Here is a 230,686-nt window from a genome sequence, read left to right as displayed (position 1 = left end):
ACCGAAAAGCTGACCAGATTACGCGGATCGGCTACCACGCCGCCGATCCCGGCCAGCATAGCGGGCGCGAGGAAGAAGGCGCTGCCAAAACCGAGCAAAAACTGGCTTATCATCAGTTGGTCCGGGCGCGTCAGGCTGGTTGACTGGCTGTCCATCAGCGAGGCAATGATCATCAATACCAGCGAGGTAACGATAGGCCAGGACAGGCGTTGGGGCTTGATCGTCAGGCAACTGGCGATAATGCCGCAGATAATCCCGGCAAGAATAGACCACGCAAGGTTGGTCATCTGTTCGTTCTGCAAACCGACATACTGCAACCAGCCAAACACACCGGTGTTTTGCTCTGCCAGCACGATACGGATTAACAGCATGATTAAACCAAGCCGCACAATGCTTCCGCTGGAGAGCCAGCGCGTATTTAAGAGCGGATTGCTGCGGTTATGCTCGAACACAATAGCACTCACGATTAGCACCACCGCCAGCGCCAGTGACCAGCCAATCCACGGTGCTTCAAACCACCAGTCGAGACGACCCAGCGACAGTACTGCGCAAATCAGCGCCATACCGGGCGCCAGCAAAAAGAAGGTAATAAAATCCTTCTTTTCAAAAACTTTCTTGCGATCGCCGGGCGGAAGTTTGAGCATTATCACGCAGGCGAGGGAGATCAGCGCCAGACCCAGTTCGAAAAAGTACAGGCCACGCCATTCATCAAGTTGCAGGAGTTCGGTGGAAAACAGCCTCGCGATGGGAATGGCCAGCGACGAACCGGTGATGCCGATCGTCAGGGCTTTCAGTCGATGACGAGCAGGCCAGGCCTGAATTTGATAATAGATCCCAAGCGAACTGAGTGCGGCAGCGACCATGCCATGGGCCGCGCGCACCAGGAGCGCCGAACTGAGATCGTTAACGAAGAGGTGAAAGAAGGTCACCAGTACGTACAGCACCAAAAACCCTTCGGTAAAGGCGCGCAGCCCAAACTGCTGGCGGAACTTGACCAGCAGCAGGTTAATAGACACATTCGTCATTACGTAGACGGCGGGCAGCCAGGCAATTTCCGTCGACCAGGCGGCAAAGGTACCTTGCAGGTTTTGCAGATTAGCGGTGACCATGGCATTACCCAGCGCCCCGGTCATACAGACCAGCAGGCCAACGATGCCATAGGCGATACGTTTAGGCGTGCTGTGAAACGGGGTCGAGGGTGATCCCAGAAGCATCGGCTTTTCGTGTGGTGCCCATTCTCGTGGCGCATACGGATCGCTTTTCGGCAGGCGCATTACTTCTTCTCAACCTCAATGAGCAGTTTTTCCAGCACCCGGCGGGTTTGTGCCTGCTCCTCAGGGCTGATGACCGATAAAATTTCTTCGCGCAGGCTATCTGCCACGGTCTTTACCTGATGGTAAAGCGCCATGCCTTGCTCTGTTGCGACCAGCAGGCGTTTACGCTTGTCCTGATCGGTCAGTACGCGCTCTACCAGTTGCTGTTCCACCAGGCGATTAATCAGCGGCACCAGCGTGGCGTTCTCAATGCCCAACTCCTGTGCGAGTTCACTCTGCGACAGCGGGGTTTCATTGCGCGCGATAGCGGCGACCGCAACCCAACTGGCCTGACTCATGCCCAACCCTCGCAGCCGACGGTCAACCGCCAGGCGCCAGTGATGGGCCGTGAGATAAAGCAGGTGAGAAAAAGTGAGGTCGCGGTTATCCATATCGTTTTCTGATGATTAGTTAGATATCTAACGAGTTTATCGTTCACGGCGTGAATATTTCAAGTGTATTAGAAAGCTCAGGTTTTGTTGGAAAGCGTTTAAAGATAACAACGCCCAGGGAAGGGTCGGCATAATGGACGGGATCTTAGGGTGCTTTACGCTGTAGTTACGCTTCACTAAGCTGTACTGAGGCTTAAAAATGGAGGGCTCTTTCCATGATGAATTTTCCCCGCCTGGCTGAACAGACGCTTGCGGCTGCCAATACGCTGGGTCAGTGGCTGGCGCAAAATGATTTTGTTAGCAAGCCGACCCCCGTGCGTGCCGATGCGGTCATCATTCCTGGCCATTCGGTGATTCCAGTGATTGATGCCGCCTGTGCTATAGCTTCGGCTCAGCATATTCCGTTGATCATTAGCGGTGGCATTGGGCACTCCACGCCATTCCTTTACGCCGCGGTTTCCCGGCACTCTGCCTACAATTTAATCCCCACCACGGGGCGCAAAGAGGCGGAAATCATTGCGGATATCGCAGAGAAATTCTGGAAGATTAAGCGCAAAACGATTTTTGTCGAAAAACAGTCGGCGAATTGCGGCGAAAATGCCCGTTTCTCGATAGATATGATGCTGTCGCAGAGCATGAACGTCAAAACCGTATTGATTGTGCAAGATCCCGCCCTGCAGCGCAGAACGATGGCGACATTTGCCCGGGCAAGCCAGGGCTGCGCCAGTGCCCCCCACTGGCTGAGTTACTCAGGGATTACCCCTGAGCTGACGAATACTGCCGATGGTCTGGCTTTTGTCTCCCCGAAAGAAGGGCTATGGCCAGTTGATCGGTATTTATCACTGATTTTGGGCGAAGTACCGCGCTTAAGAGATGACGCGCAAGGATATGGCCCGGCAGGTCGCGATTTTATTGTTCACGTTGATTTTCCCCCGGCGGTTGAGGAAGCGTGGCAGGTTCTTCAGTCCGATGCGCTGCTTTACGAAACGCTGCGCCGGCGTTCGCTGGTTTAAACGATGACCGTTTGCGTCGACGCTGGCGCAAACGGGCAATCAATGTTGGTTTGATGTTATTCCATTGTTGCGTTTATGCTTTTCTTTTATGAGTTGACTCACAAAACTCGCTCTCCACCCTGGGAAACAGACCGTGCACTTGTAGATTTTTAACAATGAGTTCACTTGTTAAAAACAATGTCATTACAGGAGCAGGTCATGACAGCACCCGTACAGCACCCTATGTATATCGATGGTCAATTTGTTACCTGGCAGGGCGACGCCTGGATTGATGTCACCAACCCGGCAACGGAAGCGTTGCTCTCGCGTATCCCGGACGGGACCGCAGAAGATGCGCGCAAAGCGATTGATGCCGCTGATAAAGCGCAGCCTGCGTGGGAAGCATTGCCTGCCATAGAACGCGCCGGGTGGTTACGCAAAATTGCCGCCGGTATTCGTGCCAGAGCGAGCGAAATCAGTGCGCTGATTGTTGCCGAAGGCGGGAAAATCCAGCAACTGGCGGAGGTGGAAGTCAATTTCACCGCCGACTATATCGATTATATGTCGGAGTGGGCGCGTCGCTATGAAGGTGAAATTCTCCAAAGCGACCGTCCCGGCGAAAATATCTTTGTCTTTAAACGTCCGCTGGGTGTTACCACCGGGATCCTGCCATGGAACTTCCCGTTCTTCCTGATTGCCCGCAAACTGGCGCCAGCGCTGATTACCGGCAACACCATTGTCATCAAACCGAGTGAATTTACCCCTAATAACGCCATCGCTTTTGCGCAGATAGTGCATGAAGTGGGTTTACCCAAAGGGGTCTTTAACCTGGTGCTGGGCCGGGGTGAAACCGTGGGCCAGGAGCTGGCGGGCAACCCGAAAGTGGCGATGGTCAGTATGACGGGCAGCGTGGTCGCGGGTGAAAAAATCATGGCCGCGGCGGCGAAAAATATCACCAAAGTCTGCCTCGAACTGGGTGGCAAAGCCCCGGCTATCGTTCTTGACGATGCCGATCTGGAATTAGCGGTGAAAGCCATTGTCGATTCCCGCGTGATCAACACCGGACAGGTCTGTAACTGCGCCGAACGTGTTTATGTGCAAAAAGGCATTTACGACCGTTTTGTTAATCGCCTGGGCGAGGCCATGAAAGCGGTACAATTTGGTGATCCGGGCCAGCGCAATGACATCGCAATGGGGCCATTAATTAACGCCGCTGCCCTTGAGCGCGTGGAATCCAAAGTCGCCCGCGCGGTGTCGGAAGGGGCGCGCGTGGTGCTGGGCGGTAAAGCGGTAGAAGGTAAAGGCTATTTCTACCCGCCAACGCTGCTGCTGGATGTGCGTCAGGAGATGTCCATTATGCATGAAGAGACATTTGGTCCGGTGCTGCCGGTTGTGGCATTCGATACGCTGGAAGAGGCGCTGGCGATGGCCAATGACAGCGATTACGGCCTGACGTCCTCTGTCTATACGCAAAACCTGAATACCGCGATGAAAGCCATTAGAGGGCTTAAGTTCGGCGAAACCTACATTAACCGTGAGAATTTTGAAGCGATGCAGGGCTTCCATGCAGGCTGGCGCAAGTCGGGGATTGGCGGCGCGGATGGTCGTCATGGGCTGGAAGAATATCTGCAAACCCAGATGGTATATCTGCAGGCATAACGGGATATCCCCGGTGGCGCTTCGCTTACCGGGGCTACTCAGGGATACGCAACCACACCGCACACATTTCGCGAGTGGCGCGATCGCGTAGATACTGTGAACGTCTTCTACCTTTTTAGCCACGACTCTTTTTCCCGCATGACAACCACAGCGACATCTTTGGCCCCCCTGGCGCAGAGCGTGCAGCGAGGGGGTTGAGTCCCCGCTGAAATCGGTGAGACGAAGACCCGATGACAAGGTCAGGCCGCCAGGGATGGCGGACTGAGGTTTGTCGAGACAGGACGTCGAGTCAAACCGACCGCAGGCAGCGGGGCGGGAGGCGAACGCAGTGCGAAGCAACGATTTTTTGCGGGGCCGCGGGGATTGTAAAGGGGAACGCGGTGTTCCCCTTTACCCGTTCACGTGTCCGAAGGTGACATTTCGCTATGAATATACGGTGAACGGAACCCACCACCTGCGCTGCATATACCCCTCACCCTGACCCTCTCCCACAGGGCGAGGGGACAATTTCGTGCGGCCTGAACGTTTGGTAGCCAGGATAAGGCGGTTCACCGCCACATCCGGGACATCACACAATTCACACCTTTGTTTCAATCCAGTTCATCATCAGATCCGGCCATACCGCGGCAGGTAACCCCTGCGCATCGCGGATTCCAAAACCATGTGCGCCCTGCTCGAAAAGGTGCATCTCAACCGGCACGCCAAGACGACGCAGTGCGCTAAACATCACCACACTATTTTCTACCTTTACCGCCGGGTCATCCACCGCGTGGAGTAAAAAGGTCGGGGGGGTATTACTGTCCGCGCGTTCTTCTAACGAATAATGATGAATCTGCTGCTCCGCAGGCGTATCGCCAATGAGTTCGTGGCGAGATCCGGGATGGTCAATCTCCGCCCGCATGGTAATAACCGGATAAACCAGCGCCATAAACGCCGGACGGGCGCTAAATCCATCAATGTCATCCAGAACCGGATAGACCTTTTCGGCGTAGCGTGTCCCAAGGCTGGCGGCGGCATGGCCCCCTGCGGAAAACCCCATGATGCCAAGTCGCTCCGGGTCAAGCTGCCATTCCTGCGCCCGCGCCCGCAGGGTTCGCATCGCGCGCTGAACATCGGCAAGCGGGGCGTTGGCACCTTCGGTATGACCGTCACCCGGAAGGCGATAGGTCATCACAAAGAGTGTGTACCCCCGGGCATTGAAGAAGGGCGCCAGGGCGCTGCCTTCTTTATCGAGTACCACGCGGCGATACGAACCGCCAGGCGTCACGAGGATACCAACCCCATTGGGGTTTTCCGGCGCGTAAACGGTAATTTGTGGCGCACGAACGCCGGTGACAGAACGGTCAAACGCTGACGGGCCAGTATGATTTTCTTCCAGTTGAAAAACCGTCGGGCTGGCAATGGCGCCAGGCGCTTCGCCCTGCGGCCAGACGGGAAATGTCGCGCAACGATCTACCGCGTCTTGCATTAGGGCAACTAACTCTTGCGTACTGATGTGCTTCACGCCGTATCTCCACAAATTGAAACGGTGGTTTATATCACAGGCATCAACCAGAAAATGTGGGCGAGGTGGGAAAAGCGGGTGGCAAAACCACCCGCTTCATAACTTAGAGTTGGCGGTATTTTTCCAGAACGCGAACCAGTTGGGTGACAAAGCCATATTCGTTATCGTACCAGGAAACCGTTTTGACTAATTGCAGGTCGCCCACCTCGGTGATTTCGGTCTGCGTGGCGTCAAACACCGAACCGAAATGGCTGCCAATCACGTCAGAAGAGACAATCTCTTCGTCGGTATAGCCGAAGGATTCGTTATTCTCGGTGGCTTTCTTGAGCGCCTGATTAACGTCGTCCGCAGTGACTTTTTTGCCGAGAACGGAAACCAGCTCTGTGACGGAACCGGTTTTAACCGGTACGCGTTGAGCATGACCTTTCAGCTTACCGCTCAGGTCTGGAATGACCAGACCAATCGCTTTAGCTGCCCCTGTGGTATGCGGAATGATGTTTTCCGCAGCGGCACGGGAGGCACGAAGATCCTTCCCACGAGGTCCATCTACCAGTGCCTGGGTGCCAGTATAGGCATGGATAGTGGTCATCGTACCCACCTTAATGCCAAAGCTGTCGTGCAGTGCTTTTGCCATCGGGGCAAGGCAGTTGGTGGTGCAAGAGGCAACGGAAATAATGGTGTCCTGGGGGGTAATCGTGTCGTCATTGACGTTAAAAACGATGGTCTTCATCTCGCCGGCCGGGGCAGAGATCAGCACTTTTTTCGCCCCTGCTTCCAGATGCGCCTGTGATTTTTCGCTGGAGGTATAGAAACCGGTACACTCCACGATGATCTCAGCGCCTGCGCTGCGCCAGGGAATGTGTTTCGCCTCTTTTTCTGCATAAACGGTGATTTTTTTACCGTCGACGATCAACGAATCTTCTGTGAAGTCCACGCTCCAGCGGAACGGGCCGTAGTTTGAGTCGTGCTTTAACAGATAAGCCAGCACTTTCGGGGAGGTCAGATCGTTGATAGCAACAACTTGCGCATCGCTGCCCACTTCGAGCAAACGGCGCAATACCAGACGACCAATACGCCCGAAACCATTAATGCCAATTTTACTCATCACTCTTCTCCATCGGGTTCAAAAAATCACTTCACCAGGCATAGCCTGGGTTACACACAACGGCAAATGACAGCTTCTCATCCAGACGTAAGCGATTGATAATTGATAAAGAAAAGTTAATGAATTTTTAAGAAAAGCCCGGTATGTTGGCTTTTCTTCTGTTTCGTTTCAGGATTTTCATATGCGCAGCAACTATTCCGGGCTTCAAATTGCTATACACTGGCTGGTGTTTCTTCTGGTCATTGTCACGTATTGCGCCATGGAGTTTCGTGGTTTTGCGCCGCGCGACTGGCGCCCCTATTTCAATATTGTCCATGTCTCCTGCGGCATCACTATTTTGGTATTGATGATCGCACGCCTGTTGGTACGTCTGAAAAGCCCGACACCGGACATCGTGCCGAAACCGTCACCGATGCTGACCGGACTGGCGCATCTTGGCCACCTGATCATTTACCTGCTATTTATCGCTCTGCCGATTCTGGGCCTGTTAATGATGTATAACCGCGGCGGTAACTGGATTGCTTTTGGTTTGTCGATGCCGCATGCAGCTGAAGCCAATTTCGATCTGGTTGATATGCTTAAGGAATATCATGAGACGCTGGCGATGTTTGGTTATTATGTCATCGCTCTGCATGCTTTGGCCGCGCTTGCACACCATTATTTCTTCAAAGACAACACGTTATTGCGCATGATGCCGAAGAAACGTGTATAAATATAAATGCGATAGCGGTGTCATCATGCCGTTATTTTTAAGCCTCGCCTGGTTGCGGGGCTTATTTTTTGCTTAAAAGAAATGTGATCGTCTTTGGTTTTTCACCGAGAAAGCAGGGCGGCTATCACATTTTGGGCGTTAGTTGCTGTGCGAAATTCGAACTGTCAGTGTAGATAGTATATCTATTATAGAAACACTGTCATAAATGGAGGGGCTATGACACAGCCTGCACAGCAATCTCTCGAACGGACGGTTTTGTCGGAGGATGCCACTACGTCACGCAAATTACGTAAAGTTCTGCTGGCCACGGGCGTCGGCCATTTCGTCGAATGGTTCGATTTTGGTCTCTACGGAACACTCGCGGCCATCATCGGTTTACAATTCTTCCACGCGGAAAATCCCAGCGTGGCGCTGTTGTCATCGTTCGCCGTCTTTGGCGCGGGCTTTGTCATGCGCCCACTCGGCGGTCTGTTTTTTGGTTCTCTTGGCGATCGGAAAGGGCGGCAAAAAGTCCTTGCTACCGTCATTCTTCTGACCTCCGGCGCGACCTTTGTGATGGGGTTGCTGCCGACCTATCAGCAGATTGGTATTACGGCCACCGTGTTGCTGGTGATAACCCGCCTCGTGCAGGGCTTTGCCGCCGGTGGTGAAAGTTCCGGTGCAACAACCTACCTGGCAGAATACGCGCCCGTTAACAAACGCGGCTACTTTACTTGCTGGATAGATAACTTCGGCTTTATGGCATTTGTGGCAGGCTCCGGGTTGGTCTTTCTGTTGACGGCATTTCTGGGCGAAAGCGCCATGAATGACTGGGGCTGGCGAATCCCGTTCCTTATCGCCGGGCCATTAGGCTGGGTTGGTCTTTATCTGCGAACGCATCTGGAAGATTCACCCGAGTTCCTGGAAGCGAAAAAACAGGGGCAAACGGATGCCACACCGCTGCGTTCTGCGGTGACCCATGCCTGGGCGGCGCTGCTTTTCTGCGTGGGATTTGTGGTCATCAAAGCGGTTGGTCACTGGACGCTGCAAACCTTTATGCCTGGTTACCTTTCAACAGAGTTGCACTACTCAAAGCTGGATTCGTATGCCATCACCACGATAGGCCTGTTTTCGGTCGCGGTACTGGTACCCTTTATGGGCTATTTATCCGATAAATTTGGCCGTAAGCCGTTGATGCTGACGGGATGTGCCGGTTTCATTCTGCTGAGTTACCCGGCGATGATGCTCATGGCCAACGGTGATATGTTCTCAGCGGTGCTGGCAATGGTGATGCTCGGCGCATTTATTGCGGCCTTTGACGGTGCCTGCAGCGCGGCGATGGCGGAGCTCTTTCCCACCAGTGTACGTTATGGCGGGTTGTCCATTGCCTACAATTTCGCAGTCGCCTTCTTTGGTGGTATTACGCCGTGGTTCTCTATCTGGCTGATAAGCTCGACGGGGGATAAATTCTCTCCGGCGTATTATGTGATGGCCGCTGCGTTGATTACCTTCCTGACAGTCCTGCGCGCTCGCGAAACGGCTGGCCTGCCCCTGAAACGTTAACAGGTCGCCCGGTAGCCATGTTGCTACCGGGTGTTTATCTTTCGTGCCAAATGCGATCAATAAGTGATCTCTCGATCGGTTTTGTCGATCAATAATATATTTTTATTTGATTAATCCTTTCAATGGCATAGACTCAATTCTGTTCTGCCTGTTAGGCCAACACCAGAAAAGGCAGAACATGTTGCCCTGGCAAGACCTACGCGGTCTTTCAGCTGGCTCAAGGATGGCGTAATAGTTCTTGCCAGGGCGACACCCTTATATCCAGCCATGATATTTTACCGTGGCCGTGCTTTATTCATGTCGGTATGTTATTGAATGAGATTGAACAGAACCGACGTTGATAACGCACCTTAAAGGAACACGTTATGCTGGAATTGAGACCTGGCTGCGAATGCTGCAATATCGATCTTCCCCCCGATTCCACCCAGGCGCGCATTTGCTCGTTTGAATGCACATTTTGTGAGGATTGCGCGCAGAAGATGGCAATGCGCTGCCCGAACTGCGGCGGTGAACTGGTCAGCAGACCCCGCAGGCCGGCGGCAAAACTGGTGAATAACCCGCCATTAACAACCCGTATTTTTAAACCACAGGGTTGCGCTTAATTGCTTACGCACCGGTGAGATTCCGGGCGTAATAATGCATCGCTTTTTGATAGCGTTTAATATTCTCTGTCGGTGGATGCTGTGCAAGGAGTTCCAGCATCATCGACATCGCCTTATCGTGTTCGCCAAGGTTATGCAGGCAGAGGGCATAAAACGGGATAATTTCCGTTGCCTCTGGCCAGGTTGCCAGTGTTTCGGCAAAACGGGCTTTGGCTAAAGTGTATTTCCCCAGACACCGGTAAGTGCAGGCGAGGCCAAATAGCGCTTCAAATTTGTCTTCTCCTTCAAGCCCTGCCTCTAAAGCGGCTTGATAATATATTTCCGCTTTATCCTCAATGCCCTGGTTGTCCCAGGACCAGGCAATATTGAGCAGCGCGCGCGCCTTCAATTCCTCAATATTAATAAGGCCTTCAAGTAATTCACGGCTTTTTTCATATTCGCCCCCCTTACGCAGAGCAATGGCGGTGTGCAGGTTCTTTTCCATCGGTTCTTTTTCAAAGCCTCAGCCAGATTTACGTCATCCCCGACAGTAAAATGAATAACAGGAAAGAGAAAGATGATTTTCCTCGATACACGGCATCATGGATGCTTACCTTGCGTTCGCGCTGAGATGTGCTTTGGTTGAATAAAGTGACAGTCGTGAGGACAAATAAGGAAGCGAGAAATGGTGACTGATTTATTGCTACGTGTGGCACTGGCGGGGTTACTTGGCGGGCTTATTGGTCTTGAACGTCAGTTGCGCGCTAAAGACGCTGGATTAAGAACGCATGTTCTTGTCGGGATTGGTAGCGCGCTGTTTATGATTGTCTCCAAATATGGTTTTGAGGATATTTTGCAGGAGAATCATGTGGCTCTGGATCCCAGCAGGGTAGCGGCACAGGTGGTCAGTGGCGTGGGGTTTCTGGGGGCCGGGACCATTATTATTCAAAAGCAGATCGTCAAGGGGCTGACCACAGCGGCAGGGATGTGGGTCACATCAGCCATTGGGCTGGTTATTGGCAGCGGAATGTATGCCATTGGCATCTATGGCGCATTTATGACGCTTTTCGTGCTCGAAGTCTTCCGGCAGTTAAGTCATCATTTTTTGAGCAAGCATTATGGCGTGCAGATAAAACTGAAACCGGAAAGTGTACCCATCGTTTTGGTCGCGTTGCAGGAGAGGAACGTTAAATTTGCCTTTCGCTCCCTGAAAAATAGCCAGACGGGCGATAAAACAAGCGAATTGTTTCTCGTGTTAACGCTACGCCCCGGTACGCCAATAAGCGATATTGGCGCGGATTTATCCCGCATTGAAGGTGTGAAATCGCTGGCGGTTAAATGAAAACCAGAGTGGCTTATGGCGAAAACGCCTGTGCGCCAGGATGGCGATCCTGGCGCAATATGAGACTAAACCACTCGGAACGTTCCTACTGTTTGTGTCAACGTTGACGCCTGTTCCTCCAGAGAGGCCGCAGCCGCTGCGGCTTGTTCAACTAACGCGGCGTTTTGCTGCGTTACGTCGTCCATCTGGTTCACTGCCACTCTGATATGTTCAATGCCGGAAGATTGTTCTCCGGATGCCGATGAGATTTCGGCCATCAATGAAGAGACTTCACGAATAGAGGCCATGATTTCATCCATCGTGGAGCCAGCCTGACCGACCAGTGTCGTGCCTTCTGATACTTTGGCACTTGACGCTTCTATCAACGCTTTTATTTCCTTTGCAGCGGTCGCGCTTCGCTGCGCAAGTCCCCGGACTTCACTGGCGACGACAGCAAAACCACGACCTTGTTCTCCTGCTCTTGCCGCTTCAACTGCCGCATTTAATGCCAGAATATTCGTCTGGAAAGCGATCCCCTCGATGGTCGCGATGATATCAACGATGTGTTGCGAACTGTCAGAAATAGAGCTCATTGTAGTAATAACATTTTGCACTACCTTGCCACCACGCTCCGCGACAGACGAGGCAGTGGCTGCCAGCGTACTGGCATGCTGCGCGTTAGATGTGTTTTGGCGCACCGTTGCCGTTAGTTGTTCCATGCTGGCCGAGGTCTCGATGAGTGATGCGGCTTGCTCCTCAGTCCGGCTCGATAAATTGGTATTCCCGATCGCCACTTCTCTGGCGGCCTCGTCAATTGACGCGGCAGAATCCTGAATTTTTTCGACAAGGGAACGTAACTGTATCTGCATGGCATCCAGCGCGTTAAGAAGTTGCCCGGTTTCATCACGGGAGTGCCCTTTAATCGAAGACGTTAAATCACCTTGCGCAATTGACTCTGCGGCTTTTACTGCAATCTGCAACGGCGCAGTAATGATACGCGCAACAATAATGCACAGTGCCACAGCAATAATCACGCTCAGGAGGGCGCCAAAAAGAAGAATAGAGCGGGTTTGCGTCTCAGTAGATTTCACGGTCTCTTGCCTGACGAGTAGTAATGCACTTTCCGCATTAATCATCTCATCAATTATGCCGCGCATAGTGTCCATCTGACTTTTGCCTGTGTTCGCTTCGAAACTGGCATTAAAGTCATCAATACTCATCTTTTGGTTCACGACTTCCCGGCGGTGGTTAATAATTTTCTCGGCGACATCGTGTAACCACAGCGAATACTGTTCAGAAAGGTGTTTTAGGCGCTCTTGCTGAGCGGGATTGTCGGCGGTAAATTCTTTAAGTGCGTCCCAGTGGCTGGAAAAAGATTTCATGCCGATGTTGTAAGGTTCCAGCATCTCCTCTTTACCCGTGAGCGCAAAACCGCGTAATCCGGTTTCCATATTTACCAGGCTTAATGTTAGTGCTCTGTTCTCATCAATGACTTGATAAGTATGCACATTCCAATTGTTTGCGTTAACCAGAGTGGAAAAATTGTAATAAAATACGGCACTTAGCACCAACAAGACCAAAATAATCAAACTAAAAGCCGATGTTAACTTCCGACGGATGTTCATATTCTTAACCATATCTTCCTGCTCCAGCGTGAAACCAAAAAAATAATGCGACTATATAAATGCGCAATAAAACTATTATCGTCATGGTGTTTCATTAATTTATATTTTTGTGGTAAATAAATGAGCCTTGCGTTATACATGGCTATATATCAATAAGTTGGCGGAGGCGGGATCTTTTAAAAAAGAGGGCTATTAACATTGTTGATTTTTATTATTTAGCGAGCCTAAATTAATTCAAAGTATGGCTAAACTTATTTCGATAATATATTACTATTATTCTTCACTCACACATATTGCCGTTTCGCAAGATATATTCCTGTGCGTACGAAGAACGCAACAAAATTGCACATGTATTGCTTAAAAATATGTCGGTTGTAGATGACGCTATACTATGGCGTTTATCCTGGGTCGGGATAATTATCACCCAAGCGGGAAAGAGCAGAGGGAATACGCTCACTTTCGGCTTTTCCGATGGTGCTGTCGGTGCAGGTCAATCCCCATACAATTCAACCAGTGAGTCATTGACACGCGAAGGCCAGCCTGTGTGCCGGCTGTTTTATTTGATAACGCAACACATTAATTTTACAGCAAGACATCGAATCATGTACCATACCCCCCAATAGTATAAAAAGGAGTGGCTATGCCGCATTCACCTGAAGATAAAAAACGTATCCTCACACGGGTTCGTCGTATCCGTGGGCAGGTCGACGCACTGGAGCGCGCGCTGGAAAACGGCGATCCCTGCATTGCCATCCTGCAACAGATCGCTGCCGTACGCGGTGCAGCTAACGGTCTGATGGGGGAAATGGTGGAGATACACCTGAAAGATGAACTGGTCAGTGGTGATACTACGCCCGATCAGCGCGCCGCCCGTATGGCGGAAGTCGGTCATCTTTTACGCTCTTATCTAAAATAAATTCTAACGTACACCTAAAAAGGAAGTGTCTGATGAAATCACGTGCTGCTGTTGCGTTTGGGCCGGGTCAACCGCTCAAAATTGTTGAGATTGATGTCGCACCGCCGAAAAAAGGCGAAGTTCTGGTACGCATCACCCACACCGGCGTTTGCCATACCGATGCCTTTACCCTTTCAGGTGATGATCCGGAAGGTGTATTCCCGGCGGTCCTGGGCCACGAAGGCGGCGGCATTGTTGTGGAGGTCGGTGAAGGGGTGACCAGCCTGAAACCCGGCGATCACGTTATTCCGCTGTACACCGCAGAATGTGGCGAGTGCAAGTTCTGTAAATCCGGTAAAACGAACCTTTGTCAGGCCGTTCGCGCCACGCAGGGTAAAGGTCTGATGCCAGATGGCACCACCCGTTTCTCCTACAATGGTGAGCCAATTTACCACTACATGGGCACCAGTACGTTTAGTGAATACACGGTGGTGGCAGAAATCTCCCTGGCAAAAGTCAACCCGCAGGCGCCGCTGGACAAAGTCTGCCTGCTGGGCTGCGGTGTGACCACCGGTATTGGTGCGGTACACAACACGGCGAAAGTGAAAGAGGGCGACACCGTTGCAGTCTTCGGCCTGGGCGGGATTGGTCTGGCGGTTATTCAGGGTGCGGTTCAGGCCAAAGCCGGTCGTATTATTGCCGTGGATACCAACCCGGATAAATTCACCCTGGCAAAAGAGATGGGAGCCACCGATTTCGTCAATCCTAAGGATTACGAAAAACCGATTCAGGAGGTGATTGTTGAACTGACTGACGGCGGTGTTGATTTCAGCTTTGAATGCATCGGTAATGTGGATGTGATGCGCGCGGCGCTCGAGTGCTGCCATAAAGGCTGGGGCGAAAGCGTCATTATCGGTGTGGCCGGTGCGGGCCAGGAGATCAAAACCCGCCCGTTCCAGTTGGTAACCGGGCGCGTCTGGCGTGGTTCAGCATTTGGTGGCGTAAAAGGGCGTACCCAGTTACCGGAAATGGTGGAGGATGCGATGGCAGGCAAGATCCGTCTCGACCCGTTTATTACCCATCGACTCCCGTTAGATCAGATCAACGACGCCTTCGATCTCATGCATCAAGGTAAGTCCATTCGTACCGTCATTCATTTCGGCGACAAATAAGTAAACGACCTGCCAGTGGTTACGCCGCTGGCATTTTCAATGTCTAAATCTGTGACCCGCCTGACATTTTTCCCCTTAACATAAATCCCACAATTGCCGATACCTTTCTTACAGGCGTGTTTTACGCATCTTATATAAAAGAGAGTCGATAGCCATGGATAACACAGCAGCGATGCACAGACAGCAAGGCATTGGATTTATGCACAATATTCGATTGGTTCCCTTATTTTCCGCTATCCTGAGTGGCATTTTGCTGTTATTTGCGCTGAGTTCCGGGTTAGCAGGGTATTTCTTGATGCAGGCTGACCGGGACCAGCAGGATGTTACGCAAGAAATCCAGGTTCGTATGGGGTTATCTAACAGTTCCAATAACTTACGCATAGCGCGTATCAGCCTGATCCATGCCGGGGCGGCAAGCCGCATTGCGGAAATGGATGATATGAGAAAGAACATTGCGGATGCGGAAAAACGTATCAAGCAAGCGCAAGATGGCTTTAACGCCTATATGGCCCGTGCGGTGAAAACCCCGGAAGATTTAGCGCTTGATGGCGAGCTGACCACGCGTTTTAACGCCTATTTTGACGGTATGCAACCGATGCTGAAATATGCCAAAAACGGCATGTTTGAAGCCATCATCAACCATGAAAATGAGCAGGCACGCGTTTTAGACAGCGCATTTAATGAATACCTGCTTAAAGCCATTCAGATTCGCAGCGATCGCGCGACTCGCCTCGGTGAACTGGCTCACCAACGCACCCAGCTTGGGCTGATCTTTATGGCAGGGGCTTTTGCTATCGCGCTGTTCTTAACGGTCATTACCTTTACCGTATTACGCCGTGTGGTCATTAATCCGTTGCAGCGCGCTGCCAAGCGTATTGAACATATCGCGGCCGGAGACCTTACCGTCGCGGAAGAGGTCACCGGACGCAGTGAGATTGGTCGTCTGACCCACGATTTGCAGTTGATGCAGCACTCCCTGGTGAAAACCGTTACCACTGTGCGTGATGGCGCGGAGGAAATTTATCGCGGGACCAGCGAGATCTCTGCGGGGAACACCGACCTTTCTTCACGTACTGAGCAGCAGGCTGCAGCGATTGAGCAGACCGCAGCTAGTATGGAAGAGCTTACGGCGACTGTGAAACAGAATGCGGACAATGCGCATCATGCCAGCAGCCTGGCGCGTGATGCCTCCGGTAAAGCGACGAAAGGCGGTGAGATTGTTGATGGCGTGGTACAGACCATGGGCAATATCACCTCCAGCTCGAAGAAAATCTCTGAAATTACTGCGGTCATTAACAGTATCGCCTTCCAGACAAATATTCTCGCGTTGAACGCCGCGGTTGAAGCTGCGCGTGCCGGTGAGCAAGGCCGCGGTTTTGCAGTGGTGGCCAGCGAAGTCCGTACACTGGCAAGCCGCAGTGCGCAGGCAGCGAAAGAGATTGAAGCACTGATCAGCGAGTCAGTGAGTTTGATTGATAAAGGCTCAAGTGAAGTCGTGGCCGCAGGTGAAACGATGGATGAGATCGTGACGGCGGTGAAACGCGTTACCGATATCATGCTGGAAATTGCCGCTGCGTCGGATGAGCAGAGTAAAGGGATTACTCAGGTAAGCCAGGCCATCACCGAGATGGATAATGTCACCCAGCAGAACGCCTCACTGGTAGAAGAGGCAACGGCGGCGGCAACGTCTCTGGAAGAGCAGGCTGCGCGTCTTACTGAAGCGGTTGGCGCGTTTCGCGTGCATGGCAGTGGCACAAGCCGTTCGGTGAAATCTTCATCAACCCCGACGAAACCCGTCAGTACTCAGCGCCCTGCGATGGCACATGGCAGCGAGAACTGGGAAACGTTCTAATGGTATGAGGGCCGCTAATGCGGCCCTTTTTATAACTCCCCTTCAAGAAAACTCTCCACTGTATTTATCGAGATTCGTCGCAAAAACACATCATTAATGTTGCTTTTATATGCATATTTGATAGCGTCGCCATGGGTTCAACGGAGGGAACCGGATGAAATACAGTGAGTTCAGACCATGGTGCAAAGGAGATGCCGGAAGGCACAAGAAAAAGATAATCAAAGATCCTGGGCTTTAAAAGGTGAAAATATGTTCAATTATGCCGTGAAATTAACTCAGGATGCAGAAACGCGAGTTTATGAGGTGTCCTGTCGCGATTTACCGCTGATGCACTCGGTAGGAGATACGCCGGAAGAACCGCTCCTAGAGGCCGAAGATGGGATCGTTACCGCTATTTCACTAGAAATGGATATGCGCCGTCCGATTCCGGTGGCGACTCCCGCCAGAGTGGATGAGCGTGTAGTTATCATTCCGGTACTGGTTGCAATGAAGGCTGCGCTTTATAACGCGATGATTGAAACGGGAACTCGTAAAGCCGATCTCGCTCGTCGATTGGGTGTGAACGCGCCGCAGGTTGATCGTCTATTAGATGTAGAACATTCGTCAAAAGTTGAGAAAGTTGAATTTGCCCTTGCGCAATTGGGCCGAAAAATTCAGGTTGAAATACAGATAGCATAGAACCCGCCATTGCGGCGGGTTTGTTGATAACGCGACCAGGTTTACTGCTTATCCGGCAACGCGTAAGCAATAATATAATCACCGCGATCCGGGGACTGACGTGCGCCACCCGCATTGATGATGATGTACTGTTTGCCCGTTTTTGGCGAAACATAGGTCATCGGGCCAGACTGGCTGCCGACCGGCAGACGCGCTTTCCAGATTTCTTTCCCCGTTGCGGTATCAAACGCACGCAGATAGAAATCCTGGGTCCCTGCGAAGAACAGCAACCCGGACTGGGTAGACAGCGATGCGCCCAGCGTCGGCATCCCGACCGGGATCGGCATATGCATGCGGATACCCAGCGGACCGGTGTCCTGAACGGTACCCACGGGAACCTGCCATACCATCTTCCCGGAGGTCAGGTCGATAGCGGACATTGTCCCGAACGGCGGTTTCTGGCACGGAATACCCAGCGGTGACAGGAAACGCTCGCGCATTGCGCCAAACGGTGTGCCATCCATCGGTACAATACCCATCTCAATCCCACTGGCGTTTTTCGCCACGTTTTCACGGGGCACCATATAGTTTGCCAGGCCCAGACGCATATCGTTCACAAACATCAGGTTGTTAGTCGGATCGACCGAGACGCTGCCCCAGTTCATGCCGCCCAGCGATCCCGGATATTGCAATGCGCGATCCAGCCCCGGCGGAGTGAAGACACCCTGATGACGCATCCCTTTAAAGGCGATACGGCACATCAGCAGATCGACAGGCGTTGCTCCCCACATATCGGACTCTTTTAGGGTTTCATTACCGATCATCGGCATGCCCACCGAGTACGGCTGAGTAGGGGAATAACGTTCGCCTTTTACATTACCAGCCGGAACTGGGCGTTCTTCAACCTTCGCCACCGGCTCACCGGTTTCGCGGTTGAGCATAAAGATCATGCCCTGTTTACTGGTCTGTACCAGTACCGGCGTGGTCCCGCCTTTGCCATCCGGTAAGTCATAGAGCAGAGGCTGTGACGGTAAATCAAAATCCCACAGATCGTGGTGGGTGGTCTGAAAATGCCAACGCACATCGCCGGTTGTCGCATCAACCGCCACAATCGACGAGCTGTATTTATCATCCAGCGCGGTACGTTCACCCGCCCAGAAATCTGGCGTGGCGTTGCCGGTCGGCAGATAGATCAGGTTCAATTTGGCGTCGTAAGACATCGCCGACCAGACGTTTGGCGTACCGCGTGTCCAGGTTTTCCCCTCAGGCGGCAAGCCTTTCAGGTCCGGGTTACCCGGATCCCACGCCCATGCCAGTTTGCCTGTATGGACATCATAGGCACGAACCACGCCCGGCGGTTCGCCGGTGGAGAAGTTATCCGCCACGCGGCCACCGACCACAACAATATTGCCTGCCACCAGCGGCGTGGACGTTTGCTGATAATAACCCGGTTTGATTTCGCCCATGCCGACGCTCAGAGCAACGGTGCCGTTATCACCAAAGTCTGCGCAGGGTTGCCCGTTATCGGCATTGAGTGCCACCAGACGTCCATCGGTGGTGGGCAGAAACAGTCGACGTTCGCACGTAGCAGGCTGAGCCTGTACCGTTGGAGAGGCGGCAGTGTGCGGCTCTTCGTAATACCCTAAGCCACGACAGCGCTGCCAGTTTGGCGCTGTCGCTTTCGCGTCGTAGCGCCATTTCTCTTTACCGGAATCCACATCCAGCGCCAGCACTTTGCTGTACGGGGTACAGACAAATAACGTGTCGCCAATCTGTAGCGGCGTGTTCTGATCTTCCGCGCCGGAGCCATTGCTCTGCGGGATATCCCCGGTATGTGCCATCCATGCGACTTGCAGCTTGTCGACATTCTGTTTGTTGATCTGGTCAAGCGCCGCAAAACGATCGCCATGGGTGGTATTGCCCCAGTGTTTCCAGTCGTGCTGTTCACTGCCAGGCTGAACCGGTTTGACGGTAATGGATTCGGTTGGGGTGATCACATTCCACGTTTTAAACATCCCGCCAATACTGACCAGAAGTAAAACGGCGAGGATCGCCGCGACGCTAAACGCAGATTTGTTAACCGGTTTTATCGTCTGCCGGGCGCGCATAAATGGCCACAGCAGTGCCGCCAGAAATGCCAGCACGGCAAAGGTAAACAAGCGTGAGAACAGAGGCCAGAATGCCCAGCCGGCATCGTAAATTGCCCAGATGATGGAAACGATAAAGCCCAGCGCATACAGAATGAGGCCGCCGGGACGATTTCGCAGGATAAGTATCGCGGCAATCAGCATCACGACACCCATCGCGGTAAACCAGACGCTGCCGCCTAATGTGATGAGTTTGATGCCAGGAATGCCGATGGCCAGACCGATGACGAGCATCAGAATGGCGAGGAACCAGCGCAGAAGAGTAACCAGCCTGCGTGGGGTGCTGCCAGGTGCCATATCCATCTCCTTAAACACACCGATTATCCGGTACGCAATGATAAAGCCTGTACCAAATGGATAACGGTTTTAGAGGGTTATCGTTTTATTGCAGATGTTATCGAGGGAATCCGCGTTAAAAACTCACTGTTTGCATGGTAAGTGAACCATTTGGTGAATTTGCAAATATGATAAATCTGTTAAATTGCTTGATGCAATTGTTAATAAATTAGATCGCATTATTTGAGAATTGGCCCGCACAGGGCGGGCCTTGCTGTTCAGGCGATACGCAGCGTATCGGCGCTTTGCGACGGGGTAATCGTGACAGGGATAGATTTAGAGGTCGGTGTGCCGGTACCGTCACCGTAGCGGGTCAAAGGAACCAGTGGGTTCGTTTCCGGATAATAGGCTGCGAGATTACCGCGAGGGATAGCGTACGCAACGAGACGGAAGCCGGTAACCTGGCGCGTAATGCCGTCGGTCGACAGGGTGGTGATATCGACGCGGTCGCCATCGCTCAGCCCCAGGGCCAGAATATCATCCGGGTGCATAAACAGGACGTCGCGCTGACCATAAACGCCGCGATAGCGGTCATCCAGACCATAAATCGTGGTGTTGTACTGATCGTGGGAACGTAGTGTTTGTAACACAAAGGGCGCGCTGATCTCCGGGCAGACGGCATCCGGCAGCGGCGCGCTGCTGAATTCCGCTTTCCCGGATGGCGTGGCAAAGGTGAGAGATGCCGCCGCGTTCCCCAGCCAGAATCCACCGGGTTCTTCGCAACGGGCGTTGAAATGGGTGAAGCCGGGGATAGTGGCGGCAATATGATCGCGAATCAGGTTGTAATCATCGGCTAAGGCCAGCCAGTCCAGCTTGCTGTTTCCCAGGACCGCATGGGCGATACCGGCCACAATCGCGGTTTCTGATTTTTGCGTGTCTGCCAGTGGTTTACCGATGCCTTCTGAGGCGTGCACCATGCTAAATGAGTCTTCGACGGTCACGAACTGACGGCCTGTCGCCTGCATGTCTTCTTCGGTTCGTCCCAGGGTCGGTAAAATGAGCGACTGCGCACCCGGCATCAGATGGGTACGGTTGAGTTTGGTACTGATGTGCACAGTCAAACCGCAACGTTTCAGCGCCTCGCAGGTCAACGTGGTATCCGGCGCGGCGGCAGCCAGATTACCGCCCAGCGTGATAAGTACTTTCACTTCATCGCGCAACATAGCCTGAATCGCGGCCACGGTGTGATGTCCCGGAGCGCGCGGTGGTTCGAAACCAAAGTGACGCGCCAGGCTGTCGAGCAGGGCGGCAGGCGGTTTTTCATCAATCCCCATTGTCCGGTTGCCCTGCACATTACTGTGTCCGCGCACCGGGCACAGTCCCGCGCCCGGTTTGCCCAGATGACCGCCGAGCAACTGCAAATTGACGATTTCACGTACCGTATCCAGCGAGTGTTTATGCTGGGTAATGCCCATCGCCCAGGTGCAAATGACACGCCTGGCGCTCTGCCAGACGGCGGCGGCGTCACGTAATTGCTGCTCACTCAAACCGGATTGCGCTTCAAGGGACTGCCAGGACGTGGTATCGATTTGCGCAAACCATGCCTCAATGCCGTTAGTGTGTTGCGCGATAAAGGCATCATCAAAGATACCGGCTTCACCGTTCGCCAGGCGCTGACGATGGGTTTCCAGTAATGCTTTTGCCATCCCGCGTACGGCGGCCATATCGCCACCCAGATTGGGCTGGTAATAGGCAGAACTGATCGCGCCCGCCATCGAGGTGACCACTTCCAGCGGTTTTTGCGGGTCAGCAAAACGTTCCAGACCACGTTCACGCAGGGTATTGAAGGTGACGATACGTGCGCCGCGATCGGCTGCATGACGCAGGCTGTGCAGCATACGCGGATGGTTGGTGCCGGGATTCTGCCCGAAGACAAAAATGGCATCGGCCTGTTCAAAATCGGTGAGATGAATGGTGCCTTTACCGACGCCAATGCTGCGTTTTAGCCCGGCGCCGCTGGCCTCGTGACACATGTTCGAACAATCGGGGAAATTATTCGTGCCGACCATCCGGCCAAAGAGCTGGTAAAGGTACGACGCTTCATTACTGGCGCGACCCGATGTGTAGAGTTCCATCTGGTTCGGGTGGTCCATCTCACGGATATGACGCCCAATCAGGGCAAAGGCATCATCCCAGCTCACCGGTTCGTAGTGATCGGTTTGGGGGTTATAGCGCAGCGGTTCCGTGAGTCGGCCCTGATATTCCAGAAAATAGTCGCTCTGGCGGTTAAGAGCGCTGACGCTGTGTTGCGCAAAAAAGCTGGCGTCAATCTGGCGGCGTGTTGCCTCCCAGGTCACCGCTTTCGCGCCGTTTTCGCAGAAACTGAAGGTACTTTTATTGTCATCACCCCAGGCACAACCTGGACAGTCGAAACCACGGGCTTTATTCATGCGCAGCAGGTTGCGCAAGTTTTTAAGGGCATTTTTGCTGTCGATAACGAAGCGAGTGGTTGCTTCAAGAGAACCTAATCCACCGGCAGCGGCGCGATAGGGTTTTATGGCAGTTTTGAATTTCATGTGTTCTTCCGGACAGCGGATTGCGCTTACGCAAACACTACGCTGCGTAACAGCAATCCTTAATCAACAACCATCTTTTATCACACAATTAACAATAAGTTTACCATTTGCGCAACTGCCCGTGCCTGCCGCGCGTGCGGATTAATCCGGCACGGTTTTACGAATAGCGGCGATCAGCGTTTGTACGCCGATGGAGAGAGGAGCATCCACGCGGGTAAGAATGCCAATAGGATCGCCCATACCCGGCGGAACAATGGGGAGCGCGGTGAGTGAACCTTCGCGTAAGTCGTTCTTCACTGCGCCGGAAGGGACAAACCAGACATAATCAAAATTGACAGTCAGTTGTCGCGATAGCGACGCAGACAGCGTTTCAATACAGCCGGTCGGGAGTTTGCAACCCTGACTTTGCAGCAGATCCTCCGTGTTCTGGCGCGGCACCGTACCGGTAGGCAGCACAACGACGGGCCACTCCAGCACCCGGCTCAGTGTTATCGTGGTTTGCAACAGCGGATGGTTGGGGCGTACCACCAATTTGAGCGACTCAAGGAACAGCATCTCATAGGTCAATCCGCTCATCAGTTCCGGGTCTGACATACGGCCAATGCCAACATCCAGCTCACCCGATTTCAGTCCGGCCAATAACATCGGATTGTTAGTGGTGGCCACCTGAATGGTGATATCTGGCTGCTGCTTATGGACCTGGCCAATTACCGACGGCAGAATGCCCAGCGCCGCAGTAGGTAACGCGCCAACACGGATCACCGCATTGTTCTGCTCGGGTTTGTAATTGAGCGACTGCCCTGCGGTATTGAGCGCATCAAGTACCCGGACTGCATGTGTTAAAAACTGCTCGCCCACCAGGGTAAGTTGCGCCCCCAGACGACCACGTTCAAACAGACGTGTGCCGGTGAGTTGTTCCAGTTCATTAAGTGTCTTGGACAGTGCTGGTTGACTAAGGTTAAGGGTCTCTGCCGCACGCCCCAGGGTTCCCTGCTGAGCGACGGCGACGAATGTATGCAGATGGCGCAAGCGTATGCGCTGATTGAACAAACCGTTTTTTTCCATAAGATGATGTAAAAACGAAGCGATGTCCGTGGCAAGTAAAGTTGCTTAATTATGTTAACTTGGTAGCAAAACATTCTTAACATTTAATCTCGTTGAGTTACAAACAAATTTTCCCGGCAGTGTGATGTCAACCGCATGTCTGTGGGGGTTTAAGCATAATTTTTGGTTATGCAAATAGCCGGAAATACGGCATTTTTGGTTTTATGCCGCGATCACACTTCGTAAATTATCTCCCACAGGCCAGCAAGGGCTTCTCTACACTCCAGGTAATACACACTGGAGACATGACAACATGGCGAACACCATCACGGCTGATGAAATTCGGGAACAATTTTCGCAAGCAATGTCAGCGATGTACCAGCAGGAAGTTCCGCAGTACGGCACCTTGCTGGAGCTGGTTGCGGACGTCAATCTGGCAGTCCTTGAGAATAATCCCCGCTTGCATGAACAACTGGTTAACGCAGACGAACTGGCGCGGCTGAACGTCGAACGTCATGGGGCGATTCGTGTTGGGCGCCCGGATGAGTTGGCGACGCTACGACGGATGTTCGCGATTATGGGTATGTTTCCGGTGAGCTATTACGACCTGTCGCAGGCGGGTGTTCCGGTACACTCAACCGCCTTTCGCCCCATTGATGATGCGGCTCTGGCGCGTAATCCCTTTCGCATCTTTACGTCGTTATTGCGCCTTGAACTGATTGAGGATGTGCAGCTTCGCGATAAAGCCGCCGCCATTTTACAACGCAGGGATATTTTCACCCCGCGTTGCCATGAACTCATTGCCCTGCATGAACAAACCGGCGAGTTCACTGCCTCTCAGGCGAGTGAGTTTGTGAAAGAAGCGCTGGAGACCTTTCGCTGGCATCGTCATGCCACCGTGGACGCCCTGACATACCATGCGCTGCACAATGAGCACCGCCTGATCGCCGATGTGGTCTGCTTCCCTGGTTGCCATATCAACCATCTGACGCCACGCACCCTGGATATTGATCAGGTACAGGCGCTGATGCCGAAATATGGAATCGAGCCCAAAATCCTGATTGAAGGGCCGCCACGCCGTGATGTGCCGATTTTATTGCGCCAGACCAGCTTCAAAGCGCTTGATGAACCGGTATTGTTCGCCGGTGAGCAGCAGGGGACACATACTGCCCGTTTTGGTGAAATCGAACAACGTGGCGTGGCCCTGACGCCAAAAGGCCGGGCGCTGTATGATCGGCTACTTAACGAAGCGGGAACCGGAAAAGACAATCTGACCCATCAGTTACACTTACAGGAGATGTTTCACGCTTTCCCCGACAGCGAAATGCTACTGCGCCGCCAGCAACTGGCCTACTTCCGTTATCGCCTGACGCCCTCCGGCGAGGCTCACCGGAAGGCGATTCGTCCGGGCGACGATCCGCAGCCGCTTATTGAGCGCGGTTGGGTTGTTGCGCAACCTATCATCTATGAAGATTTTCTCCCCGTCAGCGCGGCCGGGATCTTTCAGTCAAACCTTGGCAATGAAACGCAACAGCGTAGCCACGGTAACGCCAGCAAACTGCGTTTTGAAGAGGCGCTTGGTTGCGAAGTGCTTGATGAGTTCACCCTCTACGCGCAAGCGGAAGAGCGCAGCAAACGACGTTGCGGTCTGTTGTAAAAAAGGTACTCTGCTACGGATGTGAATAAACAGGATGTTGTCATGGAAAATCCCTCCGCCCCGATAGCAGAAACCCGCCACGGCACGCTTTTGGGCACACTGGATGATGATTGCCTTAGCTGGCGCGGTATCCCTTACGCGGCGCCGCCCGTTGGTCCACTACGCTGGCGGGCGCCACAGCCGCCAGCGCCCTGGCAGGGGATCCGCGTTGCTGATACATTTTCTGCCGCCAGTTGGCAAAACAGTGAAACCTGCACGCAGATCGCCGGTGGCGATCCGGGAAGGCTTTCCGAAGATTGCCTTTATCTGAATATCTGCGCGCCTGCCGCGCGTAGTGGGTCACTTCCGGTGATGGTCTGGCTGCACGGCGGCGGTTTTACGATGGGGGCGGGCGATCTGCCGCCCTATGATGGCAAAGCACTTGCCCGGCGCGGCGTGGTGCTGGTTACGCTCAATTATCGCCTTGGCCATCTCGGCTTTTTTGCCCATCCGGCCCTGCAAGGAGAAGAGGAGGAAACCCTCTGTAACTTCGGCCTGCTCGATCAAATAGCGGCGCTGCATTGGGTTAAAGAGAATATCCACGCTTTTGGCGGTGATGCCAGCAATATTACGCTGTTTGGCGAATCCGCCGGGGGGCGTAGCGTGATGTCGCTGATGGCCTCGCCGAAGGCAAAAGGGCTGTTCCATAAAGCCATTATCCAGAGTAGCTATACCTTGCCGGATACCCCGCTTGAGCGTGCGCTGGAAAAAGGGATTGCCGTTGCAGAGCATCTCGGCGTGCCTGACGCCACGGCAGAGACACTGCGTGCGATCCCGGCTGAGGCATTCTGGCCGCTCGCTTCCCCGTTAAAAATTGCCCCCGCGCCGATTGCCGGAGACAGCGTCTTACCCACGCCAGCGCTGGACGTTTTTTTCAACGCAACGCAGCATCCGATGCCGGTTATTGTGGGGTCGAACAGCGATGAAGCCAGCGTAATGGCCGAGTTTGGCGTCGACCTTGCCGGGCAAATTGATAAGTTACGGCGCGAGCAGCGTTTTGGTCTGGGGATCATTAAGCTGCTTTACCCTGGGGTAAAAGGGGATGCGGAACTGGGGCGTCAGGTCTGCCGGGACATGGCGTTTACCTCGCTCGGGCTGGTGGTGATGCAGGCGCAACAGCGCATCGGGCAGCCGTGCTGGCGTTACTGGTTTGACTACGTTGCAGAGGCCGAGCATGACACTTACGCCAACGGCGCGTGGCATGGAAACGAAGTGCCGTACGTGTTTGATAACCTCATGCTGACGGAACCGGCGCGCCATTACGTCAATGAGCGAGACCTGGCGTTTGCGGCAAAGGTTGCCGATTATTGGGTGAATTTTGCCCGCGAGGCCAGCGTCACCTGCAATGTGCTGCAGGGGCCTGTACGCTGGCAGTCCTGCGGCAAAGGGCGCGACAGATTGCTACGCATGGGACTGAATAAACATGCGGGCTTTCGCATGACCAATCGCTTTATGCGCGCACGCCTGATGCTGTTTAAACGGGTTATGAGGCATCACGTCAAACTTGATTAATTATTCAGTAAGCTCGTACGGAATGCCGCCAGCCCGGCGGCATTATTCTGTGAATCTCTCAGTACCAGACGATAGCTCGCACCCGTCTTAACGCTTTGCGCATAGGGGCGCATCAGCCGTCCGGCACGAATATCCTCCGCGACCAGGGTTTCATCGGCAATCGCCACCCCCAGCCCCTGGATGGCCGCCGTGATCGCCAGATCCATGGTGTCGAAGTGTTGATTTTTTTTCATAACCCACGCTGCGTTGTCCTGTTTCGCCAGCCACAGTGACCAGTCCGTTTTATCTCTGGTCGGATGCAGAAAGGTCACATTACTGAGCCTTTCATCGGCCGTTAATTGCGTGCTCATTACCGGCGTCAGCGCTTCATCAAACAGCAGATCGCCCGCGCTGAAATGGGTACCAAAAACAATTGCCGCATCATACGGCTCGGTTTTGAAGTTAACGCCATGGTCAGTGGTGGTGGTCAGTGCTACCTGTACGTCCGGGCAGGTCTGCTCAAGCTGGATAAGCCGTGGAACCAGCCAGCGCATCGCACAGGTTGGCGCTTTCAGACGAACGACCTTTTGTTGCGCGCGCGCCTGTGCGGCAAGCGTTTGCAGGTGTTCAAAAGCCGAGCGCAATTCCGGCAGCAGGGCGCTACCCTGAGGCGATAACCGCAAACCACGTGCGTGACGTTCAAACAACGGGAAACCAAACCATGCTTCCAGTGAAGCAATCTTACGGCTTACCGCGCCCTGCGTCAGACATAACTCTTTTGCCGCATGGGTAAGGTTTAAATGGCGGGCTGTGACCAGAAAAGCGTCAATAGCGTTCAGTGGCAGCGTACGGTTCGGCATGGCAACTCCAGCTATGCAATTTATTCATGGCTATTATGACAACAAATCGATTGTGGACTCAACGCGCTTTTATTTGAATGGTTATGCACTTTTAATGAGAAAGGATTAATAATGACTCTGCGTACACCGGTGAAAACCCGCTCTAAATTACCCGACGTGGGTACGACTATTTTTACCGTTATTGGCCAGCTTTCCGCACAGCATAATGCGATTAACCTTTCTCAGGGCGCGCCCAATTTTTCCTGCGACCCGCAATTGATCTCCGGCGTGACCAGGGCGATGCAGGCCGATCATAACCAGTACGCCGCGATGACGGGTTTACGCCCGCTAAAAGCGCGCATTGCGGAGAAAATTCACGACCTGTACGGCACGCAGTATGACGTGGACAGTGAAATACTGATTACCGCCAGCGCCAGTGAAGGTCTCTATTCGGCCATCAGTGGTCTGGTTCATCCGGGCGATGAAGTTATCTATTTCGAGCCGTCGTTTGACAGCTATGCACCGATTGTCCGTCTGCAAGGGGCGACCCCCATCGCCATTAAACTGACGGTCCCTGATTTTGCGGTGAATTGGGATGAAGTTCGCGCGGCCATTACACCCCGTACGCGCATGATCATTATTAACACGCCGCATAACCCGAGTGGCCAGGTCTTTTCCGCTGATGATCTGCAACAACTGGCGGCGTTAACGCGTAACACGGATATCGTGATTCTGTCTGACGAAGTGTACGAGCATGTGGTCTTTGATGATCAGCCGCACCACGGTATGGCGACCCATCCGCAACTTGCGGAGCGCAGCGTGATTATCTCGTCCTTCGGTAAGACCTATCATGTGACGGGCTGGCGCGTGGGTTATTGTGTCGCGCCCTCTGAGTTGATGGATGAGATTGTGAAAGTCCATCAGTTTTTAATGTTTTCCGCCGATACGCCAATGCAGTACGCTTTCGCCGAGCATATGACCGATCCCCAGACCTGGCTGTCGCTGTCGGCGTTCTACCAGCGCAAACGCGACTTGTTGCAAACCCTGCTGGCAGAATCGCCATTTCGCTTATTACCGAGCGCGGGCTCGTTCTTCCTGTTGGCGGATTACAGCCATTTCAGTGACGAGAGCGACAGCGAGATGGTCAAAAGGTTAATTACCGATTACGGCGTTGCCACCATTCCGTTATCGGCGTTTTACACTGATGGCACTGATAACAAATTGATTCGCCTCTCTTTTGCCAAAGATGAGGCCACACTCAGAGCAGGCGCGCAGGCCCTGTGTCGTGTTAAGCCACGCTAAGGAGCGTTAATCGTGAAATTGAAAGCACTCTTTCTGGGCATGGGCATGCTTTGCTCATTATCTTCTTTCGCGGCCACCCAGTTACGCTACGGCCTGGAAGCGGAATATCCGCCATTCGAAAGCCGTAATGCGTCCGGCGAACTGGAAGGCTTTGATATTGAGCTGGGCAATGCCATCTGTAAAGCCGCAGAACTGAAATGTACCTGGGTTGAAACTTCGTTTGATGCGTTGATCCCAGGCCTTGTGGCGAAAAAATTTGACGCTATCAATTCAGCGATGAATATCACCGAGCAGCGTCGTCAGAGCATTGATTTCACTCAGCCTGTCTACCGCATTCCCTCGCAGTTAGTGGGCAAATCGGGTGATGGGATGGAAGCGACAGCCGAAGGTCTGAAAGGCAAAACCATCGGTGTATTGCAGGGTTCCATTCAGGAAACTTATGCAAAAGAGCACTGGGAAAAGCACGGTGTCACCGTGGTGTCTTATAAAGATCAGAATATGGCATGGGGTGATTTGCTAAATGGCCGCATTGACGCCTCGCTGGTCATGTCGGCGGCCGGGCAGGCAGGTTTCCTGAGCAAACCGCAGGGTAAAGGTTTTGGCTTTATTGGCAAACCGGTATCAGACGATACGATCCTCGGCAGTGGCATCGGCTTTGGGTTACGTAAAGGTGACGAGGCCACCAAAAAGCAACTTGACGCCGCAATTGATAAAGTACGCGCCGACGGCACCATCAAAACCCTGGCGGAGAAATATTTCCCGGGTATTGATGTTAGCGTCAGCGCTAAATAACAAGCCCACCTTTTCTGACCCCAGCCGTCGATGTCCGGATGGGGTCTTTTTATATCCGAAATCATCTCGTGTTCCGATCCAATACGCCATGGGGTGCTTCATGCGGCAATGGCGTATGCGCCGTTACGTTTGCGCTATGACCAGGCGCGAAAAAGAGTGGCGATACATTTAGCAACGTAATGGGATATTTTCCGCTACGCAAAAATTATACCTTTCTTTACACCGTTTTCAGGTCGCTCCCATCGACAAAAATATTTCAAGCTTTGCGCAGAATATCACCCGTCAACAATTGGATTCTCAATCAATTTTGTCTAGAGTGTGCGGTCATAACCGTTAGCTTTTGCCGTGGTTTTGTTTTGTACAAAACCGCTTCTCACGACCATAAGGACGTATTATCAGGCATGAACCGCAGACGTTTCATTAAGGCATCAATGGCGCTGGCCGCAGCGTGCGGGACTTCCGGCTTTGCTTCTCTGTTCTCCCGTGCGGCGTTTGCTGCTGATTCCGATATCGCCGATGGTCAGAGTCGTCGTTTCGATTTTTCCGTATTGCAGTCCATGGCACATGACCTGGCGCAACAGCCGTGGGGCGGTGCGCCGCGTCCACTGCCGGATACGCTCGCAAACATGACGCCACAGGCCTACAACGCCATTCAGTACGATGCGCAACACTCATTGTGGAACAATGTTGAGGGTCGTCAGCTTGATGTGCAGTTTTTCCATATGGGGATGGGTTTCCGTCGCCGTGTGCGCATGTTCTCGCTTGATCCCGCAACTCAACAGGCGCGTGAAATTCATTTCCGTCCTGAATTGTTTAACTACCATGATGCAGGCGTCGACACGAAGCAGCTTGAAGGGCAAAGCGATCTGGGATTTGCCGGTTTCCGCGCCTTTAAAGCGCCTGAACTGGCTCGTCGCGATATTGTCTCTTTCCTGGGCGCCAGCTATTTCCGTGCGGTAGACAGTACTTACCAGTACGGGCTTTCTGCACGTGGTGCGGCAATCGACACCTTTACAGACACACCAGAAGAGTTCCCGGATTTTACCGCGTTCTGGTTTGAAACGGCGAAAGCCTCTGATACCTCTTTTACGGTCTATTCGTTGCTCGACAGCCCGAGTCTGACCGGGGCCTACAAATTCGTGATCCACTGTGAAGAGAGCCAGGTGATCATGGAGGTGGATAACCACCTGTATGCGCGTAAAGACATCAAGCAACTGGGTATCGCGCCGATGACCAGTATGTTTAGCTGCGGTAACAATGAACGTCGCGTGTGCGACACCATTCATCCGCAGATCCATGACTCCGACCGTCTGGCCATGTGGCGTGGTAACGGGGAGTGGGTTTGCCGCCCTCTGAACAATCCGCAGAAACTGCAATTCAACGCTTTTTTGGACAACAACCCGAAAGGCTTTGGTTTACTGCAACTTGACCGCGACTTCTCTCACTATCAGGACGTAATGGGCTGGTATAACAAACGCCCAAGCCTGTGGGTCGAACCGCGTAACCAATGGGGTAAGGGCAGCGTTGGATTAATGGAAATCCCGACCACGGGTGAAACCCTGGATAACGTGGTCTGTTTCTGGCAGCCGGAGAAACCGGTTCGTGCGGGTGATGAGCTGGCTTTCCAGTATCGTCTGTACTGGAGCGCAATGCCGCCGGTACGCTCTCCGCTGGCGCGTGTCTATGCCACCCGCACCGGTATGGGCGGCTTCCCGGAAGGGTGGGCGCCTGGCGAGCATTACCCGGAAAAATGGGCACGTCGTTTCGCCATTGATTTTGTTGGTGGTGACCTGAAAGCCGCTGCGCCGAAGGGGATTGAACCGGTTATCACCTTGTCTAACGGGGAAGCCAAACAGGTTGAAATCCTGTATGTTGAGCCTTTCGACGGCTACCGTATTCTGTTCGACTGGTACCCAACGTCCAACTCCACCGACCCGGTTGAAATGCGCCTCTTCCTGCGCTGTCAGGGGGATGCGATCAGCGAGACCTGGTTGTATCAATATTTTCCGCCTGCGCCGGACAAGCGCAACTACGTGGATGATCGCATCATGCGCTAAATCGGTAACCTCCCTCGGGGAGGGAGGTTCTGATGAGAGGAGATGTCATGGATTCCACCGACAGCCTGATCGTCGTCAACGACCATCTGGCACTGCATGCCATTGATGAGCGTTTTGTTCACGATCTGCACCAACTGATCGTTAAAAACCGCGAATGGCTACAGCATTTTCTGGACTGGCCGCAGTATGTGCGCTCGGTTGACCAGACCCGGCAAACCGCGCAAAGCAATATTATTCTGCATCAGCGCGGCTACGCCAAAATGTTCCTGATCCTCGAAGATAACGTGCTGGTGGGTGTGCTCTCCTTCAACTCCATCGAGCCGACCAACAAAACCGGCTATATCGGTTACTGGCTCGATAAAGACAAAGAGGGAAAGGGGATTGTCTCCACCTGCCTGCAGGCATTTATGGCATTTTACGCTCGTCGGGGGGATGTCCGTCGTTTCGTTATTAAATGCCGGGTTGCGAACGAGGCAAGCAACCGTGTCGCGCTGCGTAACGGTTTTATTCTCGAAGGATGTCTGCGGCAGGCGGAGTTCCTGAACGGCAGCTTTTATGACCAGAATATTTACGGTCAGATTATCGATCCCTTTTTATAGCAGCCCGGCCAATGGCGTACGGGTGATATACTGTGCGCCATTAATCACCTTCTGACCACGCAGCAAAATACTTTCGCCATCCGGTGCCTCCACCACTGCGTCATCGGTGATTTCAATATGATTCTCGATCAGCACATTGCCTTTGATACGTGCATTTCCCTGGATAACAACTTTTTCATCCAGCAAAATCGGTCCGCCGATTAAATGCGCATTGCCACCGACAAGCACGTGGTGTTTGAGCACGCAGTTGCCTTCGATTGTGGCATTTTCCGCAACCTGAGCACTGTAGCGCAGCGTAGGAATGGCATCTTCATCACTGCCGGCCACAACGCGCGCTTTGCCGTAGACTTTGGCACAGTCGCACACCCAGACATCATTTTGCTCATTGCCTTCCAGCAGGGCGAAATCAAACACCTCGGCCCTATGTTCAATAAACGCGAACTTAACGATGGCATCGCCATAAATTTGTGCCTGGTGGACCACGCGCGAATGGGTCACCGTGGCGCGATCATAAATTTGCAGTATTTGTTGGTTATCCGGCGTAAGGCCCTGCGCCGCGATAATTTCACAGCCGTGTAAAATACGCGCGTTACCGAACAGGTGGCAGGCACCACGAACGGTGGATGTCTGCACGGTGACGTTGTCACTTAACACGACGCCATGACTTAGCTCCGCAGCATCAACCCAACTGTTACCGCCAATTTCAACGTCATGGAAAACAAGACAGGGTTGCGTCAGACGGGCGTCATCACGTACATGACTGTTGGCAAACACCATGCTGTTAACATCATAAATCCAGCAATCTCCTTCTTGTGACAGGGTGGTATCATCATCCACCCAGCCACCAACGGTGCCCGCCGTTACATCACCAAAATCACGCACCGCAATAATCTGGCGCAGCGAGACCTTCTGTTTTTCGCCGTTAATCTGATAACTGAACGCACGGCGCTCATCACTGAGTCGATATTTAGTCATTGTTTGCTTCCATTAATTCCCCACGATAAACGTAGCAAACTTTGCGATACTGGCTATTCAGAATGAAAAAACATAAAATGTATTTAATATGCATCTTATAAGTTTTGCGCTTATACAGGGAAAAATAAGGAACAACAATGACCACGTTTGACGACAGCTATTTTACTGAAAAATATGGACTGACCCGCACCCACTCCGAGGTACTGCATGCCATGCAGTTTGTGAAACCGGGTAAAACACTGGACCTGGGCTGCGGCAACGGGCGTAATAGCCTCTATCTGGCGGCCAATGGGTTTGATGTGACGGCATGGGATAAAAACGCCGCGAGCATCAATAATATCGAGACCATTCGGCAGGCCGAAGGGCTGAACACGCTGCAAACCGCCGTTGTGGATTTGAACGCACTCAGCTTTGAGGGCGAATACGATTTTATTCTCTCGACCGTGGTGATGATGTTTCTTGAGCCACAAACCATTCCGGGGCTTATCGCCAATATGCAGCGTTGCACCAAAGCGGGAGGCTACAACCTGATTGTAGCGGCGATGGACACGGCCGATTTCCCCTGCACCGTTGGTTTCCCGTTTGCCTTTAAAGAGAATGAATTGCGTGATTACTACGCAGGGTGGAAACTGGAAAAATACAATGAAGACGTCGGTGAGTTGCACCGCACCGACGCCAATGGTAACCGCATCAAGCTGCGCTTTGCGACCTTACTGGCGCGTAAAGCTTAACGCGCCGCCAGCAGGCATAACTGTAACGCGACCTGATATGAGGCCTCGAACGACTTCACCGGCAGAAACTCAAATTGCGAATGAAAATTGTGCGCGCCGGTAAAGAAATTCGGGGTTAATAACCCTTTTGCAGACAGCGCCGCGCCGTCTGTGCCGCCGCGCATGGGAGTGGGTTTGGGAGTGATGCCAAGCGTGGTCATCGCTTCAAACAGTAAATCAATCGCGCGTTTGTCTTCGCCGATGGCATTACTGATATTGCTGTAAATATCGCTGATGCTGTACTCCACTTTCGCGGTGGGGTACTGCGCGGCGATTTTTTTTGCGACATCGGCAATCTGCTGTTTCCTGCGCTCAAAGCTCGCTTTATCGAAGTCACGGATGCTGGCGCTAAGATGCGCGTGCCCCTGAACAGCTTCCATCCCGTTGAACCATACATAGCCTTCGCGGCCTTCGGTATGTTCCGGTGTTTGCTGGCGGTCGAAGTGGCTGATGTAATCCATGGCCATCAGCAGTGGGTTAACCAGCACACCTTTTGCCGACATCGGATGCGCGGTGACACCGGTAAAATGGATAGACGCCGAGGCGGCATTGAAGTTTTCAAAAACAATCTCGCCTTTTTCACAGCAGTCGATAGTCCAGGCGAAATCGACATCAAAGCGTTTTAAATCCAGTGCCTTCGCCCCACGCAGGCCGACTTCTTCATCCGGAACAAACGCCACGACAATATCCCCGTGTTGCTGTTCTGCCGTCAGGTTTTCCAGCAACGTCATCACAACCGTGACAGCCGCTTTGTTATCTGCCCCCAGTACGCTGGTGCCATCGCTAAAGATGATCTCTTCATTGAGGTAGGCGTTAATTTCCGGATGTTCCTCCACACGCAGCCAGATATCTTTGCTGGCATTCAGACAGAGATCATCTCCCTTGAAACGCAGAATTTGCGGATGAATATCCGGCGACAAACCCACGTCTACGGTGTCGATATGGGTGATAAAACCAATACGTGGCGCACCCGGCACCGTACCTTTTTTCACCGCAGTGACCGTGGCGTGTTCATCCAGCACAATCTCATCCAGGCCCAGCGTTTGCAGCTCTTGCGCCAGTGCGCGCGCCATGTCGAATTGCCCGGGCGTGGTCGGTAATGTCGTGGCGACAGCGTCACTTTGGCTGGTAATAGCAAGATAGCGAAAGAAGCGTTGCGTTAATTGACTGGCGAGGGGCGATGTCATAGTGATTCCTTCTTTATTTGACTTATCAGGTGCTTGCAATATCACTTTAATGTTATTTATGGAAGCGCAAACAACAAGCACTATTTGGCTCATGGAAAGAAAACGACAGGAAAATCTATGACTAGAAAACAGACAACAGTTGCGCTGGCCTTGCTGGCCCTGGCAGTGAGTTCCTCTGTGGCGGCAAAAACCCTGGTCTACTGTTCAGAAGGATCGCCAGAGAATTTCAACCCGCAACTCTATACCTCAGGTACCAGCGTCGACGCCAGCGCGGTTCCGGTTTATAACCGACTCGTCGATTTTAAAGCCGGGACGACCGAACTCCAGCCCGGGCTGGCCGAAAGTTGGGAAGTCAGCGAAGACGGCAAAGTGTATACCTTCCATCTGCGTAAAGGGGTGAAATTTCAGAGCAATAAATTCTTTACGCCGACGCGCGATTTTAATGCCGACGACGTCATTTTCTCTTTCATGCGGCAAAAAGACCCGCAGCATCCTTACCATAACGTCTCTAACGGCAACTATTCCAATTTCGAAAGTCTGGAGTTTGGTAAGTTGATTACCGCTATCGATAAAGTGGACGACAACACCGTGCGCTTTACGCTGGCACATCCCGAAGCGCCCTTTGTGCCTGACCTGGCCTGGTATTTCGCCTCTATCTTATCTGCTGAATACGCTGATGCGATGCTAAAAGCCGGGACGCCGGAAAAAGTGGATATGGAGCCAATTGGTACCGGCCCGTTCAAACTGGCTCAGTACCAGAAAGATTCCCGCATTCTGTTTACCGCCTTCCCGGAATACTGGCAGGGCAAAGCAAAGATCGACCGTCTGGTGTTCAGCATTACGCCAGATGCCTCAGTACGTCTCGCCAAGCTTGAGAAAAATGAATGTCAGGTGATGCCGTTCCCGAACCCGGCGGATTTGCCGCGTCTGAAAGAGAACAAAGACATTACGCTGATGAGCAAATCAGGGTTGAATACCGGTTTCCTTGCCTTTAACACGCAAAAAGCGCCGCTTGATAACGTTAAAGTGCGCCAGGCGCTGGCGATGGCCATCAATAAACCGGCCATTATTAATGCGGTTTTCCAGGGCACCGGAACCGCCGCGAAAAATCTTCTGCCCCCTGGCGTCTGGAGTGCGGACAGCGAATTGCAGGATTACGCTTACGATCCGCAAAAAGCCAAAGCTTTATTGAAAGAAGCCGGGTTGCCAGAGGGCACTACCATTGATTTGTGGGCGATGCCGGTTCAGCGACCTTACAACCCGAATGCCAAACGGATGGCCGAAATGATTCAGGCTGACTGGGCGAAAGTCGGGGTTAACGCGAAAATTGTCACATATGAGTGGGGTGAATATTTAAAACGGGTGAAAGGGGGTGAGCATCAGGCGGCGCTGATGGGGTGGACAACAGCGACCGGCGACCCGGATAACTTCTTCGGCCCGCTGTTTACCTGCCAGTCTGCCAACGGTGGTTCTAACTCGTCGAAATGGTGCTATCAGCCGTTTGATAAAATTATCGCCGAAGCGAAAACCATCACCGATCACGACAAGCGCGTGGCGCTGTATAAAGAAGCCCAGCAGATGATGCACGATCAAATGCCTGCGGTGATGATTGCCCATTCCACTATTTTTGAACCGGTACGAAATAACGTGAAAGGCTACGAAGTCGATCCGTTCGGTAAACATATCTTCTACCAGGTCGATATCAATAAATAATCAGGCGCGCCGGTCTCTTGTACCGGCGCAAGCGTCCTTTATTAGATCGGTGAGTATTATATTTTTCTGAAATTTGAGCGTGACAGCTTTTTTCCGCCATCACTGTAGCCGATTGTTTGCTATAACTTTTAATGCATATATAAACTCAAAGGGACCTTCCATGCGTACTGTATTTAAAGTTGCCGTGCTTGCCGGCCTGCTTGCGTTATCAGGCTGTGCATCAAAAGTGACTCAACCTGAACAATATTCCGGCTTCTTAAAAGACTATTCCAACTTACAACAAACAACGTCCGCAAGCGGTAAACCCGTATTGCGTTGGGTTGATCCTTCATTTGACCTGAGTAAATACGACAGTATTGTCTACCATCCGGTAACCTATTATCCGGTGGCAAAACCGACCAGCCAGGTGAGCCAGCAAACCCTCGATGGACTGTTGACCTACACGAACACTAAATTGAAAGCCGCCGCCGCGCAGCGTAAACCGCTGGTGACCTCTCCGGGTGCGCATAGCCTGATTTTCCGTGGTGCCATTACCGGCGTGGACAGCAGCAAGCAAGGCCTGCAATTCTATGAAGTGATCCCGGTTGCGATGGTGATTGCCGGTACGCAGGCCGCCACAGGGCACCGGACTATGGACACGCATCTCTATTTCGAAGGTGAATTGATTGATGCACAGACCAATAAGCCGGTGATTAAAGTGGTGCGTCAGGGCGAGGGTAAAAGTCTGAGCAATGCCAATGCGCCGATGACGGTAGATACGCTGAAACAGGTCATTGATAACATGGCGACCGATGCCACTATGTTTGATGTTTCCAAAAAATAAAAACAGGCGCGCCATCCCAGAGGATGGCGCTTTTTTTCAGGCTAACTTCCGTTTAAACGACAGCGTTCCTGGTCGCGAAAACATCACTAAATTTCCCGTCAGAATCAGCAGCAGGCCGACAACCCCGTTCATATGCCAGACATAACCTTCATAGACCGTTGAAATACTCAGGGCGACCAGCGGAAACAGCAGAGTACTGTAGGCTGCATTGCTGGCACCGATACGGCCCACCAGTGTGAAATAGGCGCCAAAGGCAATGACCGATCCAAAGAGGGCGAGATAAACCAGCGCACCCAGATAGCTGAAAGTCCACTCAGGGGTAAAATCATCGCCGCGAAACAGGGCTATTGCGCCCATAATCATTGTCCCGTAGAGCATCGCCCAGGCGTTGGTGGTCATGGTTTCCAGCCCGTTGCGTTGATGGCGCATACTGATCATATTGCCAAGGGAAAAGCCAAATGTACCCAGCATCGAAAGTCCAATACCCAGTAACAGCGTGCTGTTCAGACCGCTGACCAGCAAATCATCCCAAAATAGCGTCACAATGCCCGTCAGCCCCAGAAAAGCCGCAGGATAGAAGCGCGAATGGGGCTTCTGACCGAAGAACAGGAAACTGTTAACCGCATTAAACAAGACGGCCATTGAGAAAATGACCGACTCCAGCCCGGTGTTAATCCACGCGGCGGCGTTGTAAAAACAGAGGAAGTTAAAGCCAAACACACAGCATCCTTGCAGGATGCAAAAAAGATGATCCCGCAGGACAAGTTTGCGCAGCCGCCGCAGGGCAATCAACACCACCATGATGGTGAATGATGCGAGCGCAAAGCGCCAAAAAATAGAGACCGGCGCCGCAACCGGCCCCTGTTGCAGAAAAATGGCAATCCATGTCGTGCCCCATATCACCACCACCAGACAATATAAAAAAATGTTCATTGCGATCCCCGTTACGCCAACAGGTTTCCAGTCTTGCCAAAAAATGCCTCTCTGGCTTGCATAAACCCGCCGGTCACTTGCAAATTCTTGCGTTTTTTTGGCGAAACACTGGTATCGGGCAGGCGCAATTCATAGACTGAGATTCTGGTGACATTTTTGTTAATTGCGTCCATGACTGTTTATAAAGCCTTCGAAAATCTGCAACATCACAATGCCGTTCTGCATGACTCGGTTGCGCTGCATTCTGGTATTCAACTGGCGGCATGGTCTAATAAGCGCGATAACATCACCCAGTATTGTGATCATCACACCCTCAGCCTGTACATTGCCGATGGTTACGAGAGCTACCATAAAACGTCGCAGGGCTGGAAAAATGGCGGTGGGCCGGACAGGTTTTGCCTGATGCCAAAAGAGAGCGAATCCAGTTGGGATATCCGTGATGATTTGTCGTTTGTGCATCTTTATTGCACTGACGAACATCTGCGGGAGATTGGGGAGAAGGTGTGGGATCGCAGTCCGGCGTCGTTTACCCTTGATGAGAAAACCTTCGCCCAGGATGAGCGCATTACCGCGCTCTACCGCCAGTTCTTACTTGGCAGCGACTGGCATCAGCAGGCGAATCAGCTCACGCTCAGTACTGCTTCTACGTTGCTTCTCACCCATCTTGTTCAGCATTACAGCAATGTGCAGTGGCGTTTGCCCACCGTTAAAGGCGGTCTTGCGCCGGTGGTGCTTCGTCAGGTGCTGGACTGGATAGAGGCGAATCTCGCCCAGCCGCTGTTGCTGAGCGATCTGGCGGCGCAGGCAGCGTTAAGTGAATACCATTTCGCGCGAATGTTCCGCCAGTCGATGGGGGTTGCGCCGCATCAGTATGTAATGCATCGCCGGATGGTGCAGGCGAAAGCGCAACTGTTAAATACCGGGCTGCCGCTGACGACAATCGCGATGGCCTGCGGTTTCAGTTCTGCCAGCCATTTCAGTAACCGCTTCCGCGCCGTTTTTGGCATGACGCCGTCGCAATTACGCGCGGCGCGCCAGTGACAATGCGGCATAGCAGACGCCCCCTGCAACCAGCCCCCAGAAGGCTGACCCGACACCCAGTAGCGTGACGCCGCTGGCGGTAACCAGAAACGTCACAATGGCGGCATCACGCTCTTTTTCCTGGGACAGCGCCTGGAACAGGCTGCCGCCGATCGTACCGAGTAAGGCAAGCCCTGCCAGCGTCTGGATCCAACTCAGCGGTAAGGCTGCCAGCAATGCGGTGATCGAGCCGCCAAATACGCCTGCTAGCAGATAGAATACACCCGCCGCCACCGCAGCCTTCCAGCGCTGTGCGGCGTCGGGGTGCGCATCCGGGCTCTGACAAATTGCTGCTGTAATGGCGGCGATGCAAATAGAGAAAACACCAAACGGCGAGAAAAGCAGCGCCAGCCCTCCGGTAAAAATGATCAGCGGCGATACAGCCGCACGGAAGCCCTCCGCCTGCATTGTCGCGAAGCCTGGCGCATTTTGTGACGCCATCGTGGCGAGAAAAAAGGGTATGCCGATACTGATAAACGAAGTCCAGTTGAAGACCGGACGGGTAAATTCCGGCACCACAAAGGCAACGTTCAGTTTCGCTGTGACAATATCGCCGCTAAGCCAGGCGACCAGAGCGCCAATAATCAGTGTCGCCACAATGGCATAGCGTGGGGCGAGGGCTTTACAGACCAGCCAGGCCAGTAGCATACTGCCGCACAGCACAAAATGGCCCTCAACGTTGCGAAACGCCTGCAAGCCGAAACGTAACAGGATCCCGGCGAGCATGGCTGCCGCGAGGCTATGCGGAATAATTTTCATCAGCCGGGCGAACAGTCCGGTCACGCCGCAAAGCACAATCAACGCATTAGCAAAAATAAACACGCCGATGGCTTCGGCAAGCGTCAATCCTTGCAAGCTCGTCGCCAGCAATGCGGCACCGGGCGTGGACCAGGCGGTCAGTATTGGCATGCGATACCACAGCGACAGCGCGATGGTGCTGACACCCATGCCTAAACCGAGCGCCGTCATCCAGCCGGCAATTTGTGTGGCACTGGCCCCCGCTGCGGCAGCAGCCTGCCAGATAATAGCGGCAGAACTGGCATAGCCGACCAGTACGGCCACAAAACCCGCCAGAAGCGTGGTAAAAGGAAACACGTGAGTGCGCATGATTATTCCTCGTGCGTTATAGCGTCCAAAGAATGTACCATTGTGCGTTATAGCGTACAAGTATGCGCAGCGAGACTGACAGGAGGAAAAATGGATCTAACACATTATCTGGCGAGCACCTTAAAAAATCTCCGTCAGGCACGCGGCTGGAGCCTCTCGCGTCTGGCTGACGAGACGGGCGTGTCAAAAGCGATGCTCGGGCAAATTGAACGTAATGAGTCCAGCCCCACGGTGGCAACGCTGTGGAAAATCGCCACCGGTCTCAATGTGCCGTTTTCGTCCTTTATTGCGCCGTCGGAAAGCGAAACACCCCATTCCTTCGACCCGCAGCAGCAGGCCATGGTGGTCACTCCGCTGTTCCCCTGGGATGAAGCGCTGCATTTTGACCTCTTCTCGATAATCCTGGCGCCGGGTGCCCTGAGTGAATCAACGCCGCATGAGCAGGGGGTCATTGAACATGTGGTGGTGATTGGCGGGGTGCTTGAGATGTGCATTGAAGGGCAGTGGCGAACCCTGACGGCGGGTAGCGGGATTCGTTTCGCTGGCGATCGTCCCCATGCCTATCGTAATAGCTCCGCACAGAGCGCTCATTTCCACTCGCTTATCCACTACCCAAAAGAAAAAACCGCAAGCAAGCTTGCGGCAAAGAACGACGACGAGTAAACAACAACGTACAACGTGACGAGGAATGTCCGATTACGCGTCTTCTTCCAAATGGCCTCTTTGAGCCTGCCCCGGCCACTCAGTCACTTACTCATGTAAGCTCCAGAGGTTGCCGCTTGCCGCCGCGACGCCATTTGAACGCTTTCGCGTAATAGTGGTTACCTTAACCTGCGCCGTTACGGCTGGAAAATAGCAATTTCATCAATGCTTTGCCGCCTGGCGGAAATTGGCCTTCGCCACAGGTGGTGAAAAGCCGGGGATGTGACTACAATAGCCGCCATTTTGCACATAATGGATAACGACGATTGTATGCGCCTGCAACCCCATCATCTTGAACTCTTAAGCCCTGTCCGTGACACCGCGATCGCTCGCGAAGCCATTTTGCACGGTGCGGACGCGGTCTATATCGGCGGCCCGGGGTTCGGTGCCCGCCATAACGCCAGCAACAGCTTGCAGGATATTGCCAGCCTGGTGCCGTTTGCCCATCGCTATGGCGCGAAAGTGTTTATCACACTGAACACCATTCTGCATGATGATGAGCTGGAGCCTGCTCAGCGCCTGATTACCGATCTGTACGAAACCGGGGTGGATGCCCTGATTGTGCAGGATATGGGGATTATGCAACTCGACATCCCGCCAATTGAGCTGCATGCCAGTACCCAATGCGACATCCGCAGCGTAGAAAAGGCGAAGTTCCTCTCCGATGCCGGTTTTAGCCAGATTGTATTGGCGCGTGAGCTGAACCTGCAGCAGATCCGCGATATTCACGCCTGTACTGACGCGACCATCGAGTTCTTTATTCATGGCGCGCTGTGCGTTGCCTATTCCGGGCAGTGTTATATTTCCCACGCCCAGACGGGGCGCAGCGCCAACCGTGGGGACTGCTCGCAGGCCTGCCGCCTGCCGTACACCCTGAAAGACGATCAGGGGCGCGTCGTGGCCTATGAAAAACATTTGCTGTCGATGAAAGATAATGACCAGACGGCCAATCTTGGTGCGCTAATTGATGCCGGTGTACGCTCCTTCAAGATTGAAGGGCGCTACAAAGACATGAGCTACGTGAAAAACATTACCGCGCATTATCGTCAGATGCTGGATGCAATTATTGAAGATCGCGGCGACCTGGCGCGCGCTTCGGCGGGGCGCACAGAGCACTTCTTTATTCCGTCCACCGATAAAACCTTCCATCGCGGTAGTACTGATTATTTTGTGAATGCGCGTAAAGGCGATATCGGTGCGTTTGATTCGCCGAAATTTATCGGTCTGCCGGTCGGTGAAGTGCTAAAAGTAACCAAAGAGTACCTGGACGTTGAAGCCAGCGAACCGTTGGCAAACGGCGATGGTCTGAACGTACTCATCAAGCGTGACGTTGTCGGTTTTCGCGCTAACACGGTAGAAAAAACTGGCGAAGGTCGTTATCGCGTCTGGCCGAATGAAATGCCCGCAGAGATGTATAAAGTACGCCCGCACCATCCGCTGAACCGTAACCTGGACCATAACTGGCAACAGGCACTGACCAAAACCTCCAGTGAACGTCGCATCGCCGTGGATATTGAAGTGAGCGGCTGGCAGGAACAACTGGTGCTGACCCTGACCAGTGAAGATGGGGTCAGCGTGACCCATACTCTCGACGGGCAATTCGATGAGGCGAACAACGCGGAAAAAGCGATCAATAGCCTGAAAGAGGGCGTGGCAAAACTGGGGCAAACCATCTACTACGCCCGTCATATCGCTATCAACTTGCCGGGTGCGTTGTTTGTGCCGAACAGCATGTTAAATGCGTTTCGTCGCGACACCGTTGAAATGCTTGATGAGGCGCGTCTGGCGAGTTACCAGCGCGGCAGCCGTAAGGCTGTCTCCGACCCGGCACCGGTCTATCCTGATACCCATCTGACTTTCCTGGCGAACGTTTACAACCATAAAGCGCGTGAGTTCTACCAGCGTTTCGGTGTGCAACTGATTGATGGCGCATATGAAATGCATGAAGAGAAGGGCGATGTGCCGGTGATGATCACCAAACACTGCCTGCGCTTTGCCTTCAACCTGTGCCCGAAACAGGCCAAAGGGAATATCAAAAGCTGGAAGGCAACCCCAATGCAACTGGTACATGGCGATGAGGTGCTTACGCTGAAATTCGATTGCCGACCATGTGAAATGCATGTGGTCGGGAAAATCAAAAATCACATTCTGAAGATGCCGCTCGCCGGAAGCGTTGTGGCATCGGTCAGCCCTGAAGAACTGTTGAAAACACTGCCTAAGCGCAAAAGCGTTTAAGAGAGCACATCCCGCACCGTCGCGGCAGGATATCGCCGCGACTGTATTTAAATTTTAGCGTTTATCATCCGGCAGCGGCGGTTTTTTGCCGTCTTTGGGCGGCTGTTTGCCGTCATGCTTTGGCGGCTGTCCGTCGCGGTGATGCGCTCTGTCATCATGCTTCCACGCTTTACCGTCATTATTCCTGTGCTCCCGCGCGTGTTGCGGGTTTTTGTCGTCATGACGCAGCGGCTGGCTGTCGTGCGTTACCGGGTATTTTGGCGGTGGGACAGGCGCATTGTCTGCGGCAAACACATAAGACGACAAACTCATGGCCACAATGGCAGACAGTGTCACGATCTTTTTCATACTTACTCCTTCTCTCATTTATCTGAGTGACACGGATTTCAACAACGAATCATGGAGAGAGTATGAAGACATGTTTAATTAAGAATATTCCTTCCATAGTAACTGCAAAAAATAAACGAAAATGTTACCTGCCAGACAGTAATTTTATTATTTGTTGCAATTTATGCGTTGCATCACACTATTAACATAATTTTCACGAGTCAAATAATGACACTTGCGTCTTATTTTATTACTCATTGATTTTTATTGTTTTAATTACAATATTATCGTGGGTGCTTTATTGGGTTTCGTTAAAGATTTCATTTAGTTTGACGATAATTACACTGTGATCAAAATATATTCGTGGAATTTCCCGGCACTGTAAAAATCATAGACGTGATGTATAGCCTGCTAAGTTCCATAAATTCACCAGATGCTCCACCCTATAAATGAACTCATAATACATAAAAGGTGAAATATGTTATCTATGGCGAAAAGGTTTTTAACCGCACCCTTAGGTCGCAGTCGCTCACAGCCTGCGAATGGTACCTATGATTGCCAGAATATGCCTCAGTCATTATCGGCAGCGGGTTTAAGCAATAAAGCCAGCGGTATCCTCATGACATTCGTCCCCCCTGGTGCCGACTATTCAAACGTGAGCCAGGCGTGGCAACGGTTTTCTTCTCCAGCCTTAACGGTTATTACGCTTTCTTCCAGTGGTGCGTTGAGCAGTAGCTGTCGTGAGACGACCTACTGTGATGCGGCGGGGCAACAGGGCAGTTGGTTAATGTTGCCCAAAACACTTATTGCCGAACACGAAACCCATATTATTGATTTGCATGTAAAAGACACCCGAACAGCAACAGATCGCATCATTGCAATTCAGAACGAACTGGAGCGGTTACAGGTACGTATGCCGCTCTCCTCCGATCATACCTTTGCCATGGTGTACTGTGACGGGCTCTCTGCTTCCGAAGGCTTTCTGATGCAGGCCTGGTATAATTGTGGGCGTTTTCCCTGCCTGGCTATCGGCGGTTCAGCAGGCGGCAAACTCACCTTTGACGGCACCTGGATAAGTGTGAATGGCAAAGTGCTGCAGGGCAAAGCGGTGATTATCTTTTGCAAAATGGCACCGGGGAAATCCTTCGCGCCCTTTAAAAGCCAAAACTTCAAACCGCGCAATAAAAGCTGGCTAATTGCACAGGCGGATCCGGTTGCCCGGACGGTGACGTCAGTCTTTAATGAACAGGGTGAACAGAAACCTTTCACTGCTGTTCTGGCCGAACTCCTGCAATGTGGTGAGCAGCAGGTGGCTGAAAAACTAAAAGGGCTCACTTTCGGGGTTAAAGTCGGAGATGAATATTTCATTCGCTCTGTCGCAAAAATCGATGCTGAAGGCGTTCATTTTTTCTGTGATCTGGAATTTGGCGATCGCTTGCATTTACTGGAAGAAACTGACTTTAAGCAAGCGACACTGCATGACTGGAAAAACTTTATTACCGGACGGGGTAAACCGGCGGCCATTCTGATGAATGACTGTATTTTGCGCCGACTTGGCAGTGAAGCACACTTACACAATGCCCATTTCTTTAAAGGCTTGCCCGCTGCCGGTTTTTCCAGCTTTGGGGAGATCCTCGGCGTTCCCATTAATCAGACGCTCTCCGCGCTGGTCTTTTTCAATCATGACGTGAAAGCCATGGCGCATTTCCCGGTGGAATATGCACGATATGCCGGGCATTACGCACAGCGTGCGCTGCGCCGTTGGGAGGCACTGAATGATTTTCAAAGCGGTGTGATTAATCGTGTTGTGGCATATCAACAAAAATTGGGTCCCCTGATGACGGCATTACCGATGCTGGAAGCCGCGACGCAGACACAAAACGACACCTTAGGAATGGCAGAAAATAGCATTCGTTCGATCAGCGATATTGCGCTCAAGAGCCAACAGGCGCAAAACCGGCTGGTGGAAGGGCTGGACGACCTGGAGAAAATCTCAGCGGGGATTAATGAGATAACCAGCGGGATCAGTAACATTGCTTTTCAGACGAATATTCTCGCGCTCAATGCGGCGGTGGAAGCTGCGCGGGCGGGTGAAGCCGGGCGCGGATTTGCCGTGGTGGCAAGTGAAGTCCGGCGGCTGGCGCACTCGTCCAAAGAGCAGGCAGACGCTACGGCCGCCAATATCAACCAGGCGGTAAATACGATTTCCCGCATCCGTACCGTTGCCAATAATACCGTGGAGACCGCCAGCAATATGGCTCAGCACTCCATTTCCGCGGCTGACACCATCGCGGCCATGAGCAGTAAAACCAATAACGAACGGGATAATATTGTGAAGCATCTCAGTAGTCTGCACGCCCTGACATCCGGCATGGATGCGATGCAGGAAGCGGTGGCGCAACTGACAGTGTTGCAAAAACTCTCTACCCGCCACGGCCAGCACTAAAAAAGCTGCCCTGATGTTCAGCATCAGGGCAGCTTTGCAAGCCGGTTGTATACGTCGCCGGGTCATAAAACTAGTGCGACTTAAACCCCGCGGCGGTCATCAGTACGCGGAAAAACAGGCCGACCAGCGCAAGGGCCAGCACACTGCCGCCCCATAAAACGACCAGCCACATCAGGCGCTTCCATAAGGGTTGTTGCATCAGTGATATCCCTCCCCATGCTGAACTTTGCCGCGAAATACGTAGTAGCTCCAGAAGGTATAGACAAGAATAATCGGGATAATCAGCAGCGCGCCAACCAACATAAAGCCCTGGCTTTGTGCGGGGGCTGCCGCCTGCCACAGGGTAATGGACGGCGGAATAATATGCGGCCAGATACTGATGCCAAGCCCGCTGAATCCGAGGAAGATCAGCCCGAGCGTCAGCATAAACGGTAATTTTTCGCTCTGTGGATGATTCAGGCTGCGCCATTGCCACAGGCTCAGCAGTACGACTAATACAGGGACGGGCAGCAGGAAAAACAGATTCGGCAACGTAAACCAGCGGTTGGCAATGGCCGGGTGGGCAAGCGGTGTCCAGAGACTGATTACCGCAATCACCAGCAGCAGGGCCAGTAAGAGCCGCTTTGCGAGCTGGCGCATCCGCGTCTGCAAGCTGTTTTCGCTCTTCATCACCAGCCACGTCGCCCCTAGCAAGGCATAGGCGACCACCAGCCCGAGGCCACAAAACAGAGTAAACGGGCTCAGCCAGTCGAAGGGGCCCCCGGCGAAGGTGCGCCCGTTGACCGGAAAACCGTTAATCACCGTCCCAACAACGACCCCCTGTGTGAAGGTTGCCAGAATCGAGCCGCCTAAGAACGCTTTATCCCAGAAAGGACGGTGCGCGGGTGTCGCTTTGAAGCGAAACTCAAAGGCTACGCCGCGAAAAATTAACCCCACCAGCATCAGCGTGAGCGGGATGGTCAACGCATCGATAATCACCGCATACGCCAGCGGGAAGGCGCCAAACAGCGCCGCACCGCCGAGCACCAGCCAGGTTTCGTTGCCGTCCCATACCGGGGCGACGCTATTCACCATCACATCGCGGTCTTCGCCGTTTTGCGTCGCGGGAAAGAGAATGCCAATCCCCAGATCAAAACCGTCCATCACGATATACATCAGGGTGGCAAAGACGATAATCACAAACCAGATAAGCGAAAGATCGATACCCATTACGGTTTCTCCTGCAGACTGTCGTGAGTATTCACCGCCGAAAGCGGCCGGGCGGGGCGTCCATCCTGTTCACTGGCAAAGGATTCATTCGCCTGAGGCCCTTTTTTAATCAACCGCACCATGTAGCTGTAGCCCACGCCAAACACCGAACTGTAAACGAGGATAAAACCCAGCAGGCTGATGCTCATATGCAGCGTGCCATGGGCGGAAACGGCATCGGCGGTGCGCTGCAAGCCATAGACCACCCACGGCTGGCGGCCCACCTCTGTGGTCACCCAACCGGCAAGAATCGCCAGCAAACCCGATGGCCCCATCAATAATGCGAACCACAGAAACGGGCGCGAGTGATAGAGGCGCTGCTTGCGGCGCAGCCACACGGCGACAACACCCAGCAATATCATCAACAGACCAAGCCCCACCATCAGGCGAAACGACCAGAACACCACGGTCGAATTAGGCCGGTCTTCTTTGGCGAACGATTTCAGCGCGGGAACCTGTTTGTCCAGGCTCTGGGTGAGGATCAGGCTACCCAGCGCCGGAATCGCCAGCCCATAGCGGGTGCGCTCTTGTTCCATATCCGGCCAGCCAAACAGCAACAAAGGCGTCGGCTCGCCGGGTGGGTTTTCCCAATGGCCTTCTATCGCCGCAATTTTGGCGGGCTGATGCTCAAGCGTGTTCAGCCCGTGCATATCGCCGATCAGCGCCTGGATAGGGGCCACAATGAGCGTCATCCATAGCGCCATGGAAAACATGGTGCGAATGGCCGGTGAATGATTGCCCTTAAGCAAGTGCCAGGCGGCCGACGCGCCAACAAACAGCGCGCTGCTAAGGAACGCGGCAACGGACATATGCAACAGGCGATACGGGAAGGAGGGGTTAAACACCACCGCAAACCAGTCGACAGGTACCACCTGGCCATTCACAATTTCATAGCCCTGCGGCGTTTGCATCCAACTGTTGGAGGCGAGGATCCAGAAGGTGGAAATGATCGTCCCCAGCGCCACCATGCAGGTGGCGAAGAAGTGCAGCCCTGGGCCAACCTTATTCCAGCCAAACAGCATCACCCCTAAGAACCCGGCTTCGAGGAAGAACGCGGTCAGCACTTCATAGGTCAGTAACGGGCCGGTGATGCTACCAGCAAACTGGGAAAATCCGCTCCAGTTGGTGCCAAATTGATAGGCCATCACCAGACCGGAGACCACGCCCATGCCAAAATTGACGGCGAAGATTTTCGACCAGAAGTGGTAGAGCGAACGCCACACTGGATTGCCGGTTTTCAACCACAGCCCCTCCAGCACCGCAAGGTAGCTGGCAAGACCGATGGTGATCGCCGGAAAAATAATGTGGAAGGAAACCGTAAAGGCAAACTGGATCCTTGCCAGATGAAACGCATCTAAACCCAACATACTTAACCTCTGAAAAATGGCTCTCCCGCAAATGGTAAAGAGCGGCGGAGAGGATTATCAGAGGCAGAAAAGCCAAATTTATCTATAACAGTTGGTAAAAATGTGCTTTTTAAGCGTGCTGATATAGAATGAATGCAGGGAAGGAGAGAGCGATGAAAAAATACCAGCGCCTGGCGCAGCAAATCATTTCGCAAATTGAACTGGGCGTCTGGCGACCCGGCGACAGGCTGCCCTCGTTGCGTGAACAGGTGACCAGCAGCGGGATGAGTTTTATGACCGTCGGCCACGCTTATCAGTTGCTCGAAAATCAGGGCTATATTACCGCCCGGCCTCAATCGGGCTATTATGTGGCGCCGCGCTCTCATCGTCCGCAAACCTTACCGCCCGCCACCTTAAAGCAAGACGAAGCGGTGGATATCAATACCTATATTTTTGATATTTTGCAGGCCAGCCGCGATGCCTCGATCCTGCCCTTCGGTTCGGCGTTTCCGGATCCGCGGCTGTTTCCTCTGCAACAGCTTAATCGTTCATTAGCCAATGTCAGTAAAAGTGCGACTGCGGTCAGCATCATTGAAAACCTGCCGCCGGGAAATGCCGGGCTGCGTCATGCCATCGCCCGTCGCTACGCCCAGCAGGGGATGACCATTTCACCAGACGAAATCGTCATTACCGCCGGGGCGCTGGAAGCGTTAAACCTGAGTTTGCAGGCTGTAACAGAGCCTGGTGACTGGGTGATTGTCGAAAATCCCTGCTTTTATGGTGCGCTACAGGCGCTGGAGCGCCTGCGCTTAAAAGCGCTGTCGGTGCCGACGGATATTAATGAAGGCATTGATTTGCAGGCGCTGGAACAGGCGCTGAAATCCTACCCCGTTAAAGCCTGCTGGCTGATGCCTAATAGCCAGAACCCACTCGGTTTTACTCTGAGTGCAGAGAAGAAAGCGCAACTGGTGGCATTGTTGATGCAGCACAACGTGACCTTGATCGAAGACGATGTCTACAGCGAGCTCTATTACGGGCGGGAAAAACCGCTACCTGCAAAAGCCTGGGATACTCAGGACATGACGCTACACTGCTCATCGTTTTCCAAGTGTCTGGTGGCCGGGTTTCGTATCGGTTGGGTCGCGGCCGGGAAACATGCCCGCCGGATCCAGCAGTTACAGTTGATGAGCACTTTATCCACCAGTTCGCCAATGCAAATGGCGCTGGTCGATTACCTTGGCACGCAACGCTATGACGCGCATCTGCGGCGTCTGCGGCGCGCCCTGGCTGAACGCAAGCATCAGGCATGGCAGGCTCTGGTGCGTCATCTGCCTGCGGAGGTGAAAATTCACCGCAGCGACAGCGGTTATTTTTTATGGCTGGAGTTGCCGCCAGAGTTGGATGCCGGAGAGTTAAGTCAGCGTGCTCTGGCCCATCAGGTCAGCATAGCGCCAGGCAAAATGTTCTCCACCTCCAGAGAACCGACGCCGTTCTTTCGCTTTAATGCATCCTGGCAATGGGGCGAGCGGGAAGAACGCGGCGTTATTCTGCTTGGCAAAATTATTCGCGAAATGATGAAATAAAAACGGTCGCGGTTATTCTTATTTTCTGAATAATATTTTCTCAAATTAAAAATATCTCTGCGGAATTTTAAGCCGCAGAGGTCATTATTTTCTGTACTTGCCCATCAGGCATTCATACGAAATGCGAATGGGAACATAAATTAACCTTTCTCTGCTAACTCCTTGTCTATACTCCAGAAGATGCACCGCAAGCATTTTCGTAATAAATGTAATGCGCTGTATGTCACAACCTGGCGAAATTTCTCATTGACGGGATTCAGCCTTTCGGCGCTCCGTCTACCTTTAAATCAGGAGATATTTTTACGGCAAGGCGGCCGCTCATTTTCATTAGGACAGGAGTAAAACATATGAGCAAGAAATTTGCCCCGAGCTGCCTGTGTGCGCTGGGCATGACCCTCATGACAGCACACGCCGCCGAGCCGACGGAAGTAGGGAAAGGAGAAGGGCGTCTGGATATTATCGCCTGGCCGGGTTATATCGAACGTGGTCAGACGGACAAGCAATATGACTGGGTTAGCCAGTTTGAAAAAGAGACGGGCTGCGAGGTCAACGTAAAAACGGCAGCGACCTCCGATGAGATGGTCAGCCTGATGGCTAAAGGCGGTTATGATCTGGTGACCGCATCCGGCGATGCCTCGCTGCGTCTGATCATGGGCAAACGCGTACAGCCCATTAATACCGCGCTCATCCCGAACTGGAAAACCCTCGATCCGCGCATTGAGAAAGGCGAATGGTTTAACGTCGGCGGTAAAGTGTACGGCACGCCCTATCAGTGGGGGCCAAATCTGCTGATGTATAACACCAAAACATTCCCGACGCCGCCAGATAGCTGGTCGGTCGTCTTCGTGCAGCAAAATCTGCCGGATGGAAAAACCAACAAAGGCCGCGTGCAGGCGTATGACGGGCCGATTTATATCGCCGACGCCGCGCTGTTTGTCAAAGCCACTCAACCGCAGCTTGGCATTGAAGACCCCTACCAACTGACTGAAGCGCAATATCAGGCGGTGCTCAAAGTGCTGCGCGATCAGCACGCCTTAATCCACCGTTACTGGCATGACACCACTGTCCAGATGAGCGATTTCAAAAACGAAGGTGTCGTGGCGTCCAGCGCCTGGCCGTATCAGGCCAACGCCCTGAAAGGGGAAAACCAGCCCATCGCCACCGTGTTCCCGAAAGAGGGAGTAACGGGATGGGCAGATACCACCATGTTGCACGCGCAGGCGAAACACCCCAATTGCGCCTACAAATGGATGAACTGGTCGCTGACCCCGAAAGTACAGGGTGACGTCGCCGCCTGGTTTGGCTCACTGCCGGTGGTGCCGCAAGGCTGTAAAGCCAGTGATTTGCTGGGTGAAAAAGGCTGTGAGACCAATGGTTACAGCTTCTTTGACAAGATTGCGTTCTGGAAAACGCCAGTTGCGGAGGGTGGCAAATATGTCCCTTATAGCCGCTGGACGCAGGATTACATCGCCATTATGGGTGGACGTTAATCGGTCAGGAGTGATGTATGACCTATGCTGTTGAATTTGAAGATGTCTCGCGGCTGTATGGTGATGTTCGAGCCGTCGACGGTGTCAGTCTGGCGGTAAATGACGGGGAGTTCTTCTCGATGCTGGGGCCATCTGGCTCCGGCAAAACCACCTGCCTGCGTCTTATCGCCGGTTTTGAACAACTGAGCGGCGGGGCTATTCGTATTTTTGGCCGTGAGGCCAGCGAACTGCCCCCCTGGGAGCGCGACGTCAATACCGTTTTCCAGGATTACGCGTTATTCCCTCATATGTCGATCCTCGATAACGTGGCGTATGGCCTGATGGTCAAAGGCGTGGACAAGAAAACACGCCATGCCAGCGCGCGCCAGGCGCTGGAAAAGGTGGCGCTGGATTTTGTTCACGCCCGTAAGCCATCGCAACTTTCCGGCGGCCAGCGCCAGCGTGTGGCTATCGCAAGGGCACTGGTTAATCAGCCTCGCGTTTTACTCCTTGATGAACCGCTGGGGGCACTGGATTTAAAATTACGCGAGCAGATGCAATTTGAGCTGAAAAAGCTTCAGCAGGATCTGGGGATCACTTTTATTTTCGTCACCCATGACCAGGGTGAAGCGCTGTCGATGTCCGATCGGGTAGCGGTGTTCAACAATGGCAAGATTGAGCAGATTGATACGCCGCGTGAACTCTATCTGCGCCCACGCACGCCTTTTGTAGCGGGCTTTGTCGGCACGTCTAATGTTTTTGACGACAGGCGGGCGGGCGCGTTGTGCGCGATGAACGGCGTTTACTCTTTGCGACCCGAACATATTCGCCTCAATCAGCCGGGGGAAATTCAGGTCCAGGGGGTGGTACAAGCGGTACAGTATCAGGGGGCGGCTACCCGTTTTGAGCTGAAACTTACCGACGGCGAAAAACTGCTGGTCAGCCAGGCGAACATGTCCGATGCGCTGTTGCCTGACACCTTAGCACCAGGGCAAACGGTGCTGGCGTCGTGGTCGCGAGAGGCGATGGTACCGTTACAGGGAGCGGGGTGATGGAGATGAGCCTTTCCCGTTCACCCCAGCGTAAACCGGGAAGCCGCCTGAGTGGCCTGTTCTGGCGCAAACCGGCGCTGGGGCTGTTCCTGCTGTTGCTGGGGCCACTGATGTGGTTCGGCATTGTGTATCTGGGGTCGTTGCTGACGCTGCTATGGCAAGGCTTCTACACCTTTGATGATTTCACCATGTCGGTAACGCCGGATTTCACGCTGGCGAACCTGCAGGCGCTGTTCAATCCCGCCAATTACGACATCATCTTACGTACCTTCACCATGGCGGTCGCCGTGACGCTGGCAAGCGCTATTCTGGCCTTCCCGATGGCATGGTATATGGCGAAATACACCAGCGGAAAATGGAAAGCCTTTTTCTATATTGCGGTGATGCTGCCCATGTGGGCGAGCTATATCGTCAAAGCTTACGCCTGGACGCTGCTACTGGCGAAAGACGGTGTTGCCCAATGGTTTCTCGGCCATATGGGGCTGGAACCTGTACTCGGCGCGCTGCTGACGCTGCCCGGCATCGGCGGCAATACGTTGTCGACCTCCGGTCTGGGGCGTTTTCTGGTCTTCGTCTACATCTGGCTGCCGTTTATGATTCTGCCGATTCAGGCGGCGCTCGAACGGTTGCCGCCGTCGTTATTGCAGGCGTCAGCGGATCTCGGCGCCCATCCCCGGCAGACCTTTCGCCATGTGGTTTTGCCGCTGGCAATTCCGGGTGTGGCCGCTGGCTCTATCTTTACCTTCTCCCTGACGCTGGGTGATTTCATTGTGCCGCAACTGGTGGGGCCGCCGGGGTTCTTTATCGGCAACATGGTCTATTCGCAACAAGGGGCGATCGGCAACATGCCAATGGCGGCAGCCTTTACGCTGGTCCCCATTGTATTGATTGCCCTTTATCTGGCGTTCGTGAAACGTTTGGGAGCGTTCGATGCACTCTGACCGCGCACCGTTATTTCTCAAAATTGCCGCCTGGGGCGGGGTTATCTTTCTCCATTTCCCGTTATTGATAATCGCCATCTATGCTTTTAATACCGAGGAGGCCGCGTTCAGCTTTCCCCCACAGGGCTTTACGCTGCGCTGGTTTAGCGTGGCGGCGGCGCGGGGCGATATCCTGGACGCCGTGACACTGTCACTGCAAATTGCGGCGCTGGCGACCCTTATTGCCTTAATCCTTGGCACGCTTGCTGCAATGGCTCTTTGGCGCAGTGAGTTTTTTGGCCGGAACGCCATCTCACTGTTGCTGCTGCTGCCGATCGCCTTGCCCGGCATTATTACCGGGCTGGCGCTGTTAACGGCATTTAAAACAGTGGATCTGGAACCGGGTTTTTTCACCATCGTTGTTGGTCATGCCACGTTTTGCGTGGTGGTGGTTTTCAACAACGTGATAGCCCGATTTCGTCGCACGTCGTGGAGTCTGGTTGAAGCCTCAATGGATTTGGGTGCCACCTCATGGCAGACGTTTCGTTATGTGGTGTTGCCCAATCTCGGTTCGGCGCTGCTGGCCGGGGGAATGCTGGCGTTTGCATTGTCGTTTGACGAAATCATCGTCACGACATTTACCGCAGGGCATGAACGCACCTTGCCGCTCTGGTTATTAAATCAACTGGGGCGCCCGCGTGATGTGCCGGTAACCAATGTGGTGGCGCTGCTGGTGATGCTGGTAACGACCATCCCGATTTTGGGCGCCTGGTGGCTGACCCGTGACGGTGAAACCGTAGCCGGAAGCGGCAAATAACTGACAACTCTGAAAGGATAGCGCTATGCAACATCAATTATTTATCAATGGAGCACTGGTCGACGGCGAAGGCGAGAAACAGGCCGTGTTTAACCCGGCCACCGGCGAGGTGTTGCTGGAGATTGCCGAAGCCTCGCCTGCGCAGGTAGACGCGGCGGTGAAGGCGGCCGATGAGGCCTTCAAAACATGGGGACAGACCACGCCAAAAGCGCGCGCCGAGTGCCTGCTGCAACTGGCGCAGGTGATTGAAGACAATGCCGAAACCTTTGCGATGCTTGAGTCACTGAACTGTGGCAAACCCTTGCATTGTGTGCTGAGCGATGAAATTCCGGCGGTCGCGGATGTCTTTCGCTTCTTCGCAGGCGCCGCGCGTTGCCTGAACGGACTGGCCGCCGGGGAGTATCTGGAAGGGCATACCTCAATGATTCGCCGCGACCCGGTTGGCGTTGTGGCCTCTATCGCCCCATGGAATTACCCGTTGATGATGGCGGCCTGGAAGCTGGGGCCTGCGCTCGCGGCAGGTAACTGTGTGGTGATTAAGCCGTCTGAAATCACGCCGCTGACGGCGCTCAAACTTGGCGAGCTGGCGCAGGATATTTTCCCGCCGGGAGTACTGAATGTGCTGTTCGGTCGGGGGAAAACCGTTGGCGATCCGCTGACCGGACATGAAAAAGTGCGCATGGTCTCGCTGACTGGCTCGATTGCCACCGGTGAGCACATTATCGGTCATACCGCCTCTTCGATTAAACGTACCCATATGGAGCTGGGCGGCAAAGCGCCGGTTATTGTGTTTGATGACGCCGATCTGGATGCGGTTGTCGAAGGCGTTCGTACTTTTGGTTTCTACAATGCCGGGCAGGACTGTACCGCTGCTTGTCGCATTTATGCCCAAAAAGGGATTTACGATGCGCTGGTTGAAAAACTGGGTGCCGCGGTGGCGAGTCTGAAAATGGGCCCGCCGGATGATGAAACCACCGAGCTGGGCCCCCTGAGTTCCGAAGCCCATTTAGCGCGTGTCAGCAAAGCAGTGGATGAAGCCAAAGCATTAAGTCATATCCGTGTGGTGACCGGCGGCAGCAAGCGCGACGGAGCGGGGTTCTATTTCCAGCCCACATTGCTGGCCGGGGCAAAGCAAGACGATGCGATAGTGCAACGCGAAGTCTTTGGGCCGGTCGTCAGCGTGACGGTATTCGATGATGAAGCACAGGTGCTGGACTGGGCCAATGATTCGCAATATGGCCTGGCATCGTCCGTGTGGACCAAAGATGTTGGCCGCGCACACCGCCTCAGTGCCCGTCTGCAATATGGCTGCACCTGGGTTAATACCCACTTTATGCTGGTCAGTGAAATGCCCCACGGTGGACAAAAGCGTTCGGGGTACGGCAAAGATATGTCGATGTATGGGCTGGAAGATTACACCGTGGTTCGCCACGTGATGATCAAGCACTGAGCTTTTAACCCGGCTTAGCGTGGGCGTGGGAGTTACCGTTTCTGTTGCCGTTTATTCACAGGTAAAGAATAATTGAGGTAACTCTCACGCTTTATAATTTCTTGTGTGTCAAAAAACGTAAAGATGTTATATTCCTGACAATGCTTAACGCGCCTTACCCGCGTAGCGTGACCAACATTAAAATAAAACCTACAAATGTAATACTGCATATCACGGCTGGGATTGTCACATTAATTTAATTAGTGCGACAAATTATCATCACATCCCGCCATTGATAATGTTGCTTTTTTAGTCTCTGGGGGAAACAAAATGAGTAAAGTCGTTGTGGTACTGCTGCCTGGCGGCATCCCTGAGTATTTGACGGTTAATGATAACGACACCACCGTAACCTGGTCCGTAAACCAGACGTCAGAAGGCGCGTCTGGCCTGACGTTGCCTATAGAAACTTATTTCTGTGAAGGCGAGGAGTTTCACTTTGCCCGCTATGAACCTGCATTAAGTGGCGCAATGACCGGGCAGTATTTTTTAAACGCCTGAAAACCATGCCGGTTAATTGTGCAATTCACGGGTAATCGCGTTTCTTAAACGTTTTAAATAAACTTAGCAGGCTATGTGAAATAGATCATGACCGGTGACGCGACGGCAGGGATGCAGGGCGTAAAGCGTATTGCATATTAAACACGTGAAAATAAAAAAGGGCGCAGCGGCCCTTAATACTCAAATGATTCGCAGGCTAGCGTTTCAGGATGTTTTCATTATCCCGTGGAGCCCAGTCTTTTTCTGAGAAATCATATATAGAATAAGACTGATCGCGTAACCCATTGGCGCGTAACATTCCCCGGACATCCGCTGGCAAATTCTCATCACGAAAAAGCTCAGCTATCACAAACATTGCGTCGCTAAAGGAGAGCTGTTTAATTTCAAAGGGTTTCCAGCCAGTACGCTTGAAAATAAGATGCCACAGAGCTTCTTCCCCGGCCAGTGCCACGTAAGGGCTGGCATACTTCTCCCGATGACGAGACAGCAGGACTTCCAGAGTAAAAATATGTGCGACGCGTTGCTTCGCAGCAGATCCCCTGGCCGTCGTTTCGTTCGTCAGTTCCTCGTGCGTTATGTCATTGTTTTCACACACTCTGGTCTCGATGGCTTGCCATAGATCGTCAAACTTTTGCATTACTGTTACCCTGTAAGAATTAGTTACGGCATTGAGACAATACCAGAGAAATCAGCCATCCGCCAAAGCAAGCATCCGGGGAATTTATGGCAAAAACGCAGGCATCCCGTTCTCTTTTTTAATGTCCATTTCACGTCAGGTTTAATCTTATGATTTATAAAAAACTTAACGTAAATCAAAAAAGAAAAATATATAACTCACGGACTGAGTGGCCTGAAAAAACAACCGGATGTTGCTTGCGATCAATATTGTCGTGGGGGTAGCGTCCTACATTGAAAGCTCATCTCCTCCTTAATGAGACGCCTCAATGAGAATCACACCGTGGGTGTTGATCATGCTGGCTGTAACCAGTGTGCTGAGCATTGAAAACAGTCTGGCTAAAACGCAGGTATTGAGTGACGCACAGGTTAAACAAAAGGTGATTGAGGAATCCATTGCAGCTTACCCGGGGCCATGTGCCTGCCCGTTCAATCAGGCCAGAAATGGCAGTAGCTGCGGCAAGCGCAGCGCATGGAGCAAACCGGGGGGTTACGATCCTATCTGCTATGCCAGTGAGGTGACACCGCAGATGATCAAAGACTGGCGTGAAGAACATAAACAATAGATGGCCATGCGGCAGCATCAGCTTTTGGTGACTGACCGCTTAAGCCCGCCATCCTGATGTTCAGCACGTTTTAATGCCGTTTACTCTCGCTGTTATATAGTGACGCCAGTGAGATATTCAGGACGTTAAAATGTTCGAATTTGCATGCGATAAATGCGGAAAAACCGTGATTATCGAAGATTTGGCAGCCATCGCCAAAGATAAGGCGAGGGGAATAACCTACTGTCCCCATTGCCACGCCAGCATTGCAGACGAAAAAATTGTCGCTCATGCAAAAATCAGGGCGACTGAAATGATTCACGCCGCTCTCGATTCCCTTCAGGCACGACGTAAGGCCTCCAGCGCCGGGGCGACCACAACCAGAGAACTTCAAACGCATTCTTAAACGCATTTTTCTTTCGTTGAATTACCAGAGTCAGCCTGTCATGTCCTCTGAAGGCAGCCTGAGATGCCACAGTGTATGTTTTAGGGTTAAACAAGGGAGGTTTACATGGTCAGGCGTGCATTCGTCTTTTTTTTCCTGTTTTGCGCATTTGCCGCAAACGCTGCTGATGGTGGGAATGGGGGGGACGGGGGAAACGGTTCTGATGGAGGCAACGGATCGGATGGTACGGCTGGCATCAGTGCTCCAGGCCGCGCGGGTTGTCCGGGTGGCACAGATCCAGATCGGTCGGGAAAATTTTATCTTCCGGGTACAAAAGAGCAATGCAATCCTGGCAAGCAGGATGCAATGAAAAGCGCCAGGCAGTAGTGTTGAAGCGGGCTGATTTGCATCCAGTGATGGCCCGGCTTCGCAACGCGGGCATTACAAATACGGGCAAAATGCAGTAACAAGAAGCCACGGTCGCGCGTTGCCAGTTCGCAAAATCAGGGTCCCGTCAATTTCCCCATCGTGTTAAAGCGCACGATTAGTGAAAAAACTTGATAAATATCAATAAAAGCGGCATATTGCGCCCGTTTTGTTATCACAGGGTTTGTGTGGCTATGTCGCTTTATCAAAAAATGCTGGTTTTTTACGCAATTATGGCGCTGCTTTGCGCAATCATTACCTGGTTTTTATCCAGCGACCGTAAACGGATTCGTTTTCTGAGCGCGTTTCTGGTGGGCTCGACGTGGCCAATGAGCTTTCCGGTGGCCTTACTGGTCTCACTGTTTTGATCTTTTGTTAAAGAGTGACGCAAGGCGTGACCGGTTAGACAAAAATAACCTTAAAAAATGTGCAACATAGTCTGCGTATGTTTTCCATGGAAAGGAGGCGGACGATGGACTTGTTCATTAAGATGTTGATGTTTTATGCCGTGATGGCATTACTGACGGGCGTAGCGACCTGGTTTCTATCCAAAGAGACTCGCCGGATCAAAACGCTCAGCGCGTGCTTAGTCGGCGCAACATGGCCGATCAGTTTCCCGGTTGCCCTGGTGTTCTCATTTTTCTAGCATACTGAGCGCGTGTAAAGCGATAAGGCCCGACCCACCGTTTATGGTGGCCGGGTCTTTTTTATGGCAGCAGCGTTTTGAGTTTCTTGCGCGCGGTGGGAGAAATATCATGCGGATGGCTATAACCCATGTTTTCCACTGACCGGGTATAGAGAGCGACCAGCCAGTCGTAAACATAGCGCGTTGCAGCATGAACAGGTTGTTCGCCTAAACGCGTTAACCGTTCCGTCGAGCCAGAACTCGCGGAGGCGAACACAGCGCTGCCTTTCTGCACGCGGCTGGCAGGGCGCTGCGCTTCCGGAACATCTGCATAACCCAGCCAGGCGACAAAATTACCAATGGCGGCGTACAACTGCGCCGCAGAAGCGGTATCGCGCTGCATAATCTTCTGCAACTGCTCCGGCATATTCAGTCGGTAGCTGCTAATGATGATGATTTCCGCCATCTGCCGCACCGTGGCGGACGAGAGGCCAAGCCGGGTGGCGTTCTCCTCATTACGACTCCACTGACGCAAGTGATTGATCCACATCGCGTGCGCCTGTTGACCTGCATCACGCGCCACCTGAGGCTGTTCGCTACTCTCTGCCGCCTCGCCAAACAGGTCGATGGCATCGTTAAACAAGCCGTTGACCTGTTCTTCGCGCGGTTGCTGAACCTTCCACAGAGAGTCAAATTGCTGCATATCCGGGAGCAGGCCTTCCAGCAATTCGCCATGACGCGCCGCATGGGTCTGCAACTCACGCACGACCGCCTCTGCGCGGGTACGCTGAGCGGCATTCTCTTTTGCAGGGGCGATGAGCCAGGCCTGCATCAGATCGCGCAGCGCCAGCTGATGACGTTCACGCAGGGATTTGAAACGATGCTGACGCAGCGCCGGGGCGGTTGCCTGGGCGAGCCACTCAAGAACCCGTTGTAAACTGCTGGCGTCCAGCGCCTGCAGCGTACCCCAGTGCTGGCCCGGTTTCCCGACCAGTTGTTGCACCATTTCATCCAGATTCTGCCCGCTGGTAAAACGGGCATCGTGCGGGGTGATGGTCCAGACCAGTCCAGGCAGTGCGGTCTCGTGGCCCGATTGCGTCTCCTTAACCCAGTTCAGTAACGCTTTCGCCGTTGCCGTTGTGGTTGAGCGATGCGCTGTGGCATTGCAAATCAGTAAGACATCCGGCTGTAATTGCTGACGATAGCTCTCCAGCAGCCAGCGGCATTTACTGTTCCACAGCGGATGTCCCTCCTGCGGCGCTGGGGTGGGGATATCCAGAATATCCACACCGTTCAACTCGCTGTTTTCGACCGGAAGCACCAGCTCTTTGGTTAACAGCGCCAGCGTCGAAACAGGAATACTGACTGCATTCTGTAATTGATCGTCCGACCACGGATGCACCACCACCTCACCGGCAATGGCTTCATTGTCCTGATCCGTAGGAGTGAGAAAACCTTCGGTCGGCAGGGCGAAGTTATCGACTAACAGGCTCAACGGCGCCGCCAGTTCCTGGGCGTTTCCGGTCTGGTGCAGCGTATGCGCCAGGGATAGCCACTGTTGTGTTAACTCCTGTTGCTCACCCCACAGCAGTGCCCAGGCACTGGCACGAGCGCTCAAGTCCAGCGATGGCAGAAGGCAGGCGAACTGATACCACAGCGCGTCGTCCATATGCTGTTGTGATGACGGCACCACCGAGCGCCAGAAACGGGCAATTCCCCCGACATCTTCCGCGCTAATCCCCGGAACCGGGTTTGGCTGGCGCAGTGCGCGCCATTTTGCCAGACGGCTTTCAATAACCGTCTTGTCGACGACACGCACTTCCGGCATGGCCTGCGCGTGCGCGATGAAGACCTGCACCAGTTCCGCCTCGCTAATAAGACGTAAGCGCAGGGGAAAATTGTCATCAACACGCGGATTCTCGCGGCTGAAACGCAGCGCCATACTGGTCAACATATGGCCGGGGTTGAGATGGCTGAAATAATCCAGCGTCTTCTCGCCCAGCAAAACATGCAGACGTCCGTTGCCGCTGTCACACAGCGCGGCAAGTAAATGGGCTTTGGCTGCCTGAGCATGCCCGTACAGCCCAACGGTGCAGGGCATTTTCGCGGCGCTTTCCAGCGCGGATTCCTGCGCCGTTAGTGCCGTTAAGCGCGCCAGTAGCGCGTCCGCGTCATCATCCAGCAACGGTGAAATCTGACGGTTTTCATTGATCCATGCACTGATCGCCTGGGTCGTGCTCATACTTGCACTCATTTCAGATACACACTCCCGCTGTCGATCCAGTAATGGCTGCCACTGTGGCGGCGATCGGCCAGCGTATTCAATTTGAATGTTAACGCATCGGCGGGAACCGGCGTACCATCCTGCAGCCAGGCTTCGCTCAGAATAAACGATTCCGGCCCCTGGTGTTTGTTGCCGCCGCTAAACTGCAGTCGCACATTCAACACCCCGTCGCCCGCGATGGTCTTCGCCAGGTCAGAAGAGTTAATGCTCAGCGTGTAGAGCGGGGTGGCAGGCCAGCGGGCGTTTGCCAGTTGACGAAAACCGAGCGTGACATTACCACGCAGCGGGAAATGCAGACGGGCATCCAGTTTCGCGCCCGGTTTATCCAGATCGATATCGTGATACCAGATATTCTCATCGCGCAGGGTGTTGACCACGTTATCCAACACGCCGAGATAGCGCACTGTCGAGTAGGCGCCGATGTCAGCGGCTTTAAAGTTAAAGCGCGGCAGTCGCAGATCCAGCGCCAGGCTGCACAGCATTGCCCCTACCGCCGCGGTCGATTTCGGGTTGCCGATTTTGCCTTGCTGGCTGAACGGATACCACTCATGTACGCGGTACTTATCAAGCCAGACCATGCGGTTAACCGGCACCGGCTGCAAATGGCGAATCAACGCCTGAACACCCGGCAGACAGCCAGGACGTCCGGTAATCAACAGGACATCACAACAGTAATGGCTGATCGCCTCGCAGACCGCGTGCAGCGGCGAGGCAAGAGTAAATTGCCCGGCTAGCATCGCGTCCTGTAATTCGCGGAAGTTGACCTGAATCGGCACGCTCAGCACATCAAACTCCGGCGAGCCGGCAGGGAGCGCGTGGTCGATCGCCTGCTTCAGGTAGTTCATCACGTTGCGCGTTGGCAACTGGCTCAACAGTTCGCCGAACGAGGCATACAGCCCGGCAAGCGGATCGTTGACGTCACTCTCTTCCCACGCCGCCAGAATGGCATGGCCAATGGGCATAAACAGTTGCAGGGTGGTTTGTTGGCGCAACACCGCCTGCGTATCAATACGCCCGGAGTCGCCAAACAGGGTCGCCAGCAACGAGGCGGCATCCGTAATCCCGGCTTTTTGCAACTGAGTTTGCATCGCAGGCAGCACGCAGCGCTGAATCACATCCAGCAGCACATCGTCACCCGCCACTTTAAACCCTTCACGGAACAGCAATTGCGGGGTGATTTTAACGTTGCTGCCGGTGCCATCATCAAGCTGGTAATGGGTGATCGCCATATCGGTTGTGCCGCCGCCGATATCCACCGAGGCAACGCGCAGGGAGCGTCCCGGTCGCGCGCCTGGGGCTTCGGCCCGATCGGGACGGGCGAGGGAGGCAAAAAAAGTTTCGGTTTGCCCGGCGTAGCGGGAAATTGCCTCGTTATACAGCCAGACGAGTTGACCGCAACTGGCTTCGTCCCACTCCATCTGAATATGCGGAACCGGCACCACGCTTTTTTCCTGCTGCTTGCGATGCGCAAAGTCATCATCCTGCGGATGCCAGCCCATGGCTTTCCAGACCAGCGCAATGGCTTCGAACATCCGGCGGCGGAAAATTTCACGTTCCTGCTTCGGCATCGCCGACGGCAGGGTCAGAATAATGGTACGCAACTGACGCGGCGAGGCGGGAAAGCCCAGACGCAAACGGGTGGCGACGCTGTTAATCTGCCCGAGCGCCTGTGCCAGCAACTCGCACAGCATATGTGTCATCAAGGTGCTGCGACTGTATTGTGGCGAAAAGACGGGCAGGCGCTCATCGACGGGCAGGGTATACAGCGGCTGACCTTCATCGTTCATCAGGTTCATCAGCGGAAACGCGGTTGCCAGAGGTTCGCGCTGCGTTTTGCTGTTCATCTGGCTAAAACGCCAGTCCTGCAATACCGGGGTTTCATCCCAAAGGTAACGGCGCGGGCTGGAAATTCCGCTGTTGCCTTCGGTTCCCAGACGCTGCATCGCCAGTTTGCGCGCCTCGTCGCCGACTCGCACAATAGAAGGCCAGATAAACGCGTCTTCGCGCCCGCTTTCTACCGAGAAATGCTGTTTGCCAAAACGCGCTTCTGAGAACTCCAGGCGGCTGGTGAACAGGGGTTCATTAAGGAATTGCGGCTCGCTTAAAGAGCGTACCTGCAGCTCGGCGGTCTGGCGCAGACCATCGTTGGCATCGCCATGATCTTCAATAATGACGCCACAGGTGTGGGTGTTGCCGACATCGAGAATTAAATCCACCGGGATAGCCGGGGTGCTCAGCGTGTGGGTGACAATTTTCACCTCAGGCACCAAAAGCTGCGTTCCCAGCAGGGTAAGCAGGTTCAGCCAGTGCGCCTGATATTCAAAGCTGCGCAACGCCTGGGTAATTTCACGCTCACTGCGTTGTTCATCCTGATTGATGTGCTGAAGAAACGCTTCCCGTAACCAGCCATCTACCCAGGTCTGATCGAGAAAATCCGCCACTTCGTCATCACGCCATGCCAGCGCGAAGCGTGTGCCGTTAAGAATATCGTTCTCTTGCGGTGCCAGCGCTGACGGGGAGTTGCCGTTGATCTGGCTGTCGAGGGCCAGGGTTACGCGGTGGGTATTCCCGGCGCCATCCGGCTCACTCAGTTTACGAATCTGTACCCGCGCCCAGTTATCTGGCCCTTCGACGAAGGTACGCGGCGGGTTGAAGCGTAAGAACGGTATGGGCAGCCACACGCCATCGAGCACCGCCAGCGATGCGTGCAGCGACTGGGTGCTTTCCGGTTTGACCACCTCGGGCATGCCGCCATTGTGCGCCGGTAGGGTATAGCGTTCATTGACCAGATCGTAATCCAGGCGCAACAGTGGACCGTTCGCCGTCTTACGTACAAAGCGACCGCTTTGCGCCGACTCCTGTGGCGTCAGGCCAAAATCGAGAAACTGGACGCCACTGTTGGCGATAAGTGTGACGCTCTGTTTGTAATCACAAAGATTAACCAGCATAAAATCAGGCACCTGTTTTTCTGAAGGTCACCGCAACGGGCGTGGTATTCGCTTCAAAGCGCGCACTGCATTCCGCGATATCATTGGTTCCGGCTTTGCAGGAAATCTCCGGCATTGGGTAGCGGGAACCGTCGGTGCAACGTGCCGTGCTGCGACTCTTGATCATGAGAACCCCGGTTTCGTGCAGGCCGGAGTACAGGTCGGCGCGACAGCTCAAATTATTGCCCTGAATAACGCGCGCCGTGCCTTTATTGTTCTGAATCTGAAAACGCATGGTGACATCTTTACCGGTGGCCTGATCTTTCACGTCCATCACGACGCGCCAGTTACCATTGAGGAAACGGGTTGAGCCCGTTTTCACTTCCAGCGCGTCCATGACCAGCGCATCTTTCGGGATAGCGGTGATCACCAACGGTTTTTTCTCATGTACCACGGGTTCAGGTGTTTCCACTTTGGGCGCAATCACCTCGGCCTGATGGAGCGGCAGATTTGCATTCAGCGTTGGGATGTGACGCACAACGGCGACTGGCGCAGGTTCGGGGCTTGCCACCACAGGCGCCGACTGTACGGTTTTCGGGGCGGGGGCTTCATGTTGCTGATTTAACCATAATGGCACCGCAACCGCCGCAGCCACCGCGGCCGCAATCGGTAAAACCCACAGGCCGTAGCGGCGACGTTTTACCGCGACAGGGGCTGGCGTCGGTTCCGGCTCGGGAGTGGGCTCAGGTTCAGCAACCGGCGAGGCCATTTGCATTACCGGTTCGTCTTTCGCTACGGCTGTACTGATTCCCGGCACAGGCGCGAGCAGCGGTTCGTCGGCGTGACTTATCGTGACCGTGGCAACAGGCTCTTCGGCAGGTTCCGGTTCTGGTTCGATAACGGCAAGCGGCTCCGGAATATCTTCTTTGCGCAGGCATTCCAGCACATCTTCTCTGGCACTCTCATTGAGATTAACAAAGCCCCAAAAGGTGATGACCGGCTTACCGTCGACAAGAAAAACGTGGTTTTCACCGGGAAACTGCAACGCTTTTTCCAGCAGTGAACCAAACAGTTGCTGTGCTGTTTTTGGCGACTGCATGCATTTGCGGCTAAGGGTCGCGGCGCTGTCCAGGGTGCTTTCCAGGTAACGTAAGGCACGAAAGCGCGCATCTTCATCGGCGGCTTTCCAGGCCTGGGCGCGGCCTTCGACAGGGGAGTACCAGTCAACGCGGTCGCCTTCATCATTCACCTGCGGTATGGCAAGGCAGTCAACCAGCGCCTGCTGCTTACGCAGACGCAGGGCTTCACGAATTTGTAACGCCGAATCAAATACGGCCTGACCGCCGCCGCCCACGGCTTGAAAATCATCAAGATCGCCGCTGCGCAAGAGTGTTTTTGCCACGTTTTCATCCCATAGACTTTTTCACGCGTCTACTGTACGCAATGTCATCACAAACAAACGGCAGAAGAGAGCGCAAAACCATTGAATTCTCGACGCATTGAGACCATCTCATAAACCTTGACGGCAAGAAGTTCGTTTAAGTTGAATGATAAATTTAATTTTGCTGGAAAATTCAGCAAAAACAACTGGATTAGAATAACCTGATAGTGATTCGTTATTTGCCAGTTCACTTCTGCTGTGCTGAGATTAATACTCCAAATAATAAATAAGGCCCGAATCTATGTTCGCAAGGAAATCCCTGCTCGCGCTGGCGCTGAGCACGCTGTTACCTGCAGGCGCCGTGTGGGCGGCAAACAATGACACCCTTGTCTATTGCTCCGAAGCCTCGCCAGAATCGTTCAACCCGCAAATCGCCAGCTCTGGCCCATCGTTTGTCGCCAGTTCACAGGTGCTGTATAACCGCCTGGTGAACTTCGATCCGGTGAAAAACACCCCGATTCCGTCACTGGCCACCGCCTGGACAATCTCGCCGGACGGGAAAACATACACCTTTACGCTGCGTCAGGGCGTCAAATTTAACAGCAATAAATACTTTAAACCGACCCGCGATTTTAATGCGGATGACGTTATTTTCTCCGTTATGCGTCAGAAAGACCCTAACCATCCTTATCATAATGTTTCGAAAGGAAATTACGAATATTTCAGCGATGTTGGGCTGGATAAACTGATTCAGGATGTCAAAAAGGTTGATGACTATCACGTTCAGTTTGTTTTGAGTGAGCCTAACGCCGCGTTTCTTGCCGACTGGGGAATGGACTTCGCCTCCATCCTCTCGGCGGAATATGCCGACGCCATGCTGAAAAAAGGGACGCCGGAGAATGTCGACAACTGGCCGATCGGTACGGGCCCGTATGTCTTACAGCAATACAAAACCGACGCGCAAATCCGCTATCTCGCAAACCCCAACTACTGGGACGGCGAGGTGCCGACAAAACACCTGATTTTTGCCATCACACCGGATGTCCAGACCCGTCTGGCGAAACTGCAAACCAACGAGTGTCAGATTATCCCGGCGCCTGCGCCGGTTCAGTTTGAGCAGATTAAAGGCAATAAAGATCTGACCCTTCACACTATCGATGCGCTGAACGTTGGCTATCTGGCGTTTAACACCGAGAAAAAACCGTTTGATAATGTCCTGGTGCGTCAGGCGTTGAATTACGCTACTGAGAAAAAAGCGATTGTCGATGCGGTCTTCCTGGGGTCGGGTACCGTGGCGAAATCACCGCTGCCGCCGAACATGCTGGGCTACAAAAAAGATCTGAAAGATTACGGCTACGATCCGGAGAAAGCCAAAGCACTGCTGAAACAGGCCGGGCTGGAGAAGGGCTTTGAAACGACCATCTGGTCCATGCCGGTACAGCGTCCGTACAACCCGAACTCACGCCGCATTGCGGAGATGATCCAGAGCGACTGGGCGAAAGTGGGCGTGAAAGCGAAAATTGTCTCTTATGAGTGGGGCGAATATCTGGCCGGGATGCGTCGCGGTGAGCATGATACCGCGCTGTTTGGCTGGATGTCGGATAATGGCGACCCGGATAACTTTGCCGACACCCTGTTAAGCTGCGCCAGCGTGAAAAGCGGTTCGAATGCCGCACGCTGGTGCGATAAAGCGTATGATGGCCCGGTACTGCAGGCTAAACTGACCAGCGATCCGGCAAAACGCGCCGGGCTTTATGGTCAGGCACAAGAGGTCTTCTATCAGCAGACGCCGTGGATTGCGCTGGCGAACGGTAAAACCTTCTATGCCACACGCAGTAATGTCACAGGTTATAGCGTGAGCTTAATGGGTAGTGATTTTTCGAAAGCAAAACTGAATTAACAGAGGTAGGCATGTCGCATCTGGATGAGGTAATCGCCCGCGTGGACGAAACCATTGCACAAAGCGTGATTGCAAATATGAACGAGCTGCTGATTGCACTGAGCGATGATAGCGCGCTGAGCCGGGAAGAGCGTTATACCCAGCAACAGCGCCTGCGTCACGCCATCTCGCAGCATGGTCGTCAGCATAAAGAGGATATGGAAGCGCGACGCGAGCAGCTCACCAAAGGTGGCAGTATCCTGTAAATCAGAACTGGCGTCTGGCAACCAGCCAGGCGCCAATCACCAGCAGAACCGCACCGCATACCGGGCCAATCAGGGCTTTGAGTGCCACTCCCTGACTTCTGACCACATCCATCACCAGCCCTCCAATCAACTGACTGGCTACCAACACGGCAATGGTAGTGGCGGCCCCCACATACTGATAGCCGCTGATACTGGCGAAGACAAAAAACGAACCGAGCAGACCGGGGATCAACGTCCACCAGCGGACGGTTGCCACCAGTTCGCTAAAGCCGGACAGTCCGTGTTTTACCAACAAGATACTGACAAACAGAACGATCCCCACCAGCGAGTTCAGCAACATCGCGATCAATATAGTGGACGACGACTGGGTGATGCGCACCATCAGGGTGTTTTGCACCACCAGGCCAATGCCGGCGGCAACCAGAAAGCAGAGGGTAAGGGTCTGATTCATCAGATGGCGTCCGGGTCCTGGCGCTGATCCAGTTGCAACTGCATAAACGTCAGATCCAGCCAGCGGCCAAATTTGGTGCCCACCTGCGGCATCTGCGCAGTGACGGTGAAACCCAGTTTCTCATGCAAATGGATAGAGGCATGGTTCTGCGACTCGATGCCTGCAACCATCACATGTTTGCCAACGCGTTTAGCCTCGTCAATCAGTCGCGCCATCAGCGCCTGACCGATTTTCTTACCCTGGTGATCCGGATGGACGTAGACAGAATGCTCGACCGTGTGACGGAAACCGTCGAACGCGCGCCAGTCGCCAAACGACGCATAGCCAGTGACAACGTCACCTTCTTCGCTTACCAGTACGGGATAACCCAGTAGCGCACGTGCTTCGAACCAGGCAATCCGGTTATCCACGTCAACAGTTTTGTCATTCCAGATGGCCGCAGTGTGCACGACGGCGTGATTGTAGATCTCTGCAATTGCCGCGCAATCGTCTTTACTGGCGTAACGAATATTCATGGTTGAACCTCAGTGGTTGTACACTATAGTATTACGATATGAATACTATTACAGACAACATAAATCAACGGATCAGTGCGCGAATTCGCGTTGAACGGGAATCACGAGGCTGGTCGCTTAGCGAACTGGCCGAACGCGCTGGCGTCTCGCGCGCCATGATCCATAAGATTGAACGCGGGGAAAGTAGCCCTACGGCGACTCTGCTTGCCCGCTTATCCGGGGCTTTTGGCATTAGCATGTCTACCCTGATTGCACGCGCTGAGATGCAAGAGGGTAAGCTATTGCGCTTTGCCGACCAGCCCGTCTGGCGCGACCCACAGACGCATTATTTGCGCCGGCATATCTCGCCGCGCAGCGATCTGCCCATCGACCTTGTGCAAATCGATTTACCCGCTGGCAGCAATATCCCGATGCCAGCCTCTTCCTACGCACTTGCCAGGCAATTGATCTGGTTGCAGGAGGGGGAACTGGTCTTTATGGAAGGTGATACGCGCCATGAAATGAAAGCGGGGGATTGCCTGGAGCTCGGCCCGCCGAACGACTGTCGCTTCATTAATGAAACCGACACATCCTGTCGCTACCTGGTAGTGCGCCTTAATCCAGGCGGTTAACAATGAATGTGCATCTCCTGTTTTCCACGACTAGTATCAATAGAACTTTTCATGGGAACAGGAGAGCAACATGAAACAACAACATGACCGCAACCGCCGTTGGGTTCTGGCCTCAAGGCCAAAGGGCGCACCGACAGTCGACAATTTTCGGCTTGAAGAAGATACCATTGCCACCCCAGGCGAAGGTCAGGTGCTGCTGCGAACCGTCTACCTTTCACTTGACCCCTATATGCGCGGCAGGATGAGCGATGCGCCATCTTACAGTCCGCCGGTGCCGGTTGATGGTGTCATGTGCGGCGCTACCATCAGTCGCGTCGTACAGTCACAGCATAACGATTTCCACGAAGGCGATTGGGTGTTGGGCTACAGCGGCTGGCAGGATTACGAGATTTCCGGCGGTGAAGGACTCATCAAACTCGGCGAGAACCCTGAACATCCCTCGTGGTCGCTCGGTGTGCTCGGGATGCCGGGTTTCACTGCCTATATGGGGTTACTGGATATCGGACAGCCGAAATCGGGAGAGACGTTGGTCGTTGCTGCGGCTACAGGTCCGGTAGGGGCGACGGTCGGCCAGATAGGTAAACTCAAAGGGTGCCGGGTTGTGGGCGTCGCTGGCGGCAGTGAAAAATGTCGTCATGCTGTAGATACACTTGGTTTTGATGCCTGTATCGATCACCATGCCAGCGATTTTGCCGAACAACTGGCGAAAGCCTGTCCACAAGGCATCGATATTTATTTCGAAAATGTCGGCGGCAAGGTATTTGATGCGGTATTGCCATTATTGAATACTGCAGCACGAATTCCGTTGTGCGGGCTGATTAGTGGTTATAATGCGACCTCTTTGCCGGATGGTCCGGATCGTATCCCGTTATTAATGGGGACGCTCCTGAAAAAAAGAATTCGCTTGCAGGGGTTTATTATTAGCCAGGATTATGGTCACCGCATCAACGAATTTCAGCGTGACATGTCGCAGTGGGTTAAAGAGAGGAAAATCCATTATCGCGAGCAAATCACTGACGAACTTGAAAGCGCACCAGAGACCTTTATTGGCTTACTTGCCGGGAAAAACTTCGGTAAAGTTGTGATTCGCGTCGGCGAGGATGACTAAAAATGGTGGTGGCGGTGAAAACCGTCATCATAATACGTGCAAAATTTTAAAAAACGTCTTTAATTATACAAGCATAAGGAATCGACGACCTTATCGGTAACGGTTCCTGGTAGTTGTGCATAAAAAATAACATTTTGTTCTAACTTTACGCGTCAATCCAATACCAGGCATGATTATACATAATATATCTTTGCAAATTATGTTCACCGACACGCTACCAGGCTGAAAATAAATAAGAATTTGGACGGGACACAATCACATGCTTGATTTGGAAAAAGCGCAGCGGACGAGCCTTACTATGCAGGTAGAAGCCAGTCTAAAGAGTGCGCTTATTATTGGTGCGCTTAAACCTGGCGCCCGGCTCATCACGAAAGAAATTGCAGATCAATTAGGAACCAGTATTACGCCTGTCAGGGAAGCATTACTGCGTCTTGTTTCCGCAGGTGCTCTTCATGCTACTCCTGCGCAAGCATTCCTTGTTCCGGACGTGGGTAAGGCGCGATTCATAGAAATTAGTGATATTCGCAAAAAGCTTGAAGGTATGGCTGTACGCGCTGCCTGCAAAAATATGACGGCAGGTAAAGTTCATGAATTGCGTATTCTTGCCGAGGCTTTTAGTGAGGCGGCAAAAACAGGAAATACTGAATTGACTTTGCAGTCAAATCGCGTATTTCGGTTTGCTGTATATCACTATGCGGAAATGCCAACGCTTGCCGCAATAATTGAACAATTATGGGTTCGTATTGGCCCATGCTTTAATTATCTTTATCCTTCATCACCTGAGTTATCGCGCGGATATGATTATGGCGATTTATTATCCGCATTCGAGAAAGGCGACGAAAACGGTTGCGAAAAAGCAATATACCGCACCATTGATGATGGCGCAGTCATACTGTTAAAGCAGTTCAATAGCTGAGTGATAGTTTAGTCTTGAAATCATTCAGTGCAATTTGATGATTTTTAAATGCTCCCCACCAAAAATTTGGCAAAGGGGAGCATCATCATCACGTTTTTTGTCTTCAGCGATTTTCCTTCTTAACTCCCTGGGCTGCCTGCCGATAATCGATGAGTGCTAAGTTGAGCGCTAACATTGATGTGACGCAAGGAGTTTGGGATGTCTTTTAGCCAGGGGTTGAGAAATATTACTATCAGTAAGAAGCTGTCTGTCGGCTTTGGTATTGTGCTTTTTCTGGTTGCCATTGCTACCGTTCTGAGCGTATTGCGGTTTAAAGAGATCCGCAATGTCTACGCAAAAACTAACCTGATTTATAGCGTTAACATTGAGGTCTTCCAGGCCAAGATTAACCGCCTGAAGTATCTTTATGGCGATGAGAAAGCCGGTCCGATCATGTCCGACTATGTAAAACATGCGTCGCAGCTCACCGCCAGTGCGGGTGAAATGTCATGGAATGATGACGAGAGCGCGCTGTTGCATACGCTGGCAGGCCATCTGGCTAACTTTGAGGCGGGGTCTGCGGAAATGCAGCAGGCGACAAACGCCATGAAATCCGTTCGCGAGAACCTGGACCAGCTCGGAGCAGACGATAAGCGTGCGCGCTTTAGTACACTCATCTCCACACCTGTGGCTGATAACGCATTAAGCGCCCGGATTTTTGATCAACTGATTGCCATCGGAGGGGTGCGCGATGCCGCGTTAATGGTGCGTTTTAGCCCGACGAAAGAGACGCGCGATATTCTCGATGATCGCTTCAACAAAGCGCAGGCTGGGGTACAAACGCTTTCAGGCCAGCTTCCGGCTGAGCTGCTTTCTCCGATGCAGGCATTGTGGGATGAAACCGCCCGTTATCGCGACCTGAGCATCAACTATTTTACTGCGGTTCAGGCGATCAAAACGGCTGAGGATAAAGTTAAAGTCGCCGGGGATGACAGCAGCGCAGATATCAAAAAAGTGATCGCGAGCGTAAAAACTTACAATGACGCACTGGCCGATAACTCGAGTACCACAGCGGCCATTATCGGCATTATTGCCATTCTGATTGGCGTTATTGTCTCGTGGTGGATTATTCGTCAGATCACCCGCCCTGTTGTTCATAACCTGGCGCTGGCCGAGCGTATCGCCAGTGGCGATCTCAGTTCGCAGATTACCGCGCAAAGCGACGACGAACTGGGCAAACTCACCGCTGCAATGGGGCGTATGAATAGCCGCCTTCGCGAGATGATTTTTGACGTTCGTAATAGCGTGGCGCAGGTTTCCCGTGCGGCAACGGAAATTGCCGAAGGCAATACCGATCTCTCTTCCCGGACAGAGCAACAGGCTGCTGCCGTCGTGCAAACGGCGGCCAGTATGGAAGAGTTAACCGCGACGGTGAAAAACAACGCGGATAACGCGCGTAATGCCAGCAGGCTTGCGGCGCAGGCCTCGAACACGGCCAGCGAAGGTGGCAACGTGATGCGCGATGTGGTGAAAACGATGAGTGATATCCACAACAGCTCAAACAAAATTGCCGACATTACCGCGGTCATCAACAGTATTGCCTTTCAGACCAACATTCTTGCACTTAACGCGGCGGTAGAAGCAGCCCGTGCGGGAGAGCAGGGGCGCGGCTTTGCGGTGGTTGCCAGTGAAGTGCGTAGCCTCTCTCAGCGCAGTTCCCAGGCGGCGAAAGATATCGAGCAACTGATTACCGAGTCGGTGTCACGCATCAATACCGGCAGTGAACTGGTGGCTAAGGCCGGGGAAACGATGGGGCAAGTGGTGCAGTCGGTCACCCGTGTTAATGACATCATGGGTGAAATTTCTTCTGCCTCTGAGGAGCAAAGCCGCGGGATTGAACAAATTGCCCGCGCGGTGGGTGAACTGGACAGTACCACGCAGCAAAACGCCGCCCTGGTGAGCGAGTCGTCAAGCGCAGCAGGTTCTCTGGAAGAGCAGGCGTTACGCCTGGAGCAACTGGTTGCGACATTCCGTCTTGAGTCGGGCGCGGCGCCGGTAAAATCATCGACGCCTGCCAGGCCGCAGCCGCCAGTCTCAACGCCGCGTAAACCGGCTGAGGTGACCAGCGACGACGGCTGGACGACCTTCTGATAGAACAGAGGCCCGCTTTGCAAAAAGAGGGCCTCTGGTTATTCAACCGCCATCACTCAAAGCGATAGGCAACCGACAAACCTACGCCATAATTGCGCCCCGGCGCCGGTTCGTAGTAACGGTTATTGGATTCGTTAACAATCACCGATCCCACATATTCACGATCAAACAGATTATCCACGCGCCCGAACACATCCATCATCCAGTTACCGTAGTTAAATTTATAGCCGGTATTCAGGCCGACCACCGTCCAGGACGGTGCGGTTGCCGTGTTTTCGTCATTAGCGGCGATATCACTCATATAGTGCACATCCGCACCCGCATACCAGCCTTGTTCGGGAACATAGCCCAGTGATGCAAAGCCCATATTGCGCGCGATACCGGGGATCCGGTTGCCGTTGCAATTACTGTCGCCGCAGACGTCGCTGCGGTAGGTCGCATCCAGATACGTCCACGCCAGTTTTGCCCGCCAGTTTCCGGCGAATTGCTGATCGAGCGCCAGCTCCGCGCCCTGGCGGCGGGTTTTGCCGGCGTTTTTATAAGTGGTGCGTCCGCCGCTACTGGTATCGGTGACAATTTCGTTATCGGTATCGGTACGAAAGAGTGCTGCACTGAGCAACCCATAACCCACGCGAGTTTTGCTGCCGATTTCGACGGTATCGTTTGTCGACGGTTTAAGGGCAAAATTGAGTCCACTTTGCCCGCCAGAACGGTAAGAGAGCTCGTTAATGGTAGGCGTTTCAAAACCACGCCCCGCCGCCGCATAGAGATTCCAGCTATCGGTCAGCGCATATTTCAGCGACCCGGCAGGCAGCCATTTGTGATAGCTGGCATCACCGCTGTCATCGCCATTGCTTGCCGTAATATAGTGATCGTTTGAATCAAACCAGACCGAGCTATAACGCAGACCCGCATCCAGCGACAGCTTATCGGTCAACTGCCAACGGGTTTGCACATAAGGGTCGACGTTCCACATCAGGTTACGTTCGTTACGACGCAAGTTCCCCTCGCGACCATAATCCGGCGCGCCATTGACCATCACAAAGTTTTCATAGCCTTTGCGCTGCTCGCTCATGGTTTCGTAATTCAACCCGCTGGTGATAGTCACCGGTACCAACAGTTCGCCGCGATGGGTCCAGCGAGTATCGATCCCCTGGTAATGGCGGGTCAGGTCGATCACGCCCCCGGCGTGCTGTGGGTTCAACTGGGGGCCGCGAGGAATTGACTGGTACTGGGTGGTTTCACGCTCCCCGGCGTACATCATGACACTCACATCATCCTGCGCGCTGAGCTGGCGCTCATAACGCAACCCGGCCTGTGTCTGTTTAACCGTTTTGCGCGTGTCGTACTGCACGGCACGCGGTGACTGACGCGGGTTATCGTGCCACTCCTCTTTTGTGAGACCGCCCGGATCGTTCGCCTTGATGTCCACGCTGTTGAAAATCAGCGTCAGCTTACTGGCCTCGTCGATACGCACACCCAGTTTGGCATTGGCGAGATTTTTACGCGCACCGCTGCGATCGCGATAGCCATGGGTGACAAAACGGGTCGAGGAGACCGTGTAATCCACATCGCCTGGCTGTGTGCCATCGCCCACCGCACCGCTGGCTTTAGTGCCATAACGCCAGCTTCCGTAACTGCCGTAATAACTGCTGGCTTCAAGTTCCGTTGGCTGACGGCCCGTCTGGGTGGTCACATTCACTACACCGCCAGATGCATTGCCGTAGAGTGCAGAGAAAGGGCCGCGCAGGACGTCGATACTCTCTACGCTGGTGAGATCGATATTCGAGGTTTGCCCCTGTCCGTCCGGCATGGTGGCAGGAATACCGTCGACATACATGCGGATACCGCGCACGCCGTAGGTCGAGCGGGAACCAAAACCGCGAATGGAGAGCTGTAAATCCTGCGCATAGTTCTGGCGATTTTGCACCTGTAAGCCAGGCACGCCGCCCAGCGATTCCGAGAGGTTGATTTGGGGCGTGGCCTGACGAATATCGTCGCCGTTCACGACACTGATAGCCGCCGGGGTGTCGAGTTCTGAAACTGTGCGGGGTGTCGCGCTGACGATCATCGTTTGTTCATTGTCGGCCGCCAGCACGGCAGGCGCGTAGATGACCGGAAGTAACAGCGCTGGAAACGCTGTTCTTGAAAGGGCAAAAATATTCATAAATTGACCAGAATAAGAAACGAACCAAATGGGAACATGGCGTAATGTTAATATCTTTAACAATTCATGAAAACTTTAAGGGCACATTACGTTAACAAAAAGTGTAGACGTTACCGCCGATGACAGTAAAAACAGATTTAATGCTCCACATTGCACGTAATAATGATTACTATTCTCAATTAATAAGGCAGGGCTATGACCCTGGCGTCATGGAAGCATGTGAAGCAAAACTATATTTGTTTATCAAAGGGAGTCGTCATGTTTTTACGTCATTTATCTGCGCCATGTCTGCGTCGTTCACTGTTGTTAGGTTCACTGCTGCTGGCCGGGACATTTCACGCCCAGGCCAGCGAAGAGATGCTGCGTAAACCGGTCGCTAAAGGTGCCTACGAAATGGCCTGGAGCCAACAGGACAACGCGCTGTGGGTGGCTACCTCACAGAGCCGTAAAACCGATAAAGGCGGCGTGGTCTACCGTCTGGACCCACTTTCACTGGACGTGACGCTGGCTGTCCATAACGATCTCAAGCCGTTCGGTGCTGCCATTAACTCCCGGACGCAAACCCTGTGGGTGGGTAATACCACTAACGGCGCCGTCACTGCCATTGACGCGAAAACGGGTGATGTGAAAGGGCGCCTGGTTCTCGATGACCGTAAGCGCAGTGAAACTGTGCGTCCGCTGCAGCCGCGTGAACTGGTGGTGGATGAAACGACTAATACCGTTTACATCAGCGGTATCGGCAATGAGAGTGTGATTTGGGCGGTAAATGGCGAAACCATGACGCTCAAATACACCATTACGGGGACCGGCAAATTCAGTACGGGTCTGGCCATCGATGCGGCGGCAAAACGCCTGTATACCACCAACGGTGACGGGGAATTGCTGACTATCGACACCGCCACCCACAAAATTGTGACGCGTAAGAAATTGCAGGATGACGGTAAAGAACACTTCTATCTGAATCTGAGCCTGGACACCGCAGGCCATCGCGCCTTTATTACCGACTCCAAAACGCCTGAGGTTCTGGTCGTTGATCTGCGTAATGGGGCTGTACTGCAAAAGATCGCCGCGCCGGAATCCCTGGCGGTGCTGTTTAACCCGACGCGTAACGAAGCGTATGTCACCCATCGTCAGGCGGGCAAAGTCAGCGTGATTGATGGCAAAACCTATAAGGTGGTGAAAACCTTCGATACGCCAACGCATCCGAACAGCCTGGCGCTCTCCGCCGATGGCCAGACGCTCTATGTCAGCGTGAAACAGGCGTCCAGCAAAGAGAAAGAGGCCACAGAGCCGGACGACATCATCCGTATTGCCCTCTAAGCACGCATAAAAAAAGCCAGCCGGTGGCATACCTGGCTGGCTTTTATTTTTACACGTCAGATTATTTCGCGGTTTCTTCTACAAGCTCAGTGGGAGCAGCGGTAGCGTCAGCCACGACCGGCGCGGTGCTGTGAATTTCCGCTACGCGTTTACGCACACCGAACCAGCCAATCACCAGCAGCACAATCAGCAGTGGGAGACAACCGATGGTCAGGGTACCGTTCGGGTAGTCAAACGCCATCAGAACCAGCACAGAGAAGAGGAACATCAGCGTTAACCAGGAGGTGAACGGTGCCCCAGGCATTTTAAAGCTGACTTCCGCCGCTTTGCCTTGTTTGATGGCTTTGCGCAGACGCATCTGGCAGAGCACGATAAAGCCCCACGACGCGATGATGCCCACAGACGCCTGGTTAAGAACGATTTCAAACACCTGTGCCGGAACCAGATAGTTCAGGAACACGCCCACAACGTAGACCGCCAGGGTCGCGAGGATCCCCGCGTACGGTACGTGCTGTTTGTTCATTTTGGACATGAACTTAGGCGCGGAACCCCCCATCGACATGGAACGCAGGATACGCCCCGTGCAGTACAAGCCGGAGTTCAGGCTCGACAGCGCAGCGGTCAGGACCACGATATTCATCACGTCGCCCATGTACGGCACGCCCAGTTTGGAGAAGAAGGTCACAAACGGACTCTGCCCCGGTTGATACGCCATCCACGGCAGCAACAGAACCAGCAGCACCACGGAACCAACGTAGAACAGGCCGATACGCCAGATAACGCTATTGATCGCTTTCGGTACGGTTTTTTCCGGGTCTTTACATTCACCGGCTGCGGTACCGACAAACTCGATAGAGGCAAAGGCGAAAACTACGCCCTGGATCAGGACCAGCGCAGGGAGCAGACCGTGGGGGAAGAAGCCGCCATTATCGGTGATCAGATGGAAACCCGTCGCGTTGCCGTCCAGCGGTTTACCGGAGCCCAGGACAATAGTCCCGACAACCAGGAAAGCGACAATGGCCAGTACTTTGACCAGCGCGAACCAGAACTCCATTTCAGCGAACCACTTCACGCCGATCATATTCATGGTCCCGACGATGGCGAGCGCACCAAGGGCAAATACCCATTGCGGTACATCGCCAAACGCACCCCAATAATGCATATATAACGCAACGGCGGTGATATCCACGATACCGGTCATCGCCCAGTTTACGAAATACATCCAACCGGCGACGTAGGCCGCTTTTTCACCCATAAATTCACGGGCATACGAGACGAAACTGCCGCTGGAAGGGCGGTGTAATACCAGCTCACCCAGTGCACGTAAGATGAAGAAAGAGAAAAGACCACAAACCAGATACACGATCGCCAGTGATGGCCCCGCCATCTGCAGACGCGCTCCGGCGCCTAAGAATAACCCCGTTCCGATTGCGCCGCCGATAGCGATCATCTGTACGTGGCGGTTGCCCATCGCTTTGTTATAACCCTCCTCGTGAGAGTTTAACCAGCGTCGTTTCGCGGCCTGATGCTCCGCCGCGTTGTTGTTGGTTGTTTTCATTGCGTTACCCGTTGACCTGTCTGAATCTTTTGGAACTTCCTCGACCCCACAGAGCAGCAAGACAATCGTTTGCTCTGTTGGGAAAGCGTTCTGTCTTTTCAATCATTCTACGTATGAATAAGACACAACATGGCGCAGCATCCTACCTGCATTTTTTTGGCGACGCAAAACATACCAGACGAAAAAACGATGGGTATGAGTTGAATTTGTGACGTAAGTGTTACTTGACAGTTTAACTGATTCAATATGGCGAAAAAGACGGCAGAAATGACTAAGCATGCAAAAGGAAAGACGATGTCAGCGAGGTTGCACGGCACAGGGGAATACGGGCTTATTCATAAGCGCAAATAATGACTACCGTCCCTCTGTGGGGGCTACTTTGCAAATTTTTTGCTTATTTAATGTAAATTAATTGTTTCACAAGGCCGTAAGCCCATTCCAATAATGCAGACATGTTACCCAATAAGAGCGTGCTGCATGTCTTATCGTCTGAGTTTGCTGGATAAAAGCCCGATTGCGGAAAATGAAACCGCACAGGATGCACTGAACCGTACGTTACAACTGGCGCAACAGGCTGAAAGAGGCGGCTTTCACCGCTTCTGGATTGCGGAACACCACAATACATCCCAACTCGCCAGCCCATCCCCTGAACTGCTTATCGCCTGGATTGCCGGACAAACGCAGCGGATCCGCATCGGCTCCGGCGGCGTCATGTTGCAACACTACAGCCCCTATAAAGTCGCGGAAAACTTCAACGTGCTGGCTTCTCTGGCTCCTGGCCGTATCGATATCGGTATCGGTAAAGCGCCGGGCGGACTGCCTCTGTCCACACGCGCATTACAGCGAGGATTGAACCCGGAAGATAAGGGGAGTTTTGCCGACCAACTCGGTGAGCTGGATAACTGGCTTAACGCGAAGCAGGCTACTGCCGATGCGGAATCTCTGGCGGCCACGCCGCTTCCCACAGAACGTGCGCAGGGGTTTCTGCTCGGCGCGAGCCTTGAGAGCGCGCGCCTGGCGGCGAAACTCGACTGGAATTTCGTTTTTGCGGCCCATCTCAATGGTGACAGAATATTGCTACGTGACGTTGTCACGCTATGGCGAGCGCTAAGCCAGCGCGACCTGATTGTCGCCGTGCAGGTTATTGTGGCCGACACGCAAAACGATGCCGAACGGCTGGCGCAGCAGGTGGAGATTTGGGGTGTTGAACTGGAAAACGGTCAACGGGTCAGCGTTGCCAGCGAAGCCCAGGCACAGGCCTTCGCGCGTCAGGCCGGAAGTCCGGCGGTACGAATTTTCCGCCGGGAACCGTCGCTGATTAAAGGCAGTGCAGAAACTGTGCTGGCCGGGCTGGATGCGCTGGCAGCGGAATTTGGCGTGGATGAGTTCATTCTTGATAACCCGTTGGTTGACCCCAATGCGCGTATTGCTTCATTGCGCCTGCTGAGTGAATCCTGGCGGCAGAGCACGGTTATCCAGGAGGTGGCGCAATGAGTTTTGCTCAACAATTGATTGACTGGCGGCGTGAGTTGCATCAGTACCCGGAACTGTCTTTACAGGAGTTTGAAACCAGCCGCCGGGTAAGCCACTGGCTGGAAAATGCCGGGCTGCGCTTAGTACCCACCACTTTGCCTACGGGCGTGGTCGCGGAGGTGGGCAGCGGCGACAAGGTGATTGCTCTGCGTGCGGACATTGATGCCTTACCGATTGAAGAGGCGGTCGATGTGCCTTATGCCTCGCGCAATAAAGGGGTGATGCATGCCTGTGGCCACGACATCCATACCAGTGTCATGCTCGGCGCGGCACTGTTGCTAAAAGAGAAAGAATCCGCTTTACCGGGACGCGTGCGGCTGATCTTCCAGCCTGCGGAAGAGAATTTCGGCGGCGCAAAGCGGCTCATTCAGGCAGGCTTGCTAAACGGTGTCAGCGCTATTTTTGGCATGCACAATGAGCCTGGCCTGCCCGTGGGCACGTTCGCCACGCGCGGCGGTCCGTTTTATGCCAACGTTGACCGCTTTGTCGTGCAGGTTGGCGGTAAAGGGGCGCACGCCGCGCGTCCCCATGAAGGTAATGACGCCATCCTGCTCTCCAGCCAGCTTGTGGTCGCGCTACAAACCATCGCCAGCCGGAATGTGGATACCCTGGATTCGGTGGTATTGAGTGTTACCCGGATGCAGGGCGGTAATACCTGGAATGTGCTGCCGGAGCAGGTCGAACTGGAAGGCACGCTGCGTACCCACCGCAGTGAGGTGCGTGAAAAAGTGAAGGTGCGCGTCAATGATATCGCTGCCGGACTGGCCCGCGCCTTTGATGCAGAGATCACCGTGCGCTGGTTCGAAGGCCCATCGGCGCTGGTTAACGATGAACGCTGGGCCGCCTTTACCCGCGACGTTGCGGACTGGCACGGCTATGACACGCAGGTCGCACAGTTGCATATGGGCGGGGAAGATTTTGCCGTCTATCTCGAACATATTCCCGGCGCGTTTGTCAGTATTGGCAGCGCCAGTGAATATGGCTTGCATCATCCGTCGTTTAATCCTGATGAAGCATTAATTGAAGACGCCGCGCGCTATTTCGCGTTGCTGGCTGAAAAAGCCTTACTCCAGCCATAACGGAATAAAACAACCTGGGGCGACAGCTCCGGGGAACCTGTTGCCTGAAAATGAGGATGGATTATGTCACAAGCTCGTCAACTGCGCCTTGGCACCATATTGCATGGCGCATCCGGAAATATGTCCGCGTGGCGACACCCGGCAGCCAAAGCCGACGCCAGTATTAATTTTGCTTTTGTTCAGGAAACGGCATTAAAAGCCGAAGAGGGAAAACTCGATTTTTTATTTGTCGCCGATGGCTTATATATTAATGAAAAATCCATTCCTCATTTTCTAAACCGTTTTGAACCCATCACCGTATTATCGGCACTGGCGAGCGTCACCCGCCATTTAGGGCTGGTTGGCACGTTATCGACCTCCTATAGCGAACCTTTTACCGTGGCGCGTCAGTTTGCCAGCCTCGACCATTTAAGCAACGGGCGCGCGGGCTGGAACGTCGTCACCTCGCCGCTGGAGGGCTCGGCAAAAAACTTTTCTCGCCAGCAGCACCCGGAACATGCGCTGCGTTATCGCATCGCCGATGAATATCTGGACGTGGTGAAAGGACTTTGGGACTCCTGGGAAGAGGATGCTTTTATTCGCGATAAAGCGACAGGGCAATTCTTTGACCCGCAAAAACTGCATACGCTTAATCATCGTGGCGATTTTTTTCAGGTCGCCGGGCCACTGAATATTGGCCGCACGCCACAAGGACGACCCATTATATTTCAGGCGGGCGCATCTGATGATGGCAAGAAATTAGCGGCACGACACGCCGATGCGATTTTCACCCACCACGAGACGCTCGACGAGGCCAAACATTTTTATCGCGATGTCAAAGCGCAACTGATTAAAAATGGCCGTCGCGAAGATGAATTACATATCTTCCAGGGCGTCAGCGTGATTGTCGGTGATAATGCGCAGGACGTTGAGCAGCAATATCAGACCACCGCAGCGCTGGTCTCCATTCAGGATGCGCTCAATTACCTTGGCCGTTATTTCGAACACCACGATTTTAGTCAATACCCGCTGGATGAACCTTTCCCGGACATTGGCACTCTGGGGCAAAACAGTTTTCGCAGTACCACCGATGAAATCAAACGTCATGCCCGTGAGCGCCACTTAACGCTGCGTCAGGTGGCGCTGGAGGCGGCCTCACCGCGCCCGCGTTTTGCCGGCACCCCGGAGCAGGTGGCAGACGGCCTGCAACAGTGGTTCGACGAGCGGGCAGCCGACGGTTTTATCATCCAGGGCGGTACGCCGGATACCTTCCCGCGCTTTGTCGATACCGTGGTGCCGATTTTGCAGTCTCGCGGTCTGTTCCGTAAGGCCTATCCCGGCACGACCCTGCGCGAAAGTCTTGGCTTACAACAACCTGCGAATCAATTCACAAAACAATAAAGAGAATACGCTATGCAGAAATCATCGCTTCTCCTCGCAGTGACACTGGCGTTCACGCCGCTGGTCTGGGCCAATGACGTCACGATTAACGGCACCGGCGTTAGCCTTGAAGCCAACAAAACGCCCATTAACACGCCGCGCAATGCCGACGCGGTGGCCCGCTTGCCGAAAGATTATCATCTGGCGGTACCGGGCAAATTTACGGTGGCGGTGGCCGCCCTTAACTCGCCGCCGCTGACGGTCTTTTCTGATGACAACAAAACCCTGCTCGGCAGTGAGGTGGATATCGCCCGTCTGGTTGCCGACAGCCTCGGTCTGGAACTGAATGTGGTGCCGACCTCCTGGGAGGACTGGCCACTCGGGGTGACCTCCGGCAAATATGATGCGGCAATCAGCAATATCACCGTCACCAAAGCGCGCAAAGAGAAGTTTGATTTCGCCACCTACCGCAAAGATTCCCTCGGCTTTTACGTGAAATCCAGTAGCCCGATCAAAGCCATTGAGAAGGCAGAGGACATCGCCGGGTTGCGTATTATCGTCGGCTCCGGCACCAATCAGGAGGCCATTCTGCTGGCATGGAATGCGGAAAACGAAAAGAAAGGGCTCAAACCGTTCACCCCTGTCTACACCAAAGATGATGCCGCCCAGACGCTGGCATTGCAGTCCGGTCGTGCGGATGCCTTCTTTGGCCCGAATGTGATTGGCGCCTGGAAAGCCGCGCTGACCAATAAAACCCGTCTGGTAGGCAGCGTGGACGGCGGCTGGCCGAAAGCGGCGCATATTGCGGTCACGCTGAAAAAAGGCAGCGGCCTGGTGGAGCCGGTACAGGTTGCGCTTAATGGCGTCATTAAAAATGGCGACTACGAAAAAGTGCTCAATCGCTGGGGTGAGGGCGTTGAGAAGATCCCGACCTCAGAAATCAACCCCGCCGGATTGGGCGACTAAGGAGGCGCAGATGAGCGAACGTTTCCGTGATATCTCCCCCGACGCACCGGAATTACAGCCCGTGATAGCCGGTCTGTTTGGCGAATATGCCGCCCGTTATGGCGATTATTTTTCTAAAGATGCCGAGGTGGAACTGACGGAGTGGTATCTGCCTCCGCAGGGGCTATTTATTGTGCTGGAGCGTGACGGGGCGATTATCGCCACCGGCGCGTACAAACCGAAAGATGCCCACACGGCGGAAATCAAACGCATCTGGACACAACACACCCTGCGCAAGCAGGGGCTGGCCAGTAGAGTGGTGGCCGAACTGGAACGGCGCGCGGTGCTGGCGGGCTACAGCCGCATCTTTCTGACCACCGGCTTTCGTCAGCCGGAAGCGGTGCAGCTCTATCTTCGCCAGGGGTATGAAGCGCAGTTCGATCTGACGCGCGACCCGGAGGAGTACAGCCAGCCACCGTTCGATGGCCGCCTGCGGTTTACCAAGACCTTAGCGGTCGACACGCTCAGTAAAACTGCCTGAGGGATAAACATGAAAACGACAGAGTCTATCAAAGTCGTCCCGGCACGCTACCCAATGCGGATCGTCGGGGCTGTTATCGCGTTGATCGTACTGGCGATTGTGGTCCAGTCCGTCGCCTTTAACCCACGCTGGGAGTGGCGCGTTTTTGCCCGCTGGTTCTTTGATCCCGTGATCCTGGAAGGTCTGGGTCAGACGCTGTTATTAACGCTACTCGGTACGGCATTAAGCGTTATCTTTGGCGGCGTGCTGGCGCTGGCGCGGTTGTCCAGCTCCTGGCTGTTGAGCAGCCTGGCGTGGAGCTATATCTGGCTGTTTCGTTCACTGCCGCTGATTGTGGTACTGATTATTCTCTACAACTTCTCTTATCTCTACGACACGCTGACGATTGGTATTCCGTTTACGCAACTGAGCTGGGCGCACTACGAAACGGTGAATGTGCTGGGGCAATTTTCCACGGCGGTGGTTGGCCTGACGCTGGTGCAAAGCGCCTATACTGCGGAAATCATTCGTGGTGGTTTTTTAGGGGTCGATCACGGGCAGTATGAGGCCGCCGCCGCATTAGGGCTTCCTGCCTGGCGACGCACCCTGCGCATTATTCTGCCGCAGGCGCTGCGGACCATTTTGCCGTCCGGTTTTAATGAAATTATCAGCCTCGCTAAGGGAACGGCGATGGTCTATGTGCTGGCGATGCCGGAGCTGTTCTACACCATTCAGATGATCTACAACCGCACCCAGGAGGTGATCCCGCTACTGATGGTGGGTGCCGTGTGGTATCTGGTGATCACCAGCGTGCTGTCGGTGATTCAGCATCTGGTTGAACGCTGGCTGGCGCGCAGCGAACGTCGCTCCGCCGTCAATTCCCGCCGGGTGCGGGCTACGACACCTGTCCGTGTCGCGCAACCACAGGAGCCGATTCATGCCAGCCTCTCTTAATGGTCATATTTCGATTACCGGCGTCAGCAAATATTTTGGTCGCCATAAGGCGCTGGATGATGTGTCGCTTGAGATCCCTCCAGGCACCGTGACCGTGATTCTCGGACCTTCCGGCTCCGGCAAATCGACGCTTTTGCGCACCATTAATCATCTGGAGCGTGTCGATGAAGGCTTTATTCAGATTGATGGCGACTATATTGGCTATCGCCGCAAAGGGGATAAGCTCTATGAGCTGAAAGAGCGCGAGATCCTGCGCCAGCGGGTAAACGTGGGCTATGTGTTTCAGAACTTCAATCTGTTCCCGCACCTCACGGTACTGGAAAACCTGATTGAAGCGCCGATAGCCCATCAGCAGCTCAGTCGCAAAGAGGCCATTGAGCAGGCGTATCAGTTGCTCGATGTGGTAGGGCTACGCAATAAAGCGGATGCCTGGTCACGCCATCTTTCCGGCGGGCAGCAGCAGCGTATTGCCATTGCCCGCGCGCTGGCGCTGCGCCCACGGGTAATGCTGTTCGATGAACCCACCTCTGCGCTGGATCCGGAACTGGTTGGCGAAGTACTGGATGTCATCAAAAAGCTGGCCCGTTCCGGTACAACCCTGGTAGTGGTTACGCACGAGATCGGTTTTGCCCGCGAAGTCGCGGATCAGGTGGTGTTTATGGTAGATGGCAAAATTGTGGAGCAGGGCGACAGCGACACTGTGCTCAACCATCCTCAGCACCCAAGGACAAGACAGTTTTTATCGAAGGTGTTGTGAGAGACGAAAATGCTGCTTCGCCGGATGCGAAGCAGCGTACGTTTATTCTCAGGCGGCGGAAGGCGTAAGTTGAATACGCTCCAGCGAACCGACAATAAACAGATAAGAGAACAGGCCAATTAAGCCCATCGATCCCACATACAAAATGGCGTAATCAAACGACTGGGTACTGGAGAGAATCACCCCAATCACCAGAGGCGTAATAATACTGGCCAGGTTGCCGCACATATTAAAGACGCCACCCGCGATGCCCAGCACTTCTTTCGGCGAGGTATCGCTCAGTACGCACCAGCCTAAATTACCGAAGCCTTTAGCGAAGAAGGCCAGACTCATGGCGGCAATGACCACCACTTCTGACTGGGTGTAGTTTGCCACCACAATCACACAGGAGAGCAACATGCCGCAGATAACCGGGAATTTGCGCGCAGTGGTCAGGCTGTAACCGCGTTTTAATAACCAGTCAGAAAACACACCGCCCATCAGGCCGCCAATAAACCCGGCGATCGCCGGAATACTGGCAATAAACCCGACCTTGAGAATCGACATCCCTTTTGCCTGATATAAATAGGTTGGAAACCAGGTCAGGAAGAACCAGGTAATAGACGTTACGCAGAACTGACCGATATACACGCCGATCATCATGCGATTCACACAGACGCTTTTGATCTGAGCAAGGGAAATCTTTTCCGATTTCTTCGCATTACCCAGTTCCGGTTCGCCGCCGCCTTCGCGGATATAATCCAGCTCCTGCTGGTTGATTTTCTTGTGTTGTAGCGGGTCGCGAATTTTCGCCAGCCAGACAATTCCCAGCACCACGCCGATAGCGCCTATGTAATAGAACACATAGTGCCAGCTCATGTTATGCAGGATAAGCGTCATCAGCGGCGTGACAATCCCCAGCGAAATGTACTGTGCGGCCTGATAAACCGCCGTCACGAAACCGCGCTCTTTATTGGGGAACCACTGCACACTCAGGCGGCTATTCGCCGGAAAGGCCGGTGCTTCAATCGCCCCCATTAGCAGGCGCAAAATAACCAATACAATTAACGGACTGGCAAAAAGATAAATTGTTCCCTGAAACATGGTGACGATTGACCAGCCAATTAACGCGCAGCCATAAACAAGGCGCGAACCATATTTATCCAGCAGCCATCCGCCGGGGATTTGCATAATGACATACGAAATACCGAATGCCGAAAAGGCCAGTCCGAGTGCTTCTGGATCAAAACCTAATTCTTTACTCATGATAGGGGCGACCACTGAAAGGGTCGCGCGGTCAGCATAGTTAAATACCGTAGCCAGAAATAAGAAAATAAGAATACCGTGGCGCACGCTGGTGCGCTTAATAACATTACTCATAATCGATTCCTCGACGAGGTTTCCCCCGACGTGTGTATTAAACGGGAATGGCCCTGTCGGCTATTTACTCCGTGGCGTTGACCGAACGGACAAGCAGGCCAGCCAGCGGCAGCACGCGGTTGCTATGGCAGAGTGGGTACGTTGTCTCTTGGCATAAGATGGCGCCAGTACAGGCACTCAAGGTCATGGAACACTCCTTTTCTTTATGTATGTTTGCGCTAACATTTATATAAAAATACCCAGAGCGGATCCATAATAAATGTATAAATGTGCCCTCGCGATCACATATATTCTGCAATTTCTTATTTATGGGTAAAATTAAAAGATCTTAATCGGCTGCTGTTTTTTAAAGGCGAATGGATAAGCGTAATAAATATATTTAAAAGGGCGAGCAGGGATAATATCAGGATGTTGACGCAACCTGTGACTGTAGCGGGTTATTTATATTGCGTGCACGAGAAATAAAAACCGCTGCTCCGTCGGGAGTACAATAATATGGCGAAACAGCGGGGCATAAATATGCCAGTCTTCATGCTGCAATAAATAAAGACGGGAATATCTCCCGTCTTTATGACCTGTTACGGACGTTTGCCAAATTCACAGCTTAGTTGAGTCCAGGCGCGCGCTTGTTCACTCAGCGTGAAGCCCAGCCCATGACGGTCGGAGACGTACATGCGGCCATCGCGCAGTTCAAGCTGCTCATTAAACAGCGGGTTCAGCCATTCGAAGTGCTCCAGCCACGGCTCAAGCGGGTAGGCGGCAGAGAGGTGCAGGTGCACTTCCATGGCAAAGTGCGGGGCCAGTTTACGGCCATGCTTCGCGGCCAGATCCATGATTTTGAGGAACGGAGAGATACCGCCAACGCGTGGGGCATCCGGCTGAACGAAGTCGCTGGCGTTGCCCAGAATAAGCTGTTCGTGTTCGCGGAAACTGGTCAGCATTTCACCGGTCGCGATGGGCGTATCCAGTGCGGCGGCCAGTTGGGCGTGGCCTTCCACGTCGTAGGCGTCCAGCGGCTCTTCAATCCAGATCAGATTAAACTGCTCCATTTTACGCCCCATGCGAATGGCGGTCTCGCGGTCCCATTGCTGGTTCGCGTCAACCATCAGCGGGAAATCATCGCCCAGCGCTTCACGCACGGCGGTCAGACGACGGATATCCTCTTTGGTGTCCGGCTGACCGACTTTCAGTTTGATACCCCCGATGCCATTTTCACGGGAGATCACCACGTTTTTCAGAACCTGATCCAACGGTGTGTGCAGGAAGCCGCCGGAGGTGTTGTAGCACTGCACGGAATCACGGTGAGCACCGAGCAGTTTTGCCAGCGGCAGACCGGCACGTTTTGCTTTCATATCCCAAAGCGCGATGTCGATAGGGGAGATGGCCTGTACGGCCATACCGCTACGGCCTACGGATGCGCCAGCCCACAGCAGTTTGCTGTAAATTTTGTCGATATCGTTCGGGTCTTCGCCCAGCAGATTATCGGCAATTTCTTTGGCGTGAGCATAGATACCCTGGCCGCCTGCACGTTTCGAGTAGCTGAAACCGACGCCTTCGAAACCGTCACGGCTGCGAATTTCCGCGATGATAATGGCAACTTCGGTCAGCGGTTTCTGACGACCGGTCAGCACTTTCGCATCACTTACGGGGGTAGCCAGCGGCAGGAACGCGAGGGAGAGTTTTACCCACTCGATACGGTCGCCGGTTTCGGCAGCAGTTTTAACACCCTGCGCTTTGGCATAGGTTACAGCAGCGGAATTCGCACTTACGGTCATGATTGACTCCTGTGAACGGTAATAATGTTTGCGCTAACATTTTTAATTCAGTTGAGAATAGACCGCCAGCATTTTGCCGTCAATATGTACAATCGATCACAATAAGAGAGGTCAAAGAGGGATTTTATCCGTGCTGGTTCACACTTCAAAACAGTTTGTGAAATTGTCTAACTTTAAATGATATCGCTAACATTGCGGTATAATTCTGTTCTTAATCTACTGATTTTAAAGCTGATTAAAATAATGAGAGAGAAGCGAATTCAGCTAACAAATCGCTTATAATCCCTGTCACAAAAAGAAGCCGTTGTGAGTTTACATGTCGAAAACCTCTCGTCCTGTGCCCCCCAGGGCCCCCACATTAGAAGATGTCGCCCGCGCGGCGGGGTTGTCATCAATGACCGTCAGCCGGGCACTGAACACCCCGCAACTGGTGCGTCCTAAAACCGTGGAAAAAGTGCTCGCGGCGGTCAAGGCCACCGGCTACATCCCCAACGCGCTGGCGGGGGGGCTGGCGTCCCGGCGCAGCAAACTGATTGCCGTTGTGGTCCCGCAGATCAATAACAGCATGTTTGTCGATACCATTCAGTCGATAAGCGATGAGCTGGCGGTACGCGGTTATCATATGCTGCTGTGTGTGGCGGGTTACGCCCAGCAAACGGAAGCGGAGCTGGTGGCTACGCTCTTATCACGTCGTCCGGACGGTATTGTCCTCACAGGGATCCACCACTCAACGGAATTAAAGCGTGTGATCCTCAATGCCAGCGTACCGGTGGTAGAAATCTGGGATCTCACCCCCACGCCGTTGGATATGCTGGTGGGCTTTTCCCATGAAAAAGTGGGGGAGGCGACGGCGGATTATTTGCTGCGTAAAGGCTATAAACGCCCCGGCTTGCTGTGGACGGTGGATAATCGTGCGGCGCTGCGTAAAAGCGGACTGTGCGAGACGCTGGCGCGTAATGATATTCGCGAGCCCGCTTTTGTGGATGTCTCGCTCCCGGCGCGTTTCGCCTCGGGGCGGCAGGGGCTTCGCGATTTGCTGAAAAGGGGCAGCTTCGATGTCATTGTTTGCAGTTCGGATACCCTTGCTCAGGGGGCGATTGTCGAAGCGCAGGCCAGCGGATTACGGGTACCACAGGATCTGGCGGTGATTGGCTTTGGCGATCTGGATTTTGCCGCCGATACCCATCCCTCCATCACAACGGTCAGCGTCGACAGGCAGGTTATCGGTCAACGTGCCGCTACGCTGCTGGCGGATCGCATCGAAGGGCTGCCTCAGCAAGAAACCATTGTGGATATTGGATTTCATTTTGTAGAAAGAGATTCGGCATAACACTATGAAAATTAATGTGATCGGCACTAGCGGCAGCGGTAAAAGCACGCTTTCGCGGCGGCTGGCCGCGCAGCTTAATGTGCCGTATATCGAAATGGACAGGCTTTACTGGCTGCCGGAGTGGCAAGGGCGCAGTGATGAGGACTTCTACGCATTGTTAGAAGAGGCGCTGAATGCCACACCAGGCTGGGTACTGGACGGCAATTACAACCGATCGCGTCCGATCAAATGGCGGGATGTCGATCTGGTTATCTGGCTGGATTATGGTTTCTGGCGTACCCTGCGCCAGGCGGTGCTTCGGGTGATTCGCCGGGCATGGCAGGGAAAAGAGCTGTGGCCTGGCACCGGCAATACGGAAAGTTTCCGTCGCGCATTCTTAAGCCGCGAGTCAATCCTCATCTGGACATTAAAAACCTGGCGCCATAACCGGGTGCGTTACGCGGCCGATATGGCCAACCCGCAGTATCAACACATCCGCTTTGTGCGTCTTACCAGCCCACAGCAGGTCGACACCTTTCTTGCCAGTTTGACGTAGACTTACTGTTCACTCGCAAGAAAGGAGGTCATATGATCACCGTTTATGGCGCACCCGGCTGGGGTTCAGCCATCAGTGAGCTGATGCTGACGCTGGCGGATATCCCTTATCAGTTTGAGAATGTTGAAGGGTTCGATTCGCCGGGGCATAACCAGGAAAAATTGCTGAAACTCAACCCGCTTTGCCAGGTGCCTACGCTGCAACTTGACGATGGCAGCATCATGACGGAATCGGCTGCCATTGCGTTAATGATCCTCGATGAACACCCGCATCTGGCGCCGCCGACGGGCACGCCTGAACGTAATCAGTTCTGGCGGCTGTTGGTCTGGCTGGTGGCAAATGTTTACCCGACATTCACCTATGCCGACTATCCCGAACGCTTCGTTCCCGGTGCGGCGCAAGAACTGCGCGACCACTGTATCGCGTATCGTAAATCACTCTATATCTGGCTGGAACAGCAGTTACACGCCACGCCGTACGCGTTTGGCGAACAGCTAACGTTGTTGGATATCTATATCTGTGTAATCAGAACCTGGGGGCCACGGCATGACTGGTTTAAGGAAAACACGCCGAAAATCAGCGCGATTGCCGATGCGGTTTGCGCGCAACCCAGGCTGCAGTCCGTTTTGCGCCGTAACGACATTATTTGATAACTGACGTTTTTTCAGTGTGGTAGGTTGGTTGTCCCACTATAAGGAGCACACCATGCCACATGTTGATATCAAATGTTTTCCCCGTGACCTGAACGATGAGCAAAAAACCGCGCTGGCAGCCGATATCGCCGATGTGATCACCCGTCATTTAAGCAGCAAAGACAGTTCCATCAGCGTCGCGTTAACCGAAATCGACCCGGATGCGTGGAAAAGCGAAGTATGGGAGACGGAAATCGGGCCGCAGATGGACACACTCATTAAGAAGCCCGGTTATCAGATGTAATAGCTTGCGGGGAAATGTCTGCACACGCTTTTCCCCTCAACCCAGCCCTCTCCCAAAAAGGGGCCAGGGGGACGTAGCCGTGATAAGGCGTTTACGCCGCATCCGGGAATTGTCCCCGGTGGCGCTGCGCTTACCGGGGCGAGTTTCAGGTTAACCCGGAACTTTTATCGACTTGCCGCTCGTGACGAAATTGCCGCCACCCAGATGGTGGATGGTGTTTAACTGGTCATCATCAAACTGCCAGTGGCCGTTGCTAAAGGCGCGTTCATCCGCAGCGGCGGAGACCACCTCACCAAACAAAGTGTCATACTTTTCCATTGCGGCTGTAGGCGGCAACAGGCGGCATTCCATCCACGCCAGACATTTTTCCTCTACGACCGGCAGCCCCAGTACCGGGCCAGCGATGGCCGGAATACCGTAACAGTTGAATTTATCCTCTTCGCGACCGCTAATGCTGCCCACCGCCCAGGTCCAGCGGGTGGCCGCCACGCCCGGCACCACAATGCCGAACATACCGCTGCGTTCAATCAGTTCACGCGACCAGGCGCTTTTGTCCACCACGATCGCGATGCGGGCGGGGGAAAATTCAACGGGCATTGACCAGGCCGCCGCCATGACATTGCGACGGTCGATACTCTCATCACGGCTGGTAATCAGTATGGTCGGGCCGTGATTCAGCAAGCGGCTGGCGTGATCCAGCGCCACCGGACGGAAAAAACTCATAAGCCACTCCTTCGTTCTGTCGTGCAGGAATTAAAGCACAGATGCCCGGTACTCACACCGCGCATTGCATGTTTATCCCGCACAGAAACAATCTTCAGGCCATTATTCTCTGTGCCCGTACAGTTATTGACCTCAGGCAAGCTCAGATGCAGCATGGAAATGCAGACAACAACATAATAAATGGAGAATTATCAATGGATACAGGGCTTCGTCTTCATCCCCAGCGCTTATACCATTTTATCGAGAAAATCCTGCACTATGCGGGCAGCGAACCACAGGAAGCTTGCCTTGTTGCGGAACATTTGCTGGCGGCAAACCTTGCCGGACACGATTCTCATGGCGTAGGGATGATCCCGAGCTATGTTCGCTCCCTTGAACAGGGCTACCTGCAACTCAACCGCCATGCCAGCGTGGTGAAAGATATGGGCGCGGTGGTCACCCTGAACGGCAATCAGGCTTTTGGTCAGGTCGCCGCGCATGAGGCTATCTCACTGGGCATTGAAAAGGCCCGACAACATGGCCTTGCTGCCGTTGCGCTTCACAATTCTCATCATATCGGACGTATTGGTTACTGGGCCGAACAGTGTGCCGCAGCCGGTTTTATCTCCATCCATTTTGTCAATGTCGTGGGCGATCCGATGGTGGCCCCGTTTGGCGGAAAAGACAGTCGGTTCGGAACAAATCCTTTTTGCGTAGTTTTCCCCCGGGAAGGGCAATCGCCCCTGTTACTGGACTACGCAACCAGCGCTATTGCATTTGGAAAAACGCGCGTGGCTTACCACAAAGGCGTGCCGGTGCCCGATGGGTGTCTTATTGACGCGCAGGGGCTTCCCACTAACGACCCGGCGGTTATGCATCGTTCGCCGCTGGGGTCACTGGTGACGTTTGCGCAACATAAAGGCTATGCGCTGGCGGCACTGTGCGAAATTATGGGGGGAGCCTTATCCGGCGGACAGACCACCCATCAGGGCTCTTTGCAGGCCAGCGTCGATGCTATTTTCAACTGTATGACCACCATTATTTTAAACCCGGACATGTTTGCCGCGCCGGATATGCAGCAACAAACGCAGGCTTTCGTTGAATGGGTAAAACAGTCGCCGCATAGCAATGACGAGCCGATTCTGGTGCCTGGCGAGTGGGAAGAGAACAACCGCCGTCTGCGTAAGGCGCAGGGGATTCCGTTGGATCCGGGGAGCTGGCAGGGGATTTGTGCGGCGGCAGTGCGGGCCGGGATGCCGCAGGATGAGGCCGATCGCTTGCAGGCAGAATGTGAGCAAGTGACACTGTAACAAAATGGCTGCGCGCGCTGCCGCGCAGCCGTCATATCAGGAGGAAAGGTGCGTCTGAGGTGCGTTGGCATTGCGGGCGACCACAATCTGGCCGCGCCCCTGTTCTTTTGCCATATAAAGCGCAAGGTCCGCTGCCCGGATCAGATTTGCCGCCCGCGCATGCTGCGGCCAGGTAGCCAGACCGATAGAGATCGAAACCTGCCCGATATCATGCGACTCATAAAATATGCGATGGTCCAGTACGCTTTGCAGTAATCGTTCAGCCAGTTTTTTGGCATCGGTCTCGCTGGTATCCGGCAAAATAATCAGAAACTCCTCGCCACCGTAGCGGAAGGCAATCCCGTTATCGCCCACCGTGTCCTGTAACAACCGGGCAATGTCGCGCAGCACTTTGTCACCCGCTTCATGTCCGTGGCTATCATTTAGCTTTTTAAAGTAGTCGATATCGATCATCAGGCAACTCAGCGAGGTTCCGTTTGCCATCGACTGATCAACCAGACTGCGAAGGGTCTCATCCAGATTATGGCGATTACGCAACCCGGTCAGCGAGTCATGGGTCGCTTTTTCTGTCAGGGTATCGCGCAATATCTGATTTGCCAGCGCAAGCGCGATGGTCTCTGCCATCAGTTCCAGATAGGCGTAGGTCGGCTCTTTCTGCTGCTCATTATCGAAGGTGAGCAGGCCGATAATCTTGTTTTGCGCGATTAACGGAACACAGATGGCCCGTGCAGCCACCTCCGGCACAAGATGTTCGCAGGGCATATCTACCGAATCGTGCGACGGGCAGTGCAGTTGTCCACGTTTTAATGCCCAACAGGCATCGGGGGTAAAAGGGGTATCCTCGCCGGGCGGCAGGAGCCAGCGCGCTGCGCATTTCATGCGGTTTGTCCGCGAATCCAGAATGTAGAGCCGTCCCCCCATGTCCGGTATGATTTTCGGCGCAAAACGGCCAACGACTCTGACAATGCCTGCATGGGAGTCGCAGCCCTGTAGACGTTGCGTCATCCTCGCCAGCAAAGTGCGCGAAGCCCACTCGGCATCGCGTTCTTGCTCCAGACGCTGTCGGGCAAGACCGTTCTCACGAAAAATATGGATGGCCTGCGCCATATCGCCAATTTCATCTACCTGCGCCAGTACCGGTGTTTCCACCGCATAATCCTGTGTTGCCAGCCGGTTCACCACGTCGCTCAGCGTGACCACCGGGCGCAAGATGCGGTGTTTGATAATAAACCCAAGCACAAATAAGAAAAGCAGGGCGGTAATCGCTACCATGACCTCTGACACCGTGCGTAGCCGTTGCGATAGCGCCGTCGCTTCGGCAATGACGCTCGCAGTGCGTTGGTCCGACAAACTGCGAAAATGGGCAAAGCGGTATTCGGCCTGATCAAGCTGGTCTTGGTACTGCTGACCAAAGATGATATTCATGCCTTCATTAAAATTACCCGCTTCCACTGCGGATACGGCAGCACGCTGCTCATCTTCAAGTTGATCAAAGACCTTAAGTCCATCCCGGAGGATCAGTATTTCTGCTGACGTTGCGCCGTTATCATGTAGACCCAGCAGATGGTTTTCGAACTGGACATCGGTCTCCAGCATTTGTCGCCAGGCCTTGATGTTCTCCGGCTGCCGTTTCACCACCGCCTCACGGGCAAGATCACTCAACGCATAAGCTTCTCGTTCCAGGTCATCGGTCAGCGTATCGAAAAGACGGCTCTGTGCGACGGCTGCACGTTCAGCACGATCCGCACTTGAGGCGCTGAACAGTGCAACGCCGGAAGAGAGTGTCAGAACAACGGTTGCGATGTATGCAAAATTTGTGATCGTTGCGATACGCACGTAATCACCTTTTTATATTAGGGAAAATCAGGAGAGATCTTCTAAGGGTTTACTATTCTTATATATAAATCAAGACGCAACATTACCGTAATTTATACGTCACATTTCCTGCCTATAGTCAGCCGCATCAAATCCCAAAGAGGATAACAATATGTATGCTCCCCTGACGTTCGTGCAGGTGGACGCGACCCGTTGGATGAAGACCACGGGTGTCAGACGCTTTCTCATTGTGGGAGAGCGCTAATGGACGCGTTCACAGAAATCCGCCTGGAAGGTGTGTCGTATGCCTTTGGCAGCAACACCGTTCTCAATCAGATCGATCTCCATATTCCCGCAGGCACTATCGTGGCATTGCTCGGCCCCTCAGGCTGCGGCAAAAGTACGCTGTTGCGTTTACTTGCCGGATTAACACAACCTGCAAACGGCACCATTACCTTCGGTTCGCGTCTGGTGGCGAAGGCCGGATGGGCGTTGCCGCCGGAGTCCCGTGATATTGGCATGGTTTTTCAGGACTATGCGCTGTGGCCGCATATGACGGTGGAAGAGAATATCGCTTTCCCGTTAAAGATGCGTAATGTCCCGCGCGCTGAACGTGAAAACCGTGTCCTGCAAGCGCTGGCGCGTGTTGGCCTTAGCGAGTTTGCTAAGCGCAAACCCTCCGGGCTCTCGGGTGGCCAGCAGCAGCGCGTGGCGCTGGCACGGGCCATTGTCGCCGAGCCGCGCGTGTTGTTGTTTGATGAACCTCTTTCCAATCTCGACAGTGAACTGCGCGAATCTTTGTGCCGTGAGATGGCCTCTCTGCTTCGCCAGCTCGGCATTACTGCCGTTTATGTCACCCACGATCGCCGTGAAGCCGAGATCCTCGCTGACCGTATTGTTCATTTGTCTGCCGGTCGTGTAGACGCGATTCGTTCTATTACAACAACCTCAGGGGAAATTGCATGAAAATGTCTTTGAAACAAGGAGTTGCTTTAGCCATGGTGTTATCGTCCGCTATGATGTCCAGCGCTCATGCGCTCACCGTTTATACCGCCGGTCCGGGTTCGCTGGCGAAAGGTCTTGCCAGCGGATTTGAGAAAAAAACCGGCGTGAAAGTGGATATCTTCCAGGCCACAACCGGCAAAGTCATGGCGCGCCTTGAAGCTGAGCAGGCCAACCCGCAGGCGGACATTCTGATTTCCGCCTCCTGGGACACCGCAGAAGATCTGCATAACCGTGGCTGGTTACTGCCTTACCAAAGCGCCAACGCCGAAAAGGTGCCTGAGATGCTCAAAAGTTCGGATTATGTCGCCCAGGGCGTTTCCGCGCTGGGTATCGTCTGGAATACCAAAAGCGGTACGCCAGAGCCGAAAGAGTGGAAAGATCTGACGGCGGCTGCATTTAAAGACAAAGTCACTACCCCGGATCCGGCCCTGTCTGGCGCATCGCTGGACCTGCTCATCGGTCTGCAAAACGGTATGGGCGAAAGCGCCTGGACACTGTTTGATGAACTCAAGAAAAACGGCATGGTGGTTAGCGGTCCGAACGCCCAGGCTGTCACGCCGGTGATGCAAGGTGCAAAAGCAGCGGTGTTTGGCGCGGTTGACTATGTTACCTATGGCAACATTGAGCAGGGTGAATCACTGAAAGTGATCTTCCCGGCCAGTGGTACCGTGATTGCTCCACGTCCCATGATGATCCTCAAATCCACCCAACATGAAGCTGATGCAAAAGCGTTTGTGGACTATGTGCTGTCGCCGGAAGGACAGAAACTGGTGGCCGATGCCTGGCTGATGCCAGCGCGTACCGATGTGCAGGCCAAACGTCCTCTCTTTAACGAGTTGAAAATTCTGCCGACCAAAAACGATGGCACCAGCGAGCGCGGCGCCGTGCTCAAGCGCTTCAACACACTTTTCGCTCAGTAATCATCATCTGACGGGGGCAACCCCGTCTTCTGGATACTCGCCGTGAACCAACGATTAATCTCGCTTGTGACTGTGGCCGTGCTGATGGTTCTGGTCGCGTTGCCGTTGCTGTTTATTGTTCTGCAGGCCGTTTTTCCGCAGTTTAGCGCTGGCTCTTTGCAGGGCGCGTTTTCCGGGTTACGCCCGCTGTTTTCTGAACCACAACTCCCGGCAATGTTTGCCGGAACGCTGCAAATTGCCGCAGGCGTTGCGCTGCTGAGCGCCTGTATTGGCCTGCCGCTGGGGGTGGCGCGTGGACTGTTCGATTTACCCTGTCCACGGATGTGGGATCTGCTGTTTCTGATCCCGTTTCTGACGCCGCCCTATATTGCGGCGCTCTCCTGGATGCTGGTTTTGCAAACCAATGGCTATCTTGCCCAGTTACTGGGGTTCGATCTCAATGCATTGCTATTCAGCAAAAGCGGGATCGTGCTGGTCATGACACTCAATATTTTTCCGGTCGTTTACTTCGGGGTATCCCGTAGCCTGCTTGCCAGCGGGCAGCGTCTGGCGCTGGTTGCCCGCGTGCATGGCGCAACGCCGTGGCGTGCCTTTTGGCATGTCACGCTGCCTATGCTATCGCCTTCGCTGGCGGCAGGCATGCTGCTGGCCTTCACTCTGGCGATTGAAGAGTATGGCGTACCTGCCGCGTTGGGCACCCGTTCCGGCGTGGTGATGCTGACCGTTGGTATTGAAAAAAAACTGGCCGACTGGCCCATCGACTTGCCGGGCGCGTCCATGCTGTCGCTGATTCTGATCGTGATTGCGCTCAGCGCCTGGTGGTTACAGGGCAAGTTGACCGGTGGAAAGGACGTGACCAGCGTGACGGGTAAACCCACGGAAAATATGGGGGCGAAACTGGGTATCGCGACCGTGCCGGTGGTAGGGGCGATGGCATTTACCGGCTTTCTGGCGGTGCTGGTGCCGGGGCTGTCCATGGCAATCACCGGCGTGATGTCGACCCTGTCGGGCGGCTTATCACTGGCAAACGCCACGACTGCCCATTATGTCGCGCTGTTTGCTCAGCAGGGCGATGCCTTAACAGCCCTGGGGACCAGTTTGTCACTGGCTTTTGCGTCGGCATTGATCACCGGTTTTGTCGGGCTGCTTGCCGCCTGGCTTGTGGTGGTGCAGCGCATCAAAGGGCGCAGTGTTATAGACGCCCTGTCGCTGATGCCCGCCGCGCTACCGGGTATTGTGGTGGGGGTGGGGCTGATTCTCTTGTGGAACCGCACGTTCTGGCCCGTCTCGCCGTACAACACCTGGGCTATTTTGCTGCTCTCGTACTGTTGCCTGTTGCTGCCCTGGCCGGTGCGCTATGTCGGGAGTGCGCTGCGTCAGTTAGGCGGGAATCTGGAGCCAGCCGCCCGTGTTCATGGCGCCAGCCCCCTGCAGGCATTGCGTTTTATTGTTCTGCCACTGGTCTTTCCGGCCATGCTGGCGGCGATGCTGATGGTTTTTGCTATCGCGTCGCGTGAGCTGGTGACATCGCTGCTGCTGGCCCCGGCAGGAACGCAAACGGTGGCGGTCTTTATCTGGCGGCAGTTTGAACAGGGATCGGTTGGGCAAGGCATGGCGATGGCGACGCTGACGCTCATTACCGGGCTCGCATTGATGCTGACCGCGCTGGCGATTATGCAGCGGAGCACACAACGATAAATCCACGGCACAAAATCCCCTGTGCCCTGAAAAAAATGAGATATAACAGAAGGACATCTATTGCAGGAGCTTCTTATGACCTCGTTTTTGGACGACTATTTCGCCCGTATTGGCTATTCCGCTGTCCCGGCTGTAAATCTGGAAACATTGCGTACATTGCATCTGCAGCATAACAGCAGCATTCCGTTTGAAAATATTGAGGTCGTTCTGCCTCGGGAAATCGAACTGAGCGATGAGGCCATCTTTAATAAACTGGTGATCGCCCGTCGTGGCGGCTACTGCTTTGAACAAAATGGGCTGTTTGAGCGCGTATTGCGCGAAATCGGCTTTGAGGTGCGCAGCCTGTTGGGGCGTGTGGTGCTGGCAAATCCGCCGCAGATGCCGCCGCGCACGCACCGTGTCGTTCTGGTGACGTTAGGGGACGAGCAGTGGATTGCGGATGTCGGCTTTGGCGGGCTCACGCTCACTGCGCCTGTACGCCTCAAGGCGGATATTGAGCAGGAGACGCCGCACGGTCTGTACCGTCTGCAACAGGCCGGGCCGGACTGGATTTTGCAGTTTCGCCACCACGATCGCTGGCAGTCTATTTACCAATTTGAGATGGGGCAGCAGTATCAGGCTGATTTTGTGATGGGGAATTTCCACTCGGCGCACTGGCCGCAATCGCACTTTCGCCACCATTTGCTGATGTGCCTGCATCAGCCGGACGGCGGAAAATTGACGCTGACTAACTATCACTTCACCCACTGGCGCAACGGACATGCGGTGGAGGAGAAGACCTTACCGGATACCCAGGCGTTGTATGACATCATGCAGCAACGATTCGGCCTGGGTACGGATGATCCGCATTATGGGTTCAGCGTTGATGCGCTCGACACCGTGATGTCGCGTTTCGATCTTCACGGGGAAGGGGCGTAAAACAGCTCGCGATGAATCATGGCATCCAGGTGTCGATCAAACGCCGCATCGTCGACATCTGGCATGCCAAGCACATAGATGCCGTCAAGCCCGCAGACCAGGGCAATTAAGCGCCAGGCGATGTTTTCCGTCGAATCATGGCGGATAAACTCACCGGCTTTCACGCCCGCATCAATAATATCGACCACCTTTTCATGCCACATTTCCATCGTCAGCACATAAGCGCCTTTTAACTCGTGCTCTTTGCTTGCCAGCAGTTGGGCTTCCCGCCACAGACGGATATAGGGATCGAAGCCATCTTCATTGCTGCCAAGCATGGCATGCAACCGTTCGCGCCAGCTTGCGGATTCGGGTAACAGATCCACATCCAGCAGTTCGCCCATCACCCGCACAAACGCCTGCGCTTTTAGCTCTGCGCCCGAGCTGAAATGGTGATGCACCTGGCCCGTGGCGACACCCGCTTCGTTAGCTATCCTGCGCACGGTCATCCCGGCAAATCCGTCGTTTAACGCAACGCGTATCGCCGCCTGCAGGATCAATTCCCGGCGCTCATCCCGACTCAAATAGCCCATATATCCCCCTAAACGTGAAGGAAACGGAGTCTAACAAAAAGCTGGACAGTTGTTCAACTTTCCGTAGGATCGCCATTCTGGACGCGTGTCCAACATAAGTTATGAGGAAATTATGGTTCGTCAGTGGTTAACATTGGTCATTATCGTGCTGGTTTATATTCCGGTTGCTATTGATGCCACCGTCTTGCACGTGGCATCACCGACATTGAGTGCAGAGCTGGCAGCCAGCGGTAATGAGTTACTGTGGATCATCGATATCTATTCACTGGTGATGGCTGGCATGGTGTTGCCCATGGGGGCGCTGGGAGACCGCATCGGTTTTAAACGCCTGTTGCTGACGGGCAGTGGTCTTTTTGGGCTGGCCTCTTTTCTGGCGGCCATGTCTGCCAGCGCCGAACAGTTGATTGCCTCGCGCGCCATTCTCGCCATCGGCGCGGCGATGATTGTTCCGGCGACACTTGCCGGTATCCGCAATACATTTTCGAAAACAGAACACCGCAATATGGCGCTTGGCATCTGGGCCGCGGTGGGCTCCGGTGGTGCCGCGTTTGGCCCGTTGATTGGCGGCTGGTTGCTGGCTCATTTCAACTGGGGCGCCGTGTTTCTGGTCAATGTGCCGATCGTGATGGTGGTGATGGTGTTGACCGCGCGTTATGTGCCTCGCCAGCCGGGGCGGCGTCAGCAACCACTCAATCTCAGCCAGGCGGTGATGCTGATTGCGGCCATTCTCATGCTGGTATGGAGCGCCAAAACGGCGCTCAAAGGTAGCGTTGCCGCCTGGGGGGTGATCGCGGTGTTCTTAGTGGGGGCGACACTACTGGCCGGATTTGTGCGTCAGCAACTGGCGGCGTCTGTCCCGATGATCGATCTACGCCTGTTCACGCATCGCATCATTCTGAGCGGGGTGTTAATGGCCGTGACAGCCATGGTTGCCCTGGTCGGTTTTGAGCTGCTGATGGCGCAGGAGTTACAGTTTGTTCACGGCTTTACGCCGTTTGCCGCCGGACTGTTTATGCTGCCGGTGATGCTGGCAAGCGGGTTCAGTGGCCCGATAGCCGGTATGCTGGTCTCCCGCCTCGGCTTACGCCAGGTGGCATCCGGCGGCATGGCGCTGAGTGCCTTTAGCTTTTTGGGACTGTCGGTAACGAACTTTTCCACCCAACAAACTCAGGCCTGGATCCTGATGGCGCTGCTGGGGTTTAGCGCGGCCAGTGCGTTACTTTCTTCTACAGCGGCTATCATGGCAGCAGCCCCGAAAGAGAAAGCGGCCGCCGCAGGAGCTATTGAAACCATGGCATACGAACTGGGGGCAGGGCTTGGCATCGCGCTGTTTGGTTTGATTCTCACCCGCAGCTTCTCGTCTTCGATTACGCTACCCTCGGGGTTAAATGACACGCAGGCAGCGCTGGCGTCGTCATCAATTGGTGAAGCATTCCAGTTGGCGAAAGAGGTCTCATCCCCCCTGGCGGAGGGGATCATGCGTGCGGCCAGAAGCGCGTTCGTCTCGTCGCACAGCGTGGCATTAAGTACCGCCGGCATCATGCTGATGCTACTGGCGGTCGGCGTGTGGCTGAGTCTTAGAGGTGTCGACAGACAGGCTAGCAAGGACGGCTAAGACGGGGATCCAGCATAAAGGGTTCGGACTTTACGCTTTTGAGGACTTTCGCCGCCTGTGGGTGTTCGGGGTTAAACAGCGCGTTCCATTCACCGGTGATGGTACTGGGGACGCGCAGTATCAGCCCGTTTTGCTTCGATGCCAGCCACTCATCGCCGATGTGTTGCGTGGAAACAGGCGGCGGGTCAGCTTTCCAGTCTTCGGGCAGGGCGGTCAAATCCAGCGTCGCGATAAGATTACGCGGTACATCGAGGGTTAAGAAACAGTAGCCCTGGGCGATATCTTCAATCTCAAGATGTACCAGTGTTTCCAGCACGCAGAGGGCTTTTGATTCACCCAGGTAGACGCATTCATGCCCCGGTGAATTCCAGCGTCCGCCAAAGGTTCGGGCACCGTAGCCGTCGAAGGCGGTCAGCGCATAGCGTTCTTTGACCAGACGCCAGAAGGTGACAGTTTCCATTAGCCGATCACACCATGCTCAAGGCGACCAATCAATGTCAGTACCGCTTCCGCACCGGCGGGTGTCGAGAGAAGCTCTGCGGGTTTTTTACCGCCAAGGCCTTTCGCGGGTTTATTGAGCCAGGCGGCCATACGCTCGCTGTCACCTTCAAATAACTCACGAGCGGCGCTGATCACTCGCGCCAGCGTGTAGACGCGCGCGCTCTGTTCTGGTGAAAAGCGTTTTTCCGCACTATTAAGCCTGCGGCTATAGGTATTACGATCAATGCCAGCCATTCGACACAGCGTGATTTCATCAAGAGAGACGGCGCCAGCGATATCACGCAACACACCTGCACTCAGACCGGCATTGATGCTGTCATGAGCGGCAATCGCTGTGGCAGGAAGCCCCAGGATGCTGAGCAGGTCGTGCGGGATCGCGCGTACGCCCGGTGTATAGAGTTGCATTTCTCTGCTCCGTCTGTTCATTTGATGTTAATTTTAGTTCAAATGAACAAGGGGTGCAATGATCACTACTGACGCCGTGTCGCCCACCAACAAAGCAGGGATCCGCCGCACACCATAAACGCGCCCTGCCAGAAGGAAAACGAGAGCGGGGCGCTCAACACGGCGGCTGCCAGCGCCGAGGAGAGTACCGGTGTGAAGTATGACGCGGCAGCAAGTACGGCAACGTGCCCGTGTAAAATGCCGGTATTCCAGGCCGCGTAGCCGAAGCCCAGCGCGACGGCGGTCATTGCAAGTTTGATCACCACTGGAAGTGTAAAATGCATGGTGGGTTGATCGGTCAGGGCAAATTTTATCCATAAGGTTGCCGCCGTCAGCAGAATAAAGAGCGTAATGCCATTCGACCCTTTGGCATATTTACTGGTGACGGTACAGTAAGCTGCCCAGATAAACGCACCGGCAAAAGCAAGAGAATAACTTAACGGGCTTGAGAGAATATTTTGTGTAATATCGTGAAGATTCAATCCCTGTTCGCCGCCCAATACCCAGCTCACCCCTATGACAGCCAGAATGAGTCCCGGAATGACCCACAGAGTAGCTTTTTGTCCATTAAACAAGATCGCAAATAAAATGGTTACGCTCGGCCATAAATAGTTAACCATGCCGACCTCTATCGCCTGCTGGCGTGTTGCGGCAAACCCCAGTGACAGGGCGAGGCAGAGTTCATAGCTGACAAATAAAACGCTGCCTACCAGTAAATAGCAGCGAGGGAAACGTCGAATATCGGGAAAACCGACCGTGAGAATAAGTAAAATGCCACTCAGGGTATAAATCATCGCCGCACCGCCGACCGGACCTAAGCCTTCGCTGACTGCGCGAATCAGACCCACCATCGTACTCCACAACACGATGGCTAACAGCCCGGTCAGCGTGGCTCTCTTCTTATTCATGCAACTCTATTCCATTAAAAAACAGCAAAGAGGGAATTTATAGCACTTTAATCAGCATGCCTACTAATAAATCACAATGAAATATCACCCCATTAGGGGTAATTAAATGCGCCAGAAAAGACTATTAAGAAGTTACTGCGTTGCAATATTGATTTGCCGCAAATTACGCAGGGATATAGCTGTTAGTTTTCCTCGCCAGTACACCCGTCATATTTCAAGTTGCCGATGTGTTGGCTGCGTTCGCTTTTCGTAAGCACCAGGGAATCCGTTCTCTTGCCGCCTTTGCGCAACTCGAATTATTCAGGGTCTCTCTTCATATAACGAGGAACACAATGGACGTCAGCCGCAGGCAGTTTTTTAAAATCTGTGCGGGTGGTATGGCCGGGACAACCGTTGCTGCGTTGGGATTTGCCCCCAAAGCGGCACTGGCGCAGGCGCGAAATTATAAGCTCCTGCGTGCGAAAGAGGTTCGAAATACCTGCACATACTGCTCCGTAGGTTGCGGGCTATTAATGTATAGCCTGGGGGATGGGGCGAAAAACGCCCGTGAATCGATTTACCACATTGAAGGTGACCCGGATCATCCGGTCAGCCGCGGCGCGCTGTGCCCTAAAGGGGCGGGCCTGCTCGATTATGTTCACAGTGATAACCGACTGCGCTACCCGGAATATCGCGCACCAGGTTCTGACAAATGGCAGCGCATCTCCTGGCATGACGCCTTCGAACGTATTGCCAGACTGATGAAAGACGATCGTGACGCCAACTTCGTAGAGAAGAATGCGCAAGGTGTAACGGTCAATCGCTGGCTCTCCACCGGGATGCTGTGCGCCTCGGCAGCCAGCAATGAAACCGGCATGCTGACGCAAAAATTTGTGCGCTCTCTCGGCATGCTGGCGGTAGACAACCAGGCACGCGTCTGACACGGACCAACGGTAGCAAGTCTTGCTCCAACATTTGGTCGCGGTGCGATGACCAACCACTGGGTTGATATCAAAAACGCGAACGTCGTGATGGTGATGGGCGGTAACGCCGCTGAGGCACATCCGGTGGGATTCCGCTGGGCGATGGAAGCAAAAAACAGTAACGATGCGACGCTGATTGTCGTCGACCCACGTTTTACGCGTACGGCGTCGGTGGCGGATATCTATGCGCCAATCCGTTCCGGTACCGACATCACTTTCCTGTCGGGCGTACTGCTGTACCTGATCGAAAACAATAAGATCAACGCCGAATACGTCAAACACTACACCAACGCCAGCCTGCTGGTGCGGGACGATTTTGCCTTTGATGACGGCTTGTTCAGCGGCTATGACGCGCAAAAACGCCAGTACGATAAATCCTCCTGGCACTATCAGTTCGATGAAAACGGCTATGCCAGACGGGATGAAACGCTGACCCATCCGCGCTGCGTGTGGAACCTGCTAAAAACGCACGTTTCCCGCTATACGCCGGAGGTGGTGGAAAATATCTGCGGTACGCCAAAAGAAGACTTCCTGAAAGTCTGCGAAGTGCTGGCCTCCACCAGCGCGGCAGACCGGACCACCACCTTCCTGTATGCGCTGGGCTGGACGCAGCACACCGTGGGCGCGCAGAACATCCGCACTATGGCGATGATCCAACTTCTGCTCGGCAATATGGGCATGGCTGGCGGCGGCGTTAACGCGCTGCGCGGTCACTCCAATATTCAGGGCTTAACAGACTTAGGGTTGCTGTCGACCAGTCTGCCGGGCTATCTGACGCTGCCGTCAGAAAAACAGGCAGATCTGCAATCTTATCTCACGGCAAATACACCGAAAGCCATGCTGCCCGATCAGGTGAACTACTGGGGTAACTATCCGAAGTTCTTCGTCAGTCTGATGAAATCTTTCTATGGCGATGCCGCGCAGAAGGAGAACAACTGGGGCTTTGACTGGCTGCCGAAGTGGGACCAGGCCTATGACGTTATCAAGTATTTCAACATGATGGATAAAGGCAATGTCACAGGCTACCTCTGCCAGGGCTTTAACCCGGTGGCGTCTTTCCCGGACAAAAACAAAGTGGTGCGCAGCCTGAGCAAGCTGAAATACATGGTGGTTATCGATCCGCTGGTCACGGAAACCTCTAATTTCTGGCAGAACCACGGCGAAATGAATGATGTGGATCCGATGGCCATCCAGACCGAAGTTTTCCGTCTGCCATCGACCTGTTTTGCCGAAGAGGAGGGTTCAATTGCCAACTCCGGGCGCTGGCTACAGTGGCACTGGAAGGGGCAGGATGCGCCGGGTGAAGCGCGCAATGACGGTGAAATTCTGGCCGGGATTTACCATCGCCTGCGCGAGATGTATCGAAGCGAAGGCGGCAAAGGTATTGAGCCGCTGCTCAAAATGCGCTGGGCGTATAAGCAACCTGAAAGCCCCGAGCCTGAGGAAATAGCAAAAGAGAACAACGGCATTGCGCTGGCGGATCTCTACGACCCGGCGGGGGTCTTGATTGCGAAGAAAGGGGAGTTACTGAGCGGTTTTGCGCTGTTGCGAGACGACGGAACCACCGCGTCTTCCTGCTGGATTTATACCGGTAGCTGGACCGGGCAAGGCAACCAGATGGCTAACCGCGACAACGCTGACCCGTCAGGGCTAGGCAATACGCTGGGCTGGTCCTGGGCGTGGCCAATGAACCGCCGCGTGCTTTACAACCGCGCTTCGGCGGATATCAACGGTCAACCCTGGGATCCGAAACGCATGCTGATCCAGTGGAACGGCAGTAAATGGGCGGGTAACGATATCCCGGACTTCAACACCGCACCGCCGGGCAGCGCGACCAATCCGTTCATCATGCAGCCGGAAGGGCTGGGACGCCTGTTTGCGCTTGATAAGCTGGCAGAAGGGCCGTTCCCGGAACACTACGAGCCGATGGAAACGCCGCTCGGCACGAACCCGCTGCACCCAAACGTGATCTCCAGTCCGGTCGTCCGTCTGTACGAAGACGATGCCGCCCGTCTTGGCAAGAAAGACAGGTTTCCGTATGTCGGCACCACTTACCGTCTGACGGAGCATTTCCACACATGGACCAAACATGCGCGCCTGAACGCTATCGCGCAGCCGGAACAGTTTGTCGAGATAAGCGAAGGGCTGGCGAAAGCCAAAGGCATTGCCAACGGCGACCGCGTGAAGGTCAGCAGCAAGCGTGGCTTTATTCGCGCAGTGGCGGTGGTTACGCGTCGTCTGCGCACGCTGCACGTTAACGGCCAGCAGGTGGAAACCATTGGCATTCCGCTGCACTGGGGATTTGAAGGGGTGGCGCAGAAAGGCTACATCGCCAATACCCTGACACCCAACGTCGGCGATGCGAACTCGCAAACGCCGGAGTACAAGGCGTTTCTGGTCAACATCGAGAAAGCGTAAGGAGCGACGATATGGCAATGGAAACACAGGACATTCTCAAGCGCTCCGCGACAAATCCCATCACCCCCGCGCCACGTGCGCGGGATTATAAAGATGAAGTGGCCAAGCTGATTGATGTCTCTTCCTGCGTGGGCTGCAAAGCCTGCCAGGTGGCCTGCTCTGAGTGGAATGATATCCGCGATGAAGTCGGGCACTGCGTCGGGGTGTACGACAACCCGGCGGATCTGAGCGCCAAATCCTGGACGGTGATGCGCTTTAGCGAAACCGAGCAAAACGGCAAGCTGGAGTGGCTGATTCGCAAAGATGGCTGCATGCACTGTGAGGATCCGGGTTGTCTGAAAGCTTGCCCATCCGCCGGGGCGATCATCCAGTACGCCAATGGGATTGTTGATTTCCAGCAGGAAAATTGTATCGGCTGCGGCTACTGCATCGCCGGGTGCCCCTTTAACGTCCCGCGTCTCAATAAAGAGGATAACCGGGTCTATAAATGCACCTTGTGTGTGGATCGCGTGAGTGTCGGCCAGGAGCCGGCCTGCGTGAAAACCTGCCCAACCGGGGCCATTCACTTTGGTACCAAAAAGGAGATGCTGGACGTCGCGCAGGCGCGTGTGGAGAAACTCAAAAAACGCGGCTATCCGAATGCGGGGGTCTACAACCCGCAAGGCGTTGGCGGCACACATGTGATGTATGTGCTGCACCATAATGACCAACCGGCGTTGTACCACAACCTGCCGAAGGATCCGGCCATCGACACGTCCATCAGCCTGTGGAAAGGGGCGCTGAAACCGCTGGCTGCCGCCGGCTTTATCGCCTCGTTTGCCGGGTTGATTTACCACTACATTGGCATTGGGCCGAATAAAGAAGTCGATGACGACGAGGAGCATCATGAGTGATTCGAAAATGATTGTGCGCACCCGGTTTATTGATCGCGCCTGTCACTGGACGATGGTTATCCTCTTCTTCCTGGTGTCGCTGTCGGGGATCTCGTTTTTCTTTCCGACGCTACAATGGCTGACGGAGACCTTTGGTACACCGCAGATGGGGCGCATCCTGCACCCGTTCTTTGGCGTTGCGGTCTTCCTGATGCTGATGGTGATGTTTGTGCGCTTTGTGCATCACAACATCCCGGACAGGCAGGATATTCCCTGGCTGAAAGGGATTGTGGAGGTACTGAAAGGCAACGAGCACAAGGTCGCGACAGTCGGCAAATATAACGCCGGGCAAAAGATGATGTTCTGGACCATCATGAGTATGATTTTTATCTTACTTGTATCCGGCATCATCATCTGGCGCCCCTGGTTTGCCCCATATTTTCCGATTCAGGTGATCCGCTATAGCCTGCTGATTCACGCAACCTCTGCCATTATCCTTCTTCACGCCATCCTGATTCATATGTATATGGCGTTCTGGGTGAAAGGCTCAATTAAAGGGATGATCGAAGGGAAAGTGAGCCGCCGCTGGGCACGCAAACATCATCCGCGTTGGTACCTTGAGGTCGAAAGGCAGGAAGCCAAAGAAGAGAACATGCACGGGCTCAGATAGCGTTCGCCGGGTATGCCAACTGCGTATTTACCCACTTACCCGGCCTGGCGTGTTCACAGGCGTCAGGCTGGGGCGGGTGGCGGTAGAGAGAGTTACGTATTCGTCACTAACGCATCAATGGCACCAATAACCAGTGATCGTGCACTGCTCAGATTACATACAAAATATCTATTGCTTAATTTCTTTTTATCCACACTTGTTATTCCAGGCGTATTAAGAAATAACGTCTGAAAATCAATATTCACTAATGGTGTAGCCGAATGATGATGGCTGGTTAATTGATTTCGAAAACTTAATGGCAGAATTAAGCGCGTTGATAAATCATCATAATAATCATGCTGTATCACCATAATATAGGGTTGTAACGTATTCGTTCTTTCCGACGGATTCAGATAAACATCAAATTGGAAGCACCTTAGATCCCCCCAAAGAAGGGATCATCAGACAGTAAGCCCGCTTTAGCCGTAAAATCATTCATGGCACGCATGAAGGCTTTGTCCCGTTTACGCTGTTCCTTACGCTCTTCGACGGTTAAGGCCGGACGGGGCGACGTAACTGTCAGAAGCTCTTTGATAGGGTTGTCGTGTTGTGAATGAGATTTCATCTTCGCCTCCTTGTGAATGATAGCTGCATTATCAATCCCCCCGTATAAAAAACAATACTGAACCCCCTGGTAATTCCCTTACTGCGAGAACAATTCCAGAAAAAAGAAACAGATGTAATAAAGGAAACTGCATCGGCAGTGGTAACCGATGCAGTAAGGCAATTATTCAGAACGGTTCGGGAATAATACGGAAAGGATAATGGGTGGGCTTAACTTTACCTATTTTGCGTTTCGGGAACTCCACCGGATCGTCCGGAATATCCTCATAAGGGATCTGCGTTAGCAGGTGGGTAATGATATTCAGCCGTACACGTTTTTTGTCTTCGGAGCGGGCGACAAACCACGGTGCCCATGAGGTATCGGAGGCTTCGAACATCGCGTCTCGCGCAACGGTGTAATCATCCCAGCGGTCGAAGGATTTGATATCCATGGGGGATAGCTTCCAGGTCTTGCGGCCATCGTTCACGCGATCGCGCAGACGGCGTTCTTGCTCTTCCGGCGTCACCTCAAGCCAGTATTTCAACAAGATAATGCCGGACTCAACCATCGCGCGCTCCATCATCGGGACGCTTTCCAGAAATTTATCTACTTGTTCCATTGTGCAAAAACCCATCACGCGTTCAACCCCGGCGCGGTTGTACCAGCTACGGTCAAAGATAACAATTTCACCTGCCGCCGGCAGATAGGGAACGTAACGCTGCAGATAAAGCTGGCTTTTTTCGCGCTCAGTGGGTGCGGGCAGGGCGACAACGCGGAAGATACGTGGACTGACGCGTTCAGTAATGGCTTTAATGGTGCCGCCTTTGCCCGCGCCATCACGCCCCTCAAAGACGATGCAGACTTTGAGCCCTTTGCTGACAACCCAGCGCTGAAGTTTTACCAGTTCAACGTGAAGCCGACGTAACTCTTTCTCATATTCCTTGTTTTTAAGCGGCGCCGCAGGAGGTGCGTCAGCGATGGTGCTGATGTTTTTCTTCTTTCCCATGACTCTCTTCCTCTTTCAAATAAATAACGAGACGCCTAAGAAGTGTAATGGTCGGTTCAGATGCGCGCGAAAATTACTCGTGTCATTGTATTTCAGGGGCTTCCGATATATCGCATAGGGTATGAAAACATTCACAGCCTGAGCTGAATGTATGGATGAATATGCCAGCAGGAGAGTTTGAACTGGTTCACACTTAACGAATGGTCGATAATGCTTGTTGCATTCTATTAACATGTGGTTGTGGTATGAAAAAGACGATTTTTTCGTTAGCACTGGGCACTTTTGGCCTTGGCATGGCGGAATTTGGCATTATGGGGGTGCTGACCGAACTGGCGAAAGATGTGGGGATCTCCATTCCGTCGGCGGGCAATATGATCTCCTTTTATGCTTTTGGCGTGGTGATCGGCGCGCCGATTATCGCCGTGTTCTCCAGCCGTTTTTCCTTGAAAACCATTCTGTTGTTCCTGGTCGCCATGTGCGCGGTGGGGAATACAATTTTTACCTTTTCATCGTCATATACCATGCTGGCCATCGGCAGGCTGGTGTCGGGATTCCCTCACGGCGCGTTTTTCGGCGTTGGGGCGATTATTCTGTCTAAAATTGCTCCGCCGGGAAAAGTGACACTGGCCGTTGCGGGTATGGTCGCCGGGATGACGGTGGCTAACCTTGCGGGTGTACCGCTGGGAACCTGGCTTGGTCATGCCTTTAGCTGGCGCTACACCTTTATGCTGATTGCGCTGTTTAATTTGCTGGTGCTCGTTTCCATTCTCCTCTGGGTACCCCAACTTTTTGATAAATCCGAAACCCGTTTTACCGAACAGTTTCGCTTTCTGAAAAAGCCAGAGCCGTGGTTTATCTTCGCCGCTACCATGTTTGGCAACGCGGGCGTCTTCGCCTGGTTCAGCTTTGTGAAGCCATTTATGCTGAACGTGTCCGGCTTTTCGGAAATGTTCATGACGGTCATCATGATGCTAATGGGGCTGGGAATGGTGTTGGGTAATCTGTTAAGCGGCAGATTGTCCGGGCGATATAGCCCGCTGCGCATCGCAGCCACCACCGACCTGGTGATTGTACTGTCTTTGCTGCTGCTGTTTGCCTTCGGCGAAAACAAAGTTGCCTCTTTAACGATGGGTTTTATCTGCTGCGCGGGTCTGTTCGCTCTGGCGGCACCGCTACAAATTCTGCTGTTACAGAATGCCAAAGGCGGTGAATTACTGGGTGCGGCAGGGGGGCAAATTGCTTTTAACCTCGGCAGTGCCATCGGCGCTTATTTTGGCGGACTGATGATCACGCTCGGTCTGAGCTGGGATTACGTCACGTTGCCCGCCGCAATCCTTTCGTTCTCGGCCATGTCAGCACTGCTTATGTACGGGCGGGTAAAGGCGAAGCGGGTTCGTGCTGACGTTAGCGCACTGGCCTGAATAAATATCCTCCGGCATAGCCGGAGGTTTTTCAGATGCGCCTGTAAGGCTCTGTTACCAGCCGCGCCCTAACAGGCGCATACGATCTGACATTTGCATCAAACTTCCTTACTTACGGCCCGTAAACGGGCTGCCCGGATAAGGGATCGACAACTGCTCACCCATTTTATCCTCTTCAAGCTGGTGCTTTATGTATTCCTGTATCTTCGCTGTGTTCTTCCCTACCGTATCCACGTAGTATCCCCGACACCAGAACTCCCTGTTCCTGTATTTGAATTTCAGATCTCCAAACTGCTCATAAAGCATCAGACTGCTTTTCCCTTTCAGATATCCCATAAAGCCGGATACGCTCATTTTGGGCGGGATTTCCACAAGCATATGGATATGATCTGCACAGCATTCAGCTTCCAGGATCCGTACGTTTTTCCACTCACACAGCTTTCTTAAAATGCTGCCTATCGCCAGACGTTTCTCTCCGTAGAACGCCTGTCTTCGGTATTTCGGCGCAAAAACTATGTGATATTTACAGTTCCATCGGGTGTGCGCTAAGCTCTTTTCGTCCCCCATCGGGACCCCCTTTTGATTTCTTGTTGAACTTTTGCAGTTGCCAGACCGCAAGCTGTTTTAACAAATCAAAAGGGGTTTTAATAACTGGCTTAAAGCTGAAAGCTTTCCGGAACCCCCAGCCTAGCTGGGGGTTTTCTATAGACAAAAAAAACGCTCTCAAGGGAGCGTTTTTCGTCACATCAACAATTAATCGCGCAGCCACGGCGTAATGCTTAAGCCCACCAGTATGCCTTCCGGGCTGAGAAAGCGGGTGATGCTTTGTCCCCAGGGCTCAAGGCGGTTATCCACGAGCAGGGCGTAGCCTTTTTCGCGCAGCACACGGGTTGCGCTGTCAAGATCGGCGACTTCGAACTCAATCCAGCTTTGCGGCGCGGGAATATCGGCAGGCCATGCTTCTGTGCCAAAGCAGGACTGTGCCGCCTGATACAACGGCCAGAGTGCAAAATGTTTTGCGCCGTCAAGCGCGCCATGTTCGGCTAACAGGTAATCTTCATTGCCCTCCATGGGCTTAATGGGAAGACCTAACGCCTCCTGGTAAAGTGCTTTACTGTCGCCCACGTTGCGTGGGACTGGGCCAAAACCTGCAATAAACAACACATCCAGGCCACGGGTCGAAATATCCATATCTGTTTCACCTCAGTCGGTATGCGGAAAAATATCAATAAGACAGCGCACGTATAACGGCATGCAAAAAAATATGCGGTTATGCGGGGCCATTTTTAGCGCTTACATTGCTTTTTACAACAGATAACGCCTCTCTCGCCATGAGAAAAAACAGGCGCAAAAGCGCCTGTTTAGGTAGGTGTCTTACATCAGTAACCGGTTGATTCTGGCTATCTCCTCTCGCCACTGCGCCTGTAGCAACGGTTTTTGATGCGCCGATTTACGCGCCAGATCCTGCTCAAGGCGGGTTTCCAGCGCAATTAACTGCTCCAGTAGCGCATCGCTTTCATCAACCAGCTCCGTTGATGTCGCTTTTGCTGTCACCGGCGTCTCGTCTTCCTGTTGTTCCTGGCGCAGACGGTCATACACCACCTCGACGTCGTGCCATTCGCTAAACTGCCCCTGTTCAACCAGCCAGAAGCGGTTACAGCTCTGGCCAATCAGCTCACGATCGTGGCTGACCAGCAGTACACCGCCTGAGTACTGTTGCAGCGTTTGCATCAGTGCCTCTTTACCGCTCATATCCAGATGGTTAGTCGGTTCATCGAGCATCAGCAGGTTGTAGCGTGCCAGCGACAGGCCAACAAACAGCAGCCGGGAGCGCTCGCCGCCGCTGAGCGTTGCCACTTTTTGTCCGTGACGAGCCCAGGCAAACCCGGCGCTGATCAACGTCATTTTGCGCAATTCCGCCGACGGCGCGAACGGCTCCAGCGCGTCCAGAAGCGTCGCGTCATCGGGCAGTTGCTCCAACGTCTGATCATAGTACCCGGCATGCAGACGTGGATGAACCGCCATCCCAGGAGCCGCGATATCACCGGTCAGTTGACGCCAGATAAGCCGAAGCAGGGAGGACTTCCCACAGCCGTTTTGCCCGATAATGGCAATTCGGTCGCCGGTTTTCACGCGCGCCAGCGGCACGGAAAAGAGCGCTGGTAAACCCGGCGCGGCGATGACGGGGAGATGTTCCATCTCCAGCAAACGGTCGGCAATCAGCGGTTCGCCCTGGAGGGTTAAACGCCACAGACTTCCTGCCGTCAGTTGCGTCTGGCTCTCTTTCAGGCGTTCTACCTGCTTTTCCATTTGCTTTGCTTTGCGCGACAGATCTTCATTGTCGTAAACACGCCCCCAGGTCGCCAGCCGTTTGGCGCTGCTGGTAACCCGGTCGATCTCTTTTTGCTCTGCTTTGTGGCGCAATGCATCGCTGGCATCCCGCTCCTGCAGCGCCTGACGCGCGGCAGAGCAGGGAAGAGCGAAGTAATGCAGCCGGTTATCGCGAAGGATCCAGGTGCCATTGGTCACGGCATCCAGTAGCGCCCGGTCGTGAGAAACCAGCACAAAGCTACCAGACCAGCGCTGCAGGAATCGCTCCAGCCAGAGCATGGTTGGCAGATCGAGATGGTTACTGGGCTCATCCAAGAGCAATAAATCAGGATCGGTGATTAACGCGCGGGCCAACAATAGCCGGGTATGTTGCCCGCCACTGAGGGTTGCCGCAGGTAGGGCTATCTCATCTTCACTGAGTCCCATTCCGGCTAACAGCGCTTGCGCACGCCAGCGCTGAACGTCACGTTCGCCCGGCGCAAGTCGGGCCAGCACGGCGTCAAGCAGGGTGAGATCCAGCAGCGTGTCGGGCAGATGTTGCTCAACGCGCGCCATCAGGCAGTGATTCGCCACTGAAACGCTGCCCGCAGAGGGCAAAAGGGTGCCATCAAGAACTTTCAATAGCGTACTTTTGCCGCAGCCGTTGTCGCCAATGAGACCAAGCCGGTCGCCTTGTTTCAGGGTAAAGGAGATATCAGAAAATAACGGACCAAATGCCGTTTCAACACGTAATGATTGTGCAGACAGTAATGTGCTCATTGCTTACTCAAGAGTTACAGGCATAGGCATGCCTCGTCAAACATCGCTGACGATAACCCGGTAAGCCCGAGGAAGGGTGTTAGTTAGCTTCGCTCAAGCCGAAGTTATCGCAGCACGATACCGATAACGCTTGAGCTGGTGCGATCACCAAAGGCATGTGAAACGAGAAAACGTTCACAGTACGACATAATTATCCTCCTTTTATTTATCCGGTTAATGGGTAGCAGCAGTGTAGCGAGGTTTTACCGAGGATGCCAGCATCGGCGTCATGGGCATTTACAGTTTTTTTATGCCGGTAAATTCCCTTTTTACAGGCTCTTTATGCCGCTTATTTTATGCTGCTTTCATCGCCGCAAGGCCTTAATGAAAGAAACCCATGAACTCACTGATGAACTTTACCTCACTCAAAAATATGCGCTCTCTTTTCCCGTTTACGGCAACATCCTCTGCGGTTGTTGCCCTCATGGATGTATCAAAGAAGAGGCTCGAAAGTGATTTTGCGAAAGAAGTTCACCACTATCTGGCGCGTTACCCGGATACCCGCCACGTTGATATTTATTTGACCGACACGCACGGTATATTCCGTGGAAAACGCATTGCCATCGCTGCATTAGACGCACTGGCACAAGGATGTTATTTCCCGCAGTCTGTTTATACCATGGACAAAAAAGGCCATGTCATCAGCCGGGGAGAAAATGATAATGCAGAAGATGAGCCCGATAATCTCTGTATGCCCGTCCCCGGAACATTGCGTCCCTGCGCTCAGGATCCCAGTCATCATGCACAATTATTACTGATGATGCGCAATCAAGAAGGCGGCGGCTTTGAGTACGATCCGCGCGCTATTCTCGAAAACGTCCTCGCGAAATTTCATTACCACGGTTTATTCCCGGTTATCGCGCCGGAAATTGAATTTTATCTCATCGATCCGCACCAACAACATCAGCAGGAAGCCGGCTGTTTTCATTTGTCACTGTCGGCCGCAAAGACGGCTTTTGTTGAAGAACTGGAAGCGATGGCCGCCGCACAAAACTTGCCGTTATCGGGTATTGTCTGTGAGGCAGAGCCCGGGCAGTTTGAACTGAATTTGCACCACTCCCGCGATGTGGTCGCGCTGTGCGAAAACGTTCTGGCACTTCGCAAATTAACCTCTGCCGTAGCGGAAAAGTTGGGTTTGCAGGCAAATTTCATGGCAAAACCCTTCTCTGCACTCGCGGGTAATGGCTTGCATTTTCATATCAGCCTTAACAATGTCCATGGCGAGAATATCTTTGCTTCCGATGAGGGTGAACTCAATGAGATGACCCGCCTGTGCCTGGCCGGATTGCTCCGGCTTATGCCGGCATCAATGGCCATCATGGCTCCGGGCGTGAATGGATTCAGGCGCTTACGTAAGGGGATTGATACACCGATCTTCAATGCCTGGGGCTTTAACAAGCGCTCCGCCGCACTGCGGATACCGTGTTCAGGTCATGCGGCCAGGCGTATTGAATATCGACTGGCCGGTGCCGATGCTAATCCCTATCTGGTTATGGCGACAGTACTGATCGGTATGCTGTATGGTCTGGAACAGGTTAACGATACCGAGCTGCCGGATATTCTCAATAACGCGCCAGTGCTACCACTTTTTCAACAGGATGCCCTCACTCTCTTCGCCCAATGCGACTATCTCAACGCAGCGCTGGGCGCTGAATTTTCCCGTTACTGGTTCCATAGCCGATTGATGGAGTTAAGCGCTTTTGAAGGCATTGTGACGGCCGAAGAAACGCATTTCCCGTCATGACGCAGTGCATTCTTGTGAACAGGTGGTAGTGAAGAGGCGTGACCGGAAAAGACAAAATAGCGGCGGATAAGAGGAAAGAAACCCGGCAACATCGCGCTGCCGGGTGAGTCATCAGATAGAGGTTCGACGATAGTTGCGATATTCCGGCAACCAGAAGTTATCGTCAATCGCCTGCAACAGCGCCTCTTCGGACGTTTTCACAGCAACACCTTCTTGTTGGGCGACTTTTGCCACCGCGAAGGCAATTGCGCGGGAAACGATATGGATATCTTTCAGCTCCGGTAAGACCAATCCTTCACCGTTAATGACCAGAGGAGAGTATTTCGCCAGTGTCTCACTGGCGGACATCAGCATATCGTCGGTAATGCGCGATGCGCCGGAGGCAATCACACCCAGACCGATACCCGGGAAGATATAGGAGTTGTTGCACTGTGCAATAGGCCAGGTTTTCTCGTTCCAGGTTACCGGCGTGAATGGGCTACCTGTGGCGACCAGCGCCATACCGTTCGTCCAACTGATAATGTCCTGCGGTGTCGCCTCAACGCGCGAGGTCGGGTTTGACAACGGCATGACGATCGGACGCGGGCAATGCTTGTGCATTTCACGGATGATCTCTTCCGTAAACAGCCCCGGCTGGCCGGAAACGCCAATCAGAATATCCGGCTTAACGTTACGCACTACGTCGAGCAGCGACAGCGCATCGGTCTGCGCATCCCAGTTCTGCAGATTTTCGCGCTTTTGTACCAGCTTGTTCTGGAACGGAAGCAGGTTCGGCATCTGGTCGGTGAGCAGGCCAAAGCGATCCACCATGTAGACTTTCTGACGGGCATCGGCTTCGCTTAACCCTTCACGCTGGGTCTGAGCAATAATCTGCTCGGCAATACCGCACCCGGCAGAGCCCGCGCCGAGGAAGACAATCTTCTGGTTGCTGAGCTGGCTACCCGCCGCGCGGCTGGCAGCGATCAGCGTACCGACCGTCACGGCGGCGGTTCCCTGAATATCATCATTGAAGCAGCAGATTTCATTGCGGTAGCGATTAAGCAATGGCATCGCGTTTTTCTGGGCAAAATCTTCGAATTGCAGCAGCACATTCGGCCAGCGATGTTTCACCGCCTGGATAAATTCATCAACAAACGCGGTGTACTCATCGCCGGTAATACGCGGATGGCGCGAGCCCATATACAGCGGGTCGTTAAGCAATTGTTGATTGTTGGTACCGACATCAAGGACCACGGGCAGGGTGTAGGCCGGACTGATACCACCACAAGAGGTATAAAGGGAGAGTTTACCAATAGGAATGCCCATACCGCCGATCCCCTGGTCACCCAGACCGAGAATACGTTCACCGTCAGTGACCACAATCACTTTGATGTTATGGTTCGGCACATTTTGCAGTATGTCATCCATACTGCCGCGGTCTTGCAAGGAGATAAACACACCGCGCGCGCGACGGTAGATTTCCGAGAAACGTTCACACGCCCAGCCTACGGTCGGGGTATAAATGACCGGCATCATCTCATCGAGATGGTTCTCGACCAGACGATAAAAGAGGGTTTCGTTGGTGTCCTGGATATTTCGCAGGTAAATGTGCTTGTCGATATCCGTCTTAAAGCCCTGGTACTGTAACCAGGCGCGTTCAGCCTGTTCTTCAATGGTTTCCACCACGGCTGGCAACAGCCCCAGCAGGTTGAAGTGGCTTCTCTCTTCTACACTAAATGCGCTGCCTTTATTGAGTAGCGGGAACTCAAGTAATACAGGCCCGGCATAGGGAATATACAGCGATCGGTTTTTATTATGCTTCGTATGCATTTTACAGCTCCTAAGTCGACGATTCCGGCGCGAATGCCTGTTCGCGCGGGTACAGCGGCGCGCGCCAGTATAAAGCATACATATGGTAAATACTTCTTGTTCACGCGATTTGGGAGATGAATTTTACGAGGTGTAATGCCACCCCAGGCGGGGCGGCATGAAAGGGGAGATGTACGTTATTCAACGCGACGATGACGACCAGAACGGTGCGTCACGGTCACTTCCTGATCGTCCTTATTCACCACTTTCCTGATATTAGAGACTTTGTAATCCAGCCCCATAATATGACGTGCCTGACGGTTCGATTTCATGCTTACTCCTTAATCCAGTTGATGTTTCAAGGACAAGCCCGGCGCGATGACCGGGCGAAATATAACCTGATGCAGTGCGACAACACGGTTGCCGCAAAAGTGATGGTCCCCTAATCCGCCAGCGAGTGCAATGACCGATGCCCGCTTTCGGAACAGTCCTGCTGCGGTTAATGGGCGACAAAAAGCCAGCTCAGATCGCCGCCCAACCGGGTGCTGTGCAGCGGGCGCAGGGCGGCAATTCGCTGCTTTGTCCGGGCATCGCAGGTTTGCAGCGCACACCAGCCCTCAAGCCAGGCAATACTGGAGGCCTGCTGAGTAAAAGCGCTGTCCTGGGGGATACCGGTCTTACGGGTGAACACATCCGGATTGTCGAACCCGGACAAAATGCGCCGGGCCAGTCGCTGCAACGCGTTATCATTTTCCGCCGTCACCTCAACACCATTACTGCGCGCGAACAGGGCAATCATCACCAGCGGCTGAATGGCATAGTTGTGATAGGAAAAGGCGCGCTGCTTGCGGCGCAGTTCATTGGGTAAGAAACCCTCGCTATCCACCTGGTTTGCGGCGGTGCGGTACATTGCCAGTGACTGATCAAAGAGATCGCGTCGGTCGGTGACAACCGCCGTCGCCATAATCGCCCAGGCCGCCCAGTAGCTGTGGTTGTTAACGCGTTTTAATGGCAGGTCACGCCAGTCCGCCACGGTCAAATCGGCCAGATGACTGAGCCAGTGTTCAACGTCGGCTGCTTTTTGCTGCTGTCGGTCTAACGGATGCGCAGGGGAGAATTTCAACTGCAGCCAGGAGGATGAGAGCGTTGCCAGTGCCCATTTTCGCATCGATTTCCCGGTGTGGTTTTTGGCAACAGCGGTTAATGCGCCGGCACGAGCCCAGGTCTCCAGGCCATTGACCACGCAATCTGCCCGCGCCGGGTTGCCATCGCGGGCGAATCCCGTCACGACCTGGCTGACCACTTTTTCCAGTTCAGTGATCGCCTTTGTCTGCTCATGGAATGCCTGGTCGGCTTGTGGATTCAGCGTGGCGCGAGCGCTGTCCGATCCCTCATATTTACTGGTGAAATCTAATGCCCCGGTAAAGGGGGGCGGAAAGGAAGGGCAGGTAAAACGGGAAGCAGCATGGTGTTGCGGTGGTTGCTGGTAACCTGCCGGGGGTTGCAGACTGGCCCCGGCAGATGTCGCCGTGACGGCGGCAATAACCAAACACAACCTTCTGACCAAAGCGAACATGGGTAACCTTGCGCGTCAGCATAGTGAGACACTGACTATAGCATGGTCATGAAATAATTAGCCTTCGCTACTCCCGAACACATGCACGGCGCGATGCAGACGCGCTGCGCGCTCAGAGAGATTTTCTGCCGCAATGGTCACGTTTTCCACCATGCTGGTGTTGTTGTGCGTCATCACCCCGACGCGGGAAACGGATTTATTGATCAGCTCCAGGGCCTGCGTCTGTTCATGCGTTGCGGTGCCAATCTCTTTGATCATCGTCGACATCGTCATGACGTTATCAATCATCGCCGTCAGGTGGGTTTCGGTGTTCTCCACCATCTCAACGCCGTTTTTGACATTTGCCACGTTCTGTTCGATAAGTGCCTGAATCTCCCGCGCTGCCGAGGCCGAGTGCTGCGCCAGGTTGCGAACTTCCGCCGCAACGACCGCAAAACCACGCCCTGCTTCGCCTGCTCGCGCCGCTTCTACCGCGGCGTTCAGCGCCAGAATATTCGTCTGGAAGGCGATGCTGTCAATCACGCCGATGATATCGACGATTTTGCTGTTATCCTGGGAAACGGCCTGCATCATCGAGATTGTTTTCTTCATGATAGCGCCGCTGTTTGTCGCACTGACGCTGGTTTCATCTGCGCGGGTCATCGCCTCAGCGGCGGTTTCAGCGGTCTGCCTTACCGCGCTGGCAATCTCCTCAACAGCCGCGGCAGTCTGGTGCAGGTCCGCAGAGGTTTCTTCTGTGCGTTTTTGCAGGGACTCGCCTTCTTCGGTAATGCGCAGGCTAATGTCACGAATGCCATTGATCTGCGCGGAGACATCACCGACCAGTGAATTGAGGTTAAGACCTGACTGATTGACCAGGCGCATCAGTAAACCAATTTCATCCACGCGATTAAAATGGCGATAATCGGCTTTACGCCCGGAGACCACTTTTTGCATCTGGGAGAGGATAACTTTCAACGGACGACAAATTTGCGCCTGTAAATAAACCGACAACAGGGCCATTATTCCGATTGTCGTACCGACTTTTTCCACCAGATTAAAGGGGGCAAATTGCATCGCCACGAATAATGCGGCAGCGATAAAAAGGCCAAAGTTAGCCCGCCGCGTTACACTCATGCGCTGGAAAATGGATAAAAAAGAGAGCAGGCCACGTCGTACTACCAGGCCTTTATAAAAACGATGTCCGCCTAATTTATTATCATTGACTAACTGGTAAAGTTTTTCACTGGCGGTAATTTCCTCGCGCGCTGGAATATTACGCACTGAAATATAACCAGTAAGTTGCCCTTGTTGATAAACAGGAGTGACGTTTGCACGAACCCAATAATGGTCGCCATTCTGACGGCGGTTTTTCACCATGCCGGTCCAGCTATCGCCTTGCTGAATGGTAAACCACAGATCGCCAAACGCGGCGGGGGGCATATCCGGGTGACGAATAAGATTGTGAGGTTCACCGACAAGTTGGTCCTCAGTAAATCCGCTGGCGTCTATAAATGCTGTGTTTGCATAAGTTATATGGCTATGCGTATTCGTTGTCGAAAGCAATGTCGTACCTTCGTTAAGCAAATACTCTCTCTGTGTAACAGGAGTGTTACGCTTCATAAATAACCCCACAATGAACTGCGTACAATAAACAGGATTTTTTCTGTCGGTGAAGGTGTTTTTTTTATTAACCCGACAGAGAGTTTTTTTGTTATTACCTGCACATTTTCCACGAACAGCCATACAACTGAAAGTAGCTGCGATAAATATTTTTTAAGCCATGCTTACGGTAATTTATTTAAATATTGTTATGATTTTGCAAAAGAAAAATGTCATGATGTTTTTCACCAGGATGAAAAACAAGACTTAATGCAAATTAAAGGCGGGAAATACAGGAAAGCATAGAAAATAAGCGATCAAAAATAGAAACATTAACATAGCAGACTAATATATTCGCAAAACTGTAATATTTTTGTCATTATCAGATCAAAATCTTCTGGTGGATATATAGTACATACTAAAGTGTAGCTAAAAGTCTGCTGGTGAGCGGTTAAAATGTTTATCTGTAGGTTAGGCAGTTTCTCAAGGTGGGTGGGCTAGTCCACGATAACAGGCACAGAAAAGGCTTTAATCAGTGAACGGAATTTGAGCTTCCTTGTTACACTATTACCATTGCGTCTATTCATGCAGTTTTTGTGTGGATATTTTTTTGAGGGAAGTACTCAGTGTTAGCGACTTTGATCTATCGTAGCCGGCTTAATTATGCGTTGGATCCTTCGCAACTGGCTGGGCTTGTACAGCAGGCAAGCCTACGGAATACGGCACTGCAGGTGACGGGTGTGTTGCTGTTTGATGGCAGACAGTTTTTACAGGTACTGGAAGGCCCCATCTCTGCAGTCAACGCGGTTTTTGAACGTATCAACAAAGATGTTCGTCATGCACACGTCGTAGAGCTGATGCGTGATTTTGCGCCACATCGCCGCTTCCTTGACCAGGGGCTGGTACTGTTTGACCTGAGAAATACCAGACCGAGCGCAGTACTGCGCATGGTGATTAAATTTGGCAGATTAAAATACCACCTTGCGCGCAATGATCGCGTCTATAAATTTATTCGCAATTTTGTCGCGTCACCGCTTCCGTCAAAACACGTTTTAAATTACCCCGCTGAACGCTGGCGATTGAATACCACACTTCCGCCATTTGAGCTGGCGAACGTTCCCATACTACATAATCAACCCTGTCAGTTTGCGTTTCAGCCCATTGTTGACCCCGCGCGCGGCAATATATCCTCACTCGAAGCGTTAATCCGTGGGCCGGATGGTGGAAGCCCGCAGGACTATTTTTCAACCATTCCCGAACATAAATTGCACGAGGCGGACCTGGCGTCAAAAGGCTGGGCACTGGCGATGGCGCGCCGTCTGGGGATTGGAAATCACAAGGTGGCCATCAACTTGTTGCCGATGTCACTGGTAAAGATACCCGGCGCCGTGAACATTTTGTTGGATCACATTAAACGCAATCAACTCGATCCTGAGCAGGTCATTGTTGAGGTGACAGAGGATGAGATGATTTCCAGCTATGACGAATTTACCTCCGCTATTCGTCAGTTACGTGCGGCGGGAATTGGCCTGGCGATCGACGATTTTGGTTCCGGGTTTGCAGGATTGTCTCTGCTTGCCAAGTTTCAGCCGGACAAACTCAAGATTGACCGCAGCATCGTCACCGATATCCATATGCACGGCCCGAAGCAGGCTATCGTCAAAGCGATTATCGATTGCTGTGCTGAGATGCAAATTACCGTAGTGGCCGAAGGCGTGGAGAAAGTGGAAGAGTGGTGCTGGCTGGAAGCCGCCGGGATTGAGCGTTTTCAGGGTTTCCTGTTTGCCCGCCCGATACTCAACGGTGTCTCATCTATTAACTGGCCGCAACGCATAAAACGTTAAGCGGGGGCGACATAAAGAGACGGGAGAATACGATCAGGTCATTCTCGTTTTTATGTCGCCAGTGTCATCTTAATGGCTGAATAGCCAACGCGAAGCAGCGCCGGATATATCCTTTTAATAACGTCATCTAACAGGTTTTATTTCATTATAAGAAGACACTTCACTCGCTGATGATAGCGCGAGACATCTCAGTTCATCCTTATCGCAACATGATTTTGCTTATAAATCATCGTATTTTCATGCTTAACTTAAAGAACGGGATGTGAAGCACGGGGAAAAAATGAACATCAATAAACATATTTCAGGCGCACTGGCTCTGGATTCCTCCCTTGGACGTAGCATCACTTTTTTCATGACCGCATTATTACTGGCGGGGGTGATGACCAGTAGCTGGACGCTGACCCGCTCCTGGAATCGTGCCGTCGAGGATATGGAACGTAATGCTATCAACTTGTCCGTTTCCCAGGCGCGTCAGGCAGAAGATACCGTTTTACAAACAGAGCTGGCGCTGCGTGATATTCGCCGGACCATACCGGCAGACAGTATTTCGACATTAGATGCCGGTCGCTTCGATGTGCTGTTAGCTGAGCTGAAAGAGCGCTTGCCGCAACTGCACGGATTGTTCATCTATGATGCGCAGGGAAATATGAAAGCCACGGCGCTTGGCCGGCTCCCGATGGTCACCAACAGCAGCGACCGCGAATATTTTAACTATCATCAGCGTAACGGGCATAACAACATTCATATCGGACGGGTAATTTCGAGCCGTTCAACAGGCGATCTGGTGATTCCCGTATCCATGCGCATCAGCGATTCCGCAGGCGGTTTTGCCGGCGTAGTGCTCGCCACCATCCGGGTAGATTACTTCCGTCACTTTTACAGCTATTTCGAACTGGAAAACCGGGATCTGCTGGCCTTAATGATCACTGACGGTACGGCGCTGTATGTCCGTCCTTTCCCGGATGATGTCATTAACCGCAACCTTTCAGCGAGCCCGCTCTTCACCCGTGAACTGGCGAAAAAAGATCGCGGTAATGCAACCTGGGTTTCGGCGCTGGATCACGTCGAGCGCATCTATGGCTTTGCGCGCCTTGAACGTTATCCGCTGGTCGTGGCCGCCGGTTATGACAAACCGGCACTCTGGTCACGCTGGCTGAAGGACAGTTTGCCGGACCTGGTGCTTAATGCCATGTTGCTGCTCGGCACCTTACTCATGGGAATTATCGTTTTTCGCCAGGTGCGAATGAATGTGCGTAATCAGACCGAACTGGCGGAACTGCGTGATGAGCTGACCAGCATCAACCACACGTTGCAACTGATGGCGCTGGCCGATGGTTTAACCGGGCTTGCCAACCGCCGTCAGTTCGATCTGTTTTTGAGTCAAAGCCTGAAAGCCTCTTCATTGAGTAAAAAGCCGGTTTCACTGGTGATGCTCGATATCGACTTTTTTAAACGCTATAACGACTTCTATGGCCATGTGGCGGGCGATAACTGCCTGCGCGCGGTGGGCGAAGTCATCCAGAAGCTCAAACTGCGTAATTCCGATTTGATTGCCCGATACGGGGGCGAAGAGTTTGCGATCATTCTGCCGGATACCGGGCCAGAAGCCGCGCTGTTTGTTGCTCGTCAGGCGGTGACGGCGGTGCGCAGCGCAAGAATTCCGCACGTCGAATCGGGGGCTACAAACAAAGTCGTCACCATCAGTGCGGGCTGTTTTTCCCTGATCGGCAGCGGTAATGAAGATGACGCGAATCGCCTGAAAGAGGGGGCTGATAAGGCGCTGTATATGGCAAAAATTCAGGGCAGGGACCGGGCGCTTGCCAACCCGGAGGCCCTCTAAAGATTACAGGCTGGCCAGCGTCTTGGTGAGGTAATGGCGCTGGATGCCTTTTTCCGGAAAGTCATCCAGCGTCATCTGCAGTACATAACCCTGCTTTTGGTAAAACGCTAATGCCTGAAAGCTGAACGTATCCACCAGTGATTGCTGGCAACCCTGTTTTACCGCCTCTTTCTCTGCGGCCTTTATCAGTTCTGTACCCAGCCCGCTACCGCGCAGGGTTTCGCTAACCCATAAATAGCTGATACACAGCCATTCGCTTTTACACGTGCCAATCAATCCGCCGGTCATTTTACCGTTTACATCACGACAAAAGACGCCAACAGGTCCCCATTCACGATTGCGGAGAAAGGGACGATTAAACTCCCGTAAACCGTCCAGTAACTCGTTTTGTTCTTGCTCAGTGACTTCCGTCGTTACGCGTAAAAACATAAGGCATCCTTTTTATGGTGTTACCAGTTGGGGCCGTATTGTAGAGCGCCGCCATTCTCTGAGAAACGGCGGCGCTTAAAAAATCAGTTGTTATACAAGATATCCTTTAGTGCGGGCTGGGCCTTGCCTGGTACAACCAACGTCCCACAACTGTCCGGTCGCGGTTTACCCGCCAGCACCGCCTGAACAAAGGTGAGTTCATCTGCAAACGCGGTATTCACAATGCCGTTATGGGTGATGCCCTGATAGGTTTTCCATTCAAGCGGGTTACCTGCCGCGCACAGTGCCGCCACGGCGGCATACTGGTGATAGGGCGACAGCGTGCGATCCGCCAGACCGGTCGCCAGAAACAGCGGTGCGGGAAAGCGTGCTGATGGCATATCCGTGACGGGTTTTAACACAGAGGTGATACGCTCGCTGCCGCCAATAAACGCATTGTTGGCATTCAGATGCAGACGGCGTTGAACATGCCCGAGTTCAGGCATGCAGGAAACCCTGGCCCGTGCCAGCAGCTTTGCCCCGTTGTCTGTCACCAGCGATTCAGGCGCTGGCGCATCATCCGCCAGCGAACCTCCGATCAGGCGTAACATTTCCAGGCGGGGTGGTGTGCCATGAATTCGCCCATCACCCGCCGCAACGGGGCCGTCAGGGAATGTCGCCACCAGACCGGTGGCAATGGTCGCCAGTAGTTTGAGTTCCGGCGCGTAGCCCGGGGCAATATAGCTTGCACCCAGTGAGGCCCCCGAGCCTTGTGATTGCCCGGTTATCACAAGGCGATTAGCGAGCTGCTGCGGGTGGGCCTGCAACGCCGCGCGGACGCTATCAAGCACTGAGCGTCCTTCGGCTTGCCAAATCAGATAAGGGTGCGGCCCCGGCCCGCCAAGCCCCTGATAATCCGTTGCGACGACGGCAAACCCCTGTTGCAACCATTTATTGATGTAACTCGCGTCGCGCGGTGCATGCCCTGTCCAGGAGGGGGCGCAGGTGTCAGCGACACCCAATGTGCCGTGTGCCCAGGCAACCAGCGGCCAGCCGCCTGATGGCGCTCTGCCTTGCGGAAAATAGAGCGTCCCGCTCACGGGGACAATACCGGCATCCCAGCGCACGTCGCGGGAGGTATAGAGGATGCGCCGTGATTGTGCCGCAGCGATCTCCGGCTGGTGTTTCATGGGCTCTTCACGCAGCATAACGCCGGGTTTATCGGGGAGCGCACCATTCCAGCGGTAAAACGGGGATAAATCCTGGTCGCCGACCTGCGGCCCGACGGGTAAAGCGGCAAGGCTAACCACTGGCACCAGTATGCTTAACACAAGCGCAAGTCGCAAAAGGGGATAATATCTCACGTGATGTTCTCCAGACCCGGCATCAGAAGGGCGACATAATCATTGAGCGATATTGCGCCATTATTAACAGTATGCCGTAATCGTTAATGCACGCCGCGATAAAAAGATGAAAGATAGGGTAAAAATCTGTCGCTTAATCAAGGATGTCACTGATGACGAACACCACGCAAATCAACCAGTACGGGCAGCAGGTCGGTTTTGCGCTGCCAGACTGGCAACCCGTTGCCAAACCTGCACGCGTCGCGCTTCCCGGCCACTACTGCCAGTTAGCGCCCCTCGACTCAAACCATTGCGATGCGCTTTTCCAGGCTTTTTCGCTGGCAGAAGATGACCGTGACTGGACATGGCTGGGCGCAAATAAACCACAGACGCGCGAAGAGATGGCTGCCTGGATCGCTCACAAAATTGCGGATGACAGCCTGGTGCCATATGCCGTCATCAACTGCACCGATAATCGTGCCTGCGGCGTGGTGTGCTGGAGTGCGATTGATACCGTTAACGGGGCCATTGAAATCGGCCATGTGACCTGGTCCCCGCTGATGCAACGCAACGTGATGGGTACAGAAGCGCTCTATTTATTGCTGAGCCAGGCCTTCGCGCTGGGTTATCGCCGGGTGGCATGGCGCTGCGACTCAACGAATATCGCTTCACGACGCGCCGCTGAGCGCATCGGGTTCACGTTTGAAGGCCGTTTTCGCCAGGTGATGACCCGCAAGCAGCGCAATCGCGATACCGACTGGCTATCCATTATCGACAGTGAATGGCCTCCGCTGCGTGCAGCGCTCGAAGCCTGGCTTAACCGGAAGAATTTCGATAGCAAAGGGAAGCAAAAACGTGCGCTGCAGAGTTTTATTCAGAGACCTGAGCAGTGTAATAACGCAACAGACTGAGCATCAAAAATGCCGTTCAGCCTCTTCTGCGAACGGCATTTCAGGTCTGACTTACATTGCGGGCCGGGTTTTTAAACGACTGACGCTCACCATGATCGCCAGCAGCGTCGCGCCCGCCGCCAGCCACAACCCCAGACGGACCGCGAACGCCTCCTGGGCCAGCGTGCCTGATGGTGCGTAAACTGACAAAATAACGCCAATAAAAGCCGCCCCCAGACACTGACCAAACGTGCGCATGATAGCCAGAATACCCGACGCATAGCTGCTGTGTTCCCGGGAGGCGCTGGCCAGCATCTCCCGGTTATTGGGGCTTTGAAAACAACCAAACCCTATCCCACATACCAGACCACGCAGGCTGATATCCCACACCGGCGCGTTTTCCGGCAACAGCGCTAACAACAGGAGCCCGACGCCAAAGAGGCATAATCCGACAGTGGAGATAACGGCCGGGGCATAGCGATCGGCCAGCCGTCCGGCGTGGGGAGCAACCAGCACAATCCCGACGGGCCAGGCGGTAAAAAGCAGCGCAGAGGTAAACGCGCTGTAGCCATAAACGCTCTGAAACAGAAACGGCAGCGCAACGAAGGTCATTCCCTGGCTGACAAACGACGCAAGCGAGGTTAAGGCGGCCAGAGAGAAGCGGGCAGAGGCAAAAAGCGTCAGTGGCAGTAAAGGTTGTGCCGCCCGGCGCTGACGGTAAACAAAAGCGATACCCGAGACAACGGCAACCAGGCCGTAGATCGCCGGGGTTAATAGCGAGCCCCCGGCTTCACCGGGCCGCGAGAAGGCGTTTGAGGCCATGATCACGGCGCCCAGCATGATGGCTGAAAAGAGGGCGCCGGCAACATCAAAGCGCCCGCGAATGATACCGCGATGGACAGGCACCACGCGCAGCGTCAGTAACAGGGCGATGACACCAAAAGGGAGATTTATCGCGAACAACCATTGCCAGCCGAGGGAGGAGAGTAAGGCACCGCCGATCACCGGGGCGATGGCCGTATTGGCGGCGATGAGCAGGGCGTGGATCCCCAGGATCCGACCCAGTAAACGGCCAGGGAAAATGGAGCGCAAAATAGCAGGCGCAATACTTAATGTCGCGGCACCGCCAATTCCCTGCAACAGTCGCATCGCCACCAGCATCTCCAGTGAGGTCGACAGCGCACAGCCCAGAGATGCCAGCGTAAAGAGGCTTATCCCGGCGGCAAAGAGGGCACGAAAGCCCGTCCGGGGAGCCAGTGCGGCGAAAATGGCCAGTGTCATGGCGGCGGATAACAGATAGCCATTGGCAACCCACACCGCATCGCCGGAGGAAACATCAAGCATACGGGCAATTTGTGGCAGGGCGATATTGACCATCGAGCCGTCAAAAACAGCCATCGTGGTGCTGGTCATTACCGCCACCATCGCCAGACGGCGTTCGTGTCCCGGCAGTCCTTCATCACCCGGCTGGTCAGAGAACAAATGCATAAAAAACCTCTGCGAAATAGATGCGAGAGCTCACTATAATGACTGGATATACAGGGCGGAAGACGCAGCATTTGCACTTATAACCTGCACCAAACGCCTTATCTCAATACAGGACATATGATGACCGAACCCGATCTGAATCTTCTGTTTGCACTGGATGTCCTGCTTGCTGAAAAAAGCGTTGCGGGTGCGGCACGTCATCTGGGGCTGAGTGCCTCGGCGATGAGCCGCACGCTTGGTCGTCTGCGGGAGACCACCGGCGATCCCTTACTGGTGCGGGCGGGGCGCAACATGGTATTAACGCCCTATGCCGAAGGGATCCGCGCGCGTACGCAAAACGCGGTTTTCGAAACCCGCGCGTTACTGCACCCGGCACAGACCGAGCTGAACATCAGCACCCATGAACAGCTTTTTACCCTGCGTGCCAACGACGGCTTTGTGGAAGTGTTCGGCCCGGCACTGGTTGCCGAAGCCGCGGTCATTGCACCGGGTATCACTCTGCGTTTTGCCGCAAAGCCGGAGAAAACGCCGCACCCTTTACGTGAAGGGCTGGTGGATCTTGAGATAGGCGTACTTGGTGAGATGGGGCCGGAGATCCGCGTCCAGGCGCTGTTTCGCGACAGGTTCGTCGGCGTGGTGCGAAAAGGGCATCCGCTGGTACAGGCTAAAGAAGTGACAACGTCACAATACAGTGAATGGAAGCATGTCGTGGCCTCGCGCCGGGGAACACTTTCCGGCCCGGTGGATGACGCACTGGCAGAGGTTGGCCTTTCGCGCAAAGTGGCAGCCATCGTTCCCGGTTTTCCCGCTGCGCTGGCTGTGGCCCGGGCGACGGATTTGGTGGCGCTGGTTCCGGCTTCGTTTCTCATTAATCGGTCGGCGGTCGCCGATCTGTCGGTTTTCGAACTGCCGGTGAAAACACGCGGGATCACCGTATCGCTACTGTGGCACCCCCGTACAGAAGGCGATCCGGCGCACCGTTGGTTACGGACGTTTGTACGTGACGTATGCCAACGCCTGCTACCGGAAAACTGAACTGTCTTGCAGGGCAAAACAGGCGTACTATCGCTCCTCGCGTGATTTTTCAAAAGGATAAAAAATGGACGTGGAAATACGCGAGGCCAGACCTGACGATTATACTGCGTGGTCAGTGCTGTGGCAGGGCTATCTTGATTTTGCGGGCAGCACGCTAAGTGATGCCATTACGCGCGCCACCTGGGCGCGTATTCATTCCCCCCAATCCACACTGTTATGCCGTGTCGCCGTTATGGATGGTCAACTGGTGGGTTTTGCCCTGTGCGTCATGCATGAAGGTACCTGGGTCACAAAGCCCATCTGCTATCTGGAAGACCTTTATGTGGATGCACAACGGCGCGGTCGCGGTGCGGGGCGAGCGCTGATTGAGGCAATTCGTCAGGAGGGTGAAAAAAGCGGCTGGGCAAAACTCTACTGGGTGACCCGGACGAACAACCCAGCCCGAAAACTGTATGATCAGGTTGCGGAACTGGGCGATGTCGTCCGTTACAGCATCAGTCTGTGACTACAGGCCGAAAAAATAGCGCAGGCCTGAGTAGGCTACCATCCCGGCAATAACGGTGGCAAAAAGCCCACGCGTGATAATCCCGGTAATGGCGGCGATCGCCGCCGCCAGTAACGATATGCTTATTCCGTTGCTGGTCAGGGCCGGTTTCTCGATAAGTTCCGCCGCAATAATGGCAGCCATAATGGCGGCGGGAATAAACCCCAGCCACTGCTGAACGACCGGAGCCAGACGAAAGCGGGAAAGCAGTAAAATCGGCACCGTGCGCATCAGCGCCGTCACCAGGGCCGCGATCGCAATCGTCAGTAAAATATTTCGCTCCATCTTATTTCGCTCCTTTCTGCGTCACGCGTAACAATACCGTAGCCAGTGTTGCCGACAGAGAAGCGGCGACAATCACAATGACACTTAACTCCATATGACCGGCGGCAAAGAGCGTAACGAGTACCGCTATTGCCACGCTGAACGTTTCGAGTTTTTTCTGCCGACTGGCAAACCAAATCATCAGCACCAGACCGATAAACATCGATACCAGACTGAAACTTAATCCTTCCATTAATGCAGGTGGCAGCGCAGAGGCCAGGCATCCACCCACCACACAGGCGAGGATCCAGTTCAGCCACGCGGCCAGGTTAAGCCCAAACATCCAGGCAAAGGGCACCGTTCCCTGATGGCCGCCGCGCTGAACCGCCACGCCGAAGGTTTCATCGGTCAACAGTAAGCCACTCACGATTTTCTGCAGCGTTGTCTGCTCGCGGAAGAACACGCTCATTGCCGAACTCATCAGCAGGTAGCGTAGATTCACCAGGAACACGCTCAGCACCACCGAAGCCATTTCTGCCCCCGCAGCCCAGAGCGAGTAAAACAAAAACTGGGCCGAGCCGGTATAGAGCGCGGTCGCCAGAAACGCCGTTTGCCAGACGGTAAACCCGGACAACGTGCCGATAGCACCGGCGGCGAAACCGATACTCCAGTAGCCGGGGATGGTTGGCAGGCAAGCGGCAACACCGCCACGAAACAGGGCTGTAGGGTCATCCTTGCGCATGGCGTCACTCTTCATCAACATCACTTTTCCCTTTCTTTCTTGTCCGAATGTGCAATCTTAAGGATCCTGAAAAATCGCGATAGTAAAATCCTGCGCATTTATAAAAAATGGCGGTAGAGCGGGCTGGAGAACGAAAACGTGACGCAAAACAGACGAGATGACATCAAGTTGTGGCGTGATAATGAACTGCACGGGGGAATGGAGATCCTGCGGGCCTCATGTTATGAGCACAGTTATCCGCCGCATTTCCATGACGAGTTTGTGATTGCGGCGTTTGCCCGTGGTGCCCAGCGCACCCGAATATGCCGACAAAAAGGGGTCGCGGCGGCGGGAACGGTAATGGTGATTATGCCAGGCGAAGTGCACACCGGCGAGGCGGTGCAGCGCGATGAAGGCTGGGATTATTGCGCGTTCTATCCGTCGCAAAGCCTGATCAATGACGTCGCAGAAACCGTGCTGAAAGGGCGAGGAGACGTCAATTTTGGTACCGTGGGCATGCGACACGATCCGCGGATTGCCCGGCGAATGCTGCATGCCGCCCAGGTGCTCAATGCCAGTGATGATCCGCTGGAAAAAACGTGTGTGATGTACCAGATACTCAATATTCTCATCGGCAATTATGGTGAACGGACAGTCAAAGGTGCACGTCAGGATGTAATGCGCGCCGACATCCGCAAAGCCATTGAATTTCTGCATAGCTGTTACGCGCAGGCGCTGACTGTGAAAGAGATTGCGACCGTCGCGGGCTTAAGCGAGTTCTATTTTATGCGTACTTTCCAGGCCATGACCGGTCTGTCAGTGCACCAGTATCTGACGCAGACTCGCCTGGTCAGAGCAAAAGGGCTGCTTTCCCGTGGCATAAGCGCGTCGCAGGTCGCCAGCGATGTCGGTTTCTTCGATCAAAGCCATCTGATAAAACACTTCCGCGCACACTTTGGCACCACGCCGGGCTTATTCGCTGCGGCCTCGGCCTGACGTGCTCATCTATCCAGGCACAAACAGATGATAAACAGAGAGTATTTTGACGTTCCCTTTGCCGGGCACACCCTGCGTGCCGACTCCTCTTATGGCAGCAATGGTCACGTATTAATGATCCACGGCGGTTCGAAGGACCGGGGGGTCTTCGCCCATTATCGCCAGCTACTCGATGAAATGGGCTACGGGACCACCGCCTTTGACTGCCTCGGACATGGCGCATCGACAGGTTCGATGAGTGAGTCCTCGCTGGACAGCCGCACCCGGCAGGCGCTGGCGGTCATCGCACAGCTCAATGTGCCGCTCACCGGCTGTCTTGGTTCCAGTATGGGGGCGTACAACGCCATACAACTCAGTGCGCTGGTGGATTTTCGTTCGCTTATTCTTCTCGTGCCCGGTGTCTATACCCCCGTGGCCGCAACGGTAAACTTCGGCCCGGCCTTTTCACAGATAATCCGCCAGCAAAAAAGCTGGCAGGACTCGGATGCCTGGCCGCTGCTTGCCGGTTTCAGAGGGAAAGTACTGATTGTCGCCGCAGAGCGCGATGAAGTCATACCACAAGAAATCCCTGCGAAATTGCATAATGCGGCAATGGAGGCGCTATGGAAAACGCTCTTTATTGTCCCGAATGCCGGGCATAACAGCGTATGGAAAAATATTACCCAATCGGCGGCATTGAAGGAAAAAGCACATGCGTTTTTCCGTACCTGCTTAGCGCCTGTCGATAAAGCCTGAAACGTTACTGCGTGGCGCTTTTGCCAGGGCTGACAATCATCCAGACCGCAAGACAGACGATCAGTGCCCCGATGCCAAAACCTTCACTCAGGGTTTCCCCCAGTACGAGGTAGCCCCACAACACGGCAAAAGGGGGGATTAAAAAAGTGACAGTTAATGAGCGCAGCGGGCCAATATCGGCAATCAGCCGGAAATAGAGAATGTAGGCCACCGCGGTGCAAATGAGTCCAAGTGCGATAACGCTTGCCCAGACATTGCCCTGTAGCCAGCCAATGGCAGGGCCGCGACCGACTGACCAGGCAAAGAAGGGCAAGAGAAACAGCGTGGCGCCGAGCTGGCTGCCGAAGGCGACCATTTTCGGATCCAGCCCGCCGCGCTGGCTTATCCAGCGGCGCGTCAGAAAACCGGCCAGCCCGTAACAGGCTGTGGCGACAAGGCAGGCGATAACGCCTGTGACGACGCTGGCGGTTACGTCTGTTTTACCTGTTGTCGTGATGATCATGATGCCGACAATTCCTGAAACCACACCTCCCCATTTACGTAGCGTCAGCGTCTCGCCAAAAAAGAAGCAGCCGATCAACGCCCCCATCAAGGGGGTGGTGGCGTTGAGGATCGCAGAATAGCCCGCCGGTAAGCGCGTTGCCGCCAGGCAATACATCAGAAAAGGCAGGCCAGAATTCATCACTCCGAGCAGTAGCGCCACGCCAAATTTTTGCTCAAAACGAAAGGGAGATTTCATCATGACCAGAATGGCGGCAAGACCGATAACACCCAACAGTACGCGAAGAAACGCGGTCGTGACGGCGCCGAATTCGGGTGCGGCAATGCGCATAAACAGGAAACTGGCTCCCCAAATGGCGGCCAGCAGGAAGAGTCTTGCGTAATCAGAAGGGCGCATGTGATACCTGTTTGTTTCATCGGAAGGTGGCAGAAAAACTAAAACGTTAGCCAGGGCCATGACAAGCAAGGATTTCTTCTATAATTAAGTTTTCCTAAATCATGGAATTGACGCGACGATGAAATTGCCACCTTTACATGCGCTTATGTGCTTTGAATCTGCGGCAAGACACATGAGTGTTAAGCGGGCCGCTGAGGAATTATGTGTTACCCCCAGCGCCGTGAGCCAACAAGTGTCCAAACTCGAAGAGATGCTGCATTCACGCTTGTTCATTCGTGGCGCGCGGGCGCTGGAATTGACAACAGAAGGGCGCATTTATTTACGCGCTATCCGTCCGGCCTTTGATCAGATATCCGAAGCGACGCAGCGTCTGATGGATGACGAAAAGCAAAACAGCATTACCGTCAGTTGTACCAGTGGTTTTGCTATTCAGTGGCTGCTGCCGCGCCTGCCAGCGTTCGAGAAACAGAATCCAGGCGTTGAGGTGCAAATCAGTACCACGAATCGTCAGGTGGATCTGTTAACCGAAGGGATTGATTTTGCTATCAGACACGGCTCCGGGCACTATCCGGGCCTGGAGGCGGAGTGCCTGATTAACGATCGTCTTCTTCCGGTATGCAGTCCGCGGCTCATTCCCGATGGACAAACACTTACCTCGCTGCTGGACCTGACCCAATTTACATTGCTGCATGATGAGCATCGCATGGACTGGGCCGTCTGGTTTAAGGCGGCCGGAATCGCACATGCCATTGAGGAAAAAGGGCCGGTATTTGTTGATTCCAATGGCGTACTGGAAGCGGCGATTGCCGGGAAAGGCATTGCGCTTATTCGAAGCACCCTTATTCGTGATGAATTGAAAAAAGGGCTGTTGATCAATCCGTTGCGCGTCGCCATTGATTCGCTACTGGCCTATTATCTGGTCTATGACGAATCGGCGCTGCTCCAAAAAATGAGTCGCAAATTCCGCGACTGGATTGTCTCTACCGCCAGCGCGGAGAGCAATGAATATTCTGCCTGAAAGACCAGCAACCCGGTCTTCACCATCAGGCAGTAAACGTCGTATCTCTTAAGGGGAACAAGATGACCGGGCGCCGTATTTCTATCGAGCAAAGTGATGCCTCCTGGCCCGAGCGCTATCAGAAAGAAGCGTTATTATTACAACGCGTGTTATCGGACATACCTGTCGCTATCCACCATATTGGCAGTACGGCCGTTCCCGGCCTTGCGGCCAAACCCATCATCGATATCCTGCTGGAAGTGACCTCGCTACATCTGCTGGATAAATATAACGACACCCTGCGCCAGGCGGGTTATACGCCGCGAGGTGAGTATGGCATCCCAGGCAGGCGCTATTTTGTAAAAGGCGAGAATCAACGAACCCATCATCTTCATGCCTTTGAGCTGGGCAGCCAGCACACGGTACGACATCTGGCATTTCGTGATTATTTGCGCCAGCACAGCGATATCGCTCAGGAATACGAAAGGGTAAAACGCGAGGCGGCAGAACACAGTGGAAACCTGTCTGAGCGCTACAGCCAGCTCAAAAATGACTTCATAAAGCGCCATGAAGCGCTGGCGTTACGGGAAAAATCACACCGTCAGCCGGGCTGATTTCACGTTTTCGATAACGCGCATTGCACTCTTTTTAAGCAGCAATAGCACCATGTCCGTGCATACCAAATGTGCACACGCCGCTCCCTGACAGCTGACAGGGATCGCGCCTGCGTAACACCTCTGTAAGATATCGCTTATTTTTCAAAAACCTATGAAATTTATCTTTGCCACTGACTCAGTTGGCATGTTTCATGCCTCTCTAATATCGTTCAAGTAACTTTACTGATGTTCAAATTACTTTCAGAGAGCACACCATGACACTGACCCGTTTGACTTTACCTGCCTGTCTGACACTGGTATCAGCCAGCCTTTTTTGCGCCCAGGCGTTTAGCGCCGATCTGCTTGAAAGAATTAAAGAGGCCAAAGAGATCTCCGTTGCCACGGAAGCGCGATACGCCCCCTTTGAATATGTCGATAACGGAAAGATTGTCGGCTACGACGTTGACCTGATGAACCATATTCTTGCGAAATCATTGCCAGGGGTGAAGGTGAAACAACTGGACCTGCCTTTCCAGGGCATCCTGCCAGGGCTGGATGCGAAGAAATTCGATTTCGTGGTCACTGCCGTTACCGTCAATAAACAGCGTATTGAACACTTCGGTTTTACCGCACCGGTAGCGGAATCCACCGTTGCACTGCTCAAAAGGGCGGGAGACGACGCCATCAAAACCCCGGATGACCTGAGCGGCAAAGTCGTGGGTTCACAGGCCGGTTCCGGTCAGTTGCAGGTGCTGCAATCCTTCGACCAGGCGCTGCGCGCGAGCGGCAAACCGGGCATTAAAGAGATCAAACAGTATGTGGCGTTTGATGAAGCCTATGCTGACCTGGCGTCTCGCCGACTTGATGGCGTTGCCCAGTCGCTCTCAAACCTGGGGCCGTTAATCAAAACCCGTCCCGGCGTGTTTGCCACGCTCCCGGAGATGATCGGGCCACAAACCTTCTTTGGTTGGGTAGGGCGTAAAGATGCCGACAGCGCCTCCCTGGTCAAGCTTATCAGCGACGGGATTATCGAAGCCAACCGCGATGGCACCATGAAGGAACTGCAACAGAAATGGTTCGGCTTCACGATGACCGTTCCAGCGACAGAAATGCCTGAACCGGCACTGTGAGCAGTCAACGATGACGGATTTCATAACGCGCTTTATCCACTGGCTTCCCATGCTGGCGCAAGGGGCGCTCACAACAGCGGCGCTGTGCCTGACGGCGATGGTTGCCGGTTTTCTGGTGGGTATTGGGGTATGGCAGATGTCTACAAGCCCGTTGCGGATTTACCGTATGACGGCCCATGGATGGGTCAGTCTGTTCCGGGGAACCCCGGTGCTGGTGCAGTTGCTGCTCTGCTTTTATTTGCCGTCACAGTTGGGTCTCAACATTCCCGGCTTTGTAGCCGCCGCGCTGGCCTTAACGCTGAACACAGCCGCCTGGCAATCGCAAATTCTCAAAAGTGGTTTCGCCAGTATTCACCCCGGCCAACTGGAAGCCGCCGCCATTTGCGGGCTGAGTCCCCGACAGATTTTATGGCGTATTCAGGTGCCGCAGGTTATCCGGACAACGCAGCCGTCGCTGATTTCCGAACTGATTGATGTGATCAAGGCCTCGGCGGTGGTGTCGGTGATTGCGCTGACCGACCTGATGCGTGTGGGGCAGCAACTGGCGTCTTCCACCTACCAGCCGTTGCAGGTCTATCTGGCCGTCGCCCTGGTCTACTTACTGTTGACCAGCCTGCTGGCGCTGTTGGGCCGCCAGGCGGAACGCCACTGGCAGAGGGAACAACGATGACTGAACTCGCACAATACCTGCCTGCCTACGTTCAGGCTCTGGGAGTAACGCTGTGGCTAAGCCTGTGTGCCGCGTTCGGCGGCATGTTGTTGGGGTTTGCCATCAACGGGCTCTGTGGCCGACGCGGCCTGATGTTTCGCCTGTGGCGCGTTTACGTCTGGGCTATCCGTGGCACGCCGTTTCTGGCGCAGCTTGCCGTCATTTACTTTGGTCTGCCGTCTGTCGGCATCATGCTGAGCGCGGCTGAGGCCACGCTGCTGTCGCTGACGCTGTATAGCGCCGCCTATTTCAGTGAAATTTTTCGCACCGCGTGGAACAGCATCCCGCCGGGGCAGCGCGAGGCGGCACTCGCCAACAATATCTCTACGCGTCGCTGTTTCTGGCATATCCAGATGCCGCAGGCCGTTCGTTTTGCGCTACCGCTGTTAGGTAATCAGTTCATTCTGACCATTAAAGAGAGCGCCATCGCGTCAATCATTACCGTCCCGGAATTGACCATGACGACGAGTCAGATTGTGGCCAATACCTACAGCTATATCCTGCCTTACACCCTGCTGATCATCAGCTACTGGCTGCTGGCCCAGGGTGTCAGCCTGAGCGTAAGAACACTGAGTCATGTACTACGAACCGGAGAATAACGTGAGCAATACCTCTGCGCCGGTGCTCGAAATGCGCCATGTAGGCAAGTCATTCGCAAACCATGTAGTGCTGAATGACATCAATTTACGCGTCGATCACGGTGAGATAGTCACCCTGATTGGCCCGTCCGGTTCCGGGAAAACGACCGCGCTGCGTTGCATGAATTTTCTCGAAGCCTATGACAAAGGCGACGTGCTGATTAAAGGGCAGTTGCTCGGTTATTCCGGGACACAGCGTGGACCCGCCCATGTTGACAGCGCCAGCCTGATTGCCGACGTGCGCAGGCCACTGTCGATGGTGTTCCAGCAGTTTAATCTCTGGCCGCATATGACGGTGCTGGAGAATGTCGCCGCACCGCTGGTGCTGGGCAAAAAGATGTCGCGCCAGGCGGCAAAAGCGGCGGCAATGGCCGCGCTGGGACGTGTCGGGATGGCGCAAAAAGCCGATGACTGGCCGGTGAGGTTGTCCGGTGGTCAGCAACAGCGGGTAGGCATTGCCCGCGCACTGGCCCTGAACCCGGAACTCTTGCTGCTTGATGAGCCCACTTCGGCGCTCGACCCGGAACGTGTAGAAGAGGTGCTGGACGTTATCCGAAGCCTTGCCGGACAGGGTATGACCATGGTGATGGTCACCCATGAGATGGCGTTTGCCGCCCATATCTCGTCACGGCTGGTGTTCATGGCCGATGGTCACATTATTGAAAGCGGCACGCCGCGCCAGATGTTCACACAGCCGAAAAGCGAGCGTCTTAAAAGCTTCCTCGCACCGCTATTTCGCAGGCCACTACAACCCGAAGAGCTGGAGAAATTACCATGATGGAAACGAGCTTGCGGGTCGCCCGCCAGGTTGACGAGGCGTGGCTGAATCAGTTGCTGACGCAACTGGCGGAATTTGGCAAGTTAGCGAATGGCGGCGTGGATCGCCAGGCGCTGAGCGAGGTGGAGCTGGATGCACGGGCCTGGATTATTGATCTCGCCTGCGAACTCGGTTGCGAAGTCTATCGCGACGCCGCCGCCAATTTATTCTTCCGCCGTCCGGGGCGATTAGCCGTTTCGCCCGTCGTCACCGGCAGCCATATCGATACGCAGCCATCCGGTGGCAACTACGACGGTTGTTACGGTGTGATAGCCGGGCTGGTGTGTCTGAAAGCGCTCAATGACGCGCAGGTTATCACCGGGCGTCCGATCGAAGTGGTTATCTGGACCAACGAAGAGGGCAGCCGCTTCGCGCCGGGAGCTATGGGCTCCAGCGCCTTCGTCGACCCGGCGAGATTGTCCGAACATCTTGGCGTGATGGGGGTGGATGGCGTGTCGTTTCGCGACGCGCTGGCACAGCATCAGACGCGCTTTGCGTCGATCCCGTTGCGTCCTGACCGCGAAATGGCCTGCTTCGTGGAGTTACATATCGAGCAAGGCCCGGTGCTGGAAAACCGGAATTTGCCGCTGGCTGTTGTTAAAGGCATTCAGGGCGTGCGCTGGTATCAGGTTACCTGCCATGGGGTAGCGGCCCATGCCGGGACCACGCCGATGACACTGCGCCAGGATGCGATGACTCTGGCCCGCGAGCAGCTTGTTCACATTGAGCAGGCAATGGGCGATGCCACAGATGACGCGTTGCGTCTGACGTTTGGCCGCTGGCAGGTCACGCCGAATGCCATCAACACCATCCCATCATGCGTGCGTTTTACCCTCGATTTTCGTCATCCATCGACAGAAAAACTGGCACAGCTCGATGCGCTGATGAACTCGCTTTCGAGCGAACACGTCACCGTCGAGCCTTTATTGAACAAAGCGCCGGTCACCTTTGACGCCGGTATCAATCACACTCTGCAAGCGGCCGGAAATGCGCTGGATATCGCTCATATGGAGCTGCTGTCTGGTGCGTTTCACGACGCTATGTATCTGGCCGAACACTGTCCGACCAGTATGCTTTTTGTCCCCAGCCATCAAGGCATTAGCCATAACCCGGCTGAATATACCGATCCTCGCTCACTGGCGGCAGGCGCCCGCACGCTGGCCTGCGCGCTGACTGAGCTATCCCAATCATTTGAAGGAGTTAAATCATGACTGCAACTGCACATTACCCAACCTGCTGCGAGAAAGACAATGGCGACGCGTTGGGGATCAACCCGACGGCAACCTCGCCGATTTCAGCCGATGGCGCGCCGGTATTCAACGAGCTTTATACCATTCCACCCCGCTGCGGACGCGCCGTTTTACTGAAAAAAGGGCAGGTGATTAAGATCATCAACACCCCTGGCAGCCAGGTGTGCGATACATGGTTTTTTAATAGCAGCGATCTCAGTGAATTTGCCTCTATGGAGCACACCCGTGCTTTTATTGACAAAATCATCCCACAGCCGGGTGATGTGCTGGTGACCAACCAACGTCGCGCCATCGCGACGCTGCTGACCGATACCTCACCGGGTGTGCATGACACGCTGATTGCCGCCTGCGATCTCTACCGTTACACCAACATGGGCATTACGGAGTACCACGATAGCTGCGCCGATAATATGCGTATGGCGCTCAATGCGATTGGTCTGCGCGCCCGCGAAGTGCCACAACCGCTCAATTTATGGATGAACACGCCGGTAAATCCTGATTATTCCATTTCCTGGTTGCCCACTGTCAGTAAAGCAGGTGATTATGTAGAGATTCGTGCCGAGCTGGATTGCGTGGTCGTGATGTCCGCCTGTCCACAGGACATCGTGCCGATTAACGGCTGCTCACCGAAAGAAATTCAGTTCGTCGTTGTGGGATGATTTTTCTTGCCAGGCCTGCGCGACGCAGGCCACAGGCAGACTTTAATGAAGCAGACAGATGAAAAAAAACGCTGACATCAAATCTACCGGAACCCCGCTGGGAATGCGGCTGCGCCACGCACGCCTGGTGCAGGAAATGACCCTCAAGCAGCTTGCGCAAAAGGTGGAATGCTCGGAAAGTCTGTTATCCAAACTGGAAAATGACGCAGCTTCGCCGTCACTGGCGATGCTGCACCGTCTGGCAAAGGCGCTGGAGACCAGTATTGCCGATCTGATGGCCGATGACTGGACCGCCGATCAACCCGTTCTGAAACCTTCCCAGCGTAACCGTAAACGTTTTTTGCAACGCAGCAAAAAAGGGGGGATTGAGCTTGAGAACCTGACCTGGCATCACAAGGGCGGTTTGCTGCAGGGCAATATCCATATTATCGAGCCGGGTGTCGCCAGTGACGGTCTGATTGAGCACCACGGCGAAGAGATGGGCTATGTGCTGGAAGGTGAACTGGAACTGCGTCTGGGAGACGATGTCTGGACCCTGGAGCAGGGGGATTCGTTCTATTTCCCGAGCCAGATCCCGCATGGTTACCGCAATATTGGTACCGTGGTCGCCAGAGTGCTATGGGTGAACACGCCCGTGACGTTCTGATCGTAATAAGACGAAAAAACCACGCCGCAGCGTGGTTTCGTTTATGCGGATGTTATTACAACCCGCGCTGTGCCATCTTTTTCGCAAGGTCAACCAGGCGGTTAGAGAAGCCCCACTCGTTGTCATACCAGGCGAGGATTTTCACCAGATTACCGCCAATCACCAGTGTCGACAGCCCATCGATAATGGACGAGCGCGGATCGCCCTGGTAATCGCTGGAGACCAGCGGTTCGTCGCTGTACCCCAGAATGCCTTTCAGCGGACCGGCTTCGGCAGCGTTGCGGAAAGCCGCGTTCACTTCGTCTACCGTCACATCGCGTTTTAAGGTCACGGTCAGGTCTACAATCGACACCACTGGCACCGGCACACGTAAGGAATAACCGGTGAGGCGTCCGTCCAGTTCCGGGATAACTTTCCCCAGCGCTTTCGCCGCGCCGCTGGAATACGGCACGATGGAGAGTGCCGCCGCCCGCGCGCCACGCAGGTCTTTTTCTGGCTGGTCGTGCAAGGCCTGGCTGTTGGTGTAGGCGTGAGTGGTATTCATCAGGCCATGTTCGATACCAAAATTCTGATGCAACACCTGCGCGGCTGGGGCCAGACCATTCGTCGTACAACTGCCGTTGCTCACAACAAAATGGCGCGCGGGATCGTATTGCTGGTCATTAACCCCCAGCACAATGGTCAGGTCATCGTTTTTACCCGGAGCGGAGATAATCACGCGTTTCGCGCCGCCGCTGCTGATGTGTACCGCCGCTTTTTCGCGATCGGTAAAGAAGCCGGTGGCTTCAATCACAATATCGACGCCAACGTCACGCCAGGGAATATTTGCCGGGTCGCGTTCGCTAAATACCCGTACGGCCTTACCATCAACAATTAACTGGCCTTCGCCTGCTTCGACGGGAACGGGAAGGGTGCCCAGTAGTGAATCGTGTTTCAACAGATGCGCCAGCGTTTTGCTGTCCGTCAGATCGTTAATCGCCACAATCTGAATTTCTTTATCGCCCAGCGCAGCACGCAGTACGTTACGACCAATCCTGCCAAAACCGTTAATGCCGACCTTAACCATGATGAACTCCTTCTTATCCGATGTCTGTCATCACTGTAGGTCGGCGGCGGTTTGGCGTAAACGACAAATAAGGATCACTTTACGCCATTTTGCGGCAGTGGAAGCGCTGACGATACTCGCCAGGGGTAAGGTGTAACTGGCGTTCGAAAATCCGCCGTAAATTGATGCTGCTGCCAAAGCCGGTCTCAGCGGCAATCTTGTCCAGCGTTTCGTTGGTTTGTTCCAGCCGGTTACGCGCCGCGGCCAGGCGTGCTTCGGCAACGTAACGCGCCGGTGGAGCACCCGTTTCGCGCGTGAACACACGGGTAAAATTACGCGGGCTCATCGCCGCACGTTCCGCCAGCTTGTCCACCGATAAGTCTTCGTTCAAATGGGTAAGGATCCAGCTTTGCAGGTCACTGATGGGACCTACGCTACTGGCCTGCTGTAAATTGTAACGGCTGAACTGGAGCTGTCCGCCAGGACGACGCAGATACATCACCATATTCTGGGCCACTTCCAGCGCGAGGCTAAACCCGTAGTCGTCTTCAACCAGCGCGAGCGTCAGGTCAAAGCCCGAACTGACGCCGCCGGAGGTCCAGACAGGGCCATCCTGTACATACAGGGGGCCGGCTTCGAGGATGATGTCAGGAAAGCGTGTTTGCATGGTTTCCAGCAGTCGCCAGTGGGTGGTTGCTCTTCGTCCACTGAGTAATCCGGCTTCGGCCAGCAACATCGCGCCACCGCAAATAGAGACCACCCGCCGCGCATGGGGGGCAGCAAGGCGTAGCCAGTCGACCACCGCGGTGCCTTCGTCTTCATCCTCGCCGCGTCCGGTAATCATTATGGTATCCCAGGGCTCACGCGGGTCGATTTCATGCAAACGGCTATCGGCGAGCAGGTTTAACCCGGATTGACCATGGATGACCTGGTGAGGTTGGGTCGTGGCGAGAGAGAAGCGGTAGCGCGGCTGCGGGCTGTCTTGTGCGTGCAGACGATTAGCCTGCATCAGAATGTCGGCGATACCGGCGGCTTCAAACAACATGCCACCATCAGGAACGATTATCAGGAATGTCTTCATGTCCTGAAATGTACGCTTATTACAATTTAAGTCAACAGGGTGAGGATGGGCAAGGGGGTAACGGCGCAGACAGCGACTGACATCAATAAAAGGGGGAATACCCCCCCTTATTGTTCCATTATATTAGCTTTGCATTTGCTGCCCATTGCGGAGGAAATGCATTTGAACACAACATGGGCTCGATATTAAGTACATTCACGCTGACCTTGTTGTGTATGACAAACGGGTCTTTTTCCAGATACGCGTAAATATCTTTTTCATTATCACCGTGAAACAGAATATAACCTCCGGTACCGCTTGTGAGAGGTCCGGCCAGGATGACACCTGCTTTACTGATACCCTCAACCAGCCACTTTTTATGCGCATCAATATGGGCACCCAGCTCCGATTCAGAGCATAAATAATACAGCGTTACGGCGTATAACATAGCGAGATCCTATTAATGTGTAATGGTGCCAATAAGTTGGGGAATGGCGTTCAGCGCCCGCAATATTTCCTGCTGCTTGATATTTTCGCCTTTTGATGCCCCCTCGACACGAATAAATTCCACCTGGGTGATACCCAGAAAAGCAAAGAAATGGCGCAAATAATGTTCCTGAAAATCCATTTCTGACAGGGGTGTGTTGTGATAGAAACCGCCCCTCGCAGAAGCCACAACCACTGTCTTACCGGTCGCAAGCCCCACAGGGCCATTTGCCGTGTAGTGAAACGTCTTACCTGGTTGCGCGAGCCTGTCTAACCACGCTTTCAACTGACTGGCGACCGTAAAATTGTACATCGGAGCACCAATGACAATCATATCGCTGGTCAGAAACTCGTTGACGATCTTTTCTGAAAGGGCATATTCAGTGGCCAGTTCAGGTGTGGTGACTGCGCCAGATACTGCTCTGAACCCGGCAGCAATATCACCCGTTAAGTGAGGTATTTCGTCTTTAACCAGATCACGATAAATAATATTTTCACACTGTCCGTTTTCCGTTAGCGCTTTTACAACTTCATAAGATAACTGACGGGAAACAGAATTTTCCAATGTAATACTGGAATCGATATGTAGAATTTGCATGATAAATACACCTGTGTAATGTCACTGTTTAATGTTGTGTGCTGCTTTATCAATAAGCGCCGCAACGTCCCTCGGATGCGATACCATTGACATATGACTTGACGGGAGGTGGGTGATATTAGCGCCAGCTTCTCGCGCCAATAAGTTTTGTACGGCAGGGTTAAGCGCGTTGTCATTTTCAGTGATTAAATACCACGACGGCTTATTGTGCCAGGCGGCATGGTTCACTTTTTCATTGAAGGCTTTCGCTGCTATCGGTTGTTGTGCTGCAGCAAGTAAACGCGCCTGAGGCTCAGGCAGATCATTTGCCATAACGTTGCGGAACATCTCCGGGTTATCCAGCCAAATCAAGCCATTGTTATCTGGCTGCATCCCACTCATGGGGGCATTCAGGCGCGTAAGGGTATCGGTAACGGATTCACCGCTGTCGGGCACCAGTGCCGACAGATAGACAAGCCCTTTCACGTTTTCAGCATTTCCGGCCTGCGTAATCACCGCGCCACCCCAGGAGTGGCCGACAAGCAGTACGTCGCCGTGTTGCCGTTGCAGGACGCGCTCCGTTGCCGCCACATCATCGTTAAGAGAGGTCAGCGGGTTTTGTACGGCGGTAACGTTATACCCTTTGGCCTGCAGGAGCGCAGTGACAGCGGACCAACTCGATCCATCGGTAAACGCGCCATGAACCAGAACGATGTTTTTGATGATTGACTCCTGTGCGCCAGCGCTTGTTGCGAAAATGAGGCAGAGCAGAAACGACGCGTGTCGCATGATTTTATTGATGAAAAAGGACATAGCAGGGTATCCCGATGCGCATAAATAACGTTTCCAGAGTGTAACGCTATGCTGAAAGCGATATTAAGTGTCATTAATGACAGGTATCATGCAAAATCGGACATTGTGTTTTTCAGGACTTGATGATGAAAATTGCCTTACTCGCGGTGCCGGGAAGTATGAAATCGGCCCTCTCGGGGTTGTCTGATATGTTCTGGCTGGCAAATCAGGTGGTAGAGCAAAACCCGGCGCTGCATCATCGCGATACCGGTAATGAACCGGGTTTTAGCACGCAGATCGTTACAGCGGATGGTCATCCCGTCATCGATGCGCAGGGCAGGCGGATTGAAAGTGAAGGATCCTTTGAGAGCGATAAATATTCGCTGATTATTGCCAGCGGTATGCGGCTTGATGAAGAAAAATATCCGCTTTCCAAAGCGGCAATCACCAATGCAGCGCGGTGGGTAAAAGCACAATATCAGCAAGGATGTGCCGTTGCCGGTGCCTGCGCGGGGGGCTTTATTCTTGCAGAAGCCGGGCTGTTAAACGGACGGATGTGCGCGACAACATGGTGGTTATATCACACGTTCCGGGAACGCTATCCGCTGACAAAACCCGTCTGGGGGAAAGCGCTGGTGGAAGACCGGAATATCATCACCACCGGCGGGCCGCTTTCGTGGGTGGATCTGGCGATACATGTTGTCAGGTTGTACGCGGGCGATGAGATGGCAAAACTGACTGCTGATATGGCCGTTGCTGATAGCCAGCCACTCTCACAACATCTCTATGCCCCGGCAGGATTTTTGAATTCGCGCCATCCGTTACTCATTAAAGCCGAACACCTGGTGCGTTTTGAGGATCCATCGATAACGGTCGAGCAGCTTGCCGCATCGCTTAATATGACCACCAGAACGCTCAATCGCAAAATGACAGAACTCACGCAGGAAAGTCCCAAAAGCTTTATTACTCGTGTGCGCATGGAGACGGCGGCTATGCTGCTGGAAAATCGCGGCAAGACGGTTTCACAAGTCGCAACAGAGTGTGGATACAACGATGAAACGGCATTCCGACGCGCATTTAATGCCGTGATGGGCATGTCTCCGGGGATGTACAAAGAGTGGGTGAAAAACCGATCCAGAGACGTGCGCTTAGAAATGACGTGTTAACGGCTCTCTTTTCCCCGCCCGGTCCGGCAAATAAAAAACAGGGCGATAGCGCTTAAAAACGGAAATACCGCCAGTTGCAACCAGGGGTAGATGGCATCGGTTGAGGGCGTTAACGCCCGGTCGAGCTGGCTGCCCAGCAGGAAATTACCCGCCAGCACCGCAATACCGCCGGCGGTTGCCAGTGCACCGTAGTGTGCGCCCAACATGGACGGCGCGGCAAATTGCGGGATCAAATCTTTTGCTGAGGGCACCAGTAACATCTGTCCCATCGTCAGCAGCGTAACAAAACAGGCGGCGGGCAGCAGGCGAAGCCAGGAGTCCGGGGGCGTCGATGCGGCGAACAGAGCGACACTCAGAAATGACGCGGACAATAGCAGAAAGCCGCAGGGCAATATCCGCACCGCGCCAACGCGCCGGGCAAAGCGGGCGAGGGGAAGCTGAAACAGAATGATCAGCCCCGAAGCCAACATAAACAACGGCCCTAAATCCTTCTCGCTGCCGCCGGCGCGGGCAATCTCCACCGGCAATGCCAGGTATAATTGGTTGTAGCTCAATAGCCATGAACTGTAGGCGATAATAAACGCCACAAACCGCGGCTGGCGAAAGGTGGTCCACCACGGCGTAATATGCAGCGTCGTCTGGCGTGGCGGATTGCGCGGCAGGCAAAAATGCAGCACGCCAAGCGCAACGATGAATACCGCAGCCCCCGCCAGAGCGACCTGGCGAAATCCCAGACCGGCCAGCATGGAACCCAGAACAGGGCCGAGCACCGCGCCAAGTTCGCCGCAGACGGCAAAAAGCGCGAACCATTCCGCGCGGTTGCGCTTGCCGCTCGCTTCACTGTCCGTACCCGCCTTTGCCAGCAAGGCTTCTATGGACGGAGAGAAAAGGGCGCCGCCAATGCCTGTCAGACAAGCGCCGAGAATAATCGGCGTGATACTGTCACCCAGTGCCAGCAGCAGATACCCCACCACCCGGATAACACAGCCGCAGAGTATAATGCTGCGGGCGCCGAAGCGGTCGGACAGGGCACCACCAACGATAAACATGCCCTGTTGTGAGAAGGTCCTTAACCCGAGAATCAGGCCGATCATTCCACCGGAAAGCAGCATGTCATCACGAAGAAAGATCGCCAGAAAGGGAACGACAGCGTAAAAACCGATATTGAATACAAACTGGCTGCCCAGTAAAACGGGCGGCCAGAGGTGTGTGGCGGGGCGAAGTAAATGCATTCAGATAGTCTTATTCAGATAAGGTAGTGAATATGCTTCTTGCCATGAAACGCCGATATTTCAATATGCGTTTTCACCCGAAAGACCTCCCAGAGTAACTCTTCGGTCAGAATCTCCTGCGGGGTGCCCGTGGCAATCACCTGGCCTTGTTGCATGACAATCAATGCGTCACAGAACATCGAGGCATGGTTAAGATCGTGAATAGCGACAATACTGGTCACCGGCAGCTCGCTGATGAGTTTCATCAGTTGCATCTGATGATGGATATCCAGGTGATTGGTTGGTTCATCCAACAAGATTTCGCTCGGTACCTGTGCCAGTGCCCTGGCGATGTGCACGCGCTGGCGTTCACCGCCCGATAAACTCAGCCATCCCTGATCGCTTTTTCCGAGCATATCTACCCGTTCAAGCGCCGCATTTACCGTCTCATCATCGTGGGATGTCCAGCCAGAAAAAGCGGAATGGTGCGGAATTCGCCCCAGTTTTACCACGTCGCGAACCCGCATATTGGATTCGGTCATCCCGTGCTGTTCAACGAAGGCAATGCGACGTGCAAGCTGCTTTTTAGGCATCCGGGCGATGTCGTGACCATCGAGCGAAACCGTGCCGGCATGTGGGCGACGTAACCCGGCAAGTATACGCAGCAACGAGGATTTTCCGGAACCGTTGGGGCCAAGTAATCCCACCGTTTGTCCCTGGGAGACAGCCAGTGAGACATTATTGACGATGGTTTTCTTAGCTATCTTCCAGGTAATGTTTTCAGCAGTGATGCTCATCACTTGTTCCTTGAACGATAGATAATGACAGCAAAGAAAGGCACGCCAACCAGCGCGGTGACAACGCCGACCGGCAGGCTCTGCGGTGCGATCAACATTCTGGAGGCGATATCAGCCAGCACCATCAGGATTGCGCCTGCCAGCGCACTGGCAATCAGTAACGTACGGTGAAGCGGGCCGAAGAAAAAGCGCATCATATGCGGCACGACCAGACCGACAAAGCCGATCGATCCCGCCATACTGACAATGGTGGCGGTCATCAGCGCTGTGGCAGTAAAGAGGATCAGGCGAACCGCGGGAACATTGATACCAAGTGACGCTGCGGCATCGTCGCCAAAGGTAAAGGCATCCAGTGCGCGAGAGTAAAAAAGGCATACCGCAAGACCAGCCAGCAGAACGACCAGTATCAGTTGAAACTCCGGCCAGCGAACGCCGCTAAAGCTACCCAGCAGCCAGAACATCACGTCACGCGCCTGTTGTGCGCTGGCGGAGGTACTGATGGTATACGCCGTGATGGCGTTGAAGAGTTGGGATGCCGCTACGCCCGCCAGAATCGTACGCTCATTACCGCCACGTGCGCCGTTGGTGAGAAAGGCGACAAACGCAAAAGCGGCAAAGGCCCCGGCAAACGCACCTGCGGACAGGGAAACTGCGCCAGTACCGATACCAAGCACCACAACCGAGACGGCACCCGTTGATGCGCCTGCCGATACGCCGAGTACATAGGGTTCCGCCAGGGCATTTTTCAGCAGACTTTGCAAAACAGCGCCACACATCGCCAGCCCCGCACCACAACAGGCTGCGACCAACGCACGGCTAAGACGGAAATCCCAGATCACACTTTCATGAATGCGGCTGAGTGGCACGTCGGTGAATCCGGCTTTATTGGTCAGCGCATAAAAGACGCTGCTGAGCGGAATGGACAGTTCGCCGACGCTGACGCCTGTGGCAATCACTACAAAAAGAAGAATCAGCGCCAGCACCGTTGATGTGGTGAGTATCAGGCCCTGGCGGGCCTGTTGTACTGCGGAACTCATCAATTCAGTCCCATTTTTCTGAGCTGTTCGGCAACCTGTTCAGCACCATAGATAGTACGAATTGTCGGGTTCATCGCCTGGCCGTCCATCACGACGATGTGACCTTTTTTTACAGCATCGAGCTGGCTGACGGCCGGATCGCTTTTCAGGAATTTAATTTTTTCTTCGGCGTTATCCAGTGCCCAACGGTTGCGGTCAAGACTGGAGACGACGATGACATCCGGGTTAGCGGCGATAATGCTTTCCCAGCCAACCGTTGGCCATTCGGTTTCAGAGGTAATGGCGTTGTGGCCGCCCAGGACATTCGCAATAAATCCTGACGCGCTATTCTTGCCGCCAACATAGGCGTCAGCAGACGGGGATGAGCTGGAGAACCAGAAGACAAACGAGAGGTCTTTTTTGTTTTTGCTGAACTCGGCACGCAGATCATTTTCACGTTTTTTGAAATCCGCAATCAGCGCATTACCGCGATCTTCTACGTTGAAAATGGTCGCGAAATCCATAATTTCCTGGTAAAGAAAGCTCATATCCCACAGCTTCAGGCGGCTACCGTACATATCGCCAACGCCTTTTTTCGTGGCGCACATCCCCGGCGACATATAGCTGTTGACGCCAACGGTGGTGAGATCTTCACGTTTAGCGACTTTGCTTTCCGGCCCCAGTAACAGAGGGATCTGGGCAGGAACGAAGTCCGGGTTTTGGGCGAGAATAGATTCGAGTGTCGGGATTTCAACAGTCAGGTTTTTGATTTTACTGTTTTTTTCTGCGAGTGATGGCAACACTTTTGTCGGCCAGAATGCGCTGGCAACCACTTTGTCCTCGAGGCCAAGTAACAGAAGGATCTCAACAGTGTTTTGGCCCAGCGCGACGACACGCTCAGGGGCTTTGGTGAATGTTTCTTTGTATCCGCAATTTTCGATGGTGACAGGGTAGGTAGTAGCAAACGCGGAACTGACCGAAGCGAAAACCAATCCTAAAGCACTGATGACCTTTTTCATGTAACGCTATCCTTCATTAGCGGGTTTCCAGGGCAGGAAACGGGTAAAATCGTAAATGAGAATTAATAACAAGGCGCGGTTTTATACAATGCCAGGGAAAGGGTGTCAACGGTAATGGTAATCATTTGTTATTAAGGCATTTTTATGCGTTAAGAATTTGAATTAAAGCGCAAATGAAGTGAAACGTAACGATAAGACCGTGAGAGCAGAAATAGTGGTCGTGAGTGTCGGCCTGGCGCGAAACAGGATCGGCGAAACGTTAGCGAACAAACAGGAACATCGGGATGACACAAGATGTGCTGGCATTACTCATACAGAATGAGCAGAAACTTCATCATGCGAAAACGCGAAGTCAGAAAACGTTGCTGGAGAAATTGCTGCACCGCGATTTTTTTGAAATTGGCCGTTCGGGTCAGCGGTACGACAGAGAACATGTCATCCGTGCGTTAGCCATGGAAACCGATGATCAGAAAATCCAGTCCGATGATTTTGCGTTATCTGTGGTGGATGACGCGTGCGTGTTATTGACGTACCGAAGTTTTACGGTTGATGAGCAAGGCCGCATCGGTCGACAGACATTGCGAACATCGTTGTGGGTGAAGCGCACAAGCGAAACAACGGACTGGCAGATGCGATTTCATCAGGGAACGCCAACAGATGAAAACAGTGGCAAAGTCGGCAGTGAAGAATGATAAAGGTCAGCGCGATGGCGCCGACGAACACGCATTCAAGGGCGACAAATGACCAGAACAAGGATAAGGATGACCAAACAAAGCCGGATTCTACGGCACCTTACCTTAGTGCGCATAATGTATATTATGTTAAATTTAAACCGTCGTTCATTTAGTTCATAACCGCCCACAGAATACGATTAATCATACATTTACCCATCCCTCTATCTTCTTCTTGCAGAACGTTATGTTTGTCGGTTACTTTGTTCATACGCATACTATTTACAAGGTTAAATGCCGCGTGTTCATACTCACACAACTCAATATCAACCAACGGCAGCGTTTATGGGCACTGATGGATACTCACACGCGCCAGCCACTTTTATATCCGTTAATATATCTTATAGACCATCTTGCTTTGCGTTCATCAGCCACGCAATCCGCTTCACTTCAGGCGCTCAAGTTTTTCTAAGAATTCTGGCACCAGAAACATGGCGTGACTTTTTGCTTCAGTTTCTATTCCTCGAACCACAATCCATTGATTGCCATTGATGAACTTACAGCCTTTTTTCATTATCTGGAAAATACGCATTATATGTACCAGCGTTAACCATAAGGTCTACTACGCAGACCACGCCTCAACGTCGTACAAATATCAGGCATGTACATTCGGTTATTCGTTTTATCAGATATTTGATTAACACGTATATCTCGCCGAGATATATAGATGGCTCGCCTAAAGAGCTCACACGACTTCCCACGCAGTTAACGGGACGATTATCGATACATAAAGCAGAATTCCGTACTCTTACCCATTCTCGTCTGACCTGCCCCCAGTATTAGATACAACGATCAGTTAGTAATGTCGGTTTGTTTACCTTCTAATTTTCCATTTCTCCAGCTTGCTGCAAATTCAGCCGGTGAATCGCCACGGATAATCTAGACACTTCCGAGCCGTTGATAATACTGGTTTTCATATTCTGTCGGTGACATCTGTTCGCTAGAACCATGCCGACGCTTACTGTTATAAAACATTTCGATGTAATCAAAAATATCACTGCGGGCTTCTTCCCGCGTTCCGTAGATCTTTTTCTTTATCCGTTCACGTTTCAACAACTGGAAAAAACTTTCTGCAACCGCATTATCATGGCAGTTACCGCGACGGCTCATGCTACCCTCCAGGCCGTGTGATTTCAGGAACGACTGCCACTCATGGCTTGTGTACTGACTGCCCTGATCCGAATGAACCAGCACCTGTTTTTCGGGATTACGCCGCCATACAGCCATCAGCAGTGCGTTCAGGACAATGTCCTTTGTCATCCGGGATTGCATGGACCAGCCGATAATTTTGCGTGAGAACAGATCAACAACAACGGCAAGATACAGCCAGCCTTCGTGGGTCCTGATGTAGGTTATGTCCGTTACCCAACGCTCATCAGGAGCATCCGGATTGAACTGTCGCTGGAGCCTGTTGGGTGACACGATACTGGCCTCGCCTTTACGTGCCCGCGGGCTTCGGTATCCGACCTGAGCCTTTATTCCGACACGTTTCATCAGTCTCCAGACTCTGTTTACTCCGCACTGTTGCCCGCTGTCACGCAGATCCAGATGGATTTTGCGATAACCATAGACGCATCCCGACTCCAGCCAGAACTGTTTAATCTGTCCTGTCAGTCTCAGGTCTGCCTGATGGCGTTGTGAATGCGGCTGCTGAAGCCAGGCGTAAAAACCACTGGGATGAACATCCAGCACCCGACAGAGCAGGCGAACAGGCCAGCAACAGGAGTTGTCACGGATAAAGGCGTACCTCAGTCGGACAGCTTTGCGAAGTACGCCGCGGCTTTTTTTAATATGTCCCGTTCGTCGGTAACCCGTTTCAGCTCTTTCTGGAGACGGCGGATCTCGGCCTGAGCATCTGACTGTTCTTTATTAGTGGAAGAATCCGGACCGTACTTCTTTATCCAGGCATAAAGGCTGTGGGTGGTGATATCGAGACGTGTTGCAACGCTGGCAACAGAATAACCGCGATCAACAACCTGTTTGACTGCTTCAGTTTTAAACTCTTCGGGATAACGCTTACCGCTCATGGGCACCTCTCTTTAAGCCATCTTAAATGACTCTGAGGTGTCTGTTAAACCCGTGGCGATTCAGATTTAACTAAAGCGCACTCTGTTCTACTGCTACTACGTTAACCGCCTGCATTGCATGTACGAAACCTCAGCCTGTATGGCGAAGCTGATTCGATTTACACTCTCACCCTGGTCAACAGTTACTTTGCCCAGTCTTCCAGAATCAGACCCGGCACCCGCTCAAACTCCCGCGTATTATTTGTTACCAGCACGACGCCAGCGGCAATAGCATGCCCGGCAATCGCGGTATCGTTCGGACCAATCGGCGTACCAGCCAACGCCAGCGCAAGCTTTATTTGCGTAGTGGCATCCACTGCCGCCCGGTCCCAGGCTAGCACGGCATCAAGGCGAGCACAGAACGCATCAACCAGCTTCGCATGATGCGGCGACGCCTTTTTACCGATCGCGCCGAAGCGCATTTCCGCATAGGTGATAGCCGATACTACGATTCGATTGTTGCGCAACACTGCCTGCTCCAGACGCTTAATAACGCTTTCCGGATGCTCGCGCATAATGAATGAGCAAATATTAGTGTCGAGCATAAAGGTTTTCTTCATAGATCAAAGCGTCCCTCATCACTGACCACTTCTTCACGTTCTGCCATAAAATCCGGGTCGGCTTTTTCTAATTGCGCGAAAGAACTCCACGTCGGTCGCACCGGGCGCAGGATGATGCAGTCCCCTTCCCTGATGATCTCCAGTTCGCTCACTCCTTCGAAATCCAGATCGCGAGGCAGACGGATGGCACGGTTGTTGCCGTTTTTGAAGATGGATACGGTTCGCATGACGTCCTCCTGATTATATGGTTTTATGGCATGTGTACATATGCAAAGTATATGCAGATGCCTTACATATGTATACTTCATGCTCAACATAATTGAAATCGACCAGTTACACCCCAAAACAGGGTCTGCCGTACCAGACTGTGACGGCTAAGTCGTTTATTTACTGGATCCTCTTCTCTTTTTGTCATCCGGAACAAATTTACGTTATGTTGACGGAATGTTTCCTTCATCCGTCCTCATAATGTTTGATACGCACGATGAAATTTAACGCCTTCATGCGCCTCGGGCCCGCATTCTTCCTTTTACAAACCGCAACGACCTTCAGCCTGTTGGCTGGGCATGTATTCCGTCTGGCTCTGGCATGGTGGTGCTTAAAGGAAACCCATTCAGCGGTCGCCTTCTCATCACTGATCGCGTTTTCCGTTGCCGCCGAGATTTACCTGAAGCCTTTTCTCGCCTCATTCGGCGATCGGTTTCACCGCATAAAGTTTATTAACGGCTGTCAGCTCGCGGTTTTCGTCATCATGATGCTGTTTTCTCTTTCCTGTTCGGTGGGACAATTCCACCTTGTTTTACTGACCGCAGGCCTCATCGCGATGAGCGCGGTGGCATCAGTCAGAGAGCCCACGATCATGGGGCTGATCCCCGATCTGGTCGATGACGGTCATGTTTCACGCGCCATATCCAGCCGCTCGGCCATCAATTCCGTGATTATGCTCACCGGGCCGGTGCTGGCCGCCTCGCTAATCGCGTTGTTTTCTATTGGCCTGGCGCTTTATGCCGCCGCGTTACTGCAAGGATTATCGTGCCTGGCCTGCGTTCTGCTTGCGAAACGGCCTGTGTGCGTGCATTCGCCACACGCAGGTGAAAGCTGGTTCAGCAAAACGAAAGGCGGATTTGTCGCTATCTACCGTGTCAAATCAGAGTTTCACATCGCCTTAATTTCCGCGCTCATCAATTTTACGATGTTCCCCTTCTTTTCTGTGACCATTCCGTTTTGGATGAGCACGGAGTTGCACCTGCCCGCCTCGTACCTTGGTGCATTTGAATTTTCCTTCGCCATCGGATTACTGGCCGGCAGTCTCTACCTTAATGCGGCAATAACCCGAAACGTTGGACGTTTCTGGAATGTCGTTATCGGGTTTATTTTGTTGGGTGGGAGCGTCCCGGCTATTGTGCTGGTCCCGGATATCAACATCTCGATTGCGCTGGCCTTCTTCTGTGGCCTGGCGTTCAACTTAATCAATGTGAATCTCAGCACCCTGAGATCAACCGCCACCCCCGGACATTATCGGACACGGATGGCGGCCATGTCGGCGTTTCTCTCGAGTCTGGTCAACCCTTTCGGCGTCCTGATAGCAGGCGGGTTTATTCACTGGCTGGGTGTGAGTGTGTTCACGCTCTTTTCAGGGCTTGCCGTGTTAATGATAGCCCCACTGCTTCTCTGTTCATGGCATCTTAAGAGGGCGCTGTCCCTTGAAGAGGGTGAGATGAAAGGCTATTACGAAAAAACCTACCCGAAGGCCTTCACCAAAGAGGGATAAGAAACACAGTCCTCAGTCCGTTTACGCGTCAGGCGCAACCGGACTGAGTCTGGATGTAAATGGACTTGCTGAGCGTTTAACCGCGCCCGACAAACGGCATTTTAGTCGCCATCACGGTGATAAACTGCACATTGGTATCAAGCGGAACGCTGGCCATGTAGACCACGCTATTAGCGACCTGCGACACATCCATCATCGCTTCCACCGCCAGTTCGCCATTGGCCTGCTTCACGCCTTTAGACATCCGCTGCGATAGTTCCGTATACGCATTACCAATATCAATCTGCCCACAGGCGATATCGTACTTTCTGCCATCGAGCGAAATGCTCTTCGTCAGCCCGGTCACGCCATGCTTGGTTGCCGTATAGGCTGCCGAATCAGGACGCGGCGCGTGCGCCGAAACAGACCCATTGTTAATGATACGGCCCCCCTGCGGAGTTTGTTCCTTCATCAGGCGGAATGCGCCCTGAGCACAAAGGAACATTCCGGTCAGATTGACATTTACCACGGCGGACCACTTCTCATAGCTCAGCTCTTCAAAGGGGATACCGGGAAAATTGGTTCCGGCATTATTAAACAACACATCAAGGCGCCCGAGCTTATCCTTGATCCGCGCAAATAGCGCATTGACCGATTCGGGGTCGGTTACATCAGTCGGTACGACCATGGTCTGGCCGCCGTCACTGCTATCTTCCATCGCGGCAACTGTCTCCAGCAGCGGATCCAGACGACGGCCAGCGAGAACAACAAAATAGCCGGCACGGAACAGCGCCAGCGCCGTTGCCCTGCCAATCCCTGTGCCCGCGCCGGTGACCAGGGCAATCTTTCTTGAGGTGATCATCACTGCTTCCTTTATTTAATAGTTTGATAAACAGAATAATAGCAGTCCTGCTCAACGGGTCAGACTGTTCTCGGGACGCTGTCCGGAAAGCGCCTGGGCAAGACTCGCCAGCACCATTTCCCCCATCGCGGTACGCGTCTCCACCGTGGCACTGGCGCGATGCGCCTGCAACACAACGCTGTCCAGGCCAAAAAGCACCTCAGGAACATTCGGTTCATCAACGAAAACATCCAGCCCCGCACCGCTGATGCGTCCTTCGGTTAACGCCGCGACCAGATCAGGTTCATTGACCAGTTTTCCGCGAGCGATGTTCACGAGGAAACCATTCTGCCCCAGCGCATCAAGGACGGCGGCATTAATAATGCCTTCCGCTTTGTCCGCAGAAGCGGAAAGGATTAGCGCGTCGCTCTGGCGGGCCAGTTCCTGAAGGTCAGCAATAAACGGGTAATCAAGGTCTTGCATGGCATGCAGGTCGGTATAGCTGATCGGGCATCCGAATGCCGATGCGCGGGTGGCAATGGCCCGCCCTACCCGGCCCATTCCGACAATGCCGACCCGCATACCGCTGAAACGGCGGGAAAGCGGTATGGAACCCGGATGTGGATTTTTCGCCCACAGGCCATTACGCACCACGCGGTCGCCGGAACAGATACCGCGACAGGTCGCGATCAGCAGGCCAATGGCAAGGTCAGCCACATCTTCTGTCAGCGCGCCAAGCGTGGCGGTAACATGAATTCCACGTTTGCGGGCGTAGTCCAGATCGACCGCATCCACACCAACGCCATTAATAGCGACCACTTCAAGCGCGGGCAGTTTTTCCATCAGCGCATTGCTAATACCCGTATGACCACCGGAGACAACGCCACGAATGCTATTACCGTGTTCTTTAATAAAGGCCTCTTTATCGTCGATCTCAAAGTAACGATACACGGTATAGAGGGCGTTCAATTTCTCGCTAATCGCGGGAATTAAAATAGGGTTTAACTGTAAAATACTGGGTTTCATAACATCAGATCCATAGTTGCGCCAATCAATGGCTGGCGTGTTAGTTGTTATTACCTGCGCACTGCCGAATTTATGGCAGGTCTCTTTCAAGTATTTCAATGGCGATATTTTGCGGTCCGCGAATAAAGCACCCGCGCACACCGGGACGAAGCGTTTTTGGCTCCTGAGTAAATACCACGCCGCGTTTTTTTAATTCGGCGGCCACGTCATCGAGGTTGTCGACCGTCAGGCCAAAATGGTCCAGCCCCTGGTATGGCGGCAGTGGCGCTGGCGCAACACCATCGCCTTCAGTCACTGGCGCGATAAAAATATCGATTCCGGCAAGGCGAATATCCACTTTACCTGGCTTACGGATAATTTCGGCATCTAAGCAACGTTCAAACCATGACGCGGTCAATTCCGGGTCCGGGCTGCGCAGTTGTAAATGGTCCCATTTAAACTTAATCACTTCTCTCTCCCTCGTAATAATTCCAGCCTGACCCCATGACATTGTGAATCTTTAATGACGCAGGCTGGATAAATCAGTACACAATCGTTGTGGCATTTAACGTGCTATTCCGCTAATCGCGTTAATCCATTTCAATTCGGGATAATGGTCCGAGAAGGAATGAATAGGCGAATGCGCCAATCAAACACATAATCCCCATCATATTGAGCGCCCAAAAAAACTGACCCGTCGCATGCAGAATATAACCAATCATGATCGGCGTGGTGACGCCAGCAATATTAGCGGCAAGGCTGGTGATGCTGCTGGTTAACCCAATATATTGCCGTGGTGCAATTTCCGACACAGCAGCCCAGGATGACGACCCTACCCCCTGCGCAAAGAAAGAGACGGTTAAAATAGCGATAATCAACTCATTCGAGGTGACGAAATTAACCAGTAATATAGAAGACCCCAGCAGCGTACCGATGATCAACGGCGCTTTGCGCGCTGCTGACATAGAATAACCACGGCGAATGAAATAATCAGAGAAGAAACCCGCTAACAGAATCCCTGCGGTTGCGCCGAGAAATGGCAACGCCTGGAAAATCCCCACCTTAATCATCGTCATCTGACGCTCTTCGACGAGATAAGTCATAAACCAGGTGGTGAAAAATACCAGGATGGCATTATTGCAGAATTTACCCAGACAAATCGCCAGAATTTGACGGTGTTTCAACAAGCGCAGCGCATTTTTCCAGTCAAAACGGTCACGTTCTTTTTTACCGACAAGGCCGCCGCCCTCACGAATATGCTTCAGTTCTGCCGCATTTGCCGAGCGATGATTGAGCGGATCACGGTACCAGAAGTACCACAGAATACCGAAAAGCACGCCAGCACCACCGGTCAGATAAAAGGCTGAACGCCAGCCAAAACCATTCGCCATCCATAAAATCAGACCGGTGAATAAGGGGGTACCGATGTATTGCCCCATAACATATACGCTGGTCGCAAATCCCCTTTCGCTGGTGGGAAACCACATGGTGACCGCGCGTGCGTTAGAGGGAAAAGCCGGAGCTTCAAGGGCTCCAATCGCCAGTCGTGAACCGAATAGCATATTAAATCCGCTTGCCAGCCCTTGCGTCATGGTCGCCAGCGACCAGGTAATCAGCGAAAAAGCGTAAGCAATACGGGAGCCTAGCACGTCGGCAATAATACCACCGGGGATAAGCGCAAAGGCATATGTCAGGCCAAATGCCGCGAATATCTGTCCCATCTGAACTTTATCGAGAGTCAGATCTTTACTGATAAACGGGGCCAGAATACCAATACACGATCTGTCGACAAAATTAAGGATTGTCGCAAACAAAATAAGGCCCAGCATGTAATATCGAATGCGTGTTGCCTTTCGCGGTGTTGCTATGTCGGCCTCTCTTGCTGCCTCGGCAAGCTCTTGTTGTTGCACATGGTTCATATTTTTGTCCTTCATGGATTTGTAGGTGTTCTTTTATTTACCGCCCTGCAATTTCAGAGAGGTAATAATTATGGGTAAGTGTTCTTGCCGACAAAAATGTGCGGTAGTCGTTATAATTAATGCTTTATATTTACCGTCATTCATTTTGTCGTTTTTATCATTGAGTACTTATTTGACGGTAGAATAAGGTCTTATCAGGATCAATCTTGATTAAATTAATCAATATAAATATCTGTCATCAGAACTCAGGAGTGTGACGAGTGAGCGATAGATTGCATCTCTTCGTTGACAACATCCTTATTCAGGTATCTCAAAATGCCATGCAATGAGAAAACGAAGCGGCAGAGTATTTATTTCCTCGCTTTATGTCACGTTATCACCAATATCTCACCATTTTGCGACCTGGCTATCAGTTGATTATGTTAATCAACATTGATTGAACAACGACTGAAATATAAAGTTTATTGATTCGGTTCAGTGGTGATCAGGCTCAATGATGGAACCCAAGACTAAAGTAGCACCATGGCTTACGCTGGAGGAGGTTCAGGACTTTCTCGGCGTGCGTGCGCAAACCATCTATGCATACGTTAGCCGTGGATTGATTGCCTCCCACCCGGATCCACACAACACACGCCGCAGCCTGTACAGCGCCGAGAATATTCAGAAGCTGAAACAGAAGAAGCAGCAAGGCCGGAAACGGGAAACGCTCGCCGCAAATACCCTTTTTGGCACCGAACCCAGTATTCCGACAGCTATCTCGACGTTTGCCCGTGGTCGTCTGTTTTACCGGGGAAAGGATGCGATCAACTTTGCTAAAGAGGCGACGCTGGAAGAGACCGCCCGCCTGCTATGGGACGCAGAAAGCCTGGACGCGTTTTCCGTTCAGTCGCGTGATTACCCGCCCTATCCGCCGGATCGTACGCATGCGTTTGTCGCGCTGGCAACGGCAACCGCCACCGGCCATTCCACCCATGCGCGCACGCCACGCGTACTGCATGCAGAAGCGGCAAACCTGGTGGGCCATCTGGCCTCGACATTTGGTGCCGAAAATACCCCCTCTTTGCTGATTCATCAGCGTCTCGCAAAGGGCTGGGGAAAAGAAAAGGATGTGGCGGATCTCCTGCGCAAAGCGATGGTGCTGCTTGCCGATCATGAGCTGACCAGCTCCGCGTTCGCCACGCGTATTGCCGCCTCTAACGGCGCATCGTTACCCGCCTGTCTGCTGACCGGGCTGGCGACCTTTACCGGCCCACTGCATGGCGATGCCACCCCGCGTGTGAAAGCACTGTTAGATGAGGTCGAGCGTTCCAGTGCCGAACAGGTGGTTAACCGTTATCTCTCCTCGGCGCTGCCGATTCCGGGCTTCGGCCACCATCTGTATCCCGATGGCGACCCGCGCGCGGTTGCCCTGCTGGAAGAGTTCGAGCCGCCGGAAGAGATCGCCAAATTTATCGAAAAGGTCACGACCCTGACCGGGCTTTATCCCAACATTGATGCGGTGCTGGCCGCTCTGGTAACACGTTACCGGCTACAGGGCGATGCGGCCTTTGCTCTTTTCTCCATCGCCCGCAGCGTCGGGTTGCTGGCGCATGCGATGGAGCAAATCAACACCTGTAAGGTGATTCGTCCGCGTGGCCGCTACATCGGGCCAGATCTGAATATGCCGGTGAACGGGCGCAACTGAGCAGGCATAAAAAAACCGACAGCATTTCTGCTGTCGGTTTTTACAGGTTCAGGGGCTAAATCAGGCGTTCAGCAGTTGCAGGCCGCATGCTTTCACGCTTTCCAGCAGCACTTTAACGTCCTGCAGGTTGACGGTCGGGTTCAGCAACGTCAGTTTCAGGCAGGTGATGCCATCTGCTTCGGTTACACCCACGTTCGCCGCGCCAGAAGCCAGCAGCGCATCGCCGATACGCTGGTTCAACAGGGCAACAAATGCCATATCACCCTGCGCCGGACGGAAGCGGAACAGCACGCTCGCCAGTTGCGGTTTCATGACCAGTTCCAGTTGCGGCTGCTCAAGAACCCAGGCGGCTACATCCTGCGCCAGCGTTACACCGTTATCGATGATTTCGGCATATTTCTTCTGACCCAGTGCTTCAAGGCCCATCCACAATTTCAGGGCGTCAAAACGACGGGTAGTCTGTAAAGACTTCGATACCAGGTTCGGAACGCCGTGCTCTTCGTCAAAGTCGGAGTTCAGGTAAGCCGCCTGGTAACGCATCAGTTGATAGTGACGGGCATCTTTGAGCAAGAATGCGCCGCAACTGATGGTCTGGAAGAACTGTTTGTGGAAATCCAGTGTCACGGAATCCACTAACTCAAGACCGTTCAGGTAATGACGATACTTCTCGGACAGCAGCAGTGCGCCGCCCCAGGCTGCATCGACGTGAACCCAGATCCCTTCTTTTGCCGCCAGTGCTGCGATATCGGCCAGCGGATCGATAGCGCCCGCATCGGTAGTGCCGGCGGTTGCGACAATCGCCATCACCTGCTCACCGTTGGCTTTCGCCTGCGCCAGTTTCTCGGACAGATCGCTCACGTCCATGCGTGAGAATTCGTCCGTTTTCACCAGCGTGACAGAACGGTAGCCCAGCCCCATCAGCGCCATATTCTTCTGCACAGAGAAGTGCGCATTTTCAGAACAGAACACTTTGAGCTTGCTGAGATCGCCCGTTAAGCCGTTCTGCTGAACAGAGTGACCCTGACGCGCGAAGAATGCATCACGCGCCAGCATCAGGCCCATCAGGTTGCTCTGCGTCCCGCCGCTGGTGAACACACCCGCGTCGCCCGCCCCGAACCCGACCTGCTCACGCAGCCATTCAACCAGCTTCACTTCCATGATGGTGGCAGACGGGCTTTGATCCCAGGAGTCCATACTCTGGTTGGTGGCGTTAATCAGCACTTCCGCCGCCTGGCTAATCACCAGACTCGGGCAGTGCAGATGCGCCACGCACTGCGGGTGGTGCACGGACAGACTGTCTTTGAGGAAGTACTCCACGGCGCGCTCAATAGCGGCCTGGTTACCCAGGCCCTGAGAGTTGAACTCTAACTTGATGCGCTCGCGGAGCTGCTCGACGGTCTTGCCCTGATACATCTCAGGTTGCTGTAACCATTGCACAACGGCTTTCGTACTTTGCTCAATGGCGTCCTGATAGGCAGCAATGCTCTGCTCAGAACCTGACAGAATCGGATTAATATCAGACATGCGATCGACAACTCCGATTAAACAGGCTTAACGCCAGCGTTCAGCAACGCGGTTTCAAATTTATCCAGGAAGATTTCCAGTTCTGCATTGCTGATCAGCAGCGAAGGCAGCAGACGCAGTACACAACCGTTACGGCCACCGCGCTCCAGAATCAGCCCCGCTTTGAAGCACTCTTTCTGCAGCAGTGCCGACAGTTCGCCATCAGCCGGGTAGCAACCCATGTGATCCTGCGCTTCGTTCGGTTTCACGATCTCAATACCGATCATCAGACCCAGACCGCGAATGTGACCGATAACCGGGTAACGTTGCTGCAGCTCGGCCAGTTTGCCTTTCAGCCACTCGCCCTGCACAGCGACTTTATCGGCAATGCGATCGTCTTTGAGGATTTTCAGTGTGGTCAAGCCGGTAGCCATTGCCAACTGGTTGCCACGGAACGTCCCGGTGTGGTGACCCGGAGCCCAGGCGTCAAACTGTTTTTTGATACCCAGTACAGCCAGCGGCAGACCGCCACCCACAGCTTTGGACATGACAATGATGTCAGGCTCAATACCCGCGTGTTCAAAGGCGAACAGTTTACCGGTACGGGCAAAACCAGCCTGCACTTCGTCGATAATCAGCATAATGCCGTGTTCCTGGGTCACTTTACGGATACGCTGCAGCCACTCAGCCGGGGCCGGGTTAACACCGCCCTCGCCTTGTACGGCTTCCAGGATCACAGCAGCAGGCTTACGCACGCCGCTTTCGACGTCGTTAATCAGGTTATCGAAGTAGTAGGTCAGCGCTTTGACACCGGCTTCACCACCGATACCCAGCGGGCAGCGGTACTGGTTCGGATACGGCATAAACTGGACTTCTGGCATCATACCGTTGACAGCCTCTTTCGGTGACAGGTTACCCGTCACGGAGAGCGCGCCATGGGTCATGCCATGGTAACCACCGGAGAAGCTGATCACGCCAGAACGGCCAGTGACCTTTTTCGCCAGTTTCAGTGCGGCTTCAACGGCATCAGCGCCGGAAGGACCGGTAAATTGCAGGCAGTACTCTTTACCCTGACCCGGCAACAGCGACAGAAGATAAGATGAAAACTCATCTTTCAACGGCGTGGTCAGGTCGAGCGTATGTAACGGTAAGCCACTGGTAATGACACTTTGGATGCTCTGAAGCACTTCAGGATGGTTATGACCAAGCGCCATCGTCCCGGCACCTGCGAGGCAGTCAAGGTATTGATTGCCCTCCACATCAGTGATCCAAACGCCCTGAGCTTTGGCAATCGCTAAAGGCAATTTGCGCGGATAGCTGCGGACATTGGATTCAAACTCAGCTTGTCTTGCTAAAAAGGTTTCATTGCTTTGCGGTAATGAATTAGCACTCAAAGTATCAATACGGACTTTATCCGTCATCATATCACTCCTACAACCGCGGGTATGTTTAACGCCGGGTTGAATTAATGTTTAAGGGGGGTGTAAAAAACGCGGCTAATATATGTTTTTTTAGCAACGGACTCAATATTTTATTTTCCACACCCGTTTAAGGCTTTTTTATTTGAAATCAATGAGAAACAACGCAACTGGCTTTAATGCAGGCATCATAATTTGTAACTAATTCTGTTACTTAGTGAGTAATGCCTGTTTTATGTACAACATCATGATAACAACATCGCCTTAACCTATATTACGGTTATTTATTCTGTCTTTGCTGTCATTTAAAGTTAATGATGATGGAAGCAGTTGAGTGCATTATTATTTTTTTTACTTCTTTGCCATAAAGCGTAAGGAAATTATCGATCCGGCGGGTTAAATCACTTACTATGCCCGCGATAAAAATCCCGCACGTCGCGATAGCGGGTAAAAGCGACGATTTCGTTTGTTAAAACTAACGAGAAAACGTGACGTTTTCTCGCAAGCTTACCCTGCGCGACAAAGAAGAAACGCATATTGCAAAAGGAATTAATAATTTAAGTCATAAATAAGTAACACCCCGGTAACGCGTTACAGGCAAACATGTTATCGACAACGGGAGCAACATCCTGGGTTGTAACCAGAAATGTTCGCGGGCGGACATTTCGTAAGGCGTAAGCCGCTGACGTAACGGGGATCTCTCCTTCACGCAGCCCGCTTCCCTTATGCCGAGAATGAAAATTTTCATGCCATTCCTTATATGGCGCCCTGATATGAGATTGTTATGACTCGCATTTATCCACAAATCGTTGTTGCGAAATTTGGCGGCACCAGTGTTGCTGATTTTGACGCGATGAACCGTAGTGCCTCCATCGTCCTTGCCGATCAAGATGTTCGTCTGGTTGTATTGTCCGCCTCTGCTGGCGTCACCAATCTGTTAGTGGAGCTTTCCGCTGGCCTGGAGAGTGGTGAACGCACGGACAAAATCGAAACGCTACGCGCCATCCAGTACAACATTATTTCTCGCCTGAGCCAGCCAACCGCTATCAGTCAGGAAATCGATCATCTGCTCGAAAACATCAGCCGGCTTGCCGAAGAAGCGGCCAGCGTCAGTTCAACGGCGTTGAACGACGCGTTAGTCAGCCACGGCGAGCTGATGTCCAGCCTGCTGTTTGTTGAAGTGTTGCGCGAACGCGGCGTTGAAACACAGTGGTTCGATGCCCGAAAAGTGATTCGCACAAATGACTGTTTCGGCTGTGCAGAACCGGTGCCTGGGGCAATCGCTGAACTGGCGGAAAAACAGCTACGCCCGCGTCTTGAACAGGCGCTGGTGATCACTCAGGGCTTTATTGGCAGTGATGCGAAGGGGCATACGACAACGCTGGGTCGCGGCGGTAGCGATTACAGCGCGTCACTGTTTGGCGAGGCATTACACGCCGCACGTGTGGATATCTGGACCGATGTTGCCGGGATTTACACCACCGATCCCCGCATTGTTCCTCAGGCGCAGCGCATGGATAACGTCTCATTTTCTGAGGCCAGCGAAATGGCGGCCTATGGCGCCAAAGTGCTGCATCCGGCCACTATGCTGCCTGCGATGCGCAAAAATATACCGGTCTTTGTCGGCTCCAGTAAAAACCCGTCGGCGGGGGGCACGCTGGTGTGTTGCCATGCGGATAACCCACCCCGCTACCGGGCGCTGGCCGTGCGTCGTAAACAGACGCTGCTGAAATTGCACAGTCTGCATACCCAACCGGCCTGCGTTTTTTTAGCTGAGATGTTTGCGGTGCTGTCGCGACATAATACGGTGATTGATTTGGTCACCACGTCAGAAACCAGCATTGCGCTGATCCTCAACGCATCGGGCGCGACTTCCGGTGATGCAGATTCATTGACCACCTCGTTGTTGACAGAACTCTCGTCCCGCTGTCGCGTTGAGCTGGAAACCGGCCTGGACCTGGTGACGCTCATCGGTAACGACCTGACTCAGGCGTCAGGTGTCTGCAAAGATGTGTTCACTGAGCTGGAAAAACATCACGTGCGGATGATTTGCCACGGTGCGTCCGACCATACGCTCTGTTTCCTGCTGCCGGCCGCCTCCTCAGACAGCGCGGTAAAAGCGCTTCATCGCAGTTTATTTGAATAAGACTGCGCAACCCGAAGCGAGCGGATGCCCTGCTCGCTTCGGGTCAGCGACCTACGGTATTTAAGCCGGGCTGGTTTCTGGCGTTCCCCCCTCAACGTGCTGCGGCTTAATTTTTGCCACCAGCGCCGAAACATTCACGTTGTCCGTTTTCTCGGGATCCAGATAGGTTTGTGCATAATCAAGCCAGACGCCCGATTGCAGGAAGAGGATAAACAGCTCCCGGTCCAGGTGATGTTCATTGACCATGCTGACCATGATACCCAGCGCTTCAGAGAGCAATTTCCCCGGTTTGTACGGTCGGTCAATGGCCGTTAATGCTTCGAAAACATCGGCAATCGCCAGCATTTTGACCTGCATACTCATCTGCGAACCATTAAGCTGATATGGATAGCCTTTACCGTCTACCCGTTCATGATGTCCACCCGCAATTGTCGGTACATTGGCCATTGTGCGTGGGAATGGCAGATTATCCAGCATGATAATGGTCTGCATAATGTGTTCGTTGATTTTGTAGCGCTCTTCCTCATTCAACGTGCCGCGCCGGATACGCAAATTATAAATTTCGCCATAGTTATACTGGTGCAGCGGTTTTTTCAGTTTGAAGTGATATCTGTCAGCCTCTTTACTGACATCGGTACGGTAGACGATGTGCTCTTCTTTATCTGCGAGCATCGGCTCCTGTGCGGGTAACGGCGCGGCGGGCTGACGTTGTTTACGCATCAACTCCTCTTGTGAAATGCCTACCGTATCGTCGAGTGTGCGTGTCCAGCGGTAGTTGGCAATCTTATTAATACGTGCCAGTGCATCATCAGAGAGAAACTCGCTGCCAATATTACAGCGGGCAATAAAGTAGAAATCGTCGTCAAGCTGGCGCAGCGTCGCGTCCAGCGCCTGCGAATCAGTGCCCTTCCCGTGATGGCGCAAGAACTCAATTTCTTTTTCCCGTTTAAGCAGTTCAAAGCGCATGCGGATTTCATGGATCCGGTTGTAGATCTGCTCAAGCTTGGTGGCTTTATCCACAACAACTTCCGGGGTGGTGATCTTCCCGCAATCATGCAGCCAGCAGGCGGTATGTAATTCGTCCCACTCATTTGCGGAAAGCGTAAAGCTGGCGAAAGGCCCGTCTTGTACTTCTACGGCGGCTTTTGCCAGCATTTTTGTGATAACCGGCACGCGCTGGCAATGACCACCGGTATAGGGGCTTTTCTCATCAATCGCCCCGGCGATCAGTTTAATAAAGGCATTAAGCAGTTTCTTCTGTTCTGCCAAAAGATGTTGCGCTTCAATCGCCACCGAAAGCATGCCGACCAGCGAATTAATCAACTGAATTTTTGCATTTTCCTGTTTATCGCTCAGCACGTCGGTATTAAACAGCAGCAGGAAACCCATGGGGTGATTATCGTGGGTTTGCATCGGTACGGCGACGTAACGCACCGGGAGATGCGGTAAAAGAAACGCCAGCAGTGACGGGGGGATATTTTCACGGGTCAACATGCCGCTTACCGTCTGCCCCTGTAAGAGTTGCCAGAACCTGGCCTAGTGTTCATGGTCAACGGTGAGCGGCTGAATGTCCGAGAAATCGATGTTTTCCTCACGCCAACGAAACGCGGCGGGCGTGAACACATTCGCATCCTGATTGGAAAGAAAAACCATTCCGCCGGTCATGTCAGCGATTTCCGTCGTTTCGGTCAGGAGTCCCTGCATCTGCTGGGTAAAATTATTCTTAACGGTCAGCATACTGCCCATCGAGATAAATTTGATCAGCGTCTGTTTCATTTTTGCCATCGCAGTATGCAAATCATCTATCTCTTCGATGATCGAACGGCCACCAGGACGCTCTTCGGCCTCAAAATTTAACTGGCTTATCTCCTCCGCATCTTTACGCAGTCTGAGTAACGGATGAGAGATTTTGCGCGAGAAATACCAGATAACCGGCAGGCTAAGGAGGAGTAACAAGAAAGCGATCAAGGTAGAACGATCGCTGATTGCACTGGCATCTGCCGTCAAAAAAACCGCCGGGGTGGCAATCACCAGTCGGTAGTCATTTCCCGAACTGTGAATGTTAACCACTGAGCCATACCAGTCTTCGTTTCCAACATTGAAAATACGACTGCCCCTGGCATCGTCATGTGCCAGTAATGATTGTAATACCGGCAAGTTATCCATTTTCAAACCGCCGTTATTATCACCCTCACCTGTTGGCAGGCTGGCGATAATCTCACCGGACTCTGACAAAATGGCGGCCTGACTGCCAGGCGGTAGCCCTTGTTGTTGCAAAAAGGCGGAAAGTAAAGCGAGAGAAACATCGAGCCCCATCACCGCATGCTGATTATCAGCCCGCTGACTGTAGGTAAAACCGGTTTCGCCTGTGGCTTTAAAAATATAATTGGATGAGGTAATCAGTCCTTTTTCGTCGTGGGCGAGCGTATACCATTTCCGGGTACGGGGATCGTAATTATCATAGGGCACAGAGGCCGATGAAATAATATTTTGCGCACTGTCTAAATAAAACGCTTTTTTCTCGGGAGGATTTACCTCAAATCGGTAATTTTGTACCAGCCATTGGGCATTAGCCGGGCTTTTAAACAACGCCCGATTTTGGTTCGTTAACCGACGAAGAATAAAAAAGTCTCCGTTGTCCCAGGCGCTGTAGACGGAGCTGGCGTAATCATTCTGTTGCAGGATCGTGATGAAGCTACTCAACTGCGCCATGCGCTGTGGTTCTGTCATGGCATCAGCGACAGGCATCTTCGCCAGCATATTGACCGAACTCGCCATTGTGCGTGTCAGCGAATTCAGTTCCGCCGCCATCGCTTTACCCGTTTGTTGGTAGCGTTGATGTGTGCTGACTTCCGCAAGCTTTGTCAGCCGACTATGGTTGAAAAGAATGATAATGCTGCCAATTGAAACAATGAGTAGTGTAAAAAGAACGGTTATCTGGATGTGCAACGGATATCGATTTTTTAGTTTTCTTATTCGCGTTTTCATTGGCGCTTTTCCTTGGGCTTTTCCAGGAAAGATACGAATACATTTCTAAGCATAACCGAAGCCGTTAAAAGCGACAGGCGGCCCAAAAAAAGACTATTTTTCTGCGTATTAAGTCAGAATTTGCCCGATCCTGTCATGCATTAAGCCCTGCAAGTTGTCGTTACCACTGGCAAAGCAGCATGGGTCGGCCGCTCTGAGCGTGTGCGCAATACGCTTTAACGCATTGACTTACCCCGTAATAAGCCGAAAATGTGCCTCCAGGCGACAACCTGAAATACTGGAGTATCCCATTAACCGCTCACGTCGTTTGTTTCCATTAACGAAAATCAAAAAAGCCAGTGTGTTTATGGCAACGGCGCTGTTACTCGCCAGTTGTACCTCTAAGCCCCCCGTCTCACTCGTTACCCCGCTTCCGCCGGTCGCTAAACATCCCATCGCGGATAAAACGTCGCAAAACAACGAGCCGGTGCGTGGGATCTGGCTGGCAACGGTTTCCCGTCTTGACTGGCCGCCGCTTGCCTCGGTGAATGGCGTAGGCAGTGCGCAAAGCCGTATTGATCAGCAGCAGCACGCCATGCGGATAAAGCTGGATAAGCTCAAAAGCCTTGGCATCAATACCGTCTTTTTCCAGGTAAAACCGGATGGCACGGCGCTCTGGCCGTCAAAAATTCTGCCCTGGTCCGATACCCTCACGGGGAAAATTGGTCAGGATCCGGGCTACGATCCGCTGCAATTTATGCTCGATGAAGCACACAAGCGCGGTATGCGGGTACACGCCTGGTTTAACCCTTACCGTGTATCCACCAATATTAAACCCTCTACGGTGGCCGAGCTGAATTCAACCCTGCCGCTGCATCCCTCCAGCGTCTTTGTCCTGCATCGCGACTGGGTGCGTACGGCGGGTGACCGGTTTGTTCTGGATCCTGGTATTCCGGATGCGCGGGACTGGATAACCAGCATCGTGGCGGAGGTTGTCAGCCGCTATCCGGTCGATGGCGTGCAGTTCGATGACTACTTCTATACCGAGACGGCGGGTTCTGCGCTTAATGACGGCGAGACGTTCAGAAAATATGGTCAGGGATTTGCGTCGAAGGCCGACTGGCGGCGGCATAATACGCAGCAGTTGATTGAACAGGTTTCGCGTACCATCAAACAGATTAACCCGGATGTTGAGTTTGGCGTCAGCCCTGCCGGGGTATGGCGTAACCGCTCTTTCGACCCGGCAGGTTCCGATACGCGAGGCGCCGCTGCCTATGATGAGTCTTTTGCTGATACCCGCCGCTGGGTCCAGCAAGGATTGCTGGACTACATCGCCCCGCAGTTGTACTGGCCGTTTGCCCGTGACGCTGCGCGTTATGATGTGCTGGCGAAATGGTGGGCGGACGTTGTAAAACCGACGAAAACCCGTCTGTATATTGGCGTTGCGCTGTATAAAGTGGGCGAACCATCAAAGAATGAGCCGGACTGGACGGTCAATGGCGGCGTGCCGGAACTGAAAAAACAGCTCGATTTGAATGAGTCGACGCCGCAAATAAAAGGCACGATTCTGTTCCGCGAGGATTATCTGAACCAACCGCAAACCCAGCAGGCGGTCAATTATCTGAAACGCCGCTGGGGTAATTAATCACATTCTGGCGGGTACCACTCCATTACTACACACCCGCCAGAATATTAATTGCCGATCCCTGCCGGATTATATCCCATATGAAAGCTGTCGCTGAAATGTATCACCTCCAGCCCGACTTTCCTGAATAAGATTTCCAGTGATTGCTTTGTGTGAATGGTGATATGTCCATTTCGTGGCGCAATATACCAGTGGTTCATCCCCTCACGGGTGGTTGAGTCATTGACCAGTGTGGAGAAAAATATCGCCCCTTCGTTTTCTTTCAAATAATCGCAGGCAGCCATAAGCGTCTCAACGGGCGTGGGCGTATGTTCAAACACCTCAAAGCAAACAATCAGTTCAAATTTACCTGTCGGGAGATGGTTATTAAGATGGAACGGATCCCAACCGACAGCATCCACACCCTCTGCACATAACAACTGCGCAAGCTGCCCATCGCCACCGCCGTAATCCAGAACACGCCACTCTTTAATCGCTTCAAAATTGGACATAATTAATTCGAGATTACTTTTCGAGCGGGCACCTGTAAAATCTGGATCATGCATCACATATTCATCGTTATAGATATGCGTTTTAAAATCATCAAATGTCCAGTCATCGAAAGCATGGGTATAAATTAATCCGCAGTTTTCGCAGCGATGGTAATAAATGGGCACGCCGGTGAGCGGAAGTACGGCATGATCAGGTAATGTGCTCAAACAAGAAGTGTTGAAATCAAGCACACCGTGCAATTGAGCATTTCCGTCACATATCTTACATTTCGAACGTTGTTGCAGCCCTTTAATAATCATACACCCTCGCGATACCAGCTCATTGCCTTCAGATTAGCGTTCAACGATACCAACCCTGACGGCAACTCATGTAGAGAAAAACCCCCCTTTTCATAGCTAATTTGCACCATCAGCGAGCATATTTGTTTCTGTCGCGTCAAAACCCCGAATGTCGCGCCAGCGATGTCACATCACATCAGGTGCCTTAGCATTTTGATATTCTTATCGTTCGGTTCCTGATGCAGCTCGACGCAATATTTTTCGCCGTAGACTTCGAGTAATTTTTGTACCGTGCCGCGACTGTTTCTGCTATCCATCCACAGCTCTTCTCTTGCCTTATCGCCAATTTTAACCATCTCGTTGTGGCTTAGTGCAGGCGGGGTTGTGCCAAAAAACAGCATGCTGTTCTTTTTATAATTATCCTGCGCATGTTCATTACCTAATTCATCAACGGCTAAACCACACTTTAATAATTTTTTAACTTTCGTTTCCTGGGTGTCACAACCTTGCAAAAGGAGAAGACTAAAAGCAATTATTACTGCTCTTATGAGTTTCATTCCTGACCTTAACTAAAATAAAAAGCCGCGATTTCATGCGATTATATTAAAATCCGCTTGAAAGATGTAGTCTGTCTTGAAATAACTGAGAGCACGCACCTGCAATTAAGGAAAATAAATGAGCACTGCAAGCACCTCCATCGCATTAGGCTATTCTGATGTCCCACCGGGACATGTGGCATCGGTCGTCACCTGTCTCGAAATGCGTTCCAAACCGCAGCAGGAAACCTTACCCCTTCCCGAGGGCATCACCCTGGCGCCGCTGGTTAACGTGGATTTGGTCGCCTACCGCGCGCTGTTTCGCAAGATTGGCGCTAAATGGCTGTGGTTTTCCCGTCTCTATATGGCCGATGACAAACTGACCGCTATCCTGAACGACCCGAACGTTGAAGCCTGGGTTATTCGCGATGGCGCAGAGGATATCGGTATGCTTGAGCTGGATTTTAGTGAGCCCGGCCAGTGTGAACTGGTGTTTTTGGGGCTGGTAGAGGGCACTACCGGCAAAGGACTGGGCCGCGCCGTTATGAGCAGAGCGACAGAACGCGCCTTTGCGAAACCCATCGAGCGTTTCTGGGTACACACCTGTACCTTTGACCACCCGTCGGCGCTCAGCTTTTATATCCGCTCAGGCTTTGTCCCCTACGCTTTTCAGGTTGAAGTACAGGCCGACCCGCGCCTGACAGGCCATTTACCTGCCGACGCCGCACCGCACATTCCACTGATCAGATGACGTTGTAAGCGGCGCGAAGCGTATTGAGCAGCGCCTGCGCCGCCGTGGAAAGCTGCGCATGATCGAGGCGAAGAATCCCCACGCGCCGTTCGATCACCGGGTTTATCAAAGGTACGCACACCGCCCCCAGCTCGATCATCTGTTTTTCGCACAACGCAGGCACCGCGCTTGCGCCAAGACCACTTGCCACCATACGACCGACCGTCACCAGTTGATGACTTTCAAAGGCCACTTCCAGCTTATGCCCACTGCGGGCCAGTCTCTCTTCGAGCATGATGCGTACCGCTGAGGGCCGTTGCAGCGTAATAAAATCGAGCTTAAGCAGTTCTCGCCAGCTAACCTGCTCCTTTTGTGCCAGCGGACAGTCGCGAGGCACCACGGCCAGAAAGCGATCCATGGCCAGCGGCGTAAAGTGCAGGCTGGACGCGGGCTCCGGTTCAAAAGCAATTCCCATCTCCACCCGCCCGTCGCTTATCATCTCGATCACCTGTTCGTTAATGACATCATGTACCGTCACGTTAATGCCCGCATAGCGATCGCGAAACGCCTTAAGCACGGGGGGGAGCGCGTTGGCAGCGAAAGACGGCATCGCGGCAACCGACACCTTGCCTCTCTGTAGCGTAAAACGCTGACGCAGCGCCTCTTCGGCGTTATCGCAATCGGCAATAAGCTGGCGCGCCATCGGGAAAAGCGCCTCGCCTTCCGGTGTAAGGGTGACCCGCCGCGTGGTTCGCGTCAGCAATGCGCCCCCCAGAACCTCTTCCAGCCCGCGAATCGCCAGACTCAGGGCCGGTTGCGACATATTCAGCTTTTCGCTCGCATGGGCGAAGTTAAGAGTGTGAGCTACCGCTAAAAACGCGCGTAACTGTTTGATGGTCATTCTCATTTATCATTTCATTAACTTATTGAAAAAGATTAATTAACAAAAGATTAATAAGAAAAGCAAATCGATCCGTCACAAAATCAAAATTAACAAATCATTTTTCGCCCCGGATGATGCCGCAAAAGGACAACACAGGGGCAAGCGAATGGCTGGACTGGATAAACGCGTCGCGAGTTATCAAGAGGCGCTCGAGGGGCTTAACAACAACATGACGGTACTGGCAGGCGGCTTTGGTCTGTGCGGTATTCCGGAAAATCTCATCGCCGAAATCCGCCGCCGCGATGTACACGGCCTGACGGTGGTTTCCAATAACTGTGGTGTCGATGGCTTCGGCCTTGGCGTCCTGCTGGAAAGCCGCCAGGTCCGTAAAGTCATCGCCTCTTACGTTGGCGAAAACGCCCTTTTTGAAGAGCTGGTGATCAAGGGGGAGCTTGAAGTGGAGCTGACGCCGCAGGGCAGCCTGGCCGAAAAGATCCGCGCTGGCGGTGCCGGTATTCCGGCCTTTTTCACCGCCACCGGTTATGGCACCCCTGTCGCCGAGGGCAAGGAGGTACGTGAATTCGCTGGTCGCCCGTACATTCTGGAAGCGGCAATTACCGGCGATTTCGCCATTGTTAAAGGCTGGAAGGCCGACTGGTACGGCAATGTCATCTATCGCCACACGGCGCAAAATTTCAACCCGCTGATGGCCACCGCCGGAAAAATAACCGTGGTTGAGGTGGAAGAGATTGTGCCACCTGGTGAACTCGACCCTTCCGCCATTCACACCCCCGGAATCTATGTGGATCGTCTGATTCAGGGCCGATTCGAAAAACGTATTGAACAGCGCACGCTGCGCGCATAAGGAGCCGATATGTTGACACGTGAACAGATGGCGCAGCGCGTGGCGCGCGAACTGCGTGATGGCTACTACGTCAATCTGGGTATTGGTATCCCAACACTGGTAGCGAACTTCGTCCCGCCTGGCGTTGATGTGATGCTGCAATCCGAAAACGGCTTGCTCGGTATGGGGGCGTTTCCCACCGAAGCTGAGTTAGATGCCGACATGATCAATGCAGGAAAACAGACGGTGACCGCCAGACCCGGCGCGGCCATTTTCGACTCGGCGCAGTCCTTCGCCATGATCCGTGGCGGCCACGTGGATTTAACCGTCCTTGGCGCCTTTGAAGTGGATGTCGACGGTAATATCGCCTCCTGGATGATCCCCGGAAAAATGGTGAAAGGCATGGGCGGCGCGATGGATCTGGTGGCGGGCGCGGAAAATATTATCGTGGTAATGACCCATGCCTCAAAAAACGGTGAGTCCAAACTGTTGGATCACTGCACCCTTCCGCTGACCGGGGCGAACTGCATTCGCCGCGTTCTGACTGACCTGGCCTACCTGGAAATTGAGAACGGGGCGTTCGTGCTTAAAGAGCGCGCACCGGGCGTCAGCGTGGACGAGATCGTCAGCAAAACTGCCGGGCGCCTCATCGTGCCTGATGTGGTCCCCGAGATGCGTTTTCAATGAGGAGCGAACAGATGCAGGACGTGGTAATTGTCGCAGCAACCCGTACACCCACCGGTAATTTTCATGGCGCGCTGGCCCCGCTCCCGGCGGTTGAGCTTGGCGTCGTCGTGGTGAAAGCGTTACTGGAAAAGAGCGGAATTCGTCCCGATCAGGTAGACGAGGTGATTTTTGGCCAGGTGTTAAGTGCGGGCTGCGGGCAAAACCCGGCGCGTCAGACGGCGCTGCAGGCGGGGATCCCGGTGACCACACCCGCGGTGACCATCAACCAGGTTTGCGGCTCCGGGCTCAAAGCGGTGTTGCAGGCGGTGCAGGCGATCCGCAGCGGCGATGCGCACATTGTGATCGCCGGAGGTCAGGAAAGTATGAGTAACGCGCCCTATCTGCTGGACGGCGCGCGTGCCGGGTTACGTCTTGGTCACAGCAATATGCTTGATAGCGTGATTCACGACGGTTTGTGGGATGCGTTCAACGACTATCACATGGGCATTACGGCGGAAAACCTCGCAGAAAAATACGCGATTGACCGTGCGCGTCAGGATGCCTTTGCCCTTACCTCACAGCAAAAAGCGGTCGCTGCCCGTGAAGCCGGGCGATTCAGCGCGGAAATCACCCCCGTTAGCGTTCCGCGCGGCAAAAAAGAGCCGGTTGTGGTCAGCCAGGATGAGCCGCCGCGCCCGGAAACCTCGCTGGAATTATTAAACCGTCTGCGCCCGGCGTTTCGTCCGGATGGCGGTACGGTGACGGCGGGCAACGCGTCACCACTCAACGACGGTGCCGCGGCAGTGCTGGTGATGAGTGCGGAGAAAGCCCGCGAACTTAACCTTACCCCAATGGCCCACATTGCCGGCTATGCGGTGGCGGGTGTTGATCCGGCGGTAATGGGGCTTGGCCCGGTTCCGGCAACGCGTGCGGCCCTGAAACGCGCAGGCTGGGATATCAACGACCTTGATCTGATTGAAGCTAACGAAGCTTTTGCCGTCCAGGCGCTGGCCGTCGGCGAAGAACTGGGCTGGAACAGCGAACGCGTCAATGTGAATGGCGGCGCGATCGCCCTCGGTCATCCGATTGGCGCGTCGGGCTGTCGCATTCTGGTGACGCTCCTGCATGAAATGCAGCGCCGTGATGCACATAAAGGGCTGGCGACGCTTTGCGTCGGCGGCGGTCAGGGCGTCGCGCTGGCGGTGGCCCGATGAAGGAGAACAGCATGCAGCAGACCGTGGTCATCGGCGCAGGCCTGATGGGGATCGGCATTGCCACCCACTTCGCCCGCTTTCATCAGGACGTTCTGATCTACGATACCGACCCGGCTCGTCTGGCAGAAGTGGCAGGTGCCGCGAGCGCCATCCTCAGCGAACTTCGGGACGCCGGGCAATTCAGCGACGCAGACAAACCAGCGACGCTGGCGCGGCTTCACGTGACAACGTCACTTGACGATCTTGCGCATGCCCGCCTGCTTATCGAGGCAATTCCTGAACGTCTGGAACTTAAACACGCGCTTTATGCCGAGCTGGAAAAACGCATTGCCCCCGATGCGATCATTGCCAGTAATACCAGCGGCCTGCCACCGGATGCGCTGGCGGCAAAACTGGCGCATCCCTCGCGTCTGCTGATCGCCCATTTCTGGAACCCGCCCCACTTTATTCCGCTGGTCGAAGTGGTTCCCGGCAGCCAGACCGACCCGCAGTACGTTGAGACGGTGTATCAGCTTTTACGCCGCCTTGAACTGGAGGCGGTAAAGCTTGACCGCGCCGCTCCCGGTTTTATCGGCAACCGCCTGCAGTTTGCCCTGCTGCGGGAAGCCTTACACATCGTCCACAGCGGCATTGCCAGCGCCGGGGTGGTGGATCAGGTGATGCGTGCGTCGCTTGGTCGGCGTTATGCCATGGTGGGCCCACTGGAAGCGGCGGATATGACCGGCCTTAACACCGTGCTGGACATCTATAGCCACCTGCTACCAGAGCTTGCCCAGGGCGATGCGATGCTCGAACTGATCAAGGAAAAAACGCAACGCGGCGATACCGGCGAGCGTAGCGGAGACGGATTTTATCACTGGGATGAGGCGCGACGCGTACGCATCCAACAACGACGCGCCTGGCAACTGCGTCATGCCCTAAAGCCTTAATGACCGGTTCTGTCCCCTACAAAAACAAGATTCAGGAGTCATGATGAGCGTAATAATTGCCCTGGCTGCACTGGCCTTGCTGATGGTCGCGGCTTATCGCGGCTACAGCGTCATTTTGTTCGCCCCGATTGCCGCGTTAGGCGCCGTGCTTCTGACCGATCCCGGCGCGGTTGGCCCGGCCTTTACCGGCCTGTTTATGGAGAAGATGGTCGGGTTCGTTAAACTCTACTTCCCGGTTTTTTTACTCGGCGCGGTGTTTGGCAAGCTGATCGAGCTTTCGGGTTTTTCCCGTTCGATTGTCGCCGCAGCAATCCAGTTATTAGGCCGTCGCCACGCCATCCCGGTGATTGTGCTGGTGTGTGCGCTCCTGACCTATGGCGGGGTCTCCCTGTTTGTGGTGGCGTTTGCGGTTTATCCATTTGCGGCTGAACTGTTCCGCCAGAGCGGCATTCCGAAACGGCTTATCCCTGCCACCATCGCACTTGGCGCATTCAGCTTCACGATGGATGCCCTGCCCGGTACGCCGCAGATTCAGAACATCATCCCTACAAGTTTCTTCGGCACCAACGCATGGGCAGCTCCCTGGCTTGGTTTGATCGGTTCGCTATTTATTATTGTGGTCGGCCTTTTTTATCTCGAACGTCAGCGGCGCAAAGCGCAGGCCAATAATGAAGGTTACGGCACCGACTTACAAAATGAGCCGGAAACGCCGGATAACATCAACTTGCCTAACCCGATTATCGCCATTGCGCCGTTGATCCTGGTGGGTGTTTTCAATTTGCTGTTTACCCGCTGGATCCCGGTCTGGTATGGCGCCACGCATGAACTGACGCTTCCCGGTCTGGCGAAGCCTATTGTCACCGAGGTGGGTAAAATTAACGCCATCTGGGCGGTGGAAGCGGCCCTGTGCGCAGGCATTTTAATGGTGGTGATCTGTGGCTTTCGCAATATTCGCGGACGGCTGGCAGAAGGCAGCAAAACGGCCGTGGGTGGCGCCATTCTGGCGGCAATGAATACTGCATCTGAATATGGATTTGGCGCAGTCATCGCCGCTCTGCCAGGCTTTCTGGTGTTGTCCAAAGGACTGGCGGCGATCCCCAATCCGCTGTTGAACGAAGCCATCAGCGTTACGGTGCTGGCCGGGATCACCGGCTCCGCGTCCGGGGGGATGAGTATCGCGCTGGCGGCCATGGCCGATACGTTCGTTGCCGCCGCTCATGCGGCCCACATTCCACTGGAGGTGTTGCACCGCGTGGCATCAATGGCCAGCGGCGGTATGGATACCCTTCCGCATAATGGCGCGGTTATCACCCTGCTCGCCATTACGGGTTTATCACACCGACAGGCGTATGGCGGCATTTTCGCCATCACCCTGATTAAAAGTCTGGCGGTCCTGTTTGTGATCGGCGTGTTCTACATGACCGGTATTGTTTAAGGAGAACAAGATGCATCTGAACGGTAAAGTCGCGCTGGTAACGGGCTCCACCAGCGGCATTGGTCTGGGGATCGCCTGCGCGCTGGCAGAAGCGGGCGCAGAGCTTATTCTCAATGGTTTTGGCGAGGTAGATCGCGCCAAAGAGAAAGTCGCTCGCTATGGGGCAAGGCCCGGTTATCACGACGCGGATCTTAGCGACCCGGCGCAAATTGAAGCCATGATGCAGTATGCGGAAAGGGAGTATGGCGGCGTGGATATCCTGGTCAATAACGCCGGGATCCAGCATGTCGCTCCTGTCGAACAGTTCCCGGTCGAAAAGTGGAACGCTATCCTGGCGATCAATCTGTCGTCGGTCTTTCATACCAGCCGCCTGGCGCTACCGGGAATGAAAGAGCGCAACTGGGGGCGCATTATCAATATTGCTTCGGTGCATGGCCTGGTGGCCTCGAAAGAGAAATCCGCCTATGTCGCCGCCAAGCACGCGGTGGTCGGCCTGACGAAAGTTATCGCCCTGGAAAACGCCCAGACCAACATCACCTGTAATGCCCTGTGCCCCGGCTGGGTGTTGACACCACTCGTACAACAGCAGATTGACCAGCGCATTGCCTCCGGGGTCGCCCCCGACGTGGCTCGCGACTCACTGCTTGGGGAAAAACAGCCCTCCGGTGAGTTTGTCACCCCGGAACAACTTGGCGCGCTGACCCTCTTTTTATGCAGTGACGCCGCGTCCCAGGTTCGCGGCGCGGCATGGAATATGGACGGCGGTTGGATCGCTCAGTAATCGCAAAAGGCTCGTCCCCACTGGTGCGCGGGACGAGCCTGTAACTAACGGTGTCGGTACCCTTCAATCCCCTGAAAAAGTAACATCCCGGCAAGCATGGCCAGCACGAAGATTACCCCCTGAGTGAAACCAGCCCCCAGCAGCACCAGACCAGGGCCGGGGCAGATACCCGCCAGCCCCCAGCCAATGCCAAACAACAGCGACCCACCCACCAGACGTTTATCAATGTGACTGGAGGTGGGCAGATGCATCTTATCGCCACACAGTGGCCGTTTACGTCTGGCCGCCGCGCGAAAGGCAAAGAAGCCAACGCTAATGGCCCCGCCCATCACAAACGCCAGCGAGGGATCCCACACGCGGGTGATATCCAGAAAACCAATGACTTTTGCCGGATTGGCCATACCGCCGACAATCAGCCCGATACCAAACAGCAGACCCGACAATAAGGCAAAAACTTTGTTCATCAGAGCACTCCTTTTACGCTCAGCCACGCCAGAAACCGACCAGCCACACGGTAATAAACGCGGCGGCCATAAAGGTCAGCGTGGCGATCAGTGAACGCACCGACAGCCGCGACAGGCCGCACACACCGTGGCCGCTGGTACAGCCAGAACCGTAACGTGTTCCCACCCCAACAAGAAGACCGGCCACGACCAGCATCGGCCAGGACGCCGTGATGCTAACCGCGGGTAGCGGCGCCACCAGACGCCAGAGCACCGGGGAAAGCACCAGGCCGAGCAGAAACGCTATTCGCCAGCCCTTGTCGTTATTTGCCCGCGACAGCACGCCGCCGAGAATGCCGCTGATCCCGGCGACCCGTCCGCAAAACAGAATCAGCATTGATGCCGCCGCACCAATCACCACTCCACCGATGGCGCTTTCCAGTGGCGTGAAATGTGTCCAGTCAATCATTATTCCCCCTCCTCGTTTTCCGGTGTCGGGCAATAGAGTGTGTAAAGGGTGTTGAGCAATGTCAGCACATCCGGTGCCGCGACCCGGTAGAAGATCTGCTTTCCTTCGCGTCGGGTTTCCACCAGTTGCTGGCGACGCAGCACCCCCAGTTGTTGTGAGAGTGTCGGCTGCGTAATGCCCAGCGCCTGTTCTATCTCGCCCACGGACGCTTCGCCCTGGCTGAGATGGCACAGCAACAGCAGGCGGTCTTCATTGGCCATCGATTTCAGCACCCCTGCCGCTTTCGCGGCAGCGGCGTACATGTGTTGTTTATCGGGTGTCTTCACGGGCGACTTATCCACAACTGCATACAATATACTTTTTAATATATTATTAAATTGCATATTGTTCAATTACATTTTAAGCCAGCAGAAACACCCTTACTGCTGCCTCAACAACCCATGAAATACACAATTCTCCCCATTGTCGGGCTTTGTTACAGATAAAAAGCAGGTCGGAAAATTTAATAAAATTGATTAAAAACAGCAGGATAATATATTTTCAGCCTGTTATGAGATGGTGCCATTAATGTCGCCTTAAGGTTGTTTATTTATATCTGGTTCACCGTTTTCTATGAGGGACATTCCGGTGAAAAATACATTTGCTCGCAGCCAGCGCATCATGCACTGGCTGGTGTTATTGATGATTGTTATCGCCTACGCGGCAATGGAGTTAAAAGGCTTTACCACCAGGGGCAGCACGCCGCGCGCATTGTTGGTTCTCACACATTACACGGCGGGGGTCAGCGTGCTGGTATTAATGGTGGTGCGTGTTGGTCTGAAACTCACCCATCATGATCCGGACATTATTCCGCAGCCGCCGCGCTGGCAGACCATCTCCGCCAAAGCCGTACACGGTTTGCTTTATCTGATGTTTTTAAGTTTGCCGCTGCTCGGGGTACTTTCACTCTATGTCGGGCAGGTGGAATGGTCATTTTTGGGCCTGCAAATGCCCATCGCCGCGGCAAAAAACCCGGAGCTTCAGCACAGCCTGAAATCGGTCCATGAATTGATCGCCAACGCCGGTTATTTCCTGGTGGGCCTGCATGCCGCCGCCGCGCTGTTTCATCACTACATTGTTCGCGATAACACCCTTGAAAGGATGCTGCCTTTTATGCACCCACGCACTAACCGGAAATAGGCTAACAGGGCTCATCACTTTCTGAAGGGTGATGAGCCCCGTTTCAGTCTGCCTTCACCACCACGACACCGGCCTTTTCAAGCGCGGCGATTAACCCGGCATCGGCCTCTTCTTCCACCACCATCGTATTCACCATCTCTACCTCACCGATGACATAAGAAGACGCCGCATTTATTTTTTCTGCGGATGCCAGAACGATGGTCTCTGCCGCACGGCGGGAGAATGCACGTTTGACGCTGGCTTCTTCGTAATCGCCGGTGGTCAGCCCCGCCTCGGCATGTACTCCCGTCACCCCCATAAAAAACAGATCCGCATGGATGGCGGAAATCCCTTCAATAGCGGCAGTTCCGGTGGTGACAACCGAGTGTTTAAAAAGCTTTCCGCCAATCAGAATGACATCGATGCACGGATGTTCCACCAGCGCGAGGGCAATGCTCGGGCTATGGGTTACGACGGTGATGTGCAAATCCGGCGGCAAGAAGGTGATCAGCTCCGCCGTCGTCGTCCCGCCATCAATAATCACTACCTGACCTGGCAGGATCAGTTCAGCCCCCTTCTGCGCCACCCGCTTTTTTGAATCCAGGCGCAGGGATTTGCGCTCGGCGAAGGTGGCTGTCGCTCCCGATGCGGGGAGCGCCCCGCCGTGGACGCGCTGTAATTCCCCCTCTGCCGCCAGTTCACGCAGGTCGCGGCGAATGGTGTCTTCCGATACCGCAAATTGCGTGCTGAGCGTTTTCGACAGCACCTGTCCTTCACGGGCGAGCTGTTCGAGGATAAGGCGCTTGCGTTGGCTGGTAAGCATAAGGCTATTCCTGTTTTTGCACGATTGATCTTGATCATGCACGAAATTGCTGTTTATGATGCCTACTCTACGTATGGAGGTGGTATTGTGCAATCAAAACGTGCAGAAGTACGCATTGAGGACAGCAAAATCCTGTCCGACGACTGGTATACGCTCACCAAATATACCTTTGACCTGCGCCGCCGCGACGGAGAGTGGCAACGACAAAATCGTGAAGTGTATGACCGCGGCAACGGCGCAACGATCCTGCTGTATAACCGCCAGAAGCGTACGGTTATCCTGACCCGTCAGTTTCGTTTTCCGGTCTTTATCAACGGACATGACGGTTACCTGATTGAAGCCGCCGCTGGCCTGCTCGATAACATGGATCCGGAAAACCGCATTAAAGCAGAGGCCGAAGAAGAGACTGGCTATCGCGTGGCGAATGTACAAAAGGTCTTCGAAGCCTTTATGAGCCCCGGTTCTGTCACTGAAAAACTGTTCTTTTACACCGCGGAATACCAATCGGGCGACAAGATAAGCCAGGGCGGGGGTATTGAAGCCGAAGGCGAAGACATTGAAGTCATGGAACTGACACTGGATGACGCCCTTGCGGCCATTGACAGCGGCCTTATCTGCGACGGTAAGACCATCATGCTGCTCTACCATGTCGCGTTAAAAAAAATACTGTGAGGGCATCATGAACCGACAAATCATTCTTATCGCTGGCCCTTATCGCAGTGGAACACAGGGCAAGGCTGACTTAATCGCGCAGAACCTTGCCAGACTTGAAGAGGCCGCGCTGGCGGTCTGGCAACGCGGCCATATTCCGGTGATTGGTGAATGGCTGGCCCTGCCACTGGCAAAAGCCGCGGGTTCCACATCGCACGGTGATGAAATCTGCGAGGCGATGCTCTATCCGGTCGCGCATCGGTTGATAACCCGCTGTGACGCACTCTATCGCATTGCCGGAGAATCCCGCGGGGCGGATATGGATATCGAGGTCGCCAGACAACACGGCCTGACAATTTACCCGTCGCTGGAGAGCATTCCTGCCGTTTAAGACGATCGCAGGTATCGGTCCGTGTGCCGATATCTGCTGTTTCGCCGCCCCGCCTAAGCGTGACACCGTCACATCACTTTTCCCATTATCGTCTATGATCACCTTCGTATGCATTGAGGTGTCGCGTTCTTAAGGCACTTTTCGGCCATTGATCGCTTTTGCATTAAACGAGGTAACTGAATGGAGTCAACATCATTTCATAAAAGCTGGGGTGCCGAATGGCTTGGGAACGGTACCGTCCAGTTTCGTCTCTGGGCATCCGGCCAACCTGGCATTACCCTACGCCTTGCAGGTAAAGACCTGGACATGCGTCCGTGCGACGAGGGCTGGTTTGAGCTTACCGTTGAAAACGTCGCGCCCGGCACGGAATATCAATATGTCCTCCACGATGGTATGACGATCCCCGACCCGGCCTCTCGCGCACAGAAAGCGGATGTCAATGGCCCGTCGCTGGTCATTGACCCCATGCAGTACCGCTGGCAGCACCCGCAGTGGCAGGGGCGTCCGTGGGAAGAAACCGTTGTATATGAACTGCATATCGGCACATTTACCCCGGAAGGCACCCTCCAGGCAGCCATCAGAAAACTGCCTTATCTTGCCGAACTGGGAATTACCCAAATTGAAGTGATGCCCCTGTCGCAGTTTGGCGGCAACCGGGGATGGGGCTACGATGGCGTACTGCTCTACGCACCGCATTCCGCTTACGGCACGCCGGACGATTTCCGCGCTTTTGTCGACGCCGCCCACGGTCTTGGGCTTTCTGTGGTGCTTGATATTGTGCTCAACCACTTTGGCCCGGAAGGCAATTATCTCGCCTTGCTGTCACCCGACTTCTTCGATACCTCCCGTTCCACCCCCTGGGGGGCGGGGATTGCTTATGATGTGGATGCGGCCCGTCGCTATATCGCGGAAGCGCCGCTCTACTGGTTGACCGAGTTTCGCCTTGATGGATTGCGCTTCGATGCCATCGATCAGATTAAGGATAAATCCGAAAAACACATTCTCACTGAGATCGCGCAGCGCATTCGTCAACAGATAACTGACCGTCCCGTTCATCTCACAACAGAAGACAGCCGTAACATCACCGACCTGCACCCGCGCGATGAAGACGGTTCCGTCCCGCTTTTTACCGGTGAATGGAACGACGACCTCCACAATGCCGTACATGTGCTGGCGACGGGCGAAACCCACGCGTATTACCAGGATTTCGCAAACGCCCCTGAACAATGGGTTGCCAGAGCGCTCGCCGAAGGGTTTGCCTATCAGGGTGAAGTCTCCCCGCACAGTGGCGAACCGCGCGGTGTGGACAGCCGGGGCCAGCCGCCCACCGCCTTTGTCGATTTTATCCAGAACCACGATCAGGTGGGTAACCGCGCTTTAGGTGAACGACTGATTAGCCTCGCCGGGCCGGAACGCAGCCAGTGCCTGCTTGCTGCTCTGCTGCTCTCACCGCACATTCCGCTGATCTTTATGGGTGAAGAGTATGGCGAGACGCGGCCTTTCCTGTTCTTTACCGATTTCCATGGCGATCTCGCCCGCGCTGTACGCGAAGGCCGTGCAAACGAATTTGCCGGCCACTCCGGCTATGACGGTGTCGATGTCCCCGATCCCAATGACGAACGCACCTTCACGATGTCGAAACTCAACTGGCAGGCGCAGCAAAGCGCGGAAGGTAAAGCATGGCTGTCTTTAACGCGTGAACTACTGTTGCTGCGTCAGCAGTACATTGTGCCGTTACTCGCCAACGCGACGGGCCATAACGGTACGGTCGTGGATACCGCGCCCGGCTATCTCGCCGTACGCTGGACGTTCCCTGGCGGCACGTTATCGATGGCACTCAATCCCGGCGAACAGGCCCGGCCCGCTCCCGACCTTCCCGGCAAAACGCTGTTTGCCCGCCCCGCTATGACAACCGAACTGCCTCCACACTCGATTGTGGTTCGCCTCGCGTCAGGAGATGCGCAATGACCATTCCAACGGCCACCTACCGTATTCAGTTTCGTAACGGCATGACCTTTGATCGCGCCGCGGCACTGGTGCCCTATCTTAAACGTCTCGGCATGAGCCACCTGTATGCCTCGCCGGTTTTTACCGCCGCCACAGGGTCCACCCACGGTTATGACGTAACAGACGCCAATGAAATCGACCCGGCCATTGGCGGGCGCAAGGGGTTTGATCGCATGGTCAACGCGCTCAAAGAGGCCGGGCTGGGTCTGATCCTCGACATTGTGCCAAACCATATGGCGGCATCGCTGGAAAACCGCTGGTGGCGCGATGTTATCGAACACGGTCCACAGAGCCGTTATGCCCACCATTTTGATATCGACTGGACGCGCCCGCTGACACTGCCTTTCCTGGGCGATACCTTTGAAAATGTGCTGGAGCGTGACGAGATCCGCGTGCAGCCGGACCCGGAAACCGGACATCCCGCCTTTGCCTATTACGACAGTTTTTACCCACTGACGCCCGAAAGCTGGCAAGACGACCCCGACGCGATACTGAATCTGACGGATAAATCAGCCATCAGCACGCTGCATGAGCGGCAACCCTGGCGACTCACCTGCTGGCGTGACGCGCCCCATTCGCTCTCCTACCGCCGCTTTTTTGAGATAACCGGTCTGGTGGGGGTACGTGTTGAAGATAAAACCGTCTTTGATGACACCCACCGGCTGATCCTCGAACTGGTGCATAGCGGCGTTGTTGACGGGCTGCGGGTCGACCATATTGACGGACTGGCAGACCCGAAAGGCTACCTTGACCATTTGCGCCAACAGGCCGGGCCGGACTGCTATATCACCGTGGAGAAGATCCTGGGTGAAGGCGAACAGCTACCCCAGGACTGGCCCATCTCCGGGACCACAGGTTATGAATTTATCGCCGCGTTATCAGACGCACTGGTCGATGGCGACAATATGGAGACCCTGAGCCAGACCTACGAAGAGGTGCTCGGCAGAACGGTCGATATGGCAAACGAGCTGCGGGCCGCGAAGCTGCTGATGTCGGGGCGTAATTTTGAAGGGGAATTCAACACCCTGCTCAGGCTCAGCCTGGAGATTGCCACGGCGGAAGGTGTCGCGCTCGATGAAACCGCCCTCAGTACGGCGCTGCGCGAATTGCTGGTCGCCTTCCCCGTCTACCGTACCTACGGCACCGACAGTGGGCTGCCCCCGGCGGACCATGCTCTGCTGCAAAAGGTGGCCGATTCGGTGAGAGCGCTCGGAACCCTGCCGGATCCTGAGGCACTGGATTTCCTGCAACAGATTCTTGTTGGCGAGGTGAAGGAGAGCACCGCTCATAACGTGCTCACCTTCCGCACCCGCTTTCAGCAACTGACCGGGCCGCTGATGGCAAAATCGGTGGAAGATACCCTCTTTTTCCGTCAGCACATGGCGCTGGCGCTCAATGAAGTGGGCTCTGAACCGCTACCGCGACCGTACGCGCTGGTCGCGTTCCATGAGGCAATGCAAACCCGCCGCGAGCGACAGCCGGATGCCCTGTCGACCACCTCCACCCATGACACCAAACGGGGTGAGGATACCCGCGCCCGGCTTTATACCCTCACCGAAGCGCCCGAACGCTGGGCGCAGTGCGTTGTTCGCTGGCGCGAAATGAACAAGTCCAAAGTGGTGCTGATTGATGACGGCGCCGCGCCGCGCTCCGGCAGCAAATGGATGATCTATCAGGCGCTGGCCGGCGCCTGGCCCGTTACATTACGCCCGGACGATCATAAAGGCCTCAAAGCTCTCGAAGCCCGCTTTCTCCCCTATGTGGAAAAAGCGCTGCGCGAAGAGAAACTGCGTACAAGCTGGGGTGACACCAATGATGCCTACGAACAGGCGGTGCTCGGCTATGTCACTCATCTGCTCTCGGCGGAAAACCAGCCGTTTCTGGTCGATTTCCACCGCTCCCTGCAACCTTTTATTCGCGCCGGACTGGTGAACAGCCTGACCCAGGCAATAATTAAGCTTACTGCGCCCGGCGTACCGGATATTTATCAGGGGAGCGAGGCGTTCAACTTTAGCCTTGTGGATCCCGATAATCGCCGTGAACCGGATTTCTTTGCGCTGGCCAGCGCGCTTGACGATGAGGAAAAGCCGCTCACTACCGATAAAGACGCCTGGTTTAGCGGCAGGACGAAACAGCAGGCCATCGCACTCCTTGCCCGTTTCCGCCAGCAAAAACCGCTGCTGTTTCGCACCGGTGACTATCTGCCGCTTTCAGCGTCAGGTTCACAGGCGAAAAACGTTATCGCCTTTGCCCGTACCACTGGCAAGGAGGCGCTGGTTGTTATCGTTCCGCGCCTGGTCTTCGATTCGCTGGCCGCTCACCCCGACCGGCTCTACCCGCCAGGGTTGGAGACAACGGTCACGCTGCCGGATTCGCTTGCCGGGCGGCGCTATCGGGATCTGTTTACCGGAAAAGAAGAAGACCTGAACGACGGCGTTAACCTGGCGTCAGGTGATGGCAGTCTGCCCGTACGCGTTTTGTATAGTTCATTTTAACCTTTTGTATTTATGGCAAAATCTTAATTCGCGGGAGAAGGAAAAAATGTCAGACGGAAAGTCATTTACCATTACGGCAGGAAATTATCACCAGCTCGGTGCTAATTACGATGGTGAGGGTGTCAACTTCGCGCTCTTTTCCGCCCACGCGCAGCGCGTTGAGCTGTGTCTCTATGCTCCCGATGGCAAACAGGAGATTGCAAGGCTCGATCTGCCGGAGTACACCCATGAAATCTGGCACGGCTACGTTCCCGGACTGAAACCCGGCGCACTGTATGGGTTTCGCGTCCACGGGCCTTACGACCCGGAAAATGGTCACCGTTTTAACCCGCATAAACTGCTGGTTGATCCGTACGCCCGCGAACTGGTTGGCAATGTGGAGTGGAATGAATCGCACTTTGCCTACGACCTGTTACATGAAGATAAAGATCTGACGTTTGATACCCGCGACAGCGGCCCCTATATGCCCAAATGCCGGGTGATCGACCCGAATGAATTTGACTGGCAGGACCAACATCGCCCGGCTATTCCCTGGTCCAGTGCGGTCATTTATGAAACGCACGTGAAGGGCTTTACCCAGCTCAACTCCGCCTTGCCGCAGGAGCTGCGCGGCACCTTTGAAGGCATGGGCCACAAGGCGACGGTGGATTACATCAAAAATCTCGGCATCACCTCGGTTGAACTGCTGCCTATCCACTGGTTTCCGGATGATCAGCACCTTCTGGACAAGGGGCTGAAAAATTTCTGGGGCTATAACACCCTGGGCTTCTTTGCCCCGGCTTCGCGTTATTACGGTCCGAAAGGCATTCAGGGCGTGCGCGATATGGTACGCGCCTTTCATGATGCCGGTATCGAAGTGATCCTCGATGTGGTCTATAACCACACGGCGGAAGGCAACGAACTGGGCCCAACGCTCTCGTTTAAGGGGATCGATAATTTCTCCTACTACCGTACCTTGCCTGAGCAGCATCGCTATTACATTAACGATACCGGTACGGGTAATACGGTGAACACCTCGCATCCACGGGTGCTACAAATGGTGATGGATTCGCTGCGTTACTGGGCAGAGTCGATGCATATCGACGGCTTTCGCTTTGACCTGGGGACCATTCTGGGGCGTGAACCTGAAGGTTTCGACCAGCGCGGCGGCTTTTTTGACGCCATGATGCAGGACCCTTTGCTGTCACGACTGAAATTGATTGGCGAACCCTGGGATATCGGTCCGGGCGGCTATCAGGTAGGTGGGTTCCCGCCAGGCTGGGCCGAGTGGAATGATAAATATCGCGACACGGTGCGTGAATACTGGCATGGCGATAATGTCTCCAGCGATTTCGCCGCCCGCCTGCTGGGCTCCGGCGACCTGTACGATCTGCGCGGACGTCGCCCGTGGGCCAGCGTTAACTTTATTACCGCCCATGACGGCTTCACGCTTAACGATCTGGTGTCATACAACGACAAGCACAACGAAGCCAACGGCGAAGACAATAAAGACGGCCACAACGATAACCGCTCCTGCAACTATGGCGCGGAAGGTCCAACAGAGGATGAAGGCATTAACGCCGTGCGCGAGCGGCAGAAACGTAACTTCCTTGCCACACTGTTCTTCTCGCACGGCACGCCCATGCTGCTTGCGGGCGACGAATTTGGCCGCAGCCAGTTGGGGAACAATAACGGCTACTGTCAGGACAGTGAAATCTCGTGGGTACACTGGGATAACCTGCCGGAAACGGCCAGAACACTGCATGAGTTTACCCGCCACGTCATCAAACTTCGCGCCGACCAGCCACTGCTGCGCCGTGAAAACTGGCGCGATGGCATGGTGATCGAGTGGTTTAACGCCGGAGGCGGTTTCCAGCAGCCGGAACAGTGGGATGAAGGCTCGACGCTCGGTGTCTATATCGGTCGCCCGGACCTGCAAACGGAAAAAGGTATCTGGCACGATGTTCTGATGCTCATTAACCCGTTTGAAGGCAATGTGCCGTTTCGTATTCCGCAGTTTGGCGAAGGTGGCTGGGTGCTGGAGATTTCCACCGCAGAAAACGCCAAACGTGGGCTGGTTATCACCAAAGAGATGGATTTTGAACTGGAGGGCCGCTCTATCGTCCTGTTCAGGCGTCCATAGCGATACTCACCTTCGTTTAGGGCAAATTTAAGTGACACTGTCACTTTAAAAGTCGACCCCCTGAGCAGGCCACGCGCCTGCTCACTTTTAGCCCGCCCGCTTCCTGCTGCCGTTTACGCCCTGCCTGCAACTCTATACACTTCCTGCTTCGCACGACCATACAAGCAAAAACAGATGAACAAAACGCGTATTAACCTTCCCGCCGGTTATTTTGGCATGGTACTGGGCATTATCGGCCTGGGTTTCTCCTGGCGATTTGCCGCCACCATCTGGCCTGTCACCACCCTGCCTGCCGATGTGCTGGTCATTCTCGCAATTCTTATCTGGGCGCTGTTGATGTTTGCGTTCATCACCCGTCTGGTACGCCATACAGGCACCCTGCGTGAGGAGATCGGCCATCCGCTGAAAAGCAGTTTTGTCAGCCTTGTGCCTGCCACCAGTATGCTGGTCGCCATTGGCCTGACACCCTGGTGCTATACGCTTGCCCTGATCCTGTTTCTGGTTGCCGTTACCGCCCAGTTAACCTATTCCGCCTGGCTAACCGCCGGATTATGGCGCGGCACGCACCCGAAAGAGGCCACCACGCCGGGGCTGTATCTGCCTGGCGTGGCGAACAATTTTATCAGCGCCATGGCCTGTGGCGCGCTGGGCTTTACGGATGTCGGCCTGCTCTTTTTAGGCGCCGGCGTTTTCTCCTGGCTGAGTCTCGAACCGGCCATTCTGAGTCGCATGCGTAATCTGGAAGAGATGTCGCCTGCGGTTCGCACCTCGCTTGGCATTCAGATGGCCCCGGCGTTCGTTGCCTGTAGTGCCTGGCTGATGCTGAACGGCGGTCAGGCGGATGTCTTTGCCAAACTGCTCTTTGGTTATGGTCTGCTGCAAACGCTGTATATGATTCGCCTCATCCCCTGGTACAGCGCGCAGCCGTTTAATCCCTCTTTCTGGAGCTTCTCGTTCGGCGTGGCATCGCTGGCGACCACGACCCTGAAACTGGGGCACGGCTCTCCCGACGGCGCACTGCACTGGATCGCCTTCCCGCTGTTTTTCGCCTGTAATCTGGTGATTGGGCTACTGATGGTGAAAACCTTTATGCTGCTGGTACGCGGCAAATTGATCATCCGCGAACAACACCCATGAGTGATAACACCGCCCTTATCTATCGCACCTTTGGTGCGCCAGAAGCGGTGCTGTCACTGCAAAGGGTAGAGGCAGAGGAACTGGCGGCTGACAGGGTGCGGGTCGCAATGGCGCTTTCCCCGGTCAATGCCTCCGATCTGATCCCCATCACCGGCGCGTATCGCCACCGGATCACCCTGCCCGCCATTGCCGGTTATGAAGGTGTGGGCACCGTTGTTCAGGCACCACCGCAAGCCGCCCACCTGCTGGGAAAACGGGTGTTGCCGCTGCGCGGACAGGGCACCTGGCAACGCCTGGTTGACTGCCCGGCGGCCTTTACCGTGCCGGTACCGGACGATATCAGCGATACGCTGGCGGCCAGGGCGTACATCAACCCGCTTGCCGCGCTGTTAATGCTTAATCTCTACCCGCCAGCGGGAAAACATGTGCTGATTACCGCCGCCGGGTCGGATTGCGCCGCCCTGCTCGGCCAGTGGGCGCTCAGGCGTGGAGCGCTGAGCGTCACGGGCGTTCATCGCTCGCCCGTTCATCGGCAAAAGCTGGCTGAATGCGGCATTCACCCGCTTGAGGAGACGCGCGCCGCGGAAATCGAGACCCTGGCGCAAACGACAGATATTGTGTATGACGCCACCGGCGGAAAACTTGCCGACTTACTGCTCTCCTCCATGCGCAAAACGGCGCTGTTTGTCAGCTATGGCCTGCTTTCCGGCCAGCCTTATCGCGTTCTTCCCCACCATCCACCGACCCAGTGGTTCCATATTCGCAACATTCTGGATGCTGTCTCAGCGGCGCAGTGGCAGGCGCTGTTTGCTGAACTCTGGCCGTTACTGCGCCAAAGCCAGCTCAATGACGCCAGCCTCTTTCCGCTGGCTCACTGGCAAGAGGCCATCGCGTTGTATAAAACGCCGGGCAGGACACGCAAACCCCTGCTCGCTTTTTCCGCGAAGACGTAGCGTGATGTAAGAGGCTACCGGGCGTTGAAATACTCAATGGTTTCTCTGACTTTGCGGGCAGCACTTTTCAGGGTATCGATATCCACCGAGCCAATAGCCATGCGCAGCGCGTGCGGTGTGTGAATGGAAGTACTGAACGGTTCTGCGGTGGTCAGTGAAATGTTCTCTTTAAGTAACGCGCTGACCACACGATCCGCGCGTACCTCTTCCTGTAACGGCAGCCAGACAAAATAAGAAGACGGATGGCTTACGCAGTGCAGCGGCGCCAGATACTCACGCGCCACGGCCTGCCGGTAGCGGGCATCCTCCCTTTTTAACTGCTCCAGCCGCGCCACTGTGCCATCCAGCACCCAGCCGCAGACAATCGCCGTCATCAGGGCGGGCGTATTCCATGTGGTTGCCCTTATGGCACGTTCAATACCCTGCTTTTTATCCGCGGGCGCGACCACCATCCCCACGCGCAGTCCGGAGGCCACGTTTTTCGAAAAGCCCGCAAGATAGAGCGTTCTTTCAGGCGCGTAGTGGTGGATGGGCAGCGGCGGATTATCCACCAGCCAGACATAAGTGGCATCTTCGATAATCAGCAGATCGTGTTCGCAGGCGATAGCGGCCATTTCGCGGCGAAACGCATCATTTGCCACCCACCCCAGTGGATTATGCAGCGTGGGCATGGTGTAAATGGTTTTCACCCGACGCTTTTTGCACAGCTTACGCAATGCCTCAGGATCCATCGACTCCCCGCAGGCCGGTACCGCCACCAGTTCCAGATGAAACTGTTCGGCCAGCACCTTAAAGCCGGGGTAGGTCAGCGCGTCAACCGCGACTACATCGCCGGGTTTGAGCAACCCCATCACCGCAACCGCCAGCCCGTGTTGCGTCCCGTTGACAATCATCAGATTCTCAGGGGCTGTCTTTACCCCGAACTGCGCCAGGTAATCAGCAAACACGCTGCGTTCGCTGGTTTTTCCCCCATGCGGCTGATAGCGCAGCAGCGATTCAATATCACCGCTGACCGAAAGCTGGCGCAGCGCGGTTCTCAGTAACTCCGCCTGTTCGGGCAGTGCCGGGTAGTTAAAGCTCAGATCAATCACATCGGAGGCAATCGCATGACGATCGATACCCTGCCCGCGCGGCAGCATGATTTCTCTGACGAACGTCCCGCGCCCCGTCTCACCGCTGACCAGCCCCATGGCCTCCAGTTCCGCATAGACGCGGGTCGCCGTGACCAGCGAAATATGGTGCTGCGCCGACAAAACGCGGTGCGTCGGTAACCGTGTTCCGGCTACCAGTTCACCGGATGTGATGGCCCTGGCAAACTCGTCAACGAGGCTTTTGTAGCGTGCTTTCACGATTGTATCCATGACAATAATTTGATTGTCATGGATTCTCAGCCGTATGCTCAGTGCTGTCAATCAGGTTCAGATAACAATAACGCTACATTGAGGTGCACTGTGCAAGAGAAGCAAGACAACCCGCCCCTGAGCGGCTGGATAAATGGCTTTATCGGTATGATCATTTTTAGCGGTTCGCTTCCGGCCACCCGCGCCGCGGTACTGGATTTCGATCCCCTGTTTCTCACCGTCGCCCGCGCCTCTATCGCCGGTCTGCTGGCCTTATTTCTGGTCATCACCCTGCGGGGAAAACGCCCGAACGGCGCCCAGGTGCTCTCTCTGATGGTGGTCGCACTTGGCGTGGTGGTTGGCTTTCCTCTGCTTACCGCCTTTGCCCTGCAACATGTAACCTCGGCGCACTCCATCGTGTTTCTCGGTCTGCTGCCGCTCGCTACCGCCATTTTCGGCGTTCTGCGCGGCGGTGAAAGGCCACGTCCGGCCTTCTGGATTTTTTCAGGTCTGGGCAGTTTACTGGTGACCGGGTTTGCTTTAAGTCAGGACATTGCCGTTTCGGCGGTGGGCGATTTACTGATGCTGGCGGCGGTGGTTGTCTGCGGCCAGGGCTATGCTGAAGGTGCCCGCTTAACGCGGATACTCGGCGGCTGGCAGGTGATCAGTTGGGCGCTTATCATTGCGCTGCCGTTAATGTTAACCGTTGCCGTGTTAACCCGCCCGGCCAGCTTTTCAGGGATCAGCGAACCCGCATGGTTTTCATTGGGTTATGTCTCATTGTTCAGCATGCTGATTGGTTTTGTGTTCTGGTATAAAGGGCTGGCGCAAGGGGGCATCGCCGCTGTCGGGCAGCTACAGCTCCTGCAACCCTTTTTTGCACTGGCGCTGGCGGCGACGTTTTTACAAGAGTCCGTCAGCGTCATGATGATCCTGGTCACTATGGGGGTCATTGTTTGCGTGGCAGGATCACGCAGGTTTGCACGTTAACCGGTTTATCTGAGCGCTTATGCCTGGTATAAGTGCCTTTTTCACGGCAGGAGGAGCAGTATGCTAAGAGGTCTGAGTGCCTTTCCACTCACCCCTATTACCAACAACAACGTGGATGAAGCCGCGTTTGTTCATCTGATTACTAACCTTGTTGCAGCGGGCGTGGACTCCATCGGCGCAGTGGGTTCGACAGGCAGCTATGCCTATCTCACGCGCGATGAGCGTCGCCGCGTGGCAGAGCTGGCCGTGCAGCACGCCGAAGGGATTCCGGTGCTGGTGAGCATCGGCGCGATCCGCCTGGACGATGTGCTGGCGATTGCCGAAGACGCACAGCGCGTCGGGGTGAAGGCCGTTATGATGGCCCCGGTCTCCTATCAACAGCTTAATGCGGAAGAGGTTTATACACTTTACGAAACCGTCACCCGCCACCTTTCTGTGCCGCTGTGTCTCTACGATAACCCTGCGACCACCGGTTTTGCCTTTACGGATGACTTACTCGTTGAGATTGCCGCGCTTCCCGCCGTCTCTTCAATCAAGCTTTCTGCGGTCTCTACCGATCCCACGAAAGGCAAAGAGCGCCTTGACGATTTACGCGCACGCATTCCCGCATCCGTCACCATTGGGATCAGCGGTGACTGGCAGGCCGCAACCGGCTTCGCGGCCGGGTGCGATGTCTGGTATTCGGTGATTGGCGGGCTTTTCCCACAGGTAAGCCTGGCCCTCACCCGCGCCGCGCGAGCGGGGAATCATCGTCTTGCAGGCGAACTGTCCGACCAGCTAGAACCGCTGTGGCAACTGTTTCGTATTCACCGCAGCCTGCGAGTGATGGCGGCGGCGGCGGAAATCATGGGCGTGGTCGGCCCTTCCTGTCTGCCTTTTCCTCTGCGCCCACTGGCAGGCGAAGATAAAGAGCACCTGCACGCGGTCCTCAAGTCCACCGGCCTGGTGTAGCGTTTTCTACGGGCAGGCCTGCGCGTCGGTCTGCCCGTTTAGCACCTTCGCTTGTTACACCTTCACCACCGCTTTATTTTTATCCAGTAAAAAAGGACGCAAATACCCTACCGTGTTGGATAACAAAATAACCTCCTCCGGCAGGTCTATTTTCAGTACATCAGTGACATAGTTGCGACGCGCCTGCATACGCGCCCACACCTGCGGGTAATCCTGCGCCAGTTCATCGCGCAGCGCCTCATCGGCCAGGCCAACGGTATCTTCAATGCTACAGCCGCCATAACCCGGCACCGAGGGAATAATATCGATTTGCAGCAGCATACCGCTTTCCAGGCGGGCCGTTGAACCGGGGTAAATCGGCGAACTTAACCACTCTTCATCGGCAACCAGATGGCCAGGATTGAGATGCCAGTGCCAGCGATCTTTAGGTAACACCGACTCCACCAGGCGGTAGACTTCTGCGCCCGTCACGCCTGGGCGGATAAACTCAAGCCACTGGACTACGGTGTGATAATAGGGAATGGCCACACGGGTCAGATAATCTGCAACCGGCTCCGCCAGCTCATTTTCACTGGCGACAACCCAGGCTGCACGGCTGGTTAACCCGCCTTTATAACCGACGGTCAGAGAAAATTTATCGCCGCGAGCGATAATCTTGTCCGTTGGGTAGAGACAGGCATTGGTAAATCGGTCGCCGGTGGCGGCAATCATCACCACATTGTTGGGCTGCCCCCAACCTGCCAGAAGGTGCCCTATCTCTTTTTCACGCCGCCCTGGCTCAACGGCATTGAGCGCCGTCAGTACCTGCGTGGAGGCGAGGTTTGCGCCGTACTCATAAAACGCAATTTCGCAGGCGCTGTTCAGCCGCCGTACGCCCCGCTCCGGGGAGATAAACAGCCCGGTAGCATTGCGCACATTGTCCCGCCCGCCTGCCGCGCTGAACACCGCATCGAGAATAAACGCCGGAACATCAAACAGCGCTGAATCACCGGTGAATAATTTCCAGCCCACGACACCCACCCTGGCAGCAGCCGTGATGCCGCACGAGGCGAGCACCCCGGCCAACGGCGCATCTCCGTCCATCGGCTGGTTGGGTAATGAGAACAGCGGCGTGTGCAGGCATTTGCCGCCGTTACGCGCAAAGGGCACCAGCTTGAGGTTTTCATTGCCCATGATGTAGCTCAGCTCGCCATCGGCATTAACGACCAGCAATGCTTCTTCGAAACGGGGAATAAACCCGGCAAGATACTCAAAATTGGCGCCGTGCTCTTTGTCGGCATAGATAACCAGATGGGTAAAACCACTGGCCTGCATCGCCAGCAGGACATTACGCAAGCGCTGTTTCATGGTGTCGTCAGAAAGGACGGGGTAAGCAATATCCGGGTAGGTTTGCGGCGCAGGTATCGTCTGTACGTGATAGCGCGGAACCGTTGTCATGGCGTCATTCCTTATGCGGCGGGAAAAGATCCTGATTGCTCTACGCCGTTGTGTTGACCAGAGCATTCTGACCATCAATACGTTGCGACAACATATCATGGAACAGACGGGTCGCCATGGATAACGTCCGTTGACGGGGTAAACAGAGATCGACCTTCACTTTTCCCATCAGGGGATCGGCCAGCGGTACCGCCACAAACATTGCCTGCGCGTCCGGTTCCTGATGATGTAACTGGGGCAAAATAAGTAGCGTCCGGCCCTGCAGCGCCAGGGTCTTTTGCACCTCCATCGAACTGGTAATAAAGCGCATATCGAAGTGGACGGCTTCGCGCCGGGCGGCAGATTCCAGTAACTGGCGCACCGCATAGTTGGCGGGAGGAATGGCAATCGGATGGGCGGCAATCTCTTTGAGGGTCAGACGCGGCTTCGTCGCCAGCGGATGGTGGGCGGCCATCAGAACCTTATGTTCCAGATGACAGCAATGCGTCACCTGAATCTCCGCACTGACCGGGGTATAAAAGGCCAGCGCCACATCCGCGTGTCCGCGAATAAGCTGTTCGGCAATGTACGGGGCGCTGCCGGTGTCAATCTCGAACGACACCTCCGGGTTATGCTGACCAAATGCCTCAATGACGGGCGCGATAAACAGCGCGACCAGGCTCTCGGCGGCGCAAATTTTTACCGTACCGGACACCACGCTGCGCCTTGAGGTGATGCGCGCCTTCACCGACTCCAGTTCACGCAATGTGGCGTCCACCGCCTGCGCCAGAAGCTCCCCTTCACGGGTCAGTTTAATCCCCCTCGGGCCTCGTTCAATCAATGCCGCGCCATAATAGTGTTCCAGAATATCGATTTGTCGCGTCACTGCCCCTGGCGCAACAAACAATTTATCAGCAGCCTCACGAAAAGAAGCAGACTTTGCGACCTGACTAAAATATTTCAGCGCCCGTAATTGCATTGTCTCTCCCGTTGGATGAATCCATTGAAGCGACCTTATTACGCTGGCGAAATATTGGCAAACATCGACATAATTAGCGCCACATTGCACTTTTAGTAAGCACGGAGCGCCATTTTTGTGCATTCACTGAGCTATTCAAATCGTCATTACGCCACAATGGCCTGAATATGCGGCATGACCGCTGATTTATCGCTGCCCCATTCCGTAATCGGGTTTACGAACCAGGCACATTTTAAGTGCACTCGACGAGGTGAATATTTACCGCAGGAGAATCCCATCTCAAACGAAAAACAAATTCCATAATAAAAACAGGTAATTAAATTTAACCATATTATTTTCTTATTCGCTTAGCCTGCCGTGAGTGCATACATTTTTTAAACACTGCCTTCCTTCGCCTAATTGTGATAGTGAGCTGATCTGCGCCCTGTTATATGTCTGCTATGTCTTTTCACGTTTCACTTCGCCTGAACACATTGAGGAAGGCCATACGATGACAAACGAAATAAGTCATAGCGCGATAAAACCCAAAGCATCACGCAAAGAGGTGGTGGCTGTTGTGCTTGGCGCTGCGGTTGAATTTTTCGATTTCAGTGCTTATGCCACCTTTGCCGTGATGATCGGCAATATTTTCTTCCCCTCTGATAACCCCTTCACCAGTCTTTTATTGTCGGTCTCTGTGTTTGGTATCGGCTTTATTGTCCGCCCGCTCGGCGCCATATTTATTGGCAGCTATGCCGACCGTGTAGGACGTAAACCGGCGATGCTGCTCACCATGGTTTTTATGACCATCGGCACCGGTGGGCTGGTCTTTCTGCCCGGTTATGAAACGATTGGCATGGCGGCCCCTATCCTGCTGGTGATTGTCCGCATGCTGCAAGGGCTGGCCTGGGGTGGCGAAGCTGGCCCCGCGACAACCTTTATTATGGAGGCGGCGCCAGAAGGCAAACGGGCCTTCTACACCAGTTGGCAAATTGTCGCCCAGGGGCTGGCAGGCATCAGCGCCGGGGTGATTGGTTATACGCTGACGGTCATCCTGACGCCGGAGCAACTGTCGGCCTGGGGCTGGCGCGTGCCTTTTGCTTTTGGACTGATCATCCTGCCCATTGCCATCTACCTGCGCCGTAACCTTAACGAGACCTTCACCACTGAGAACAGCGACGCCAGCAAGTCCACAGGCAGTCTGCTCGGTGACGTGATGCGTAACTACCGTGGCCTGATTCTGGTGGGTATTTTTATTCTTTCAGGCAGTACCATCACGCAATATTTCCTCAATTACATGACCACCTATGCCCTGAAAGAGCTGGCTTTTGCGCCAGGCACGGCCATGGCGTCGACCATTCTTATCGGCGTGTGCGTGGTGGTGTTTTCCCTGGTGGGTGGCTGGATGGCGGACCGCTTCGGGCGCAAGATGACCATTATCGCGCCGCGTCTGATTCTGCTGCTCTTGCTGCTACCAGGCCTTGAGATGATCAATGCCTGGCGCAGTGAAGGCGTTTTCTTTGCCATCATCACCCTCTTTGCCGCTCTGCAATGTATCAGCGGCGCCGGCGTGCTGGTGGTGCTGTGCGAAAACTTCCCGCGCTATATCCGCTCAACCGGTTTTTCCATCACCTTTGCCTTTGGCATCACCCTGTTTGGCGGGACGGCGCAAATTGTCTTCTCGTGGCTGATTAAATGGACCGGCGACCCGGTTTCTCCAGGTTACTACCTCATCGCCGCCAATATCCTCTGCCTGGTGGCGACACTGATGCTCAAAGAACGTGCCCCTCATAAGGCCACCCGCCGCCTCAAAGCGCCGCAGGGCAAGATCCAGTTTGCGAAGGAGAAATCACAATGAACACCGTACTGAGCTGGGATGAGTGGGCCGCCTGCGATGCCACCGCGCTGGCTGAACTGGTCGAGCGCGGCGACGTCAGCGCCCGTGAACTGGCGCTACAGGCACAGGCCGCGACGCTGCGGATTAACCCGCAAATCAGTGCTGTCGTGGAACTGTTTGATGATGCCATCCACCAACCGGAAACCGACGGCACCTGTCTGGAGGGCGCGTTTAAAGGGGTTCCCTTCCTGATGAAAGACTTAGGGCCGGGGGTAAAGGGGCGTTTGCAGGAGCAAGGCTCCGCGTTTATGCGTGGCAATCGTCCGGATGAAGACGCCTTTTTGACCACGAAAATACGCCATGCCGGGCTTAATATTATTGGCCGCAGCGCCACGCCGGAGTTTGGCGTCTGCGGATCGGCGGAAAACCCGGCGATTTACGTAACGCGCAGCCCGTGGAACCCGCAATACACCACCTTTGGCTCCTCTGCCGGGGCATGCGCGTCGGTGGCCGCCGGGATTATTCCCCTCGCCCATGCCACCGATGGCGGTGGCTCCATTCGCATACCGGCGGGGGCCAATGGGCTTGTTGGCCTGAAAAGTAGTCGGGGCGTCTTTTCAATTGGCCCGGCACTGTCGGATATCACCGGGTATGTCTCAACGCAAGGCTGTGTGAGTCGCAGCGTGCGCGACACGGCCCGCTTTGTCGATAGCTGCCGGGGCGGCGCACCGGGCGAGTTTATGCCTTACTGGCAGCCCCCGCAGCCCTATAGCGAGATGATCACCCGCGATCCTACGCCGCTGCGTATTGCCGTGTCCCACGAATGGGGTAATTACCGCGCAACGCCGTACTTTGTCGAAGAGCTGGAGAAAACGACGCGCCTGCTTGAGGAACTGGGGCATCAGGTGGAATGGGTGACGCCAGATATCCCCTTCGAAGAGGCCTTTGCCGCACAGACCGCCTGCTATATCAGCAATTTTGCGCAGTTTATTCAGCGGCTGCTGGAGAAAAACGATCTTAGCGTCCCACCGGAGGATAAAATCGAGCCGATGAATATCCGCATCTGGCAAAAAGGGATAACGATGTCCTACAGCGAGCGCTGGAAAATGCAGGATGCGTTTAACCAGATTTCCCGCAAGCTGGGGGCATTTTTCCAGACATGGGATCTGATCCTGACGCCGACGTTTTCCAAACCGACGCCGCTACTCGGTGAGAAAAAGTACCTGACGCTCAGCGATAACCCGGACGTGATGGACTGGTTTTATTCCCTGTGGGATATCTTCTCCTATACCCCGCTTGCCAGTTTAACCGGCACGCCCGGTATTTCGTTGCCGCTGGCCTGGCAACAATCCGGCTTGCCGCTCGGCATGCATTTCCAGACGCGCCAGGGTAACGACGGGCTGCTGCTGCAACTGGCGGCCCAGCTTGAGCGCGCCTTCGGCGGGCGATTTATCAGTAACACCACGCCGCAGGTGCATGTTACGCGTTAATTCAATAAATGGGAGACTGTAGCCGTCGGATTAACAATTTTTACGTCGGCTACAGTCCACTGCCACTCTTCTACTTTCGTTGTTATTGACCGCCATACTTGCCCTAAAAAGTGCTCAGGGTTAAATTAGTTACCCCTTCAAAACAATATGTTGAATGGGTCTCGATTTATTCAGGAATGCAGCACCTCCATTGCTTTTTCGACCGTTATTGGCAGGGATTTTTGCCATTAAATGCTTCCTGACGTTAGAATCTCCGATTCTTCATGCATAAGTAACAGAGGCAAAATAAATATTATGAGAATCGATAAGATCCAACTCAGAAATTTTAGATGTTTTGAACAGCTCGATGTTACTTTTCATCCCCAAATGACGGTTTTGATCGCGCCAAATGGTGCGGGTAAGACGACTATTCTCGATGCTGTGCGTATTGCATTATGGCCGTTTGTTAAAGGCTTTGACTTGGGAAGCCAGACAGGAAAGTCGGCAACCATCCAGATTGACGATGTTCGACTGTTGCGAAATCAGCAAAACATGGAACCCGTGCTGCCCAGTGAGATCATTGCTACTGGCAGCAATATTGGCCCAAAAAACAAATTGGAATGGTTACAACGACGTGAGCAGGTAAAACCTCGGACTCAAACCAAAGGAAATGCTCGCACAGGTGATTTGATGCGTTGGGCATCGAAGATCCAATCCGATATTTATTCAAATCAAGAAAATAAACCCGTCGACAACCTGCCACTGATTGTTTATCTCGGTACCGGACGTCTGTGGTACCAGGGACGTTATACTTCCGAAGCTGAAGATAAAAAACTCGATAACAGCGTATTCTCTCGCCTCTGGGGCTATCAAAACTGCCTCACAGCCACATCAAGTTATAAACAGTTTGAAACATGGTATGGATGGGTTTTCCGCAGTTATCGCGAGTTGCAAATTACCCAGTTGGAAAACAAAAGCCAGGCGGAAAATAATGAGCTTACAAGCTTTGCTGCAGCAATTACTGTCGTACAAACAGCAATAAATCAACTAACAGAAAAACTCACCGGCTGGCATGACCTACAGTATCGCTCTAGCATGGGGCAGCAGTTAGTCATGGAACATCCTGAGCAGGGGTTTATACCGTTGGAAATGCTCAGTGATGGCTTACGCAATATGGTTGCAATGGTTTCGGACATCGCATTTCGCTGCGTCAAGCTTAATCCCCATCTCGGGGAGCGGGCTGCGTTTGAAACCCGTGGTGTTGTTCTTATCGATGAAGTGGATATGTTCCTACATCCTGCCTGGCAGCAAACTGTGTTAGGCGCTTTGCAAACCGCATTTCCAAAACTTCAGTTTATTGTGACAACTCACAGTCCACAGGTGATAAGTACTGTCAGCTCTGAGTCTGTTCGTGTACTGGGTGAAAATGTCGAGGGAGTAACTATTGCCGGGAAACCTTTAACAAACACCTATGGCGAACCAAGCAACAAAGTTTTGCAGACTGTTATGCAGGTGGACCCACAACCCCCCATTAAAGAAAAAGAACACCTTCAAAGACTTACTGAATTGGTTGACCAGGGGCAGAGCGATAAAGACGAAGCCAGGAAACTAATGAAAGAACTCATTAAATCTTTGGGTGACCAACATCCTCAATTACAACGCCTGCAAAGAAGCATTGAAAGACAGCAACGACTGGCTGAATGGAAACAAAAAAAATGAAATTTATCATTCAGTCTCCGCTTGAAGTTTATGGCCTGGCTCAGGCGCATGCATCCCCACCGAATACCTCAGAGCAGGCAACCAGTCGCTGGTCTTCTTTTGGACATAAGGATACGGTTCTGCGTTGTCTGCTTAGACAGCAATATCAACTCTGCTGTTACAGCGAAGTTCGGGCTGACTTACTTGGAATTAGCCATCATATAGAACATGTTGAAAATAAAAATCAGAACCCTTCCCGAACGTTTGATGAAACGAATTTAGCCGCAAGCGCATTGAGCACCGATGATATACCCCGTTTGCAAAAAGCAGACGTTTTCGGGGGTCATGCTCTGGGTAAGCGCACTGCAGTCGACCTTGCACAGTTCGTTTCCTGTTTTAGCCCAGACTGCGCTAGCTATTTTCACTATTTGTCTGATGGAAGAGTTGTACCAGGAATTCAACTTCTGGAATCCGAACGAATCAGAGCTCAGTACACTATTGATTTACTTAATCTTAACAGTAACTATTTGAAAAACTTACGCATGGATTGGTGGACGGAGCTTGAAAGACTTGAACAAGAGCATATCCGCGATGATTGGGACCTCTACCAACTCATACAACTTGATCTTGTACCTACACAGCACAACCAACTGACACAGTTTTTTTCACTCACACGTCAATTCTTCGGTCCATTAGCAGAAGAAGTGTTGAACACCTATGCTCCTCAACTCGTTTAAAGAGATCAGGTGGCAATGTCCATTTCTCATTCAACGCCCGGCAAGCCATAGCCTGCCGGGCCTCTTCTCTTACTCGCCGGCCAGCCGCTTGTACTGGGCGTAACGGTCTTTGGCATCCTGCTCGGTCTGGGCAAACAGCGTATCGGCTATCTCCGGCGAGGTACGTCCCAGCGAGGCATAACGCACTTCACCCATCAGGAAGTCACGGAAACTCTCTTCCGGCTCTTCCGAATCGAGAATAAATGGGTTTTTCCCTTTCGCCAGCAGTTGTGGGTTATAGCGCCAGAGGTGCCAGTATCCGGCCTCTACCGCGCGCTTCGCCTCGCTGATACTGCGCCCCATCCCCGCTTTCAGACCGTGGTTAATACAGGCCGCGTAGGCAATCACCAGCGACGGTCCCGGCCAGGCTTCGGCTTCGGCAATGGCGCGTAGCGTCTGGGCTTTATCGGCCCCCATCGCCACCTGAGCGACATACACATTGCCATAGCTGACGGCCATCATTCCCAGATCTTTTTTGCGCGTCCGTTTGCCTTCGGCGGCGAACTTGGCAATGGCAGCCACTGGTGTGGATTTCGATGACTGGCCGCCAGTATTGGAATAGACCTCGGTATCAAACACCAGAATATTCACATCCTCACCGGAGGCCAGCACATGGTCGAGGCCGCCAAAGCCAATGTCATAGGCCCAGCCGTCCCCACCGAAGATCCACTGCGAGCGCTTGGTGAAGTAGTCCTGATTTTGATACAGGCGATTAAGCAGGTCATCGTCGCCCTTTTCAGCCGCCAGCAGCGCGCTCAGTTTTTCCGCCCGCGCGCGGGTACCTTCACCGAGATCTTTGTTCTCCAGCCAGTCGCGCAGCGCCTGCTGCAAATCCGGATGCAGCGGTTTTTCCAGCACGCTGGCCGCATCACTGGCCAGTTGTTCACGAATAGCGCGGCCCCCCAACATCATCCCCAGACCAAACTCGGCGTTATCTTCAAACAGCGAATTCGCCCAGGCCGGCCCCTGGCCTTTGTGGTTGGTGGTCCATGGGATGGACGGTGCGCTGGCCCCCCAGATAGACGAACAACCCGTGGCGTTGGCAATCATCATCCGGTCGCCGAAAAGCTGAGTGATTAAGCGCGCGTACGGGGTTTCGCCGCACCCTGCGCAGGCGCCGGAGAACTCCAGTAACGGGGTTTCAAACTGACAGCCTTTGACCGTGGCTTTGCTGAACGGGTTCTCTTTGGGCGTCAAGGCCAGCGCGTGATCCCACACCGGGATCATCGGGCGCTGGCTGTCGAGGGGTTGCATCGCCAGGGCTTTGCCTTTCGACGGGCAAATATCCACGCAGTTACCGCAGCCAGAGCAGTCGAGCGGCGAGATAGCCAGATGATACTCATAGTGTTTGGCCCCCTGCGCGGGCTTGCTCAGCAACGCAGCAGGAGCCACTTCGCGCTCTTCGCTGCTCAACAGCGCCGGGCGAATGGCCGCGTGCGGGCAGATAAAGGCGCACTGGTTACACTGGGTACAGCCTTCTGGCTGCCAGACCGGCACCTGCATGGCGATACCGCGTTTCTCCCAGGCGGCAGTGCCGGGCGGGAATGTCCCGTCTTCCATACCCAGAAAAGCGCTGACAGGCAGTCTGTCGCCGTTCTGGCGGTTCATCGGCTCAAGGATATTGCGAATAAAGTCCGGCATCAGTTTGCCGTCCTCTTTCTCCTCCTCTTCTGCATACGCCCAGTGGTCGGGAACGATAATCTCCTGTAGCGCATCCATCCCCAGATCGATCGCGGCATTGTTCATATCCACCACGTTCTGCCCTTTGCTGCCATAGGATTTTGCCACCGCTTTCTTAAGGTGCGCCGAGGCGGTTTTGGCATCAATAATGTCGGTCAGTTTAAAAAAGGCCGCCTGCATCAGCATATTAAAACGCCCGCCGAGGCCGAGTTTACGTGCGATATCGACCGCGTTCAGGGTGTAAAACCGCACCCCCTGGCGGGCAATAATGCGCTTCATTTTATTGGGCAGATGGCGCTCCACCTCTTCGCCAAACCAGGTGCAGTTGAGCAGGAAAATCCCGCCCGGATTAATGCCATCGAGCAGATCATATTTATCGACATAAGACTGCTGTGAACAGGCAATAAAATCCGCGTTATGAATCAGATACGGCGAAGTGATCGGGCGCTTACCAAAGCGCAGATGCGACAGGGTTATCCCACCGGATTTTTTCGAATCGTAGGCAAAATAGGCCTGCGCGAACATCGGCGTGTTATCACCGATAATTTTGATGGCGTTCTTATTGGCGCTGACCGTGCCATCGGAACCCAGCCCCCAGAATTTACAGGCGGTAATACCTTCACGAGAGACGTGAATGTCATAAACCGGTACCGGCAGCGAGGTGTGGGTAACATCGTCAAAAATCCCCACCGTAAAGCCATCCATCGGCAGCGGTTTTTTCAGGTTTTCGAACACAGAAACAATGTGGCCTGGCAGAACATCTTTACCGCCCAGCGCATAACGGCCACCAACAATCAGCGGTGGGTTTTCGTGATGATAAAAGGCATTTTTGACATCCAGACACAGCGGTTCCGCCTGCGCGCCCGGCTCTTTGGTGCGGTCGAGCACGGCAATGCGCTTCACGCTGGCGGGGATCTTCGCCATAAAATGGGCCAGCGAGAAAGGCCGGAACAGATGCACGGAAACCAGGCCGACTTTTTCACCGCTGTCGATCATCGCATCCACCACCTCCTGGATGGTGTCGCACACTGACCCCATCGCAATAATGATTTGCTCAGCATCCGGCGAACCGTAGTAATCGAACAGGTGGTATTCGCGCCCGGTGATACGGTAAATCTCCGCCATATACCCTTCGACAATCTCCGGCAGCGCCTGATAAAAGCGGTTGGAGGCCTCGCGTTCCTGAAAGTAGATGTCCGGGTTCTGCGCCGTGCCGCGAATGACCGGGTGATCCGGGTTTAAGGCATTGCGGCGAAACTGATTGAGTGCCTCCTGATCCAATAACGGCGCCAGCTCTTCATGTTCCAGCACCTCGATTTTCTGGATTTCATGGGAGGTACGAAAGCCGTCAAAGAAGTTGATAAAGGGCACGCGGCCTTTAATCGCAGCGAGGTGCGCCACCGCCGACAGATCCATCACCTGCTGGACATTGTTTTCCGCCAGCATCGCGCACCCGGTCTGGCGCACGGCCATGACATCCTGATGATCGCCGAAGATATTCAGCGAGTTGGTCGCCAGCGCCCTGGCGCTGACATGAAACACCCCCGGCAACAGCTCGCCCGCAATCTTGTACAGATTGGGGATCATCAACAGTAATCCCTGTGACGCGGTATAGGTTGTGGTCAGCGCTCCCGCCTGCAATGCGCCGTGTACGGCCCCTGCCGCACCGGCTTCTGACTGCATCTCCATCAGACGCACCGGTTGACCAAACAGGTTTTTCTTACCCTGTGCCGTCCATTCGTCGACGTTTTCCGCCATCGGTGTTGAGGGGGTGATGGGATAAATCGCCGCAACATCAGTAAAGGCATAGGAGATCCAGGCCGCCGCAGCGTTGCCATCCATCGTTTTCATCTTTCCGGACATTTCTCGTTCCTCGAATGTGAGAGGCAAAGTCGCCGCCTGCTGACGGCAAACCGTAGTACCCCTGCATTGCACAGCCTGTGCCATATCGGGAAAACGCAATATCCGCGTTCAAATTCAAGGTATTAACTAAAAGTCCTGACTTGTGAGTCTTCCGACATTGCGCGGAATAAGACAGGCAGTCCGACATCCTGTTGAACAGCTAACAAAGTGTCAGCGCCGCCACGGCAGCGGCGGATGCGGCGGCGAATTGTCCTGTTTCCAACAATTGGTCTGCATATTGTTCAGTGTTTGTTTTGCCACCCACAGAGGCGGTAAATATAAAAATCAATAAATACAATAAATTATAGGTTATGGCACGGCTGGTATGTTCCCTGCACTGGTTAATGGGCAAACACACAAACAGGAGAACACACCATGACCATGCGTCAATGCGCCATTTATGGCAAAGGTGGGATCGGCAAATCCACCACCACGCAAAACCTCGTCGCCGCTCTCGCGGAAATGGGTAAAAAAGTGATGATCGTCGGCTGCGACCCGAAAGCGGACTCCACCCGTCTGATCCTGCATGCGAAAGCGCAGAACACCATTATGGAGATGGCCGCCGAAGTGGGTTCAGTGGAAGACCTTGAACTGGAAGATGTGCTGCAAATCGGTTACGGCGGCGTGCGTTGTGCAGAATCCGGCGGTCCGGAGCCAGGCGTGGGTTGTGCAGGCCGCGGCGTTATTACCGCCATTAACTTCCTTGAAGAAGAAGGCGCCTATGTCAGCGACCTCGACTTTGTCTTCTATGACGTCCTCGGTGACGTGGTCTGCGGCGGGTTCGCCATGCCGATTCGTGAAAACAAAGCGCAGGAGATCTATATCGTCTGCTCCGGGGAAATGATGGCGATGTATGCCGCTAACAACATCTCCAAAGGCATCGTGAAATACGCTAAATCCGGCAAGGTACGCCTGGGCGGGCTGATTTGTAACTCTCGTCAGACCGACCGCGAAGATGAACTGATCATCGCGCTGGCAGAAAAACTGGGCACCCAGATGATTCACTTTGTGCCACGCGACAACATCGTCCAGCGCGCGGAAATTCGCCGTATGACGGTTATCGAATATGACCCGAAATGCAACCAGGCCGACGAATACCGCGCGCTGGCGAACAAGATCGTCAACAACACCCTGATGGTCGTCCCGACCCCTTGCACCATGGATGAACTGGAAGAGTTGCTGATGGAGTTCGGCATTATGGATGTGGAAGACGCCAGCATCATCGGTAAAACCGCCGCCGAAGAAAACGCGGCCTGAGCCGCCTTGTAACAGGAACACAGTTATGAGCAATGCAACAGGCGAACGTAATCTGGAAATTATCCAGGAAGTGCTGGAGATCTTTCCCGAAAAAACGCGCAAAGAACGCAGAAAGCACATGATGGTGACCGACCCGGAGATGGAAAGCGTCGGGAAATGCATCATCTCTAACCGCAAATCGCAGCCGGGTGTGATGACTGTCCGCGGCTGCTCCTACGCCGGGTCGAAAGGCGTGGTTTTTGGGCCGATTAAAGATATGGCCCACATCTCCCACGGCCCGATCGGCTGTGGGCAGTACTCCCGTGCCGGGCGGCGCAACTACTACACGGGGGTCAGCGGCGTTGATTCCTTCGGGACGCTGAACTTTACCTCTGATTTTCAGGAGCGCGATATCGTCTTCGGCGGCGATAAAAAGCTCACCAAACTGATTGAGGAGATGGAGGAACTGTTCCCGCTGACCAAAGGCATCTCCATTCAGTCGGAATGCCCGGTTGGCTTAATCGGTGACGATATCGAAGCGGTGGCGAATGCCAGTAAAAAAGCGCTCAACAAGCCGGTGATCCCGGTGCGTTGCGAAGGCTTTCGCGGCGTGTCGCAGTCGCTCGGTCACCATATCGCCAACGACGTGATCCGCGACTGGGTGCTGGATAACCGCGAAGGGAAGCCCTTCGAATCCACCCCCTATGACGTGGCCATCATCGGCGATTACAACATCGGGGGGGATGCCTGGGCGTCGCGCATTCTGCTTGAAGAGATGGGGTTACGCGTGGTGGCGCAGTGGTCCGGTGACGGCACGCTGGTAGAGATGGAAAACACCCCGTTCGTGAAGCTGAACCTGGTGCACTGCTACCGCTCTATGAACTACATCTCTCGCCATATGGAAGAGAAACACGGTATCCCGTGGATGGAGTACAACTTCTTTGGCCCGACCAAAATCGCCGAATCGCTGCGTAAGATCGCCGATCAATTTGACGACACCATCCGCGCCAATGCGGAAGCGGTGATCGCCAAATATCAGGCGCAGAACGACGCGATTATCGCCAAATACCGCCCGCGTCTCGAAGGCCGCAAGGTGCTGCTCTATATGGGTGGCCTGCGTCCTCGCCATGTGATTGGCGCGTATGAGGATTTGGGCATGGAGATTGTCGCCGCCGGGTATGAATTTGCCCATAACGACGATTACGACCGCACCCTGCCGGACCTCAAAGAGGGCACGCTGTTGTTCGACGATGCCAGCAGTTATGAACTGGAAGCCTTCGTGAAGGCGATTAAGCCGGACCTCATTGGCTCAGGCATCAAGGAAAAATACATTTTCCAGAAAATGGGGGTACCGTTTCGCCAGATGCACTCCTGGGATTACTCCGGCCCGTATCACGGCTATGACGGCTTTGCCATCTTTGCCCGCGATATGGACATGACGCTCAACAATCCCGCCTGGGGCGAGTTGACCGCACCCTGGCTGAAATCAGCCTGAATACTATCCTGACATCCCGTTTGTTCACCGATTTGTGGCGCGGGAGGAGAACATCATGAGCCAAACTGCTGAGAAAATTGTCACCTGTCATCCGCTGTTTGAACAGGACGAATACCAGACGCTGTTTCGCAATAAGCGCGGTCTGGAAGAGGCGCACGACCCGCAGCGCGTGCAAGAGGTTTTTGAATGGACCACCACGGCGGAGTACGAAGCGCTGAACTTTAAGCGTGAAGCGTTAACCGTCGATCCGGCAAAGGCCTGCCAGCCTTTAGGATCGGTACTCTGCTCGCTGGGTTTTGCCAATACGCTGCCTTATGTGCACGGTTCCCAGGGCTGTGTGGCCTATTTCCGCACCTATTTTAACCGTCATTTCAAAGAGCCGATCGCTTGCGTTTCCGACTCTATGACAGAGGATGCGGCGGTCTTCGGCGGCAACAACAACCTTAACACCGGGTTGCAAAATGCCAGCGCCCTGTACAAACCGGAAATTGTCGCCGTCTCCACTACCTGTATGGCGGAGGTTATCGGCGATGACCTGCAGGCCTTTATCGCCAACGCCAAAAAGGACGGGTTTATCGATGCCGCCATTCCGGTGCCCTACGCCCATACGCCAAGTTTTATCGGTAGCCACATCACCGGCTGGGACAACATGTTTGAAGGTTTCGCCCGGGCATTTACCGCCGATCACGTGGCGCAACCGGGCAAGCTGGCGAAGCTAAACCTGGTGACCGGTTTTGAAACCTATCTTGGCAATTACCGCGTGCTCAAACGCATGATGGCCCAGATGGAGGTGCCCTGTAGCCTGCTGTCTGACCCGTCTGAGGTGTTAGATACGCCAGCCGACGGCCACTATCGCATGTATGCGGGCGGCACAACGCAACAAGAGATGCGCGACGCCCCCGATGCTATCGACACCCTGCTGCTGCAACCCTGGCATCTGGTGAAGAGCAAAAAAGTGGTGCAGGAGTCCTGGGGCCAGCCCGCCACAGAAGTGTCCATCCCGATGGGACTGACCGGGACCGACGAACTGCTGATGGCGGTCAGTCAGTTAACCGGCAAACCGGTGGCCGATGAACTGACGCTGGAGCGTGGGCGCCTGGTGGATATGATTCTCGATTCACACACCTGGCTGCACGGTAAGAAATTCGGTCTCTACGGCGATCCGGATTTTGTGATGGGGCTGACGCGTTTCCTGCTGGAACTGGGCTGCGAGCCGACGGTTATCCTCTGTCATAACGGCAGCAAGCGCTGGCAGAAAGCGATGAAGAAAATGCTTGAGGCATCGCCCTACGGTCAGGAGAGCGAAGTGTTCATCAACTGCGATCTGTGGCATTTCCGCTCGCTGATGTTCACCCGCAAACCGGACTTTATGATCGGCAACTCGTACGCCAAATTCATCCAGCGTGACACCCTGGCGAAAGGCGAGCAGTTTGAAGTTCCTCTGATCCGTCTTGGCTTCCCGTTGTTCGACCGCCACCACCTGCATCGCCAGACCACCTGGGGTTATGAAGGGGCGATGAATATCGTCACCACCCTGGTCAACGCCGTGCTGGAAAAAGTCGACCGCGACACCATCAAACTGGGCAAAACGGACTACAGCTTCGACCTTGTCCGCTAACCATAATGCGCCCCGCCTTGTGCGGGGCAGCAAGGGGGAAACGATGCCAATAGTGATATTTCGTGAGCGCGGGCCGGATCTGTGGTGTTACATCGCCAAGCAGGACCTTGAGGCAAAAGTCATCGCGATTGAACATGACACCCCGGATAACTGGGGTGGCGCTATTTCTCTGGAGGGGGGACGCCAGTATATCGTCAGCCTGCAACCTGGACGCCCCACCTTCCCCATCAGCCTGCGCGCCACGCGCGGCGCACTTTTGTGAAGGAGGTCAGATGAACGATAACGATGTCCTTTTCTGGCGCATGCTGGCGCTATTTCAGTGTCTGCCGGAACTGCAACCCGCGCAGATCCTGGCCTGGCTGACAGGAGAACGCGACGACGCCTTAACCCCGGCGTACCTCGATAAGCTCAATATCCGCGAACTGGAAGCGACCTTCCCGTCTGAAACGGCGATGATGTCGCCCGCACGCTGGAGCCGCGTTAACGCGTGCCTTCACGGTACGCTGCCCGCGCACCTGCAGGTAAAAAGCACCGCTCGTCAGGGGCAATTACGGGTAGCCTTTTGTTCACAGGATGGATTGCTGATCAATGGCCATTTTGGTCAGGGGCGGCTGTTTTTTATCTACGCCTTCGATGAACAGGGTGGATGGCTGCACGCGTTACGCCGTCTTCCCTCTGCCCCGCAAAGCCAGGAGCCGAATGAAGTTCGCGCGCAGCTCCTGAGTGATTGCCACCTGCTGTTTTGTGAAGCCATTGGCGGCCCTGCGGCGGCCCGGCTGATTCGTCACAATATCCACCCAATGAAAGTGTCGCCTGGGATGTCCATTGCCGCCCAGTGCGATGCCATTACCGCACTGCTGAGCGGACGTCTGCCACCCTGGCTGGCAAAACGTCTTGAGAAAGCCAACCCGCTGGAAGAGCGGGTGTTTTAACCTGCGATCCCCTGCGTCTGACCTGCGGATGCAGGGGGCCTTTCCCCGTTGTCCTCAATACGCCAATTGTCTGCTTTGTCGTAAACCTGACAGAGTATTCCCTTTAAAAATCAATAACTCATTCCTGGCTTGCGAATTGCAGCATTGGGCACAGCCCACCAAGTCAATGAGGTCACTATGAAGGGAAATGACATTCTCGCGCTGCTGGATGAACCCGCCTGCGAACACAATCACAAACAGAAATCCGGCTGTAGCGCCCCTAAACCCGGTGCAACGGCGGGTGGTTGCGCGTTCGACGGCGCGCAAATCACCCTGCTGCCGCTGTCGGATGTGGCGCACCTGGTCCACGGACCGATTGGCTGCACGGGAAGCTCCTGGGATAACCGGGGCAGTATGAGCTCCGACCCCAGTCTCAACCGGCTCGGCTTTACCACCGACCTGAACGAGCAGGATGTCATTATGGGGCGCGGCGAACGGCGGCTTTTCCATGCGGTGCGCCACATCGTCAACCGTTATCACCCTGCCGCCGTATTTATCTATAACACCTGCGTTCCGGCGATGGAGGGGGATGATATTGACGCCGTCTGTCAGGCGGCGGAAACCGCCACCGGCGTGCCAGTGATTGCCGTTGATGCCGCCGGGTTCTATGGCAGCAAAAACCTTGGCAACCGTCTCGCGGGTGAAGTGATGGTTAACAAGGTCATTGGACGGCGCGCGCCTGCCCCCTGGCCGGACGATACCCCCTTCGCGCCGGAACACCGCCACGATATCGGTCTGATTGGCGAATTTAATATCGCCGGGGAGTTCTGGCACGTTCAGCCGCTGCTCGATGAACTGGGTATTCGCGTGCTGGGCAGCCTTTCCGGGGATGGCCGTTTTAGCGAAATCCAGACCCTGCACCACGCGCAGGTCAATATGCTGGTCTGTTCAAGAGCGCTGATCAATGTTGCCCGCACCCTGGAACAGCGCTATGGCACCCCCTGGTTTGAGGGCAGTTTTTACGGCGTGCGCGCCACCTCCGATGCCCTGCGTCAACTGGCATCCCTGCTTGGCGATAGCGATCTGATTGCCCGCACCGAAGCCGTTATTGCCCGCGAAGAAGCCACGGCAAATCAGGCGCTGGCCCCGTGGCGCGAACGGCTACAGGGGCGCAAAGTGCTGCTCTATACCGGCGGGGTGAAATCCTGGTCGGTGGTCTCCGCATTGCAGGATTTAGGGATGACCGTCGTGGCGACCGGCACGCGCAAATCCACCGAAGAAGATAAGCAGCGTATTCGCGAATTAATGGGCGATGACGCGCTGATGCTGGAAGAAGGCAATGCCCGCACCCTGCTGGATGTGGTGTACCGCTACCAGGCGGATTTGATGATCGCCGGGGGGCGTAACATGTATACCGCGTACAAAGCGCGGCTGCCGTTTCTGGATATCAACCAGGAGCGCGAACACGCTTTTGCGGGTTATCGCGGCATCGTCACCCTCGCCCAACAGCTTTGCCAGACTATTGAAAGCCCCGTCTGGCCGCAAACACACGCCCGTGCACCGTGGCAATAAGGAGTGAAAGATGGCAGATATCATCCGTAATCAGAAACCGCTGGCGGTAAGCCCGGTAAAAAGCGGCCAGCCGTTAGGCGCCATTCTGGCGAGCCTCGGCTTTGAGCACAGTATTCCGCTGGTGCATGGCGCGCAGGGATGCAGCGCGTTCGCCAAAGTGTTTTTTATCCAACATTTTCATGACCCTATTCCGCTGCAATCCACAGCGATGGACCCCACCTCAACGGTCATGGGGGCGGATGGCAATATCCTTACCGCCCTCAATACGCTGTGCCAGCGCAACACCCCAAAAGCCATCGTCCTGTTGAGTACCGGCCTGTCTGAGGCGCAGGGCAGCGATATCAGCCGCGTGGTACGTCAGTTCCGTGAGGATTTTCCCCGCCACAAAAATATCGCCCTCCTGACGGTCAACACGCCGGATTTTTACGGCACGCTGGAGAACGGCTTTAGTGCGGTGGTGGAAAGCGTCATCGAACAGTGGGTGCCGGAAAAGCCTCAGCACGGCCTGCGTAACCGGCGGGTCAACTTGTTGTTAAGTCACCTGCTGACGCCCGGTGATGTTGAATTGCTGCGCAGCTACGTGGAGGCTTTTGGCCTGCAACCGGTGATCGTGCCGGATCTTTCGCAGTCGCTCGATGGCCACCTGGCAAGCGGCGATTTTTCGCCGGTCACCCAGGGGGGCACGCCCCTGCGCGTTATCGAACAGATGGGACAGAGCCTGTGCACGTTTGCTATTGGCGTGTCGCTGTCCCGTGCGGCATCGCTGCTGGCACAGCGTAGCCGTGGCGAGGTGATCGTGCTTCCCCATCTGATGACCATGGAACATTGTGACCGTTTCATTCATCAACTGAAGATCATTTCCGGGCGCGAGGTTCCCGCCTGGATTGAGCGCCAGCGCGGACAATTGCAGGATGCGATGATCGATTGTCATATGTGGTTGCAGGATGCCCGACTCGCGCTGGCCGCCGAGGGCGATCTGCTGGCGGGCTGGTGTGATTTCGCCCGTAGCCAGGGCATGCTCCCCGGCCCCGTTGTGGCGCCGGTCAGCCAGCCGGGCCTGCAACAGCTTCCCGTGGAGAAAGTGGTCATTGGCGATCTGGAAGATATGCAGGATTTACTCTGCGATATGCCTGCTGACCTGCTGGTCGCCAACTCCCATGCCGCAGACCTGGCCGAACAATTCTCCATCCCGCTTATCCGCGCCGGGTTCCCTATCTTCGACAGGCTTGGGGAATTTCGCCGCGTGCGTCAGGGATACCCCGGCATTCGCGACACACTGTTCGAGCTGGCGAACCTGATGCGCGAACGTCATCACCACCTGCCCGTCTACCGCTCCCCCCTGCGCCAGCAATTTGCCCAGGACGCAGACGGAGGTCGCTATGCAACATGTTAATCGCCAGTTCAGCACTATCTGTTCCGGTGAATGGTCGATGAAAGTCGCCTTCGCCAGTTCCGATTACCATCACGTGGATCAGCACTTTGGTGCTACGCCACGCCTGGTGGTGTATGGCGTCAAAGAAGATGACGTCACCTTGTTGCGGGTCGTGGACTTTACCGTACTGGCTGGCCATCAAACCGAGAAGATAACCAGCCGCATCAGCGCGCTGGAAGATTGCGTCACCCTTTACTGTGTGGCGATTGGCGAAACGGTATTTCGGCAACTGCTGCAAATAGGCGTGCGCGCCGTTCGCGTGCCCGAAGACACGCCGATTGTCGGCCTGTTACAGGAAATCCAGCACTACTGGTATGACAAAGAACAGCGCAAAAGCACGCGGCTTCGCGATCCCAATCGCTTTTCGCAACTGCTGCTGGAAAGTCAGTGGCAGGACGACGATGAACGCTAAAGATTGTGTCGTTTCTGCGACAAACCTCACATAAACCACGACATTGCGCGTGGGCTTATGTGAGGAGGAATTAATAACTCACTGAAAAACATCATTTTTACGCTCTGGTACTGCTTTTGCTTAATCTTTATACCCGCTGTTGATTAACGCGGTGAATTGCGCCCTGCGCTGTCCGTCATAATCCTGGGAGCTGAGAGCATGTGGAACTATTCCGAGAAAGTGAAAGATCATTTTTTTAATCCCCGTAATGCCCGGGTGGTGGCAGAGGCCAATGCGATTGGCGATGTGGGTTCGATAAGCTGTGGCGACGCCCTGCGCCTGATGCTGCGGGTCGACCCGCAAAGCGAAACCATCCTGGAGGCCGGTTTTCAGACCTTTGGCTGCGGTAGCGCCATCGCCTCCTCGTCGGCATTAACGGAACTGATCATTGGCCGCACGCTGCAAGAAGCGGAACAGGTCACCAACCAGCAAATCGCCGACTATCTCGACGGGCTGCCGCCGCAAAAAATGCACTGCTCAGTGATGGGCCAGGAAGCGCTGCGTGCGGCAATCGCCAACTACCGGGGCGAAACCCTCGATGACGATCATGAAGAAGGCAAACTTATCTGCAAATGCTTTGGCGTAGACGAAGGCCAGATTCGCCGCGCGGTATTGACCAACGGGCTGACCACCCTTGAAGAGGTGATCAACTACACCAAAGCGGGCGGCGGCTGCACGTCCTGCCACGAAAGTATCGAACTGGCGCTGGCAGATATTCTGGCCGAGCAGCAGGCGGCTCCGGCTGTCGCGGTGGAGGCGACAAAAGATCCGCACTGGCAAGAGGTGATCGACGCCATTACCGAACTGCGCCCGCACATCCAGGCCGACGGCGGGGATATGTCGCTGATTAATGTCGCGAATCACAAAGTGACCGTCAGCCTTTCCGGTAGCTGTAGCGGCTGCATGATGACCGATATGACGCTGGCCTGGCTACAGCAGAAATTAATGGAACGTACCGGCTGTTTTATGGAAGTCGTGGCGGCATAAGCCACACCTCACTATCCGTTATGGGGGAATAAAGATGAAACAGGTTTATCTGGATAATAACGCCACCACCCGTATCGACCCGATGGTGCTGGAGGCGATGATGCCGTTTTTGACCGAACACTACGGCAACCCTTCCTCGATTCATGACTTTGGTCTGCCCTCGCGCGGGGCGCTGGAGCGTGCGCATCAACAGGTCGCCGCCCTGCTTGGCGCCGATCACGCCAGTGAAATCATTTTTACCTCCTGCGCCACGGAAGCGACCTCGACGGCGCTGCATGCCTGCATTGAACTGCTGCCGGAACGCCGTGAAATCATCACCACCACGGTGGAACACCCGGCGACACTGGCGGTCTGCGAACACCTGGAGCGCCAGGGTTATCTGATCCACCGTATTGCGGTCAATGCCGAGGGTGCGCTCGATATGGCTCAGTACCGCCAGGCGCTCAGCCACCGGGTGGCGGTGGTCAGCGTGATGTGGGCCAACAACGAAACCGGGGTGATTTTCCCGGTGGCAGAGATGGCGGAGCTGGCCCATGAATACGGCGCGCTGTTCCACTGTGACGCGGTTCAGGCGGTAGGGAAAATTCCGCTGGCGGTCGGTAAAACCGCTATCGACATGCTCTCCTGTTCCGCGCATAAACTGCACGGCCCGAAAGGCGTCGGCTGCCTCTATTTACGTCGCGGCACGCGCTTTCGTCCGCTGCTGCGTGGCGGTCATCAGGAGCGTGGACGGCGCGCCGGCACGGAAAATATAGCCGGGATTGTCGGCATGGGCAGCGCGTGTGAACTGGCACAGGTTCATCTGCCCGGTATGGGTGAAATTGCCCGGCTCCGCGATTATTTGCAGGACGAGCTGGTCACTAGCGTGCCGTCGGTAATGGTCATGGGCGGCAAACAGCCACGGGTGCCGGGGACCGCGAATCTGGCGTTCGAGTTTATTGAAGGCGAAGCCATTTTGTTACTGCTCAACCAGGCGGGGATCGCCGCGTCCAGCGGCAGTGCCTGCGCGTCAGGCTCTCTTGAACCGTCGCATGTAATGCGCGCGATGAATATTCCCTATACCGCCGCTCATGGCAGCATTCGCTTCTCCCTGTCACGCTACACGCGGGAAAAAGAGATTGATTACGTCATCGCCACGTTGCCGCCGATTATCGCCCGGCTGCGGATGCTCTCCCCTTACTGGCAGGACGGTAAACCGCTCCCGGTAACGTCCTCATTTGCGCCGGTTTACGGCTAAACGGAGGCGGCTATGGCCAGTGTGCTGATTAATGACACAACGCTGCGCGACGGCGAACAAAGTCCTGGGGTGGCGTTTCGCGCCAGTGAGAAAGTCGCCATCGCCGAGGCGCTGTTTGCCGCAGGCGTCACGGCGCTTGAGGTGGGAACACCGGCAATGGGTGACGAAGAACGCACCCGTATCCAGCTTGTCCGTCGCCATTTACCGGATGCGACACTGATGTCCTGGTGTCGCATGAACGCCGGGGACATCCGCCAGAGTGCCGATCTGGGCATGGACTGGGTGGATATATCAATTCCGGCGTCAGACAAACTGCGTCAGTACAAATTACGTGAACCGCTGGCGGTGCTGCTGGACCGGCTGGAGAGTTTTATCGGTATGGCGCGCACGCTGGGGCTGGCGGTCTGCGTCGGCTGTGAAGATGCGTCGCGCGCGGATGACGACACGCTTCGCCAGATAGCAAGTATCGCACAACGGGCAGGCGCGCTGCGTTTACGTTTTGCCGATACGCTGGGGCTGCTGGACCCGTTCGCGACGGATGCGTCTATCCGTTCGCTACGGAGCTACTGGAACGGTGACATTGAGATGCACGCCCATAACGACCTGGGGCTGGCCACCGCCAATACGCTGGCGGCCATCCGCGCCGGGGCAACCAGCGTGAATACCACCGTACTGGGGTTGGGTGAGCGCGCGGGGAATGCCGCACTGGAGACGGTCGCCCTCGGTGTGCACCGTTGCCTGGCGCTTGAAAGTGGCGTCGATTTTAGCCAGTTGCCCGCCCTCTGCCAGAAGGTCGCCGAGGCCGCCCAGCGCCCTATCGACGCGCAACAACCGCTGGTTGGCGAACAGGTCTTTACCCATGAATCCGGGGTGCATGTCGCCGCCTTGTTGCAGGACAGAGAGAGCTATCAGGCGATTGATCCGGCACTGATGGGCCGGGAATATCGTCTGGTACTGGGAAAACACTCTGGCCGCCAGGCGGTGGACGGCGTCTTTGCGCGTATGGGGTATCCCCTTAATGCGCTGCAAATCGACGTACTGCTTCCGGCCATTCGCCGCTTTGCGGAGAGCTGGAAGCGTACCCCGAAAGATTATGAACTGATCGCCATTTACGATGAGCTGTGCGGTGAGCCGATACGCCAGGTGGGAGGATGAATATGCAGTGGTTTTATCAGATTCCCGGTGTCGATGAGCTGGAGAGCGCTGAATCCTTCTTTGATTTTTTTTCCGTCCCGTATGAGCCTGCCGTGTTGCGAAGCCGCTGCCTGCTTGTGCTGAAAGCCTTTCACCATAAACTGCGCGACAACGTACCGCTGCGTAATCTGCTGGAGGAGGACACCCGCGCACCGTGGCTGCTGGCCCGGCGGCTGCTGGCAGAGAGCTACCAGCAACAGATTAGCGGAGGTGGACAATGACGCCGATCTTTACCTTTGGCGATGAGGTTCGTGTGACGCGGGCCATTCGTAATGACGGCACCATGCCCGGCTATACACGCGGCCAGTTGCTGGTTCGGCGTGGTAGTACCGGGTTTGTGCGGGAATGGGGCGTGTTTTTGCAGGATCAGATTATCTACCAGATCCACTTTCTCGACGGTGACATCGTGGTTGGCTGCCGCGCGCAGGAACTGATCCCGGCAAGCCAGCCCTGGGATGCCGGGATGCTGCAATTCGGCGATCCTGTCACCGCCTTACAGCCCCTCTCGGTCGATGGCGCGGTGGTGGTCAGCGTCGGCGCAATGGGTCAAATCGAAGCTACCGATCAGGGGCATGACGGCAATAGTTACACTGTCACTTTTTCCGGGCGCTGGTTTCAGGTACCCGCCAGCGCCCTGCGCTTAGCAGAGGAGATCGCATGAGTACAGCCTGGGAGCAATTTGGCCGGCGGCGTCTGGCGAAGAGCCACTGGAAGTGCGAGCCGCAGGAAATTCCCGCCGGTGAAAAAGCGGCCTTTGAACAGGCGTGGCGTCGACAGCGTTTTCTGGAACAGACTGTCGTTCAGCAGGCCCGTGATTTGCCGGTCACCGATGACCTGTTACAGCGTATTGGATCGTCGCTGGCAGAGTTACTCGCTGAGAGTGCGCTTAGTGGTGAAGAGCGCCTGGCGGTGGTGCGTCATCATGCGCTGATGGAGCTGCAATTTGCGCGGATCATCGAGCAGGCACCTAAACCTGATGACCTGACTGTGCTCACCTGGTATCAGCGTAATCAGGAAAAATTCAGGCGCCCGGAGCAGCGGTTAACCCACCATCTGCTGCTCACCGTTGATGACGATAGCGAGAGTGTGCGCCGCCAGGCGATGCAGTTTTACCGGGACATTCAGGCCGCACGTGAGGTATTCCCCCGCCTGGCAAAACGCTATTCCCACTGTCCGAGTGCTTTAGAAGGTGGGCGGTTAGGCTGGATCAGTCGCGGTTTGCTGTATCCCGCGCTTGAATCTGCCCTGTTTGCCTTGCCGGAAAATGGTATCGCCGCACCGGTGGAAACGGAGCTGGGCTGGCATCTTGTCTGGTGTGAACGTATTCGCACGCCTCAGGCGTTGCCACAAACAGAGGCGCTGGAAAAAGCACGGGCGTTTTTATGGCGCCAGCATCAGCAGCAGCGGCAACAGACCTGGTTAAAGCAGTTGATGGCCGGGATGACGGATTGAGTGCGCTGGTTTCTGAGTTTGCGCGTTTTTAAGAACCCTGCCCCGGCTGGCGCTGCGCTTAGCCGGGCTACCTGGCACCGCCCCGTAGATACTGTGAACGTCTTCAATCCCTTAGCCACGGCTGGCTCGTTTTCCCGCGTGATAACCATAGCGACATCTTTGTCCCCCTGGCACGTTCACGGGTTCTGTCGCGACAGAAAAGCAAGGAACATAAGGTGAACGGAACCCACCACCTGTGCCGCATATTCCCCTCACCCTGGCCCTCTCCCCAAAGAAGAGAGGGGGACCGTTCGTGCTCGCATTTTTGTGGGGGTTCCTCACTCCGGGGGAGAGGGAGAAAACCGCTTACAGGATCTGCGGCTTAATCTGCTCCAGCCAAGACGCTACCCGCTCTTCTGTTAAATCAAACTGATTATCCTGATCCAACACCAGCCCGACAAACTTCCCGGCCTCAAGTGCAGCGGAAAAGGAAAAATCATACCCGTCGCCTGGCCACTCACCGACAACCTGCGCGCCACTGCCCACCACCGCGTCATAGAGGGGGCGCAACGCGCTGGCAAAGTTATCCGGATATCCCTGCTGATCGCCAAGCCCAAATAAGGCAACAATTTTACCGCTCAGACTGGCATCAGCCAGTTGATCGATAAACTCCCCCCAGGATTCACTTTCACACCCGGCGGCAAGCCCCGGCAACTGCCCGTCCCCCAGCGTTGGCGTACCGAGAACCAGCACCGGGTAGGACAAAAACGTCTCCAGCGACGTGCGGTTAATATTGACCGGCGCATCCGCCACATCCCCCAGTTTTTGCTGGATCAGTTTGGCGATTTTGCGGGTTTTTCCCGTGTCACTGCCAAAAAAAATACCAATGTTAGCCATGTCGCGCTCCTGTTGAGAAAGAATAAGGCCGCCTGCAAACGGCGGATATCCCTTCTCCTGTTGCGAAGGCTGTGCCAGGTTTTTTGCGGCCTTCTGTGCACTGAAATGGGTGAAAAAATGACTCTTTTTTGTGCAAACGCCGTCCTCTCTCTGCTCTCAAGACCTGCTTTGAAGGCCTCTGAGGGCCAAATCTGGGCCAAAACACGAATCAGGATCAATGTTTCGGCGTGTTACCTGTTCGAAAGGTGCACTCTTTGCATGGTTAATTACACCCAATCAGGGCTGCGGATGTCGGGCGTTTCACAACACAAAATGTTGTAAATGCGACACAGCCGGGCCTGAAACCAGGAGCGTGTGATGACCTTTAATATGATGCTGGAGACCAGCGCACCGCAGCACATTGCGGGCAACCTCTCACTTCAACATCCCGGACTGTTTTCCACGATGGTTGAACAGGCTCCGATCGCGATTTCGCTGACCGACCCGGACGCGAGGATTCTGTACGCTAATCCGGCCTTTTGTCGCCAGACCGGTTATAGCCTGGAAGAGCTGCTCAACCAGAACCATCGCCTACTGGCAAGCCAACAGACGCCGCGCAGCATTTATCAGGAACTGTGGCAAACGCTGCTGCAACAGATGCCCTGGCGCGGTCAGCTCATCAATCGCCGTCGGGATGGCAGCCTTTATCTGGCTGAGGTCGACATCACCCCGGTCGTCAACAAACAGGGCGAACTGGAACATTACCTCGCCATGCAGCGTGATATCAGCGCCAGCTATGCGCTCGAACAGCGATTGCGCAATCACACCACCATGAGCGAAGCGGTGCTGAACAACATTCCTGCCGCTGTGGTGGTGGTCAACGAGCAGGACCAGGTGGTCATGGACAACCTCGCCTACAAAACCTTCTGTGCCGACTGCGGTGGCAAGGAGCTGCTCACCGAACTGGATTTCTCCCGGCGCAAAAGCGACCTCTATGCCGGGCAAATACTGCCTGTGGTGCTGCGCGGCGCCGTACGCTGGCTCTCCGTCACCTGCTGGCCCTTGCCGGGGGTGAGCGAAGAAGCCAGCCGCTACTTTATTGATACCGCGCTGCCCCGTACCCTGGTGGTGATCACCGACTGCACCCAGCAACAGCAACAGGCCGAACAGGGCCGTCTCGATCGTCTCAAACAGGAGATGACCACCGGGAAGCTGCTGGCCGCGATCCGCGAATCGCTGGATGCCGCGCTGGTTCAGCTAAACTGCCCCATCAATATGCTGGCGGCGGCGCGACGTCTCAACGGTGAAGATAACCATAACGTGGCGCTGGATGCCGCGTGGCGCGAGGGGGAAGAGGCGCTGGCCCGCCTGCAACGCTGCCGCCCTTCTCTCGATCTGGAAGAGAGCGCGTTGTGGCCTCTGCAACCGCTGTTTGACGACCTGCGCGCCCTTTACCATACCCGCTATAACAATGGTGAAAATCTGCACGTTGAAATGGCCTCTCCGCATCTGGCGGGGTTTGGTCAGCGCACGCAGATCCTTGCCTGTCTCAGTTTGTGGCTTGACCGTACACTGGCCCTCGCCGCCGCGCTACCGGACAAGGTGCTGCATACCCAGCTTTACGCCCGTGAAGAGGATGGCTGGCTGTCCATTTGGCTGACAGATAATGTGCCGCTCATCCATGTGCGATACGCCCACTCCCCCGATGCCCTGAACGCCCCCGGCAAAGGGATGGAGCTGCGGTTGATTCAAACCCTGGTTGCCCATCATCGCGGCGCAATAGAACTGACTACCCGTCCTGAAGGCGGTACCTGCCTGACCCTGCGATTCCCGTTATTTCATTCACTGACCGGAGGCTCACGATGACCCAGCGACCCGAGTCGGGCACCACCGTCTGGCGGTTTGATCTCTCACAGCAATTTACCGCCATGCAGCGCATCAGCGTGGTGTTGAGTCGCGCAACCGAGATAAGCCAGACGCTGCAGGAGGTGCTGTGTGTCCTGCATAATGATGCGTTTATGCAACACGGCATGCTGTGTCTGTATGACAACCAGCAGGAAATTCTGAGTATTGAAGCCTTGCAGGAGGCAGACCAACATCTGATCCCCGGCAGCTCGCAAATTCGCTATCGCCCTGGCGAAGGGCTGGTAGGCGCCGTGCTGTCCCAGGGACAATCTCTTGTGCTGCCGCGTGTCGCCGACGATCAACGCTTTCTCGACAGGCTTGGCATCTATGACTACAACCTGCCGTTTATCGCCGTCCCCTTAATGGGGCCGGGCGCGCAGACGATTGGCGTGCTCGCCGCGCAGCCGATGGCGCGCCTGGAGGAACGGCTCCCTTCCTGTACGCGCTTTCTGGAAACCGTCGCCAATCTGGTCGCACAGACGGTACGGCTGATGACCCCTCCTGCCGCCCCCACACCGCGAGCCGCGATTGCCCAGACCGAACGCCAGCGCAACTGTGGCTCTCCTCGCCCCTTCGGCTTTGAGAATATGGTGGGCAAAAGCCCGGCCATGCAGCAGACAATGGACATTATCCGTCAGGTTTCGCGCTGGGATACCACGGTACTGGTGCGCGGCGAAAGCGGCACCGGTAAAGAACTTATCGCCAATGCTATTCATCACAACTCCCCTCGCGCCGCCGCGCCCTTTGTGAAATTTAACTGCGCGGCGCTGCCAGATACGCTACTGGAGAGCGAATTGTTCGGCCATGAAAAAGGGGCGTTCACCGGCGCGGTTCGCCAGCGTAAAGGACGTTTTGAACTGGCCGATGGCGGCACACTGTTTCTTGATGAAATTGGCGAAAGCAGCGCCTCGTTCCAGGCCAAACTGCTGCGTATTTTGCAGGAGGGTGAAATGGAGCGCGTTGGCGGCGACGAAACCCTGCGCGTCAATGTGCGTATCATCGCCGCCACCAACCGGAATCTGGAAGAAGAGGTGCGGATGGGCAATTTCCGCGAGGACCTCTATTATCGCCTCAACGTAATGCCCATCTCCCTGCCCCCGCTGCGTGAACGTCAGGAGGACATTGCCGAGCTGGCGCACTTTTTGGTGCGCAAAATCGCCCATAACCAGGGGCGTACGCTGCGCATCAGTGATGGCGCCATCCGTCTGCTGATGGGCTACAACTGGCCCGGTAACGTGCGTGAGCTGGAAAACTGCCTGGAACGTTCGGCTGTGATGTCAGAAAACGGCCTGATCGACCGTGATGTGGTGCTCTTTAACCACCGTGAGAACACGCCAAAACTCGCCATCGCCGCCGCGCCAAAAGAGGATAGCTGGCTTGATCAAACGCTGGATGAACGTCAACGGCTAATTGCCGCGCTGGAAAAAGCCGGGTGGGTGCAGGCCAAAGCGGCGCGTCTGCTGGGTATGACGCCCCGTCAGGTCGCCTATCGGATACAAATTATGGATATCAGCATGCCCAGGATGTGACGGCTCACTTTGTGACATTCAGCACATTGTCAGCCAAACGCCACATTTACGACAAACAACGACGAACAGCACTTTTATAACGTCATATTTTTCAATTAATTACATTTTATGTGAGCGGTACGGGTTTTGCAGCAGGAAGACATGACTACGCAAATTAAGGAGCGATCATGACTTCCTGCTCTTCCGCTACTGGCATGGGTTGCCAGGCGCCTGGTGAACCCTTAACTGATTTTATCGCCAACAAAGTGGCATCACACCCCTGCTACTCCCGTAGCGGTCATCACCGTTTCGCCCGCATGCACCTGCCGGTCGCCCCTGCCTGCAATTTGCAGTGTAACTACTGCAACCGAAAATTCGATTGCAGTAATGAATCCCGCCCCGGCGTCTCCTCGTCGTTGCTTACTCCCGAACAGGCAGTGGCGAAAGTACGCCAGGTCGCGACGGCAATACCTCAACTGTCGGTGGTGGGGATCGCCGGTCCCGGTGACCCGCTGGCGAACATTGGTCGCTCCTTCAAAACACTGGAACTGATCCGCGAGCAGCTACCGGATTTGAAGCTGTGTCTGTCGACGAACGGCCTGATGCTGCCCGATGCCGTTGACCGGTTGCTGGAGGTCGGCGTTGACCACGTCACCGTGACCATTAACACTCTCGACCCCGATATCGCCGCGCAAATCTATGCCTGGCTGTGGCTGGATGGTGAGCGCTACAGCGGTCGCGAAGCCGGAAAGATCCTCGTGGCCCGTCAGCTTGAAGGGGTGCGCAGACTGACGGAAAAAGGTGTGCTCGTGAAGATCAACTCGGTGCTGATACCCGGTATCAACGATCATTCTCTGGTGGATGTCAGCCGGACATTGCAGCAATACGGCGCCTTTATTCATAACATTATGCCGCTGATTGCCCGACCAGAGCATGGCACCGTTTTTGGCCTCAACGGTCAACCTGAGCCGGATGCGGCGATGCTTGCCGCCACTCGCGAGCAGTGTGGCGAGGTGATGCCGCAAATGACCCACTGCCAGCAGTGCCGCGCGGATGCGATAGGTATGCTGGGCGAAGATCGCAGCCAGCAATTTCTGTTTACGCCGACAGAAACGGCGCCCCAACCCTGGCTGCCGACATTACAAAAACGCGCCAGGCTACACGCCAGTATCGCCACGCAGGGGGAGTCAGACGAAGCGGATGCCTGCCTGGTCGCGGTCGCCTCCACGCGGGGAGACGTGATTGACTGTCATTTTGGTCATGCGGATCGTTTTCGTATCTACAGTCTTTCCGCTGCGGGCGTTGTTCTGGTGAACGAGCGGTTTACCCCCAAATACTGCCTGGGAAGCGACGAATGTGAACCCCAGGACAGTGAAGCACGTATGGCGGCGATCATGGCGCTGCTGGCGGATGTAAAAGCCGTTTTTTGCTCACGTATTGGCTACGGTCCCTGGCAGCAACTGGAGGCACAGGGTATTCAGCCTTGCGTTGATGACGCGTGGCAACCGGTCCTCCCGACGCTTGCGCGCTGGTGGGAAAAGGCGCGTCAACAGTGGCAACAAGCCGATTGTCACAAGGGGGTGGCATGACCCCCATCGCGCGGCACTACTGGCTTGATCGCCTGGTACATCTCTATGCGCAGGGTGAAGGTTGTTACCCTTTGCAGATGGGGCTTTCCGACGACCACTGGCTGGCGCTCAGCGCGCAAAATACCGCGCCGTCGGATGTGGTTTTGCGGCGTACGTTGATGTCGGAGCTGATCGCCAGCCGTAAAGAGGAACGAACGCAACTGGCCGACTGGCTGGCATGCCATATGTTGCCGGGAGCCGAGCCGATGCATCAGATCATTGCCAGTGTGTCGTTGGCATTCAACCATCTGTGGCAGGATCTCGGGCTAAGTTCGCGTGAGGAATTGCGCGAACTGATGACCGACTGCTTTCCACAACTGGTGGAGATGAACAGCGAAAATATGCGCTGGAAGAAGTTCTTCTATCGTCAGCGCTGTTTACAGACAGAAGGAGAGCTCATTTGTCGCTCGCCCAGTTGTGATGCATGTTGCGAACGTCAGCTCTGTTTCGATGCGTATTAACCCTTCTGGCCCTGCCCTGATGCAGGGCCTCGACTCTTTACCTTTCACAAATTGTTAAATCACATACTTATGCCTATATTTTTAATAATCATAAGGGAGTTTTTGCTAAGCAAGCGTGTTCATTTACCTGCGGCGTTAATGTACCTTGTATTATCGAGAATGATGTGAGGCGTACGGATTTGTGAGGTAATGAATGTTTTCTTTTGTGGCCAGACAGGCAATTTTTGATAACAAATTAAACACTGTCGGGTATGAACTGCTTTTCAGGGATAGCATGGTGAACCGTTTCCCTGATGTTTCATCGGAACAGGCAACCACGCAACTGATTGAAGAACAGTTTTTTGGCGCGCCAGTGGGCCGCAAAGATGAGAACAATTCCGTTTACGTTAATTTTCCACATCAATTATTGGTGGATGGCCTCGCTGAAACTCTGCCCAAAGACCGTGTCATCATTGAGATTCTCGAAACCGCCAGTCCCGACCATCGCTTGCTGGAAACCGTAAAACGGATGCAAACCCAGGGTTTTCGTATTGCCCTGGATGATTTTTCTCTGAGTAGCGAATGGGATGCGTTTATTCCCTATATTAATATTATTAAATTCGATATTCAGAAAAATACCCGTGAAGAAATTGCTGCCTATATAGGCAGTAAGCGTGAAATGCTACGTCATGCGGTTTTTCTTGCTGAAAAGGTAGAAAGTTATGACGAGTTTGAGGCCTATAAAAAAATGGGTTTCCACCTCTTTCAGGGCTATTTTTTCAGCAAACCCGTAGTACACAAAAGAAACAAATTGTTACACAACCGCGCATTTGCCTTAAAGCTCATGCACGAAGTAAACGTCGAATCGCCAGATTTGAATCGCATCGAAGATCTGCTCAAGCGCGATGTTTCGCTGTCATTTAAGATTATGCGTTACGCACAAAATATCCTTTACAACAAAAGGGGTATTTCAGGTTTACGCAATCAATCGTTGAAAGATATTGTGCTTTATCTCGGGATTAATGAACTGCGTCGCTTTGTACTGGTCGCCTGTCTAACTTCATTCGAAACCGTTAAGACTACCGAAATCTATTATTTGAGTCTGATTCGCGCCAAATTCTGCGAACTGGCAGCGGGCCGAACCTCCTCTCACCCTTTATCCAACGAAGCCTTTATGGTTGGGCTATTTTCGTTACTGGATGTGATCCTCGAAATGCCGCTGGAAGATCTGATGGCGCAGATTGCGGTATCACAAGAGGTGATCATGGCCCTGCAGCACCAAAACGGTGTGCTTTATCAGTACGTTTGCCTTGCTATGCTCTATGAGCAACGTATGTGGGAAGAAGCCAGCGATATGGCGCAGGATATAGGGCTACCAGAAGCAGCAGTGACCGAGATGATGAATAAAGCGACAAAATGGGCCGACGAACTGCCGGTGAGTTTTGCAAAATAAATAACTGAAACCATTCCTTGGGTGGTTATTTTCACTGCTAAATTATTTATGGGTGAAACATTATTTCAGTTTTTAAATAAACATATTATTTTCATTTTATTTACACTTTTAACATTCATACTGTTTCGACCAGAGCCTGTTTTTTAGCCACCACGGATTTCACCGTAATAAAATAAAAATATGTGATTAAGATCAATTAAAAATAATCAATATTTTCGCGTTTATTACCGATATAGGTAATACCTTTTCATTAAAAAATGATCACTATGAAAAAATTTTCTCAGGCGTCTGTATTAGCAAAATTGCTCACTGGCTTTTCCATTCTTATAGCGATGATGTTAGTACTTGGTATTGTCTCCATTTATCAGTTGCACATCAGTAAATCCCATATTGATAAATTCCGCGATAATCGCATGCCGGGCGTCCGATATACCCTGGAAATGCGTGGCGTATTATCAGAAATGCGCTTACAGCAAATTCAGTATATCGGCTCCGTCACGCCTGCCGAGCGGGAACAACATCGTGGCGAACTGCTGCAAAACCAGGCGACATTTCTAAATGCCCAGCGCCAGTTTGCTAAAATTTCCGCCGACGCACCGGAAGATACCCGCACACTGTTTAATACCGTTGTCGATAACTTCCGTAATTTCGTCGACGTTAACGCCAAAGTTATCGAGGCCGTTAGCGCAGGCAGACTAGAGGAAGCGTCCAAAATCAGCGGCGCGGTGTCGTCCAA

205 protein-coding genes and 3 pseudogenes (2 of these 208 running past the window's edge) are annotated in these 230,686 nt (G+C 54.0%); 126 read left to right on the top strand and 82 right to left on the bottom strand.

Features of this window, described 5'->3' with window-relative positions:
* On the bottom strand, positions 1-1,274 hold the 5' portion of the coding sequence (locus ACS0RQ_RS14235; RefSeq protein WP_271850374.1) for an MFS transporter. 382 nt of this gene lie to the left of the window's left edge; the window shows 1,274 of its 1,656 coding nt (coding positions 1-1,274); the start codon lies at positions 1,272-1,274; its stop codon lies beyond the left edge, outside the window.
* A complete protein-coding gene (locus ACS0RQ_RS14230) occupies positions 1,274-1,705 on the bottom strand; it encodes a MarR family winged helix-turn-helix transcriptional regulator (protein WP_071194114.1) in 432 nt (143 codons plus the stop codon). Before ACS0RQ_RS14230 ends, ACS0RQ_RS14235 begins: the two co-directional genes overlap by 1 nt.
* Positions 1,706-1,920: 215 nt before the next feature.
* Here ACS0RQ_RS14230 and ACS0RQ_RS14225 point away from each other — a divergent pair, with 215 nt between their 5' ends.
* Positions 1,921-2,718, top strand: a complete 798-nt coding sequence (locus ACS0RQ_RS14225) for a YdcF family protein (RefSeq protein ID WP_271850375.1) — start codon at positions 1,921-1,923, stop codon at positions 2,716-2,718.
* Between the two features lie 198 nt (positions 2,719-2,916).
* Positions 2,917-4,356, top strand: coding sequence for an aldehyde dehydrogenase (gene aldA / locus ACS0RQ_RS14220; RefSeq protein WP_271850376.1), 1,440 nt, complete (start codon positions 2,917-2,919; stop codon positions 4,354-4,356).
* Between the two features lie 577 nt (positions 4,357-4,933).
* Here aldA and ACS0RQ_RS14215 read toward each other — a convergent pair.
* Both ACS0RQ_RS14215 and gap (ACS0RQ_RS14210) read right to left on the bottom strand, forming a co-directional pair.
* Positions 4,934-5,824 carry an alpha/beta hydrolase gene (locus ACS0RQ_RS14215; RefSeq protein WP_420372486.1) on the bottom strand — a complete coding sequence of 297 codons (891 nt, stop codon included), beginning with the start codon at positions 5,822-5,824 and terminating at the stop codon, positions 4,934-4,936.
* A gap of 139 nt (positions 5,825-5,963) precedes the next feature.
* Entirely contained in the window at positions 5,964-6,965 is a 1,002-nt protein-coding gene (gene gap, locus ACS0RQ_RS14210; protein ID WP_039079140.1) for a type I glyceraldehyde-3-phosphate dehydrogenase, read from the bottom strand.
* 181 nt (positions 6,966-7,146) lie between these two features.
* Here gap (ACS0RQ_RS14210) and cybB (ACS0RQ_RS14205) point away from each other — a divergent pair, with 181 nt between their 5' ends.
* The 3 genes from cybB (ACS0RQ_RS14205) (at position 7,147) to ACS0RQ_RS14195 (ending at position 9,821) form a co-directional block, all read left to right on the top strand.
* Positions 7,147-7,677 (top strand): cytochrome b561, encoded by a 531-nt coding sequence (cybB, locus tag ACS0RQ_RS14205; protein WP_271850378.1) that lies wholly within the window; start codon positions 7,147-7,149, stop codon positions 7,675-7,677.
* A 216-nt stretch (positions 7,678-7,893) separates the two neighbouring features.
* On the top strand, positions 7,894-9,219 hold the full coding sequence (locus ACS0RQ_RS14200; RefSeq protein ID WP_271850379.1) for an MFS transporter: 1,326 nt from the start codon (positions 7,894-7,896) through the stop codon (positions 9,217-9,219).
* A gap of 365 nt (positions 9,220-9,584) precedes the next feature.
* Positions 9,585-9,821, top strand: a complete 237-nt coding sequence (locus ACS0RQ_RS14195; protein WP_271850380.1) for a DUF1272 domain-containing protein — start codon at positions 9,585-9,587, stop codon at positions 9,819-9,821.
* Between the two features lie 4 nt (positions 9,822-9,825).
* Here the strand turns inward: ACS0RQ_RS14195 and ACS0RQ_RS14190 are convergent, their stop codons facing one another.
* On the bottom strand, positions 9,826-10,305 hold the full coding sequence (locus ACS0RQ_RS14190; protein WP_271850381.1) for a tetratricopeptide repeat protein: 480 nt from the start codon (positions 10,303-10,305) through the stop codon (positions 9,826-9,828).
* A 180-nt stretch (positions 10,306-10,485) separates the two neighbouring features.
* On the opposite strand from ACS0RQ_RS14190, the gene ACS0RQ_RS14185 reads away from it, so the two are divergent.
* A complete protein-coding gene (locus ACS0RQ_RS14185) occupies positions 10,486-11,142 on the top strand; it encodes an MgtC/SapB family protein (RefSeq protein WP_079497497.1) in 657 nt (218 codons plus the stop codon).
* Positions 11,143-11,207: 65 nt separating this feature from the next.
* Here ACS0RQ_RS14185 and ACS0RQ_RS14180 read toward each other — a convergent pair whose 3' ends face one another.
* Positions 11,208-12,758 carry a methyl-accepting chemotaxis protein gene (locus tag ACS0RQ_RS14180; protein WP_271850382.1) on the bottom strand — a complete coding sequence of 517 codons (1,551 nt, stop codon included), beginning with the start codon at positions 12,756-12,758 and terminating at the stop codon, positions 11,208-11,210.
* A gap of 628 nt (positions 12,759-13,386) precedes the next feature.
* Between ACS0RQ_RS14180 and ACS0RQ_RS14175 the strand changes: the two genes are divergently transcribed.
* The 4 genes from ACS0RQ_RS14175 (at position 13,387) to ACS0RQ_RS14160 (ending at position 17,343) form a co-directional block, all read left to right on the top strand.
* Positions 13,387-13,662, top strand: coding sequence for a metal/formaldehyde-sensitive transcriptional repressor (locus ACS0RQ_RS14175; protein ID WP_039079133.1), 276 nt, complete (start codon positions 13,387-13,389; stop codon positions 13,660-13,662).
* A gap of 32 nt (positions 13,663-13,694) precedes the next feature.
* On the top strand, positions 13,695-14,813 hold the full coding sequence (locus ACS0RQ_RS14170; protein WP_271850383.1) for an S-(hydroxymethyl)glutathione dehydrogenase/class III alcohol dehydrogenase: 1,119 nt from the start codon (positions 13,695-13,697) through the stop codon (positions 14,811-14,813).
* Positions 14,814-14,967: 154 nt separating this feature from the next.
* Positions 14,968-16,665, top strand: a complete 1,698-nt coding sequence (locus ACS0RQ_RS14165; protein WP_271850384.1) for a methyl-accepting chemotaxis protein — start codon at positions 14,968-14,970, stop codon at positions 16,663-16,665.
* A 249-nt stretch (positions 16,666-16,914) separates the two neighbouring features.
* Positions 16,915-17,343: a type II toxin-antitoxin system HicB family antitoxin gene (locus ACS0RQ_RS14160; protein WP_334633218.1), complete on the top strand. Its 429-nt coding sequence runs from the start codon at positions 16,915-16,917 to the stop codon at positions 17,341-17,343.
* 41 nt (positions 17,344-17,384) lie between these two features.
* Here the strand turns inward: ACS0RQ_RS14160 and ACS0RQ_RS14155 are convergent, their stop codons facing one another.
* The 3 genes from ACS0RQ_RS14155 to ACS0RQ_RS14145 form a co-directional block, all read right to left on the bottom strand.
* Positions 17,385-19,766: a glucose/quinate/shikimate family membrane-bound PQQ-dependent dehydrogenase gene (locus tag ACS0RQ_RS14155; protein ID WP_271850386.1), complete on the bottom strand. Its 2,382-nt coding sequence runs from the start codon at positions 19,764-19,766 to the stop codon at positions 17,385-17,387.
* A gap of 257 nt (positions 19,767-20,023) precedes the next feature.
* Positions 20,024-22,321: an FdhF/YdeP family oxidoreductase gene (locus ACS0RQ_RS14150; protein WP_271850387.1), complete on the bottom strand. Its 2,298-nt coding sequence runs from the start codon at positions 22,319-22,321 to the stop codon at positions 20,024-20,026.
* A gap of 141 nt (positions 22,322-22,462) precedes the next feature.
* Entirely contained in the window at positions 22,463-23,386 is a 924-nt protein-coding gene (locus tag ACS0RQ_RS14145; protein ID WP_039079126.1) for a LysR substrate-binding domain-containing protein, read from the bottom strand.
* A 292-nt stretch (positions 23,387-23,678) separates the two neighbouring features.
* Here ACS0RQ_RS14145 and hglS point away from each other — a divergent pair, with 292 nt between their 5' ends.
* Positions 23,679-25,022, top strand: a complete 1,344-nt coding sequence (hglS, locus tag ACS0RQ_RS14140) for a 2-oxoadipate dioxygenase/decarboxylase HglS (protein ID WP_071194124.1) — start codon at positions 23,679-23,681, stop codon at positions 25,020-25,022.
* Between the two features lie 42 nt (positions 25,023-25,064).
* Positions 25,065-26,573: a carboxylesterase/lipase family protein gene (locus tag ACS0RQ_RS14135; RefSeq protein WP_271850389.1), complete on the top strand. Its 1,509-nt coding sequence runs from the start codon at positions 25,065-25,067 to the stop codon at positions 26,571-26,573.
* Here the strand turns inward: ACS0RQ_RS14135 and ACS0RQ_RS14130 are convergent.
* On the bottom strand, positions 26,570-27,412 hold the full coding sequence (locus tag ACS0RQ_RS14130; protein WP_079497489.1) for a LysR family transcriptional regulator: 843 nt from the start codon (positions 27,410-27,412) through the stop codon (positions 26,570-26,572). The two genes, ACS0RQ_RS14135 and ACS0RQ_RS14130, sit on opposite strands and share 4 nt — an antisense overlap.
* Before the next feature lie 111 nt (positions 27,413-27,523).
* Here ACS0RQ_RS14130 and ACS0RQ_RS14125 point away from each other — a divergent pair, with 111 nt between their 5' ends.
* From ACS0RQ_RS14125 to rimL, 4 genes are all read left to right on the top strand, one after another.
* Positions 27,524-28,693 (top strand): pyridoxal phosphate-dependent aminotransferase, encoded by a 1,170-nt coding sequence (locus tag ACS0RQ_RS14125; RefSeq protein ID WP_271850390.1) that lies wholly within the window; start codon positions 27,524-27,526, stop codon positions 28,691-28,693.
* Between the two features lie 12 nt (positions 28,694-28,705).
* Entirely contained in the window at positions 28,706-29,485 is a 780-nt protein-coding gene (locus ACS0RQ_RS14120; protein WP_271850391.1) for an ABC transporter substrate-binding protein, read from the top strand.
* 401 nt (positions 29,486-29,886) lie between these two features.
* The gene (locus ACS0RQ_RS14115; RefSeq protein WP_271850392.1) at positions 29,887-31,542 is read left to right on the top strand and encodes a glucan biosynthesis protein D; all 1,656 of its coding nucleotides are present in this window, start codon (positions 29,887-29,889) and stop codon (positions 31,540-31,542) included.
* Between the two features lie 47 nt (positions 31,543-31,589).
* Positions 31,590-32,141 (top strand): 50S ribosomal protein L7/L12-serine acetyltransferase, encoded by a 552-nt coding sequence (gene rimL, locus ACS0RQ_RS14110; RefSeq protein ID WP_193796104.1) that lies wholly within the window; start codon positions 31,590-31,592, stop codon positions 32,139-32,141.
* Here the strand turns inward: rimL and ydcK are convergent.
* A complete protein-coding gene (gene ydcK, locus ACS0RQ_RS14105; protein ID WP_334633224.1) occupies positions 32,136-33,116 on the bottom strand; it encodes a YdcK family protein in 981 nt (326 codons plus the stop codon). The two genes, rimL and ydcK, sit on opposite strands and share 6 nt — an antisense overlap.
* 137 nt (positions 33,117-33,253) lie before the next feature.
* On the opposite strand from ydcK, the gene tehB reads away from it, so the two are divergent.
* Positions 33,254-33,847, top strand: a complete 594-nt coding sequence (gene tehB / locus ACS0RQ_RS14100) for a tellurite resistance methyltransferase TehB (RefSeq protein WP_271850394.1) — start codon at positions 33,254-33,256, stop codon at positions 33,845-33,847.
* Here tehB and pepT read toward each other — a convergent pair.
* A complete protein-coding gene (gene pepT / locus ACS0RQ_RS14095) occupies positions 33,844-35,073 on the bottom strand; it encodes a peptidase T (protein ID WP_271850395.1) in 1,230 nt (409 codons plus the stop codon). The two genes, tehB and pepT, sit on opposite strands and share 4 nt — an antisense overlap.
* A gap of 117 nt (positions 35,074-35,190) precedes the next feature.
* Here pepT and ACS0RQ_RS14090 point away from each other — a divergent pair, with 117 nt between their 5' ends.
* Both ACS0RQ_RS14090 and ACS0RQ_RS14085 read left to right on the top strand, forming a co-directional pair.
* Positions 35,191-36,786, top strand: coding sequence for an ABC transporter substrate-binding protein (locus ACS0RQ_RS14090; protein WP_039079115.1), 1,596 nt, complete (start codon positions 35,191-35,193; stop codon positions 36,784-36,786).
* Positions 36,787-36,946: 160 nt separating this feature from the next.
* Positions 36,947-37,609, top strand: a complete 663-nt coding sequence (locus tag ACS0RQ_RS14085) for a DUF3313 domain-containing protein (RefSeq protein ID WP_039079114.1) — start codon at positions 36,947-36,949, stop codon at positions 37,607-37,609.
* Positions 37,610-37,645: 36 nt separating this feature from the next.
* Here ACS0RQ_RS14085 and ACS0RQ_RS14080 read toward each other — a convergent pair whose 3' ends face one another.
* A complete protein-coding gene (locus tag ACS0RQ_RS14080; RefSeq protein WP_271850396.1) occupies positions 37,646-38,542 on the bottom strand; it encodes a DMT family transporter in 897 nt (298 codons plus the stop codon).
* 11 nt (positions 38,543-38,553) lie between these two features.
* Positions 38,554-38,715 carry a hypothetical protein gene (locus ACS0RQ_RS14075; protein ID WP_271850397.1) on the bottom strand — a complete coding sequence of 54 codons (162 nt, stop codon included), beginning with the start codon at positions 38,713-38,715 and terminating at the stop codon, positions 38,554-38,556.
* Here ACS0RQ_RS14075 and ACS0RQ_RS14070 point away from each other — a divergent pair.
* Positions 38,714-39,583 (top strand): AraC family transcriptional regulator, encoded by an 870-nt coding sequence (locus tag ACS0RQ_RS14070; protein ID WP_039079112.1) that lies wholly within the window; start codon positions 38,714-38,716, stop codon positions 39,581-39,583. The genes ACS0RQ_RS14075 and ACS0RQ_RS14070 overlap by 2 nt on opposite strands.
* On the opposite strand, the gene ACS0RQ_RS14065 is transcribed toward ACS0RQ_RS14070, so the two are convergent.
* Positions 39,563-40,729 (bottom strand): benzoate/H(+) symporter BenE family transporter, encoded by a 1,167-nt coding sequence (locus ACS0RQ_RS14065; RefSeq protein WP_271850398.1) that lies wholly within the window; start codon positions 40,727-40,729, stop codon positions 39,563-39,565. The genes ACS0RQ_RS14070 and ACS0RQ_RS14065 overlap by 21 nt on opposite strands.
* Positions 40,730-40,819: 90 nt before the next feature.
* On the opposite strand from ACS0RQ_RS14065, the gene ACS0RQ_RS14060 reads away from it, so the two are divergent.
* Positions 40,820-41,392 carry a helix-turn-helix domain-containing protein gene (locus tag ACS0RQ_RS14060; protein ID WP_079497484.1) on the top strand — a complete coding sequence of 191 codons (573 nt, stop codon included), beginning with the start codon at positions 40,820-40,822 and terminating at the stop codon, positions 41,390-41,392.
* Between the two features lie 309 nt (positions 41,393-41,701).
* Positions 41,702-43,666, top strand: coding sequence for a peptidase U32 family protein (locus tag ACS0RQ_RS14055; RefSeq protein WP_271850399.1), 1,965 nt, complete (start codon positions 41,702-41,704; stop codon positions 43,664-43,666).
* A gap of 54 nt (positions 43,667-43,720) precedes the next feature.
* Here ACS0RQ_RS14055 and ACS0RQ_RS14050 read toward each other — a convergent pair whose 3' ends face one another.
* Complete coding sequence (locus ACS0RQ_RS14050; RefSeq protein ID WP_271850400.1) at positions 43,721-44,014, bottom strand: hypothetical protein; 294 nt, start codon at positions 44,012-44,014, stop codon at positions 43,721-43,723.
* 457 nt (positions 44,015-44,471) lie between these two features.
* Here ACS0RQ_RS14050 and ACS0RQ_RS14045 point away from each other — a divergent pair, with 457 nt between their 5' ends.
* The gene (locus ACS0RQ_RS14045; protein WP_271850402.1) at positions 44,472-46,439 is read left to right on the top strand and encodes a methyl-accepting chemotaxis protein; all 1,968 of its coding nucleotides are present in this window, start codon (positions 44,472-44,474) and stop codon (positions 46,437-46,439) included.
* 70 nt (positions 46,440-46,509) lie between these two features.
* On the opposite strand, the gene ACS0RQ_RS14040 is transcribed toward ACS0RQ_RS14045, so the two are convergent.
* From ACS0RQ_RS14040 to ACS0RQ_RS14030, 3 genes are read right to left on the bottom strand one after another with little or no spacing between them, the layout of a single operon-like run.
* Positions 46,510-46,638, bottom strand: coding sequence for a DUF2474 domain-containing protein (locus ACS0RQ_RS14040; RefSeq protein WP_071194133.1), 129 nt, complete (start codon positions 46,636-46,638; stop codon positions 46,510-46,512).
* The gene (gene cydB / locus ACS0RQ_RS14035; RefSeq protein ID WP_271850403.1) at positions 46,638-47,648 is read right to left on the bottom strand and encodes a cytochrome d ubiquinol oxidase subunit II; all 1,011 of its coding nucleotides are present in this window, start codon (positions 47,646-47,648) and stop codon (positions 46,638-46,640) included. The genes ACS0RQ_RS14040 and cydB overlap by 1 nt, the downstream gene beginning before the upstream one ends.
* On the bottom strand, positions 47,648-49,054 hold the full coding sequence (locus ACS0RQ_RS14030) for a cytochrome ubiquinol oxidase subunit I (RefSeq protein ID WP_334633230.1): 1,407 nt from the start codon (positions 49,052-49,054) through the stop codon (positions 47,648-47,650). Before ACS0RQ_RS14030 ends, cydB begins: the two co-directional genes overlap by 1 nt.
* Positions 49,055-49,206: 152 nt before the next feature.
* On the opposite strand from ACS0RQ_RS14030, the gene ACS0RQ_RS14025 reads away from it, so the two are divergent.
* From ACS0RQ_RS14025 to ACS0RQ_RS13995, 7 genes are all read left to right on the top strand, one after another.
* Entirely contained in the window at positions 49,207-50,616 is a 1,410-nt protein-coding gene (locus ACS0RQ_RS14025; RefSeq protein WP_132439307.1) for an aminotransferase-like domain-containing protein, read from the top strand.
* 347 nt (positions 50,617-50,963) lie between these two features.
* A complete protein-coding gene (ydcS, locus tag ACS0RQ_RS14020) occupies positions 50,964-52,106 on the top strand; it encodes a putative ABC transporter substrate-binding protein YdcS (RefSeq protein WP_110296429.1) in 1,143 nt (380 codons plus the stop codon).
* Positions 52,107-52,123: 17 nt separating this feature from the next.
* The gene (locus tag ACS0RQ_RS14015) at positions 52,124-53,137 is read left to right on the top strand and encodes an ABC transporter ATP-binding protein (protein WP_271850404.1); all 1,014 of its coding nucleotides are present in this window, start codon (positions 52,124-52,126) and stop codon (positions 53,135-53,137) included.
* Positions 53,137-54,078 carry an ABC transporter permease gene (locus ACS0RQ_RS14010; RefSeq protein ID WP_271850405.1) on the top strand — a complete coding sequence of 314 codons (942 nt, stop codon included), beginning with the start codon at positions 53,137-53,139 and terminating at the stop codon, positions 54,076-54,078. The genes ACS0RQ_RS14015 and ACS0RQ_RS14010 overlap by 1 nt, the downstream gene beginning before the upstream one ends.
* Positions 54,068-54,874, top strand: coding sequence for an ABC transporter permease (locus tag ACS0RQ_RS14005; RefSeq protein ID WP_271850406.1), 807 nt, complete (start codon positions 54,068-54,070; stop codon positions 54,872-54,874). The genes ACS0RQ_RS14010 and ACS0RQ_RS14005 overlap by 11 nt, the downstream gene beginning before the upstream one ends.
* Positions 54,875-54,899: 25 nt before the next feature.
* Positions 54,900-56,324: an aminobutyraldehyde dehydrogenase gene (patD, locus tag ACS0RQ_RS14000; RefSeq protein WP_271850407.1), complete on the top strand. Its 1,425-nt coding sequence runs from the start codon at positions 54,900-54,902 to the stop codon at positions 56,322-56,324.
* A gap of 309 nt (positions 56,325-56,633) precedes the next feature.
* Positions 56,634-56,861 (top strand): hypothetical protein, encoded by a 228-nt coding sequence (locus tag ACS0RQ_RS13995; RefSeq protein WP_271850408.1) that lies wholly within the window; start codon positions 56,634-56,636, stop codon positions 56,859-56,861.
* A gap of 196 nt (positions 56,862-57,057) precedes the next feature.
* On the opposite strand, the gene ACS0RQ_RS13990 is transcribed toward ACS0RQ_RS13995, so the two are convergent.
* Positions 57,058-57,498, bottom strand: coding sequence for an ECs1072 family phage-associated protein (locus ACS0RQ_RS13990; RefSeq protein ID WP_039079099.1), 441 nt, complete (start codon positions 57,496-57,498; stop codon positions 57,058-57,060).
* A gap of 307 nt (positions 57,499-57,805) precedes the next feature.
* On the opposite strand from ACS0RQ_RS13990, the gene ACS0RQ_RS13985 reads away from it, so the two are divergent.
* The 4 genes from ACS0RQ_RS13985 to ACS0RQ_RS13970 all read left to right on the top strand — a co-directional run bounded on the left by ACS0RQ_RS13985 (position 57,806) and on the right by ACS0RQ_RS13970 (position 59,538).
* Positions 57,806-58,102 carry a hypothetical protein gene (locus ACS0RQ_RS13985; RefSeq protein ID WP_271850409.1) on the top strand — a complete coding sequence of 99 codons (297 nt, stop codon included), beginning with the start codon at positions 57,806-57,808 and terminating at the stop codon, positions 58,100-58,102.
* 130 nt (positions 58,103-58,232) lie between these two features.
* Complete coding sequence (locus tag ACS0RQ_RS13980) at positions 58,233-58,487, top strand: hypothetical protein (RefSeq protein ID WP_271850410.1); 255 nt, start codon at positions 58,233-58,235, stop codon at positions 58,485-58,487.
* Between the two features lie 599 nt (positions 58,488-59,086).
* Positions 59,087-59,260 carry a GhoT/OrtT family toxin gene (locus ACS0RQ_RS13975; RefSeq protein ID WP_064572403.1) on the top strand — a complete coding sequence of 58 codons (174 nt, stop codon included), beginning with the start codon at positions 59,087-59,089 and terminating at the stop codon, positions 59,258-59,260.
* A gap of 104 nt (positions 59,261-59,364) precedes the next feature.
* Complete coding sequence (locus tag ACS0RQ_RS13970; RefSeq protein ID WP_064572402.1) at positions 59,365-59,538, top strand: GhoT/OrtT family toxin; 174 nt, start codon at positions 59,365-59,367, stop codon at positions 59,536-59,538.
* Between the two features lie 61 nt (positions 59,539-59,599).
* Here the strand turns inward: ACS0RQ_RS13970 and ACS0RQ_RS13965 are convergent, their stop codons facing one another.
* The 3 genes from ACS0RQ_RS13965 to ACS0RQ_RS13955 are packed head-to-tail and all read right to left on the bottom strand — an operon-like array spanning position 59,600 to position 66,130.
* Complete coding sequence (locus ACS0RQ_RS13965; RefSeq protein WP_271850411.1) at positions 59,600-61,771, bottom strand: virulence factor SrfC family protein; 2,172 nt, start codon at positions 61,769-61,771, stop codon at positions 59,600-59,602.
* Entirely contained in the window at positions 61,768-64,749 is a 2,982-nt protein-coding gene (locus ACS0RQ_RS13960) for a virulence factor SrfB (RefSeq protein ID WP_271850412.1), read from the bottom strand. Before ACS0RQ_RS13960 ends, ACS0RQ_RS13965 begins: the two co-directional genes overlap by 4 nt.
* 4 nt (positions 64,750-64,753) lie before the next feature.
* Positions 64,754-66,130, bottom strand: a complete 1,377-nt coding sequence (locus ACS0RQ_RS13955) for an SrfA family protein (RefSeq protein ID WP_271850413.1) — start codon at positions 66,128-66,130, stop codon at positions 64,754-64,756.
* Between the two features lie 280 nt (positions 66,131-66,410).
* Between ACS0RQ_RS13955 and ACS0RQ_RS13950 the strand changes: the two genes are divergently transcribed.
* Complete coding sequence (locus tag ACS0RQ_RS13950; protein WP_334633238.1) at positions 66,411-68,009, top strand: ABC transporter substrate-binding protein; 1,599 nt, start codon at positions 66,411-66,413, stop codon at positions 68,007-68,009.
* Between the two features lie 11 nt (positions 68,010-68,020).
* Positions 68,021-68,254, top strand: coding sequence for a DUF2526 family protein (locus ACS0RQ_RS13945; protein WP_039079091.1), 234 nt, complete (start codon positions 68,021-68,023; stop codon positions 68,252-68,254).
* 1 nt (position 68,255) lies between these two features.
* Here ACS0RQ_RS13945 and ACS0RQ_RS13940 read toward each other — a convergent pair whose 3' ends face one another.
* Together ACS0RQ_RS13940 and ACS0RQ_RS13935 are read right to left on the bottom strand one after the other, a co-directional pair.
* Complete coding sequence (locus tag ACS0RQ_RS13940; protein ID WP_107223082.1) at positions 68,256-68,705, bottom strand: DMT family transporter; 450 nt, start codon at positions 68,703-68,705, stop codon at positions 68,256-68,258.
* Positions 68,705-69,220 carry a GNAT family N-acetyltransferase gene (locus ACS0RQ_RS13935; RefSeq protein ID WP_039079089.1) on the bottom strand — a complete coding sequence of 172 codons (516 nt, stop codon included), beginning with the start codon at positions 69,218-69,220 and terminating at the stop codon, positions 68,705-68,707. The genes ACS0RQ_RS13940 and ACS0RQ_RS13935 overlap by 1 nt, the downstream gene beginning before the upstream one ends.
* Before the next feature lie 38 nt (positions 69,221-69,258).
* Between ACS0RQ_RS13935 and ACS0RQ_RS13930 the strand changes: the two genes are divergently transcribed.
* From ACS0RQ_RS13930 to ACS0RQ_RS13915, 4 genes are all read left to right on the top strand, one after another.
* Complete coding sequence (locus tag ACS0RQ_RS13930; protein WP_271850415.1) at positions 69,259-69,831, top strand: helix-turn-helix domain-containing protein; 573 nt, start codon at positions 69,259-69,261, stop codon at positions 69,829-69,831.
* 70 nt (positions 69,832-69,901) lie between these two features.
* Positions 69,902-70,939, top strand: a complete 1,038-nt coding sequence (curA, locus tag ACS0RQ_RS13925; protein WP_271850416.1) for an NADPH-dependent curcumin/dihydrocurcumin reductase — start codon at positions 69,902-69,904, stop codon at positions 70,937-70,939.
* Positions 70,940-71,198: 259 nt separating this feature from the next.
* Positions 71,199-71,855: a GntR family transcriptional regulator gene (locus tag ACS0RQ_RS13920; RefSeq protein ID WP_271850417.1), complete on the top strand. Its 657-nt coding sequence runs from the start codon at positions 71,199-71,201 to the stop codon at positions 71,853-71,855.
* 198 nt (positions 71,856-72,053) lie between these two features.
* Positions 72,054-73,985 (top strand): methyl-accepting chemotaxis protein, encoded by a 1,932-nt coding sequence (locus ACS0RQ_RS13915; protein ID WP_271850418.1) that lies wholly within the window; start codon positions 72,054-72,056, stop codon positions 73,983-73,985.
* A 52-nt stretch (positions 73,986-74,037) separates the two neighbouring features.
* Here ACS0RQ_RS13915 and pqqU read toward each other — a convergent pair whose 3' ends face one another.
* Complete coding sequence (gene pqqU / locus ACS0RQ_RS13910) at positions 74,038-76,152, bottom strand: TonB-dependent receptor PqqU (RefSeq protein ID WP_271850419.1); 2,115 nt, start codon at positions 76,150-76,152, stop codon at positions 74,038-74,040.
* A 258-nt stretch (positions 76,153-76,410) separates the two neighbouring features.
* Between pqqU and yncE the strand changes: the two genes are divergently transcribed.
* The gene (yncE, locus tag ACS0RQ_RS13905; protein ID WP_271850420.1) at positions 76,411-77,472 is read left to right on the top strand and encodes a 7-bladed beta-propeller protein YncE; all 1,062 of its coding nucleotides are present in this window, start codon (positions 76,411-76,413) and stop codon (positions 77,470-77,472) included.
* A 61-nt stretch (positions 77,473-77,533) separates the two neighbouring features.
* Here yncE and ansP read toward each other — a convergent pair whose 3' ends face one another.
* Complete coding sequence (gene ansP, locus ACS0RQ_RS13900; RefSeq protein WP_039079082.1) at positions 77,534-79,030, bottom strand: L-asparagine permease; 1,497 nt, start codon at positions 79,028-79,030, stop codon at positions 77,534-77,536.
* Between the two features lie 477 nt (positions 79,031-79,507).
* On the opposite strand from ansP, the gene ACS0RQ_RS13895 reads away from it, so the two are divergent.
* The 6 genes and pseudogenes from ACS0RQ_RS13895 (at position 79,508) to ACS0RQ_RS13870 (ending at position 86,177) form a co-directional block, all read left to right on the top strand.
* Entirely contained in the window at positions 79,508-80,524 is a 1,017-nt protein-coding gene (locus tag ACS0RQ_RS13895; protein ID WP_271850421.1) for an LLM class flavin-dependent oxidoreductase, read from the top strand.
* On the top strand, positions 80,521-81,642 hold the full coding sequence (locus ACS0RQ_RS13890) for an amidohydrolase (RefSeq protein ID WP_334633244.1): 1,122 nt from the start codon (positions 80,521-80,523) through the stop codon (positions 81,640-81,642). The genes ACS0RQ_RS13895 and ACS0RQ_RS13890 overlap by 4 nt, the downstream gene beginning before the upstream one ends.
* Before the next feature lie 63 nt (positions 81,643-81,705).
* Positions 81,706-83,967: pseudogene (locus ACS0RQ_RS13885) on the top strand (NtaA/DmoA family FMN-dependent monooxygenase).
* Between the two features lie 10 nt (positions 83,968-83,977).
* Positions 83,978-84,487, top strand: a complete 510-nt coding sequence (locus ACS0RQ_RS13880; protein WP_107223090.1) for a GNAT family N-acetyltransferase — start codon at positions 83,978-83,980, stop codon at positions 84,485-84,487.
* Between the two features lie 9 nt (positions 84,488-84,496).
* Positions 84,497-85,420, top strand: a complete 924-nt coding sequence (locus ACS0RQ_RS13875) for an amino acid ABC transporter permease (protein ID WP_334633247.1) — start codon at positions 84,497-84,499, stop codon at positions 85,418-85,420.
* Positions 85,404-86,177: an amino acid ABC transporter ATP-binding protein gene (locus ACS0RQ_RS13870; protein WP_039079075.1), complete on the top strand. Its 774-nt coding sequence runs from the start codon at positions 85,404-85,406 to the stop codon at positions 86,175-86,177. The genes ACS0RQ_RS13875 and ACS0RQ_RS13870 overlap by 17 nt, the downstream gene beginning before the upstream one ends.
* A 48-nt stretch (positions 86,178-86,225) precedes the next feature.
* Here the strand turns inward: ACS0RQ_RS13870 and ACS0RQ_RS13865 are convergent, their stop codons facing one another.
* Together ACS0RQ_RS13865 and ACS0RQ_RS13860 are read right to left on the bottom strand one after the other, a co-directional pair.
* A complete protein-coding gene (locus ACS0RQ_RS13865; RefSeq protein WP_071194157.1) occupies positions 86,226-87,536 on the bottom strand; it encodes an MFS transporter in 1,311 nt (436 codons plus the stop codon).
* A gap of 578 nt (positions 87,537-88,114) precedes the next feature.
* Entirely contained in the window at positions 88,115-89,311 is a 1,197-nt protein-coding gene (locus ACS0RQ_RS13860; RefSeq protein ID WP_039079073.1) for an L-talarate/galactarate dehydratase, read from the bottom strand.
* A gap of 316 nt (positions 89,312-89,627) precedes the next feature.
* Here ACS0RQ_RS13860 and ACS0RQ_RS13855 point away from each other — a divergent pair, with 316 nt between their 5' ends.
* The 4 genes from ACS0RQ_RS13855 to pptA are packed head-to-tail and all read left to right on the top strand — an operon-like array spanning position 89,628 to position 92,112.
* Positions 89,628-90,641, top strand: coding sequence for a LacI family DNA-binding transcriptional regulator (locus tag ACS0RQ_RS13855; RefSeq protein WP_271850423.1), 1,014 nt, complete (start codon positions 89,628-89,630; stop codon positions 90,639-90,641).
* Between the two features lie 4 nt (positions 90,642-90,645).
* Positions 90,646-91,176: an AAA family ATPase gene (locus ACS0RQ_RS13850; protein WP_271850424.1), complete on the top strand. Its 531-nt coding sequence runs from the start codon at positions 90,646-90,648 to the stop codon at positions 91,174-91,176.
* 32 nt (positions 91,177-91,208) lie between these two features.
* Positions 91,209-91,826, top strand: a complete 618-nt coding sequence (locus ACS0RQ_RS13845; protein WP_107223093.1) for a glutathione S-transferase family protein — start codon at positions 91,209-91,211, stop codon at positions 91,824-91,826.
* 55 nt (positions 91,827-91,881) lie between these two features.
* On the top strand, positions 91,882-92,112 hold the full coding sequence (gene pptA, locus ACS0RQ_RS13840) for a tautomerase PptA (RefSeq protein WP_271850425.1): 231 nt from the start codon (positions 91,882-91,884) through the stop codon (positions 92,110-92,112).
* Positions 92,113-92,262: 150 nt separating this feature from the next.
* Here the strand turns inward: pptA and ACS0RQ_RS13835 are convergent, their stop codons facing one another.
* Positions 92,263-92,835: a flavin reductase family protein gene (locus ACS0RQ_RS13835; RefSeq protein ID WP_039079068.1), complete on the bottom strand. Its 573-nt coding sequence runs from the start codon at positions 92,833-92,835 to the stop codon at positions 92,263-92,265.
* Positions 92,836-93,029: 194 nt separating this feature from the next.
* Here ACS0RQ_RS13835 and ACS0RQ_RS13830 point away from each other — a divergent pair, with 194 nt between their 5' ends.
* A complete protein-coding gene (locus tag ACS0RQ_RS13830; protein ID WP_271850426.1) occupies positions 93,030-94,124 on the top strand; it encodes a malate/lactate/ureidoglycolate dehydrogenase in 1,095 nt (364 codons plus the stop codon).
* A gap of 36 nt (positions 94,125-94,160) precedes the next feature.
* Here the strand turns inward: ACS0RQ_RS13830 and ACS0RQ_RS13825 are convergent, their stop codons facing one another.
* Positions 94,161-95,960: a diguanylate cyclase gene (locus ACS0RQ_RS13825; RefSeq protein ID WP_271850427.1), complete on the bottom strand. Its 1,800-nt coding sequence runs from the start codon at positions 95,958-95,960 to the stop codon at positions 94,161-94,163.
* A 243-nt stretch (positions 95,961-96,203) separates the two neighbouring features.
* Here ACS0RQ_RS13825 and ACS0RQ_RS13820 point away from each other — a divergent pair, with 243 nt between their 5' ends.
* The 4 genes from ACS0RQ_RS13820 (at position 96,204) to nhoA (ending at position 100,480) form a co-directional block, all read left to right on the top strand.
* Positions 96,204-96,905: an ABC transporter ATP-binding protein gene (locus ACS0RQ_RS13820; protein ID WP_271850428.1), complete on the top strand. Its 702-nt coding sequence runs from the start codon at positions 96,204-96,206 to the stop codon at positions 96,903-96,905.
* Positions 96,902-97,864: an ABC transporter substrate-binding protein gene (locus ACS0RQ_RS13815; RefSeq protein ID WP_271850429.1), complete on the top strand. Its 963-nt coding sequence runs from the start codon at positions 96,902-96,904 to the stop codon at positions 97,862-97,864. Before ACS0RQ_RS13820 ends, ACS0RQ_RS13815 begins: the two co-directional genes overlap by 4 nt.
* 42 nt (positions 97,865-97,906) lie before the next feature.
* Positions 97,907-99,562: an ABC transporter permease gene (locus ACS0RQ_RS13810; RefSeq protein WP_271850430.1), complete on the top strand. Its 1,656-nt coding sequence runs from the start codon at positions 97,907-97,909 to the stop codon at positions 99,560-99,562.
* A gap of 75 nt (positions 99,563-99,637) precedes the next feature.
* Positions 99,638-100,480 carry an N-hydroxyarylamine O-acetyltransferase gene (nhoA, locus tag ACS0RQ_RS13805; RefSeq protein WP_271850431.1) on the top strand — a complete coding sequence of 281 codons (843 nt, stop codon included), beginning with the start codon at positions 99,638-99,640 and terminating at the stop codon, positions 100,478-100,480.
* On the opposite strand, the gene ACS0RQ_RS13800 is transcribed toward nhoA, so the two are convergent.
* The gene (locus tag ACS0RQ_RS13800) at positions 100,462-101,052 is read right to left on the bottom strand and encodes a TetR family transcriptional regulator (RefSeq protein ID WP_271850432.1); all 591 of its coding nucleotides are present in this window, start codon (positions 101,050-101,052) and stop codon (positions 100,462-100,464) included. The two genes, nhoA and ACS0RQ_RS13800, sit on opposite strands and share 19 nt — an antisense overlap.
* Before the next feature lie 112 nt (positions 101,053-101,164).
* Here ACS0RQ_RS13800 and ACS0RQ_RS13795 point away from each other — a divergent pair, with 112 nt between their 5' ends.
* The gene (locus ACS0RQ_RS13795) at positions 101,165-102,667 is read left to right on the top strand and encodes an MFS transporter (protein ID WP_271850433.1); all 1,503 of its coding nucleotides are present in this window, start codon (positions 101,165-101,167) and stop codon (positions 102,665-102,667) included.
* On the opposite strand, the gene ACS0RQ_RS13790 is transcribed toward ACS0RQ_RS13795, so the two are convergent.
* The 3 genes from ACS0RQ_RS13790 to yddG all read right to left on the bottom strand — a co-directional run bounded on the left by ACS0RQ_RS13790 (position 102,651) and on the right by yddG (position 104,520).
* Entirely contained in the window at positions 102,651-103,127 is a 477-nt protein-coding gene (locus ACS0RQ_RS13790) for an RES family NAD+ phosphorylase (protein WP_271850434.1), read from the bottom strand. The two genes, ACS0RQ_RS13795 and ACS0RQ_RS13790, sit on opposite strands and share 17 nt — an antisense overlap.
* The gene (locus tag ACS0RQ_RS13785) at positions 103,127-103,573 is read right to left on the bottom strand and encodes an Xre family toxin-antitoxin system antitoxin (RefSeq protein ID WP_271850435.1); all 447 of its coding nucleotides are present in this window, start codon (positions 103,571-103,573) and stop codon (positions 103,127-103,129) included. Before ACS0RQ_RS13785 ends, ACS0RQ_RS13790 begins: the two co-directional genes overlap by 1 nt.
* Before the next feature lie 65 nt (positions 103,574-103,638).
* Positions 103,639-104,520, bottom strand: a complete 882-nt coding sequence (gene yddG, locus ACS0RQ_RS13780) for an aromatic amino acid DMT transporter YddG (RefSeq protein ID WP_271850436.1) — start codon at positions 104,518-104,520, stop codon at positions 103,639-103,641.
* A 332-nt stretch (positions 104,521-104,852) separates the two neighbouring features.
* Between yddG and fdnG the strand changes: the two genes are divergently transcribed.
* Genes fdnG through fdnI form a run of 3 tightly spaced genes read left to right on the top strand, consistent with a single transcriptional unit; the run spans position 104,853 to position 109,442 of the window.
* On the top strand, positions 104,853-107,900 hold the full coding sequence (gene fdnG / locus ACS0RQ_RS13775; RefSeq protein ID WP_271850437.1) for a formate dehydrogenase-N subunit alpha: 3,048 nt from the start codon (positions 104,853-104,855) through the stop codon (positions 107,898-107,900).
* An 11-nt stretch (positions 107,901-107,911) separates the two neighbouring features.
* Entirely contained in the window at positions 107,912-108,793 is an 882-nt protein-coding gene (gene fdxH / locus ACS0RQ_RS13770) for a formate dehydrogenase subunit beta (protein WP_039079054.1), read from the top strand.
* Entirely contained in the window at positions 108,786-109,442 is a 657-nt protein-coding gene (fdnI, locus tag ACS0RQ_RS13765; RefSeq protein ID WP_271850438.1) for a formate dehydrogenase-N subunit gamma, read from the top strand. The genes fdxH and fdnI overlap by 8 nt, the downstream gene beginning before the upstream one ends.
* Before the next feature lie 92 nt (positions 109,443-109,534).
* On the opposite strand, the gene ACS0RQ_RS13760 is transcribed toward fdnI, so the two are convergent.
* The 3 genes from ACS0RQ_RS13760 to ppk2 all read right to left on the bottom strand — a co-directional run bounded on the left by ACS0RQ_RS13760 (position 109,535) and on the right by ppk2 (position 111,031).
* Positions 109,535-109,792: a putative type II toxin-antitoxin system PemK/MazF family toxin gene (locus tag ACS0RQ_RS13760; RefSeq protein ID WP_499079321.1), complete on the bottom strand. Its 258-nt coding sequence runs from the start codon at positions 109,790-109,792 to the stop codon at positions 109,535-109,537.
* Between the two features lie 65 nt (positions 109,793-109,857).
* Positions 109,858-110,046 carry a type II toxin-antitoxin system CcdA family antitoxin gene (locus ACS0RQ_RS13755; protein ID WP_271850439.1) on the bottom strand — a complete coding sequence of 63 codons (189 nt, stop codon included), beginning with the start codon at positions 110,044-110,046 and terminating at the stop codon, positions 109,858-109,860.
* Between the two features lie 166 nt (positions 110,047-110,212).
* A complete protein-coding gene (gene ppk2, locus ACS0RQ_RS13750) occupies positions 110,213-111,031 on the bottom strand; it encodes a polyphosphate kinase 2 (RefSeq protein ID WP_193796155.1) in 819 nt (272 codons plus the stop codon).
* Between the two features lie 245 nt (positions 111,032-111,276).
* On the opposite strand from ppk2, the gene araJ reads away from it, so the two are divergent.
* Positions 111,277-112,452 (top strand): MFS transporter AraJ, encoded by a 1,176-nt coding sequence (gene araJ / locus ACS0RQ_RS13745; RefSeq protein ID WP_039079049.1) that lies wholly within the window; start codon positions 111,277-111,279, stop codon positions 112,450-112,452.
* Between the two features lie 108 nt (positions 112,453-112,560).
* On the opposite strand, the gene tnpA is transcribed toward araJ, so the two are convergent.
* The 3 genes from tnpA to ACS0RQ_RS13730 all read right to left on the bottom strand — a co-directional run bounded on the left by tnpA (position 112,561) and on the right by ACS0RQ_RS13730 (position 115,542).
* Positions 112,561-113,019, bottom strand: a complete 459-nt coding sequence (gene tnpA, locus ACS0RQ_RS13740) for an IS200/IS605 family transposase (RefSeq protein WP_038918153.1) — start codon at positions 113,017-113,019, stop codon at positions 112,561-112,563.
* A 186-nt stretch (positions 113,020-113,205) separates the two neighbouring features.
* Positions 113,206-113,643, bottom strand: coding sequence for a VOC family protein (locus tag ACS0RQ_RS13735; RefSeq protein WP_271851561.1), 438 nt, complete (start codon positions 113,641-113,643; stop codon positions 113,206-113,208).
* A 183-nt stretch (positions 113,644-113,826) separates the two neighbouring features.
* Positions 113,827-115,542, bottom strand: a complete 1,716-nt coding sequence (locus ACS0RQ_RS13730; protein ID WP_271851560.1) for an ABC-F family ATP-binding cassette domain-containing protein — start codon at positions 115,540-115,542, stop codon at positions 113,827-113,829.
* A 376-nt stretch (positions 115,543-115,918) separates the two neighbouring features.
* Here ACS0RQ_RS13730 and ACS0RQ_RS13725 point away from each other — a divergent pair, with 376 nt between their 5' ends.
* Positions 115,919-117,325, top strand: a complete 1,407-nt coding sequence (locus ACS0RQ_RS13725) for a glutamine synthetase family protein (protein WP_271851559.1) — start codon at positions 115,919-115,921, stop codon at positions 117,323-117,325.
* A 111-nt stretch (positions 117,326-117,436) separates the two neighbouring features.
* Here the strand turns inward: ACS0RQ_RS13725 and ACS0RQ_RS13720 are convergent, their stop codons facing one another.
* The 4 genes from ACS0RQ_RS13720 to ACS0RQ_RS13705 form a co-directional block, all read right to left on the bottom strand.
* A complete protein-coding gene (locus ACS0RQ_RS13720; protein WP_039079046.1) occupies positions 117,437-119,134 on the bottom strand; it encodes an NAD-dependent malic enzyme in 1,698 nt (565 codons plus the stop codon).
* Positions 119,135-119,310: 176 nt separating this feature from the next.
* Positions 119,311-119,445: a stationary-phase-induced ribosome-associated protein gene (gene sra / locus ACS0RQ_RS13715; RefSeq protein ID WP_039079045.1), complete on the bottom strand. Its 135-nt coding sequence runs from the start codon at positions 119,443-119,445 to the stop codon at positions 119,311-119,313.
* 167 nt (positions 119,446-119,612) lie between these two features.
* On the bottom strand, positions 119,613-120,662 hold the full coding sequence (locus ACS0RQ_RS13710) for a mannuronate-specific alginate lyase (RefSeq protein WP_271851557.1): 1,050 nt from the start codon (positions 120,660-120,662) through the stop codon (positions 119,613-119,615).
* An 84-nt stretch (positions 120,663-120,746) separates the two neighbouring features.
* Positions 120,747-122,291: a methyl-accepting chemotaxis protein gene (locus tag ACS0RQ_RS13705; RefSeq protein WP_271851556.1), complete on the bottom strand. Its 1,545-nt coding sequence runs from the start codon at positions 122,289-122,291 to the stop codon at positions 120,747-120,749.
* 605 nt (positions 122,292-122,896) lie between these two features.
* Here ACS0RQ_RS13705 and ACS0RQ_RS13700 point away from each other — a divergent pair.
* Together ACS0RQ_RS13700 and ACS0RQ_RS13695 are read left to right on the top strand one after the other, a co-directional pair.
* Complete coding sequence (locus ACS0RQ_RS13700) at positions 122,897-124,114, top strand: diguanylate phosphodiesterase (protein WP_039079043.1); 1,218 nt, start codon at positions 122,897-122,899, stop codon at positions 124,112-124,114.
* Between the two features lie 280 nt (positions 124,115-124,394).
* Positions 124,395-125,954, top strand: coding sequence for a sensor domain-containing diguanylate cyclase (locus tag ACS0RQ_RS13695; protein WP_103245617.1), 1,560 nt, complete (start codon positions 124,395-124,397; stop codon positions 125,952-125,954).
* Between the two features lie 3 nt (positions 125,955-125,957).
* On the opposite strand, the gene ACS0RQ_RS13690 is transcribed toward ACS0RQ_RS13695, so the two are convergent.
* A complete protein-coding gene (locus ACS0RQ_RS13690) occupies positions 125,958-126,383 on the bottom strand; it encodes a GNAT family N-acetyltransferase (RefSeq protein ID WP_071194184.1) in 426 nt (141 codons plus the stop codon).
* An 83-nt stretch (positions 126,384-126,466) separates the two neighbouring features.
* Positions 126,467-127,726, bottom strand: coding sequence for a lipase family protein (locus ACS0RQ_RS13685; RefSeq protein WP_271851554.1), 1,260 nt, complete (start codon positions 127,724-127,726; stop codon positions 126,467-126,469).
* Positions 127,727-127,878: 152 nt separating this feature from the next.
* Between ACS0RQ_RS13685 and ACS0RQ_RS13680 the strand changes: the two genes are divergently transcribed.
* Positions 127,879-128,616 (top strand): GNAT family N-acetyltransferase, encoded by a 738-nt coding sequence (locus tag ACS0RQ_RS13680; RefSeq protein WP_271851553.1) that lies wholly within the window; start codon positions 127,879-127,881, stop codon positions 128,614-128,616.
* A gap of 51 nt (positions 128,617-128,667) precedes the next feature.
* Here ACS0RQ_RS13680 and ACS0RQ_RS13675 read toward each other — a convergent pair whose 3' ends face one another.
* Positions 128,668-130,083 (bottom strand): MFS transporter, encoded by a 1,416-nt coding sequence (locus tag ACS0RQ_RS13675; protein ID WP_271851552.1) that lies wholly within the window; start codon positions 130,081-130,083, stop codon positions 128,668-128,670.
* Positions 130,084-130,203: 120 nt separating this feature from the next.
* Here ACS0RQ_RS13675 and ACS0RQ_RS13670 point away from each other — a divergent pair, with 120 nt between their 5' ends.
* Together ACS0RQ_RS13670 and ACS0RQ_RS13665 are read left to right on the top strand one after the other, a co-directional pair.
* Positions 130,204-131,118, top strand: a complete 915-nt coding sequence (locus ACS0RQ_RS13670) for a LysR family transcriptional regulator (RefSeq protein WP_271851551.1) — start codon at positions 130,204-130,206, stop codon at positions 131,116-131,118.
* A gap of 64 nt (positions 131,119-131,182) precedes the next feature.
* The gene (locus ACS0RQ_RS13665) at positions 131,183-131,623 is read left to right on the top strand and encodes a GNAT family N-acetyltransferase (RefSeq protein ID WP_271851549.1); all 441 of its coding nucleotides are present in this window, start codon (positions 131,183-131,185) and stop codon (positions 131,621-131,623) included.
* On the opposite strand, the gene ACS0RQ_RS13660 is transcribed toward ACS0RQ_RS13665, so the two are convergent.
* Entirely contained in the window at positions 131,624-131,947 is a 324-nt protein-coding gene (locus ACS0RQ_RS13660; protein WP_039079035.1) for an AzlD domain-containing protein, read from the bottom strand. It lies immediately after the preceding gene.
* A 1-nt stretch (position 131,948) separates the two neighbouring features.
* Positions 131,949-132,689, bottom strand: a complete 741-nt coding sequence (locus ACS0RQ_RS13655; protein WP_052249251.1) for an AzlC family ABC transporter permease — start codon at positions 132,687-132,689, stop codon at positions 131,949-131,951.
* 117 nt (positions 132,690-132,806) lie between these two features.
* Between ACS0RQ_RS13655 and ACS0RQ_RS13650 the strand changes: the two genes are divergently transcribed.
* Both ACS0RQ_RS13650 and ACS0RQ_RS13645 read left to right on the top strand, forming a co-directional pair.
* Complete coding sequence (locus tag ACS0RQ_RS13650) at positions 132,807-133,643, top strand: AraC family transcriptional regulator (RefSeq protein WP_271851547.1); 837 nt, start codon at positions 132,807-132,809, stop codon at positions 133,641-133,643.
* A gap of 27 nt (positions 133,644-133,670) precedes the next feature.
* Positions 133,671-134,378 carry an alpha/beta fold hydrolase gene (locus tag ACS0RQ_RS13645; protein WP_271851546.1) on the top strand — a complete coding sequence of 236 codons (708 nt, stop codon included), beginning with the start codon at positions 133,671-133,673 and terminating at the stop codon, positions 134,376-134,378.
* Positions 134,379-134,382: 4 nt separating this feature from the next.
* Here ACS0RQ_RS13645 and ACS0RQ_RS13640 read toward each other — a convergent pair whose 3' ends face one another.
* Positions 134,383-135,276: a DMT family transporter gene (locus ACS0RQ_RS13640; protein ID WP_039079033.1), complete on the bottom strand. Its 894-nt coding sequence runs from the start codon at positions 135,274-135,276 to the stop codon at positions 134,383-134,385.
* A 118-nt stretch (positions 135,277-135,394) separates the two neighbouring features.
* Here ACS0RQ_RS13640 and gcvA point away from each other — a divergent pair, with 118 nt between their 5' ends.
* The 9 genes from gcvA to ACS0RQ_RS13595 all read left to right on the top strand — a co-directional run bounded on the left by gcvA (position 135,395) and on the right by ACS0RQ_RS13595 (position 142,718).
* Positions 135,395-136,294 carry a transcriptional regulator GcvA gene (gene gcvA, locus ACS0RQ_RS13635; RefSeq protein WP_271851545.1) on the top strand — a complete coding sequence of 300 codons (900 nt, stop codon included), beginning with the start codon at positions 135,395-135,397 and terminating at the stop codon, positions 136,292-136,294.
* Positions 136,295-136,356: 62 nt separating this feature from the next.
* Positions 136,357-136,887, top strand: a complete 531-nt coding sequence (locus ACS0RQ_RS13630) for a GrpB family protein (RefSeq protein WP_271851543.1) — start codon at positions 136,357-136,359, stop codon at positions 136,885-136,887.
* A 257-nt stretch (positions 136,888-137,144) separates the two neighbouring features.
* Positions 137,145-137,999, top strand: a complete 855-nt coding sequence (locus tag ACS0RQ_RS13625) for a transporter substrate-binding domain-containing protein (RefSeq protein ID WP_039079030.1) — start codon at positions 137,145-137,147, stop codon at positions 137,997-137,999.
* A gap of 10 nt (positions 138,000-138,009) precedes the next feature.
* Complete coding sequence (locus tag ACS0RQ_RS13620) at positions 138,010-138,669, top strand: amino acid ABC transporter permease (RefSeq protein WP_271851542.1); 660 nt, start codon at positions 138,010-138,012, stop codon at positions 138,667-138,669.
* Positions 138,666-139,307 carry an amino acid ABC transporter permease gene (locus tag ACS0RQ_RS13615; protein ID WP_271851541.1) on the top strand — a complete coding sequence of 214 codons (642 nt, stop codon included), beginning with the start codon at positions 138,666-138,668 and terminating at the stop codon, positions 139,305-139,307. The genes ACS0RQ_RS13620 and ACS0RQ_RS13615 overlap by 4 nt, the downstream gene beginning before the upstream one ends.
* Positions 139,308-139,338: 31 nt before the next feature.
* Positions 139,339-140,124, top strand: coding sequence for an amino acid ABC transporter ATP-binding protein (locus tag ACS0RQ_RS13610; RefSeq protein ID WP_271851563.1), 786 nt, complete (start codon positions 139,339-139,341; stop codon positions 140,122-140,124).
* Positions 140,121-141,374 carry a M20 family metallo-hydrolase gene (locus ACS0RQ_RS13605; protein WP_271851539.1) on the top strand — a complete coding sequence of 418 codons (1,254 nt, stop codon included), beginning with the start codon at positions 140,121-140,123 and terminating at the stop codon, positions 141,372-141,374. Before ACS0RQ_RS13610 ends, ACS0RQ_RS13605 begins: the two co-directional genes overlap by 4 nt.
* Positions 141,371-142,072, top strand: coding sequence for a DUF1989 domain-containing protein (locus tag ACS0RQ_RS13600; protein ID WP_079497428.1), 702 nt, complete (start codon positions 141,371-141,373; stop codon positions 142,070-142,072). Before ACS0RQ_RS13605 ends, ACS0RQ_RS13600 begins: the two co-directional genes overlap by 4 nt.
* Before the next feature lie 58 nt (positions 142,073-142,130).
* Positions 142,131-142,718 carry a cupin domain-containing protein gene (locus ACS0RQ_RS13595; RefSeq protein ID WP_132439264.1) on the top strand — a complete coding sequence of 196 codons (588 nt, stop codon included), beginning with the start codon at positions 142,131-142,133 and terminating at the stop codon, positions 142,716-142,718.
* Positions 142,719-142,773: 55 nt separating this feature from the next.
* On the opposite strand, the gene gap (ACS0RQ_RS13590) is transcribed toward ACS0RQ_RS13595, so the two are convergent.
* From gap (ACS0RQ_RS13590) to ACS0RQ_RS13570, 5 genes are all read right to left on the bottom strand, one after another.
* A complete protein-coding gene (gene gap / locus ACS0RQ_RS13590; RefSeq protein ID WP_079497427.1) occupies positions 142,774-143,784 on the bottom strand; it encodes a type I glyceraldehyde-3-phosphate dehydrogenase in 1,011 nt (336 codons plus the stop codon).
* A gap of 79 nt (positions 143,785-143,863) precedes the next feature.
* Positions 143,864-144,844, bottom strand: a complete 981-nt coding sequence (locus tag ACS0RQ_RS13585) for a GlxA family transcriptional regulator (protein WP_271851537.1) — start codon at positions 144,842-144,844, stop codon at positions 143,864-143,866.
* Positions 144,845-144,962: 118 nt separating this feature from the next.
* Positions 144,963-145,271, bottom strand: coding sequence for a YciI family protein (locus ACS0RQ_RS13580; protein ID WP_271851536.1), 309 nt, complete (start codon positions 145,269-145,271; stop codon positions 144,963-144,965).
* Between the two features lie 12 nt (positions 145,272-145,283).
* Positions 145,284-145,907, bottom strand: coding sequence for an FMN-dependent NADH-azoreductase (locus ACS0RQ_RS13575; protein ID WP_271851535.1), 624 nt, complete (start codon positions 145,905-145,907; stop codon positions 145,284-145,286).
* A gap of 21 nt (positions 145,908-145,928) precedes the next feature.
* Positions 145,929-146,699 (bottom strand): alpha/beta hydrolase, encoded by a 771-nt coding sequence (locus tag ACS0RQ_RS13570; RefSeq protein ID WP_271851534.1) that lies wholly within the window; start codon positions 146,697-146,699, stop codon positions 145,929-145,931.
* A gap of 122 nt (positions 146,700-146,821) precedes the next feature.
* On the opposite strand from ACS0RQ_RS13570, the gene ACS0RQ_RS13565 reads away from it, so the two are divergent.
* A complete protein-coding gene (locus ACS0RQ_RS13565) occupies positions 146,822-147,844 on the top strand; it encodes a GlxA family transcriptional regulator (protein ID WP_334312456.1) in 1,023 nt (340 codons plus the stop codon).
* Here the strand turns inward: ACS0RQ_RS13565 and ACS0RQ_RS13560 are convergent.
* The 4 genes from ACS0RQ_RS13560 to eitA are packed head-to-tail and all read right to left on the bottom strand — an operon-like array spanning position 147,841 to position 151,887.
* Complete coding sequence (locus ACS0RQ_RS13560; protein WP_271851533.1) at positions 147,841-149,076, bottom strand: MDR family MFS transporter; 1,236 nt, start codon at positions 149,074-149,076, stop codon at positions 147,841-147,843. The two genes, ACS0RQ_RS13565 and ACS0RQ_RS13560, sit on opposite strands and share 4 nt — an antisense overlap.
* Positions 149,077-149,090: 14 nt before the next feature.
* Positions 149,091-149,852, bottom strand: coding sequence for a siderophore ABC transporter ATP-binding protein EitC (gene eitC, locus ACS0RQ_RS13555; RefSeq protein ID WP_039079017.1), 762 nt, complete (start codon positions 149,850-149,852; stop codon positions 149,091-149,093).
* Positions 149,852-150,889, bottom strand: coding sequence for a FecCD family ABC transporter permease (locus ACS0RQ_RS13550; protein ID WP_271851532.1), 1,038 nt, complete (start codon positions 150,887-150,889; stop codon positions 149,852-149,854). The genes eitC and ACS0RQ_RS13550 overlap by 1 nt, the downstream gene beginning before the upstream one ends.
* A complete protein-coding gene (gene eitA / locus ACS0RQ_RS13545) occupies positions 150,889-151,887 on the bottom strand; it encodes a siderophore ABC transporter substrate-binding protein EitA (protein WP_271851531.1) in 999 nt (332 codons plus the stop codon). Before eitA ends, ACS0RQ_RS13550 begins: the two co-directional genes overlap by 1 nt.
* A 284-nt stretch (positions 151,888-152,171) precedes the next feature.
* On the opposite strand from eitA, the gene ACS0RQ_RS13540 reads away from it, so the two are divergent.
* Both ACS0RQ_RS13540 and ACS0RQ_RS13535 read left to right on the top strand, forming a co-directional pair.
* Entirely contained in the window at positions 152,172-152,579 is a 408-nt protein-coding gene (locus ACS0RQ_RS13540; protein ID WP_271851529.1) for a nuclear transport factor 2 family protein, read from the top strand.
* Between the two features lie 280 nt (positions 152,580-152,859).
* Positions 152,860-153,380: pseudogene (locus tag ACS0RQ_RS13535) on the top strand (integrase); the annotation flags it as partial.
* A 117-nt stretch (positions 153,381-153,497) separates the two neighbouring features.
* Here the strand turns inward: ACS0RQ_RS13535 and ACS0RQ_RS13530 are convergent.
* The 3 genes from ACS0RQ_RS13530 to vapB form a co-directional block, all read right to left on the bottom strand.
* Positions 153,498-154,645 (bottom strand): IS3 family transposase gene (locus ACS0RQ_RS13530; RefSeq protein ID WP_085949497.1). Its coding sequence is split into 2 segments (ribosomal slippage): positions 153,498-154,408 and positions 154,408-154,645, totalling 1,149 coding nucleotides; the frame shifts between segments, so codons are not numbered across the junction.
* Between the two features lie 182 nt (positions 154,646-154,827).
* Positions 154,828-155,244 (bottom strand): PIN domain-containing protein, encoded by a 417-nt coding sequence (locus tag ACS0RQ_RS13525; protein WP_071194208.1) that lies wholly within the window; start codon positions 155,242-155,244, stop codon positions 154,828-154,830.
* A complete protein-coding gene (gene vapB / locus ACS0RQ_RS13520) occupies positions 155,241-155,471 on the bottom strand; it encodes a type II toxin-antitoxin system VapB family antitoxin (protein WP_271851413.1) in 231 nt (76 codons plus the stop codon). Before vapB ends, ACS0RQ_RS13525 begins: the two co-directional genes overlap by 4 nt.
* A 257-nt stretch (positions 155,472-155,728) precedes the next feature.
* Here vapB and ACS0RQ_RS13515 point away from each other — a divergent pair, with 257 nt between their 5' ends.
* Complete coding sequence (locus ACS0RQ_RS13515; RefSeq protein WP_271851412.1) at positions 155,729-157,015, top strand: MFS transporter; 1,287 nt, start codon at positions 155,729-155,731, stop codon at positions 157,013-157,015.
* 76 nt (positions 157,016-157,091) lie between these two features.
* Here the strand turns inward: ACS0RQ_RS13515 and ACS0RQ_RS13510 are convergent, their stop codons facing one another.
* The 4 genes from ACS0RQ_RS13510 to ACS0RQ_RS13495 form a co-directional block, all read right to left on the bottom strand.
* Entirely contained in the window at positions 157,092-157,856 is a 765-nt protein-coding gene (locus ACS0RQ_RS13510) for an SDR family oxidoreductase (protein WP_071194210.1), read from the bottom strand.
* 51 nt (positions 157,857-157,907) lie between these two features.
* Positions 157,908-158,861 carry a 2-hydroxyacid dehydrogenase gene (locus ACS0RQ_RS13505; protein WP_271851411.1) on the bottom strand — a complete coding sequence of 318 codons (954 nt, stop codon included), beginning with the start codon at positions 158,859-158,861 and terminating at the stop codon, positions 157,908-157,910.
* Between the two features lie 70 nt (positions 158,862-158,931).
* Positions 158,932-159,309 carry a VOC family protein gene (locus ACS0RQ_RS13500; RefSeq protein ID WP_108701294.1) on the bottom strand — a complete coding sequence of 126 codons (378 nt, stop codon included), beginning with the start codon at positions 159,307-159,309 and terminating at the stop codon, positions 158,932-158,934.
* A gap of 121 nt (positions 159,310-159,430) precedes the next feature.
* Positions 159,431-160,759 (bottom strand): MFS transporter, encoded by a 1,329-nt coding sequence (locus tag ACS0RQ_RS13495; protein WP_039079006.1) that lies wholly within the window; start codon positions 160,757-160,759, stop codon positions 159,431-159,433.
* A 493-nt stretch (positions 160,760-161,252) separates the two neighbouring features.
* On the opposite strand from ACS0RQ_RS13495, the gene ACS0RQ_RS13490 reads away from it, so the two are divergent.
* The gene (locus ACS0RQ_RS13490; protein WP_271851409.1) at positions 161,253-162,443 is read left to right on the top strand and encodes a citrate synthase family protein; all 1,191 of its coding nucleotides are present in this window, start codon (positions 161,253-161,255) and stop codon (positions 162,441-162,443) included.
* A gap of 60 nt (positions 162,444-162,503) precedes the next feature.
* Here the strand turns inward: ACS0RQ_RS13490 and ACS0RQ_RS13485 are convergent, their stop codons facing one another.
* On the bottom strand, positions 162,504-163,967 hold the full coding sequence (locus ACS0RQ_RS13485) for a pyridoxal phosphate-dependent decarboxylase family protein (protein ID WP_271851408.1): 1,464 nt from the start codon (positions 163,965-163,967) through the stop codon (positions 162,504-162,506).
* A gap of 17 nt (positions 163,968-163,984) precedes the next feature.
* On the bottom strand, positions 163,985-165,370 hold the full coding sequence (locus ACS0RQ_RS13480; RefSeq protein WP_039079003.1) for a diaminobutyrate--2-oxoglutarate transaminase: 1,386 nt from the start codon (positions 165,368-165,370) through the stop codon (positions 163,985-163,987).
* Positions 165,371-166,148: 778 nt separating this feature from the next.
* Here ACS0RQ_RS13480 and lysC point away from each other — a divergent pair.
* Positions 166,149-167,510, top strand: coding sequence for a lysine-sensitive aspartokinase 3 (gene lysC, locus ACS0RQ_RS13475; RefSeq protein WP_222556043.1), 1,362 nt, complete (start codon positions 166,149-166,151; stop codon positions 167,508-167,510).
* Between the two features lie 60 nt (positions 167,511-167,570).
* Here the strand turns inward: lysC and ACS0RQ_RS13470 are convergent.
* A pseudogene (locus ACS0RQ_RS13470) lies at positions 167,571-170,498 on the bottom strand (HD domain-containing phosphohydrolase).
* A gap of 346 nt (positions 170,499-170,844) precedes the next feature.
* Between ACS0RQ_RS13470 and ACS0RQ_RS13465 the strand changes: the two are divergent.
* Positions 170,845-172,122: a glycoside hydrolase family 10-like protein gene (locus ACS0RQ_RS13465; protein ID WP_271851407.1), complete on the top strand. Its 1,278-nt coding sequence runs from the start codon at positions 170,845-170,847 to the stop codon at positions 172,120-172,122.
* Between the two features lie 47 nt (positions 172,123-172,169).
* Here the strand turns inward: ACS0RQ_RS13465 and ACS0RQ_RS13460 are convergent, their stop codons facing one another.
* Together ACS0RQ_RS13460 and ACS0RQ_RS13455 are read right to left on the bottom strand one after the other, a co-directional pair.
* Positions 172,170-172,913, bottom strand: coding sequence for a class I SAM-dependent methyltransferase (locus tag ACS0RQ_RS13460; protein WP_271851406.1), 744 nt, complete (start codon positions 172,911-172,913; stop codon positions 172,170-172,172).
* A gap of 170 nt (positions 172,914-173,083) precedes the next feature.
* Positions 173,084-173,449: a hypothetical protein gene (locus tag ACS0RQ_RS13455; RefSeq protein WP_271851405.1), complete on the bottom strand. Its 366-nt coding sequence runs from the start codon at positions 173,447-173,449 to the stop codon at positions 173,084-173,086.
* A 118-nt stretch (positions 173,450-173,567) separates the two neighbouring features.
* Between ACS0RQ_RS13455 and ACS0RQ_RS13450 the strand changes: the two genes are divergently transcribed.
* Positions 173,568-174,179, top strand: coding sequence for a GNAT family N-acetyltransferase (locus tag ACS0RQ_RS13450; RefSeq protein WP_125124670.1), 612 nt, complete (start codon positions 173,568-173,570; stop codon positions 174,177-174,179).
* Here ACS0RQ_RS13450 and ACS0RQ_RS13445 read toward each other — a convergent pair.
* The gene (locus ACS0RQ_RS13445; protein ID WP_039078997.1) at positions 174,172-175,065 is read right to left on the bottom strand and encodes a LysR family transcriptional regulator; all 894 of its coding nucleotides are present in this window, start codon (positions 175,063-175,065) and stop codon (positions 174,172-174,174) included. The genes ACS0RQ_RS13450 and ACS0RQ_RS13445 overlap by 8 nt on opposite strands.
* A gap of 142 nt (positions 175,066-175,207) precedes the next feature.
* Here ACS0RQ_RS13445 and ACS0RQ_RS13440 point away from each other — a divergent pair, with 142 nt between their 5' ends.
* From ACS0RQ_RS13440 to ACS0RQ_RS13415, 6 genes are read left to right on the top strand one after another with little or no spacing between them, the layout of a single operon-like run.
* Entirely contained in the window at positions 175,208-175,906 is a 699-nt protein-coding gene (locus ACS0RQ_RS13440; protein ID WP_271851404.1) for a CoA transferase subunit A, read from the top strand.
* Positions 175,907-175,915: 9 nt separating this feature from the next.
* Complete coding sequence (locus ACS0RQ_RS13435; RefSeq protein WP_271851403.1) at positions 175,916-176,572, top strand: CoA transferase subunit B; 657 nt, start codon at positions 175,916-175,918, stop codon at positions 176,570-176,572.
* Positions 176,573-176,583: 11 nt separating this feature from the next.
* The gene (locus tag ACS0RQ_RS13430; RefSeq protein WP_271851402.1) at positions 176,584-177,765 is read left to right on the top strand and encodes an acetyl-CoA C-acetyltransferase; all 1,182 of its coding nucleotides are present in this window, start codon (positions 176,584-176,586) and stop codon (positions 177,763-177,765) included.
* An 11-nt stretch (positions 177,766-177,776) separates the two neighbouring features.
* The gene (locus ACS0RQ_RS13425; protein WP_271851401.1) at positions 177,777-178,694 is read left to right on the top strand and encodes a 3-hydroxyacyl-CoA dehydrogenase family protein; all 918 of its coding nucleotides are present in this window, start codon (positions 177,777-177,779) and stop codon (positions 178,692-178,694) included.
* A 40-nt stretch (positions 178,695-178,734) separates the two neighbouring features.
* Positions 178,735-180,129: a GntP family permease gene (locus ACS0RQ_RS13420; protein ID WP_172600656.1), complete on the top strand. Its 1,395-nt coding sequence runs from the start codon at positions 178,735-178,737 to the stop codon at positions 180,127-180,129.
* A 10-nt stretch (positions 180,130-180,139) separates the two neighbouring features.
* On the top strand, positions 180,140-180,910 hold the full coding sequence (locus ACS0RQ_RS13415; RefSeq protein WP_271851400.1) for a 3-hydroxybutyrate dehydrogenase: 771 nt from the start codon (positions 180,140-180,142) through the stop codon (positions 180,908-180,910).
* Between the two features lie 44 nt (positions 180,911-180,954).
* On the opposite strand, the gene ACS0RQ_RS13410 is transcribed toward ACS0RQ_RS13415, so the two are convergent.
* From ACS0RQ_RS13410 to ACS0RQ_RS13400, 3 genes are read right to left on the bottom strand one after another with little or no spacing between them, the layout of a single operon-like run.
* Positions 180,955-181,374 carry a YeeE/YedE family protein gene (locus tag ACS0RQ_RS13410; protein ID WP_271851399.1) on the bottom strand — a complete coding sequence of 140 codons (420 nt, stop codon included), beginning with the start codon at positions 181,372-181,374 and terminating at the stop codon, positions 180,955-180,957.
* 19 nt (positions 181,375-181,393) lie between these two features.
* A complete protein-coding gene (locus tag ACS0RQ_RS13405; RefSeq protein WP_271851414.1) occupies positions 181,394-181,825 on the bottom strand; it encodes a YeeE/YedE family protein in 432 nt (143 codons plus the stop codon).
* Positions 181,822-182,124, bottom strand: a complete 303-nt coding sequence (locus tag ACS0RQ_RS13400; protein WP_039078988.1) for an ArsR/SmtB family transcription factor — start codon at positions 182,122-182,124, stop codon at positions 181,822-181,824. Before ACS0RQ_RS13400 ends, ACS0RQ_RS13405 begins: the two co-directional genes overlap by 4 nt.
* Positions 182,125-182,449: 325 nt before the next feature.
* On the opposite strand from ACS0RQ_RS13400, the gene cybB (ACS0RQ_RS13395) reads away from it, so the two are divergent.
* Positions 182,450-183,001, top strand: a complete 552-nt coding sequence (cybB, locus tag ACS0RQ_RS13395; protein WP_271851398.1) for a cytochrome b561 — start codon at positions 182,450-182,452, stop codon at positions 182,999-183,001.
* A 43-nt stretch (positions 183,002-183,044) separates the two neighbouring features.
* On the opposite strand, the gene ACS0RQ_RS13390 is transcribed toward cybB (ACS0RQ_RS13395), so the two are convergent.
* Complete coding sequence (locus ACS0RQ_RS13390; protein ID WP_271851397.1) at positions 183,045-183,803, bottom strand: DeoR/GlpR family DNA-binding transcription regulator; 759 nt, start codon at positions 183,801-183,803, stop codon at positions 183,045-183,047.
* Between the two features lie 87 nt (positions 183,804-183,890).
* Between ACS0RQ_RS13390 and ACS0RQ_RS13385 the strand changes: the two genes are divergently transcribed.
* The 7 genes from ACS0RQ_RS13385 (at position 183,891) to ACS0RQ_RS13355 (ending at position 193,559) form a co-directional block, all read left to right on the top strand.
* Positions 183,891-184,475, top strand: coding sequence for an NUDIX hydrolase (locus ACS0RQ_RS13385; protein WP_178107404.1), 585 nt, complete (start codon positions 183,891-183,893; stop codon positions 184,473-184,475).
* Between the two features lie 7 nt (positions 184,476-184,482).
* Positions 184,483-184,845, top strand: a complete 363-nt coding sequence (locus ACS0RQ_RS13380; protein ID WP_079497400.1) for an NUDIX hydrolase — start codon at positions 184,483-184,485, stop codon at positions 184,843-184,845.
* A gap of 180 nt (positions 184,846-185,025) precedes the next feature.
* Positions 185,026-186,813 carry a malto-oligosyltrehalose trehalohydrolase gene (gene treZ, locus ACS0RQ_RS13375; RefSeq protein WP_271851395.1) on the top strand — a complete coding sequence of 596 codons (1,788 nt, stop codon included), beginning with the start codon at positions 185,026-185,028 and terminating at the stop codon, positions 186,811-186,813.
* The gene (gene treY, locus ACS0RQ_RS13370) at positions 186,810-189,347 is read left to right on the top strand and encodes a malto-oligosyltrehalose synthase (RefSeq protein WP_271851393.1); all 2,538 of its coding nucleotides are present in this window, start codon (positions 186,810-186,812) and stop codon (positions 189,345-189,347) included. Before treZ ends, treY begins: the two co-directional genes overlap by 4 nt.
* 46 nt (positions 189,348-189,393) lie before the next feature.
* Complete coding sequence (gene glgX, locus ACS0RQ_RS13365; RefSeq protein WP_079497396.1) at positions 189,394-191,469, top strand: glycogen debranching protein GlgX; 2,076 nt, start codon at positions 189,394-189,396, stop codon at positions 191,467-191,469.
* A 174-nt stretch (positions 191,470-191,643) separates the two neighbouring features.
* A complete protein-coding gene (gene tehA, locus ACS0RQ_RS13360) occupies positions 191,644-192,606 on the top strand; it encodes a dicarboxylate transporter/tellurite-resistance protein TehA (RefSeq protein WP_271851392.1) in 963 nt (320 codons plus the stop codon).
* Positions 192,603-193,559 carry a zinc-dependent alcohol dehydrogenase family protein gene (locus ACS0RQ_RS13355; protein WP_271851391.1) on the top strand — a complete coding sequence of 319 codons (957 nt, stop codon included), beginning with the start codon at positions 192,603-192,605 and terminating at the stop codon, positions 193,557-193,559. Before tehA ends, ACS0RQ_RS13355 begins: the two co-directional genes overlap by 4 nt.
* A 14-nt stretch (positions 193,560-193,573) precedes the next feature.
* On the opposite strand, the gene ACS0RQ_RS13350 is transcribed toward ACS0RQ_RS13355, so the two are convergent.
* Positions 193,574-194,908 carry an aminotransferase-like domain-containing protein gene (locus ACS0RQ_RS13350; RefSeq protein WP_271851390.1) on the bottom strand — a complete coding sequence of 445 codons (1,335 nt, stop codon included), beginning with the start codon at positions 194,906-194,908 and terminating at the stop codon, positions 193,574-193,576.
* A gap of 159 nt (positions 194,909-195,067) precedes the next feature.
* Between ACS0RQ_RS13350 and ACS0RQ_RS13345 the strand changes: the two genes are divergently transcribed.
* The gene (locus ACS0RQ_RS13345; RefSeq protein WP_499079328.1) at positions 195,068-195,889 is read left to right on the top strand and encodes a DMT family transporter; all 822 of its coding nucleotides are present in this window, start codon (positions 195,068-195,070) and stop codon (positions 195,887-195,889) included.
* Between the two features lie 60 nt (positions 195,890-195,949).
* A complete protein-coding gene (locus ACS0RQ_RS13340) occupies positions 195,950-196,840 on the top strand; it encodes a dihydrodipicolinate synthase family protein (protein WP_271851388.1) in 891 nt (296 codons plus the stop codon).
* 54 nt (positions 196,841-196,894) lie between these two features.
* On the opposite strand, the gene ACS0RQ_RS13335 is transcribed toward ACS0RQ_RS13340, so the two are convergent.
* A complete protein-coding gene (locus tag ACS0RQ_RS13335; protein ID WP_271851387.1) occupies positions 196,895-198,277 on the bottom strand; it encodes a M24 family metallopeptidase in 1,383 nt (460 codons plus the stop codon).
* A gap of 40 nt (positions 198,278-198,317) precedes the next feature.
* Positions 198,318-199,235, bottom strand: a complete 918-nt coding sequence (locus tag ACS0RQ_RS13330) for a LysR family transcriptional regulator (RefSeq protein ID WP_039078973.1) — start codon at positions 199,233-199,235, stop codon at positions 198,318-198,320.
* Positions 199,236-199,596: 361 nt separating this feature from the next.
* Between ACS0RQ_RS13330 and ACS0RQ_RS13325 the strand changes: the two genes are divergently transcribed.
* The 4 genes from ACS0RQ_RS13325 to ACS0RQ_RS13310 all read left to right on the top strand — a co-directional run bounded on the left by ACS0RQ_RS13325 (position 199,597) and on the right by ACS0RQ_RS13310 (position 204,955).
* Entirely contained in the window at positions 199,597-201,072 is a 1,476-nt protein-coding gene (locus tag ACS0RQ_RS13325; protein WP_271851385.1) for an MFS transporter, read from the top strand.
* Positions 201,069-202,541: an amidase gene (locus tag ACS0RQ_RS13320; RefSeq protein WP_271851384.1), complete on the top strand. Its 1,473-nt coding sequence runs from the start codon at positions 201,069-201,071 to the stop codon at positions 202,539-202,541. The genes ACS0RQ_RS13325 and ACS0RQ_RS13320 overlap by 4 nt, the downstream gene beginning before the upstream one ends.
* Before the next feature lie 294 nt (positions 202,542-202,835).
* The gene (locus ACS0RQ_RS13315) at positions 202,836-204,239 is read left to right on the top strand and encodes an AAA family ATPase (protein WP_271850503.1); all 1,404 of its coding nucleotides are present in this window, start codon (positions 202,836-202,838) and stop codon (positions 204,237-204,239) included.
* Positions 204,236-204,955: a retron system putative HNH endonuclease gene (locus ACS0RQ_RS13310; protein WP_271850504.1), complete on the top strand. Its 720-nt coding sequence runs from the start codon at positions 204,236-204,238 to the stop codon at positions 204,953-204,955. The genes ACS0RQ_RS13315 and ACS0RQ_RS13310 overlap by 4 nt, the downstream gene beginning before the upstream one ends.
* A 69-nt stretch (positions 204,956-205,024) precedes the next feature.
* Here the strand turns inward: ACS0RQ_RS13310 and nifJ are convergent, their stop codons facing one another.
* The gene (gene nifJ / locus ACS0RQ_RS13305; RefSeq protein WP_271850505.1) at positions 205,025-208,537 is read right to left on the bottom strand and encodes a pyruvate:ferredoxin (flavodoxin) oxidoreductase; all 3,513 of its coding nucleotides are present in this window, start codon (positions 208,535-208,537) and stop codon (positions 205,025-205,027) included.
* A gap of 414 nt (positions 208,538-208,951) precedes the next feature.
* Between nifJ and nifH the strand changes: the two genes are divergently transcribed.
* The 14 genes from nifH (at position 208,952) to nifM (ending at position 222,161) form a co-directional block, all read left to right on the top strand.
* Positions 208,952-209,833, top strand: coding sequence for a nitrogenase iron protein (nifH, locus tag ACS0RQ_RS13300; protein WP_039078970.1), 882 nt, complete (start codon positions 208,952-208,954; stop codon positions 209,831-209,833).
* Positions 209,834-209,858: 25 nt separating this feature from the next.
* Complete coding sequence (gene nifD / locus ACS0RQ_RS13295; RefSeq protein ID WP_039078969.1) at positions 209,859-211,307, top strand: nitrogenase molybdenum-iron protein alpha chain; 1,449 nt, start codon at positions 209,859-209,861, stop codon at positions 211,305-211,307.
* 55 nt (positions 211,308-211,362) lie between these two features.
* Positions 211,363-212,925 carry a nitrogenase molybdenum-iron protein subunit beta gene (gene nifK / locus ACS0RQ_RS13290; protein ID WP_039078968.1) on the top strand — a complete coding sequence of 521 codons (1,563 nt, stop codon included), beginning with the start codon at positions 211,363-211,365 and terminating at the stop codon, positions 212,923-212,925.
* Between the two features lie 43 nt (positions 212,926-212,968).
* Complete coding sequence (gene nifT / locus ACS0RQ_RS13285) at positions 212,969-213,187, top strand: putative nitrogen fixation protein NifT (protein WP_039078967.1); 219 nt, start codon at positions 212,969-212,971, stop codon at positions 213,185-213,187.
* A gap of 10 nt (positions 213,188-213,197) precedes the next feature.
* The gene (locus tag ACS0RQ_RS13280) at positions 213,198-213,857 is read left to right on the top strand and encodes a NifB/NifX family molybdenum-iron cluster-binding protein (protein WP_271850506.1); all 660 of its coding nucleotides are present in this window, start codon (positions 213,198-213,200) and stop codon (positions 213,855-213,857) included.
* Positions 213,858-214,034: 177 nt separating this feature from the next.
* Positions 214,035-215,408, top strand: a complete 1,374-nt coding sequence (nifE, locus tag ACS0RQ_RS13275) for a nitrogenase iron-molybdenum cofactor biosynthesis protein NifE (protein WP_271850508.1) — start codon at positions 214,035-214,037, stop codon at positions 215,406-215,408.
* Positions 215,409-215,418: 10 nt separating this feature from the next.
* Positions 215,419-216,801 carry a nitrogenase iron-molybdenum cofactor biosynthesis protein NifN gene (gene nifN, locus ACS0RQ_RS13270; protein WP_271850509.1) on the top strand — a complete coding sequence of 461 codons (1,383 nt, stop codon included), beginning with the start codon at positions 215,419-215,421 and terminating at the stop codon, positions 216,799-216,801.
* The gene (locus ACS0RQ_RS13265; protein ID WP_039078963.1) at positions 216,788-217,252 is read left to right on the top strand and encodes a NifB/NifX family molybdenum-iron cluster-binding protein; all 465 of its coding nucleotides are present in this window, start codon (positions 216,788-216,790) and stop codon (positions 217,250-217,252) included. Before nifN ends, ACS0RQ_RS13265 begins: the two co-directional genes overlap by 14 nt.
* A 198-nt stretch (positions 217,253-217,450) precedes the next feature.
* Complete coding sequence (nifU, locus tag ACS0RQ_RS13260; protein WP_039078962.1) at positions 217,451-218,278, top strand: Fe-S cluster assembly protein NifU; 828 nt, start codon at positions 217,451-217,453, stop codon at positions 218,276-218,278.
* 34 nt (positions 218,279-218,312) lie between these two features.
* Positions 218,313-219,515 carry a cysteine desulfurase NifS gene (nifS, locus tag ACS0RQ_RS13255; RefSeq protein WP_271850510.1) on the top strand — a complete coding sequence of 401 codons (1,203 nt, stop codon included), beginning with the start codon at positions 218,313-218,315 and terminating at the stop codon, positions 219,513-219,515.
* 12 nt (positions 219,516-219,527) lie between these two features.
* Positions 219,528-220,670, top strand: coding sequence for a homocitrate synthase (gene nifV / locus ACS0RQ_RS13250; RefSeq protein ID WP_271850511.1), 1,143 nt, complete (start codon positions 219,528-219,530; stop codon positions 220,668-220,670).
* 2 nt (positions 220,671-220,672) lie between these two features.
* Entirely contained in the window at positions 220,673-220,930 is a 258-nt protein-coding gene (locus ACS0RQ_RS13245) for a nitrogenase-stabilizing/protective protein NifW (RefSeq protein ID WP_071194320.1), read from the top strand.
* Complete coding sequence (locus ACS0RQ_RS13240) at positions 220,927-221,370, top strand: nitrogen fixation protein NifZ (RefSeq protein WP_271850512.1); 444 nt, start codon at positions 220,927-220,929, stop codon at positions 221,368-221,370. Before ACS0RQ_RS13245 ends, ACS0RQ_RS13240 begins: the two co-directional genes overlap by 4 nt.
* Positions 221,367-222,161, top strand: a complete 795-nt coding sequence (gene nifM / locus ACS0RQ_RS13235) for a nitrogen fixation protein NifM (protein WP_271850513.1) — start codon at positions 221,367-221,369, stop codon at positions 222,159-222,161. Before ACS0RQ_RS13240 ends, nifM begins: the two co-directional genes overlap by 4 nt.
* Before the next feature lie 345 nt (positions 222,162-222,506).
* Here nifM and ACS0RQ_RS13230 read toward each other — a convergent pair whose 3' ends face one another.
* Positions 222,507-223,037, bottom strand: coding sequence for a flavodoxin (locus ACS0RQ_RS13230; RefSeq protein WP_271850514.1), 531 nt, complete (start codon positions 223,035-223,037; stop codon positions 222,507-222,509).
* A gap of 357 nt (positions 223,038-223,394) precedes the next feature.
* Here ACS0RQ_RS13230 and nifL point away from each other — a divergent pair, with 357 nt between their 5' ends.
* The 6 genes from nifL to ACS0RQ_RS13200 all read left to right on the top strand — a co-directional run.
* The gene (gene nifL / locus ACS0RQ_RS13225; protein WP_271850515.1) at positions 223,395-224,882 is read left to right on the top strand and encodes a nitrogen fixation negative regulator NifL; all 1,488 of its coding nucleotides are present in this window, start codon (positions 223,395-223,397) and stop codon (positions 224,880-224,882) included.
* Entirely contained in the window at positions 224,879-226,450 is a 1,572-nt protein-coding gene (gene nifA, locus ACS0RQ_RS13220; protein ID WP_271850516.1) for a nif-specific transcriptional activator NifA, read from the top strand. Before nifL ends, nifA begins: the two co-directional genes overlap by 4 nt.
* A gap of 167 nt (positions 226,451-226,617) precedes the next feature.
* Positions 226,618-228,018: a nitrogenase cofactor biosynthesis protein NifB gene (gene nifB / locus ACS0RQ_RS13215; RefSeq protein WP_271850517.1), complete on the top strand. Its 1,401-nt coding sequence runs from the start codon at positions 226,618-226,620 to the stop codon at positions 228,016-228,018.
* The gene (locus ACS0RQ_RS13210; protein WP_271850518.1) at positions 228,015-228,518 is read left to right on the top strand and encodes a nitrogen fixation protein NifQ; all 504 of its coding nucleotides are present in this window, start codon (positions 228,015-228,017) and stop codon (positions 228,516-228,518) included. The genes nifB and ACS0RQ_RS13210 overlap by 4 nt, the downstream gene beginning before the upstream one ends.
* 352 nt (positions 228,519-228,870) lie before the next feature.
* The gene (locus tag ACS0RQ_RS13205; RefSeq protein ID WP_334312439.1) at positions 228,871-229,950 is read left to right on the top strand and encodes an EAL and HDOD domain-containing protein; all 1,080 of its coding nucleotides are present in this window, start codon (positions 228,871-228,873) and stop codon (positions 229,948-229,950) included.
* A 266-nt stretch (positions 229,951-230,216) separates the two neighbouring features.
* On the top strand, positions 230,217-230,686 hold the 5' end (the start) of the coding sequence (locus ACS0RQ_RS13200) for a methyl-accepting chemotaxis protein (protein WP_271850520.1). 1,108 nt of this gene lie beyond the right edge of the window; only the first 470 of its 1,578 coding nucleotides appear in the window; it begins with the start codon at positions 230,217-230,219; its stop codon lies beyond the right edge, outside the window.

Source organism: Phytobacter diazotrophicus, assembly GCF_052061655.1.
In the GTDB taxonomy this organism is placed as follows: domain Bacteria; phylum Pseudomonadota; class Gammaproteobacteria; order Enterobacterales; family Enterobacteriaceae; genus Phytobacter; species Phytobacter diazotrophicus.
This window is presented reverse-complemented; position numbering and strand designations above follow the sequence as displayed.

Excerpts from the sequence above, each read along its gene's own strand:
- ACS0RQ_RS14230 (WP_071194114.1), bottom strand. The coding sequence starts at position 1,705 with ATGGATAACCGCGACCTCACTTTTTCTCACCTGCTTTATCTCACGGCC.
- ACS0RQ_RS14225 (WP_271850375.1), top strand. The coding sequence starts at position 1,921 with ATGATGAATTTTCCCCGCCTGGCTGAACAGACGCTTGCGGCTGCCAAT.
- aldA (WP_271850376.1), top strand. The coding sequence starts at position 2,917 with ATGACAGCACCCGTACAGCACCCTATGTATATCGATGGTCAATTTGTT.
- ACS0RQ_RS14215 (WP_420372486.1), bottom strand. The coding sequence starts at position 5,824 with ATGCAAGACGCGGTAGATCGTTGCGCGACATTTCCCGTCTGGCCGCAG.
- gap (WP_039079140.1), bottom strand. The coding sequence starts at position 6,965 with ATGAGTAAAATTGGCATTAATGGTTTCGGGCGTATTGGTCGTCTGGTA.
- cybB (WP_271850378.1), top strand. The coding sequence starts at position 7,147 with ATGCGCAGCAACTATTCCGGGCTTCAAATTGCTATACACTGGCTGGTG.
- ACS0RQ_RS14200 (WP_271850379.1), top strand. The coding sequence starts at position 7,894 with ATGACACAGCCTGCACAGCAATCTCTCGAACGGACGGTTTTGTCGGAG.
- ACS0RQ_RS14195 (WP_271850380.1), top strand. The coding sequence starts at position 9,585 with ATGCTGGAATTGAGACCTGGCTGCGAATGCTGCAATATCGATCTTCCC.
- ACS0RQ_RS14190 (WP_271850381.1), bottom strand. The coding sequence starts at position 10,305 with ATGGAAAAGAACCTGCACACCGCCATTGCTCTGCGTAAGGGGGGCGAA.
- ACS0RQ_RS14185 (WP_079497497.1), top strand. The coding sequence starts at position 10,486 with ATGGTGACTGATTTATTGCTACGTGTGGCACTGGCGGGGTTACTTGGC.
- ACS0RQ_RS14180 (WP_271850382.1), bottom strand. The coding sequence starts at position 12,758 with ATGGTTAAGAATATGAACATCCGTCGGAAGTTAACATCGGCTTTTAGT.
- ACS0RQ_RS14175 (WP_039079133.1), top strand. The coding sequence starts at position 13,387 with ATGCCGCATTCACCTGAAGATAAAAAACGTATCCTCACACGGGTTCGT.
- ACS0RQ_RS14170 (WP_271850383.1), top strand. The coding sequence starts at position 13,695 with ATGAAATCACGTGCTGCTGTTGCGTTTGGGCCGGGTCAACCGCTCAAA.
- ACS0RQ_RS14165 (WP_271850384.1), top strand. The coding sequence starts at position 14,968 with ATGGATAACACAGCAGCGATGCACAGACAGCAAGGCATTGGATTTATG.
- ACS0RQ_RS14160 (WP_334633218.1), top strand. The coding sequence starts at position 16,915 with ATGTTCAATTATGCCGTGAAATTAACTCAGGATGCAGAAACGCGAGTT.
- ACS0RQ_RS14155 (WP_271850386.1), bottom strand. The coding sequence starts at position 19,766 with ATGGCACCTGGCAGCACCCCACGCAGGCTGGTTACTCTTCTGCGCTGG.
- ACS0RQ_RS14150 (WP_271850387.1), bottom strand. The coding sequence starts at position 22,321 with ATGAAATTCAAAACTGCCATAAAACCCTATCGCGCCGCTGCCGGTGGA.
- ACS0RQ_RS14145 (WP_039079126.1), bottom strand. The coding sequence starts at position 23,386 with ATGGAAAAAAACGGTTTGTTCAATCAGCGCATACGCTTGCGCCATCTG.
- hglS (WP_071194124.1), top strand. The coding sequence starts at position 23,679 with ATGGCGAACACCATCACGGCTGATGAAATTCGGGAACAATTTTCGCAA.
- ACS0RQ_RS14135 (WP_271850389.1), top strand. The coding sequence starts at position 25,065 with ATGGAAAATCCCTCCGCCCCGATAGCAGAAACCCGCCACGGCACGCTT.
- ACS0RQ_RS14130 (WP_079497489.1), bottom strand. The coding sequence starts at position 27,412 with ATGCCGAACCGTACGCTGCCACTGAACGCTATTGACGCTTTTCTGGTC.
- ACS0RQ_RS14125 (WP_271850390.1), top strand. The coding sequence starts at position 27,524 with ATGACTCTGCGTACACCGGTGAAAACCCGCTCTAAATTACCCGACGTG.
- ACS0RQ_RS14115 (WP_271850392.1), top strand. The coding sequence starts at position 29,887 with ATGAACCGCAGACGTTTCATTAAGGCATCAATGGCGCTGGCCGCAGCG.
- rimL (WP_193796104.1), top strand. The coding sequence starts at position 31,590 with ATGGATTCCACCGACAGCCTGATCGTCGTCAACGACCATCTGGCACTG.
- ydcK (WP_334633224.1), bottom strand. The coding sequence starts at position 33,116 with ATGACTAAATATCGACTCAGTGATGAGCGCCGTGCGTTCAGTTATCAG.
- tehB (WP_271850394.1), top strand. The coding sequence starts at position 33,254 with ATGACCACGTTTGACGACAGCTATTTTACTGAAAAATATGGACTGACC.
- pepT (WP_271850395.1), bottom strand. The coding sequence starts at position 35,073 with ATGACATCGCCCCTCGCCAGTCAATTAACGCAACGCTTCTTTCGCTAT.
- ACS0RQ_RS14090 (WP_039079115.1), top strand. The coding sequence starts at position 35,191 with ATGACTAGAAAACAGACAACAGTTGCGCTGGCCTTGCTGGCCCTGGCA.
- ACS0RQ_RS14085 (WP_039079114.1), top strand. The coding sequence starts at position 36,947 with ATGCGTACTGTATTTAAAGTTGCCGTGCTTGCCGGCCTGCTTGCGTTA.
- ACS0RQ_RS14080 (WP_271850396.1), bottom strand. The coding sequence starts at position 38,542 with ATGAACATTTTTTTATATTGTCTGGTGGTGGTGATATGGGGCACGACA.
- ACS0RQ_RS14070 (WP_039079112.1), top strand. The coding sequence starts at position 38,714 with ATGACTGTTTATAAAGCCTTCGAAAATCTGCAACATCACAATGCCGTT.
- ACS0RQ_RS14075 (WP_271850397.1), bottom strand. The coding sequence starts at position 38,715 with ATGGACGCAATTAACAAAAATGTCACCAGAATCTCAGTCTATGAATTG.
- ACS0RQ_RS14065 (WP_271850398.1), bottom strand. The coding sequence starts at position 40,729 with ATGCGCACTCACGTGTTTCCTTTTACCACGCTTCTGGCGGGTTTTGTG.
- ACS0RQ_RS14060 (WP_079497484.1), top strand. The coding sequence starts at position 40,820 with ATGGATCTAACACATTATCTGGCGAGCACCTTAAAAAATCTCCGTCAG.
- ACS0RQ_RS14055 (WP_271850399.1), top strand. The coding sequence starts at position 41,702 with ATGCGCCTGCAACCCCATCATCTTGAACTCTTAAGCCCTGTCCGTGAC.
- ACS0RQ_RS14050 (WP_271850400.1), bottom strand. The coding sequence starts at position 44,014 with ATGAAAAAGATCGTGACACTGTCTGCCATTGTGGCCATGAGTTTGTCG.
- ACS0RQ_RS14045 (WP_271850402.1), top strand. The coding sequence starts at position 44,472 with ATGTTATCTATGGCGAAAAGGTTTTTAACCGCACCCTTAGGTCGCAGT.
- ACS0RQ_RS14040 (WP_071194133.1), bottom strand. The coding sequence starts at position 46,638 with ATGCAACAACCCTTATGGAAGCGCCTGATGTGGCTGGTCGTTTTATGG.
- cydB (WP_271850403.1), bottom strand. The coding sequence starts at position 47,648 with ATGGGTATCGATCTTTCGCTTATCTGGTTTGTGATTATCGTCTTTGCC.
- ACS0RQ_RS14030 (WP_334633230.1), bottom strand. The coding sequence starts at position 49,054 with ATGTTGGGTTTAGATGCGTTTCATCTGGCAAGGATCCAGTTTGCCTTT.
- ACS0RQ_RS14025 (WP_132439307.1), top strand. The coding sequence starts at position 49,207 with ATGAAAAAATACCAGCGCCTGGCGCAGCAAATCATTTCGCAAATTGAA.
- ydcS (WP_110296429.1), top strand. The coding sequence starts at position 50,964 with ATGAGCAAGAAATTTGCCCCGAGCTGCCTGTGTGCGCTGGGCATGACC.
- ACS0RQ_RS14015 (WP_271850404.1), top strand. The coding sequence starts at position 52,124 with ATGACCTATGCTGTTGAATTTGAAGATGTCTCGCGGCTGTATGGTGAT.
- ACS0RQ_RS14010 (WP_271850405.1), top strand. The coding sequence starts at position 53,137 with ATGGAGATGAGCCTTTCCCGTTCACCCCAGCGTAAACCGGGAAGCCGC.
- ACS0RQ_RS14005 (WP_271850406.1), top strand. The coding sequence starts at position 54,068 with ATGCACTCTGACCGCGCACCGTTATTTCTCAAAATTGCCGCCTGGGGC.
- patD (WP_271850407.1), top strand. The coding sequence starts at position 54,900 with ATGCAACATCAATTATTTATCAATGGAGCACTGGTCGACGGCGAAGGC.
- ACS0RQ_RS13995 (WP_271850408.1), top strand. The coding sequence starts at position 56,634 with ATGAGTAAAGTCGTTGTGGTACTGCTGCCTGGCGGCATCCCTGAGTAT.
- ACS0RQ_RS13990 (WP_039079099.1), bottom strand. The coding sequence starts at position 57,498 with ATGCAAAAGTTTGACGATCTATGGCAAGCCATCGAGACCAGAGTGTGT.
- ACS0RQ_RS13985 (WP_271850409.1), top strand. The coding sequence starts at position 57,806 with ATGAGAATCACACCGTGGGTGTTGATCATGCTGGCTGTAACCAGTGTG.
- ACS0RQ_RS13980 (WP_271850410.1), top strand. The coding sequence starts at position 58,233 with ATGTTCGAATTTGCATGCGATAAATGCGGAAAAACCGTGATTATCGAA.
- ACS0RQ_RS13975 (WP_064572403.1), top strand. The coding sequence starts at position 59,087 with ATGTCGCTTTATCAAAAAATGCTGGTTTTTTACGCAATTATGGCGCTG.
- ACS0RQ_RS13970 (WP_064572402.1), top strand. The coding sequence starts at position 59,365 with ATGGACTTGTTCATTAAGATGTTGATGTTTTATGCCGTGATGGCATTA.
- ACS0RQ_RS13965 (WP_271850411.1), bottom strand. The coding sequence starts at position 61,771 with ATGAGTGCAAGTATGAGCACGACCCAGGCGATCAGTGCATGGATCAAT.
- ACS0RQ_RS13960 (WP_271850412.1), bottom strand. The coding sequence starts at position 64,749 with ATGCTGGTTAATCTTTGTGATTACAAACAGAGCGTCACACTTATCGCC.
- ACS0RQ_RS13950 (WP_334633238.1), top strand. The coding sequence starts at position 66,411 with ATGTTCGCAAGGAAATCCCTGCTCGCGCTGGCGCTGAGCACGCTGTTA.
- ACS0RQ_RS13945 (WP_039079091.1), top strand. The coding sequence starts at position 68,021 with ATGTCGCATCTGGATGAGGTAATCGCCCGCGTGGACGAAACCATTGCA.
- ACS0RQ_RS13940 (WP_107223082.1), bottom strand. The coding sequence starts at position 68,705 with ATGAATCAGACCCTTACCCTCTGCTTTCTGGTTGCCGCCGGCATTGGC.
- ACS0RQ_RS13935 (WP_039079089.1), bottom strand. The coding sequence starts at position 69,220 with ATGAATATTCGTTACGCCAGTAAAGACGATTGCGCGGCAATTGCAGAG.
- ACS0RQ_RS13930 (WP_271850415.1), top strand. The coding sequence starts at position 69,259 with ATGAATACTATTACAGACAACATAAATCAACGGATCAGTGCGCGAATT.
- curA (WP_271850416.1), top strand. The coding sequence starts at position 69,902 with ATGAAACAACAACATGACCGCAACCGCCGTTGGGTTCTGGCCTCAAGG.
- ACS0RQ_RS13920 (WP_271850417.1), top strand. The coding sequence starts at position 71,199 with ATGCTTGATTTGGAAAAAGCGCAGCGGACGAGCCTTACTATGCAGGTA.
- ACS0RQ_RS13915 (WP_271850418.1), top strand. The coding sequence starts at position 72,054 with ATGTCTTTTAGCCAGGGGTTGAGAAATATTACTATCAGTAAGAAGCTG.
- pqqU (WP_271850419.1), bottom strand. The coding sequence starts at position 76,152 with ATGAATATTTTTGCCCTTTCAAGAACAGCGTTTCCAGCGCTGTTACTT.
- yncE (WP_271850420.1), top strand. The coding sequence starts at position 76,411 with ATGTTTTTACGTCATTTATCTGCGCCATGTCTGCGTCGTTCACTGTTG.
- ansP (WP_039079082.1), bottom strand. The coding sequence starts at position 79,030 with ATGAAAACAACCAACAACAACGCGGCGGAGCATCAGGCCGCGAAACGA.
- ACS0RQ_RS13895 (WP_271850421.1), top strand. The coding sequence starts at position 79,508 with ATGTCTTATCGTCTGAGTTTGCTGGATAAAAGCCCGATTGCGGAAAAT.
- ACS0RQ_RS13890 (WP_334633244.1), top strand. The coding sequence starts at position 80,521 with ATGAGTTTTGCTCAACAATTGATTGACTGGCGGCGTGAGTTGCATCAG.
- ACS0RQ_RS13880 (WP_107223090.1), top strand. The coding sequence starts at position 83,978 with ATGAGCGAACGTTTCCGTGATATCTCCCCCGACGCACCGGAATTACAG.
- ACS0RQ_RS13875 (WP_334633247.1), top strand. The coding sequence starts at position 84,497 with ATGAAAACGACAGAGTCTATCAAAGTCGTCCCGGCACGCTACCCAATG.
- ACS0RQ_RS13870 (WP_039079075.1), top strand. The coding sequence starts at position 85,404 with ATGCCAGCCTCTCTTAATGGTCATATTTCGATTACCGGCGTCAGCAAA.
- ACS0RQ_RS13865 (WP_071194157.1), bottom strand. The coding sequence starts at position 87,536 with ATGAGTAATGTTATTAAGCGCACCAGCGTGCGCCACGGTATTCTTATT.
- ACS0RQ_RS13860 (WP_039079073.1), bottom strand. The coding sequence starts at position 89,311 with ATGACCGTAAGTGCGAATTCCGCTGCTGTAACCTATGCCAAAGCGCAG.
- ACS0RQ_RS13855 (WP_271850423.1), top strand. The coding sequence starts at position 89,628 with ATGTCGAAAACCTCTCGTCCTGTGCCCCCCAGGGCCCCCACATTAGAA.
- ACS0RQ_RS13850 (WP_271850424.1), top strand. The coding sequence starts at position 90,646 with ATGAAAATTAATGTGATCGGCACTAGCGGCAGCGGTAAAAGCACGCTT.
- ACS0RQ_RS13845 (WP_107223093.1), top strand. The coding sequence starts at position 91,209 with ATGATCACCGTTTATGGCGCACCCGGCTGGGGTTCAGCCATCAGTGAG.
- pptA (WP_271850425.1), top strand. The coding sequence starts at position 91,882 with ATGCCACATGTTGATATCAAATGTTTTCCCCGTGACCTGAACGATGAG.
- ACS0RQ_RS13835 (WP_039079068.1), bottom strand. The coding sequence starts at position 92,835 with ATGAGTTTTTTCCGTCCGGTGGCGCTGGATCACGCCAGCCGCTTGCTG.
- ACS0RQ_RS13830 (WP_271850426.1), top strand. The coding sequence starts at position 93,030 with ATGGATACAGGGCTTCGTCTTCATCCCCAGCGCTTATACCATTTTATC.
- ACS0RQ_RS13820 (WP_271850428.1), top strand. The coding sequence starts at position 96,204 with ATGGACGCGTTCACAGAAATCCGCCTGGAAGGTGTGTCGTATGCCTTT.
- ACS0RQ_RS13815 (WP_271850429.1), top strand. The coding sequence starts at position 96,902 with ATGAAAATGTCTTTGAAACAAGGAGTTGCTTTAGCCATGGTGTTATCG.
- nhoA (WP_271850431.1), top strand. The coding sequence starts at position 99,638 with ATGACCTCGTTTTTGGACGACTATTTCGCCCGTATTGGCTATTCCGCT.
- ACS0RQ_RS13800 (WP_271850432.1), bottom strand. The coding sequence starts at position 101,052 with ATGGGCTATTTGAGTCGGGATGAGCGCCGGGAATTGATCCTGCAGGCG.
- ACS0RQ_RS13795 (WP_271850433.1), top strand. The coding sequence starts at position 101,165 with ATGGTTCGTCAGTGGTTAACATTGGTCATTATCGTGCTGGTTTATATT.
- ACS0RQ_RS13790 (WP_271850434.1), bottom strand. The coding sequence starts at position 103,127 with ATGGAAACTGTCACCTTCTGGCGTCTGGTCAAAGAACGCTATGCGCTG.
- ACS0RQ_RS13785 (WP_271850435.1), bottom strand. The coding sequence starts at position 103,573 with ATGCAACTCTATACACCGGGCGTACGCGCGATCCCGCACGACCTGCTC.
- yddG (WP_271850436.1), bottom strand. The coding sequence starts at position 104,520 with ATGAATAAGAAGAGAGCCACGCTGACCGGGCTGTTAGCCATCGTGTTG.
- fdxH (WP_039079054.1), top strand. The coding sequence starts at position 107,912 with ATGGCAATGGAAACACAGGACATTCTCAAGCGCTCCGCGACAAATCCC.
- fdnI (WP_271850438.1), top strand. The coding sequence starts at position 108,786 with ATGAGTGATTCGAAAATGATTGTGCGCACCCGGTTTATTGATCGCGCC.
- ACS0RQ_RS13760 (WP_499079321.1), bottom strand. The coding sequence starts at position 109,792 with ATGGTGATACAGCATGATTATTATGATGATTTATCAACGCGCTTAATT.
- ACS0RQ_RS13755 (WP_271850439.1), bottom strand. The coding sequence starts at position 110,046 with ATGAAATCTCATTCACAACACGACAACCCTATCAAAGAGCTTCTGACA.
- ppk2 (WP_193796155.1), bottom strand. The coding sequence starts at position 111,031 with ATGGGAAAGAAGAAAAACATCAGCACCATCGCTGACGCACCTCCTGCG.
- araJ (WP_039079049.1), top strand. The coding sequence starts at position 111,277 with ATGAAAAAGACGATTTTTTCGTTAGCACTGGGCACTTTTGGCCTTGGC.
- tnpA (WP_038918153.1), bottom strand. The coding sequence starts at position 113,019 with ATGGGGGACGAAAAGAGCTTAGCGCACACCCGATGGAACTGTAAATAT.
- ACS0RQ_RS13735 (WP_271851561.1), bottom strand. The coding sequence starts at position 113,643 with ATGGATATTTCGACCCGTGGCCTGGATGTGTTGTTTATTGCAGGTTTT.
- ACS0RQ_RS13730 (WP_271851560.1), bottom strand. The coding sequence starts at position 115,542 with ATGAGCACATTACTGTCTGCACAATCATTACGTGTTGAAACGGCATTT.
- ACS0RQ_RS13725 (WP_271851559.1), top strand. The coding sequence starts at position 115,919 with ATGAACTCACTGATGAACTTTACCTCACTCAAAAATATGCGCTCTCTT.
- ACS0RQ_RS13720 (WP_039079046.1), bottom strand. The coding sequence starts at position 119,134 with ATGCATACGAAGCATAATAAAAACCGATCGCTGTATATTCCCTATGCC.
- sra (WP_039079045.1), bottom strand. The coding sequence starts at position 119,445 with ATGAAATCGAACCGTCAGGCACGTCATATTATGGGGCTGGATTACAAA.
- ACS0RQ_RS13705 (WP_271851556.1), bottom strand. The coding sequence starts at position 122,291 with ATGAAGCGTAACACTCCTGTTACACAGAGAGAGTATTTGCTTAACGAA.
- ACS0RQ_RS13695 (WP_103245617.1), top strand. The coding sequence starts at position 124,395 with ATGAACATCAATAAACATATTTCAGGCGCACTGGCTCTGGATTCCTCC.
- ACS0RQ_RS13690 (WP_071194184.1), bottom strand. The coding sequence starts at position 126,383 with ATGTTTTTACGCGTAACGACGGAAGTCACTGAGCAAGAACAAAACGAG.
- ACS0RQ_RS13680 (WP_271851553.1), top strand. The coding sequence starts at position 127,879 with ATGACGAACACCACGCAAATCAACCAGTACGGGCAGCAGGTCGGTTTT.
- ACS0RQ_RS13675 (WP_271851552.1), bottom strand. The coding sequence starts at position 130,083 with ATGCATTTGTTCTCTGACCAGCCGGGTGATGAAGGACTGCCGGGACAC.
- ACS0RQ_RS13670 (WP_271851551.1), top strand. The coding sequence starts at position 130,204 with ATGACCGAACCCGATCTGAATCTTCTGTTTGCACTGGATGTCCTGCTT.
- ACS0RQ_RS13665 (WP_271851549.1), top strand. The coding sequence starts at position 131,183 with ATGGACGTGGAAATACGCGAGGCCAGACCTGACGATTATACTGCGTGG.
- ACS0RQ_RS13660 (WP_039079035.1), bottom strand. The coding sequence starts at position 131,947 with ATGGAGCGAAATATTTTACTGACGATTGCGATCGCGGCCCTGGTGACG.
- ACS0RQ_RS13655 (WP_052249251.1), bottom strand. The coding sequence starts at position 132,689 with ATGTTGATGAAGAGTGACGCCATGCGCAAGGATGACCCTACAGCCCTG.
- ACS0RQ_RS13645 (WP_271851546.1), top strand. The coding sequence starts at position 133,671 with ATGATAAACAGAGAGTATTTTGACGTTCCCTTTGCCGGGCACACCCTG.
- ACS0RQ_RS13640 (WP_039079033.1), bottom strand. The coding sequence starts at position 135,276 with ATGCGCCCTTCTGATTACGCAAGACTCTTCCTGCTGGCCGCCATTTGG.
- gcvA (WP_271851545.1), top strand. The coding sequence starts at position 135,395 with ATGAAATTGCCACCTTTACATGCGCTTATGTGCTTTGAATCTGCGGCA.
- ACS0RQ_RS13630 (WP_271851543.1), top strand. The coding sequence starts at position 136,357 with ATGACCGGGCGCCGTATTTCTATCGAGCAAAGTGATGCCTCCTGGCCC.
- ACS0RQ_RS13625 (WP_039079030.1), top strand. The coding sequence starts at position 137,145 with ATGACACTGACCCGTTTGACTTTACCTGCCTGTCTGACACTGGTATCA.
- ACS0RQ_RS13620 (WP_271851542.1), top strand. The coding sequence starts at position 138,010 with ATGACGGATTTCATAACGCGCTTTATCCACTGGCTTCCCATGCTGGCG.
- ACS0RQ_RS13615 (WP_271851541.1), top strand. The coding sequence starts at position 138,666 with ATGACTGAACTCGCACAATACCTGCCTGCCTACGTTCAGGCTCTGGGA.
- ACS0RQ_RS13610 (WP_271851563.1), top strand. The coding sequence starts at position 139,339 with ATGCGCCATGTAGGCAAGTCATTCGCAAACCATGTAGTGCTGAATGAC.
- ACS0RQ_RS13605 (WP_271851539.1), top strand. The coding sequence starts at position 140,121 with ATGATGGAAACGAGCTTGCGGGTCGCCCGCCAGGTTGACGAGGCGTGG.
- ACS0RQ_RS13600 (WP_079497428.1), top strand. The coding sequence starts at position 141,371 with ATGACTGCAACTGCACATTACCCAACCTGCTGCGAGAAAGACAATGGC.
- ACS0RQ_RS13595 (WP_132439264.1), top strand. The coding sequence starts at position 142,131 with ATGAAAAAAAACGCTGACATCAAATCTACCGGAACCCCGCTGGGAATG.
- gap (WP_079497427.1), bottom strand. The coding sequence starts at position 143,784 with ATGGTTAAGGTCGGCATTAACGGTTTTGGCAGGATTGGTCGTAACGTA.
- ACS0RQ_RS13585 (WP_271851537.1), bottom strand. The coding sequence starts at position 144,844 with ATGAAGACATTCCTGATAATCGTTCCTGATGGTGGCATGTTGTTTGAA.
- ACS0RQ_RS13580 (WP_271851536.1), bottom strand. The coding sequence starts at position 145,271 with ATGTTATACGCCGTAACGCTGTATTATTTATGCTCTGAATCGGAGCTG.
- ACS0RQ_RS13575 (WP_271851535.1), bottom strand. The coding sequence starts at position 145,907 with ATGCAAATTCTACATATCGATTCCAGTATTACATTGGAAAATTCTGTT.
- ACS0RQ_RS13570 (WP_271851534.1), bottom strand. The coding sequence starts at position 146,699 with ATGTCCTTTTTCATCAATAAAATCATGCGACACGCGTCGTTTCTGCTC.
- ACS0RQ_RS13565 (WP_334312456.1), top strand. The coding sequence starts at position 146,822 with ATGATGAAAATTGCCTTACTCGCGGTGCCGGGAAGTATGAAATCGGCC.
- ACS0RQ_RS13560 (WP_271851533.1), bottom strand. The coding sequence starts at position 149,076 with ATGCATTTACTTCGCCCCGCCACACACCTCTGGCCGCCCGTTTTACTG.
- eitC (WP_039079017.1), bottom strand. The coding sequence starts at position 149,852 with ATGAGCATCACTGCTGAAAACATTACCTGGAAGATAGCTAAGAAAACC.
- ACS0RQ_RS13550 (WP_271851532.1), bottom strand. The coding sequence starts at position 150,889 with ATGAGTTCCGCAGTACAACAGGCCCGCCAGGGCCTGATACTCACCACA.
- eitA (WP_271851531.1), bottom strand. The coding sequence starts at position 151,887 with ATGAAAAAGGTCATCAGTGCTTTAGGATTGGTTTTCGCTTCGGTCAGT.
- ACS0RQ_RS13540 (WP_271851529.1), top strand. The coding sequence starts at position 152,172 with ATGACACAAGATGTGCTGGCATTACTCATACAGAATGAGCAGAAACTT.
- ACS0RQ_RS13525 (WP_071194208.1), bottom strand. The coding sequence starts at position 155,244 with ATGAAGAAAACCTTTATGCTCGACACTAATATTTGCTCATTCATTATG.
- vapB (WP_271851413.1), bottom strand. The coding sequence starts at position 155,471 with ATGCGAACCGTATCCATCTTCAAAAACGGCAACAACCGTGCCATCCGT.
- ACS0RQ_RS13515 (WP_271851412.1), top strand. The coding sequence starts at position 155,729 with ATGAAATTTAACGCCTTCATGCGCCTCGGGCCCGCATTCTTCCTTTTA.
- ACS0RQ_RS13510 (WP_071194210.1), bottom strand. The coding sequence starts at position 157,856 with ATGATCACCTCAAGAAAGATTGCCCTGGTCACCGGCGCGGGCACAGGG.
- ACS0RQ_RS13505 (WP_271851411.1), bottom strand. The coding sequence starts at position 158,861 with ATGAAACCCAGTATTTTACAGTTAAACCCTATTTTAATTCCCGCGATT.
- ACS0RQ_RS13495 (WP_039079006.1), bottom strand. The coding sequence starts at position 160,759 with ATGAACCATGTGCAACAACAAGAGCTTGCCGAGGCAGCAAGAGAGGCC.
- ACS0RQ_RS13490 (WP_271851409.1), top strand. The coding sequence starts at position 161,253 with ATGATGGAACCCAAGACTAAAGTAGCACCATGGCTTACGCTGGAGGAG.
- ACS0RQ_RS13485 (WP_271851408.1), bottom strand. The coding sequence starts at position 163,967 with ATGTCTGATATTAATCCGATTCTGTCAGGTTCTGAGCAGAGCATTGCT.
- ACS0RQ_RS13480 (WP_039079003.1), bottom strand. The coding sequence starts at position 165,370 with ATGATGACGGATAAAGTCCGTATTGATACTTTGAGTGCTAATTCATTA.
- lysC (WP_222556043.1), top strand. The coding sequence starts at position 166,149 with ATGACTCGCATTTATCCACAAATCGTTGTTGCGAAATTTGGCGGCACC.
- ACS0RQ_RS13465 (WP_271851407.1), top strand. The coding sequence starts at position 170,845 with ATGGCAACGGCGCTGTTACTCGCCAGTTGTACCTCTAAGCCCCCCGTC.
- ACS0RQ_RS13460 (WP_271851406.1), bottom strand. The coding sequence starts at position 172,913 with ATGATTATTAAAGGGCTGCAACAACGTTCGAAATGTAAGATATGTGAC.
- ACS0RQ_RS13455 (WP_271851405.1), bottom strand. The coding sequence starts at position 173,449 with ATGAAACTCATAAGAGCAGTAATAATTGCTTTTAGTCTTCTCCTTTTG.
- ACS0RQ_RS13450 (WP_125124670.1), top strand. The coding sequence starts at position 173,568 with ATGAGCACTGCAAGCACCTCCATCGCATTAGGCTATTCTGATGTCCCA.
- ACS0RQ_RS13445 (WP_039078997.1), bottom strand. The coding sequence starts at position 175,065 with ATGAGAATGACCATCAAACAGTTACGCGCGTTTTTAGCGGTAGCTCAC.
- ACS0RQ_RS13440 (WP_271851404.1), top strand. The coding sequence starts at position 175,208 with ATGGCTGGACTGGATAAACGCGTCGCGAGTTATCAAGAGGCGCTCGAG.
- ACS0RQ_RS13435 (WP_271851403.1), top strand. The coding sequence starts at position 175,916 with ATGTTGACACGTGAACAGATGGCGCAGCGCGTGGCGCGCGAACTGCGT.
- ACS0RQ_RS13430 (WP_271851402.1), top strand. The coding sequence starts at position 176,584 with ATGCAGGACGTGGTAATTGTCGCAGCAACCCGTACACCCACCGGTAAT.
- ACS0RQ_RS13425 (WP_271851401.1), top strand. The coding sequence starts at position 177,777 with ATGCAGCAGACCGTGGTCATCGGCGCAGGCCTGATGGGGATCGGCATT.
- ACS0RQ_RS13420 (WP_172600656.1), top strand. The coding sequence starts at position 178,735 with ATGATGAGCGTAATAATTGCCCTGGCTGCACTGGCCTTGCTGATGGTC.
- ACS0RQ_RS13415 (WP_271851400.1), top strand. The coding sequence starts at position 180,140 with ATGCATCTGAACGGTAAAGTCGCGCTGGTAACGGGCTCCACCAGCGGC.
- ACS0RQ_RS13410 (WP_271851399.1), bottom strand. The coding sequence starts at position 181,374 with ATGAACAAAGTTTTTGCCTTATTGTCGGGTCTGCTGTTTGGTATCGGG.
- ACS0RQ_RS13400 (WP_039078988.1), bottom strand. The coding sequence starts at position 182,124 with ATGTACGCCGCTGCCGCGAAAGCGGCAGGGGTGCTGAAATCGATGGCC.
- ACS0RQ_RS13390 (WP_271851397.1), bottom strand. The coding sequence starts at position 183,803 with ATGCTTACCAGCCAACGCAAGCGCCTTATCCTCGAACAGCTCGCCCGT.
- ACS0RQ_RS13380 (WP_079497400.1), top strand. The coding sequence starts at position 184,483 with ATGAACCGACAAATCATTCTTATCGCTGGCCCTTATCGCAGTGGAACA.
- treZ (WP_271851395.1), top strand. The coding sequence starts at position 185,026 with ATGGAGTCAACATCATTTCATAAAAGCTGGGGTGCCGAATGGCTTGGG.
- treY (WP_271851393.1), top strand. The coding sequence starts at position 186,810 with ATGACCATTCCAACGGCCACCTACCGTATTCAGTTTCGTAACGGCATG.
- glgX (WP_079497396.1), top strand. The coding sequence starts at position 189,394 with ATGTCAGACGGAAAGTCATTTACCATTACGGCAGGAAATTATCACCAG.
- tehA (WP_271851392.1), top strand. The coding sequence starts at position 191,644 with ATGAACAAAACGCGTATTAACCTTCCCGCCGGTTATTTTGGCATGGTA.
- ACS0RQ_RS13355 (WP_271851391.1), top strand. The coding sequence starts at position 192,603 with ATGAGTGATAACACCGCCCTTATCTATCGCACCTTTGGTGCGCCAGAA.
- ACS0RQ_RS13345 (WP_499079328.1), top strand. The coding sequence starts at position 195,068 with ATGATCATTTTTAGCGGTTCGCTTCCGGCCACCCGCGCCGCGGTACTG.
- ACS0RQ_RS13340 (WP_271851388.1), top strand. The coding sequence starts at position 195,950 with ATGCTAAGAGGTCTGAGTGCCTTTCCACTCACCCCTATTACCAACAAC.
- ACS0RQ_RS13335 (WP_271851387.1), bottom strand. The coding sequence starts at position 198,277 with ATGACAACGGTTCCGCGCTATCACGTACAGACGATACCTGCGCCGCAA.
- ACS0RQ_RS13330 (WP_039078973.1), bottom strand. The coding sequence starts at position 199,235 with ATGCAATTACGGGCGCTGAAATATTTTAGTCAGGTCGCAAAGTCTGCT.
- ACS0RQ_RS13320 (WP_271851384.1), top strand. The coding sequence starts at position 201,069 with ATGAACACCGTACTGAGCTGGGATGAGTGGGCCGCCTGCGATGCCACC.
- ACS0RQ_RS13315 (WP_271850503.1), top strand. The coding sequence starts at position 202,836 with ATGAGAATCGATAAGATCCAACTCAGAAATTTTAGATGTTTTGAACAG.
- ACS0RQ_RS13310 (WP_271850504.1), top strand. The coding sequence starts at position 204,236 with ATGAAATTTATCATTCAGTCTCCGCTTGAAGTTTATGGCCTGGCTCAG.
- nifJ (WP_271850505.1), bottom strand. The coding sequence starts at position 208,537 with ATGTCCGGAAAGATGAAAACGATGGATGGCAACGCTGCGGCGGCCTGG.
- nifH (WP_039078970.1), top strand. The coding sequence starts at position 208,952 with ATGACCATGCGTCAATGCGCCATTTATGGCAAAGGTGGGATCGGCAAA.
- nifD (WP_039078969.1), top strand. The coding sequence starts at position 209,859 with ATGAGCAATGCAACAGGCGAACGTAATCTGGAAATTATCCAGGAAGTG.
- nifK (WP_039078968.1), top strand. The coding sequence starts at position 211,363 with ATGAGCCAAACTGCTGAGAAAATTGTCACCTGTCATCCGCTGTTTGAA.
- nifT (WP_039078967.1), top strand. The coding sequence starts at position 212,969 with ATGCCAATAGTGATATTTCGTGAGCGCGGGCCGGATCTGTGGTGTTAC.
- ACS0RQ_RS13280 (WP_271850506.1), top strand. The coding sequence starts at position 213,198 with ATGAACGATAACGATGTCCTTTTCTGGCGCATGCTGGCGCTATTTCAG.
- nifE (WP_271850508.1), top strand. The coding sequence starts at position 214,035 with ATGAAGGGAAATGACATTCTCGCGCTGCTGGATGAACCCGCCTGCGAA.
- nifN (WP_271850509.1), top strand. The coding sequence starts at position 215,419 with ATGGCAGATATCATCCGTAATCAGAAACCGCTGGCGGTAAGCCCGGTA.
- ACS0RQ_RS13265 (WP_039078963.1), top strand. The coding sequence starts at position 216,788 with ATGCAACATGTTAATCGCCAGTTCAGCACTATCTGTTCCGGTGAATGG.
- nifU (WP_039078962.1), top strand. The coding sequence starts at position 217,451 with ATGTGGAACTATTCCGAGAAAGTGAAAGATCATTTTTTTAATCCCCGT.
- nifS (WP_271850510.1), top strand. The coding sequence starts at position 218,313 with ATGAAACAGGTTTATCTGGATAATAACGCCACCACCCGTATCGACCCG.
- nifV (WP_271850511.1), top strand. The coding sequence starts at position 219,528 with ATGGCCAGTGTGCTGATTAATGACACAACGCTGCGCGACGGCGAACAA.
- ACS0RQ_RS13245 (WP_071194320.1), top strand. The coding sequence starts at position 220,673 with ATGCAGTGGTTTTATCAGATTCCCGGTGTCGATGAGCTGGAGAGCGCT.
- ACS0RQ_RS13240 (WP_271850512.1), top strand. The coding sequence starts at position 220,927 with ATGACGCCGATCTTTACCTTTGGCGATGAGGTTCGTGTGACGCGGGCC.
- nifM (WP_271850513.1), top strand. The coding sequence starts at position 221,367 with ATGAGTACAGCCTGGGAGCAATTTGGCCGGCGGCGTCTGGCGAAGAGC.
- ACS0RQ_RS13230 (WP_271850514.1), bottom strand. The coding sequence starts at position 223,037 with ATGGCTAACATTGGTATTTTTTTTGGCAGTGACACGGGAAAAACCCGC.
- nifL (WP_271850515.1), top strand. The coding sequence starts at position 223,395 with ATGACCTTTAATATGATGCTGGAGACCAGCGCACCGCAGCACATTGCG.
- nifA (WP_271850516.1), top strand. The coding sequence starts at position 224,879 with ATGACCCAGCGACCCGAGTCGGGCACCACCGTCTGGCGGTTTGATCTC.
- nifB (WP_271850517.1), top strand. The coding sequence starts at position 226,618 with ATGACTTCCTGCTCTTCCGCTACTGGCATGGGTTGCCAGGCGCCTGGT.
- ACS0RQ_RS13210 (WP_271850518.1), top strand. The coding sequence starts at position 228,015 with ATGACCCCCATCGCGCGGCACTACTGGCTTGATCGCCTGGTACATCTC.